The sequence below is a fragment of the Leclercia sp. 1548 genome (genome assembly GCF_050435045.1).
In the GTDB taxonomy this organism is placed as follows: Bacteria; Pseudomonadota; Gammaproteobacteria; order Enterobacterales; family Enterobacteriaceae; genus Enterobacter; species Enterobacter adecarboxylatus.
Genome location: NZ_JBNDJP010000002.1, coordinates 401,126 through 631,811 on the forward strand (window position 1 = coordinate 401,126; position 230,686 = coordinate 631,811).

Below are 230,686 nucleotides of genomic sequence, written 5' to 3' on the forward strand. Positions count from 1 at the left end.
AGATCTCGGCTGCCTTCGAGCGTGCCCATGAGCTGGGGATGGTAACCGTGCTGTGGGCCTATCTGCGTAACCCGGCCTTCAATAAAGACGGAACGGATTACCATGTTTCCGCCGATTTAACCGGCCAGGCTAACCATCTGGCGGCGACCATCGGGGCAGATATCGTCAAACAGAAAATGGCCGAAAACAATGGCGGCTACAAAGCGGTCAAATTTGGCTATACCGACGATCGCGTGTACAGCAAACTGACCAGCGATAACCCTATCGACCTGGTGCGCTACCAGCTGGCGAACTGCTATATGGGCCGCGCGGGGCTTATCAACTCCGGCGGTGCGTCAGGGGGAGAAACCGACCTCACCGATGCGGTGCGTACGGCGGTGATCAATAAACGTGCCGGTGGCATGGGGCTGATCCTCGGACGCAAGGCGTTTAAAAAATCGATGGCCGACGGCGTGAAGCTGATTAACGCCGTGCAGGATGTCTATCTGGATAAGAAAATTACCATCGCCTGAGCAGGCGGCCCGCCTCTTTATCAAGCGGGCCGTTTAAATCATATTACGCCGATCGGGGTTTTTTCCGGCGCAACCGCGAGGTTAAACCCCGGCTGCTCGACGCGAATAAAGGCGCAAATCACAAAGGCCAGCAGGTAGAGCGCCGTGTAGGCGATGACCACGCCAAGGGTGCTGAAGTAGGGAAGCAGCACCACCGCAATGGCCGGGGCGAGGAAGTTCGACAGCCCGGCCGACAGGTTATAGACCGAAATCGCCGCTCCGGTGTGCTGAGGTTCCAGCGCGGGGAAGACCGCCGCCATAGGAACGAATGCTGCCACAAAAATGCCCAGCGCAATGGCCGGCACCAGCGCCATGGCAAAGTTATGGCCAAAGTGGAGCGGCATATAATAAAACGCCAGGCTTGATGCCGCCATGCCAAGACAGCCAAACCAGCGAACCACCTTCATCCAGCCTAATTTTTCAGCCACGATCCCCCAGAAAACGTTGGAGAAGATGGTGGTAAAGAAGAAGACCGCCCACACCTGCAGCCACTCGGAGGTGGTAAACCCCAGCTCGTCGACAAACATCATCGGCATGATCACCGCAAAGCCAAACAGCGACAGGGTGTTAATAATGCGCACAATGCCGGAGAGAAAAATATTGCGGTTGGTGTAAATAAGGGTCACCGCCCGGCCAAGTTCGGCAAATTTATCCCGGGTGGAGAGATGATGCATGCGATCGGGGACTTTAACCTCGCGCAAAGAAACCATAGCAATGATCCCACCGGCCAGACAAAATACCAGTGCCAGCCATAGCGTACCCATCTCGCCAATATAGGGGATGGTGAAGCTGGGAATATAACTTCCCGCCACGCCGATACCGACAGAATATACCGCCCAATACCATCCCAGCGCCGAGCTGGTATTTTCCCCACGCACGTTGTGAATAATGATCACGATAAATGAATAGAGGAATAATGGATAAGCGAGGCCGCGAATGCCGTAAAAGAGCAGCATTAGCGCATAGTTTGACTGCCCGAGACCGAAGACCAGGAATAACACATGGAATATGCACCACAGCACAAAGCCAATCAGCATGGTTTTTTGCGGGGTAATGATCTCCGCCACTACGCCTGAAACCCACGCCGACAGCGCGGCGGCCAGGCCATAGAGGGTGAAGGCCATCGAGGCCTGCGCCGGGGTAAAGCCCAGCGATTTGATGTAGTGCGATAAAAACGCCAGCTCAAACCCATCGCCGGTCATAAAGATGGCGATAGCCAGATATCCCCACAGTAAATTGAGCGGTAATCCAAGCCAGTTTTTTTGAGATAATGCCATATTAACCTCGTTTGTAGCGTACAGGTGGTTACACTCCGAAATGAATTCGGAGTGTGTTTTTTTATTATTAACGTTACTTTTTCCCGGCAATAAAATAGCGCGGGGTGGTTACTCTTTTATCAATTTGGCGGTGTGCTGGAGCTGTTTATAAATGTCATAGCGACGCTGGTGAAGAGCCTGCCAGGCGTCGTCTGGCGAATAATAGCGATCGACATGGGTAAACTGTTTCATAGCGTCGGTTACGGAGGGGGCAATATTCCCCGCAACGGCGCCAAGAATTGCGGAACCCAACAGCACCGGCTCGCTGCACTGGGTGGTTAAAATCGGCATTCCGCAGGCGTCGGCCAGAATCTGCCGCACCAGGGGATGCTGACCCGCCCCGCCGCTGATGGCGATATTGCGCGTGTTGACCCCGCAGGCGCGCTGGGCATCGAGGATTTGCCGCAGTCCGTAGCCGATGCCGCACAACCCGGCCATATACAGCGCCAGCAGGTTATCCAGATCGCGCTCCATGCCCAGCCCGCAGATAATGGCCCGGGCATGTGGATCGGCAAAGGGGGCGCGGTTGCCTAAAAATTCCGGCACTACGTGCAGGCCTGACGCGAGCGCAACGGCCTCCGATGGCTGGGCGCACCGCTGCATCACCCTGTCGGCAAGCCAGACCGGTAGCGGTTGCCCGGCGGCTTGCGCCAGCAGGCGAGCCTCTTCAGCGGCCGGGTGAAACGCCAGCAGCTGATCGATAGCAGCCCCGGCGGCGCTCTGTCCGCCCTCGCTGAGCCATAGCCCAGGCACCATCGCACTGTAGTAAGGCCCCCAGACGCCCGGCACAAAGGCCGGTTCGGCTGTAGAGGTCATGGTGCAAGACGAGGTGCCGAAGACATAGGCCAGGTTGCTTAGCGCTCCCTCTTCAACGCCCACGGTGCCTATCCCGCCCGCGTGCGCGTCGATCAACCCCACCGCCACTGGCGTACCGACAGGCAAGCCCATCTCACGCGCGGCCTGCTCCGTCAGGCCGCTGGCGCAAGGGGTTCCCGGTGCCAGGATCCGTTGGCCGATGCGGGCGAAGTTTTCATCCGCCAGCTCCGAAAGCCCAATGGTGCGAAAATAGTCCGCGTCCCAGCGATTTTCATGCGCAAGCCAGGTCCATTTGCAGGTCACCGTGCAGATGGAGCGCGCCAGATCGCCGGTAGCGCGCCAGGTCAGGAAGTCGGCTAAATCAAAAAACTGGCCCGCGCGGTCAAAGATCTCCCGGCGATGCTCCTTCAGCCACAGGAGCTTTGGCGTCTCCATTTCCGGCGAAATTTTGCCGCCAACATAGTTCAGCACCGGATGGTGGGTCGCGTTAATGCGTTCAGCCTGCGCCGTCGCGCGGTGATCCATCCACACGATGACGTTATGCTCAGCGCACCCTTCTGCGCTCACTGGCAGCGGGGCGCCATCTTTATCCAGTACCACCAGCGAGCAGGTGGCATCAAAGCCTATCCCGGCCACGCTCTGAGGCGCGACGCCAGCGCTGTCGAGCGCGTCGGCAATACAGCGGCAGACGGCCTGCCAGATTTGCTCGCTCGACTGCTCCACTCGCTGCCCGCTGCGGCGAACGGTGGTGATTTTATGCGTGGCGTGCGACAACAGTTGGCCGCTCAGATCGAAGACGCCCGCGCGAACGCTGCCGGAGCCGACGTCCACGCCGATAACGGTTTGCTTTACGTGATTCATGGCGGTCTACCTTATAAATCGACGCTGTTAGGCAGGATAACCAGATCGCGCACGGTGACGTTTTTCGACCGGGTCACCATGAACAGCACCGACTCCGCAACCTCAATGGGCTGCATCAGGCTGCCGTTGGCCAGGGCTTCATCCATTTTTGCCTGTGGCCAGTCGTCCAGCAGGGCGGTGACAACCGGGCCGGGCAGAACGGCGCCCACGCGTACGCCATGCTCAGCCACCTGACGGCGGGTAGTGTGCACGAACGCCTGAACCGCAAATTTAGAAGCGGTGTAAATAGGCTCCCAGATCACCGGCACCACGCCAGCGATGGAGCTGGTAAAGATGATATCGCCCGATTTTTGCGCAATCATGTGCGGCAGCACGGCGCGCACGCAGCGGAACGCGGCGTTGATGTTGAGATTTAATACCCGATCCCACACGTCCGGATCCCCTTCGGCGACCGGGCCACCGATGTAGACGCCGGCATTGGCATGGAATATATCCAGCCTTCCGGCCAGCCCAATAATCTCGACGAGCATGTTGTCTACCTGCTCTGGCTTAAAGAGATCGATCTGCAGGGCGTAGGCGTTGCTCCCCAGTTCCGCGACGATCTGCTTCAGCTTTTCACCTTCGCGATCGATAAGCACCACTTTGGCGCCAGCGGCCAGCAACGTTCGGGCGCACTCCAGGCCAATACCGGAGGCGGCTCCGGTAATAGCGGCCACTTTGCCATTCAGGGAAGTATTCATGGAGGGGACGGAGTGATTCATTTTATAATCCTTTTTAACATGAGTATTTTTAATGAGCGCAACTCTCACTGAATTCGGATTTTTTCTGGTAGGTGAAGCAAGTTGCTCAATCGATGAAGCAGATCTAGCATTTGCTCGATTAGCCAGCAAGTGACATTCAAAATGAAGAGGCGAATTTGTGACGCGCGTTGAGAAAACGAAGAAAACGACCATCTACGATCTGGCGGAATTAACGGGCGTTTCCGCCAGCGCGGTGAGCGCGATTTTGAATGGCAACTGGAAGAAACGCCGCATCAGCGCAAAGCTTGCCGAAAAGGTGACGCGCATTGCTGAAGAGCAGGGCTATGCCATCAACCGTCAGGCCAGCCTGCTGCGCAGCAAGAAGTCGAACGTCATCGGGATGATTGTGCCCAAATATGATAACCGTTACTTTGGCTCCATCGCCGAGCGGTTCGAAGAAATGGCCCGTGCCCGTGGCCTGCTGCCCATCATCACCTGCACCCGCCGCCAGCCTGAATTAGAGATCGAAGCGGCCCGGGCCATGCTCTCCTGGCAGGTGGACTGGGTGATCGCCACGGGCGCGACGCATCCTGACAAAATTGCCGAAATGTGCCATCAGGCGGGGGTGCCCACCCTCAATCTCGATCTGCCGGGCACGCTGGCGCCGTCGGTCATCTCGGACAACTATGCGGGGGCGAAGGCGCTTACCGAAAGGATCCTCGCCACCAGTCTGAAGCGTTTTGGCTCGCTGGCCCCGCTGACTTTTGTCGGCGGGCGTATGACCGATAACAACACAGCCGAACGCCTGCGGGGGTTTATTGATGCCCACACCGAGGCAGGCTTAACCGTTCCCAACGCGCAGCAGCTGGTGACCGGGTACTCCTCGTCGCGGGTAGAAGGGTTGTTAAAATCGGTGTTTCACTCGCCGGAGGTGCGGCTGCAGGGGCTGTTCGTCAACTCAACGATCTCCCTTGAGGGGGTAGTGCGCTGGCTGGCGCAGAGCGGCCAAACGGGCTCGCGCCAGCCGCCGATGGGGTGTTTCGACTGGGATCCCTTTGTCTCTCTCCTTGGGCACGATATCGACATGGTGCGTCAGGACGTGCCGGCAATGCTCGATAAGGTGTTTGAGATCGTCGACTCCGGCGATACCTCGATACGCCGTATCGAGATCGCGCCGGAACTGGTCGGCAGCATGAATGTCGCGGAAGACTAGCGGGTTAACAGCCAGCGGGCGGTATGTTCATCGGTCACCAGGCCGTTGATCCATTTGCCTTTTAAGGCTGCCAGTATTGCCGGACGCTTGTCTTCGCCACAGGCCGCCGCAATGCGTGGGCAAGGGTTTTGCCGAATATCGTAGCTGGTGATCAGGCCGTTTATCAGGGTTTCGACGACCTGGCCTTCAGCGTCAATGAAGCGGCCAAGAATTTCACCCACCCCGCCGTGGGCGGTTAATTCATCGAGCTGCGCCCGATCGATAAAACCGTCTTTGAAGATCGGGCTTTGTACGCCCAGGGCGCCGATGCCGACAAAGATCACGTCGGCTTCCTGCGCCACCGTCGAGACGTTGTGAAAAAGTCGCGTGCCGCACCACAGCTTATGCTCTTCGCGCGATTGCGCGTAGCGAGGGGCGGGCCACTGATAATATTTGCCCTGGATTTTACTCGCCAGCAGTAATGGCACATCGTCGTAGTAGTTACACTGACCGTGCTCGTTCATGGCGCTTATCAGCGCCACGCACCGGCTGTTCGGGCTATCGAAATCAATCCGTTTGATGGTCTTTTTTAGCGTCAGACCGGAGCCAATCCCCACCACCCGTGGCGTTTCGCCCTGTAAGTAGCGGGCCATCAGCTGATAACAGCCAAAGGTCACCGCATCCAGCATGCTCTCGCTGGTATAGACGGGCACGATGGTGCAGTCGCTTAGCTGGTACTTTTCCTGCAACAGCTGGGCATAGTTAAGGCAATGAGCGACAGGATGGTGTAGCCCAATAGAGACAATGCCTTCCTCTTTGGCGGCGGCAATCAGACGCTGCACAACTGGCCTTGAAGTTCCAAGCTGACTGGCAATTTCGCTCTGGTTCAGCCCGGTGACGTAGTACATCCATGCGGCTCTGACCTTTTGATCCAGCCTGATGTCATCTTCTTTGCTCACGCTTTCCTGCCTCGATAATGGGGCCAAATGCCTGGCCGATAAGCCGTTATTCTGGCGGCAGCTCAGTAAGGAGGCAAGTGATTTGCTCGCTATTGGTCATTTGTAATTTATTTGGTCATTTGCTCTTTTGTGATCTAACGCTCTTACTTTACACAAATGATTAACTACAGTGCGTACATAACCTCACAGGAGAGCAGAACAATGCACGAGCAAAATACCTGGCTTCACATCGGATTAGGATCGTTCCACCGTGCGCATCAGGCGTGGTATCTACATCGCCTGATTGCCGCAGGGGATACCCGCTGGCATATCGCGGCGGGGAATATTCGCAATGATGCTGAGAACGTCGTTCAGGCGCTGATGGCCCAGAAAGGGCGCTATGTGCTGGAGACCGTCAGCCCGGCGGGCGAGCGCGAATATGAAGAGATCACCTCGCTGCAAAAACTGATTCCATGGCAGGCGGATCTACAGCCGCTGATTGCCGAAGGCGCCAGGCCGCAAACGAAAGTGATCGCCTTTACCGTGACGGAAGGGGGGTACTATCTGAACACAAGTCATAAGCTGGACGTGAAAAATCCGGATTTGGCAGGCGACCTGCAGGGAGCGAGCAATACGATCTATGGCGTGATCGCCCGCATTCTTGAAGCCCGTATGGCCAACGGCGCCGGGCCGTTAACTTTGCTGAACTGTGATAACGTCCGCCATAACGGCGAGCGTTTCCACGATGGCCTTGTTGAATTTTTACACCTCACCCACCGTCAGACGGTGATCGACTGGCTGCACGTTAACGCGACCTGCCCGAATACCATGGTCGACCGCATTACGCCGCGCCCGGCAGCCGATCTTCCGGCGCGGATCAAAGCGCAAACCGGCATTGACGATCGCGCGCCGGTGATGGGCGAAACCTTCATTCAGTGGGTGATTGAGGACAACTTCCGCGACGCGCGTCCGGCGCTGGAGACCGTCGGCGTGGAGCTGGTGGCGTCGGTCATTCCGTATGAAGAGGCGAAGATCCGCATTCTTAACGCCTCGCACAGCTGTATCGCCTGGGCGGGAACGCTCATCGGCCAGCGCTATATCCATGAAAGCACCCTGACCGATTTCATCTACCGGATAGCCGATCGCTACGTGACGGAAGATGTCATCCCGAGCCTTGGCGATAACGGCATCGATTTACCCCTCTATCGCGATGTGGTGCTTAAACGCTTTACCAATCCCTACATTCAGGATACCAACCAGCGCGTGGCGGCCGACGGGTTCTCCAAGATCCCGGCCATGATCGCCCCGACCCTGCGGGAATGTTATCAGCGCGGCGCCCGCCCTGAGGCCACCGCCATGCTGCCGGCGCTGTTCTTCGTCTTTATGCAGCAGTGGCATCTCGGCAAACTGCCGTATGTGTACCAGGACGGCATCCTGGACGCGGCCGCGGTGCACGCCATGTTTGACGCGGCCGATCCCGTTGCGGTGTATGCCGGGGATAAAGCCCTGTTTGGCGATCTGAGCGAGCGGGCGGATTTTGTTGCGCTCCTGCGCGAGAAGATCGCCACCGTTAATACACTGATCGGTTGAGGGGGCGCTATGTATCTTGGCATCGATCTGGGCACCTCAGAAGTGAAGGCGCTGGTCATTGATGAAAATAACGACATCGTCGCCAGCCACAGCGCGCCGCTGACTATTCAGCGGCCACATCCCCACTGGTCGGAACAATCCCCGGCGTCCTGGTGGGAGGCAACGGAATACCTGATGACGACCCTGCGCGAGAAATGCGGGGACCACTGGCAGGCCATTAAGGCTATTGGCCTCTCCGGGCAGATGCATGGCGCGGTCCTCCTGGATGAAAAGGGCGAAATCCTGCGCCCGGCTATCCTGTGGAATGACACCCGCAGCGCGCAGGAGTGTGCCGAGCTGGAAGAGCTCGCCCCCGAGCTGCATCAGGTGGCCGGCAATCTGGCGATGCCGGGGTTTACCGCCCCGAAACTGCTGTGGGTGCGTCGACATGAGCCGCAAATCTTCGCGCGCATTGCCAGCGTACTGCTGCCGAAAGATTATCTGCGCTTCAAAATGACCGGCAAAAAAATCTCCGATATGTCTGATGCGGCGGGCACCCTCTGGCTGGACGTCGGTAAGCGTGACTGGTCCGATGCGCTGCTGCAAAAATGCGGCTTAACCCGCGAAAACATGCCCTCCCTGGTGGAAGGGTGCGAGGTGTCGGCCACTCTCGAGCCAGGCCTCGCGCAACGCTGGGGTTTGCACTCCTCGGTGATGGTGGCCGGGGGCGGGGGTGATAACGCCGTCAGCGCCATCGGTGTGGGGGCGGTGTCGCCGGGTGATGCGTTTATTTCGCTGGGCACCTCGGGGGTGCTGTTTGTGGTGACAGACGCCTACCGTCCTGCGCCGCAGTCAGCCGTGCATGCGTTTTGCCACGTGCTGCCTAATCGGTGGCATCAGATGAGCGTCATGCTCAGTGCGGCCAGTTGCCTGCAGTGGTTTTGTCGTCTGGTCGGCACCACCGAGGCCACCCTGCTTGACGAAATAGCCCAACTCTCGGACGCTGAAAAAGCCGCTGCGCCGCTGTTCCTGCCCTATCTGTCCGGGGAACGAACCCCGCACAACGACCCCAACGCCCGGGGAATGTTCTGGGGGCTGACCCATGCCAGCCAGCGGGCCACCATGGGGTACGCCGTGCTGGAGGGCGTCAGCTTCGGCATCGCCGACGGGCTGCGCGTCCTGCAGGAGAGCGGCACCCGGACAGAGCAGTGTTCGCTGGTGGGCGGCGGGGCCAGAAGTCCGTTCTGGGCCCAGCTGCTGGCGGATATTCTGGATCTGCCCGTCATCACTCACAAAGGCGGTGAGACGGGCGGGGCGCTGGGTGCCGCACGACTGGCATGCCTTGCCGCCGGTAAATCGCTGGCCGCGGTGTGCGAAAAACCGGAAGTCCATAAAATCTGGCGCAGCGATCCGCAGCGACACGCCGCCCTGATGCAGCGCTATCAACAATTCATGGCCCTCTATCAAAACGACCTGAACTATCGAACTCATTAATTTTAATAAAAAACGCCCTCTGGCAATACTGCCAGAGCGGCGCCCTGTACCTAAAAAAGAGGTCAATATGTCGTTAAACACGAAACAATGGCTGGGGTTACCGCTGAGCCTGGTCTGGGGATACATCGCCATTGCCGTCTTTATGACCGGGGATGGTTTTGAACTGGCGTTTCTTTCCCACTACATCAAATCGCTCGGGTTTACCCCGGCGCAGGCCTCGATGGCCTTCACTCTCTATGGCCTGGCCGCCGCGCTGTCGGCATGGGTCTCGGGCGTAGTGGCAGAGATCATTACCCCGCAAAAAACCATGCTGATTGGCTTTGTGCTGTGGTGTATTTTTCACGTGCTGTTTATGGTCTTTGGCCTGGGCCATACCAACTACGCGCTGATTTTACTGTTCTACGGCCTGCGCGGTCTGGCCTATCCGCTGTTCCTCTACGCCTTTATCGTTGCCATCGTTCATAACGTGCGCAGCGACAGCACCAGCGCGGCGCTGGGTTGGTTCTGGGCGGTTTACTCTATCGGCATCGGGGTTTTCGGAAGCTACATTCCCAGCTTCACCATCCCGCATATCGGGGAAATGGGTACGTTGTGGCTGTCGCTGCTTTTCTGCGCCATTGGCGGCATTATCGCCCTGGTCTCCCTGCGTAACATCAAGACTCCCCGGCATATGCAAAACCTTACCACCCGGGAAAAGTTCAGCGAGTTGGGGCGCGCCGCTACTCTGCTTTACACCAACCGCAGCATCCTGCTCTCCAGCATTGTGCGCATTATTAACACCCTGTCGCTGTTTGGCTTTGCGGTGATCATGCCCATGATGTTTGTCGACGAGCTGGGGTTTACCACCTCCGAGTGGCTGCAGGTGTGGGCGGTCTTCTTCTTTACCACCATCTTCTCCAACGTTTTCTGGGGGATCATGGCTGAAAAATTAGGCTGGATGAAGGTGGTTCGCTGGTTTGGCTGTCTTGGCATGGCGGCATCAAGCCTGGCGTTTTATTATATGCCGCTCCACTTTGGCCACAACTTTGCCATGGCGCTGGTGCCGGCCATTGCGCTGGGCATTTTTGTGGCGGCGTTCGTCCCTATGGCCGCGGTCTTCCCGGCGCTGGAGCCGCAGCACAAGGGGGCGGCTATTTCGGTCTATAACCTGTCGGCCGGGCTGTCGAACTTCCTCGCTCCGGCGATCGCCGTGGTGCTGCTTCCCTACTTCAGCACTATTGGCGTGGTCATCGCCTACAAGCTGCTCTATCTGTTGGCCTTCGTACTCTGTCCGTTCATTCGCGTTGAGCAGCCGGGATTTGCTTCGCAGCGCACGGCTGAAAGCAGGGTGGCGGACCTCTCTTAACAGGCACATTACCGGTTCCTGATGGCTGGAAACCGCTGAATAACCTACCAAACTGTGAGCGCAGATCCCCCGGGGATGTCACCGGTCTTATGCGTCCTGCTCTGCGCTTACACCCCTTCCGATCCAGCTCACACTTCGTTGCGCTTTTGTGAAAAGTGTCACTTCCTCCCGTGCATATGCCCAATAAATGGGCAGCGCTTAGCGGAATTTGTCTAAGGCAGTGGATGAATTTTGCGCTTACAGTTAGTTTCGAAACAGCTTTTCAAATTGCTAAAGGCACTGAACCTACGTTGTTTTAAGGACTCATAATGAAAATCGAATCTGTAAACGTCACCGTCTTTCAGTATCCCACGCGTCGGGTTTCCGATACTGCCGGGCATTCCCATCCGGGACCAGAAAGCCTGGCAAAAATGGCGATGCTAACCATTACCGCAGACGATGGCACCAAAGGGTATTCATTTGCACCGCCGGAAGTGGTGCGCCCTTTTGTGGTCAACACCTTCTTTCGTAAAGTGATGATCGGCCAGGACGCGTTTAATCGCGAGAAGATCTGGCAGGAGCTGGCACACTGGCAGCGCGGCAGCGCCCACCAGTTGACCGAACGTGCGCTGGGGTTTGTTGAGCAGGCGCTGTGGGATCTGATTGGTCGTAAACTCAATATGCCGGTGTGGAAGCTGCTCGGCGGCTACCGCGATAAAGTTCCGGCTTATGGCAGCACCATGTGTGGCGATGATCTGCCCGGTGGTCTCTCCACGCCGGAAGAGTACGCCAGCTTTGCCGAAAAACTGGTGGCCCGCGGTTACAAAGCGATCAAGCTGCACACCTGGATGCCGCCCGTCTCCTTTGCCCCCAATCCAAAAATGGATGTCAAAGCCTGTGCCGCGGTGCGTGAAGCGGTCGGCCCGGACATCGACCTGATGATCGACGGCTACCACTGGTACAGCCGCGCCGAAGCGCTCTACATCGGCAAAGAGCTGGAAAAACTCAACTTCGCGTGGTTTGAAGAGCCGATGGAAGAGGAGAGCATGTCCTCTTATGCCTGGCTGGCGGAAAACCTCTCCATTCCGATCATCGGGCCAGAAAGCCTGGGCGGTAAACACCACAGCCGTGCCGACTGGGTGAAAGCCGGGGCCTGCGACATCCTGCGTGCCGGAGCCAATGGCGTCGGTGGTATCTCGCCAACCCTGAAAGTGGCCAACCTCGCAGAATCGTTCGGCATGGACTGCGAAGTCCACGGCAACGGCGCGGCAAGCCTGGCCGTCATTGGCGCGATCAAAAACTGCCGCTGGTACGAGCGCGGCCTGCTGCATCCGTTCCTTGATTATGATGAACCGGCAGCGTATCTGCACAGCCTGATCGACCCAATGGACGATGAGGGCATGGTCAGCCTGCCGACTCGCCCGGGACTCGGCGAAGACATCAATTTTGCGTATATCGAAGCCAATACCGTCAGCCACGACTGATAAATAAAACTTCTACCCTACAAACGGTATACACAGATGAAGAAAAACTCCCTCACCGGGGCGTGTTTACTCGCGCTCTCGCTGATGATGGGGAGCGGGGCGGCGTACGCAAAAACGCCGCCCGATCAGCTCATCATTGGCATGAACATGAACAACCTGCTGACCCTCGATCCGGCCGCGATGACCGGTAACGAAGTGGTCGGCATTGTGGTCAATCTTTACGATTCACTGGTGGAACTGGATCCCAATACCCTCACCAACGTTAAACCGGCGCTGGCGAAATCCTGGGACATTTCGCCGGACGGCAAAACCCTGACCTTCCACCTGCGCGACAACGTGACCTTCCACTCCGGCAATCCGCTCACTGCCGAGGATGTGGTGTGGTCGATGCGCCGCCTGCTGCACCTGAACCTGGCCCAGGCGTCGGTGTGGAAATCTTACGGCTTTTCCAAAAAGAATATTGACCAGCAGATTAAAGCCCTGGATGACTACACCGTGCAGCTCACCCTGCCAAAGGCTAACGATCCGCAGCTGGTGATCTACTCCCTCGGCGCGCTGGGCAACCTCGGCGTGCTGGACCGCAAAACGGTGCTGAGCCATGAGGTGAACAGCGATTGGGGCAACCGCTGGCTGACCATCAACGAAGCCGGTTCCGGGCCGTTTATGCTCGAGACCTGGCAGGCAAAAGACGTGCTGCGCATGCAGCGCAACCCCAACTACTGGCGTGAAGAGCCGAAGATGAACCGCGTCGTGTTGCGCCATTTCCAGGAGTCGCAGACGCTGCGCCTGATGGTGGAGAAGGGCGATCTGGATATCGCCAGCAACATGGCGGTGGCCGACATCAACGCCCTGCGTAAGGATCCGCAGCTGACGGTGGAAGCCGTGCAGAAGGGCACAGTCTACTACGTGGCGATGAGCATGAAGGAGGCGCATTTCGCCAACCCGAAAGTGCGCGAAGCGGTGCGCTACCTGATTGATTATCAGGGGATCAACAAGGCGCTGATGCCGGGCTACGGCGTGCTGCACCAGCGGCCAATCAAGGCGGGTATGCCGTCCACCTTGCCGGATCCCGGTTATAAGCTGGATATCCCGCGTGCCAAAAAACTGCTGGCGGAAGCAGGCTACCCGGACGGTTTCGACACCACTTTGCGGGTACTGGCGGATCAGCCGTTCCTCAATATCGCCATCGCGGTGCAATCCACCCTGATGCAGGCGGGCATTAACGCCAAAATCATCACTGGCACCGGAAACCAGATCTACGGTGCGATGCGCGAGCGTAAGTTTGACATGCTGGTCGGGCGCGGCGGCAGCGGCGTGGAGCCGCATCCACACTCCAGCCTGCGCGCGCTGGTCTATAACCCGGACAACAGCGACGAAGCCCGGCTGACCAACTTCCAGGGCTGGCGTACCAGTTTCTACGACAAGCCGCTGAACGAGATGATCGACAAAGCCCTGCTGGAGCGCGATCCGCAGAAACAAGTGGCGGATTATCAGCAAATTCAGGTGCGTTATGACCAGCTGATCCCGGCTCTGCTGCCGCTGTCGCAGATGGTCGATTCGGTAGTGGTGCGTAACGAAGTCAAAAACTTCCAGTCGCACCCGTCAGCGACCACCTTCCTGCGGGAAGTGTACAAAACCGGAGGTGAAAAATGAGCGTTGCGATCCTTGCGCCTGGCTCCCGCACCCGCCGTTTTTCAAAACGGTTAACCCAGGTGCTGGTGACCCTGTTCGGTCTGCTGGTGCTGACGTTCTTTATTGGCCGCGTGATGCCGGTGGATCCGGTGCTGGCGATTGTCGGACCGGATGCCGACCACAGCACCTACCAACAGGTCTATCACCAGCTGGGTTTTGATCAGTCGTTGCTGACGCAGTTCGGTATCTACCTTGGCAACCTGCTGCAGGGGGATTTTGGGAATGCCCTGCTGACAGGTAAACCGGTGCTGGATGACATTCTGCGTGTCTTCCCGGCGACGCTGGAGCTGGCGACGATGGCGATTATTGTCGGGGCCGGTTTAGGCATTCCGCTGGGGGTCCTGGCCGCCGCGCGACGCAACAGCGTCTCGGATTACGTGGTGCGCATCATCAGCCTCGCCGGGTATTCCACGCCAATCTTCTGGGTCGGGATGATGGGCCTGCTGCTGTTCTACGCCTGGCTTGGCTGGGTGGGCGGCGCCGGACGGCTGGATCTGGGCCTGGATGGCCTGGTGCCACGCCGCACCGGGTTAATGACCGTCGATGCCCTGCTGGCAGGCAACAGCACGGTGTTCTGGAACGCCATCAACCACCTGGTCCTGCCCGCCTCGCTGCTGGGGTTCCACTCGCTGGCCTACATCAGCCGCATGACCCGCAGCTTTATGCTGGCCCAGCTGTCGCAGGAGTTCATCATCACCGCCCGGGTGAAAGGTTTAACCGAGCGGCAGGTGATCTGGAACCACGCGTTTCGCAATATCCTGGTGCAGCTGCTTACCGTGGTCGCGCTGGCCTATGGCTCGCTGCTTGAAGGGGCGGTACTGATTGAAACCGTCTTCTCCTGGCCGGGTTTTGGCTCCTATCTCACCGGTAGCCTGCTGCTGGGGGACATGAACGCGGTGATGGGCTGCGTGCTGCTGGTGGGGATCATCTTTGTGATGCTCAACCTGCTCTCCGACATGCTGTATCAACTCTTTGACCCGAGGACGAAATCATGACCGTTTCTCTGGATACACCTCTGCAACCTGTCCGCAGCGAAGGGCGCCAGCGTCTGACGCGGATGGCCCGCCGTACCTTCGGGTTTGTCGGGCAGATGGCGCGCAACCCGCTGACGGCCATCGGTGGCGGCATCATCCTGCTGCTGTTGATCGTGGCAGCCTTCGCACCGTGGATCGCGCCCTACAACCCACTGGTGCAGGATTTGAATAACGCCCTGGTGGCACCGAATGCACAGCACTGGTTCGGCACAGACGAGTTTGGCCGGGATATCTTCAGCCGTCTGGTCTACGGCTCGCGCATCACGCTCTATATTGTGCTGCTGGTGTCGGTCACCGTCGGGCCGCTGGGGCTGCTGTTGGGCGTGACCGCCGGGTACTTTGGCGGCAAAGTCGATGCGGTGTTGATGCGCGTTACCGATATCTTTATCTCTTTCCCGAGCCTGGTGCTGGCGCTGGCGTTTGTCGCGGCGCTCGGTCCGGGGCTGGAACACGTGGTCATTGCCATTACGATCACCGCCTGGCCGCCGATCGCCCGTCTGGCCCGCGCCGAAACCCTCTCGCTGCGTCAGGCCGACTTTATCTCTGCCGTACGCTTACAGGGCGCGTCCCCGGTGCGGGTACTGTGGCGGCATATCGTTCCCCTGTGCCTGCCGTCAGTGATTATCCGTATCACCATGAACATGGCCGGTATCATCCTGACCGCCGCCGGTCTCGGCTTCCTCGGCCTCGGCGCGCAGCCGCCGGAGCCGGAGTGGGGAGCGATGATCTCCAGCGGGCGTACCTACATGATGGAGTGCTGGTGGGTGGTCACTATTCCGGGGCTGGCGATCCTGATCAACAGCCTGGCGTTTAACTTTTTAGGAGATGGCTTACGTGACATCCTCGATCCTCGCAGCAACTGATGCGCCACTGCTGGACGTGCGTGACCTGCACGTTGACTTTATCAACGGACGCGCGGTCACCAACGCGGTGCGCGGCGTCTCCTTTCAACTCGGGCGAGAGAAGCTGGCAATCGTCGGCGAATCGGGTTCCGGGAAATCCACCGTCGGGCGGGCGCTACTGCGCCTGCACCCGGCAAAGGCGCAGATCAGCGCCACCCGGATGCAGTTTGGCGATGTGGACTTACGCACCGTCAGCGAGGCGCAGATGCGCGGCATTCGCGGCAAGCGTATTTCGATGATCATGCAGGATCCGAAATACTCCCTCAACCCGGTGGTGTGCGTCGGGGATCAGATTGCCGAGGCCTGGCTGACCCACCATCCGGGGCGCAAGGCGGAGGCGAAAGCCAAAGTGCTGGAGATGCTGGATGTGGTGCGCATTCGCCAGCCGGAGCGGGTGTATCAGCTCTATCCGCACGAGATCTCCGGCGGACAGGGGCAGCGCATCATGATTGCCATGATGCTGATCACTGACCCCGAACTGGTGATCGCCGATGAACCGACCTCGGCGCTGGACGTTTCGGTGCGGCTGCAGGTGCTGGGATTACTTGACGATTTGGTCCAGTCCCGTGGGCTGGGGCTGATCTTTATCAGCCACGATATTAACCTGGTGCGCAGCTTCTGCGATCGGGTGCTGGTGATGTATGCCGGACGGGTGGTGGAGTCGATTGCCGCCTGTGACCTGCATAATGCGAAGCACCCCTATACCCAGGGGCTTATCAATGCCCTGCCAGAGATGAACCACCGCCGTCCGGTGCTGCCGGTGTTGCAGCGCCAGGCCAGCTGGTTGACGGAATAAGGAGCGAAGATGATCGAGGTAAAAAACCTGAATCTGGCGTTCGGCGAAGGCGAGAAACGCAGCCAGGTCCTGTATGACGTCAACATTAACGTCCAGCCGGGGGAGATTTACGGCCTGGTGGGGGAGTCCGGTTCCGGCAAAACCACGGTGCTGAAGTGCCTGGCCGGATTGTTCACCCACTGGGACGGGGCGCTGGCGATTAACGGCCAGCCGCTGGGGCGACGCATCAGCCCCCAGCGCTGTCGGCTGGTGCAGATGGTGTTTCAGGACCCCTATGGTTCGCTGCACCCCCGCCACACCATCGGCGATATTCTGGAAGAGCCGCTGCAAATTCACGGCATCAACGATCGGGAGCGGCGCATCCACGCTCTGCTGGATAAAGTGGGCCTCAACCGCGCCTTCCGTGACCGTTATCCGCATCAGCTCTCCGGCGGTCAGCGCCAGCGTGTGGCGATTGCCCGGGCGCTGATTCTGGAGCCACAGGTGCTGCTGCTTGACGAGCCGACCTCGGCGCTGGATGTGTCGGTGCAGGCGGAGATCTTAAACCTGCTGGCTGAACTGCAACGCGAGTCGAACCTCACCTACCTGATGGTGACGCACGATCTCGGGGTGATCGCCCATCTCTGCCAGAAGGTGGCGGTGATGCAGTACGGGAAAATCCTCGAAACCCTGACGGTAGATGATCTGGTGGCGGGGCAGGCGCAAACGGATTACACCCGGATGCTGGTGAACGCCAGCCAGCAGTACTCCCGCGAGATGGCCCGGGAGGTGGCGGTCTACTAATGCCGGATGGTGCTGCGCTTACCTGGTCTACAAAACCCGTAGGCCCGGGCAGGCGCAGCGCTGCCGGGCAGACCCTCAGCGCAGAAGCGGACAATCCGGCGGCAACCGACACTGGAGCGTGCCGGGCAAGAGCGTGATGCGGAAATGGTCGCCGCTAAGCGGTTCGCCATCCAGGTTAAACGTCATGCCGTGCGGGGCGACGATCTCAAACCAGGCTGACTGGCCGTCAATGACGTTCGGGCTTTCTTCCGGGTTGGTCAGCGTCGTCAGCAGCGACGGGAGCAGTTCGTTGGCAGAAAAAATGCGCAGCTGTAGCTGTCCATCGTTAATCAATGCATCCGGGCAGAGCTGCTGCCCGCCTCCCGCCTGACGTCCGTTACCGATACCGATCACCAGCGCATCCCCTTGCCAGCGAAAATTCTCGCCGCGAATTTCACAGCTGTCGGGCTTGAGTAAATCCATCCGCGCCAGTCCGTGAAGCAGATATGAGACGCCGCCCAGCGCGGCTTTCATTTTTTCCGGGGTTTCACTGGTAATACGCGTGCCAAACCCGCCGGTCGCCATATTGATAAAGCAGGTTTCGTCATTCACACGGGCAATATCTACCGCCGTGGCTTTACCCGCAATCGCCAGCTGCAATGCTTTATCGAGGCTGTCGGGGATCCCGGCGCTGGTGGCAAAATCGTTGGCGGTGCCGAGCGGCAAAATGCCCAGCGCGGGACGCTGCGCCTCAGGCAGGGCAATTAGCGCCGTCGCCACTTCATTGATTGTGCCATCGCCACCGCCTGCAATGACAGTTTCCACCGCGAGATCGCAGGCTTCTTGTATATAACGTGCTGCATCACCTTTCTCCCATGTCACGCGGACATGGATCACCACGCCTTCTTCCCGAAGAAGCGTTACGGCTTCGCGCAACAGTTCGTTGCCTGAGCCCTTGCCGTTCAGAATTAATAAACTTGCCGGATAGGTCGCCATCCACATTGCTCCTGTGCTGATCTTTCAAAAGTGTATCGCAGCGCGGAGAAAAGCGGGTAAGAAGAGGACGAAAGGATAAAAATTAAATGAGTGGCGAGCCAAAACGTGCGCCACTCGGACCACCTCGTTTATGACGCTATAGCACCATAAGGGCACAAAGCGAACACACAATCCTGGCGATGTTCGCAGCGGGTGAGCAAGGTACCGTCATTGCCCGGGCACGTCGAGTTCGCCAGAAATGATGACCAAAAGGGCGGGGTATAAGGAAACGCTCGCAGGATGTGCAACTTTCTGAGCCTGCCATCCACAGCGATTCCGAAAGGGCCGGTCACCAGAACCGAGCCGGGGCTGATAAAGTAATCGCCTTTATACCAAATTATCAGCCTGAGATTTTTAACTGTAAGAACATGAATGAAAATTGTTCCGGTACGCGGGCACACCATCCTCTCTTCAACCACCCAGTACATGTATTTCTCCTTATCCTTAAGTGAAATTCCATTCATACAGAGAATAACATCGTACAGGTGCTTGAAAAGCCTGACTTTACGAAATTCATAAATTCCGGCATTTCTCATTGAAAATAAAGATAAATTTACGTTAGGGAAACTTATGGATGGGGCAGAAAAGCAGGGGCGAAGGCGGAAGAAGGGCGTTTTACAGACAAAAAAATTAGCCTGCGTAAGGGAGATTACTCAGGCTAAGGAGGTGGTTCCTGGTACAGCTAGCATTTATGGGTTATGTTTTTCAGCGTTATCAATAATAACCGTAAAAAACGCAGCGGTATGTGATCGGATTCTAAGAATCATCCCATACCAAAAATAACACAATTGACTAGCCAGCATGCGGGTTACGGGTGTTTTCCCCGGTGAAATTACGCATCAGCAGGGCATAATCCAGCGAAATATCTTCCGGCACAGGCAGCCAGACGGTATGACCATCACCCGGTGCGACTGATACGGCTTCACCTTTACCATTCTGCATATGTTCGAGAGTGAAATTCACGTTGCCCTGTGGGGTCATCAACTCCAGGCTGTTACCCACAAGGAATTTGTTTTTCACTGCAACCGCTGCCAGTGGACCTTTGCGCTCGCCGGTGAACTCCCCGACAAACTGCTGGCGCTCGGAAAGCGAGTGGCCATATTCATAGTTCTGGTAATCGTCATGGGTATGACGACGCAGGAAGCCTTCGGTGTAGCCGCGGTGTGCCAGCCCTTCCAGTGTTTCCAGCAGGGTCGGGTCGAACGGTTTACCCGCCGCTGCGTCGTCGATCGCCTTGCGGTAGACCTGGGCGGTACGCGCGCAGTAGTAATAGGATTTGGTGCGGCCTTCGATCTTCAGCGAGTGCACGCCCATCTGGGTCAGGCGCTCAACGTGGGCGATGGCACGCAGATCTTTGGAGTTCATGATGTAGGTGCCGTGCTCATCTTCGAACGCGGTCATGTATTCGCCCGGACGCTGGGCCTCTTCAATCATAAACACGCTGTCGGTTGGGGCACCCAGACCTAATGTTGGCTCAATGGTCTGCACCGGGATCGGCTCGTGCTTATGCACGATATTGCCCACCTCATCCTGTTTACCTTCCTGGACTTTATATTCCCAGCGGCAGGCGTTGGTGCAGGTCCCCTGGTTCGGGTCACGTTTGTTGATGTAGCCAGAGAGCAGGCAGCGGCCAGAATAAGCCATGCACAGTGCCCCGTGGACGAAAATCTCAAGCTCCATTTCCGGCACCTGGCTGCGGATCTCTTCGATCTCTTCCAGCGACAGCTCGCGGGACAGAATCACGCGGGTCAGCCCCATCTGCTGCCAGAATTTCACTGTTGCCCAGTTAACGGCATTGGCCTGCACCGAGAGGTGAATGTCCATCTCCGGGAAGTTTTCCCGTACCAGCATGATTAAACCCGGGTCCGACATAATCAAGGCATCAGGCCCCATCTCCACCACCGGTTTCAGGTCGCGGATAAAGGTTTTCAGCTTGGCGTTATGCGGGGCGATATTCACCACCACGTAGAATTTTTTCCCCTGCGCGTGGGCTTCGTTGATGCCGAGCTGCAGATTCTCGTGGTTGAATTCGTTATTACGCACGCGCAGTGAGTAACGCGGCTGGCCCGCATAGACGGCATCGGCGCCATAGGCGAAAGCGTAACGCATATTTTTCAGCGTTCCCGCCGGGGAGAGGAGTTCCGGTTTAAACATGTTTGTTCTCGTTCTGATGACAGGTCAGATGCGCACACCAGGTGGGCGCCGGGAGGAGATCCCATACATTAAGGGCGGGCATTGTAACGCTGCGGGGCAGGGAGGTAAACCGTTATCCCGACAGCCGTTAAGGTTCTGGCTTCAGAATTTTCTCATCATTCTGGCGAATGATTCTTAGGCACATCGCCTCCTTTCTCATATATCGCTCAGGCCAGGATACCTATGATATCGCCAGGAAAAGCCGTTCTGGCCCCAGGGATGATAACCGCGCAGGCTGCGCACAAAAATTATGATCACAGCTAATTACCCACAGGAGGTGGCCTTCTTTGGGTTGAATTTTGAGGACAATGTTTTATGTATGCTTCACGTAGGGTAGCGAATCGTTACGATCCCTTTTCCCGTCTGCTGCACTGGGTGGTGGCGGCAGTGATTATTTATGCCATGTGCATGGGGTATATACTTCACGCGCTGGAAGGGACGCGCTGGTTCCATTTTTTCTCGGTGCTAAACATGTCGCTCGGGACAATGGCGACCCCCATTATGCTGGTGCGCTTTATCTGGCGCTTCTTTCGCCCGTCAGTGCCCTACCCGGATAGCGTGGCTGGACGTAAAAAACAGCTGGTGGTCTTTCTGCATGAAATCTTTTACCTGACCATCATGCTGGTGCTGGTAAGCGGTTTTTTAATGCTGCATAAGGATTATCAGTTCTTTGGTTTACTGCACGTTTCCCGGCCCGTTAACGTTGACGTGATTAACGATTTCTTCTTCAAAATTCATAGGGTGAGTTGCATTACACTCGGCGTGATTTTGTTCATGCACGTGGCGGCAGTGATTCGATATACCCTTCAAGGCCAGGGGGAAATTTTGCGGCGTATGTTGTAGAGCGATGTAGAGTAGCAGTGCTGCGGGTTTGGATAAAAAAACGCCGACGGCAGGACAGTACAGTCGGCGTTTAATTCAGCGGGGCGCTCAGAGGTCGTCCTGGGTGTGATCGACAATAATTTCCAGCGTTTTACGGATGATATCGGCTTTGACGACGTCGTGAGTGGACTCAATCTGCTTAATCAGTCGTAAAATAATCGCTTTATTGGTCACCGGTTCCTTCGCAGCATGAATAGCGCCCATCACAGATTCAAGCAGCGCCCACTCTTCGGCTAACAAACCGCCCGCGCTGCGGAAATAGTTGGATAACGCAGCATTAGGCAGTTCTTCGTACAAGTCTGGATTCTGGAGCATAGCCTGGCTCATAGTGTCACACCGGTTAAGTTAATAAATTAATAATACAGTCAGTGTTTTTTGCTGTTGGCGTGCTGGCTATTGCCAAACAGAGGATAAACATTGCTGTTGTTTCGACCATCCGTGTCCCAATCCTGCTGTTCATTCATTGGCTTGCGTTGGGCACCACCTTTACCATCGTTGGAAATTTCCAGGATGATTTGGGAAAGCACGTTCCGACGCTGGCCGTCTCGCTCTGCCGATAACATCTGTTGCAGCCTCTGTAGCAAGAGTTTCATGCTGATGGGGCCGTTATCCTTAAGCAAAGAAAGAGTGGCTTCGCCAATAAGTTCATCAGTTAATCGTTCATGGTCACTTCTGTTCATAACTACGTCTCTGTTGCCACACTTACCTGTTAGAGGAATTGCGGCCTTAAGTCAGTCTGTCGTGACAGTATAAAAAAACTGTCCTGGAGAAAAAACCGACTTGAAAACAATTCAATTAGCGGCTGTGGGCTTACATATCTTAACGTTCAAAAAGCAGGCCAATCAGCGTTTGGTAACGGCTCTCCTCTTCCTGATCGGTTGCCTGTTCCATCCGGTAAAGCAGTCGGGTGCAGATGGCTTTCCGGTTGAGGATTTTTCCTTCCCTCAGTAGCTCCACAACGATTTGTCCCAGCGTCTCCTGCTGAGAAGGCTGGTTAGCTTTATTAAAGTACTGGGTAATGGCATTGGCTGTATTCGGTGCAAACCCGTTCTCGCGCATATGTCACTCCTGAAATCCGCAGAGCTAAAATGGTTAATATCTTGTTAACTGGTGAATACTGTACATACTAATTGTACAAGTTAACAAATATATTTTGATCATTACGTGCTAAACTATATATATCAAAGATTTAATTATAAAAAATTCGGTGAAAAAGGAAGAAAATATTGTACATTCCTGGCGTTTTTAACCGTTATTGTCGGAATACAGAAAGGGCGAGAAAACCCCCGTGTGGGTTAACAAGACGTAACGCCAACCTTCTGATACTGTGAACTTTCATTCACCTCCGCTATTGGAAACTTATGCTCACTACCATCATTTACCGTAGTCACTTTCGTGATCACGTACCGGTTACTGTGCTGGAAGACATGGTTGTTGCAGCAAACAAAAAAAACAGCGAAGCCGGGGTCAGCGGCATTCTTCTGTTTAACGGAAAGCTCTTTTTCCAGTTGCTTGAAGGACCCGAGGAAAACGTAAGAGCGATTTACCGCGCTATCTGCGAAGACCCGCGTCATCACAACGTGGTGGAACTGCTATGTGACTATTCCCCCGCGCGGCGTTTCGGGAAGTGCGGTATGGAACTCTTTGATTTACGACGATACGATCGCGAAGAGGTGCTGCAAAACGTGCTGGATAAAGGCACGACCAAGTACCAGTTGACCTACAACGACAGGTCGTTGCAGTTCTTCAGAACTTTCGTCGAAGAGAGTGAAAAAGAGAACTATTTTGAGCTGCCTTCAGGGGATCACTGGGACTTTATTGCTGATACCGGCGCCCCCAGCGTTCGTGCGCTGTCGCGGCGCTACAGCGAGGTGTGCAACTTTGCTTTTCAGCCGATTATCGATCCGCTGGCACGGGAAATCGTCTCACTGGAGGCCCTTATCCGTACCCCGGATGGCGGGGTATCCCGGCACTGGTTTGAGGGGTTAGTGGGAGATGAACTCTACGAAGCCGATCTCAAAAGCAAAAGCGTCGCCTTTGCGATGGCCAGCGCGCTGGGGCTGGGAGAGCAGAGCCTCTCTGTTAACCTGCTTCCGATGACGCTGGTCAACGTGCCTGATGCGGTCAGCTATCTGATTCAGGAGATAGAGGCCAACGGGCTGGTGCCCGAGCAGATCGTGGTGGAATTTACGGAGAACGAAGTCATCTCCCGTCTCGACGAATTCACCGGTGCGGTGCGTGAGTTAAAGGCTGCGGGGATCGGCGTGACCATCGACCACTTTGGTGGCGGTTTTGCCGGTCTGTTGCTGTTGGCACAGTTCCAGCCAGACCGGATTAAGATTAACCGTGACCTGATCCGCGACGTACACAAGAGCGGTCCACGTCAGGCCATCGTGCTGGCAATCATCAAATGTTGTACAGCTTTGGAAATTCTGATCTCTGCGGTCGGTGTCGAGCAACCGGAAGAGTGGATGTGGCTCGAATCGGCAGGTATTTCTCACTTCCAGGGACACCTGTTTGCCCACCCTGAACTGGCCGGTATCCCGCCTGTGGCGTGGCCTGAGCTAAAAGAAACTTTCTGAAACTGATCCACACCGGGCAGTGATACAATTCTGTTGTACAATATAACAAGTTGTACACCCCGGTGAGATTCGTTACTTTGGTTAACGAATCTATTGGTCAGACAGGGAGAATCGATGGCCTTTTACAGTATTGGCGATGTAGCAGAACGCTGCGGCATAAATCCCGTTACGCTACGTGCATGGCAGCGTCGGTACGGGTTGCTAAAACCGCAGCGTAGTGAAGGCGGGCATCGACAATTTGACGATGACGACATCCTGCGTATCGAGGAGATCAAACGCTGGATTGAGCGTGGCGTGCCGGTCGGTAAGGTCAAAGCCCTGCTCGATCAGGACAAAGTCCCTGAGCCAGGAGACTGGCGTACCTTGCAGGAAGAGATGATGGGCATGTTGCGTCAGGTCAGCCCGGGTAAGTCCCGCGCGCAGATTGTCGCATTCTGCCAGCACCACGCTGTCGAGGTCCTGATTGACCACGTTTTTATTCCCGTCCGGGAAAACCTCAGCCTTGATCAAAATACCGCAAGTATCATGTGCAGCCTGCTGGACGGCATTCTGATCGAGCAGGCAGTCACCAGCCTGAGCGAGTCACGCAGCAAAGCGGGCCGGGATGCATTATTGATTGGCTGGAGCGTGGAGGACCGTACCCGTCTGTGGCTGGAGGCGTGGCGTCTTTCGCAGCGTGGCTGGCGCATTAACGTGTTTGCTGAACCGCTGGAGTTACCTCATCCCGAGTTCTTCCCCGGCCAGCACATCCTTGTCTGGGCAGGCCCGGTGTTATCGCCACAACAGCGTCTGCAGCTTGAGCACTGGCAAAAGCAGGGTTACAGCATTACCGCCCACGGGCTGGCCGAGGCGGCCTGAGCGTATCACCCGCCGTAGCGGGTCATTTTATTTCCTGTCACGCGCCGATCCGGCACGCATCCGCTTCCCAGCGATATCCCACACCGTAAACTGCGCGAATAAACGACTGCTCTGCATCAAGGGATTCCAGCTTGCGCCGCAAGTTTTTGATGTGGCTGTCGATAGTACGATCGGTCACCACCCGGTAGTCATCATACAGATGGTTCAGCAGTTGCTCGCGAGAGAAAACCTTGCCCGGCTCGTGCGACAGGGTTTTCAGCAGGCGAAACTCGGCGGGGGTCAGATCCAACAGCTTGTTGCGCCAGCTTGCCTGAAAACGGCCTTCATCGATGATTAACGGACTTTCGGCATCCAGCGCCTGTAGATCACGCTGCGGTTTGCAGCGGCGCAGAATGGTTTTTACCCGGGCCACCACTTCGCGCGGGCTGTAGGGTTTGCAGATGTAATCATCGGCGCCGATCTCCAGTCCCAACAGTCGGTCAATCTCTTCGATTTTGGCGGTCACCATGACAATCGGCACTTCGGAGAAGCGGCGGATTTCGCGACACAGGGTCAGACCATCGGTGCCGGGCAGCATGAGATCGAGCAGGATCAGGTCCGGCGGGGTCTGGCGCACATACGGCAGAACCTGGTCGCCGTGGCTGATAAGCGACGGGGCATAACTTGCCGCCCGCAGATAGTCGATTAATAACTGCCCAAGCTTAGGCTCATCCTCCACGATCAGGATGCGGGGGGTATTTTCGTCAATGGGTAACTCAGTCATACTTCTCTCGATAAATCGCGTTCCAGCGGTAGCTCTACTGTAATGCTAACCCCGCCAAAAGGCGAATGGGCGGCGCGGAGGGTGCCCCCGTGGGCCTCGACGATGTTAACGCAGATCGCCAGCCCCAGTCCCGATCCGCCGCTGGCGCGGTTGCGGGAGCCTTCGGTACGATAAAAACGCTCAAACAGTCGGTGAAGCTGATCGTCAGAGACGCCGGGTGCGGTGTCGGCAAAGGTCAGCGCAAAGCGGTGATCTTCGCATTTACCGGAAATACGCAGCGCGCCCCCCGCGTCGGTATAGCGCAGGCTGTTTTCCAGCAGGTTGTTGAAAAGCTGCATCAGCCGGTCGCGATCGCCAAACACCACCGCGTTGTCCGGCAGCGACAGCTCAATGCGAAGGTCACGACTGGCAAAGCGTTCGCGGAAAACGCCGCTGGCCATTTCCAGAATGTTAATCACATCGACAGGCGCTTTCTGATAGGCCAGCGCCCCTTCGTCGGACATCGACAGCTGATGGAGATCCTCCACCAGCTTGGTCAGCGTCCCCACTTCCGCCTGCAGGGAGGTGACGGACTCCGGGGTGAACTTGCGTACTCCGTCCTGGATAGCCTCCAGCTCGCCGCGCAGCACCGCCAGCGGGGTGCGCAGTTCGTGGGAGATATCGGCCATAAAATCCCGCCGCATCTGCTGGTTCTTTTCAAGCGTGCTGGCGAGCTGGTTAAAGTCCTGCGCCAGCTTGCCCAGTTCGTCCTGGCTGCGGGTATCCACGCGGGTGGTAAAATCGCCTGCCGCCAGTTGATGCGTCCCTTCCACCAGCCGTTTAACCGGGGCCAGCAGGCCACGCGCCAGCGGGAAGGTCGCCAGCGCCGCCAGCAGGGTGGAGAGGGCGACAATCAGCCAACTGGTCTGCCGCTGTTGGCGGTCGAAGTTGATGTCGGTATTACGCGTCAGCCGCTCGACCGGGGAGGCGATCACCCAGCCGACGGCAGCGCCGTTGACGGTAATGGCCCGCTTCGTGCCGTCCGGCGGCACCGGAGCACGCGGCCCCACCAGCACCCGCATATCCTGGTCGATCACCCAGAACTGGGTGCGCCAGCCGTGGGGCGGCATGCCGGGGCCGGGACGATCGTCGTCAGTGTCGTGCTCCAGCGAGCGCAGGATCTGGAAAATAAACCGGTCATTATTGCGTAAAAAACGCCAGTTGCCGTGCAGGGCGTATTGCTCGGCCAGCGCATCGCTTAAGCCCTGTAACCGCTGTTCGTTACCGTGTTTGATGTAGTCGATAAAGCCACGCTCAAAGCTCACCCGCACTGCCCAGTGCATGGTGATCAGCAGTACGATACAGGTGGCAAAGATGGCCAGAAACAGCTTACCGGTAATGCCGGGCCGCCAGAACTTCATGGTTCACTCCTTTTGCGCCGCCTGATGACGACATTCTTACTGGTATCATCCGGGACCCGGGCGAAAATAATGGCCGGCAGGGCGATAATCACCGCCATGCTCAGGTAGGTGTAGAGGAAGACCTGATGGACCACCGGGCTGTCAGCCGTCAGGTGATGCTGGCCGTACATGCCCAACAGCAACCCGGCGATGGTCACGCCGACGCTCATTGACAGTTGCATAATCATCGACAGCAGGCTGTTGCCGCTGCTCGCCTGCTCATCGGGCAGATCTTTCAGCGTCAGGGTATTCATGGAGGAGAAGCGGATGGAATTGATCATCCCCTGGCAGAACAGTACCAGCGGCAGAACGTAGTACCAGCCCAGCAGCGCCACGGCCATAAACAGCAGGCTCACCAGCGCCAGCCCCAGCGTGGAGGCCACCAGCACCCGACGATAGCCAAAATAGTTCACCACCTGGACCACAATGCGCTTCATCCCCATGCTGCCGAGCACCATCGGGATCATCATCAGACCGGCGTGGAACGGCGAAAAGCCGAGGCCAATCTGCAAAAAGACCGGGGTCATAAACGGCAGCATCCCGCTGCCGATGCGCCCGGCAAAGCTGCCGAGCAGCCCCAGACGGTAGGTGGTATTTTGAAACAGCGTCAGGCTGAACAGGGCGCGGTCGTTGCCTCTGGCGTGCCACAGATACCACAGAATAGAAACCACCCCGATGGCGACCAGCCCGACCAGCGATAACGTGGAGATCCCCAGCCCTTTTTGCCCGTCCAGCGCCAGGGTCAGGGTCGCCATTCCCGCCGCCAGCAGGAAAAAGCCCACCAGATCGAAGCGCCGGGTCTGCATTTTGTAGTTCGGCATCAGCCAGAGGGTGGCAATCGCCCCGATAATGCCCACCGGCAGGTTAATCAGGAAGATCCAGTGCCAGGAGGCGTACTCCACCAGCATTCCGCCGAGCGCCGGGCCAAGTAGCGGCCCGACCTGGCCGGGCAGGGTGACGAAGGTCATCGCCGCCATGTACTGCGCGCGCGGGACAATCTTCATCACCGTCAGCCTGCCGACCGGCACCATCATTGCCCCGCCGACGCCCTGCAACACCCGGGATAGCACCAGTTCGTTCAGCGTCTCTGCCCGGGCACAGAAGAGCGACCCGGCGGTAAACAGCACGATGGCGGTACAAAAGATATTACGCACCCCCACTTTATCCGCCAGCCAGCCGCTGGCGGGCAGCATGACAGCCACCGTCAGCACATAGGCGACGATCACCATATGCATATGCAGCGGACTCTCCCCCAGGCTTTGCGCCATCGAGGGGAGGGCAGTATTAACAATGGTCGTATCCAGGGCCTGCATAAAAAAGCCGAAGGCGACGATCCATAACTGCCAGCGAACGTTAGCGGGGAGATCAGTCATCAGCCGGTTACCGTCTCTTTCTGTTTACGTGAAAAACGCACCCGTAAGCGGTCAAAGAACAGATAGACCACCGGAGTGGTGTAGAGCGTCAGCAGCTGGCTCATCACCAGCCCACCGACAATGGTAATGCCCAGAGGCTGACGCAGCTCTGCGCCATCACCGCTGGAGATCACCAGCGGCAGCGCGCCAAACAGCGCCGCCAGGGTGGTCATCATGATCGGCCGAAAACGCAGCAGGCAGGCCTGGAAGATCGCCTCCTGCGGGGTCATATTGCCGTTGCGCTGTGCCTCCAGCGCAAAGTCGACCATCATAATGGCGTTCTTCTTCACGATCCCGATTAACAGCATAATGCCAATCAACGCAATCAGGCTGAACGGCGCGCCAAACAGCTCCAGCGCCAGCAACGCCCCTACGCCCGCCGAGGGCAGGGTGGAGAGAATGGTCAGCGGATGGACGTAGCTCTCGTACAGAACCCCGAGCACGATATAGACCGTGGCAATCGCCGCCAGAATCAATATCACCTGCGAGTTCATCGTCTCCTGGAAGACCTGAGCCGTACCGGCAAAGCTGCCGCGCACCGTTGACGGCACGCCAAGCTGGGTCATGGCACGGTTGATGGCCTCGCTGGCTTCAGAGAGGGATTTGCCAGTCGGCAGGTTAAACGATACGGTCGATGCCGCCGACAGCCCCTGATGATTCACCGACAGCGGCGCGTTAGCGGGTTGCCAGTGGGCAAAGTACGACAGCGGGATCGCCTTGCCGTCGTTATTAATCACGAACATTTTATCCAGCGCACTGATGTCCTGGGTATAGCGCGGATCGACCTCCATGACCACTTTGTACTGGTTCATCGGCTGATAGATGGTCGAGATCTGGCGCTGGCCGAAGGCGTTATTCAGCAGACTGTTGGCGGCGCTCACATCAATGCCCAGCCGTGACATGGTTTCGCGATCGTAGGTCAGCGCCATCTCCGCGCCGTTATCCTGTTGGTTGGAGTTAACGTCTGCCAGCTCCGGCAGTGCCGCCAGCGCTTTACGGATTTTAGGCTCCCACTCTCTGAGTGCGGCAAGATCGTCCGACAGCAGGGTGTACTGGTAGCTGGCGTTCGACTGACGGCCACCGACGCGGATATCCTGCACCGCCACCAGGAACATGTTCGCCCCCGGCTCTTTGGCTAACTTCACCCTGAGGCGGTCGATCACCTGCTGGGCGGTTTCGTTACGCTGGTCGCGCGACTTGAGAGTGATAAACATCATTCCGCTGTTGACCCGCGAGCCGCCGGTAAAGCCGGTGACGTTATCCACGGCCTTGTCTTCGCGGATGATCTTCATGAAATCCTGCAACTTACCGCGCATGGCCTGGAAGGAGATGCTCTGATCGGCCTGTATCCCCCCCATCAATACCCCGGTGTCCTGCTCCGGGAAAAAGGTTTTGGGGATGGTGATGTACATCCAGACGTTAAGTGCGATGGTGCCAATTAACACCAGCCCGACGATCCGGGTGTGGTTCAGCACCCATTTCAGCGATTTACCGTAGCTCGTCTGTAACGCCATCAGCATCCGGCCAAAGCCTTTTTTGCGCGGCTGCGACTGGGGCGGGCTGCGCTTGAGCATCCAGCCGCACATCATCGGGGTAAGGGTTAACGACACCAGCAGAGAAATACCGATCGCCACCGACAGCGTGACCGCAAACTCCCGCAACAGACGCCCTGGCAGCCCGTCCATCAGCAGCAGCGGCAGGAACACCGCCACCAGCGACAGGCTCATGGAGAGCACCGTAAAGCCTACCTCCCGGCTGCCCTGCAATGCCGCCTGGAGAGGTTTCATTCCCGCTTCGAGGTGGCGGGAGATGTTCTCCAGCACCACGATGGCGTCATCTACTACAAAGCCGGTGGCGATAGTCAGCGCCATCAGCGACAGGTTGTTGAGGCTAAAACCGCACAGGTACATGGCGGCGAAGGTCCCAATCAACGATACCGGCACGGCGACGGCCGGGATTAGCGTTGCGCGGCCCGAGCGCAGGAACAGGAACACCACCAGGATCACCAGCGCCACCGAGATGATCAGCGACTGTTCCACCTCTTCCAGCGAGGCGCGAATGGTCGGGGAGCGATCCTGGGCAATCTGCAGATCGATGGCCGCCGGAATGGTCTCCTGCAACTCCGGCAGGCGGGCGCGGATGCTGTTGACCGTCTCGATAATGTTGGCTTCCGGCAGCTTGCGGATCATCAGCAAAATCGCGGGTTTGGCATTGGTCATCCCGGCGTTGCGCACGTCCTGCACCGAGTCCGTGACGCTCGCCACATCGCTTAAGCGCACGGCTGCGCCGTTGTTGTAATGGATGATCAGCGGCTGATATTCCGCCGCGGTTTTCAGCTCATCGTTGGTCTGGATCTGCCAGCGGTGGCTGTCATCCTCCACCGAACCCTGCGGTTTACGCACGTTGGCATTGCTGATGGCGCTGCGCACGTCATCCAGCGAGACGCCCTGGTTAAACAGCGCCTGCGGGTTCAACCCCACGCGCACCGCGGGCAGGGAGCTACCGCCGACATCCACATCCCCCACGCCGTCGATCTGGGCGATGGTCTGCGCCAGCTGGGTGGAGGCGAAGTCGTACAGCTGCCCCTGGGAGTAGGTGTCCGAGGTGAGCGTCAGGATCATAATGGGCGCATCGGACGGGTTGGCTTTGCGGTAGGTTGGCCGACTCGGCATCCCGCTCGGGAGCAGGCTTTGCGCAGCGTTGATCGCCGCCTGCACGTCGCGCGCCGCGCCGTTGATGTCGCGATTAAAGTTAAACTCCAGAATGATGCGCGTGCTGCCGAGGGAGCTGCTCGACGTCATCTCGTTCACCCCGGCAATGCGCCCGAGCGAACGCTCCAGCGGCGTGGCTACCGACGAGGCCATGGTTTCCGGCGAGGCACCCGGCAGCGACGCGCTGACCATGATCACCGGGAAATCCACCTGCGGCAGCGGAGCCACCGGCAGCAGCCGGAAGCCCAGCACGCCGCACAGGGTGATGGCGAGGGAGATTAAAATCGTCGCCACCGGGCGGTAAATGAAGAGGGCGAAAAACTTCACTTACGCCTCCTCTTCTTCACGTTTCGGGAAGCGGCTTTTGCTCCACAGCGCCAGGCGGTCAAACAGCAGGTAGATCACCGGGGTGGTAAAGAGGGTCAACACCTGGCTCACCAGCAGACCGCCGACCATGGCAATGCCTAACGGACGGCGCAGCTCGGCCCCGACCCCGGTACTGAGCATCAGCGGCAGGGCACCGAGCAGCGCGGCGAGGGTGGTCATCAGGATCGGGCGGAAACGCAGCAGGCAGGCCTGGTAGATGGCCTCCCGGGGCGGCATACCCTGCTCGCGCTCGGCGGCGAGGGCAAAGTCGATCATCATGATGGCGTTCTTCTTGACGATACCGATCAGCAGGATGATGCCGATAATCGCAATCACGTCCAGCTCGCTGCCCGCCAGCATCAATGCCAGCAGGGCACCCACGCCTGCGGTCGGCAGGGTAGAGAGAATGGTGATCGGGTGGATAAAGCTCTCGTACAGCACCCCCAGCACGATGTACATCGCCACCACCGCGGCAACAATCAGCCAGACAGTGCTACCCAGTGCCGCCTGGAAGGCGAGCGTACTGCCCTGGAATTTGGTCTGGATGTCCGTCGGGAAGCTAAGGTTTTTCTCTGCATCGGTAATCGCCTGCACCGCTTCGCCCAGCGAGTAATCATCCGGGACGTTGAACGAAATGGTGGTGGACGGGAACTGATCCAGATGGTTTACCGCCAGCGGCGTATAGCGCTCCTCAACTTTGGCAATGGCGCTCAGGGGCACAATGCCGCCGCCGCTGCTGGTCAGGCGCACGGAATCAAGGGCCGCCAGGCCTGGCGTCTGCCGCGTATCGTGCTCCAGCACCACCCGGTACTGGTTGGCCTGGGTGTAGATGGTGGAGATCAGGCGCTGGCCGAAGGCGTTGTACAGCGCGTTGTCCACATCCGCCATGGAGATCCCCAGACGGCTGGCGCTGTCGCGATCGACGTTGATGTACGCCGCCAGCCCTTTGTCCTGCCAGTCGCTGCTGACATCCGAGAGCTGCGGCAGCTGCTTAAGTTCATCCACCAGCTGCGGTACCCAGGTACTGAGGGCATCCAGGCTGGTGGCCTGCAAGGTGAACTGATACTGGGTGCGGCTCACCGTGGTGTCGATGGTCAGATCCTGCGTAGGCTGCAGATACAACGCCACACCCGGGACTTTGGCCACCGCATGCTGGAGTCGTTCGATGACCTTGTTAACCCGATCGTCGCGATCGTCCAGCGGCTTGAGGTTGATCTGCAGGCGGGCGCTGTTCAGCGACGGGTTGGTGCCATCGACGCCGACAAACGACGTCAGGCTCTCCACCGCCGGATCCTTCATGATAACGTCCGAGACCGCCTGCTGGCGCTGCGCCATGCTGGCAAAGGACACCGACTGCGGCGCCTGTAGAGTACCCTGGATAATGCCGTTATCCTGGATCGGGAAGAAGCCTTTCGGGATCATTACCCACAGCAGCACGCTCAGGGCCAGGGTGCCCAGCGCCACGCCAAGGGTGGCCCAGGGGTGGTTCAGCACTTTTGTCAGCATACGGCCGTAGGCGGCAATAATCCGCTCGAACATACGTTCCGAGGCGCGGGAAAAACGGTTCTGCTTGCGCAGGGATTCATGACTCAGCATGCGCGCGCACATCATTGGCGTCAGGGTCAAGGACACCACCGCCGAGATCAAAATGGCCACCGCCAGGGTGACGGCAAACTCACGGAACAGACGCCCGACGATATCCCCCATAAACAGCAGCGGGATCAGCACCGCAATCAGCGAGAAGGTGAGGGAGATAATGGTGAAGCCGATCTCGCCCGCGCCTTTCAACGCCGCCGCCAGCGGCTTTTCCCCTTTTTCGATATAGCGGGAGATGTTTTCGATCACCACGATGGCGTCATCCACCACAAAGCCGGTGGCGATGGTCAGGGCCATCAGCGTCAGGTTGTTGATCGAGAAGTCGAGGAACACCATCACCGCGAAGGTGCCCACCAGCGAGAGCGGCACCGCCACAGCGGGAATGATGGTCGCCGGAACGTTGCGCAGGAACAGGTAGATGATCATCACCACCAGCGCAATCGCCAGCATCAACTCAAACTGGGTATCGCTGACCGAGGCGCGAATGTTGGTGGTGCGATCCGACAGCACCTTGACGCTGACCGATTTCGGCAGGCTGTCGATAAGCGTTGGCAGCATGGCACGAATGCTGTCGGCGGTATCAATGATATTCGCCCCCGGCTGGCGCTGCACGTTCATCACGATCGCCTGCTGCTTGTTGGCCCACGCCCCGAGCCAGCTGTTTTCTGCCCCTTGCTCGACGGTGGAGACATCCCCTAAGCGGATCGCCGCTCCGTTCTGGTACGCCACAATCAGCTGACGGTATTCGTCGGCAGACTGCATCTGATCGTTAGCGGACAGCGTTACCGCCCGGTTTGGGCCATCGAGTGAGCCTTTCGCTGAGTTAACGTTGGCGTTGCTGATGGCGGTGCGGATGGTTTCGCTGGTCAGCCCGAGGGAGGCGATCGCCTGGGCATTCAGTTTGACGCGCACCGCCGGACGCTGGCCGCCGGACAGCGTAACCAGCCCGACGCCGGAAACCTGGGAAATCTTCTGCGCCACGCGGGTTTCCACCATGTCTTCGACCTGGGTCATCGGCATGGCGGAGGAGGTGACGGCAAGGGTCATGATCGGCGGATCCGCCGGGTTCACTTTGCTGTAGACCGGCGGGTTAGGCAGGTCGGAGGGCAGCAGGTTGGTGGCGGCGTTGATCGCGGCCTGCACCTCCTGCTCGGCAACATCCAGCGACAGGCTGAGCTGGAACTGCAGCGTCACCACCGACGCGCCGCCCGCGCTTTGGGAGGACATCTGCTTCAGGCCCGACATCTGGCCAAACTGGCGCTCCAGCGGAGCGGTAATGGCCGAGGTCACCACATCCGGGCTGGCGCCAGGGTAGAGCGTTACAACCTGAATGGTGGGGTAATCCACTTCCGGCAGGGCGGATACGGGCAGGAAGCGGTAGCCGATAATCCCTGCCAGCAGGATCGCCACCATCAGCAGCGTCGTGGCGACAGGGCGCAGGATAAACAGACGTGACGGCCCGCCTGTAGAACTCGGGGGCATCACCTGCATCAGGAGGTCGCTCCCTGTGATTTATGTTCACGTTTCGCCGGCTGGGTAGCGGTGTCGCTGTGGGCTTCCACCACTTCCACTTTTGCCCCTTCGGTCAGACGGTCGATGCCATCAGTTACCACGCGATCGCCTGCCGACAGTCCGGCGGCAATCACCACGCTCTGGCTGTCCTGAATGCCCGCTTTAACCCGATGTTTGCTGACGTTGTTGTCGCTGTTCAGCACCCAGACAAAGTTGCCTTCGTTGCCCATCTGCAGCGCAGCCGTCGGGATCACCACGGCATTCTCTTCGGTGGCGACCAGCATCCGGGCATTGACAAACTGGTTCGGGAACAGGGCATCGTCCTGATTGTTGAAGCGCGCTTTCAGCTTGATGGTGCCGGTGGTGGTGTCGATCTGGTTGTCGAGGCTCAGCAGGGCGCCGTCGCTCAGCTTCTGCTTGTTGGCCCGATCCCAGGCCTCCACGGTTAAGGCCTTACCGGCTTTCTGCGCCTGGATCACAGTGGCGATATCGCTCTCCGGCAGGGTGAATACCAGGTCGATAGGGTGGGTCTGGGTGAGCACCACGATCCCGGTGGTATCCCCACTGGAGATCTGATTGCCGATATCCACCTGCTTTAACCCCACGCGCCCGTCGATGGGGGCAGTGATGCGGCTCCAGTCGAGCTGCAGCTGGGCGCTGGCAACGGCGGCCTGATCCGCTTTAATGGTGCCCAGGCTTTCACTCACCAGTGCCTGTTGGGCATCCAGCTCCTGACGGGAGACGAGATTGGTTTTCACCAGTTGCTGATAGCGGGCCAAATCGCGGCGGGCATTGGCGAGGGTGGCGGTGTCTTTCGCCAGCTGTCCCTGCGCCTGGGCCAGCGCCACCTTGAACTGGCTGGGGTCGATTTCAGCCAGCAGATCGCCAGCTTTCACCTGCTGTCCTTCCTGGAAGTGCAGGGCGATCAGCTGCCCGTCGACGCGGCTGCGCACGGTAACGGTGTTGGCTGCGGTAATGGTGCCCAGCCCGGAGAGGTAGCGCGGCACGGATTTACTTTCTGCGGTCGCGGCCTGCACCGGGGCCAGCGCCCCGCCGCGCATACCATGGCGTCCACCGCCTGTCGGGCGCTGCGCCTGGCTGGACGCACCGGCAGGGGCCGAAGACTGTTGATGCCAGTACCATGCGGCGGCAAGGGCCACCACAATGATGCCAGCGGCGATTACCCAGCGGGATTTATTGCGGCCTTTCATCGTTATACGTACTCATCCTGAAACTGTGCAGAAAATAATACTAGTTTAGTGAGGCAATGAAGCAGAAAAATGGAGGAAATATGGAAGACTGTCTGGAATTGTCTGAATGGCACCGGTCTGGATGCCGGATAGCAACGGCGCGCCTGATAAAGTTGCAGGCCGGGCAAGCGAAGCGCCGCCCGGCCTGTCAAGACTAGCTGAAAACGACCTGCGCCCAGCGGGCTAAACCTGCCGTCACCGAGCCAAAGTCATCGCCGCCAGCAATAGGGATGCCCGGCAGCTGCTGCGCCAGCGCTTTTTTGATCAGCGGTGAGCGGGCGCTACCGCCGGTCAGGTAGATCACGTCCGGCTTTTCGTTGCCGTTATCCAGCGCCAGTTGCACCTGCTCAAGGATACGCTGTAAGGGCTGCGACAATGCCGCTTCCAGCCCCTGCTGGCTGATAGCGGTCGCCAGCTCCTCGCTGATAAACGGCAGCGTTACGGCGTGCTCTGCGGCCCCGGAGAGGGCAATTTTGCTCTCTTCCGCGCTACGCACCATCCGATAGCTCAGGCGCTGACGCCACACTTTATGCAGCAGCGCCACTTTCTCGCCGTCCTGGGCATCGCGCACCAGATCGTTAAGAAAACGCCCGTTGGCGACGCTGTAGAAATCGCTTTGCGCCGGTACATCGTTGATCGCCACGGCGTTCCACCACGGCAGTATTGGCAGGGCGGTGCCCTTCGCGGTTTGTCCACCCATGCCCAGCAGGGGCATCAGGCTTCTGAAGGCCAGGGCGATGTCCAGGTCGTTACCGCCGATACGGCAGCCGCTGTGCCCCAGCAGGCTGGTTTCGCGATCGCGACGCTCATGCCATTGTGGTCCCATTAACAGCAGCGAGCAGTCAGTGGTCCCCCCACCGATATCCACGACCAGCACCCGTTTTTCACTGTTCAGGGTCGCTTCAAAATCCAGCCCGGCGGCAACCGGCTCGTACTGGAACACCACGTCACGGAATCCGGCGCGCTGTGCGGCGCGCTCAAGGATCCCCTGTGCCTGCTGGTTCGCTTCATCGCCCCCCAGCCCCTGGAAGTTGATCGGACGGCCAATCACCGCCTGGGTGATCTCCTCCGTCAGCTGGGACTGCGCCTGCTGGCGAATATGCAGCATCATGGCGCAGACCAGATCTTCAAACAGCGCCACCTGCTGCGGTTTCAGACCGCTGGCACCGAGGAAAGATTTCGGTGACTTTACGAAGTAGACCTCTTCGGGATCCTCAATGTAGTGACCCAGCGACGACAGGCCAAACTGCACGCTGCCCGGGGTAACGTCGATATCTTCGTCGCGGTTAAAATTGACCGCGCGGCGCAGCAGTGCCTGGGTTTCCGCGCCGGTGGCCGGAACCTGATGATGGCGGTACAGCCACTCGCTCACCGCTTCGCGCGTCGGTGCGCAGAGCATCGACGGCAGGAGCGTGCTGTTATTTTCCATTTTCAGCAGCTGCGGCTGCCCGTTTTGCATTACTGCTACTGAGCAGTTGGCGGTGCCATAGTCAAATCCGATAAACACGTCAGCGTCCCCATGCCATTGAGAAGGGGCGAGACTTTAGCGAAATGTCAGGCTGGCGACAACTGGAATATGAAAGCAAGGCGCAACCCCTCAACTCCGTTTATGCTGTGACAGGACAAAAAAAGGAGCAACGATGTTTACTCTGACCTGGCAGCCGCCCTACGACTGGCAATGGATGTTGAAATTTCTTGGCGACCGTGCGGTGGCCGGGATTGAAATCGTGACCCCCACCGACTACACCCGCAGCTTTGCCTGCCAGGGCTATCGGGGGCTGATTCACGTCACGCCGCAGCCGCAGGCGGGCACGCTGCAGGTGGTGCTCAGCGACGGGCTGTTGCCGATTGCCGATCTCTGCCTGGCGCGCATCACCCGCCTGTTCGATCTGCACTGCGATCCACGGCAAATAGCCACAGCGCTCGGCACCCTTGGGGCCGCGCGGCCGGGCCTGCGTCTGCCGGGATCGGTTGATACCTGGGAGCAGGGCGTGCGCGCCATTCTCGGGCAACTGGTCAGCGTGGCGATGGCGGCAAAGCTGACGGGCAAGCTGGTGGCGCTCTGCGGCGAACCGCTGCCTGAAGCACCGGGCTACCGCTGTTTCCCGGAGCCTGCCGCGGTGGCGGGTGCCGATCCGCTGGCGCTGAAAGCGCTGGGCATGCCGCTGAAACGCGCGGAATCCCTGATTCATCTGGCGCAGTCGGTGGTGGCGGGGGATTTCCCGTCGGAGACACCGGTTGATATCGACAGCGCGATAAAAGCGTTGCAGACCCGGCCGGGTATTGGTCGCTGGACGGCGAACTACTTTGCCCTGCGCGGCTGGCAGGCAAAAGATGTCTTTCTGGCGGATGATTATCTGATTAAACAGCGTTTTGCCGGGATGACCCCGGCGCAAATCCGTCGCTATGCTGAACGCTGGCAGCCGTGGCGCTCGTACGCCCTGCTGCACATCTGGTACACCGACGGCTGGACGCCGTCAGTTGATGGCGAAATAACTGGTATTTAGCAGGAGTTCCAGCGGCTGCGGCTCACCGATGGTGTTGCCGAAGATATAGTCGATGCCAATGCCGGAGAGCGTATCCATCATGATCGGCTGGTTGCTCGGTCCGGCAATGGTCTTGATGCCCAGGCGGCGGGCATGACCCTGGATGATGGTCACCAGCATCTCATCCATCAGGTTGGCGTGGACGTTAACCACCAGATCGGGATCGAGGAGCAGATAATCGGCCATCTGCGCGCTCAGGTGGTTGAACACCTCCATATCGCGGCCCACATGGCTCAGGATAATGCGGCATCCGGCCTGACGCAGTTTGTCCAGGTTGTTGCGGGTGTGCTCATCCTCCAGCGCCAGCACGCTAACGTTCACCACCAGATGCAGCAGTCGCGGCTGCAGTGGACTGGCCCGCAGCATCTCCAGCAGTTCATCCACCAGCGTGGCGCTGGCAAGACCGGCGGTTGACAGCGGCAGGGCGACCCCGGTGCCTTTGCTGGTCAATGGCGTGGCGAAATTGCGGAAAAATTCCTGCAGGATGCGTCTGTCGAGGGCGTGAATCAGCTCAGGCTCTGCCAGCCCCGCCCGGAAGGCCTGCTCCTCCAGCATCTCGCCGTCGTTGGTCCACAGACGCAGGGCCAGCATCCAGAAGGTGCTGCTTTCCGGTATCCGCGGCGAGGCGACGCTACGGGCGATCATCAACAGATGATTGTCTTTGATCATGTGCCACTGCTCGTCGAGAGAGATGGTACCTGCTTCGAGCGTCCGTTCCTGTTGCGGTTCATACACCGTCACCACGCCACGACCGTTGTTTTTGGAGGAGTAGCAGGCGATATCAGCCTGGGACATGACCTCTGAGGCCTGGTTGTTGCGCTCGTCAATCTGGGTGATCCCGGCGCTGGCGCCAATCCGGTGCAGGCGACCTTCCCACATAAAGTGATAATCGTTGATTGCGTCAATGATGCGACCGGCAATGTAGCGCGCGCTTTCGGTGTTGCAGTCTGGCAGCAGCAGGCCGAACTCATCCCCGCCGAGGCGCGCCAGCATGTCGGTGGAGCGCAGCATGCTGAGCATCAGCGACGACAGTTCCCGCAGCAGCGCATCCCCCGCCGCGTGGCCTGCGGTGTCGTTGACTGCCTTAAAGCGGTCCAGATCGATAAATACCAGGGCGTGACGCTGACGGGTATCCTGCACGGTGAGCAGCATCCGCTTGAGACAGGCCTCAAAGCTGACGCGGTTCGCGAGGTGGGTTAAGGCATCGTGAGAGGCGTTGTAGCTCAGCTCGCGCAACATTTTGCGCGATTCGGTGACGTCCTGAATGACCAGCACCGAGCCAATGTTTTGCCCGTCAAGGGTGCTCAGCGGCGTAATGCTGTAGTGGATATCGTAGCTGCCACCGTTGCGGCTGTGCAGCACCACATCCTGTTCGATGTCGCTGCGGGACATATCGCCGCTGTGAATGTTTTCCATCAGCGGGCCATTATCCCCGAAGGTGATATGCAGCACCGAGAGGATCGGTTGCGACAGCGCATCCTGCTGCAGCCAGCCGCTCATCTTCTCCGCTACCGGGTTCATAAAGGTGACGTTCATGTTTACGTCGGTACAGAGCACCGCTTCACCGATGGAGTCGAGGGTAATATGCAGACGCTCTTTTTCCTGGAACAGCGCCTCATTTAGCTCCTTGACCTCGGTCATGTCCATATTAATGCCGAGCAGACGTTCCACTTCACCCTGTTTATTCAGCACCCGGTTCGCCAGGGCGCGGATATGGCGAATGCCGTCTTTCACCCGGATACGAAACTCCAGTTTGAACGGGATGCGGGCTGCCAGCGAATCGCGCACCACCTGTTCGGCCAGGACGCGATCTTCCGGCAACATGCATTCGTGCCACAGCTGCCAGGTAGGTTTAACGTGGGCAGGCACTTCATACAGCTCGAACATGCGTTTGTCCCAGCTGATGACGTTAGGTTTGACGTCCCACTCCCAGATACCGATGCCCCCTGCTTCGTTAGCCAGGGTAATACGCTCCATCAGGCGCTTATTAACCCATTCGGTATGCTTGAGATCGTTAATGTCTTCGATCTGGGCGATATAGTAGAGCGGCGTACCGTCAGCATGACGCACCAGCGACACCGCCAGCAGCGCCCACACCACCTCGCCATTACGGGTGTAGTAGCGTTTTTCCAGCGAGTAGCTGTTGATTTCGCCTTTTAACAGCTGGTCCAGCTGCGCCAGATCGCTTTCCAGATCTTCCGGCCAGGTTAATTGCTGGAAGTTAAGGGAACGCAGCTCTGCCTGGGTGTAGCCGAGGAACTGACACAGCGCCTTGTTGGCCTGCAGCCACTGTCCGTCGGTGCTGACCAGCGCCATGCCGATAACGGAATACTCCATTGCATTACGGAAACGCTCTTCGCTTTCGGTAATGTGCTTACGCTCTGCGCGAAACGCGTACATCACCATGGTCATGATGTTGGCGGGCAGCAGCATCATCAGGAATGGCAGCCAGGGGGCATTGACCATCACGCTGGCGTTCTGCGTGACCAGCGGAGTGGGGTTTTTGGCAATCATCAACGACACCATCATCACTGTGACGAGGAAGACCAGGAAGGCTTCCAGGCGCGGCAGACGCACGGCGCTCCACATCAGCAGAACGATAATGGCCGTAAACGGCCACGGCAGGAAATGCAGGGAAATCCAACTCAGCAGCAGCGTGACTGCCATGGTCAGCAGCGTTTCAAACAACAGGCGGGGATTACGGTGACGCAAGAGATAGTGCGGTTTGAACAGCAGGCCTAAAGGCACCAGCGCCAGCGAGCCGATGGACTCCGACAGCACCCAGACCAGAAAACTGCGCAGCGGCTCGTCGCTCGGCACCAGCAGATAAATCATCACGCCGCCCAGCAGGGGAGGGATCACCGCGCTGCCAATGGCCAGACGGATCCAGTCCCCCAGATCCTGCAACGGATTGTAGCTGGGCAGCAGTTTTCGCAGCAGCAAGGCCCCGACAAAGGCCTCAAGGACGTTGATGCCAGCGTACCAGAAGTTGATTGACGCCCAGGAGAAAATCAGCCAGGAGGATAAGATGTTACCGAGGGTGCAGGCGAGGGCGATCCCAGGCCACATCTTCCCGGCGTGGCGGTAAAACGCCACCATCATAATGGAGGTCGGGAACCATAAAGGTGCCAGAAATGTTCCGAAACGCGTTAATTCAAGCGAGAAAAGGGTGAAAATGAAGGTAACCAGACCAAGACTGACAAGCCGTAGTAGAGGATGTGGCGTAGTTACCAAAACGCGCTGGTATTTTTTTTTCATTACCGCTTTATCCGAAGACGCCATGCCGCCAGGAGCCAACCCCGGACGAGTTCATTTCTAATTTGAACCATGCTAGTACAAACAATTTACAATTAATATGGTATGCGCTCATAAATTGACATCACAGTGTTATTAAATACTTATCCTGCAAAAAATTCATCTTTAGCGCTGGAAAAGTAAGCAGTTAAATTTATGTCAGGGCGATCAGTATGGTCTTTGAACGCGTCTCGCATAACATTTCTATTCGACTGGTATCAGGCCCGTTAAATCCCTATAATTGCCGCGTTTGACGCTCAGGCGTCGTCCTTCCTTACATCCAGGTTACTCAGGTCGCAAAAATTTATGACTGATAAGTCTCATCAGTGCGTCATTATAGGCATCGCCGGCGCATCGGCTTCAGGTAAAAGTCTCATTGCCAGTACGCTTTACCGTGAATTACGTGAACAGGTCGGTGATGAGCACATCGGTGTCATTCCAGAAGACAGTTACTACAAAGATCAAAGCCATCTGTCGATGGAAGAACGTGTTAAGACCAATTACGACCATCCGAGCGCGATGGATCACAGCCTGTTATTCCAACACCTCCAGGCCCTGAAGAACGGCACCGCCATTGAGCTGCCGGTATATAGCTATGTTGAACACACCCGTCTGCAGGAAACCGTTCGCATTGCTCCGAAGAAGGTCATCATCCTCGAAGGGATCCTGTTGCTGACCGACGCCCGTCTGCGTGAATCGATGAACTTCTCGATTTTTGTCGATACTCCGCTGGATATCTGCCTGATGCGCCGCATCAAACGCGACGTGAACGAACGTGGCCGCTCCATGGATTCGGTGATGGCGCAGTACCAGAAAACGGTACGCCCAATGTTCCTGCAGTTCATTGAGCCTTCCAAACAGTATGCCGATATCATCGTGCCGCGCGGGGGTAAAAACCGCATTGCCATTGATATTCTGAAAGCGAAAATTAGCCAGTTTTTTGAATAACACACACGAATTGTGTACCGTTCAAAGATAATCGGGTTCACCCTCCGGCTTTATTGGCCTGAGGGTGCGATGCACGAAAGGAGAAAGTGGCATGCGTCTTTGTGACCGAGATATTGAAGCCTGGCTGGACGAAGGCCGTCTGACCATCACCCCGCGCCCGCCCGTTGAGCGGATTAACGGCGTTACTGTCGATGTGCGTCTGGGTAATAAGTTTCGTACCTTTAGCGGTCATACCGCGCCATTTATCGACCTGAGCGGGCCGAAAGATGAAGTCAGCGCGGCGCTCGATCGGGTGATGAGCGATGAGATCGTGCTGGCCGACGGCGAAGCGTTTTACCTGCACCCGGGTGAACTGGCGCTGGCGGTCACGTTTGAGTCGATTACGCTGCCTGCGGATCTGGTGGGCTGGCTCGACGGGCGCTCCTCTCTGGCGCGTCTGGGGCTGATGGTGCACGTGACCGCGCACCGTATCGATCCAGGCTGGTCCGGGCGAATCGTTCTGGAGTTTTTCAACGCGGGTAAACTGCCGCTGGCGCTGCGCCCGGGTATGATGATCGGCGCGTTGAGTTTTGAGCCGTTAACCGGCCCGGCGGCACGTCCGTATAACGCCCGTCAGGACGCAAAATATCGCGACCAGCAGGGTGCGGTCGCGAGCCGTATTGATAAAGATTGAGCTTAAATCCGGTCCATTGAGGAAGCCATGAGAAGAGTTCTTACAACGCTGATGATTTTGCTGGTGGTGCTGGTTGCGGGCCTGTCAGCGTTGGTTCTGCTGGTCAATCCCAATGACTTTCGCACCTACATGGTGCGTCAGGTCGAGGCCCGTAGCGGTTACACGCTGAAGCTGGAGGGGCCACTGCGCTGGCACGTCTGGCCGCAGCTCAGCATCCTGTCCGGGCGCATGTCGCTTACCGCACCGGGGGCTTCTGTGCCGCTGGTTGCCGCCGACAATATGCGCCTTGACGTGGCGCTGATGCCGCTGTTTTCACATCAGCTGCAGGTTAATCAGGTGATGCTCAAAGGGGCAGTCATCCAGCTGACCCCGCAGTCAGAAGCGGTGCGTAACGCCGATGCGCCGGTCGCCCCGCGTGAAAACACCCTCCCGGACAAAGCGGAAGATACCGGCTGGTCATTCGATATTGGTCGCCTGAAGGTGGCTGACAGCCTGCTGGTGTTCCAGCACGAGGGTGATGAGCAGGTCACGGTACGCAATATCAACCTGCAGATGGAGCAGGATGAACATCATAAAGGTAAGATCGACTTTAGCGGCCGCGTTAACCGCAATCAGCGCGATCTGACCCTCTCCCTCGCCGCACAGGTGAATGCCTCTGACTATCCGCACCTGTTGAGCGCCGACATCCAGCAGCTAAGCTGGCAACTGACCGGCGTCGATCTGCCTTCTCAGGGCATTAGCGGGCAGGGCACCCTGCAGGCGCAGTGGCGTGAAGAGCAGAAACAGCTCGAACTCAACCAACTTAATTTACAGGCCAATGACAGCACGCTGACCGGCCAGGCGAGCGTGATCCTTGGCAACGAACCGCAGTGGAACATGAACCTGCAGTTCGACAAGCTTAATCTGGAAAACCTGCTTCCTGCACAGGCCGCACCAGCCGCCAGGGGCGAGGTGGTGCAGCAGCAGGGTCAAGCGCAGGCTAAACCCCAGCGGCCAGTGATCGCCTCCAGTCTGGAGCAGCCCGATTACAACGGCCTGCGCGGCTTTAGCGCCGATATTCTGCTGAAAGCCAACAGCGTACACTGGCGGGGTATGGACTTCACCCAGGTCACCAGCCAGATGACCAACAAAAATGGCCTTCTGACCATCGCTGAGCTGAGCGGTAAGATGGGGGAGGGGCATCTCTCATTACCCGGCACGCTCGATGTGCGTAAAGCTGTCGCCCGGTCTTCTTTCCAGCCGCGTCTGGACAACATTGAGATCGGCACCATTCTGAAGGCCTTTAACTACCCGATTTCGCTGACCGGCAGCCTGACCATGGCAGGTGATTTCTCGGGCAGCAAGATTGATGCCGACGCCTTCCGTCAGTACTGGCGGGGACAGGCCCATCTGGAAATGCGTAACACCCGCATGGAAGGGCTTAACTTCCAGCAACTGGTACAGCAGGCGGTAGAGCGCAGCAGCAACGTGAAGGTGAAAGAGAACGTTGATAACGCGACCCGTCTGGACAGCTTTGTCACCGACCTGAGCCTCGACGAGGGCCAGGTGACGCTGGATGATATGCAGGGCGCATCACCGATGCTGATGCTTGAAGGGAATGGCACGTTGGATCTGATCAAAGAAACGGCTGATACCCGCTTCAAAATCCGCGTGCTGGAGGGCTGGCTCGGTGAAAGCCGACTGATCGATTTCCTGAAAACAACGCCGATCCCGCTTAACGTTTATGGTAACTGGCAGGCGCTGAACTACAGCCTGCAGGTGGATCAGCTGCTGCGTAAACATCTTCAGGATGAAGCGAAACGTCGTCTGAGCGGTTGGGCGGATAAGAATAAAGATTCGCAGAACGGTAAAGATGTGAAGAAGTTACTGGAAAAGCTTCAGTAGTATTTCCCCTCACCCCGCCCTCTCCCCATAGGGGAGAGGGAGAAAAGCCGATCGCATTCAGTCTATAAGACCGCATCAGACTGTTCCTTTCCCCCCAGGGGAAAGGGAGAAAAGCCGATCGCGTTCAGTCTATAAGACCGCCCCAGGCTGTTCCCTCTCCCCCATGAGGAGAGAGCGCTCAGTCTATAAGCCCCCCCAGACCGTTCCTTCTTCCCCAAGGAAGAGGAAGAAATGAAAATAGAGTTCAGTCTATAAGACCGTCCCGGACTGTTCCTTCCCCCCAGTGGAGAGAAAGAAATGAAGATAGAGTTCGGTTTATAAGACCGCACCAGACTGTCCCCTCTCCCCTTGGGGGAGAGGGTTAGGGTGAGGGGCGAAGTTCCATCACACCTCGTAATCCACATCATCCTGCGACATCAGTGGAATCAACTGCACCTTCTGCACCCGGTGGTTTTCTACCTCCAGGGTTTTCAGCGCATAATCCCCGACCTGTACCTCTTCGCCCGGCTGCGGGATCCGTTGCAGGTACTCCATCAACAGCCCGGCAATGGTGTGATATTCGCGCTTATCGTCCAGCGGTAGCGGAACATATTGCACTAGATCTTCCAGCGGCATATGACCGTTGGCGGTCCAGCTGCCGTCGGCATTCTTCTGAATGTCGTGTCGGGCGTCGATCTCTTCCACCTCGTTCGGCAGATTACCGGCGATGGTCTCCATCACGTCACTGAGCGTCACGATCCCCTCCACAGAACCAAACTCATCTACCACAAAGGCAAAATGGGTCCGCGCATTGCGGAACTGTTCCAGCGCCTGCAACAGCGGTAGCACTTCCGGGAACACCAGCGGCTGGCGGATCAGCACCCGCAGGTTGAGCGGCTCGCCGCGTAGCTGTTGATTGAGCAGGTCGATAACGTGCACCACGCCCAGCAACTCCTCCTCCTGCTCGCCGCCGGTGACCACGATGCGGGTGTGCTGGTTTTTATCCAGCAGCGCACGGATGGTGCTCTCCGGTGTGTTCAGGTCGATATGTTCAATATCGTGGCGCGAGGTCATGATGCTGCTGACGGAACGCTGGTTAAGATGCAGCACACGCTCAATCATCCGTCGCTCCTGCGGGGCAAAGATCGGACTGTCGTCATGGTCAGCAAGCAGCGAGGCGGCCTGCGCATCCAGTTCGGCATCCTCTTTTTTACCGCTCAACAGGCGAATAACCGTGTCGGCGGTGCGCTGGCGCAGCGTTTGGTTGGCGGAGAGGAAACGGCGGCGGTTAAAAATCGCCAGCTGGTTCAGGGCCTCAATAATGACCGAGAAGCCAATCGCGGCGTAGAGATACCCTTTTGGAATATGGAAGCCAAACCCGTCTGCCACCAGGCTGAAGCCGATCATCAGCAGGAAGCTCAGGCATAAAATGACAATCGTCGGGTGGTCATTAACAAAGCGCGTGAGTGCCTTACTGGCCATGACCATCAGCGCAATGGCGATAATCACCGCGGCCATCATCACACCCAAGTGATCGACCATCCCCACGGCGGTAATGACCGAATCCAGTGAGAAGACGGCGTCCAGCACCACGATTTGTGCCACCACGGCCCAGAATTTGGCGCCGCGCCTCTGGGTGGGGTTCTCGCTATCCTTGCCTTCCAGCCTTTCGTTGAGTTCCACGGTGGCTTTGAAAATCAGGAAGAAGCCACCAAACAGCATGATCAGGTCGCGGGCGCTGAAGCCAAAACCGTGGACGGTAAACAGCGGGCGGGTGAGCGTCACCAGCCAGGAGATAGAGGCCAACAGCAGCAGGCGCATCACCATCGCCATTAACAGGCCGGTAATGCGGGCGCGGTCGCGCTGAGCTGGGGGCAATTTTTCGGCGAGAATAGCAATAAAGACCAGGTTGTCGATACCGAGCACAAGTTCCAGCACCACAAGGGTGACCAGCCCGGCCCATATTGATGGATCTGCTATCCATTCCATAGTGTGCGTAATACCTTTCGTTATATGACAATTGTCACATTTCGATCATGGATACTTCGCCTGAAAAATGCAATGCCAGCCGGGCATTTATCTGCACAGATTTTCCTGAATCCGCCGGAAATAAACCTTGTACATAGTGGGTTAATATTGCGATTAGTCTGGATTAACGAAAAATAAGAAATATCGCAGGCTAATGATTGTTGTTTAATAAAGTCAATATAAAGCTATTCCTAAAAACGCAGAAATGTCGGCGTTAATACTAATCTTAAAAGCCACGCCTTCGTTGATGTTTCCTTGCCTGCTATTCCGTTAGCTGCAACAATTCTTTCAGCATTAAATGGCGCTGTCTTTTTGATGCTATTTCTGTGTCGGTTTAATGACGTGAAAAACTTATATCGGGTTCGGAATTATCCTGCCTTTTATATTTTCCGTTATGCAACATCAAAGAGGGTGTTTACTCATAACTTACTGTTTAAACAGTAGATTGGTAACTGAAAGCCAAGGGCGGTAGCGTGCCTGAAAGCGTGTTAATCAGCCTCGATTATTCTGTCAATAGTCTGAATGCAAATAAGCCTCTTTTAGGACTGATGCCAGTTATATTTCACTTTTAATGACTGCATGCTAAAAGTAATACGCCTCCGCGCTTATTTAAATGCACAGGATAATTACTCTTCCATAGTGATAAATAATCAATGATGAAATCCAAAATGAAATTGATGCCATTATTGGTGTCTGTGACCTTGATGAGTGGTTGTACGGTCTTTCCCGGCAGCAATATGTCATCATCGGGCAAGGATGTGATTAAACAGCAGGATGCTGATTTTGATATCAACCGCATGGTGAATGTTTATCCAATGACCCCGCAGCTGGTTGAACAATTACGCCCTCGCCCGGTTGTGGCGCGACCTAACGACAGCCTCGACCAGGAGATTGCCAACTACCAGTACCGCGTGGGGCCTGGGGATGTCATCAACGTCACCGTCTGGGATCACCCGGAACTGACCACCCCGGCGGGGCAGTATCGTAGCTCCAGCGATACCGGCAACTGGGTTCAGGCAGATGGCACCATGTTTTATCCCTATGTCGGCAAAATCCGTGTTGTCGGTAAAACCCTTTCCCAGATCCGTAGTGATATTACCGGCCGTTTAGCGCAGTACATCGCTGACCCGCAGGTGGACGTTAATATCGCCGCATTCCGTTCGCAGAAAGTCTATGTCTCCGGCCAGGTCAATAAATCCGGCCAGCAGCCGATCACCAACGTGCCGCTGACGGTGCTTGACGCCATCAACGCCGCGGGCGGGCTGACCGATGGCGCCGACTGGCGCAATGCGGTGCTGACCCATAAAGGCAAAGAGGAGCGTATCTCCCTGCAGGCGCTGATGCAGAACGGCGATCTGAGCCAGAACCGTCTGCTCTATCCGAGTGACATCCTGTATGTTCCGCGCAATGACGACCTGAAAGTGTTCGTGATGGGTGAAGTGAAGAAACAGAGCACCCTCAAGATGGACTTCAGCGGTATGACCCTGACCGAAGCGCTGGGCAACGCAGAAGGGCTGGATATGAGCACCTCCGACGCCAGCGGTATCTTCGTGATCCGTCCGATTACAGGAAACAGTGCGAAGGGCAAGATTGCCAACGTCTACCAGCTGGATATGTCTGATGCCACTTCGCTGGTGATGGCAACCGGCTTCCGCCTCCAGCCGTATGACGTGGTGTACGTCACCACCGCGCCGATAACGCGCTGGAACCGTGTGATGAACCAGCTGATGCCGACCATCAACAATATCCATACCATGACCGACACGGTACATCAGTACCACAACTGGTGATAACGATGTTTAACAAAATTCTGGTGGTTTGTGTGGGGAACATCTGCCGTTCCCCTACCGCTGAGCGGCTTTTGAAGCAGTACCAGCCACAGCTGACCGTCGCGTCAGCCGGGCTGGGCGCGCTGGTGGGTAAAGGGGCCGATGCACGGGCAAGTCAGGTTGCGGCAGAGCATCAGCTTTCGCTCGACGGGCATTGCGCCCGTCAGGTGTCAGCCAGCCTGTGCCGCGACTATGACCTGATCCTGGCCATGGAAAAACGCCACATCCACGCCCTGTGCGATATCGCACCGGAGATGCGTGGCAAGGTGATGTTGTTTGGACACTGGGATAACGAGCGTGAGATCCCCGATCCGTATCGCAAAAGTCATGAAGCGTTTGAGGCGGTTTACACCTTACTCGACCAGTCTGCCCGCCAGTGGGCACAGGCACTGAACGTTCAGCAGGGATAATAATGACAGCAAACGTAAAACCTTCTTCCACCCCGAGTGCGGGCAGTGATGAAATTGATATTGGTCGCCTGATCGGCACCGTGGTAGAGGCGCGCTGGTGGGTGCTGGGTATCACCGCAGTGTTTGCCGTGGCGGCAGTGATTTACACCCTCTTCGCCACCCCAATCTACAGCGCCGACGCGCTGGTGCAAATTGAGCAGAATAGCGGCAGTTCTCTGGTGCAGGACATCGGTTCGGCGCTGGCGAACAAGCCGCCCGCCTCGCAGGCGGAAATCGAGTTGATCCAGTCCCGCCTGGTGCTGGGTAAAACCGTGGACGATCTCGATCTCGACATCGGCGTCAGCAAAAACACCTTCCCGGTGTTTGGCGCGGGCTGGGATCGGTTGATGGGCCGGCAAAACGACACCGTAAAAGTGACCACCTTTACGCTGCCCGCCGGGGGGGCCAGCCAGGTCTTTACCCTCGAGGTGCTGGATAAAAACCAGTATCAGCTCACCAGCGACGCCGGGTTTAGCGCTCGCGGCAAGGTAGGGGAGATGCTGGAGAAAGACGGCGTGAGCATGATGGTCAGCGACATTCGTGCCCAGCCCGGCAGCGAGTTCACCGTCAGCAAATTCTCGATGCTGGGGATGATTAACAACCTGCAGGGCAACCTGACGGTTACCGAAACCGGAAAAGATACCGGGGTGCTGAGTCTGACCTTTACCGGGGAAGATAAGGACAAGATCCGCGACATTCTCAACAGCATCACCCGCAACTACCAGGCGCAGAACGTGAAGCGCAAGTCGGAAGAGGCGTCCAAAAGTCTCGAGTTCCTGGCGAAACAGCTCCCGGAAGTGCGCGGTCATCTGGACGAAGCCGAGAACAAGCTCAACGCCTTCCGTCAGGATAAAGATTCTGTCGATCTGCCGCTTGAGGCGAAGTCGGTGCTGGATTCGATGGTCAATATCGATGCCCAGCTTAACGAGCTGACCTTTAAAGAGGCGGAAATTTCCAAGCTCTACACCAAACGCCACCCTGCCTACCGCACGCTGCTGGAAAAACGCCAGACGCTGGAAGAGGAAAAAGCCAAGCTCAATGGCCGCGTCACCGCGATGCCAAAAACCCAGCAGGAGATCTTGCGTCTGACCCGCGACGTGGAGTCTGGTCAGCAGGTCTATATGCAGCTGTTGAACAAACAGCAGGAGCTGAAGATCACCGAAGCGAGCACCGTTGGCGACGTGCGGATTGTCGATCCGGCCATCACCCAGCCTGGCGTGCTGAAGCCGAAGAAGGCGCTGATTATTCTCGGCAGCATTATTCTTGGCCTGATGCTCTCTATCGTCGGTGTGCTGCTGCGCTCCCTGTTTAACCGGGGGATCGAAAGCCCGCAGGTGCTGGAAGAGCACGGCATCAACGTCTACGCCAGCATCCCGCTGTCGGAATGGCAGAAGTCGCGTGACAGCGTCAAAACCACCAACGGGGTTAAACGCTACAAACAGAGCCAGCTGCTGGCCGTGGGCAACCCAACGGATCTGGCCATTGAAGCCATTCGCAGCCTGCGCACCAGCCTGCACTTCGCCATGATGCAGGCCAGCAACAACGTTCTGATGCTCACCGGGGTCAGCCCGTCCATCGGTAAAACCTTCGTCTGTGCCAACCTGGCGGCGGTGGTCAGCCAGACCAACAAGCGCGTGCTGCTGATCGACTGCGACATGCGTAAGGGCTACACCCACGAGCTGCTGGGCACCAATAACGTGAACGGTCTGTCGGACATCCTGCTGGGCAAGGGCGATATCAGCCAGTCCGCGAAACCGACCTCTGTCCCTAACTTTGACCTCGTCTCGCGTGGTCAGGTGCCACCGAACCCGTCAGAACTGCTGATGAGCGAGCGATTCACCCAACTGGTGAAATGGGCCAGCGAGAATTATGACCTGGTGCTGATCGATACCCCGCCAATCCTGGCCGTCACCGATGCGGCGATTGTCGGTCGCCACGCGGGCACCACCCTGATGGTGGCGCGTTATGCGGTGAACACCCTGAAAGAGGTGGAAACCAGCCTCAGCCGCTTCGAGCAGAACGGCATTCCGGTGAAAGGGGTGATCCTCAACTCCATCTTCCGTCGCGCTACCGGGTATCAGGATTACGGGTATTACGAGTACGAATACAAGTCGGACAGTAAGTAATGAGCCATTCGGGGAATACCATGACAACACGCCCTTTGATTTCTATTTATATGCCGACATGGAACCGTCAGCAGTTGGCGATCCGTGCGATAAAGTCGGTATTGCGCCAGGACTATGACCACTGGGAGCTGATCATCGTTGATGACTGCTCCTCCTCCTGGGAACAACTGCAGCAGTTTGTCACCGACCTCAACGATCCGCGGGTGGTCTACACCCACAATGCCATTAACTCAGGCGCCTGTGCGGTACGTAACCAGGCGATCATGCAGGCCAACGGCCAGTACCTGACCGGCATTGACGACGATGATGAGTGGACGCCGAACCGGCTCTCTACTTTCCTGGCGCACCAGCATCATCTGGTCACCCATGCGTTTCTGTATGCCAATGACTACGTTTGCGAGGGGGAAGTCTATTCCCAGCCCGCCAGTCTGCCGCTCTATCCGAAATCGCCTTACTCGCGTCACCTGTTCTACAAACGCAATATCATTGGTAATCAGGTCTTTACCTGGGCATGGCGCTTCAAGGAGTGCCTGTTCGATACCGAACTGAAGGCCGCCCAGGACTACGACATCTTCCTGCGAATGGTGGTGGAGTATGGCGAGCCGTGGAAGGTGGACGAGGCGACGCAGATCCTGCACATCAATCACGGCGAGATGCAGATCACCTCGTCGCCGAAAAAGTTCTCCGGTTACTTCCACTTCTACCGCAAGCACCGGGACAAGTTCGATCGCGCCAGCCGCAAATATCAGCTGTTTACCCTGTATCAGATCCGCAATAAGCGCATGAACTGGCGCACGCTGCTGACGCTGATCTCGGTGCGTAACGGCAAGCGTCTGGCTGATGGGCTGCGGGGGAAATAATGGTGCTGGAAGATTGTCGCGCAAACAGCTGGAGCCTGCGCCCTTGCTGCATGGTGCTGGCCTATCGGGTGGCCCATTTTTGCTCCGTCTGGCGTAAAAAGAACGTCCTCAACAACCTGTGGGCCGCGCCGGTGCTGGTGCTCTACCGCATCATCACCGAGTGCTTCTTCGGCTACGAAATCCAGGCCGCGGCCACCATCGGGCGTCGCTTTACCATTCACCATGGTTATGCCGTGGTGATCAATAAGTTCGTGGTGGCCGGGGATGATTTTACCATTCGTCACGGCGTGACCCTCGGCAACCGCGGCCCGGACAGCCTGGCCTGCCCGGTGATTGGCAATAACGTTGAGCTGGGTGCCAACGTGGTGATGATTGGTGATATCACCGTGGGTAATAACGTCACCATCGGGGCCGGGAGCGTGGTGCTCGACAGCATCCCCGACAACGCGCTGGTGGTGGGTGAGAAGGCCCGGGTGAAGGTGATCAAATGAATATTCTGCAATTTAACGTACGCCTCGCCGAGGGCGGGGCGGCAGGGGTGGCGCTGGATCTGCACCAGCGCGCGCTGGAAAAAGGCCTTCAGTCGCGCTTTATCTACGGTTACGGCAAGGGTGGCAAGAAAAGCGTCAGCCACGATCGCTACCCGCAGGTGGTGAAGCACACCCCGCGGCTGACCTCAGTGGCGAACATCGCGCTGTTCCGCCTGTTTAACCGCGATCTGTTCGGCAACCTTAATAGCCTGTATCGCACCGTGACCCGCACGTCTGGCCCGGTGGTGTTGCATTTCCACGTCCTGCACAGCTACTGGTTGAAGCTGGAAGAGGTGGTGGCCTTCTGTGAAAAGGTGAAGGCGCATAAACCGGATACCACGTTCGTCTGGACGCTGCACGATCACTGGAGCGTGACCGGCCGCTGCGCCTTTACTGACGGCTGCGAAGGCTGGAAAAACCACTGCCAGAAGTGCCCGACCCTCGGCAACTATCCCCCGGTGAAGGTGGATCGCGCCCACCAGCTGGTGGACGGAAAACGCCAGCTGTTCCGCGACATGCTGGCGCTCGGCTGCCAATTTATCTCTCCCAGCCAGCATGTGGCTGAGGCCTTTAACAGCCTGTATGGGGCAGGGCGCTGCCGGATTATCAACAACGGTATTGATGTGGCGACGGAAGCCATTCTGGCGGAACTGACGCCGGTCGCGGTGACGCCAGGCAAACCGAAAATCGCAGTGGTGGCGCACGACCTGCGCTACGACGGCAAAACCAACCAGCAGCTGGTGCGTCAGATCATGGCGCTCGGCGATAAAGTGGAACTGCACACCTTCGGTAAGTTCTCGCCGTTCGACGGTGCGAACGTGATTAACCACGGTTTCGAAACCGACAAGCGCAAGCTGATGAGCGCCCTGAACGGTATGGATGCGCTGGTGTTCAGCTCCCGCGTGGATAACTATCCGCTGATTTTGTGCGAAGCGCTCTCCATCGGGGTGCCAGTGATTGCGACCCATAGCGATGCTGCCCGGGAAGTGCTGGAGAAATCCGGCGGCAGGACGTTCAGTGAAAACGAGGTGCTGCCGCTGGTGCAGCTGTCGAAGGCGGAGATCGCTCAGGCTGTTTTTGGCACCGACCTGGAATCGTTCCGCACCCGCAGCCGCCAGGCCTACAGTGGACAACAGATGCTGGAGGAGTATGTCTCGTTCTATCAGAATCTGTAGCTATCTGCTGCTGCCGCTGATCTACCTGCTGGTCAACGTCAAAATTGCCCAGCTGGGTGAAAGCTTCCCCATCACCATCGTGACCTTTTTACCGGTGCTGCTGTTGCTCTTCGTCGAGAAGATTAGCGTTAAGAAGCTGTTGATTGCGCTGGGGCTGGGGGCCGGGCTGACCCTCTTTAACTACATCTTTGGTCAATCGCTGGACGCCAGCAAATATGTCACCTCCACCATGCTGTTTGTCTATATCGTGATCATTATCGGTATGGTGTGGAGTATTCGCTTTAAAACCATCTCGCCGCACAATTATCGGAAGATCCTCAGGTTCTTTTATCTTGTCATTGGCATCATTGTGATTTTAGCCGCAATGGAGATGGCGCAAATTATTTTGACGGGCGGCAGTAGCCTGATGGAAATAATTTCGAAATATCTTATTTACAGTAATAGCTATGTACTGAATTTCATTAAATTTGGCGGCAAGCGTACTACCGCGCTCTATTTCGAACCGGCATTCTTTGCTCTGGCGTTAATCTCAATTTGGCTCAGCATCAAACAGTTTGGTATCAAAACGCCCAAGAGCGATGCTATGATTCTTGCAGGAATTGTTCTGTCAGGCTCGTTCTCCGGGGTAATGACCTTTATCCTGTTTTACCTTCTGGAGTGGGCATTTCAGTATCTGAATAAAGAGGCAATCAAGAAAAAGTTACCCTTGGCGATCATTTCGCTGTCGGTGTTTTTGGTCGGGGTGGTATTCGCCTTCCCGTATATTTCCGAACGTCTGGGTGATTTGGGTACCGAAGGGTCGTCATCCTATTACCGTATTATCGGTCCGCTGGTGATGGTGGGGTACTCTTTAACCCATATTGATGGCGTAGTCAGATTTGGCTCACTTTATGAATATGTCGCATCATTCGGAATCTTTAACGGTGCGGACGTCGGAAAAACCATAGACAATGGCTTGTATCTGCTGATTATTTATTTCTCATGGTTCGCAGTGTTATTAACGGCGTGGTATCTGTTCAAAGTTTTCAAAATGACGATCAACGCCTTTGGTGATAATCAGAATTTTCGCGTACAGCTTTATCTTTTTACGCCGGTGTCGCTGTTTTTTACCGGGTCAATATTTAGCCCGGAATACGCATTCTTAATTGTTTGCCCGTTTATTTTGCGCAAGGCGCTTAATATTACGCGTTCATAACGAGGTGGTTTATGTTACTCAGCGTTATTACTGTTGCCTTCCGTAACCTTGACGGCGTGGTAAAAACCTGGCGTTCGCTGCGCAACCTGGCGCGCGATCCCAGCCTCAGCTTTGAATGGATTGTGGTAGATGGCGGCTCGAACGATGGCACGGCAGAATTTCTTGAAAAACTGAACGGTGAGTTCAACTTACGTTACGTTAGCGAGAAGGATCGCGGTATCTACGATGCCATGAATAAAGGCATCGACATGGCCCAGGGGCGTTACGCTATCTTTCTCAACTCCGGTGATATTTTTCATGAAGACGTGGCGCAGTTTGTGCGCCAGCTCGCCAGAGTGCAGGGTAATGCCATGATCCTTGGCGACGCGTTACTCGATTTTGGTGACGGAAATAAAGTGCGCCGGGCGGCAAAACCGGGCTGGTATATTTATCACAGCTTGCCGGCCAGCCACCAGGCGATTTTCTTCCCCGTAAGTGGATTAAAAACGTACCCGTACGAACTGCAATATCGCGTCTCGTCCGATTACGCCCTGACCGCCAGAATGTATAAAGCCGGTTATCCTTTTAAACGTCTGCCCGGGCTGGTCTCTGAATTCTCGATGGGCGGCGTGTCAACCTCGAATAATCTTGAATTATGCCAGGATGCCAAAAAAGTGCAGCGCGAGATATTGCGCATGCCGGGCGTATTCGCGGAATTGTCTTATTTATTACGTCTGAAAACGACGGGTAAAACGAAAGCCTTATATAACAAAGCCTGAATATAAGGAAACACAATGCAGGAATTAAGCGGCTTCTCTGTGCCTAAAGGATTTCGAGGCGCAGGCGGTATTAAAGTGCAGTTATGGTGGGCGGTGCAGGCAACCTTATTTGCCTGGTCACCACAAATTATGTACCGCTGGCGTGCCTTTTTATTACGGCTGTTCGGCGCAAAAATCGGAAAAAACGCAGTCATTCGTCCGTCAGTAAAAATTACCTACCCATGGAAATTAACCTTAGGGGATAACGCATGGGTGGGAGACGATGCGGTGTTATATACGCTGGGTGATATTACGATTGGCGCCAATTCTGTGGTGTCACAAAAGTGTTATTTGTGTACCGGCAGTCACGATTATATGAGTCAACATTTTGATATTAATGCGCAGCCCATCACCCTGGGTGAGAAATGCTGGCTGGCGACCGACGTTTTTGTCGCGCCTGGCGTTTCCATTGGCGATGGCACCGTTGTTGGTGCGCGCAGCAGTGTTTTTAAATCGCTTCCGGCAAATAAGCTTTGCCGTGGCAATCCCGCAGTGGTGATACGCGAACGCGTTGAAACTGAATAACTTCTGATAAGTCTGGAGAAAATAAACATGTCTAAAGTCGCTCTCATCACCGGCGTTACCGGACAGGATGGTTCTTATCTGGCAGAACTTCTGCTGGAAAAAGGCTACGAAGTGCACGGAATCAAACGTCGTGCCTCCTCGTTTAACACCGAGCGCGTGGATCATATCTATCAGGATCCTCATGCCGCTAACCCGAAATTCCACCTGCACTACGGTGACCTGACCGATAGCTCCAACCTGACCCGTATCCTGCAGGAAGTGCAGCCGGATGAGGTCTATAACCTGGGCGCGATGAGCCACGTAGCGGTCTCCTTCGAATCCCCGGAATACACTGCCGACGTGGATGCAATGGGTACCCTGCGTCTGCTGGAAGCTATCCGCTTCCTAGGTCTGGAGAAGAAGACCCGTTTCTACCAGGCATCCACCTCTGAGCTGTATGGCCTGGTGCAGGAAATCCCGCAGAAAGAGACCACGCCGTTCTATCCGCGTTCGCCGTATGCGGTCGCTAAAATGTACGCCTACTGGATCACCGTGAACTACCGCGAGTCCTACGGCATCTACGCGTGCAACGGTATTCTGTTCAACCACGAATCCCCACGCCGCGGCGAAACCTTCGTTACCCGTAAGATCACCCGCGCTATCGCCAACATCGCTCAGGGTCTGGAATCCTGCCTGCACCTCGGCAACATGGACTCCCTGCGTGACTGGGGCCATGCCAAAGACTACGTGAAAATGCAGTGGATGATGCTGCAGCAGGAAAAACCAGAAGACTTCGTTATCGCCACCGGCGTGCAGTACTCCGTGCGTCAGTTCGTTGAGATGGCGGCCGCCCAGCTGGGTATCAAGCTGCGCTTTGAAGGCACCGGCGTAGATGAGAAAGGCATCGTTGTTTCTGTCACCGGCCATGACGCACCGGGCGTGAAACCAGGTGATGTGATTGTCCAGGTTGACCCGCGTTACTTCCGTCCTGCTGAAGTGGAAACCCTGCTGGGCGACCCAAGCAAAGCGCACGAAAAACTGGGCTGGAAGCCGGAAATCACCCTGCAGGAGATGGTGTCCGAGATGGTTGCCCACGATCTTGAAGCGGCGAAGAAACACTCCCTGCTCAAGTCCCATGGCTACGAGGTTGCCATCGCGCTGGAGTCCTGAGTATGAGCAAACAACGAATCTTTGTTGCCGGTCATCGCGGAATGGTGGGTTCCGCGATTGTTCGCCAGCTGGAACAGCGGGGCGACGTCGAGCTGGTGCTGCGCACCCGTGATGAACTGAATCTGCTGGATCCCGTTGCGGTGCAGGCATTTTTTGCCGACCAGCGCATCGACCAGGTTTATCTGGCGGCGGCAAAAGTGGGCGGCATCGTCGCCAACAACACCTATCCGGCGGATTTCATCTACGAAAACATGATGATCGAGAGCAACATCATTCACGCTGCGCATCTGCATAACGTGAATAAGCTGCTGTTCCTCGGATCCTCCTGTATCTACCCGAAGATGGCGAAACAGCCGATTGCCGAGAGCGAACTGCTGCAGGGTACGCTGGAAGCGACCAACGAGCCGTACGCCATCGCCAAGATTGCCGGGATCAAGCTGTGCGAGTCCTATAACCGCCAGCATGGCCGCGACTATCGCTCGGTGATGCCGACCAACCTGTACGGGCCGAACGATAACTTCCACCCGAGCAACTCCCATGTGATCCCGGCGCTGCTGCGTCGTTTTCACGAGGCAACCGCGAACAACGCACCGGAAGTGGTGGTGTGGGGCAGCGGCACGCCAATGCGTGAATTCCTGCACGTGGATGATATGGCTGCTGCCAGCATTCACGTCATGGAGCTGGCCCGCGAGGTGTGGCAGGAGAACACCGAGCCGATGCTGTCGCACATCAACGTCGGTACCGGGGTGGATTGCACCATCCGCGAGCTGGCAGAGACCATTGCTCAGGTGGTGGGATACAAGGGCCGCGTCGCCTTCGATGCCAGCAAACCTGACGGCACACCGCGCAAGCTGTTGGATGTGACCCGTCTGCATCTGCTGGGCTGGTTCCACGAGGTGAACCTGGCGCAGGGGCTGGCCAGTACCTACCAGTGGTTCCTGGAAAACCAGCAGCGCTTCCGGGGGTAGATATGTTTTTAAGTCAGGAAGATTTTGCCACTGTGGTGCGTTCCACTCCGCTTATCTCCATCGATCTGATTGTGGAGAACGAGCGGGGCGAGTTTCTGCTCGGGCAACGCACCAACCGTCCGGCGCAGGGCTACTGGTTCGTGCCGGGTGGGCGAGTGCAGAAAGACGAGACGCTGGAAAATGCCTTTGCACGTCTGACGCAAGCGGAGCTGGGGCTGCGCCTGCCAATGACGGCGGGGCAGTTCTACGGCGTCTGGCAGCACTTCTATGACGACAACTTTTCCGGCACCGATTTTACCACCCACTACGTGGTGCTCGGATATCGCCTGCAAGTGAATGAGGCAGACCTGCGTCTGCCTGATTCTCAGCATGACGACTATCGCTGGCTCAAGCCGGATGCCCTGCTGGCAAGCGATAACGTGCATGACAACAGCCGGGCCTACTTCCTGGCGGATCGTCAGGCCGGGGTGCCGGGATGTTACACGAAATCATTCAGCCTGAATCAAGGCGGCAAGTCTGGGAATCCCCAGGAGCTTGCTGAAGCAAGTGACTGGGGTGAGCAGACGCAGCCAACGCAGAGTCAGGTTGAAGGATGAAGTGTATGAAAATCCTTGTGTACGGAATTAACTACTCGCCAGAGCTCACCGGTATCGGCAAATACACCGGCGAGATGGTGGAGTGGATGGCCCGCCAGGGGCATGAGGTGCGGGTCATTACGGCCCCGCCTTACTACCCGGAATGGCAGGTAGGTAAGCACTACTCCAGCTGGCGCTACCGCCGCGAAGAGGGAGCGGCCACCGTCTGGCGCTGCCCGCTGTATGTGCCGAAGCAGCCATCGACCTTAAAGCGTTTGATTCACCTGGGCAGCTTTGCCCTGAGCAGTTTCTTCCCGCTGATGGCGCAACGTCGCTGGAAGCCGGATCGCATTATTGGCGTGGTGCCCACCCTGTTTTGCACTCCAGGCATGCGCCTGCTGGGCAAACTCTCTGGCGCCCGCACGCTGTTACACATTCAGGATTATGAAGTGGACGCCATGCTCGGCCTGGGTATGGCGGGCAAAGGCAAGGGCGGCAAAGTCGCCAGACTGGCCAGCGCGTTTGAGCGCAGCGGCCTGCACAACGTCGATTACGTCTCGACTATCTCGCGCTCGATGATGAACAAAGCGCAGGAGAAGGGCGTGGCTGCGGAAAAGGTGATCTTCTTCCCCAACTGGTCGGAAGTGGCGCGTTTTCGCGACGTAACACCTGCCGACGTGGCGGCGCTGCGTGCGCAGTTGGGTCTGGCCGAGGCACACAAAATCGTTCTCTATTCCGGCAACATCGGTGAGAAGCAGGGGCTGGAAAACGTGATCGATGCCGCTGCTGCGCTCAGCGATAAGCCCTGGCAGTTTGTGATTGTCGGGCAGGGCGGCGGTAAAGCGCGGCTGGAGAAAATGGCCCGCGAGCGCGGCCTGCAGAATATTCAGTTCTTCCCGCTGCAATCTTACGACGCCCTACCGGCGCTGCTGAAAATGGCTGACTGCCATCTGGTGGTGCAAAAGCGCGGCGCGGCGGATGCGGTGCTGCCCTCCAAGCTGACCAATATTCTGGCGGTGGGCGGTAATGCGGTGATCACCGCCGAACCCCACACCGAGCTGGGCCAGCTGTGTACCAGCCTGCCGGGGATCGCCGTATGCGTTGAACCCGAGTCAGTACCCGCGCTGGTGGCCGGGATCGAACAGGCGCTGACGATGCCCAAAGAGAACACGGTAGCCCGTGACTATGCCGAACGCACGATCGAGAAAGAGAACGTGCTGAGCCAGTTTATTGCAGATATTCGGGGATAAATCATGAGTAAAAATACGTTGTACCCGGTGGTGATGGCAGGTGGCTCTGGCAGCCGGTTGTGGCCGCTCTCCCGCGTGCTCTATCCGAAACAGTTCCTCTGCCTGAAAGGGGAACTTACCATGCTGCAGACGACGGTGAACCGTCTCAATGGCGTGATGTGTGAAAGCCCGGTGGTGATCTGTAACGAACAGCACCGTTTCATTGTCGCCGAGCAGCTGCGTCAGCTGAACAAACTGACCGAAAATATCATTCTGGAGCCTGCCGGCCGTAACACCGCCCCGGCCATCGCCCTGGCAGCCCTTGCAGCCCAGCGCAGCAGCCCGGATTGCGATCCGCTGATGCTGGTGCTGGCAGCCGACCACGTGATCCAGCAGGAAGATGCCTTCCGCGACGCCGTGCGTTCAGCCATTCCGTATGCCGAAAGCGGCAAGCTGGTGACCTTCGGCATCGTGCCGGATCTGCCGGAAACCGGCTATGGCTATATTCGCCGTGGCAACGTCACCCCAGGCGAGGGCGAGAGCCTGGCCTTTGACGTGGCGCAGTTTGTCGAAAAACCCAATCTGGAAACCGCGCAGGCCTACGTCGCCAGCGGTGAGTACTACTGGAACAGCGGCATGTTCCTGTTCCGCGCCGGCCGTTATCTGGAAGAGCTGGAGAAATACCGCCCGGACATCCTAAACGCGTGCCAGCAGGCAATGGCGACCGTTGACCCGGATCTGGATTTTATTCGCGTCGATGAAGCGGCGTTCCTCGCTTGCCCGGAAGAGTCGGTGGATTACGCGGTAATGGAGCGTACTGCCGATGCGGTCGTCGTCCCAATGGATGCTGGCTGGAGCGACGTCGGCTCCTGGTCTTCACTGTGGGAGATCAGCGCCCAGACCCCGGAAGGCAACGTCCATCACGGGGACGTGATCAGCCATAAAACAGAGAACAGCTACGTCTATGCCGAATCCGGGCTGGTGACCACCGTCGGGGTGAAGGATCTGGTGGTGGTACAGACCAAAGACGCGGTGCTGATTGCCGATCGCAACGCGGTGCAGGACGTTAAAAAAGTGGTGGAGCAGATTAAGGCTGATGGCCGTCATGAGCACCACATTCACCGTGAAGTTTATCGCCCGTGGGGCAAATACGACTCGATTGATGAGGGCGATCGCTACCAGGTCAAACGCATCACCGTTAAACCGGGCGAGGGGCTGTCGGTGCAGATGCATCATCACCGTGCCGAGCACTGGGTGGTGGTAGCGGGCACGGCCAAAGTGACCATCGACGACGTGGTGACGCTGCTGGGTGAAAACGAATCGATCTACATCCCGCTGGGGGCGACCCACTGCCTGGAAAACCCGGGAAAAATCCCGCTCGATCTGATTGAAGTGCGCTCCGGCTCGTACCTGGAAGAGGACGATATTGTCCGCTTTGAGGACAGGTACGGCAGGGTTTAGCACTCACGCATTTTGCCCGGTGGCGCTGCGCTTACCGGGCCAATGAAAACAAAAAATTTAATTGGCCCTGTCCGGGTCGGGCCAACTGTTGCCTGAATAAGGGGTAATGATGCAAAAATTAACCTGTTTTAAAGCCTACGATATTCGCGGCAAGCTCGGTGAAGAGCTGAATGAGGACATTGCCTGGCGCATTGGCCGCGCGTACGGCGAATATTTAAAGCCGAAAACCATTGTGCTGGGTGGCGACGTGCGTCTGACCAGCGAATCCCTGAAACTGGCCCTGGCAAAAGGGTTGCAGGATGCGGGCGTCGACGTGCTGGATATCGGTTTATCCGGCACCGAAGAGATCTACTTTGCCACCTTCCATTTAGGTGTCGATGGCGGGATCGAAGTGACCGCCAGCCATAACCCGATGGACTACAACGGCATGAAGCTGGTGCGCGAAGGCGCCCGCCCAATCAGTGGCGACACCGGCCTGCGCGACGTTCAGCGTCTGGCGGAAGCCAACGATTTCCCGCCGGCGAACGAAGCCAAACGCGGCAGCTATAAAAAAATCGATCTGCGTGACGCCTATATCGACCACCTGCTGGGCTACATCAACCTGGCGAACCTCAAGCCGCTGAAGCTGGTTATCAACTCCGGCAACGGTGCGGCTGGTCCGGTAGTCGATGCCCTTGAAGCCCGCTTTAAAGCGCTTAACGTGCCGGTGACCTTCGTTAAAGTCCATAACACCCCGGACGGCACGTTCCCGAATGGCATTCCTAATCCGCTGCTGCCGGAATGCCGCGCCGATACCCGCAACGCCGTGATTGAGCATGGCGCAGACATGGGCATTGCCTTTGACGGCGATTTCGACCGCTGCTTCCTGTTCGATGAAAAAGGGCAGTTTATCGAGGGCTATTACATTGTCGGCCTGCTGGCAGAAGCCTTCCTCGAGAAAAACCCTGGCTCACGCATCATTCACGACCCGCGTCTCTCCTGGAACACGGTGGATGTGGTCGCTGCGGCGGGCGGTACGCCGGTGATGTCGAAAACCGGGCATGCGTTTATCAAAGAGCGGATGCGCGAAGAAGATGCCATTTACGGCGGCGAGATGAGCGCTCACCACTACTTCCGTGATTTTGCCTACTGCGACAGCGGGATGATCCCGTGGCTGCTGGTTACCGAACTGCTGTGCCTGAAGGGACAGTCGTTGGGCGAGCTGGTCCGCGACCGCATGGCGGCGTTCCCGGCGAGCGGAGAGATCAACAGCACCCTCGCCGCGCCTGCCGAGGCGATTGCCCGCGTGGAGAACCACTTTGCCCTGCACGCGCTGGAAATTGACCGCACCGACGGCATCAGCATGACCTTCCCCCAGTGGCGCTTCAATTTACGTTCGTCAAACACCGAGCCGGTGGTGCGCCTGAACGTGGAATCCCGCGCCGATGCGGCGCTGATGGCAGCGCGAACGCAGGACATTATGGCGCTGTTGAATCAGTAATCCTTGCCCCTCTCCCGACGGGGGAGGGGACCCTGAAACAGGAACAACGATGACAAATCTAAAAAAGCGCGAGCGAGCCAAAACGAATGCATCGTTAATCTCTATGGTGCAGCGTTTTTCTGATATCACCATCATGTTCGGTGGCTTGTGGATGGTGTGTAAACTCAGCGGGCTGCCCTTCCTCTATATGCATCTGCTGATGGCGCTGATCGCGCTGGTGGTTTTCCAGATGATCGGCGGGATGACCGATTTCTACCGCTCATGGCGTGGCGTCAAGATCGCCACCGAACTCCTGCTGCTGTTGCAGAACTGGACCTTGAGTCTGGTCTTCAGCTTCGGGCTGGTGGCCTTCAACAACGACTTTGATAATCGTTTTGCCACCTATTTTGCCTGGTATCTGCTCACCAGCGTGGGGATGGTGGTCTGCCGATCGCTGATCCGCTACGGTGCCGGCTGGCTGCGTAACCGCGGCTACAACACCCGCCGGGTGGCGGTGGCCGGGAGTATGCCCGCAGGGCTGGCGCTGCTTGACGGCTTCCGAAAAGAGCCGTGGCTGGGGTTCGATGTGGTCGGTGTTTATCATGACGCGCAGCCCGGCGGCGTGTCGGCTGACTGGGCCGGTAACTATTCCCAGCTGGTTGACGATGCTAAAGCCGGCAAGATCCACAACGTCTATATCGCCATGCCGATGAGTGACGAGGCCAGAATCAAAACCCTGATGCGCAAACTGGCAGACACCACCTGCTCGGTGATCCTGATCCCCGATGTCTTCACCTTTAACATCCTGCATTCCCGCATTGAAGAGGTGAATGGTGTGCCGGTGGTGCCGCTGTATGACACGCCACTCTCGGGGCTTAACCGGGTACTGAAGCGCGTGGAGGATATTGTCCTCTCATCCCTGATCCTGCTGCTGATCTCCCCGGTGCTCTGCGCCATCGCGCTGGCGGTGAAGATCACCTCCCCGGGGCCGGTTATTTTTCGCCAGACCCGCTACGGCATGGACGGTAAGCCCATTATGGTGTGGAAATTCCGCTCCATGAAGGTGATGGAGAACGACCAGGTGGTGACCCAGGCGACGCAAAACGATCCGCGCGTCACCCGCGTCGGTAATTTCCTGCGCCGCACCTCGCTGGACGAATTGCCGCAGTTTATCAACGTCCTGACCGGCGGCATGTCGATTGTCGGCCCGCGCCCGCATGCGGTGGCCCATAACGAGCAGTATCGCGCCCTGATTGAAGGCTACATGCTGCGCCACAAAGTGAAACCGGGCATCACCGGCTGGGCGCAGATCAACGGCTGGCGCGGTGAGACCGACACCCTTGAGAAGATGGAAAAACGCGTTGAGTTCGACCTGGAGTACATCCGCGAGTGGAGTCTCTGGTTCGATATCAAAATCGTTTTTCTCACCGTCTTTAAGGGCTTTGTGAACAAAGCGGCGTATTAACATGAGCTTACGTGAAAAAACCCTCAGCGGGGCAAAGTGGTCGGCTATCGCCACAGTGATCATCATCGGCCTCGGGCTGGTGCAGATGACAGTGCTGGCGCGCATCATTGATAACCACCAGTTTGGCCTGTTGACCGTCTCGCTGGTGATCATCGCCCTGGCCGATACGCTGTCGGACTTCGGTATCGCCAACTCGATCATCCAGCGTAAGGAGATCAGCCAGCTGGAGTTAACCACGCTCTACTGGCTGAACGTCGGCCTCGGTGCGCTGGTGTTCGTGGCGCTGTTTCTGCTGAGCGATGCCATTGCCCTGGCGCTGCACAACCCGGAACTGGCCCCGCTGATGCGCGCCCTGTCGTTTGCTTTTGTGGTGATCCCTCATGGGCAGCAGTTCCGCGCCCTGATGCAAAAAGAGCTGGAGTTCAGCAAAATCGGCATGATTGAAACCAGCGCGGTGCTGGCCGGGTTTACCTTTACCGTGGTCAGCGCCCACTTCTGGCCGCTGGCGATGACGGCCATCCTTGGCTATCTGGTGAACTCTGCCGTACGCACGCTGCTGTTCGGCTACTTTGGCCGCAAGATTTACCGTCCGGGTTTTCATTTCTCCCTCTCTTCGGTGTCGTCCAACCTGCGCTTCGGTGCCTGGCTGACCGCCGACAGCATCATTAACTATGTGAACACCAACCTCTCGACGCTGGTGCTGGCGCGCATCCTCGGTGCCAGCGTGGCGGGGGGCTATAACCTGGCCTACAACGTGGCGGTGGTGCCGCCGATGAAGCTTAACCCGATCATCACCCGCGTACTGTTCCCGGCGTTCGCCAAAATTCAGGACGATACCGACAAGCTGCGGATCAACTTCTACAAGCTGCTGTCGGTGGTGGGGATCATTAACTTCCCGACGCTGCTGGGGCTGATGGTGGTCTCCGGCAATATGGTGCCGCTGGTGTTCGGTGAAAAATGGATCAGTATTGTGCCGATCCTGCAACTGCTGTGCGTGGTGGGCCTGCTGCGCTCCGTCGGCAACCCGATCGGTTCGCTGCTGATGGCGAAAGCCCGCGTCGATATCAGCTTCAAATTCAACGTGTTTAAAACATTTCTGTTTATTCCGGCGATCGTCATCGGCGGCCATCTGGCGGGCGCGATGGGGGTGACGCTGGGCTTCCTGCTGGTGCAAATCATCAACACCGTGCTGAGCTACTTCGTGATGATTAAGCCGGTGCTGGGTTCCAGCTATCGGCAGTACATCCTGAGCCTGTGGCTGCCATTTTACCTGTCGCTGCCGACGCTGGCGGTGAGCTATGGCCTGGGCATCGCCCTCAACGGGCATCTGCCTCTTGCCGCGCTGCTGGCGGTGCAGGTGGCTGCGGGTGCCGTGGCCTTTGCCGTGATGATTGTGCTGTCGCGTAATGCGCTGGTGGTAGAGATTAAGCGTCAGTTCTGCCGCAACGAAAAGATTAAAACGCTGCTTCGCGCAGGCTAATTTTAAGAGGTCATTATGAAATTACTGATTCTGGGCAACCATACCTGTGGTAACCGTGGTGACAGCGCCATTTTGCGCGGCCTGCTGGATGCCATTTACACCCTGTCGCCTGAGACCGAAGTCGATGTGATGAGCCGTTACCCGGTCAGCTCCTCCTGGCTGCTGAACCGCCCGGTAATGGGCGATCCGCTCTACAGCCAGATGAAACAGCACAACAATGCCGCAGGCGTGATGGGCCGGGTAAAGAAGGTGCTGCGCCGCCGCTATCAACACCAGGTGCTGCTGTCGCGTGTCACCGACACCGGTAAGCTGCGCAATATCGCCATCGCCCAGGGTTTTACCGATTTTGTTCGTCTGCTCTCTGGCTACGACGCCATCATCCAGGTGGGCGGTTCCTTCTTTGTTGACCTCTACGGCGTGCCGCAGTTCGAGCACGCGCTCTGTACCTTCATGGCGAAAAAGCCGCTGTTTATGGTCGGCCACAGCGTTGGGCCCTTCCAGGATCCGCAGTTCAACCAGCTGGCAAACTATGTGTTTGGCCACTGCGATGCCCTGATCCTGCGCGAGTCGGTAAGCCTGAATCTGATGCAGCGCAGCGAGATAGACACCCGCAAAGTGGAGCAGGGCGTCGATACCGCCTGGCTGGTGGATCACCAGGAGGCGAACTTTACCCCCAGCTACGCCGTACAGCACTGGCTGAACGTGGTCGGGCAGCAAAAAACAGTTGCCATCACCCTGCGCGAACTGGCCCCGTTCGACAAACGGCTGGGTACCACCCAGGCGGCCTATGAGAAGGCCTTTGCCGAGGTGGTCAACCGGGTATTGGACAGCGGCTACCAGGTGCTGGCGCTCTCCACCTGCACCGGGATCGACAGCTACAACAAAGATGACCGCATGGTGGCGCTGAATCTGCGCCAGCACGTCAGCGATCCGTCGCGCTACCACGTGGTAATGGACGAACTCAATGACCTCGAAATGGGCAAACTGCTGGGAGCCTGCGATCTGACCGTGGGCACGCGTCTGCATTCGGCGATCATCTCGATGAACTTTGGTACGCCAGCCATCGCCATTAACTACGAACACAAGTCTGCCGGGATCATGCAGCAGCTGGGCATGCCGGAGATGGCGGTGGATATCCGCCATCTGCTGGATGGCTCCCTTGGGGCGATGGTGGGTGACACCCTCGGCCAGTTGCCGGCCATCAACGACCGCCTGGCGGTGGCGGTCAAAGCCGAACGTGAAAACGGCATCAGAATGGTGAAATCGGTGCTGGATCGGGTCGGGGAGGGCAAATGAAGGTTGGTTTCTTCTTACTGAAATTTCCGCTCTCGTCCGAAACCTTTGTGCTGACCCAGATCACCGCGTTTATTGATATGGGTTATGACGTGGAAATTGTCGCCCTGCAAAAGGGCGACACGCAAAATACCCACGCGGCATGGACGCAGTACGACCTGGCCAGCAAAACCCGTTGGCTGCAGGATGAACCGCAGGGCAAGCTCGCGAAGCTGGGCTACCGCGCCCGCCAGACCCTGCGTGGGCTGCATCGCCCGGGCACGTGGAAAGCGCTAAACGTTTCCCGCTATGGCGCTGAGTCGCGCAACCTGATCCTTTCCGCCATCTGCGGCCAGACGGTACGCCCCTGGCGCGCGGATGTGTTTATCGCCCATTTCGGCCCTGCGGGCGTGACGGCAGCCAAGCTGCGTGAGCTGGGGGTCATTGACGGAAAGATTGCCACTGTTTTCCACGGGATCGACATCTCCAGCCGGGAGGTGTTGGCGCACTATACCCCGGAATATCAACGCCTGTTCCAGCGCGGCGATATGATGCTGCCAATAAGCGATCTCTGGGCCGGACGGCTCAAAAGTATGGGTTGCCCGGCCGAGAAGATCACCGTCTCGCGCATGGGCGTGGATATGCAACGCTTTACCCAACGGCCGGTGAAGACCCCGGGAAGCCCGCTACAGATTATCTCTGTGGCGCGTCTGACCGAGAAAAAAGGGCTGCACGTGGCGATTGAGGCCTGCCGCCAGCTGAAAGCGCGTGGGGTTGCTTTTCACTATCGCATTCTCGGCATCGGCCCCTGGGAGCGCCGCCTGCGAACACTGATCGAACAGTACGAGCTGGAAGACTATGTTGAGATGCCGGGGTTTAAACCCAGCCATGAAGTCAAAGCCATGCTCGATGCCGCCGATGTCTTCTTATTGCCGTCAGTCACCGGTACCGATGGCGATATGGAAGGGATCCCGGTGGCGCTGATGGAGGCGATGGCGGTGGGGATCCCCGTTGTCTCCACCGTTCACAGCGGCATTCCCGAACTGATCGAACCCGGCCACTCCGGCTGGCTGGTGGAAGAAAACAATCCGGCGGCGCTTGCCGGGCAACTGGAGCGCTTTGCCGCGCTTGCCGACCACGAACTTTCGCCCGTGCTGCACAACGCGCGCCGGAAAGTAGAGACCGATTTCAATCAACACCTGATTAACCGGCAGTTAGCCACTCTGCTTCAGACGCTTTAAAAAGGGAGGCGATATGCCGAAAGAGATGACGCGACGCGCGTTTGTCACCACCTGTTCCGTACTGGCCGCCGCACCGCTAATAGGCGTGCGGGCCGCAGCAAACAACGCCACGGTGGACATCAGTCGCTATAACCATCGTGACTGGATCGCGGCGTTCAAAAAGGCCTTTACCGAAGGCGACACGGTGGTGGTACCCGCCGGGCTTACCTGCGATAACATCAACACCGCCATTTTTATCCCCGAGGGCAAAACCCTGCGCATCCGCGGCGCGCTGACCGGCAACGGACGCGGGCGGCTGGTGTTGCAGGATGGCAGTAAGGTGATTGGAGAAGGGGAGGGGCGCAGCGAAAACATCACCCTCGACGTCCGCGGTTCTGACTGTGTGATCCAGGGGCTGGCGATGAGCGGTTATGGCCCGGTGACCCAGATTTATATCGGCGGCAAAAAACCGAGAGTGATGCGTAATCTGGTGATCGACAACCTGCGGGTCACTAAAGCCAACTATGCGATCCTGCGTCAGGGTTTCCATAACCAGGTGGATGGCGCACGGATCACTAACTGTCACTTCAGCTATCTGCAGGGCGATGCCATTGAGTGGAACGTGGCGATCAACGACCAGAACATCCTGATCTCCGACCACGTTATCGACCATATCGACTGCACCAACGGTAAAATTAACTGGGGCATCGGCATCGGGCTGGCCGGCAGTACCTATGATAATGCCTACCCGGAAGACCAGGCGGTGAAGAACTTTGTGGTGGCCAATATCACCGGCAGCAACTGCCGCCAGTTAGTGCACGTTGAGAATGGCAAACACTTTATTATCCGTAATGTTAAAGCCAAAAATATCACCCCGGATTTCAGCAAAAAAGCGGGCATTGATAACGCCACGGTAGCGATATATGGCTGTGATAATTTTGTCATCGATAATGTTGAAATGACCGGCAGCGCAGGCATGTTAATTGGGTACGGTGTGATTAAAGGCAATTATTTGTCGATACCGCAGAATTTTCGCCTCAACAATATCCATCTCGACAACCAGAAACTTGCGCGAAAGCTGCGCGGAATACAGATCTCCTCCGGCAATGCGACCTCGTTCGTGGCCATCACCAATATCGAGATGAAGCGTGCCACGCTTGAGTTACATAATAAACCGCAGCATCTTTTTATGCGTAATATCAACGTGATGCAGGATTCCGATGTCGGGCCAGCCCTGAAGCTGAACTTTGATCTGCGCAAAGATGTGCGCGGGAAATTTATGGCTCGCAAAGAGACGTTGCTGTCGCTGGCCAACATTAACGCGATTAATGAAAAGGGCCAAAGCTCGGTGGATATTGACCGGGTCGATCACCATACCATTAACACGGAACGGCTGAATTTTAGTCTGCCAAAGCGCTAGAAATTAACCAGACGGCATTTTGCGAAGATTCCTGGAATTGAAGCGCGCGGATTCGGATTGCAACTACTGGAATTTAGACGATAGTTGCGTAACATCGTCATCAGATTTGTAGCAATCCGTGCTGGCGAAACCATGCTAAAGAGCTATAATTCGGCAACCATTTTAAGGTGGAAGAAATATGATTAATTTGAAAGCGGTTATTCCGGTAGCTGGTCTGGGCATGCATATGCTCCCGGCCACAAAAGCCATTCCTAAAGAGATGCTGCCGATCGTTGACAAGCCGATGATCCAATACATCGTCGACGAGATTGTTGCTGCAGGGATCAAAGAAATCGTTCTGGTGACCCATTCTTCAAAGAATGCGGTAGAAAACCACTTCGACACCTCCTACGAACTCGAAGCCCTTCTGGAGCAGCGCGTTAAGCGTCAGCTGCTGGCAGAAGTGCAGTCCATCTGCCCGCCAGGTGTGACTATTATGAACGTTCGCCAGGCGCAACCGCTGGGGCTTGGTCACTCAATCCTGTGCGCGCGTCCTGTGGTCGGCGATAACCCGTTTGTGGTCGTGTTGCCGGACATCATTCTGGACAACGCCTCTGCCGATCCGCTGCGCTACAACCTTGCTGCAATGGTGGCGCGTTTCAACGAGACCGGCCGTAGCCAGGTGCTGGCGAAGCGTATGAAGGGCGATCTGTCCGAATACTCTGTCATTCAGACCAAAGAGCCGCTGGATTCTGAAGGTAAAGTCAGCCGTATCGTTGAGTTTATCGAGAAACCGGATCAGCCGCAGACGCTCGACTCCGATCTGATGGCCGTTGGCCGCTATGTGCTCAACGCTGAAATTTGGGCTGAGCTGGAGCGTACCGAGCCAGGCGCATGGGATCGTATTCAGCTGACGGATGCTATCGCGGAGCTGGCGAAGAAGCAGTCTGTCGATGCGATGCTGATGACCGGTGACAGCTACGACTGCGGTAAAAAAATGGGATACATGCAAGCCTTTGTTCAGTATGGTCTTCGTAACCTGAAAGAAGGGCAAAAGTTCCGGGAAAGCATGAAGAAACTACTAACCAAAGACTAACGATTGGTTTGTCGTTGACTAAACGGCAGTGGATCATTCCAGGCTTTTATAAGCCATGTGAATGACACTGCCGTTTTCTTTTTAAATATTTTCTTAATTTTCAGTGGCTTAATCGCTGTTTTTTTGTATGGCTGGCTTGCTTTTTTCCCTTGTTTCTACACGCATTTAAGACGACAATTATTAATTGACTTAAACGCGACCCTGTCACGATTTGTCGGGGAAAGGCGATTACATACCTCTCAATATGATCACGTTCAGTGCACTGGTAGCTGTTAAGCCAGGGGCGGTAGCGTGTCTGATTTCTGAATATTCGCTTTAAGGCATTTTCAGAAATCCATTATCCCAATGTAAACATTTAACGGAAAATAACGCGTGAAAATTCTTGTTACTGGTGGTGCCGGTTTCATCGGCTCTGCGGTTGTACGACATATTATTCAAAACACCCAGGATTCGGTGGTTAATGTCGATAAATTGACCTACGCCGGTAACCTGGAATCTCTGGCTGACGTGAGCAACAGCCCGCGTTACGCTTTTGAGCATGCCGATATTTGCGACAAAGCGGCATTGGACCGTATCTTTGCCGAGCATAAACCTGACGCGGTGATGCATCTGGCAGCCGAGAGTCACGTTGACCGTTCGATTACCGGCCCGGCTGCGTTTATCGAGACCAATATCGTTGGGACTTACGTGCTGCTGGAAGCGGGCCGAGCGTACTGGTCAACGCTGGACGATCAGGCGAAAAAAGCGTTCCTTTTCCATCATATCTCCACCGACGAAGTGTATGGCGATCTGCCGCACCCGGACGAACATCCTGCGTCTACCGAGCTGCCGCTGTTTACCGAGACCACGGCGTATGCGCCAAGCAGCCCCTATTCAGCCTCGAAAGCGTCCAGCGATCACCTCGTGCGCGCATGGTTGCGTACCTACGGCTTCCCGACCATCGTCACCAACTGCTCAAATAACTACGGGCCTTATCACTTCCCGGAAAAACTGATCCCGCTTGTGATCCTTAACGCCCTGGACGGAAAAGCGCTGCCGATTTACGGCAAGGGCGATCAGATCCGCGACTGGCTCTATGTCGAAGATCACGCCCGTGCGCTCTATACGGTAGTGACCCAGGGTAAACCAGGCGAAACCTACAACATCGGCGGCCATAACGAGAAACAAAACCTGGATGTTGTGCATACTATTTGCGATCTGCTTGATGAGATCGTGCCAAAAGATGGCTCTTATCGCGATCAAATTACCTATGTTACTGACCGCCCCGGCCATGATCGCCGTTATGCCATCGATGCGGATAAGATTAGCCAGACATTGGGCTGGAAACCGCAGGAAACCTTCGAGAGCGGGATCCGTAAAACGGTGGAGTGGTATCTGGCTAACACCCAGTGGGTCGAGAACGTCAAAAGCGGCAACTATCAATCCTGGATTGAACAGAACTACGGGGAACGTCAGTAATGAATATCCTTTTGTTCGGCAAAACAGGGCAGGTGGGTTGGGAGCTGCAACGCTCGCTTGCTCCCCTTGGTAACCTGATTGCCGTCGATGTTCACTCCAGCGAATATTACGGTGATTTCAGCAATCCAGAAGGCGTAGCGGAAACCGTGCGTCGCATTAAGCCAGATGTGATTGTGAATGCGGCGGCGCATACGGCCGTAGATAAAGCCGAATCAGAAGCAGAATTCGCCCAGTTGCTGAATGCCACAAGCGTTGAGGCCATCGCTAAAGAGGCGGCTAAAATCGGTGCCTGGGTTGTACACTATTCTACCGATTACGTTTTCCCGGGTAACGGCGAAGAACCGTGGCGAGAAACGGATGCGACAGCACCGCTGAATGTGTATGGCGAAACCAAGCTGGCGGGCGAAAAGGCTTTGCAGGCACACTGTGCTCGCCACTTAATTTTCCGTACCAGCTGGGTTTATGCCGGTAAGGGAAATAACTTTGCGAAAACCATGCTGCGTTTTGCAAAAGAGCGGACAGAGATGTCGGTTATCAACGATCAGTTTGGCGCGCCAACAGGTGCTGAGCTGCTGGCAGACTGCACGGCACATGCGATCCGCGTGGCGCTGAAGCAACCTGATGTTGCAGGACTTTATCATCTGGTTGCGAGTGGGGTGACTACCTGGCACGACTATGCCGCCCTGGTGTTCGACGAGGCGCGTAAGGCTGGTATTGAACTGGCGATTACTACGCTCAACGCCGTTCCTACCAGTGCTTATCCTACTCCGGCACGTCGCCCGAATAACTCCCGTCTGAACACAGATAAATTCCAGCAAAACTTTGATCTCGTATTACCTGCGTGGGAAACCGGCGTAAAGCGTATGCTGGCAGAATTGTTTACGACGACTGCGGTCTGACCTTACATTAAATGCCCGTTTACGGGCATTTTGCACATAAAGAGATGATGAAATGAAAACGCGTAAAGGGATTATTTTAGCCGGTGGTTCAGGAACTCGTCTGTACCCGGTCACTATGGCTGTCAGCAAACAACTGCTACCGATCTATGACAAGCCGATGATCTATTACCCGCTGACTACGCTGATGCTGGCGGGGATTCGCGACATTCTGATTATCAGTACCCCGCAGGATACGCCACGCTTTGAACAGCTGCTTGGTGATGGCAGTCAGTGGGGCCTTAACCTGCAGTATAAAGTCCAGCCAAGTCCGGACGGCCTGGCGCAGGCATTTATCCTGGGCGAAGAATTCATCGGCGATGACGATTGTGCGCTGGTGCTGGGCGACAACATCTTCTATGGTCATGACCTGCCGAAGTTGATGGACTCCGCGGTGAGTAAAGAAAGCGGTGCTACCGTCTTTGCTTATCATGTTAACGATCCTGAGCGCTATGGTGTCGTGGAGTTTGATAAAGACGGTACGGCTGTCAGCCTCGAAGAAAAACCGGTTGAGCCAAAAAGCAATTACGCCGTAACCGGACTCTATTTCTATGACAATAGCGTTGTTGAGATGGCGAAAAGCCTTAAGCCCTCTGCGCGCGGTGAACTGGAAATCACAGATATTAACCGGATCTATATGGAGCAGGGGCGTCTGTCCGTTGCCATGATGGGACGCGGTTTTGCCTGGCTGGATACCGGTACACATCAGAGTCTGATTGAAGCGAGTAACTTCATTGCGACCATTGAAGAGCGCCAGGGATTAAAGGTGGCCTGCCCGGAAGAGATTGCTTATCGAAAAGGGTTTATTGATGCGGAGCAGGTTAAGTCGCTTGCCAAACCTTTAGCGAAGAATGCCTACGGTCAATATTTGTTGAAGATGCTTAAAGGTTATTAACCTGACAATGTAGTTAATGTGACAACGTTGAATGCGGCACATCTCTATTTAAGCTCCTGAAAGGCCGTGATGCGTTTGAAAGGATGATGACAAGACGTCATGTCGCCGCATTCCAGACAAGTCATTTTGAATGATTGATTAATCAGATATGTGAGAAAAATCAGCCATTTCAGAAAAGGTTAAAATAAAAACACTTTTATGAACAGAAATTAATTAGCTTATGTCACTTTTGAAAAACAGCATATGGAATATGGCAGGGTATGCAATCCCAACATTAATAGCCATTCCAGCATTTGGAATCATCGCACGAAAAATAGGCGTTGAATTATTTGGCCTGTATACGTTGTCGATGATTGTCATTGGATATGCAAGCATATTTGATGCAGGTTTAACAAGAGCTGTAGTACGTGAAATAGCTTTATTAAAAGAAAATAAAGTAGACAGCAATATCGTCATTAATACATCGCTGGTCGCTATCTTTATATTAGGTGCGTTAGGCGGAGGGGCGTTATTTGTATTCAAGGATAATATCATCACCTTGCTTAATATTAGCAGCCAGTATTATTCCGATGTTTACAACTCAATCATTATTCTTGCCTTACTGATTCCTGTTTTCTTGGTGACGCAAATATTCCTCGCCGAACTTGAAGGCCGTGAATATTTTGGACACTTAAACATTCAAAAAAGCATAGGTAACTCACTTATTGCTGGTTTGCCTGTTTGCTTTGTATTCTACCAGGAAACTCTTTTCTATGCCGTATTAGGCATTGCTTTGGCAAGGATCATTTGCTTAGTATTAAGTTATTTATATGTCAGGAAAAGAATAACATTAGGTATAAAATATTTTTCACTCTCAGTGCTAAAGCGGATGTTTTACTATGGAGGGTGGGTCACCGTCAGTAATATTATCTCTCCGCTGTTGATCAGTATGGATAGATTTATCTTATCAAATATTGCGGGTGCATCGAAAATCTCTTTTTATACGGTGCCAAATGAGCTTGTAAACAGATTATCGATAATTCCCGGTTCGTTAGGTAAAGCTATTTTCCCAAAACTTAGCTGTTTGAATAATTATGATGAGTCTATTAAGCATCAAAAATATGCCTACAAGCTGATGACGCTTATCTGTTTCCCTCTGTGCCTTTTCGTATATTTGTTCGCAGAAAAAATATTAACTATCTGGATGGGTAGTCAATTTGCAGGAACATCGTCAACAATCCTACAAATTATGATTGTTGGCTTTTTCTTTAACTGCTTCTCACAAATACCTTTTGCAAATATACAAGCTTTCGGGAAAGCGAAATATACAGCTTATATTCATATGCTGGAATTTATCCCGTATATGATCCTGTTGTTTGTCTTTACAAAACAATTTGGCATTGTTGGTGTTGCCTTTTTATGGACTGCAAGGGTTATTGTTGATTTTATACTTTTGTATTATATGAGCCATAGATGTAATATTCTTATGAAGAAGCAAAGGTAAAGTGATGGTATATGTAATAGTATTAAACTGGAATGGTGCGAAAGACACATGTTTGTGTGTTAATAGCTTACTCCAGATGAATTATGATAAATTTAGAATTGTTATAGTAGATAATAAATCAACTGATGACTCATATACTACAATAAAAAATGAAGTAATCAATAAGGTCAGTGATAATAGCCAGGCTACGATAATTACTTCAGAAGATATTAATAAATATAAAGTTAAGCCTGATGAAAAAATAATTTACATTCAGTCAGACTATAATCGCGGCTATGCTGGTGGGAATAATCTTGGCGTGAAATTCGCGCTTAATCAGGATGATGCAGATTATGTCTGGGTGCTGAACAATGATACAGAAGTTGATGCCAATGCCCTCCAATATTTAGTTGATAAATGTAATCAAGATTCAAACATTGGGATATGTGGTTCTCGGTTGGTTTATTTTGATGACAGAGAAACTCAACAAGGCTTGGGTGGGTTACATAATAAATGGCTGTGTACTACTAAACAATACGGCATTGGTGAAAGTGCTCATGCTAAATATAATGATGAAATTGTTGCACAGCAAATCGATTACGTAATCGGCGCGGCTATGTTCTTTACTAAAGAATGCTTAAATAAAATTGGTTTGATGTATGAAGACTATTTTTTATATTACGAAGAATTAGATATTTGTTTGCGAGCAAGAAAGGCTAACTTCAAGCTAGGTATCTGTTCTGATAGCATTGTTTATCATAAAGAAGGTGCAAGCACGGGTGGCGGAAAGAGCAAAGTTGCAGATTTTTGCTCCATCAGAAACCGGCTTCTTGTGACTGCCAAATTTTATCCTGAATGTTACATCACAGTTTGGTTGTCTCTGTTTGGTGTTGCTTTTAACAGGGCCAGACGAAAAGAATTCAACAAGATGATTGTATGTCTTCTCATCATTTTTAGTTTTGGTAGGAAAAAATTACAACATGGAAAATAATCACAGCAAGATATTTATTTCCATTGTATCTCATGGTCATGATGATATGATTCGTGAAAGTGGGATTTTAGAACAAGTCAAAAATTATAAGGATGTATTCCTTGTAGTAAAAAATAATAAAATACATTCTTCTTTAAATGAAAATGATTCAGAATGTATCTATTTTATCAATGAGCATTTTAATCGTGGTTTTGGCGATAATAACAATATTGTTTTTAACTTCTGTAAAAATCATTTAAACATGAAAGAAGAAGATTACTTTATTGTTTTGAATCCAGATGTGTTAATTGATTTGAATGACGTAATAAAATTATGTGATTCTATGCGGCAAAATAATGAAAAAGCTGCAACAATAAATTTATATAAAGACGATTTAAAAACTGTTTATGATAATTCGATAAGGCATTTTCCAAAGTTTAAGGATTTTTTCCTTTCATATCTTGGCTTTAAAAATAAAACTATTATCGAAAAAAGCGCTGTCAATAATAAATGTATTGTTGATTGGGCTGCTGGTTCATTCCTCGCATTTCGGGCAGATCATTACGCCAGACTAGGCGGCTTTGATGAATCATTTTTCATGTATTGTGAAGATATCGATATTTGCTTTAGAAGCAAAGCAGAAGGTGTTGCTTTGGTTTATTACCCAACGATTAGCGCAGTGCATAAAGCACAGCATGCCAATAGATCATTATTCTCAAAACATTTCGTTTGGCATGTAAAAAGTATTATTAAATATTGTGCAAAAACCAAAGCTTTTTTTTAGTGGAGTACATTGATGAAAGTTGCATTTCTGTCATCCTATGATCCCACCTCAACAGGTAGTTGGTCAGGGACGCCTTATTATATGTTGTCTGCGTTAAAAAGACATAATATCGATGTTAAGGTGCTTGGTCCTATAAATTCGTTAACTAAACCATTTTTGAAAGCATTTAAACTCTTTCTTAAATTGTTTGGGATCAATTATGATTATAGTTATTCTTCAATTTTATCGTATGAGTATGCATTTCGGTTTAATAAAATTCTAAAAAAAATATCAGATGTGGATTTCATTATCGCGCCGGCAGGCTCTACTCAAATAGCACATTTGAAAACTAATATTCCGATATTATATTTATCAGACACAACCTACGACCAGCTGAAAAAATACTATAGCAATTTTAATTCTATTAATGATTCTTTCCATTATCAGGGGAGCAAGATAGAAAGAGCTGCGTTAAATAATGCTGCAATAGTTTCCTTCCCTTCAGACTGGGCTGCTGAATTTTGCGTTAAACATTACAAATTACCAGAGTCAAAAGTTAAAAAATTACTGTGGGGGGCTAATATAGTAGAACCTAATGCTCATCCGAAAATTAGAACACAAGATGATGATAAATCATTTACCTTATTATTCCTGGGCGTTGACTGGGAACGTAAAGGTGGAAAAGTAGCGTTAGAGGCAGTTGAATATTTACGTAAAAGCAAAAATATTGACGCTAAGCTTATTGTTTGTGGATGCACTCCTGAAACGAGCGAGCTTCCAGATTGGGTTGAAGTAACGGGCCGCTTAAATAAAGACATTCCATCTGACATGACTATTTTTAAAAATGTTCTCATGAAATCAGATGTACTGTTACTTCCAACAATAGCAGAATGCTATGGCATGGTGTTCTGTGAGGCGGCGGCTTATGGAATGCCAGTCGTTGCAACCAATACAGGTGGCATTAGCTCAATTGTTGTTGAAGGTGAAACTGGGTTGTTGATTGATGATCCAACCGATTCACAAGCCTTTGCAAACAGTATTTATGAAATAATAAACAATTTTGATAACTATAATCGTTATTCAAATAATGCATTTGAACGATATCATAGTCATTTAAATTGGGATGCGTGGGCGAAAAAAATAATTGAGTTAATGTATGACTATAAATAATATTAGGCCTCACAATACGAATACTTTTTTATTCTTTTTAATGCTTGTGTTTATTGCGCCTGATTTTATCTATTATAGATTAGGACTCGGGAATTTCTCGCTTTCAACGTTAGTCGCATTAACTGTTTTATTCGTTTGTTTGCGGTTGAAATGGATAACTCGTGATTGTCGTTTAGCAATTGCACTTGTCTTTTTTATATTGATATTGAATATAATTTCTAGCTTCTTTGTTAATGGTATCGCAGACCTCTTTAATATTAAAGTATATTTCTCTGTTGTATCATTACTGCTTATGGTTTACTTTGCATCTTGTTTTGCAAATAACATTAGCTATTTATCAGACTCCACTATTAAAAAAGCTTCATTTAGGATGTTTTACATTCTTTGTGCCATTGGAATGGTCGGAGCAGTGCTAATCATTGGCGGAGTAGTGCAAGATAAAAGCATGGTGTTTTTCTCTGAACCCTCTGCATTTGCCTTGATATTTTTGCCATTCTTCTCGTTTGCATTGTTTTATGCGAGAGGAACAACAACGATAATCATTTTTATCGTGTCGTTTAGTATTGCTCTTGCGGTACAGAATTTGACCTTACTGGTTGGTTTGGTCTTCTGCGTAATCGCTCTTAAAAAGGTCAGGATTTTACCTTTCGCTGTCGCTTTTTGTTTAATGTTGTTTGTCTGGACCTTTTATCAATTTACTTATGATTATACATACTTTTCCTCACGCTTAAGTTTTGCCAACTCTACTAACTTTTCTGTACTGGTCTATCTTTCTGGACTGGAACGTGCATTTTTAAACTTCACTGAAAGTTTAGGGTTGGGGACCGGCTTCCAGCAAATGGGCTACAATGGCGTCGTTGGAGAAAGCCAAAAGGTACTGGAAAGCTTAGGGGCAGGGCATTTAAATTTGTATGATGGATCATTTATAGCGTCAAAGTTTATTTCTGAATTTGGACTGATTGGCTTAATTTTCTGTATCTTATTTACGCTTAAATTTATCAAGTCTTTCATTTCGTTTAACTCGAAAAAATCCTACTCTGCTCAGCATGTGTTAGCATATTGTTTCTTACTGTCATTCATTATCCCACTTTTCATCCGTGGTGCTGGGTATTTAAATCCATATGTGTTTATGATGTTATCTTCGATGTTTATGTATCGTAATTTATCAAAAAAAGTGTAATCTGGCGGAAAGGAATATTTATGTTTATAGTTATTTCAGGCGTTAACCTCGTAGAGGGGGGAACGCTTAAAGTATTCAGAGATGCATTGATAACATTAGATAAGAATACATCGCCTGAAGATACCGTTTATGCATTGGTGCATAAAAAAGAATTGTTCAATGATCTTGTCTTCGATAATATTACGTTTATTGAATATCCTGACATCAAAAAAAGCTGGCTCAAAAGGCTCTATTTTGAGCTTGTTACATGTAAGGGTTTGAGTAAAAAATGGGGCGCAGACGTTTGGTTGGCAATGCACGATATCACGCCTAATGTCGCAGTAAAAAAGCAATTTGTTTATTGCCATAACTGCTCTACAGTTTATAAGTCTAATTTCAAAGATTTTCTTTACGAACCCAAATTCTTCCTTTTTTCTAAATTCTATAATCTACTTTACAAAATCAATATTAAAAAGAATGATGCCATCATTGTGCAGCAACGTTGGTTTGGCGAGTATTTGAAAAATCATGTAGGCGCCGAGCGGTATATTGTCTCTCGCCCTATTAACCCTGTTGTTAATGACGCGAAACCTTCATTTAGTCCTGAGCATACGGTAAATCTTTTTTATCCTGCATTGCCTCGTACGTTTAAGAATTTTGAGTTACTGCTTGATGCCCTTTCGCTATTCAATGAGAAATCGCCTGCTCATAAAGGGAAGCTAACGCTTACGTTAACGTTTTCAGAAGATACGAATAAATTCTCAAAGTATATAATAGATAAGTATAAACATGTTGAAGGTGTTAATTTTACTGGCCTGCTAAACTTCGCCCAGGTTGAACAGGCTTATAATCAATGTGATGTCGTAATATTCCCGTCATTATTGGAAACATGGGGCCTACCCATTTCAGAAGCCAAGATGCATGCGAAGCCGATTATATTGGCTGATTTACCTTATGCGCATGAAACCTTGGGTAATTATGAGTGCGCTGCTTTCATTGATCCTTATTCCGCAGAGGATTTAGCAAACCTTTTTGTTGATTTAATGGATGGAAAACCCGTTTTCAATGAAGTGAATTTGAAAAAAGATGATGAATTTTATGATTGGGATAAAACCATAAAGCATTTATTAACAACAAATAACTAATATATTTCCTATTGTTAATATTAAAAAAATTATCTTTTAAAAAAAACACTCGTTGAGTTAACATCTAAGCCACATTTCAAGCCGCGTATATGGCGCGGTGACCACACCTGACAGGAGTATGTAATGTCCAAACAACAGATCGGCGTCGTCGGTATGGCAGTGATGGGGCGCAACCTGGCGCTGAACATCGAAAGCCGTGGTTATACCGTCTCCGTTTTCAACCGCTCCCGTGATAAAACTGAAGAAGTGATTGCCGAGAACCCAGGCAAAAAACTCGTTCCTTTCTATACGGTGCAGGAGTTCGTTGAATCCCTGGAAACGCCTCGTCGCATCCTGTTAATGGTGAAAGCAGGCGCTGGCACCGATGCGGCCATCGACTCCCTGAAACCGTACCTGGAAAAAGGCGACATTATCATTGATGGCGGTAACACCTTCTTCCACGACACCATTCGTCGTAACCGTGAACTGTCAGCTGAAGGCTTCAACTTCATCGGTACCGGTGTTTCGGGCGGTGAAGAGGGCGCACTGAAGGGTCCATCTATCATGCCTGGCGGCCAGAAAGACGCCTATGAGCTGGTTGCGCCAATCCTGACCAAGATTGCTGCCGTTGCTGAAGACGGTGAACCGTGTGTGACCTATATCGGTCCAGACGGTGCGGGTCACTACGTGAAGATGGTTCACAACGGTATTGAATACGGTGATATGCAGCTGATCGCTGAAGCCTACTCACTGCTGAAAGGCGGCCTGAACCTTACTAACGACGAACTGGCGCAAACCTTTACCGACTGGAATAACGGTGAGCTGAGCAGCTATCTGATCGACATCACCAAAGACATCTTCACCAAGAAAGATGAAGAAGGTAAATACCTGGTCGATGTGATTCTGGATGAAGCGGCGAATAAAGGCACTGGTAAATGGACCAGCCAAAGCTCCCTGGATCTGGGCGAGCCACTGTCACTGATCACCGAATCGGTCTTCGCGCGTTACATCTCTTCTCTCAAAGAGCAGCGTGTTGCGGCATCTAAAGTGCTCACCGGTCCACAAACACAGCTGGCTGGCGATAAAGCAGAATTTATCGAAAAAGTCCGTCGCGCTCTGTACCTGGGTAAAATCGTCTCTTACGCGCAGGGCTTCTCTCAGCTGCGTGCCGCCTCTGATGAGAACAACTGGGATCTGAACTACGGTGAAATCGCGAAGATCTTCCGTGCCGGTTGCATCATTCGTGCTCAGTTCCTGCAGAAAATTACCGATGCATACGCTGAAAACGCGGGCATCGCTAACCTGCTGCTGGCCCCATACTTCAAGCAGATTGCTGATGATTACCAGCAAGCGCTGCGTGACGTCGTGGCTTACGCAGTACAGAACGGCATTCCTGTGCCAACCTTCTCTGCTGCAGTCGCTTATTACGACAGCTACCGTGCTGCCGTTCTGCCTGCGAACCTGATTCAGGCGCAGCGCGACTACTTCGGCGCGCACACCTATAAACGTACCGATAAAGAAGGTGTTTTCCACACCGAGTGGCTGGATTAATCTGATTTAACTCAGTCATGTAGCGAGACCCGGTGAATGTCACCGGGTTTTTTTTATTTGTAATATCCCCGTGTTGCCTAACCCTGGTCATCGGGGCAGCGTTAATGCAGCATAAAACACTACAATTGTTCCTTTCTGCAGCCGGCCATTCGCCTTGACATCAACTCAGCATACGGGGTAAAAACCCCAAAAGTTGCTTATAGCGGTGGGGCGGTTGTCGCTCCCGACACTTAACTTAAAGACGTTAATTCAATGAAAATAACAATCTCAGGAACAGGTTATGTGGGTCTCTCTAACGGGATCCTGATTGCGCAGCACCATGAAGTGGTGGCCCTGGATATCGTGCAGGCCAAAGTAGATATGTTGAACCAGAAGATCTCGCCCATCGTGGATAAAGAGATCCAGGATTATCTGACGAATAAGCCATTGAATTTCCGTGCGACCACTGACAAAGTTGACGCCTACACCGGGGCGGATTTTGTCATCATTGCCACGCCAACCGACTACGATCCAAAAACGAACTATTTCAACACGTCGAGCGTAGAAGCGGTGATTAAGGATGTGACGGCGATTAACCCGAATGCCGTGATGATCATCAAATCAACCATTCCTGTCGGCTTTACCCAATCGATCAAAGAAGAGCTGGGTATCGATAATGTCATTTTCTCACCTGAGTTCCTGCGTGAGGGCAGGGCATTGTACGATAACCTGCACCCGTCTCGTATCGTCATTGGTGAGCGCTCCGAGCGTGCGGAACGTTTTGCTGCCCTGCTGCAGGAAGGCGCCATTAAAAAAGACATCAATGTTCTTTATACCGACGCCACAGAAGCAGAAGCCATCAAACTCTTTGCCAATACCTATCTGGCCATGCGTGTTGCCTATTTTAACGAGCTGGACAGCTACGCAGAGAGCCTGGGCTTGAATACCCGCCAGATCATTGAAGGCGTCTGCCTCGACCCGCGTATCGGTAACCACTACAACAACCCTTCCTTCGGTTACGGTGGCTACTGTCTGCCAAAAGATACCAAGCAGCTGCTGGCTAACTACCAGTCCGTACCGAACAACTTAATCTCTGCGATTGTAGATGCTAACCGCACGCGTAAAGACTTCATCTCTGATTCCATTCTGGCGCGCCACCCTAAAGTTGTGGGCGTGTACCGTCTGATTATGAAGAGCGGTTCGGATAACTTCCGTGCCTCCTCCATTCAGGGGATTATGAAGCGTATTAAGGCAAAAGGCGTTCAGGTCATCATTTATGAGCCGGTGATGAAGGAAGACGAATTCTTCCATTCCCGGGTGGTCCGCGACCTGGATGCCTTCAAGAAAGAGGCCGATGTGATTATCTCTAACCGAATGGCGGAAGAACTCTCCGACGTGGCGGATAAGGTCTATACCCGCGATCTGTTTGGTAACGACTGACTTTATCAACAGCAGAAAAAAGCCCGGCAATTATGCCGGGCTTTTTTTTAAACCTTATAAAACTCGCGATACCAGTCAACGAAGTTCTTAACGCCTTCTTTCACCGAGGTCTGCGGTTTAAAGCCGATAACCTCATACAGCGCCGTGGTATCTGCGCTGGTTTCCAGCACATCACCGGGCTGGATCGGCATCATGTTTTTGTCAGCTTCAATGCCTAACGCCTCTTCCAGCGCCGTGATGTAGTCCATCAGTTCAACAGGGGAGCTATTCCCGATGTTATAGACACGATAAGGTGCGGAGCTGGTCGCAGGGGAGCCAGACTCCACCGTCCAGTTACTGTCCGCCTGGGGAATAACGTCCTGCAAACGAACAATCGCTTCAGCAATGTCATCGATATAGGTGAAGTCACGCTTCATCTTGCCGAAGTTATAGACGTCGATACTTTTGCCTTCCACCATGGCTTTGGTGAACTTGAACAACGCCATGTCAGGACGCCCCCACGGGCCGTAAACAGTAAAGAAGCGCAGGCCAGTCGTCGGCAGACCATACAGGTGGGAGTAGGTATGTGACATCAGCTCGTTGGCTTTTTTGGTCGCGGCGTACAGCGAAACCGGGTGATCCACGGAGTCATCCGTTGAGAACGGCATCTTACGGTTCAGACCGTACACGGAACTGGAGGAGGCATAAAGCAGATGCTGCACCTTATTATGACGGCAGCCTTCCAGTACGTTCAGATGCCCCACCAGGTTGGCTTCTGCATAAGCATGTGGGTTATCCAGGGAGTAGCGCACGCCAGCCTGGGCGGCGAGATGGATCACCCGATCGAATTTTTCTGTAGCGAAGAGGGCCGCCATACCGTCGCGGTCGGCCAGTTCAAGCTTATGGAAGCTAAAATTCGCGGAGGTGAGCAGATCAAGACGCGCCTGCTTCAGGTTCACATCGTAATAGTCATTAAGGTTGTCGATACCCACAACCTGATGTCCGGCATCCAGGAGCCGCTTGCTGACATGAGCGCCGATAAAGCCTGCAGCGCCAGTGACCAGAAATTTCATAACTGTCCTCATCTGTTACGTATCATGTCCGGTGCGTTAAGTACCGGATTTGGGGTATGATAACGCGATGCGAAGGGTATCCAAACATCATATTTTCGATATGCCTAATCGGATTCCTATAGAAAATCCGAAAACAATCGATAAACTATATCTGAAACTTTATTATTTGCGCTTTTTCGCCTTCTAAGGATTATATGACGCACAACAACAATAACACGGTCATGCGTAGCAATGACCCTGAACAGATTGATTTGATTGATCTATTGGTACAGCTGTGGCGTGGAAAATGGCTAATTGCTGTGTTTATCGCCATCGCCCTTATAATTGCTGGCCTGTACCTGGCCTTTGCCAAAGAGAAGTGGACATCTACCGCGATCATCACTCAACCTGATGCCGCTCAAATTGGCAGTTACAGCAACGCGCTGAATATCCTTTATGGTAGTAATGCGCCGAAACTGACTGAAATCCAGGCGAGCGTAATCACGCGTTATAACGCGTCCTTCTCCGCATTATCCCAGACGCTGGAAAACGGTGCTGTCCCGGAATCCCTGACTATCGAGCCTACCGTTAAAGGCCAGGATATCCCTCTCAGCATTAAATATGTGAGTAGTTCAGCCGAAGCGGCGCAAAAGCAGGTGGCGCAATACATTCAGCAGATTGATGAGCAAATTCAAAAAGAGCTGGAAGTTGATCTGAACGATAACATTAAGCAGCAGGTCACCAGCTTGAACGATGTGCTGGGTAACCAGGAGACCATCGCTCAGGAGCAAAAAGATGTGCGAATCAAGCAAATCACAGAAGCCCTGAAGTATGCTGAAGCGGCCAACATTACCACCCCAAAAATCCAGCAGACTCAGGACGTTACGCAAGAAACGATGTTCCTGTTAGGGACTGAAGCGCTGCAATCCATGATTGCCCATGAATCTTCACGTCCACTGACGCTGTCCGACAGCTATTATCAGAACAAACAGAAACTGCTCGATATTCAAAAACTGAAAATCGATCCGACAACCATCCATGCATATCGCTATGTCATGAAGCCGGACCTGCCGATTCGTCGTGACAGTCCTAAACGTTCGTTGGTACTGGTTCTGGCGGTACTGCTGGGCGGGATTGTCGGTTCCGGCATTGTGTTAGGACGTAACGCCCTACGCAACTACCAGAGCAGGGCTTAAAAGCTGAAAAAAAACCGGGTTTCCCCGGTTTTTTTATTTGTGCCTCTGACGGAGATTCTCAATCACGGTGGTCAAATCTAAGTCCTGATCCTGTAGCAGCACCAACAGGTGATACATCAGGTCGGAGGCTTCATTCGTCAGTTCGGCCCGGTCGTTCACGGTGGCGGCCAGGGCTGTCTCTACGCCTTCTTCTCCCACTTTCTGCGCAATGCGCTTGGTGCCGCTGGCATAGAGCTTCGCGGTATAGGAACTTTGCGGATCGGCAGTTTTGCGCTCAGCTAACAGTTGCTCCAGCTGGTACAGGAAAAGCCACTGGTGGCTGGCGTCGCCAAAGCAGCTGCTGGTGCCCAGGTGACAGGTGGGGCCGATGGGATTGACCAGTACCAGCAGGGTATCGTTATCGCAGTCCGGGGTGATGCTGACCACATTCAGAAAATGGCCGGACGTTTCACCTTTGGTCCATAGACGCTGTTTAGTGCGTGAGAAGAAGGTCACTTTGCCGCTATCGATGGTCTTCGCCAGGGCATCCTGATTCATATAACCCAGCATCAGCACTTCACCGGATACCGCGTGCTGCACCACGACTGGCATCAAACCGTCCGTTTTTTCCCAGTCCAGCTGCGCACGTTGTTGCTCTGTTAACATACCCTGATCTCCACGCCCTGATTTGCCAGGAACGTTTTTAACTCACCAATATTAATAATCTGCTTGTGGAACACCGAGGCTGCCAGCGCGCCATCTACGTCGGCATCGCGGAAGGCTTCAAGGAAATGTTCCATGGTGCCTGCACCACCTGAGGCAATCAGCGGTACATGGCATACTTCGCGTACTTTCTTTAACTGCGCCAGGTCGTAGCCGTTACGCACCCCGTCCTGGTTCATCATATTCAGGACGATCTCGCCCGCGCCGCGCTTCTGTACTTCCTGCACCCAGTCCAGTGTCTCCCACTGGGTGACACGGGTACGGCTCTCATCGCCGGTATACTGGTTGACGTGGTATTTGCCTGTGGCCTCGTCAAACCAGGTATCGATCCCGACCACGATGCACTGCACGCCAAAGCGATCGGCCAGACGGGTAATCAGCTCCGGCTCAGCCAGGGCAGGGGAGTTAATGGAAATTTTGTCGGCACCGAAGGTGAGGATTTTTGCCGCGTCGTCTGCCGATTTGATTCCGCCCGCCACGCAGAACGGAATATCAATCACTTCCGCCACGCGCGCAACCCAGCTTTTATCCACCACGCGACCATCGCTGGAGGCGGTGATATCGTAAAAGACCAGCTCATCGGCACCTTCTTCCGCATAGCGTTTTGCCAGGGGAACGATGTCGCCGATAATCTCATGATTGCGGAACTGCACGCCTTTAACGACCTGGCCATCACGCACGTCGAGACAAGGAATTATCCGTTTTGCCAGCATTGAATCGCCTCCTTCACAGTAAATTTTTCTTCCAGCAGGGCGCGTCCAACGATGACCCCACGTACCCCGGTCCCGCGCAGGGCGGCGATATCATTTAAATCACCAATACCGCCGGATGACTGGAACGCCACCTGCGGATAACGGGCGCAGACCTCTTCGTAAAGCGACACGTTAGAACCGGCCAGCGTGCCGTCACGGGAGATATCGGTGCAAAGAACATGTTTCAGGCCCACTGGCAGATAGCGATCGACCAGCGCTTCCAGCGTCACGCCGGAGTTTTCCTGCCAGCCGCTGACCGCAACCTGCTTGTTTCCCTGTTCGTCGATACGGACGTCCAGCGCCAGCACCAGCGCGTCAGCGCCAAAGCGGCGGAACCAGCCTTGTACCGTCTCGGGATCTTTTACCGCGGTAGAACCCACCACTACGCGCGCCACGCCCGCTTCCAATAGTGCGGCTACGTCCTCTTCAGTGCGCACGCCGCCGCCAACCTGCACCGGGACGTTAACGCCCGCGACCAGTGTTTTCAGCAGCGGGATTTGGCGTTTGGCCGGATCTTTCGCGCCGGTCAGGTCAACCAGATGCAGCACTTCTGCACCCTGCGCAGCATAGTCCTGCAGGCGTGGCAACGGATCGTTGCCATAGTCGCGTTGCTGGCCATAATCGCCCTGGTGCAGACGGACAACCGTGCCGTCGATTAAATCTAAAGCGGGAATAATCATCACATCTCCAGGAAGTTTTTCAGCAACTGCGCGCCAGCGGCCCCGGAACGCTCCGGGTGGAACTGCACGCCGTAGAAATTGTCTTTCTGCACGGCGGCGGTGAAGGCTTCGCCATACTGGCACTGGGCGATGGTATTGGCGTTCACCGGCATCGCGTAGCTGTGCACAAAATAAAAATATGCCCCGTCCTCGATACCGCGGAACAGTCGGTCACCCGCTTTCGGGTAGACGCGGTTCCAGCCCATATGCGGCAGCGGCAGGCCGTGGTCGGTCATTTTCGGCACATCCTCATCGATAATGCCCAGCAGATCCACACCGTTGGACTCTTCGCTGCGACGTCCCAGCAACTGCATTCCCAGACAGATGCCCAGCACCGGCTGGGTACAGGCTTTAATCAGCTCAACCAGCTCGCGCTGGTGGATCTGATCCATCGCCGCCTGTGCCGTACCGACGCCAGGTAAAAAGAGTTTACTCGCATGCAGCACGACATCCGGGTCGCGGCTGACCAGCGGATCGTAGCCGTGGCGCGCAATCGCGGATTTCACTGAGTTGAGGTTGGCGCAGCCGGTATCGAGGATCACCACGTTCATTACAGCACTCCTTTCGACGACGGCAGGGTATCGCCTTCCACGCGTATGGCCTGGCGCAGGGTGCGGCCAAAGGCCTTAAACAGGCTCTCCACGCGATGGTGATCGTTCTTACCTTTAGTTTTCAGGTGCAGCGTCAGGCCCATGGTGTAGGAGAGGGAGCGGAAAAAGTGCTCAACCATCTCGGTGCTCAGATCGCCCACGCGCTGATAGGTAAAGTCGGCTTTATATTCCAGATGCGGACGGCCGGAGATATCGAGCGCACAGCGGGCCAGGCACTCATCCATCGGCAGCACAAAGCCAAAACGGTTGATTCCGCGCTTGTCGCCCAGGGCCAGCTTCAGAGCCTCGCCCAGCGCCAGGCCGGTATCTTCCACGGTGTGGTGATCGTCAATGTAGAGATCGCCTTTAACGCCGATCTCCATGCGGAAGCCGCCATGGGTGGCGATCTGATCCAGCATATGATCGAAGAAGCCCACACCGGTGTGGATCTTGCTGCTGCCTTCGCGATCCAGCCAGACCTTGACGTCGATCTGCGTCTCTTTAGTATTGCGCTCCACGTGGGAGTAGCGGTCACGTTTGGTCAGCTGTTCGCCAATCATCGCCCAGTTCAGGGTCTCGCGCTGATAGCGCAGGCCAGCAATGCCCATGTTGGTCGCCAGCTCAATGTCCGTCGCGCGATCGCCAATCACATAGCTGTTGGCTTTATCCAGCGTCGTGTCGGCCAGGTATTGTTCTACCAGCTGCACTTTCGGCTTGCGGCAATCACAGTTGTCGGCAGGCAGGTGCGGGCAAATCAAGACCTCATCAAATACCACGCCCTGAGAGGTGAGGATCTGCATCATCAGATCGTGCGGGCCGTCGAAATCAGCCTGCGGGAAGCTATCTGTGCCGAGGCCGTCCTGATTGGTGATCATCACTAGCTTAAAACCGGCTTTTTGCAGCTTAAGCAGCACCGGAATGACATCGGCTTCAAAAGCCAGCTTGTCGAAACGATCGACCTGATAGTCACTGGGTGGTTCCGAAATGATAGTGCCGTCACGATCGATAAAGAGGTACTTCTGGCTCATACTTTCTCCGCATTCAGGGCGTCGATAACGCGCTGGCTCTCTTCACGGGTACCCACGGTAATGCGTAAGCAGCCACTTAAAGAGGGTTGTTTGTTCTGGTCTCGTAAGATAATGCCCTGATCCCACAAAGATTTAAATACTGCACTTGAGGCGGTAAAACGCGCCAGAATATAGTTGGTTTCCGAATCGAAAACCTGCTCTACGCAAGGGATGGTTTTCAGCTGGCTGACGAGATACGCACGCTCGTCGAGGATCTGCGCCACGCGACTCCGCATGGCCGTGATGCCGTCTGCCGACAGCGCCTGGGCGGCGATATCCGCGACCGGCGTTGAAAGCGGATAAGGGGCAATCACTTTCATCAGCAGGTCGATCACCTCTTTATTGGCCAGCGTAAAACCGCAGCGCAGCCCGGCCAGGGCGAAGGCTTTTGAAAGCGTACGCAGGATCACCAGGTGCGGATACTCCGCCAGCCACCCTGCGAGGGTCGCCTGCGGGCAGAACTCGATATAGGCTTCATCGGCCACCACCAGGGCTTTACCGCGGGTCATCTCCAGCAGAGTGCGGACATCCTCCGGGTTAATCAGCTGGCCGGTAGGGTTGTTCGGGCTGCAGACAAACACCACCTTTACACCATCAAGATTGTCGGCAATGCCCTGCAAATCCAGCTGCCAGTTTTCCAGAGTAGGCACTTTACGCAGCTCAACGTTAAAGGTTTCGCTGCTGACGCTGTACATCCCGTAGGTCGGTGGACAGTAGAGTACTGCGTCTTTACCCGGCTCGCAGAAGGCGCGGATCAGCAGTTCAATGCCTTCATCCGCGCCGCGGCTGACCAGCACCTGCTCAGGTTGTACACCGGCATAGGCCGCATAGTTTTCAATCACCGCTTTCGGCTGACATTCCGGGTAGCGGTTCAGCGTCTGCTGGCTCAACGCGAAATGAACGGCGGTAGGGAATTCATTCGCGTTCAGCCATACATCGCCATTGCCTCCCAGGCGGCGGGCAGACTGATAGGGGGTCAGGGCGCGAACGTTCTCGCGGGCTAACTCTTCAATACTCATGCTTGCTCCTTCAGGGCGGCAACGCGCAGCGTTACGGCATTTTTGTGGGCAGTCAGCCGTTCGGCTGCGGCCAGCGTTTCAATCGTTGCGGCAAGAGAGGCGAAGCCCTCACGGGAAAGCTCCTGCACGGTCATGCGCTTCTGGAAATCCGCCAGCCCCAGACTGGAACAGGTAGAGGTATAACCGTAGGTCGGCAGCACATGGTTAGTGCCGGAGGCGTAATCACCTGCGGATTCCGGTGACCAGTCGCCAAGGAACACCGAACCGGCGCTGGTGATACTGTCGACCAGCTCACGGGCGTTGCGGGTTTGAATGATCAGGTGCTCCGGGCCATAGAGATTGGAAATGGCGATACACTGCGCCAAATCCCGGGCGACGATCAGACGGCTGGCAGAGAGCGCCTGGCGAGCAGTATCGGCACGCGGCAGATCGGCAAGCTGACGTTCGACCGCTTCACCCACCCGTTTTGCCATACCGGCATTCGGCGTCAGCAGGATCACCTGCGAATCCGGGCCGTGCTCTGCCTGGGAAAGCAGGTCCGAGGCCACGAAATCCGGCGTCGCGCCGCTGTCGGCAATGACCAGCACTTCAGAGGGGCCAGCCGGCATATCGATAGCCGCACCGTCCAGCCGTTGGCTGACCTGACGTTTCGCTTCGGTCACAAAGGCGTTACCCGGACCAAAGATTTTATCCACTTTAGCGATGGACTCCGTACCCAGCGCCAGGGCGGCAATGGCCTGTGCCCCGCCGACTTTGAAAATCTCCTGAACGCCGCAGAGTTGCGCCGCATAGAGGATCTCATCGGCAATCGGCGGTGGAGAGCAGAGCACCACCTTGCGACACCCGGCGATACGCGCCGGGGTGGCAAGCATCAGCACCGTAGAGAAGAGCGGTGCGGAACCGCCCGGAATATATAAACCCACCGAGTCAACCGGACGGGTTACCTGCTGGCATCGCACACCCGGCAGGGTTTCCACATCCACAACGGGCAGGGCTTGCGCGCGGTGGAAGGTGTCGATGTTGTTGACCGCCACCGCCATCGCCTGCTTAATGTCATCGCCCAGGCGGTTACAGGCGTCCGTGATTTCCTGCTCGCTCACCTTCAGCGCACCGACTTCGGTTTTGTCGAGTTTGGCGCTGTATTCCCGCAGGGCATCGTCGCCACGGGCTTTCACATTGTCCAGAATCTCAGCCACGGTACGGGTAATGCTTTCGGAGGCAGAGATAGCCGGGCGCATCAGCAGGTCGCGCTGTTGTTCCGCGCTACAGGTGTTCCAGTCGATAACGGTGTTAAAGGTCATGGTGGTTACTCCATCATCTTCTCAATTGGCAACACCAGAATCGAACTGGCACCCAATGCTTTCAGTTTTTCCATGGTTTCCCAGAACAGGGTTTCGCTGCTGACCATATGCATCGCCACGCGCTGCTGATCCCCCGCCAGCGGCAGAATGGTAGGACGCTCGGCACCTGGCAGCAGGGCAATAACCTCATCCAGACGCTCAGTCGGCGCATGCATCATGATGTATTTCGATTCGCGGGCCTGAATCACCCCCTGAATACGGGTCAACAGACGGTCAATCAACTGCTGCTTGGCTTCCGGCATCTCGCCGTCGCGCTGGATCAGGCAGGCTTTAGAGCGGTAGATCACCTCAACTTCGCGCAGACCATTGGCTTCCAGGGTCGCGCCGGTGGAGACCAGATCGCAGATTGCGTCAGCCAGACCGGCGCGCGGTGCCACTTCGACAGAGCCGTTGAGCAGGCAGGATTTAAACTGGACCCCTTTCTGATCGAGATAACGCTTCAGCAGGTGAGGGTAGGAGGTGGCGATACGCTTGCCATTCAGTGCAGCCGGGCCGTCCCATGCTTCGTCAGCCGGGGTTGCCAGCGACAGGCGGCAACCGCCAAAATCGAGACGGCGCAGCGTAAAGTAGCGTGGGTCTTCGCCCTGTGCGCGGCGGGTGAGGAGTTCTTCTTCCAGCACGTTCTCGCCAATGATGCCCAGATCCACCACGCCGTCCATCACCAGACCCGGAATGTCATCGTCACGCACGCGCAGAATATCAATCGGCATATTCTCTGCCAGCGCAATCAGGCGCTGAGTGTGCAGGTTGATTTTGATGCCGCAGCGCGCCAGCAGTTCGCGTGAATCGTCGCTAAGACGACCTGATTTCTGCATAGCTATGCGTAAACGTGAATTATCTAACATTGTCGGTTCCTCATGATCCTGTTGTAACTTGCCTGAACACGGTCCAAAAAAAAGCCCCCGGAAGGCGATCTTCCGGGGGCTTTTTCTTGCGTTCATGCACCGCTGGAAGATCTAACTGTCTTCCAGCACACATCGCCTGAAAGACTAGTCAGGATGATGGTGATGATGGTGGTGTTTAAATTGAACGCGTGTCATAAAATTCTCGATGAATGCTTATTCATGTGATGTCGTTTAACCTAAACCACTTACGCTACATAAAGCAAGGGCTTTTTTTAATCATTAAACGATTTCATATTGGTGCTATCAATTGTCAGTTGCGCATGGCTGGCGTAGCCTTAAAGCAGAGGCGTAAACGTCAGGAGAGAACGCATGAAAAAGGTCGCAATTGTCGGTCTGGGATGGCTTGGAATGCCGCTGGCCATGTCGTTGCTGTCACGGGGCTGGCAGGTCACCGGCAGTAAAACCACCGTGGATGGGGTCGAGGCGGCGCGGATGTGCGGCATCGAGAGCGTTGAATTGCGCCTGGAGCCAGAGTTAGTGTGCGACACCGACGATCTGGATACGCTAATGAGTGATGTGGATGCGCTGGTGATTACCCTGCCGGCACGCCGCACCGGGCCGGGTGAGAATTATTATCTGCAGGCCGTACAGGAAATTGTCGACAGTGCCCTCGCGTACCATATTCCCCGCATTATTTTCACCAGCTCCACCTCGGTATATGGCGATGTGGACGGCACCGTGAAAGAGAATATGCCGCGCCAGCCGGTGACGGCAAGCGGGCGGGTTTTAAAAGAGCTGGAAGACTGGCTGCACAATTTACCGGGTACCCAGGTAGATATATTACGGCTGGCGGGGCTGGTGGGGCCGGGGCGTCATCCTGGTCGCTTTTTTGCCGGAAAATCAGCGCCTGACGGCCAACATGGCGTCAATCTGGTGCATCTTGAAGATGTGATCGGCGCAATTACCCTGCTATTACAGGCTCCGAAGGGCGGGCACATCTATAATATATGTGCGCCCTCTCATCCAACACGCAGTACATTTTATCCGGTGATGTCGCGTCAGCTTGGCCTGGCGCCGCCGCACTTCCACGATGCCCCGGGAGAGGGGAAGGGCAAATTGATTGATGGGAACCGCATCTGTCATGAACTGGGATTTGAGTATCTCTTTCCCGATCCGCTGGTTATGCCTATGGAGTAATGCCGCTGGCGGAGCGTAAGCGCACCACAAGGGGGTGAGCATGAAACCGCTGCTGGATGTCCTTATTATCCTTGATGCACTGGAAAAAGAGGGGAGCTTTGCTGCGGCCTCGGCAAAGCTCTTTAAAACTCCTTCGGCACTCAGCTACACCGTTCACAAGCTCGAAAGCGATCTTAATATTCAGATCCTTGACCGTTCCGGCCACCGGGCGCGCTTTACCCGCACTGGACAAATGCTGCTGGAAAAAGGGCGTGAGGTACTGCATACGGTACGTGAGCTGGAAAAGCAGGCCGTCAAACTGCATCAGGGCTGGGAAAACGAACTGATTATTGGGGTCGATGATACATTCCCCTTTTCCCTGCTTGCACCGCTCATCGAAGCCTTTTACGAACGACACAGCGTTACCCGCCTGAAGTTTATCAATGGCGTGCTGGCTGGCTCCTGGGAGTCGCTGGTGCAGGGGCGAGCGGATATTGTCGTCGGCGCGCTGCTTGAGCCGCCGCAATTAAGTGATTTTGGCTTTGCCTGTCTCGGGCACCTGGAACAGGTGTTCGTCATTGCACCACACCATCCCCTGGCCCAGGAGCCAGAGCCGGTTAACCGGCGAGTGATCAAAAATTATCGCGCCATCGTGGTGGGTGACAGTTCATTACCAAGCTGTGCGGCCTCTTCGCAGTTACTGGACGATCAGGAAGCCATCACGGTATTTGATTTTAAAACCAAGCTGGAGCTGCAAATTAGCGGCTTAGGCTGCGGTTATCTGCCACGTTATTTAGCCCAGCGCTATATTGAAAGCGGAGCGCTAATAGAGAAACAGGTTATCGCGCAATCCAGTTATGATTCCGTATGGATAGGCTGGAATGAGCAGACAGCCGGGCTTGCCAGTGCATGGTGGCGACAAGAAATTTTAGCAAATAGTGCTATTGCTGCCGTTTATGCGCAGGGTGCGGCTGAAAAATCAGGTGAATAATAAAAAATTTAACTTTAGGATGCCTTCCGATCTCTTGCATTTTAACTATCATTTAGGGAAAATGCGCCGCAGCAAACATGGAATAATCGACGATATAAAAGGCGTCGATTATTTTTTTTTGCATGTAAGAAAACCATTAAATCCAAGAGGCCGGGCTTCGTACCGGATAGATATTTACTAAAATCCGACAGTTGTTGTCGCTGAGGAAGAAAGAAATGGGGCAATTTTTCGCTTACGTGGCGGTATTCACCGTAAAGGAGAATAACTATGTCGCTTAACGCAACTCCAAAAACCTCTCGCGTGGAATTACGTAAAACGCTTACGTTAATTCCGGTTGTTATGATGGGCCTTGCCTATATGCAGCCGATGACGCTGTTCGATACGTTTGGTATCGTTTCAGGCCTCACTGACGGTCACGTTGCAACGGCGTATGCCTTTGCGCTGATCGCGATCCTCTTTACCGCGCTGAGCTACGGCAAGCTGGTTCGCCGCTTCCCGTCCGCAGGCTCTGCGTACACCTATGCTCAGAAATCCATTAGCCCGGCTGTCGGCTTTATGGTGGGCTGGTCATCTCTGCTGGACTACCTGTTCATGCCGATGATCAACATTCTGCTGGCAAAAATTTATTTTGAAGCGCTGGTGCCTTCCGTACCGTCGTGGATCTTCGTTGTAGCGCTGGTGGCCTTTATGACCATCTCTAACCTGCGCAGCATCAAGACCGTTGCCAATTTCAACACCCTGATTGTTATCCTGCAGATGGGTATTGTGGCGGTTATCGTTGGTCTGATCATCTACGGGGTTTCTCACGGCGAAGGCGCAGGTACGCTGACCAGCACCCGTCCGTTCTGGTCTGAAGGCGCACATGTGGTGCCGATGATCACCGGTGCGACGATCCTGTGCTTCTCGTTCCTCGGCTTCGACGGTATCTCTTCTCTGTCTGAAGAGACCAAAGACGCTGAGCGTGTGATCCCGCGCGCGATCTTCCTGACGGCATTGATTGGCGGCATCATCTTTATCGGTGCCTCTTACTTCCTGCAGCTGTACTTCCCGGATATCTCTCGCTTCAAAGATCCGGATGCATCGCAGCCAGAAATCATGCTGTATGTTGCCGGTAAAACATTCCAGTGGGGCGTGCTGATCTTCTCCAGCGTTACCGTTCTGGCATCCGGTATGGCAGCACACGCGGGTGTTTCCCGTCTGATGTATGTGATGGGCCGTGATGGTGTGTTCCCGACTCGCTTCTTCGGTTATGTCCATCCAAAATGGCGTACCCCGGCGTGGAACGTGCTGCTGGTCGGTGCGATTGCGCTGCTGGCCATCAACTTTGACCTGGTCACCGCGACGGCGCTGATTAACTTCGGTGCGCTGGTTGCCTTTACCTTTGTTAACCTCTCCGTGATCTCTCAGTTCTGGATCCGTGAGAAGCGCAACAAAACGCTGAAAGACCACTTCAACTACCTGGTTCTGCCGGTATGTGGCGCACTGACCGTCGGTGCGCTGTGGATCAACCTGGAAGAAAGCTCTATGGTTCTGGGTCTGATCTGGGGTGGTATTGGCCTGATTTACCTGGCATGCGTAACCAAAAGCTTCCGCAACCCGGTTCCTCAGTACGAAGACGTCGCGTAATAATACTCAGGCCCGGCACCTATAGCGCCGCCGGGCAAAGAAAAAAAAGCCGGAGACATCGCCTCCGGCTTTTTTGTGTTCTCAGGTCACACAATTTCCTGCGCATATTGATACAGCGCTTTCAACAGCATTTGCTTTTCAGCATTGCCTTCATACTCGCCGTAAAGCATCTCAAGCTCCTGCGCGTAAGCCTGCAGATATTCCGGGGTAAACACGTTGCGGCGATGCTGCAACCAACGCTCCTGCTCGGCCTCATCCAGCGTGCCGGGGAAATTACGCGCCCGGTAGTTAAAGATCAGCTTGTTAATACGTTGATCGGCAAAGGTGATATCCAGCGCGGGCAGATTACGGGGATCGGTCTGCAGAACGATATTCATGGCAGAGCGGTCAGCGTCGCTGAAAAAGCCGTTGTAGAGTTGGGCATCAACGTTATCTGACGGAACGAACGGCTCCGCTTCAGCAAAAATCGCCACCACTTTTTCCCGCACCTGCGGGTTCTCCCGCAGCCGTTTCAGGTTATCCAGACAGTGCTGACGGTCAATCCCCAGCCGTTCGGCATCTTCCGGGCGCAGGGTATTGGCAGGGGCCAGCACCGGACACTTGTTGATATGCACCAGCTTCACCGGCACGGCAGCAGCGTCGCCCAGCGCCTCTTTCGGGGTGTACAGCCGCTCGCGAAGGGCGTCGCTCTCCAGCGTCAGCAATGGCGTAATATCTCCCGCCAAATCCACCATAATGACTGCATTACGGTTTTCCGGGTGCCAGGCCAGCGGGGCCACCCAGCTGGTATTTCCGCGCCAGGCACCGAACATCCCGGAGATATGCATCAGTGGCTTCATTTGCGGCACGTCAATCAGGGTGGTCAGTTTTTGTTTACTGCGATGGCTGAGCAGGTACTCAAACAGCTTCGGCTGCCGGGTCTTCACCAGCTTCGCCATAGCGATAGTGGCGTAGACATCCGCCATCGCGTCATGGGCATTACTGTGTTCAATGCCGTTTGCGCGGGTCAGATGTTCAAGACGGAAGCTGGGCAGCCCATCTTCATTGTCGGGCCAGACGATCCCTTCCGGGCGCAGGGCATAGCAGGCGCGCATAACGTCCAGCAGATCCCAGCGCGAATTCTTGTTTTGCCAGCTCCAGGCATAGGGATCGTAGAAGTTGCGGTAAAAAATATGCCGGGTCACTTCGTCATCGAAGCGCACGTTGTTGTAGCCCACTACGCAGGTGTTGGGCACGGTAAAAAGGTCATGAATGCGACGGGCGAACTCTGCTTCATTCACCCCTTTTTCACGGGCTTCCTGCGGGGTGATGCCGGTGACCATCACTGCGCCGGGCTGAGGCAAATAGTCATCGGCGGGTTTGCACCAGAATACCTCCGGCTCACCGATGATATTGAAATCAGCATCGGTGCGTATCGCGGCAAACTGGGCAGGGCGATCCAGCGAGGGGCTGGTGCCAAAGGTTTCGTAATCGTGGAATAAAAATGTAGGCAGCGCGACGGAGTCAGACACCAGTAATACCATCCTGTTTATGAGTGACCCCCTTATGGTAAACCATCCAGCCTGGCACGCCGAAGGAAAAGCACCCTAAGCCTGCAAATTTGCGAGACACCGTCCGGGAAAAACGTGCGTGCTGTCACAATTTTTTGCAATTATTCCAGGTATCAAGCGGAAAACTTCCGTAAAAAGGTCAACGATTTTAAATGACTGAGGATATACCGTTGAAACGCCGTCTGTTTATTGCTGTTTCTTTACTCACTTTGAGCATTTCTTCCGCGCTGGCTGCCGACCCGATTAATTATGCGCCGCAGCCGCCAGCTATCCAGGCCGGTTCCTGGGTACTGATGGATTATACGACGGGGCAGATTTTAACGGCGGGCAACGAACATCAGCAGCGCAATCCAGCCAGCCTCACCAAGTTGATGACCGGCTACGTGGTGGATCGCGCTATCGACAGCCATCGCATCACCCCGGACGATATGGTCACGGTCGGTCAGGATGCCTGGGCCAAGGGGAATCCGGTTTTTGACGGCTCCTCGCTGATGTTCCTGAAGGCGGGCGAGCAGGTTTCGGTGCGTGACCTTAGCCGCGGCCTGATTGTCGATTCCGGCAACGACGCCTGTGTGGCGCTGGCCGATTATGTGGCGGGCGGGCAGCCGCAGTTCGTGAACATGATGAATGATTACGTTAAAAAGCTGAATTTGCGCGATACCCATTTTGAAACCGTGCACGGTCTGGATGCGCCGGGCCAGCACAGTTCGGCGTACGACCTGGCGGTACTCTCCCGGGCCATCATCCACGGAGAGCCAGCGTTCTATCACATGTACAGCGAGAAAAGCCTGACGTGGAACGGCATCACCCAGCAGAACCGTAACGGCCTGCTGTGGGATAAGTCGCTTAACGTCGATGGCCTGAAAACCGGTCACACTTCCGGCGCTGGTTTCAACCTGATTGCCTCTGCTGTGGACGGTCAGCGTCGCCTGATTGCCGTCATCATGGGCGCTGAAAGTCCGAAAGGGCGCGAGGATCAAGCGCGTAAGCTTCTGCACTGGGGACAGCAAAACTTCGATACCGTGCAGATCCTGCGTAACGGTAAGCAGGTAGGCATCGAGCGGATCTGGTACGGCAATAAAGAACAGATTTCGCTGGGAACCGACCAGGACTTCTGGCTGGCCCTGCCGAAGGCAGAGTTGCCGAATATTAAAGCCAAATATGTGCTGGATAAAAAAGAGCTGGAAGCGCCGATTGCCGCGCATCAACGGGTTGGTGAGATCGAACTCTACGATCGCGATAAAGTGGTCGCCCACTGGCCGCTGGTGACGCTGGAAAGCGTAGGGAAAGGCGGGATGTTTTCACGCCTGAGTGACTATCTTCACCATAAAGCCTGACGGCTGAAGGAGCAGGCTGGCGACTGTGCGAGCCTGCTCGCATAATAAACAGATCATTATTGTTAAACCGCTTTTCTCTGCATTACAGTGTATGTATATACAGTAACCAATCGGAGGCAGCATGGACTACAGCATCAAGCACCAGAATAAACGCAAAATCGCCGGTTTTCATATGGTTGGCCCCTGGGAGCAAACGGTAAAGCAGGGTTTTGAGCAACTGGTGATGTGGGTCGATGGCCGACAGATTCAGCCGCTGGAGTGGGTGGCGGTTTATTATGATAATCCTGATGAAGTGCCAGCCGAAAAGTTACGCTGCGGCACGGTTATCACCGTGCCGGACGATTTCGTTATCCCCGCTAACAGCGAAGGAGTGATCCTTACCGAAGTGGCAGAAGGCGAGTACGCGGTTGCCAGCGCCCGCGTTGAGAACCATGACTTCGCCACCCCGTGGAACCTTCTTTTTGATAGCCTGCTTGAAGATGTCGATTACCAGATAGCGCCGAAACCCTGCTTTGAACGTTACCTGAATGACGGTAATGCCGATGGCTACTGGGATATCGAAATGTTTATTCCGGTACAACACCGGGTCTCATAACCCCGCACATATTCCCACTGTTTACAGGGTTTTTCTGCCGGGTTATCACCGCTCCGGCAGAAAACACAGTACAATCAGGATTTGCCGTAATGCTGGAGAGCGTGTGCGTCCCGACAAATCTCTAACGCCTTTTGAAATCAGACTGTATCGCCATTACCGCATCGTACACGGCTGCCGTATCGCGCTGGCGTTTATCCTCACCTTTTTACTGGTGCGTCTGCTGGACGTGCCGGAAGGGACCTGGCCACTGATTACCCTGGTGGTAATCATGGGGCCCATCTCCTTCTGGGGTAACGTGGTGCCACGCGCGTTTGAGCGTATTGGCGGCACCATTCTTGGCTCGGCGCTGGGGCTGATTGCCCTGAAGCTGGAGCTTTTCTCCCTGCCGCTGATGCTACTGTGGTGCGCGGCAGCGATGTTCCTTTGCGGCTGGCTGGCGCTCGGCAAGCGGCCTTATCAGGCGCTGCTTATTGGTATCACCCTTGCGGTGGTGATCGGCGCGCCAACCGGGGATATGCATACCGCATTGTGGCGAAGCGGCGACGTGATCCTCGGCTCCCTGTTAGCGATGTTGTTTACCGGGATCTGGCCGCAGCGGGCGTTCCTGCACTGGCGTATCCAGATGGCGAACTACGTCACCGCTTTTAACCGGGTTTATCAGGCGGGCTTTTCTCCCAACCTGGTTGAACGACCGCGTCTGGAAAAACATCTGCAAACCATCCTCAATGACGTGGTAAAAATGCGCGGCCTGATCACGCCAGCCAGCAAAGAGACCCATATCCAGAAATCTATCTTCGAAGCCATCCAGACCATCAGCCGCAACCTGGTCTGTATGCTGGAGCTGCAAATCAACGCCCATTGGGCGTCACGTGCCAGTCATTTTGTGATGCTGAATGCCCGGACTTTAAAAGAGACGCAGCAGATGACGCAGCAGACGCTGCTCACCATCGCCCATGCGCTCTACGAAGGCAATCCGCAGCCCATTCTGGCCAATACCGAGCGGCTAAACGAAATCGTTGCCGAGCTGCGCCAGCTGATCAACGATCGGCCCAGCGAAAACGTGGCAGAAACGCCCATTCACGGCTATGTATGGTTGAGCATGGAACTTGCGCGCCAGCTCGAGCTGCTGTCGCATCTTATCTGTCGGGCATTGCGCAAATAAAAAGCGGCCATGCGCGGTTGTGATGCCTGCTGCTTCGATTCAGCAGAAATTGAGGTTATGATAGGGACAAAGGAAAAATTATTGTCATCAGCAATCGCTGTCAGTAATGTTAACGGCATCGCGGTTGTTTAAACGAATCCGAATCTCACATTATCAGGGGTGTAAAAATGGAAACTACCAAGCCTTCGTTCCAGGATGTTCTGGAATTCGTCCGCCTGTTCCGTCGCAAGAACAAACTGCAACGTGAAATCCAGGACGTTGAGAAAAAGATCCGTGACAACCAGAAGCGTGTCCTGCTGCTGGACAACCTGAGCGACTACATCAAGCCAGGCATGAGCGTTGAAGCCATCCAGGGCATCATCGCCAGCATGAAAAGCGATTACGAAGACCGCGTGGATGACTACATCATCAAGAATGCTGAAATCTCTAAAGAACGTCGTGAAATCTCGAAAAAGCTGAAAGTTATGGGCGAGATGAAACACGTTGAGACCAAAGGCGAATAAGCGCCGCTGAACAGGCTAAGCCCTCCGACTTGTCGGGGGGCTTTTTTTTGGCTCTGGTTTACCGAACCCGGAAAAGCAAAAAGCCTGCTCGAAAGCAGGCTTCTTAAATGTGGCTCCTCTGACTGGACTCGAACCAGTGACATACGGATTAACAGTCCGCCGTTCTACCGACTGAACTACAGAGGAATCGTTGTGGAGCGTTATCTTAACGGCGAAAAAACTTTTGTCAAACCTGATCTTACCTGATTTAGATCAACTGCTGATTCTGTCGTCAGTTTGACGTAATTACCAACAAATTTTTGTGGGAAATACTTTGCAGGATCTGCTTTTCTCCCTCATCATTTGAAATGGAGTTTCAACTTTTCTCGCTAAGGTCCATTTTGAACGTCACCTCCGCTTTACGCCAGGCCGTGATGCGCACGCCCTGGTATACCAAACGTAAGAGCTACAAGGTTCTCTTCTGGCGCGAAATCACCCCCCTTGCCGTGCCTATCTTTCTGGAAAACACCTGCGTCCTGCTGATGGGCGTGCTCAGCACCTTCCTGGTCAGCTGGCTCGGCAAAGAGGCGATGGCAGGCGTCGGGCTGGCCGACAGCTTTAATATGGTGATTATTTCGTTCTTTGCGGCGATCGATCTTGGTACCACGGTGGTGGTGGCCTTTAGTCTGGGGAAACGCGATCCCCGTCGTGCGCGGGCGGCCGCCAGGCAGTCGCTGGTGATCATGACGTTGTTCTCCATTGTGCTGGCGGCGGTGATCCACTATTTCGGTGAAGAGATTATTAATGTGGTGGCTGGCGAGGCGACCGGTGAGGTGAAAGCCCTGGCGCTGTCCTATCTCGAAATGACGGTGCTCAGCTATCCGGCCGCAGCGATTGCGCTGATTGGCAGCGGGGCGTTACGCGGGGCAGGGAACACCAAAATTCCGCTGCTGATTAACGGCGGGATGAACATCCTGAATATTATGATCAGCAGCGTGCTGATTTACGGCCTCTTTTCCTGGGACGGGCTGGGCTTTATCGGAGCAGGGCTCGGGCTGACGATCTCGCGCTATATCGGCGCCGTTGCCATCATCGTGGTGCTGGCCGTCGGTTTTAACCCGTCCCTGCGTATCAGTATCAAGAGCTATTTCAAGCCGCTTAATTTCGCCATTATCTGGGAAGTGATGGGTATTGGCGTGCCTGCCAGCATTGAATCCGTGCTGTTCAACGGCGGTAAGCTGCTGACCCAGATGTTTGTTGCCGGGATGGGCACCGATGTCATTGCCGGTAACTTTATCGCCTTTTCCATTGCGGCACTGATCAACCTGCCGGGTAACGCCCTCGGTTCCGCGTCCACCATCATTACCGGCAAACGACTCGGTAAAGGGCAAATCGGCCAGGCGGAGCGTCAGCTGCGCCATGTCTTCTGGCTCTCGACGATCGGCCTGACCGCCATTGCCTGGGGAACCGCGCCGTTCGCCGGCCTGCTGGCGTCTTTCTATACCCGCGAGCAGGACGTTAAGGACGTGGTGGTGATCCTCATCTGGCTAAACGCCGCCTTTATGCCGATCTGGGCCGCTTCGTGGGTGTTACCTGCCGGGTTGAAAGGGGCGCGCGATGCGCGCTTCGCGATGTGGGTGTCGATGCTCGGGATGTGGGGGTGTCGCGTCGTGGCAGGTTATACGTTGGGGATCATGCTGGGTATGGGCGTGGTCGGGGTCTGGCTGGGAATGTTCCTCGACTGGGCGGTACGCGGCGCGCTCTTCTACTGGCGAATGATCAGCGGTCGCTGGCTGTGGAAATACCCACGGCCACAGCGTGACAATGTGGCGCCCATTGCCTCAGAACGGGTGGCAAATGTGCAAAGTGGGGAATAAATCGGCAAACGATACAAAATATGCATTCTGCCTTTGACAACGCCAGGTGGCATCGCTAATATTCGCCCCGTTCACACGATTCCTCTGTAGTTCAGTCGGTAGAACGGCGGACTGTTAATCCGTATGTCACTGGTTCGAGTCCAGTCAGAGGAGCCAAATTTGAAAAGCCTGCTTAAGGAAACTTAAGCAGGCTTTTTGCTTTTCTACCCACAACAACAAAGAAACGGCAACCCGAAGGTTACCGTTTTTAGTGTCTGTATCTATCTCTGCGGTGAGGGCATCAGGCCGCACGCTCTTTATGCTCGCGCACCGGCGCCGTCGCTGCCAGTAGCCACTGACGCGCGTCGCTATCAACGTGCGGCGAGAGCACCTCCCGTACCTGCTGGTGATACGCATCCAGCCACTGGATCTCTTTTTCACTCAGCAGATGCCACTCAACCTGGCTCAGGTCGATTGGCGCCAGCGTGAGCGACGCGAAGCGGCAGAAGCCTGGCAGGCTTTCCACAACCTCCACCTGATTTTCAATCCGGATCCCATACTCATCAGCCAGATAATAGCCCGGCTCGATGGTGATAATATTGCCCGCGACCAGCGGCCATGGGTTGACCTTCTTCGCGATACGCTGCGGATTCTCATGAATCAGCAGCTGGTGGCCCACGCCGTGTCCGGTGCCGTGATCAAAATCCAGCCCCAGCTCCCACAGCCCACGCCGCGCAAAAGCATCAATCTGATGCCCGCAGGTACCGGAAGGGAATTGCAGGGTGATAAGCGATAAAAAGCCTTTCAGCACCGCGGTGTAGTGCAGACGACACTGGTCGCTCAGAGAGCCAAAGGCAAGCGTGCGCGTGGCATCGGTCGTGCCGTTATGGTACTGCCCGCCGGAATCGTTCAGATAAAAATGGTTGCGGGTAATGGCCGCATTGGTCTGCTCGCTGGCGTGGTAATGGCACATCGCCGCATTGCTGGCCGAGGCGGAAATAGTGGCAAAACTCTGCTCGATAAAGCCCGGTCTCTGCTGGCGGAACACCAGCTGCTGCTCCTGTGCTTCCAGCTCCGTAAGCGGATTGCCTGCGGCCTCACGGCGGGGCACCTCATGCGCCAGCCAGGCAAGGAAGTTGACCCATGCCACGCCATCCTGTTGGTGACTGTCGCGGTAGCCTGCCAGCTCGGTAGGATTTTTATGCGCTTTCATGGCAGTGATCGGGTCGGCGTGCCAGACGATCTCCCCCTGCGGCTCCACGGCAAAACGCAGGGCGACGGGAGCCGAATCGGCATCCACCATCACGCGTTTCCCGGCGCACAGCTGCTGGCTGCGCGGCAGAAAATCGGCTTCTGGTGCCAGCGTCAGACTCTCCAGCAGGGAGGCGGAAAGCCCGTGCGTTTTTCCGGGGACCACAAACCACTCCACCGCGGCTTCGCGGCTCAGCAGAGCAAACGAGTTCGGCACCGGGCTCATGGGAATATCGCTTCCGCGCACGTTAAGCAGCCAGGCAATGTTATCCGGCTGGGTGATGGCGAGATAATCGGCATTGCGCTCAGCCAGAATAGCGGCGACGCGCTTGCGCTTATCGGCGCTACTCTCGCCGCTGATGTCGACCGGCATCTCCCTGATCGCGCCAACGGGCGGTGCAGGGCGATCATGCCACAGGCTATCGAACGGTGAATCGTTCAGAGCGACAAGCTCACAATGGCTGGCGTTCAGGGCCTCGTACTGGCCGTTGGTCATCAACAGCGCTTCAAAGGCAATTCTCGAACCCGCTTCGACATGCTGATCCAGCCAGGCTGCCAGCGGATCGTTGTGCAGATGCAGGATCTCAATCTCAGCCAGATCAACCTGTTCACGGGCCTGCACCTGGTAGCGCCCGTCGACAAACAGCAGGGCGCGATCGCGCAGGATCAGGGCGTGCCCCGCCGAGCCGTCAAAGCCGGTCAGCCAGGCGAGAACATCGTCATGTGGGTGGCAATATTCGCTCTGAAAGGCATCAGTCCGCGGGACAATAATGCCATCCAGCGCCTGGGTTTCCAGCCACTGGCGCAGGGCAGAGAGCGGTGATGTGGTTTGCATAACTTTCCTTTTTTATGATTAGCGGAACGGCGGCTCGTTAAAGGTACGCAGTTTGCGCGAATGTAGCTTATCGCCCTCGGCACGCAGCAGGTCGATGGCGCGAATACCAATCTGCAGATGCTCAGAGATCGCTCCCTCGTAAAAACGGTTCGCCTGGCCGGGCAGTTTAATTTCGCCGTGCAGCGGCTTATCGGAGACGCACAGCAGGGTGCCGTAAGGTACACGGAAGCGATAACCCTGAGCGGCGATGGTGGCGCTCTCCATATCGATGGCGACCGCGCGGCTTAAGTTAAAGCGCAGCGCCGAGGCCGAGTAGCGCAGCTCCCAGTTACGATCGTCGGTGGTCACCACTGTCCCGGTACGTAGACGCTGCTTAACCTCTTCGCCCGGCATCCCGCTCACCTCTTTCGTAGCGTCGTACAGCGCCCGCTGCACTTCGGCAATGCTCGGGATCGGAATATCCGGTGGCAGCACCGCATCCAGAACGTGATCGTCGCGCAGGTAGGCGTGGGCCAGCACGTAATCGCCAATCAGCTGGCTTTCACGCAGTCCGCCGCAGTGGCCAATCATCAGCCAGACATCCGGGCGCAGCACCGCCAGGTGATCGCAGATGGTTTTAGCGTTTGACGGGCCAACGCCAATATTAATCAGGGTAATGCCCTGACCATCGGCAGTTACCAGGTGCCAGGCTGGCATCTGATGCTTTTTCCAGGCCAGATCGGAGATGGCCTGCTCGGGGGCTTCGGTTTCGGCGGTGATCCAGATCCCACCTGCGCAGGAGAGGGCGATGTACGGGCTGTCGGGATCGAGGATCTGACTGCAACCCCAGCGCACAAACTCATCCACATAGCGGGTGTAGTTGGTGAACAGCACAAACGGCTGGAAATGTTCGGCTGGCGTACCGGTGTAGTGACGCAGGCGTGCCAGCGAGAAATCAACGCGGCGGGCGTCAAAATGCGACAGCGGGGAAAACTCTGCCGGATGGTAGATCCCGTCGGCGGTTTCATCCCCAATCTGCGACAGCTCGGTGGTCGGGAAGTGGCGCGTCAGGCCAGCGCTCATGGAGCGGTCCAGCGTCAGTTCGGAACCATCAATCACATACGGATAGGGGATCTCATGGCGCGATGGCTCGACGGTGATGTGGGCACCGTAATCCTGATACAGCAGCGTCAGCTGTTCTTCCAGATACGGGCGAAACAGCGTCGGACGGGTGATGGTGGTGGAGTAGCAGCCAGCGTGGGTAAAGCGTGCATAGGCGCGGGTCTTTGGCGTATTGGTGGCGCTACCATCCCAGGTCACTGAAAGTGAAGGATAAACAAAGAGGCCATTCATTCTGGCCTCTGTATCAGGGAGCGTTCCGTCTTTTATATAGTCGCTGATGGCGCTGCGCAGAGCGTTGACCGCCTGGTCGTACAGCGCATCCAGCGTTTCCAGTGCCTGAGTCGGGGTCAGGCTGGCGCCTTTATTATTCATCTCTGTCTCCTTGTTCCACAGGTGTACGGCGTTCACCGATAGTATGTCACCTGGATGTGAAACAAAAGTGAGATCAGGACGCGGTCGGTTTCATCAGCAGAGCCGTGGCGGCAGAGAGCAAACAACCAGCCAGCAGGTAGATCGCCACGCTGTGCCAGTCGCCGTCGGAGAAGGTCACCAGCGCGGCGGCGATAAAGGGCGTAAACCCGCCGCCGACCACGCTCGCCACCTGATAGCCAACGCCCGCGCCGCTGTAGCGGTAGCTCGCGCCAAACATACTGGTGAACATCGGCTGCTGCACGCACACCACCATGTCATGGGCGATATTCGCCAGCAAAATAGCGAATACCACAATCCAGAATACCGACTGGGCCTCAAGCGCCATAAAGAACGGGAAGGTGCTTATGGCCCCCGTTAGCGCCCCGGTGATATAGACCCGGCGGCGGCCAAAGCGATCTGCCAGCCAGGCAAAGCAGGGGATGGTCAGGCAGCTGATACCGCCCACCAGCAGGCCAATATTGAGAAACAGCTCGCGGGGCAGGCCGAGATTCTGAGTGGAATAGCTCAGGGCAAAAGCCGTGACGATATACATCGTCAGCAGCTCGCACAGGCGCAGGCCGATGATTTTCAAAAAAGCGCCCGGGTGACGGATTAACGCCTCCATGACCGGCAGGCGACGCTTCTCCGCGGGTTGCTGACGCTGTTGCTCGAATTCGGCAGACTCGTCCATCCCTTTACGTACCCACAGGGCCGCCAGCACCAGCACGATGCTGAACAGGAACGGGATCCGCCAGCCCCAGCTCAGGAACTGCTCGTCAGTCGTGAGCGTGCTGATGAGCGAGACCAGCCCGGTGGAGAGCAGCAGTCCCACGCCATACCCCACCTGTACGCCGCTGCTGTAGAAAGCCTTTTTTCGCGCCGGGGCGCTTTCCACCGACAGTAGCGCCGCCCCGCCCCATTCGCCGCCAACGGCAAAGCCCTGAACGGCACGCAGGGTAACCAGCAGAACCGGCGCCCACCAGCCTATCGCGGCAAACGAGGGCAGGATACCAATCAGCGCGGTGGCGATGCCCATCATCCACACTGTCAGCATTAACATCCGCTTGCGGCCCAGCTTGTCACCAAAGTGGCCGAAGATCACCCCGCCGAGCGGGCGGAACAGAAAGCCGACGCCAAAGGTGGCAAAGGCGGCGAGCGTGCCCATCGCCGGGCTAATCTGCGGAAAAAATTCGCGGTTAAAGACCAGCGCGGCGGTAATGCCGTACAGCAAAAAATCGTACCAGTCGACTACCGCACCGGCAAAACTGCCGAGGGCCGCGCGGCGCGCGCGATTGAGCGATGGTGTTGTTGCCCCATCGGGGGACGGGGATGCGAGGGTGGTATCCATAGTGGTCCTGTCTGACGTTATTTTCTTATAGGTATAGGGAGAAGATCACTCACATTGCGGCCGCATAAAAACAGCGACGGGTATGAGACTACCCCGACAGCGAACAGCTGAAAACGTTTTTATCCCGGCGTGAGCTAAACGGGTGATATTTATCGACATCATGGTCTGATATCTGGCGATAAACGCAGCAACAAGACTATGCTTGTCTGATACGTGGAGCGACAGAGGAAGGGAATGATGCGTCGTAGTACTTTTTTGGGCTGTTTTGCCGCATTACTGGTCAGTCAGAGTGCGCTGGCGGTGAGCTATCCGTTGCCGCCTGAAGGGAGTCGTCTGGTAGGAAGCCCACGGTTGATCACCGTTCCTGCTGACAACCGTTTACCGCTCGAGGCCTTTGCGGCGCAGTATGGGCAGGGATTGAGCAATATGCTGGAGGCCAACCCGGGAGCCGATCCGTTTTTACCGAAATCCGGCTCGCAGCTGGTGGTACCCCAGCAAATCATCTTACCGCCAACGGTGCGGGAGGGGATTGTGGTCAACGTGGCGGAAATGCGCCTGTACTACTATCCCAAAGACGGAAATACCGTTGAGATCTTCCCTATCGGCATTGGTGAAGCCGGGCGGGAAACACCGCGTAACTGGGTAACGGCCGTTGAGCGCAAGAAGGATGGGCCAACCTGGTCGCCAACCCCCAACACCCGTCGCGCCTATGCCAAAGAGGGCAAAACCTTGCCCGCTTTTGTTCCTGCCGGCCCGGATAACCCGATGGGGTTGTATGCGCTGTATATCGGCAGGCTATATGCCATTCATGGCACCAATGCGAATTTTGGCATCGGGCTGCGCGTGAGCCAGGGCTGTATTCGTCTGCGTAACGATGACATTAAGTATCTGTTCGATAATGTCCCGGTCGGGACGCGCGTGCAGCTGATCGATCAGCCGGTGAAAGTCACCACCGAGCCGGACGGCAGCCGCTGGGTAGAGGTCCACGAACCGCTGTCTCGTAATCGCGCGGAGTTCGAATCCACAAACAGAGTGCCGCTGCCGATAACGCCAGGTTTACGCGCCCAGCTCAACGGTGGGGATGTGGATGCTGTACGGGTGAGCGGGGCGCTGGAGCAGCGGTCAGGAATGCCGGTGAACGTCAGCTTCGGAGGACAGAATACGCCGCTGGTAATGACCTCCAGCCCGTAAGCTGAACCCGGAAAGCAAAAAGCCCGCTTAAGTTTCCTTAAGCGGGCTTTTCAAATTTGGCTCCTCTGACTGGACTCGAACCAGTGACATACGGATTAACAGTCCGCCGTTCTACCGACTGAACTACAGAGGAATCGTGTGAACGGGGCGAATATTAGCGGCGTCGCCTGTACTTGTCAAAGGGTGATCCCGCCTGTTGAGATCGTTTGCTGACAAAATCAGCAAAGTGATGTTTTCCCCAGCGGATTGCACGTTTTTGGTGCGCACATACCCCGAATGGGGCAGATCATAAACCGCTGTTTCAGGTTTAAAAGTGCAGGCAGCGATTAGATTTCCTTATTTTCCGCCGCTTAGCGGACATATCCGACCTCTTCACAAAATTGGCAAGCATCTTGCAAAACCCTCATTACATTCGCGCCGGAACCGGCAACGCATTTCGTACAGGGGGCAAAATGAACTTAAGACGACTGAAATACTTCGTAAAAATCGTCGATATCGGTAGCCTGACCCAGGCCGCTGAGGTGCTGCACATCGCACAGCCGGCACTGAGCCAGCAGGTGGCCACTCTGGAAGGTGAGCTGGATCAGCAGCTGCTGATCCGCACGAAACGCGGCGTCACCCCTACCGAAGCAGGCAAGATCCTCTATACCCACGCACGCACCATTCTGCGCCAGTGCGAGCAGGCGCAGCTGGCGGTGGGTAATGTCGGGCAGACGCTGAGCGGGCAGGTGTCGATCGGGCTGGCACCGGGCACGGCGGCTTCGTCAGTCACCATGCCGCTGCTGCAGGCGGTACGCGCAGAGCTGCCGGAGGTGCTGGTCTATCTTCACGAGAACAGCGGTTCAGCGCTGAACGATAAATTACTCGGCGGGCAACTGGATATGGCGGTGCTCTACGATCGCTCCCCCGTGGCGGGGATCACCAGCCAGCCGCTGCTGAAAGAAGATCTCTTCCTGGTTGGAACGCGGGACTGCCCGGGACAGAGCGTAGATCTAACCGCGGTGGCCGAGATGAATCTCTTCTTGCCCCGGGATTACAGCGCCGTGCGTTTGCGCGTTGATGAAGCCTTCTCTCTGCGCCGCCTGACGGCCAAAATCATTGGCGAGATCGACTCCATCTCTACCCTGACCGCCGCCATTGCCAGTGGTATGGGTGTGACCGTCTTGCCGGAATCGGCAGCCCGTTCGCTCTCCAGTGCAGCCAACGGCTGGATGGCGCGGATTGCCTCGCCATCGATGAGCCTGCCGCTGTCGCTGAACGTCTCGGCGCGTGGCTCGCTGACGCCGCAGGCGCAGGCAGTGAAAGAGATCCTGATGTCGCTGGTGAGCCGTCCGTCACTGGAGAACCGCGAGTTGCAGTTGGTCAGCTGATATTCCATTAAGGTATAAGTTGCGGGTTTTTATTATTTGTTCTCACGGCGAGCACGCTTTAACAATAGCGATATGTCAGATGCGCCGGAGTGAACCGTGAATTTCCAGCAACTTAAAATTATCCGTGAGGCGGCCCGTCGGGATTACAACCTGACCGAGGTCGCCAACATGCTCTATACCTCCCAGTCGGGAGTCAGCCGTCATATCCGCGAGCTGGAGGAGGAGCTGGGCATTGAAATTTTCATCCGTCGCGGCAAACGCTTGCTGGGAATGACCGAGCCTGGCAAGGCCCTGTTGACCATCGCTGAACGTATTCTTAATGAAGCCAGCAACGTGCGTCGGCTGGCCGATCTTTTTACCAACGATGCTTCCGGCGTGTTGACCATCGCCACCACGCACACTCAGGCTCGCTACAGCCTGCCGCCGGTGATTAAGGCGTTCCGTGAGTTGTTCCCCGACGTGCGTCTGGAGCTGATCCAGGGCACGCCACAGGAGATAGACGTTTTGCTGCAAAACGGCGGGGCGGATATCGGCATCGCCAGCGAACGTCTAAGCAATGACCCGCTGCTGGCCGCCTTTCCGTGGTTTCGCTGGCATCACAGTCTGCTGCTGCCGGTCGACCATCCGCTGACACAAGTTTCGCCGCTCACCCTGGAGGCTATCGCTAAATGGCCGTTAATTACCTATCGGCAGGGCATTACCGGGCGTTCACGTATCGATGAAGCCTTCAACCGCAAAGGCCTGACGCCGGATGTGGTGCTCAGCGCCCAGGATTCCGACGTGATCCGCACCTACGTCGAACTGGGGCTGGGCATTGGTCTGGTGGCCGAACAGTCCGGCGAAGAGCGTGAGCAGGGCAGTCTGGTGCGTCTCGATACCCGCCACCTGTTTGATGCCAACACCGTCTGGCTCGGGCTTAAGCGCGGCCAGCTGCAGCGCAACTATGTCTGGCGCTTTATCGAACTCTGCAACGCCGGACTCTCGGTGGATGAGATCAAACGCCAGGTCATGGAGCCGGAAGAGGCGGCGATCGACTATCAGATATAATCCACCGATCCCGCAAAACGGCGACCCATTGTGGTTTCGGTCACTACCGGCACGTTCGCCTGCACCGCTGGTTTTACCGTGTTCCCGTCTGAAGCGGGATCAAAAACCGCGAGCCTGATTCGCAGCGCTCGGCCCCGGACGATAGATGTGTCCGCGCGCCATGGCATAAAGCGGGGGCGAATATCGGATTGCATTATCAATGAGGGGCTGGCGAGACGTTGAACTCTGCTGCCATAAGGTGGTGAGGAACTAAAGTGAGAAATGTGGAAAAGCAAAAAGCCCGCTTAAGTTTCCTTAAGCGGGCTTCTTAAATATGGCTCCTCTGACTGGACTCGAACCAGTGACATACGGATTAACAGTCCGCCGTTCTACCGACTGAACTACAGAGGAATCGTTTGAACGAGGCGCATGTTAATGGCCTCGCCATTTTGTGTCAACACTAAATTCAACGCGCTGATTCAATTGATTAATTAAGCTTCAGAGTGCTGGTTTAGTGTACTTGCGCGGAGGGATCCCCGGTCTGGCCGTCATTTTCACGTAACCGTTGTAAAGGGTCCTGCTGGTAAAACTGGCAGAAACGCTGCCACAGCGCCGGGAAGCGAGGGGCGAAAAGCTCGGGCGCGCTGAAGAAATATTCCGATAACACGGCGAAGCATTCAGCAGGGTCGGTGGCAGCATAGGCATCAATGCTGGCTGCGCTTTCGCCCACCAGATCGATTTCATCCTGAATATTGTTCATCGCGGCGTGCAGATCGTGTTCCCAGCCAGCCACCTCACGCAGCGGGATAAAGGGAACGCCGCTGGCGCGATCGCCATTACGGGTGTCCAGCTTATGCGCCACTTCATGAATGATGAGATTGAAACCGGATGCGTCGAACGAGTCCTGAATGTCCAGCCAGTTGAGGATAATCGGCCCTTGCTGCCAGCTTTGGCCGGATTGCACCATTCGCTGAGTGTGCACCAGCCCGATATCGTCCTCCCATTCATCGTCTACAACAAACGGCGCCGGGTAGATCAGCACTTCATGGAAGCCGTCCAGCCACTCAATACCCAGTTCCAGCACCGGCAGGCAAAAGAGCAGGGCGATGCGGGTGCTCTTGCGATCGTCGAGTTCAAATCCCTGTAGCGGGACCAGCCGTTTTTGCTGTAAGAATCGTATCGCAAGCTGTACCAGACGTGATTTATCCTCATCCGATAAAGTGGACAGGACAGGGATCGCCAGCGCCTCTTCCCACGGCAGCGCCGCGCTTCGGGCAGATTCATTCGACTTCCAGGGCCACTTAATCATCGCTTTGCTCGCAAACTCGTCACTTGAACAAAATTGAACGGTTATGGTCTGTTAAAATGCCAAATTCCCCGGCATGATGGCAACCATCAAAACGGAGAGATGCCGGAGCGGCTGAACGGACCGGTCTCGAAAACCGGAGTAGGGGCAACTCTACCGGGGGTTCAAATCCCCCTCTCTCCGCCACTTTATCTCTTCAGTCACGCTTTCCGCTAGCTTTCTCGTCAGACATCCTGTGCGCCGGGTACATTATCATCCCATTTACGGGAAGTAACAGACCTTTACCGCTGCAAAACAATATATGTGAGCTAAATCAGGATGTTTACCCGAATCGGTTGTATTACGGGCGTTACTCCTGATGGCAATATTGCCTGAGCAGGGCAACCTGCTCGGCACGCAGACGATAGCGATACACGGGTCGTCCGGTGGCACCATAGTGAATACTGGTATGCAAAATGTTGACCTGTGCCAGCCAAATCAGATATTTGCGACAAGAGACGCGCGAGATATTGACCGCATGTGCCAGATCGTCGGTGGAAAACTCGATACCCGGATGGGCATCAATCCACAGGCATAGCGTGCGCAGCGTCTGTGGGGTGAGTCCTTTCGGCAGGCGCCGACTGTCTGCCAGCCCTGGCGCACCGCCGCGCATCAGCCGATCGACATCCGCCTGGTCATGATACTGATGCGACGCCATCAGGGCTTTTTTCTCACGCCAGCCGTTCAGGGCCTCTTCGAAGCGCGGGAACTGGAACGGTTTGATCAGGTAGTCCACCACCCCGTAGTGCATGGCAGTCTGAATGGTTGCGGCATCTGACGCCGAGGTGATCATGATGACATCGGTGTTACGCCCGGATGCGCGGATAACCGGCAGCAGGCTCAGGCCGTTTTCACGCTGCATATAGACATCCAGCAGAATCAGGTCCACCTGCCTGGCGGACGTGTTCAGCACCGCCCCGGCCTCAGCCAGGGTGGTGGCCACGCCGCAGCAGCAAAAACCGTTCACCCGGTTAACGTACTGACAATTAAGATCGGCCACCATGGCATCATCATCGACAATCAAAACATGTATCACGCGCTTTTCCTTTCACTGTTCCAGGGGAGCTGAACAAAAAACTGGGTAAACACGCCCGGCTCAGATTCAACGGCGATCTCCCCGCCCAGGTTTTCAATCTGTTGACGGGCGAGATAAAGCCCCACGCCCCGGTTTTCCCCTTTGGTGGAAAACCCTTTGCTAAAAATGTCCTGCAGATGCTCGGGGGCGATGCCCGGACCATCGTCACTGACTTCCGCGCTGAGCCAGCCCCGCTGATAGTGGAGTAGCAGGCCGATCTCCCCTTCAGGCTGTGCATCCAGCGCATTCTCGATCAAGTTGCCAAGCACGGTGATAAGCCCCGCGACCTGTTGTTCATTCGGGTTGTCCGGCACCTGACTGGCGTCGGAAAGCGTCAGGCTGAATCCCCGCTCTCTGGCGCGGTTGATCTTGCCCAGCAGAAAGCCCGCCACCACTGGCGATTTCACGTTGCGCTGCAGTGTGCCGACATCGTTCTGCCAGGCATTGGCCGTCTGCAGGACATACTCTTCCAGTTTGGCATAGTGCTTCATATGCAGCAGGCCAAGGATCACATGCAGCTTGTTCATAAACTCGTGGGAGTGGCTGCGCAGTACATCCAGATAGCTCACCATTCCGTCCAGCCGCTGTATCAGCTGGCTGATCTCGGTCTTATCGCGAAAGGTAGTAATAGCGCCCATCAGCTGAGTATTACTTTTGACGGGCAGGGTGTTGCAGAGCAATAGCCGACCGTGGCAGTTGATTTCCTGATCCTGACGCGGCAGCCCGGTTTGCAATACCTCACGCAGGTTCGCCAGCAGTGGTGTCTCGTGCAGGGCATGGCCGCTGGTACTGGTATTCAAAATCTGCCGGGCGGCATGGTTGATTATCGTCACATGCCCCTGCTGATCCACTGCGATTACCCCTTCGCGCAGGGATTGCAGCATGGCCTGGCGCTGCTCCAGCAGAGCCGAAATCTGATAAGGCTCCAGGCCAAACAGCACCCGTTTGAGCATCCGCACCAGCCCCCAGGCACCAAGCGCACCGAGCAGGGCACTGAACAGAACCAGCCAGATGGCGTCCCAGCGGTTGCGGGCGATCTGCTGCTCCACTTTATCCAGGGAGATCCCTACCGCTACCACCCCAATCTGCTGACGCTGAGCGTTATAGACCGGCGTAAACACGCGCAGTGCCTCGCCCAGCACACCGTGGTTGATGGCGACATTCTCTTTATCCTCCAGCGCAGGCCGGAGATCGTCGCCAATAAAGGCTTTGCCGAGCAGGGCGCCGTTGGGATGTGAATAACGGCGCCCGTGCATGTCGGTGACGACGGCGAACAGCAGGTTGTTGCGCTGCATGACCGTCAGGGCGACAGGCTGAATGATGTTGCTGTCCGGTGGCAAGGCTAAGCCCCGGATCACCGTCGGGCTATCGGCCAGGGTTCGAGCCACCGCGAGGGCAGTATCCCGCACACCATCCCGCGTGGCCCGGGTAATTTGCGCAAAATAGAGGACAAAAATCACCAGCAAGATCGCGCCCGTCACGCTGTAGACCATCAGCGTGACCAGGGTATTCAGTTTCATTGGGCGCGTGTGCGTGGGGGGAAGGGGCGGCAAATCGCGCATTGAAACTCCAGGACATGCGAAAAAGCAGGCATTATCGCTGATGGCGTTAATTTGTTAAAGCTATGTAAAGCTGGTGGCGGCAGAAAGCAAAAAGCCCGCTTCGCAGCGGGCTTGAAAGAGGTGTAACAGGCAATCAGAACTGGTAAACGATACCCATTGCAAACTGGTCGTCAGCAGGCATGCCAGTAATAGCCGCGTCGTCTTCATCCAGCAGGTTGAACTTGTACGCGGTATAAACGTTCATGTTCTTGTTAAAGTAGTACCAGGTGCCCAGTTCAACATAGTTGACCAGATCGGCATCTACGCCGCGTTGGCCGTTACGCGCACCCAGGTCCTTGCCTTTGGAATAAACATAACCCAGGGAAGGACGCAGGCCGAAATCAAACTGATACTGCACCACGGCTTCAACGTTCTGCGTTTTGTTGGCAAAACCGTTATCGTTAACCCAGGTCATGTTACGGGTTTCACCGTACATGACGGCAGCGTAAAGGTTGTTGGCGTCATATTTTGCCGCCAGAGACCAGACTTCAGCGGTATCGCCATAGCCGTCAACAGACTGGTTGTCAGTACGATCGGACTTGCCGTACACACCAACGAAGCCGAAGCCATCGACGTTATAGGCGAGGGAGGTGCTGTAACCATCACCGTTGCCTTTTTTAGCCTGGCTGTCGTGGTTTTTGCCCTGGTACTGCAGTGCAAAATCCAGCCCGTCAACCATGCCGAAGAAGTCGGCGTTGCGATAAGTCGCCACACCGGTGGTACGGCCGGTCATAAAGTTATCGGTATGAACCCAGGAATCGCCACCCCATTCCACCAGCATATCGGTGTACGCGCCCGCGTCATACGCCACGCCGTAGTTACGGCCATAGTCAAATGAACCGTAGTTACCGAACTTCAGGCCCGCGAACGCCAGACGGGTGTCTTCATTCTGTTGGCCTTCCGGCGCGCTGGCGCCCAGGTTGAACTCAAGCTGGCCGTAACCGGTCAGTTCGTTGTTGATTTGTGTTTCGCCTTTAAAGCCGAAACGGGCGTAGGAGTCATCAAAGTTTTCGCTATTGCTATCATCAGTGTTGTTCCAGACGCGCTTTCCGACCATCTTTCCGTACAGGTCGAGTTTATTGCTGTCCTTGTTATAGATTTCCGCGGCATTGACTGTGCCAGCGCTTAATAAAACAGGAACGAGGACTGCCAGAACTTTTCTTTTCATTATATATTCCCTTTAATGTATTTTCTTAATGAATATACGTAACCCTTTCCAGGGCACGGGGTAATACTATTTCAGGGCGGGATTTTACTCTTTAAAAATAAATGTAACTAAATCCTTTAGATTATTTCAAAATATTAATATAGGTGTCATTATATTTTATTTCTATGGGTTTTTTTGATGGTATATTTCTGGTGTATCGATTTTTATATCAGTTGGTTATGGCTTGAATTGGTTTGATTTATTGGGTGTATGCTTTGGGCGGGTAAGACAGGTAATAAAAAAGCCCGATAATAATATCGGGCGAAAAATGAAGGCGATAATGAAGATTTTCTGAGGATGTAACGCTAAAAATGCTTTAACGCTCTCATCATTGCACAGTTGGTCGTTTAAACAAATATCCTTTCCCGGATAAAAATGCGCGATAAATCCATTTATTTCTGCCTTCTCACTCAAGATATTTTTCAGGCTCATAAATATGAGCGAATAATAAATATGGTCTATCTTTAGTAGCAAAAGCTCAACCTGACGCAGGTTATCGGCGGAAAAACTGCGCCGGGGGAGTGCGTTTAATTGAAAAATGTGATTTATTGCCGGGGTCAGATTGGCGATGTGAATGCGGCGAACCCCTGCCGCGAAAAGGAAAAAGGACTACATGGAACAGAAACACGATCGCAGCCTGGGAGGCAAGCTGGCTTTGTGGGTATTTTACGCCTTTTGCGGCTATTTCATCTGGGCGATGGCACGCTATTTTTGGATCGTCAGTAAAGTCACCTCGGGACCGGGGCCGCTGATTGAGGGCGATCTCGGCTCGACGTCGGGTAAATGGCTGAGTGCCCTGTTCGGTTTTCTGCTGTTAAGCGCGGTGGGGGCGATCCTCGGCGCCATTGCCTGGTACACCCGGCCACGTGATGTGTCAGAGGAGTAAATAATTGCTATTGTACGGTTTTTCACAGTAGGGACAGCACTATGGAACTCGTGCAATGGCAGGAACGTTTTGAACGCTGGCTGAAGGCGCATCATGCCACCGATGATACCGCTCATGATATTTCTCATTTTCGTCGTGTCTGGCATACCTCACAACGGCTGATGAAAGATCAGGGTGGCGATGCGCTGGTCATCCTGACGGCCTGTTATTTTCACGATATTGTCAGCCTGCCGAAAAATCATCCACAGCGGGGCCGCTCGTCGCAGTTGGCCTCCGCAAAAGCGATAGCCATTCTGCGGGAAGCGTTTGCCGACTTTCCCGCCCATCACTATGCCGCCATCCAGCATGCCATCGAGGCGCACAGCTTCAGCGCGGGCATTACGCCGCTTACCGTTGAAGCGAAAATTGTGCAGGATGCCGACCGGCTGGAGGCCCTCGGGGCGATTGGCCTGGCGCGCGTCTTTGCCGTGTCCGGCGCGCTGGGAGTGCCGCTCTTCGACCCGGAGGACCCTTTTGCCGATGCGCGTGAGCTGAACGACCGGGCCTATGCGCTGGACCATTTCCAGACCAAACTGCTTCGCCTGCCCGAAACCATGCAGACCGACGCCGGTCGGCAGCTTGCGCGACAGAGTGCCGATGTTCTGATCCAGTTTATGGCCCGGCTCAGTGCAGAGCTACGCGGTGATTACGACGGCATCGACACCGCCGTCCTACAGCGTTTCCGCGACAGTCTGTAATGTCTTTCTGTGTTACTCTCTCTTCAGTCTCATTTGGCCCGGTTAAATCTATGCAGGAAAATGTATCAGTGATGGAGTCCGCGCTTGAGCTGGCAAAGAAATCAACGGCGTCAGTCCAGGCGTTATTGAGCCAGCTGCTGGAAATTTATGATGCCAGAACGCTGGCGCATCTTCTGAATGCTCAGGGTGATAGCCACTGGAGCCCGGCGATCCTCAAGCGACTGGTCACCAGCGAGCGGGCAGGCCATCGCCTCAGCGACGGTGAATATGGCATGCTGCAAAACCTGCTGCCGCGCCCTCCGGCCTGTCATCCTCACTATGCGTTCCGCTTTGTCGATCTGTTCGCCGGGATTGGCGGCATCCGCCATGGCTTTGAGGCGATTGGCGGCCAGTGCGTGTTCACCAGCGAGTGGAATAAACACGCGGTGCGCACCTATAAAGCCAACTGGTATTGCGATCCCGACGCGCACCAGTTCAACGATGACATCCGCGAAGTGACGCTCAGCCACCAGAGCGGCGTGACCGACGACGAGGCGGCGCAGCACATCCGTAACGCCATTCCGGCGCATGACGTGTTGCTGGCGGGGTTCCCCTGTCAGCCGTTTTCCCTGGCGGGCGTGTCAAAGAAAAATGCCCTTGGCCGCGCGCACGGTTTTGCCTGCGACACACAGGGAACGCTGTTCTTCGACGTGGCGCGTATTATTGACGCCCGCCGTCCGGCGATCTTCGTGCTGGAAAACGTTAAAAACCTGAAGAGCCATGACGGGGGCAAAACATTCCGCATTATCATGCAGACCCTGGACGACCTGGGGTATGACGTGGCAGATGCCGCGGAGAGCGGGCCTGACGATCCGAAGATCATTGATGGCAAACACTTCCTGCCCCAGCATCGCGAGCGCATTGTGCTGGTGGGTTTTCGTCGCGATCTCAACCTGGGGGGCAACTTCACGCTGCGCGATCTCCCGGGACTGTGGCCGGCACGCCGACCCACGATTGCCGATCTGCTGGAGCCGGTGGTGGACGCGAAATTTATTCTTACCCCGGTTCTGTGGAAATACCTCTATCGCTATGCGCAGAAGCATCAGGCGAAGGGCAACGGGTTTGGCTTCGGGATGGTCGATCCCACTAACCCCCATAGCATCGCCCGCACCCTGTCGGCGCGCTATTATAAAGACGGGGCTGAGATCCTCATTGACCGGGGCTGGGACAAAGCACTCGGCGAGCGTGATTTTGACGATCCAGAGAACCAGCGCCACCGGCCTCGCCGCCTGACGCCACGCGAGTGCGCCCGCCTGATGGGGTTTGAAACCCCGCAGGGCTACCACTTCCGTATCCCGGTGTCTGACACCCAGGCCTACCGCCAGTTTGGTAACTCGGTGGTGGTTCCGGCGTTTGCCGCTGTCGCCCGGCTGTTGGAGTCCCGTATTTTGCAGGCGGTAGCGCTACGCAAAGCCGGAGTAGTTGATGGCGGACGTTCATAATAAGGCCACCCGCAGTAAAAACATGCGCGCCATCGGCACGCGGGATACGGCCATCGAAAAACGGCTGGCTGGCCTGCTGACGCATATCGGTTTTGAATTTCGCGTGCAGGATGCCAGCCTGGCCGGGCGGCCTGATTTCGTGATTGATAGCGACCAGTGCGTGATCTTCACCCATGGCTGTTTCTGGCATCGCCACGACTGCTATCTGTTTAAAGTCCCGGCGACCCGCACCGATTTCTGGCTGGAAAAGATTGGCAAAAATGTCATTCGCGACAACCGCGATATTGCCCTGCTACAGCAGCAGGGCTGGCGGGTACTGGTGGTGTGGGAGTGCGCGCTGCGCGGCAGGTTGAAGCTGGATGATACCGCGCTGACGGAGCGGCTGGAGGAGTGGATCTGCGGCGGTGGAGAGACCGCCCAGATCGACACCCAGGGCATTCGCCCGCTTAAGGTTTCTCCGCCTGATACGGCGTAACCACCGGTTTGGCCGGGAACAGGTACTTGCCTAACGTCACCAGCACCACCGCCATAATAATGATCCCCAGCGCCATCCACTCTACCGCAGAGAGCGACTCCCCGCCGAGACCCGTCCCCAACAGAACAGCCACCACCGGGTTGACGTACGCATAGCTGGTGGCGACCGCTGGAGAAACATTGCGGATCAGGAACATATAGGCATTAATCGCAATCACCGAGCCGAAAATAACCAGATAACCCACAGCCAGGAAGCCTGAGGTATCGGGCAGGGCGGTCAGCTTCTCCCCTGAGAGCATCGATGCCGCCAGCAACACGATCCCGGCAGTGACCATCTCAATGGCACCGGCCATCATCCCTGAAGGGAGTTCAATGCGTGAGCCATACACGGACCCAAATGCCCAGCTCATCGACCCCATCAGGATCAGCAGCGCCCCCCAAGGATTCCCGCTCAGATTACCGCCGCTGTTGAGCAGAATAATGCCCGCCATCCCGATGGCGATCCCCAGCCACTCCAGCTTGCGCGTTTTAATGCCAAACATGCGGCTGAAGCAGAGGGTAAACAGAGGAACTGTCGCCACCACTACCGCCGCAATCCCGGAGGGGACATTCTGGTGTTCCGCAACGGTGACAAAGCCATTTCCGACCGCCAGCAACAGGATGCCAATCAGGGCGGCGTTAAGAAGCGGGCGCAGCGGCGGAAGCCTGTGGCCGCGCAGGAATAAAAACGCTAGCAGGAGCACCCCCGCAGAGAGGAAACGCACCCCCGCCATCATCAGAGGTGGCCAGCTCTCCACGCCGATACGGATCACAAAGTAGGTGGATCCCCAGATGATATAGAGCGCAAACAGCGCGCCTGCTAATGGTAAAACTTGCCTGAAACGCATACTCCCTCACGGCGTAATAAAAAGGACGCATATAGTTAACGTGAAAACTATCATGCTGGCGAGTCCTTTAATTGTGTGTCAGTTGTGAATTATTTGTTGACATAAACGGGATGGTTTCGGGGTTGCGGGTTTTACTCCATACTGTTCAGGTTATTAACAAAAAAGAAGGAACGTAATTTTGGCGGGAAGTAGCTTATTAACACTGCTGGATGATATCGCCACGCTGCTGGACGATATTTCGATGATGGGAAAACTGGCAGCGAAAAAGACCGCGGGCGTACTGGGCGACGATCTCTCTCTCAATGCGCAACAGGTCACCGGGGTACGCGCCAATCGGGAGCTGCCCGTGGTCTGGGCTGTCGCAAAGGGGTCCTTACTCAATAAAGTGATCCTCGTGCCGCTGGCACTGCTGATCAGCGCCTTTATCCCGTGGGCCATTACCCCATTGCTGATGATTGGCGGGGCGTTTCTCTGTTTTGAAGGGGCAGAGAAAATATTGCACACGCTTGAATCGCGTAAAGAGAAAGACAAGGAAAGCCCGGCGGCGCGACAACAGCGGCTGGAAGCGCTGGCCGCGCAGGATCCTGTTACCTTTGAGCGGGATAAAATTAAGGGCGCAATCCGCACCGACTTTATTCTTTCGGCTGAGATCGTGGCCATCACCCTGGGCATTGTGGCGGATGCGCCGCTACTGAACCAGGTGCTGGTGCTCTCCGGGATCGCCATTGTGGTCACCATTGGGGTCTACGGCATTGTAGGGATCATCGTTAAGCTCGATGATATGGGCTACTGGCTGAGTGATAAAACCAGCGCGCTGGCGAAGATGACCGGTAAAGCCCTGCTGGTGGTTGCCCCCTGGCTGATGAAATCCCTGTCGGTGATCGGCACTCTGGCCATGTTCCTCGTCGGTGGCGGGATTGTAGTGCATGGCATTGCGCCGCTGCATCATGCCATTGAGCACTTCGCGCAGGCACAAGGTGCTGTTATTTCAGCCACTTTACCCACCTTACTGAATCTGGTGATCGGTCTGATCATCGGCCTGATTGTGGTGGCGATAGTAAAACTCGTGGAAAAAATGCGAGGTCGCTCACATTAATAACTTCTGGCTATACCAGGCATAACTGCTATTCCTCGACTAAATTGATACAGTTTCACACTGATAAAGGAGGCGGTTATGGTCTTTCTGGTCAGCGATGAAGTTAAGCCTAAAAACGGCGGTCCACGTATGGTCGTAACCGGCTATGCAAGCGGAATGGTGGAGTGTCGCTGGTACGACGGTTACGGCATCAAGCAGGAAGCGTTTCGTGAAGAGGAGCTTCAGCATGGTGATGGCATCCGGCGGCAGGACAAGGCTTAAGTCACGCTACGCCCGGCATTGCCGGGCGTTTTTGTGCGCTATAATCGCTAACAGGCAGTAATATTTGCCCATGCGGATAGCGCAAGTGGCTTTCAGGGAGTCTGTGTGCAGCCCGACGATATTGTAAGAAAAGAGTTTTCTTCGGCACGTCATCATTTTCATCCGAGCCGGGTTGTTAATATTTGTTTTATTACTGTCCTCATCTTCTCCACGTTACTGACCTGGCGCGAAGCTGTGGTGCTGGAAGACGCCTACTCCGCCACGCAACACACGCATCTGGAGAACGTGGTCAACTCACTGGATCGCCAGCTACAGTTCAGCGTTGAAAAGCTGCTCTTCTTCCGCAACGGGATGCAGGATGCCCTTGAGACGCCGCTGGCCTCTAGCGTGCTCCACGATACCGTCTCCCGCATTAGCGACCTGCGGACAAAAGCCTCGTGGCAACTGACCTTTGACGAGCGGCGCACCTTAACCCTGCATGGCGTTTCGGATGCCTTTGTCCAGCAAACAAACAGTCTGATCCGCGAAGATGAACGGCTCGAAAAGGAGATGAGCGCCGCCTTCGAAATGGGCTATTTGCTGCGCATCAACTCCCCGGCGGCGCATGCCAGGCGCGTCGTTTACGTCTCACGGGCGGGGTTTTACGTCTCAACCGATCCCCATGACGCGGAGCGGGACATTATCGGCCGCTACTATCAACTGGTGACCAGCCCGTGGTTTACCGGGCAGTCACAGCGTGATAACCGTGACCGCAGCGTCCGCTGGTTTACGCATTCTGTTCTGTCTGATTATCAAAACGAGCAAATCGTCACGGTCAGCGTGCCGGTCGATTACCAGCGTTACTGGTACGGCGTGCTGGCGATTGATTTTACCCTTCAGGGGATGAAGAAGCTGCTGCAGGACGCGGTCGATGGTAATGGTGAAGGCGAGTTCCAGCTCTACGACGAGAGCTTTACGCTGCTCGCCACCTCGGAGAGTGTCGTCAGTCACGCCAACCGTTTTGACGAGCGGGAACGGGCGCAAATTGCCGGTGCGATGGAAAAGGATAAAGAAGGGGAGCTACGGCTGGGGAGCCGGTATGTTAACTGGCAGCATCTGGACCACTTTAACGGCGTTCTGCTGCGCATCCACACCCTCAGGGAAGGGGCGCAAGGCGATTTTGGCAGTATTACGATTGCCCTGACGCTGCTGTGGCTGCTGTTCACCGGCATGCTGGTGGTCTCGTGGTTTGTCATCCGCCGGATGGTCAGCAACATGTACCGGCTGCAGAACTCGCTCCAGTGGCAGGCGTGGCACGACCCCCTGACGCGGATCAATAACCGCGGGGCGCTGTTTGAACGGGCGAAAGTGCTGGCGAAACGATGCGAACAGCAGCAGCAGCCTTACTCGGTGATGCAGATGGATCTCGACCATTTTAAAAATATTAATGACCGCTACGGCCACCAGGCGGGTGATAAGGTGCTCACCCATGCGGCCAGATTAATCACCAGCACGATACGGAAAGTCGACGTCGCCGGGCGCGTGGGCGGCGAAGAGTTTTGTGTCGTCCTGCCGGGGGCCGGCCCTGAGGAGGCAATGCAGATTGCCGAGCGGATCCGCCTGCGCATCAACGATCGCGAAATTCTGGTGAAAAAGAGCCAGACGGCACGCATCAGCGTGTCGATTGGCGTGAGCAGCGCCCAGGAAAGCAATAATTATGACTTTGAACAGCTGCAGTCCATCGCTGATGCCCGTCTCTACCAGGCGAAGCAGCGAGGACGCAATCAGGTGGTCGGTCAGGACGATACGAAGTGATCCAGCCCTTCACGCCAGCCCGCAGGGCCGGGCTGTTGGGTGTGGTAAACCCGTTCCGGGTCGTCGTTTTTCAACTGGATGCCCTGGCGGTTAATGCCTTTAATCACCACCGCCAGGTCAACACTGTCCAGCAGCGGCGCATCGTTTGGCCCGTCACCCAGCCCTAAGGTGGTGGGCAACATGCCGTCGCGCTGCAGGTACTGCTCGTTGAGCCAGCTGACGGCCTGGTCCTTGCCGCCACGGGCATCGAGGATATGCCAGAAACGCGCCCCCTGAACAAACTTTAGCCCCAGTGTCTCCAGTGCGGTTTCAAACGCCGCCATTTGCTCGTCGCTGTCGCGCCAGATGAGCGTAACCGAGGCTTCATGCAGCCGCGCCAGCGCCGCGCGTTCGCGGCTCAGCCCCGTCCACTCGCTGAGCACCTTATCATCAACATCATCGAAGGTGGTGAACTTGTACCCCGCGTCGGCGCGAAGCTGATTAATGACCTGGACGATATCGGCATGGGGAACGCCGTTGATAAGCCGCGGGGAGTTGGGATGATCGTTCCAGCGTACATCCAGTTGGACCACGGCGCCGTTTTCAGCGATGAAAGGCAGGCCATCCAGCCCGAGATCGCTCTGGATCTGCAGCATTTCCGCCGCGGTTTTGCTGCTGCAAAGAATAACCGGGATTTGGTGGTCCTGTAACCTCTCCAGCCAGCCAGCGGCGGGCTGCCAGTCGTAGGTATGAATATCCAGCAGCGTACCATCCAGATCACTATAGATGAGCAGCGAGTCCTTAAGTGAAGGCATAGCATCTCCCCTGACAGATGAAGGTCGCGGATAAGAATTATCTTAAAAAAACAGGCCGGTAAAAATGATGATTATGGAACCGATCCCGTTCAAGCCGCATCCGGTGCCCGTTGGCAACCATAAGTAGCATTTTAATTTCGCGTGGCAACTATAAATATGAAGAATATTTCCTTGTCATGCAAAAAAATTGCAGATAAGGTTGCACGCGACATCAGATTTCCTGATGTAACGAATTTACAAGTGCTTCTTGCATAAGCAAGCTTGATCCCGGTCACCCCATGACCGGGATTTTTTTCGTCTTAGCGATTCACTTCCGTCACGCTAAAATCATGGATATCGAGTTCAAAGGCCTCAGCCAGCTCGCGCCAGGTGTGATAATCCCTGTCGTTAACTCTTACCCGGGTGGGGTCATCCTCAATTCGTTTTACCTCGCTCTCGCTGATTTCGTTGATTGCGGCGAGCAGGGCATCGACGTCAACATTCACTTCCCGTTTTGCCGTTTCGCTGTACTCTTTTACGGTCTTCATCACGCACTCCTGATTACACGGTGTCCACCCGTAAGTATAGACCCGTCATACTTACAGGATGCCTGTGCGTCGGCTTGACTGATGGTCTTGCCCCTGTAGGGCCAGCACCAGTGTCCTTGCTCACTCCTGTCACTCCCTCCCGTAAGCTCCTGGGGAGTCGCGACGTCGCCGCGTTGCCTCGCCCCATTGGGGCCAGCAAAAGCGCCGTGCAAAAGGGCTAAACGTTTTGTCAGGCAGCTTGAGAGCATAGACCGTTGATAAAAGCGTCAGTCGCGCGGCAACACGCTGCCAGTTTTCCTGTTTTGTTCTACACTGGCTCAAAAACCAGAGGAGGATTTTATGAAGGTCAACGATCGGGTTACAGTCAAAACGGATGGCGGGGCGCGCCGCCCGGGTGTTGTACTGGCGGTTGAGCCATTTAATGAAGGCACGATGTATCTGGTTTCGCTGGAAGATTACCCGCTTGGGATCTGGTTCTTTAACGAGTTAGGCCACCCTGACGGCATTTTCGTCGAAAGCGAGGAGTAACATGCATGTCGGGTAGCGCGGGCTGGCCCGACCCGAACAGAACAAGGAAAAATCTCTGGCATAGCCAGAGATCGGGCAACAATTGAAAAGGGAAGGGAGCGATTAACGCAGGTTAACGAAAATTCCGTTGGTCACATTGTCTGTCAGTCGCACAACATGATAGATCACTTGCTTATTATGCGTTTTTATCTTCCTTTTAATATTTCCTTTATGTGACGAAACAGTCTTGGCTTTGATATTCATCTGGTCAGAAATCTGAATCGTTCCCTGTCCTGCCATCCACATTCGCAGCATACTGGATTCAGTTCGGCTTAATGATAAAGTCGGAAATTTAATTTCTGCTACATTTTTTATTTCTTTGCTTAAATAATCCCCCACCAGGTCATCCAGTGACTCGGGCTTAATGGATTTAGAACTAATCAGAAGATTCTGACGGACCCGTAAATATTCGTCAAAATGTAGATTAGCAATCGCCATAAATACAATAAACAGGGTGCCGGGATGTTGATTAATGATCTGCTTTATTTGCTGACTGTTGGCAGGATCATGTATGAAACAGTCCTCATTAATAAACACCACACCTGGCGTTAAGGTCTCACATGCGGCGGCAAGTTCGTCAACGTTATGTACGTCGTTGATGTCTTTTTTCTTTACCCCTCTGCTTGCCAGATACCCGGTTAACCCTAGCCGGGTGTAACTGCATAAATCCATAATGATCGTTGACATGGCATACCCTCACTCAATGCATAACGATAATTTACCATCTGCCTGAGAGCTCTATAACAGCCATACGGGATGGAAAAACAAAATTACCTGTGAGCATTACAAGGACTTTCAGGCGAACTCACTATCCCGTAAAGTTACGTATAATTTGCCAGGAAACATCTTAAAGTAAAGTAAATGTTTAATATTGTGAGATGGATAAAAACATTCAGGCCGCGCCAGATATATCCTGGTAGATGTTCCGCAGTTTTTATTTTAGGAATATCCTCAGAAAGACAATATAGAACACAAGGGTTATTATTTCGTTGAAAGCTCGCGCACGATATTGCTCAGCAGATTAAATACCTCGCTGAATAAGTGCTCGCAGAAGGGGGCAATAAGGGGCATTAACAGGGAAATAAGCAACATGCCCACGGTAAGGGTGATCGGAAAGCCAATAACAAACACCGAGAGCTGGGGTGCCATACGGTTCAGTAAACCCAGCGCCAGGTTGACGGTAAGCAATAGGGTGATAAGCGGCAGTGCCAGCATCAGGCCGCTGATGAAAATCAGACCAGCCGCGCGGGTCAGGGCCATAAAGGCATTGCTGTTCACCGCATCACCGCCAATTGGCAGGGTGTGGAAGGTGTCCACCAGCATCGAAATCAGCCACAGATGACCATCAAAAGCCATAAACAGCAGCATCGCCAGCAGGTCGATAATACGGGCGATAATGGGCATGTTCAGGCGACTGCCCGGGTCGAAGAAGGTGGCGAACGACAGACCCATCTGTAAACCAATCAGCTCCCCCGCCATACGGACGGCGGCAAAGGCGAACTGCATGGTAAAGCCGATAGCCACGCCAATCAGGATCTGCTGAAGCCCCACCCACAGCGCCGGAGCTGAGAAAATCGGCACATTGACCGGCGGCAGCGTCGGGGCAACGATAATCGTGATCAGTATGGCGAGGCCAATTTTCACCCGCTTGGGGATCGATCGCTCGCTGAGGATCGGCGCGGTGGAGATCAACGCCAGAATGCGCAGCAGGGGCCAGAAGTAGAGGCCGAGCCACTCAAGCCATTGATCGCTGGTGAAATGGATCATGGCCCGGCTTAGCCGATGATGTACGGCAGGTTGGTAAACAGATTACGCATGTAATCCAGCAGCAGGTTCAGCATCCACGGCCCGGCAATAATGATCGCCACGAACACCGCGATAATTTTTGGGATAAATGACAGGGTCATTTCGTTAATCTGGGTCGCAGCCTGCAAAATACTGATAATCAGACCGGTGACCAGGGCCACCAGCAGCAGGGGAGCGGCAACGGAGATCGCGACTTTCATCGCCTCCGTGCCCATCATCATGACCGATTCTGGCGTCATTGCGCGCTCCTCAACTGTAGAAACTTTGCGCCAGCGAACCGACCAGCAGTTGCCAGCCATCCACCAGGACAAACAGCATCAGCTTGAAGGGCAGGGCAATGGTCGCCGGAGGCACCATCATCATCCCCAGCGCCATCAGCACGCTGGCGATCACCAGGTCGATAATCAGGAACGGAATAAAGATCGTAAAACCAATCTGGAAGGCGGTTTTCAGTTCGCTGGTAACGTAGGCAGGCAGCAGAATGCGCATCGGCACCGCTTCCGGCCCCTGGATTGGTCCGGCGTTGGCCAGACGGGCAAACAGCGCCAGGTCGGCTTCGCGGGTCTGACGCAGCATAAATTCGCGCAGCGGCTGCGCCCCTTTCTCCAGCGCCACCTGCATTGAGATCTTGTCTTCACTGAACGGTTGATAGGCATCGACATAAATCTTGTCGATCACCGGCGACATAATGAAGAAGGTCAGAAACAGGGACAGACCGAGCAGAACCTGGTTCGGCGGCGCAGAAGGAGTACCCAGGGCGTTACGCAGCAGACCAAAGACGATGATAATGCGGGTGAAGCTGGTCATCATCAGCAGGATCGCCGGGATAAAGGTCAGCGAGGTGATAAATACCAGCGTCTGTACCGGCAGGGTCCAGCTCTGGCCACCCCCGGCCATTGGGGTGGAGATCAGGCCTGGCAGCTGGGCGTACACGGCGGGAGCAAACAGGCCAAGGCCTGCAAGCGTAAGGGACAACAAAGGACGCATCACGATCTCCCGGAACGCTTAAGCAAACTCTTCATCACGGACTGAAAATCCGGTGGAACCTCTGCACGACTGTCTTCAGAGACCGGCGCAGGCGGCAATGTATGCAGGAGTGAAATTTGCGAGGCGGTCACACCCAGCACCAGCCGGGCGTCTTCCACTTCCACGATCACCACGCGTTCGCGTGGCCCCAACGAGGTGCTGGCCGCGAGCTTCAACCCGCGTCCTCCTGCGGTTTTACCCGCCAGACCGACACGTTTTGCCAGCCAGGCGACAATCAAAATAAAGGCAATAATCCCCAGCAGCGCACCGCTGACCTGCAGCAGCGGCGAACCGGGCACTGCAGAGGGTTGAGAGACAGTGGCCTGGGTTTTCATCTTTAACGGCTCAGACGACGCATACGTTCGGACGGCGTAATAATGTCGGTGATACGCACGCCGTACTTATCGGCGACAACCACGACTTCACCCTGGGCAATCAGGTAACCGTTGATCAGAATATCCAGCGGCTCCCCGGCCAGGCCATCCAGCGCCACCACGGAACCCTGCGTCAGGCGCAGCAGCTCTTTGATGGTCATCCGGGTACGGCCCAGTTCCACGGTCAGCTTGACCGGGATATCCATAATCAGATCGATATCCTGCAGCGTACCGCTGACGTCACCGCCGCCCAGCTGCTGGAACACCGCATCGGCCACGCTTTTGCTGGCGGGTGCTTTTTGCTCGTTTAACGCCTCAGCCCACAGATCGTCCAGTGCTCCGTTGTTGTCATCGGACGGATTGTTCATATCACTCATTTGGGCTGTTCCTCATTCAGAGAATTCAAAATCGGGTTAATCAGGTGCTCAACGCGTAACGCGTATTGATTGTTTACGGTGCCATACTGGCTGGTCAGCACAGGCACGCCATCCACGTGGGCGATGATGCGGTCGGGTTTTTCGATCGGCAGCACATCACCGGGTTTTAATTTCAAAATCTGCGACAACCGCAGCGGGACATCGGCAAAGTTCGCCACCAGTTCCAGCTGGGAGTGCTGAACCTGACGCACCAGGTTCTCGCGCCAGTTCTGATCTTCATGGCGGGAGTTTTCCAGCGGCGGGTTCACCAGCACTTCGCGCAGCGGTTCAATCATGCTGAACGGCAGGCAGATGTTGAACTCACCGGTCAGGTTGCCGATCTCCACGTGGAACGGGGTGTTAACCACGATATCGTTTGGCGAGGTGGTGATGTTGGTGAACTTCACCTGCATCTCGGAACGGACATACTCCACTTCCAGCGGGTGAATCGCTTTCCACGCGTCGCTGTAGCCTTCAAGCGCCAGCTTCAGCATGCGGTTGATGACGCGTTGTTCGGTATGGGTAAACTCGCGGCCTTCCACTTTCGTGGGGAAACGTCCGTCGCCGCCGAAGAGGTTATCCACGGCGATAAAGACCAGGCTTGGCGAGAAGACAAACAGGCCCGTGCCGCGCAGCGGTTTCAGATGGATCAGGTTGAGGTTCGTCGGCACCGGCAGGTTACGGGCGAACTCATGATACGGCTGAATGCGGATCGCACCGACGGTAATATCCGGGCTACGACGCAGCAGGTTGAACAGTCCCATACGGAACTGACGGGCAAAACGTTCGTTGATGATCTCCAGCGCCTGTAGACGCTCGCGCACCACGCGACGCTGGGTATTGGGATCGTAGGGGCGAATGTCGCTGTCGCCAGCCGCACCCGGTTTTGGATCGTCGGTTTTATCGCTGTCGCCGTTCAGCAGCGCATCGATTTCCGCCTGAGAAAGAATACTGTCGCCCATGTCGTTACCGCAGAATGAAAGCTGTATACAGAACGTCAGTGACTTCCTGCTTAGGTTGACCGCTAATCAGAGGCGCGGCCAGCGTTTGCTTAATGTCTGCCACCAGTTTTTGTTTACCTTCATCGGTAGACAACTGCGCGGCATCCTGGCGCGAGAACAGCAGCAGCAGACGGCTGCGCACTTCCGGCAGGTATTCACTCAGACGGGTACGGGTAGCCTCGTCTTTCAGACGCAGCGTAATGCCCACGTAAAACACGTGCTCAGCATCGCCCAGGTTAACGGTAAAAGTATCCAGCGCGAAAAAGACCGGGGCCGGCGGCGGCGGTAGCTCCGCTTTGGCTGCGGCTGACGGTGCTTTATTCATGCGCCAGTAGCTGTAACCTGCGGTAGCGCAGGCAGCGAGCGTAATTAACACCAGAAGCGGGATCCAGATGGAACGCTTACTTTTCTTGGTGATGGCGGAGTCAGTCATCTGATTCGTGCTTCCTGTTTCGGGACTGCTAATGGGGTGATTATCCCGTGTCCTCTCGCCGTCAAAGAGTCGAAAAGAGGGGGATAATCACGCTACCTCTGGCGTTTAGGTTTAGGCGAAGATATCGACAGCGTTGTTTCCACGTGCCGCGGACTGCAGGGAGGCAGGCACCGCGAGCAGCTCATCGTTCTCTTCATCGAATCCACCCGCGTTACCGGAGCGGGCAGTCTGCTGCTGATGCTGAGAAGAAGCCTGCTGTTGGCCATTGAAATTTTCACTGCTGATGTTGCTTTGCGTCAGCTCAATGCCGTTTTCTGCGAGCTGGGTACGCAGCACCGGCAGTGCCGCTTCCAGCGCTGCACGAACGTGGCTATGGCCAGAGACCATCTGCAGCTGCGCCTGGTTATCATCCAGCTTAAGCGTAATTTGTACCTGGCCCAGATCTTCCGGGTGCAGACGCAGCTCGGCGCTCTGCTGGCCCTGACGGGTAAACAGCGTGATGTGCTGGCTGACGGTCTGCTGCCATTCATTGCTGCCCAACTGGGCGCTGACCACCGGCGCGGCAGCAAAGGTCGGCTGCACCGTAGACGGGGTGCTGACAATCGGCCCCATAGTGGCGGTTGGCCCGGTCGGGGACGGCGTGCTCTCTGCCGCCTGCTTTGATGTCGTCGCGGCAACGGCTGGCGTCAGTTGGGTGTCGGAAGCCATCCCCGCATTTTTATCCTGAACGACGGCTTTGGCGCTACGCAGGGCATCGGTATCCAGTACAGGCTGGCGGCCACGATCGCTGGTCAGGGAGACGTCAGCGTCAATGGCGCCGGTGCTCACCGGCTGTGGTGCGGCGGCAGTGACGGTCTGCTGATGGGGCAGCATCGCCATCAGGGCGCTTAACCCTGCCAGCTCTTCATTGCTAAGCTCGGTTTTGCTGTCGGCCTCTTTGGCTGCCTGGGTCAGGCTCTTCAGCACGTCGCCTTTAACAGCAGGCAGCAGCCCGGAGGTCAGGCCCGGCTGAGCGGTGCTTTCGTCGGTAACGGTGAGATCCTGATGCGCCAGCAGTTCGGCCAGTTTCCCGGCATCGGTATCCGCATCAATATCAGTAGCATCGGCTTTCAGCGCCACGCTGGCCCGCTTACCGCCCGCGGTTTGCAGGTCGTTCAGCGTCAGCCCGGCCTCTTTCCCCTGGCCTTTAACGTCGCTTAACGCGCCCGCCAGCAGGGCAAGAAAGTCCTGCGCGCCGTCGGCCGCTTTTCCGCCCCGAACGCCAGCCGTAAGGTCGGTGTCGCTCGAAAGCAGTTGTTGAAGGGTGATCATTCCGGTGTCCTCATTGTTGCGCGCTGGGCAAACTCATCCATTTTTTTCTGATCGAGACGGTTTTCCGCCAGGGTTGCGGCGGCAAGCTGGCGATCCTGCAAGGTTTGCCACGCCTGTAAACGCTGTTTCTTCTCTCGCCAGAAGTTCAGGGCCCGGTCAACCTTCTCGGTCCACTGAAGCACCTGCTGGCGATGCTGTTCTATGGCTTTCTCCAGCGTCTGGATGAACTGTTGATAGTTGATCCAGCGCTGGCTGCCGATGCCCTGTGCCATATCCGTGTTGAGGTTGGTGCGATACTCATGCTGGTAGTCGATCAACATTTTCAGCTGTTCTTCTGCCTGCTGACATCCGCGGCGCATCGCGCCAAGCTGCTGTGCGGCATTATCAACATCTTTCTCGGCCAGATCTTTCAGCGTGGTTAACGCGCCGTGTTGTGCCATGACATTCGCCCTCTATTCGGTTACACCTGCGGGAAAATCATCTCCAGAGCCTGGATAGAGCTTTCCCAGTCGGCTTTTTCAAAAATACCCTGTTGCAGATACGCCTCCAGATGCGGCCACAGGGCGATCGCCTTGTCGAGCATGGGGTCGCTGCCTTTGGCATAGGCCCCGACGCTCACCAGATCGCGGTTGCGCTGGAAGCTGGAGAGTAACTGCTTGAAGTTACGCACGCGGGCGTAATGCTTCTCGGTAATCAATGCCGTCATTGCACGGCTGATCGAGGCTTCGATATCGATCGCCGGATAGTGACCCGCTTCGGCCAGGCGGCGCGACAGAACGATATGGCCGTCGAGGATCGCTCGCGCCGAGTCGGCAATCGGATCCTGCTGGTCATCGCCTTCGGTCAGCACCGTATAAAACGCGGTGATGGAGCCCCCGCCGCTGATGCCATTACCGGCGCGTTCAACCAGTGCCGGTAACTTCGCAAATACCGATGGCGGATAGCCTTTAGTGGCCGGCGGCTCGCCGATCGCCAGGGCGATTTCTCGCTGCGCCATGGCGTAACGGGTCAGGGAGTCCATGATCAACAGGACATGCTTACCCCGATCGCGGAAATCTTCCGCGATGCGCGTGGCGTAGGCGGCACCCTGCATACGCAGCAGGGGAGACACATCCGCCGGGGCGGCAATCACCACCGACCGGGCGCGCCCTTCGGGACCGAGGATGTTCTCGATAAAATCTTTTACTTCACGGCCACGCTCGCCAATCAGCCCCACCACAATGACGTCGGCCTGGGTGTAGCGAGCCATCATTCCGAGCAGGACCGATTTCCCGACGCCGGAGCCAGCAAACAGACCCATACGCTGGCCGCGACCCACGGTCAGCAGGGCATTGATCGGGCGTACACCGGTATCCAGCACATGCTCGATCGGCGTTCGTTGTAGCGGGTTAAAGGGTTGGGTAATCAGCGCCCCGGTTTCGGTGGTATCGGGGGAGGGCAGACCATCCAGCGGCTTACCGCCACCGTCCAGTACCCGTCCGAGCAGCGCCGGGCCGAGGGGCAACTGCTTGCCGCTGTGCAGCCCGTCGGCAGAGAAATTTTTCGCGTAGACGCGTGCGCCGGGCAGGACGCCTTCGACCTCTTCCAGCGGCATCAGGAACAGACGCTGGCCGTTAAAGCCAACCACTTCGCTCTCGACTTCGTGGATCTCATTCCCGTCCTGGCGTTCGATAATGCAGGTGGCCCCCAGCGGCAGCTGCAGACCGGTCGCCTCCAGCACCAGACCGGTGGCACGGGTTAAGCGCCCATAACGGCGAAGCGCGGGCAGTTGCGCCATTTTGGTTTCAAAATTGTCGAGCGTGTTGAGCCAGCGGGTCAGGCGTGCGGTCATCAGATGACTCCCGGTGCTGCCAGACGGCACAGTTCCTGCCAGCGGGTTGCCACGCTGGCATCCAGATCGCCTTCATCGGCAGAGACTTTGCAGCCGCCGTGATGCAGGGTCGGATCGCCACGCAGACGCCACCCGTGCAGGCTCAGGGTCGCGCCAAGCATCTCTTCCACCCGCTGCAGATCGTCCGGGTGAACGCGCAGCTGCGGTTTGCCGCTGAACAGCGGCTCCTGCTGCAACAGACCCTGGATCTGCTTAATCAGCGAGCTGTTATCCACCGGTGGGGTATGACCAATCACCTGTCGTGCCGCCTCGAGCGCCATCTGCATCAGGCGAGAGGCGATAACGCTGTCCAGTGCGTCCAGCGTATTCTGGAATTCGCTGACCAGCTGCTGCATCCGGGCGTGGATCGGCGCCTGCTGTGTCCGCGCCTGCTCTAAGCCTTGTGCCAGCCCCTGGGCTAACCCTTCCTGATAGCCCTGTTCCTGGCCTTTCTGCCGCCCTTCGTTCATGCCGGCGGCGTAGCCCTGATCGTGTGCCTGGAGCTGGATCTTCGCCAGCTGCTGCGCGCGCTGCTCTTCTTCGCTCAGTTCAGGCTCTTCGTCATCCTCATCTGCCTCGGCAGGTGTCGGGTTCGCAGGCACAAACTCCGCGCGAGGAGGGGAGAGATCGTCCGGTGTCCAGATCTTCCACGGCAGTTCATCAGACATAGGTATCCTCGCCGCTGCCTACCACCATCTCGCCGGTTTCGGCCAGACGACGCACAATAAGGAGGATGGCTTTCTGTTCGTTTTCCACCTGAGACAGACGCACCGGGCCACGGTTGGCAAGGTCGTCGCGCAGGATATCCGCCGCACGCTGGGACATGTTGCGCAGGAACTTCTCGCGCAGCGGCTGTTCGGCACCTTTGAGGGCGATAAGCAGCGATTCGGAGTCCACTTCCTGCAGCAGGCGCTGGATACTGCGGTCGTCCACGTCCACCAGGTTTTCGAACAGGAACATCTCGTCGATGATTTTCTGCGCCAGTTCGCCGTCGAATTCGCGCACTGCGGTAATAACCGCCTCTTCCTGCTGCGTTTTCATCAGGTTGATAATTTCGGCCGCGGTTCTCACGCCGCCCATTTTGCTGCGCTTGAGGTTCTGGCCGTCGAGCAGGCCATTCAGCACTTCGGTCAGTTCCGCCAGCGCCGCTGGCTGGACGCCGCCGAAGGTGGCGATACGCAGCATGACATCGTGACGCAGACGTTCGTCGAACAGCGCCAGAATATCCGCCGCCTGGCCACGCTTGAGGTGGACCAGGATGGTGGCGATGATCTGCGGATGCTCGTCGCGAATAAGGTCGGCAGCGGTTTGCGGCTCCATAAAGTTGAGCGTTTCGATGCCGCTGGCGGTATCGCGGGTTTCGAGAATATCTTCCAGCAGGCTGGCAGCGCGCTCTTCGCCGAGCGCTTTGACCAGCACCGAACGCAGGTATTCGTTGGCATTGACGTTGAGCGCCGCAAACTGTTCGGCTTCCTGCTCAAACTCGGCCAGCACGTCGGTCAGCTGTTTGTTGGAGATCTGACGCACGTTGGCCATCGCCGCACTGAGAACCTGCACTTCGCGCTGGGAGAGGTGTTTGAACACCTCTGCCGCCCGGTCCTCGCCAATGGTCATCAGCAGGATGACGCTTTTATCCGTTCCGGTAAGGTTACTCATTTTCTGTACTCATCCACTGGCGAATGACCAGCGCCACGACGCGCGGATCGTTATCTGACATTTCGCGAATACGCTGGCTCATGACCTCAGCGCCCATGCGCTGGTTAGCACGGCGTTGCTGCATTTGTTCGTCTTTGCTGAGACGCACTTCCACGGCTTCATGGGTCTCTTCGCGCAGCAGGCTTTGCTCTTTCAGCGCTTTGGCCTCTTCGGCACGGCGAACCAGTTGTGGGCGTACTGCTTTACGCCACAGCAGCCAGGCAACAATCACCACCAGTAACCAGCGACAGATTTCAATCAGCAGATCCATAAAGGCCTGCTTCTGCCAGAACGGCAGCTCACCGCTGGTATCGTCCACGGCGCTGAACGGTGAGTTCACGACGTTGAGGGTATCGCCACGCTTCTCGGAATAACCCATGGCTTCACGGGTCAGGTCTTCGATCTGCTTCATCTGCTCGGCCGTCAGCGGCAGGGGCTTACCGTCCGGCAGGGTTTTGTAGTTGACGACCACCGCCACGGAGAGACGCTGCACGTCACCGGTGTTCATTTTGGTGTGGCGAATGGTGCGATCGACTTCGTAGTTAGTTGTTTCGTTACGGCTGCTGGTGCGCGGGCCTGAGTTGGCTGCAGTGGTCGTTTGCTGCTGCTGCGCACCCTGCTGACCGTTCTGCTGGTTCTGTGCCGGGGTGGTAATTGGCGCGGTATTGGCAGGGGCTGGCTGGTTGGAGAGCGCACCCGGCACACCGCCAGGGTTAGGTCCACCGACCTGCAAGTTTTCATTTACCTGACGCGAGCGCATCACGGCCTGGGCAGCATCGCCGTTTGGACGATACTGCTCTTCGGTCTGCTCTTTATCCGCAAAATCGATCTGCGCGGTGACCTGGGCATGGACGTTGCTGGTGCCGACGATAGGACCAAGAATGGCTTCGATGCGGCTCTGAACGCGATTTTCCACGTCGGTGGCATACTTCAGCTGCGCATCATTCAGATCGCGAGCGCTGGTATTGGATTTGGTTAACAGGCGACCCATCTGGTCCACCAGGGTCACGTTACCCGGCGGTAAACCGGCCACGGCACTGGAGACCAGATGGACCACGGCGCTGATCTGCCCTTCATCCAGCGCACGGCCGGGTTGCAGATTAACGGTGACGGACGCCGACGGCGCTTTCTGTTCACGGACAAACAGCGTTGGTTTTGGCATGGCCAGGTGCACGCGGGCGCTTTTCAGCGGGCCGAGGGTTTCGATGGTGCGGGCCAGCTCGCCTTCCAGCGCGCGCTGGTAGTTAACCTGCTCGCTGAACTGGCTGATGCCGAATTTTTCCTGGTCCAGGAGTTCAAAGCCCACCGCGCCGCCTTTCGGCAGACCTTGCTGGGCAAGTCGTAAGCGGAGTTCATGCACTTTATCGGCAGGGACTTCCAGCGCGCCACCATTATCCGAGAAACGGTAGGGGACGTTCATCTGGGTTAACTGGGTGACGATAGCACCGCCATCCTGGTCCGAGAGGTTGCTGAAAAGGGTGCGGTAGTCTGGCTGTTTGGCCCATAAGACCATAGCGACAACGATAGCGATAGCGGCAGCACCTGCCACGATCAACGGCACTTTAGGGTTCGCGCGCAGGCGGCTCATCCATTCGAGAGATTTAGTTTGAGGGCTGGATGTTGCTGTCGCACTCATAGCGCACCTCGTGACTCATCGTGGATTTCATTATTCGTGTGGAGAAACAAAACAGGCTCCCGGGTCGGCAAACACAACAAAAATTCCATAATCATGGCTGTGCCATTATTTGATGAAACGGGAATTTCTATTCGTCAAATAACCTGGTTTTTTCACGCTATTTAGCGCCTTTATCTTATTGACAGGCTGGTACTCTTGAGCGCGTAAAAATCCATCAGGGGAACGTCATGGCAATACAGGGGATTGAAAGCGTCATCAGCCAGTTGCAGGCAACGGCAATGACCGCCCGTCATCAGAACGTGGCTGACGTGCAGTCAACCGTCAGCTTCGCGGGCCAGCTGCATGCGGCACTGGACCGGATCAGCGATACCCAAACCGCCGCACGCGTGCAGGGCGAAAAATTCACTATGGGTGTGCCGGGCATTGGTCTAAATGATGTGATGACCGATTTGCAAAAAGCATCAGTGTCGATGCAGATGGGTATCCAGGTACGTAATAAACTGATGCAGGCGTACCAGGATGTGATGAGTATGCAGGTTTAGTGCTTGGCATCATCTCCAGCGATCATTTCAACATTGTTGTTAGATTAATTAAAATACGGGATTACCTATGTTACCAAGAGTACATGTTGTTAACTCATCGCAAGGCAGCTTTTTAACCTTTGGACATGATGCAATATCTAACCATTTGTTCTCAAAGGACAACTGGGAAAACTGGCAATATGCCATTACGAATGAATTTACACAAGGTTTTGATTCTCCAGTTATTTTTGATTTAGGCGCTAATTTGGGAGCTTATACAATCCCAACGGCGTTATTAATTGAAAAAAATAACGGGCATATATATGCTTTTGAACCTCAAAAAACTGTTTATTATCAACTGTGTGGTAATATTTTTCTTAATAGATTACAGAATGTAACTGCACTAAACAAAGCTGTTGGACAGGAAGCTGGTGTAGTTGAGATTCCCGTACCAGACTATCACAAAATGGATAACGTTGGTGCTTTCTCGATAGTTGAGCAATATCGCAAAAATGAAGGTGTGCAGTCTGCGATGAGTAGTGAAAATGATTTTGTCCAACTGGTTAAATTAGACGACATCTTGTTTAATGATAAAACACGATTCTTAAAAATTGATGTGGAAGGCTTGGAAATCGATGTTTTAAGGGGGGCCATCGGTTTTCTTGAACATAATAATTTCCCACCATTTTCTTTTGAAGCATGGAATCAGCCATGGTTCACAGAAAAGCGTAATGAATTATTACGGTTTATTCTACAACTAGGTTATCATATTGAGCATATTCAACTCCACGATTATATCGCTTATCATCCTAAAAATGAAGCTAAAGTGGATTTCAATCGTGACAGTAATGGGCATCTCATTAGTATACATCGTATAAGTTAAACATCTTTAATTTTAATGATAAATAAAAAGGTCAACCTTTTATCAGGTTGACCTTTTTATTATTTACTATAAGAGTTGTGGGTTGTTCCCCATTCATGGCTAGAAAAAATGCTAATTGGATCTCCTTTATAAGTTTGTCCGGTATGATGAGTTGGGAGAAAAAGATGACTTGGCCAAATTACCATATCGTTATATTTATACTTGTGATAACTATTCGTCAGAAACAAGGGGCCAACCGTAGACCATGCCGGTCCTGGAGGTAAAATAGGCATAGCATGAAGATCAAGTATCATTTGGCCGATAAATTCATTATTAGGTTCGGCAGCAATATAAGTATTTGCAATAAGCCCTGGTACTGCGATTTCGTTTTCCCAACAAGCAAATGCTTTGCTCTGAAACAACCAATTTTCAAGTGGTTTAGTACATAAACTATCTGCGTCAACATAGAAACCTCCTTCTTGATATAAAATTTCAAGGCGCATAAGATCGGCAACACCACAAAGTTGATTACGTGAGGCCATTTCAACCATATGGTTAGCATTAGTCCATGGATGATTTTCAAGTTCCTCATTACCCCAAAGTTTTATTGTCCAATCTGGATGATGCCTCACCCAAGACATAATGTTGTTATCAGGGCGAAGAGAGTCATCTCCCACCCAAATTATATGTATTATTTTTGGTATCACTTATTATCTCCTGATTTTTTAAAATTCAGATAATGTTAAAGGAAAAAAGCGAATTCTTGTACAGCAGAAATTTTTGTAGTTAGATGCATAAAATATGAAAGATTTTGATAGTACAGATATAAATAAAAATTTGCATATTCCTTTGACAACTTTAGTTTTTCTGCCGAAACTATCTTGATATTATACCTGAGTATTAGGTTTAAATACCATGTGCTATATGTTGAAACAACATTTTTTGGGAAAGAATAATGAAAAAAAAAGTAATGATGGCGGGTCTGTTGGCATTAACCGGATGTGTGCAGGTCGACAGATACCAGGATGTGGTCAAGCATCCCGCTCCGGCTGAACTGGCCGGGTACTGGCAGTCGAAAGGGCCGCAAAGCAAAATGGTCAGCCCGGAAGCGATCGCCTCGCTGGTAGTGACGCAAGAGGGGGATACCCTCGACTGCCGCCAGTGGCAGCGCGTGATTGCGGTAAAAGGAAAAGTCATGCTGCGCTCGGATGATTTTTATAACGTGACCAGCAAACTGGATATCTACCCGCTGGATCGTGAAGGCAGCGCCATTGAGTATGATGGGATGATCCTGCATCGCGTCGATCGCCCGACCGTCGAGTGCGCGACATACCTCAGCAAAAATCCGCTCGACAGTAAGCTCCCGTAAGAGATCGGGTGGCCGGGCAAGCGTAGCGCTGCCCGGTTTCTCACTTTTTACAACGCATCCTCTATGACCCACACGCTGACGCTGCCGCCGTTGCAGGTAAACACCCCGGTGCCGGTTTCATCGGTCGTGACGGTTTCTTCCCGATTGCCGAGAAAATCTTTCCAGTTTCTGTTGCCGTAGTTCTCGCCCAGCGTAATTGTCTTTTCGCCCTCGTCGCCGTTAGAGAGCACCACCACGCAGCCCGGATCTTCTTCGGTGCCGCTGCGGCTGAAGGCAATGCAGTTAGGGTGATCGAACCACAGAGTCTGCACGCCGTGGGCAAACCGCTGGCGGGCGAGGATCAGCTGGTCGAGCTGCTCAATCACCGGCATGTCGATATGGTACATCTCACCGTCGCCGCCGGTATCATCATAGCTGGCACCGTACAGATCGGGATAGAAGACGCTCGGCACACCATTCTCACGCAGTAAAATCAAGGCGTAAGCCAGCGGTTTGAACCAGGCCTCGACCGGCGCCTCCAGCGCCTGTAATGGCTGGGTGTCGTGGTTAGCCACCAGCGTTACCGCATGGAAGGGATCGGCCTCCACCAGTGTGCCGGTAAAGATCTGGCTCATGTCGTAATCACGTCCCTGCAAAGAGGCTTCGTGAAACTTCATGTGCAGCGGTGCGTCGAACAGCATGGTTTTCCCGTCCACCTGATCAATGTACTGCTGCAGTTTATCGACATCCGGCGACCAGTATTCCGCCACGATAAACAGCGGCTTCGGTGCCACTTCCTGTACGTGCTCGATCCACTCTTTATAGAACCATGCCGGAATATGTTTTACCGCATCCAGACGGAAGCCGTCACACTGGGTCTGCTCCATCACCCAGCGCGCCCAGTATTTGATCTCCTCCGTCACCGCACGGTTACGAAAATCGATATTCTCGCCCATCAGGTAATCAAAGTTCCCCATCTCGTTATCGACCTGATCGTTCCAGCCTTCGCCGGTGTAGTCGTTAACGATCTTGAAGATGCCATCTTCAGTAGGGTTTTCGATGTGATCGATGCCGCTGAAACATTTGTAATCCCAGACAAACGCCGAGTACTGTCCGTTTCGAACCGGGAAGGTGTAGCGGGTCCAGGCTTCACATTCGATGATCTCATCGTCGATCTGATTGCGATCGTCCGCATTCACCCGCTGGACGCGGATGGCCTCTTTCTCATCGGCCCCCATTTTGTGGTTGACCACCACGTCCATGAGCACCGCAATGTTGTTGCGTTTTAACGCCCCGATAGCGGACAGCAGCTGGTCTTTATCACCGTATTTGGTGGGGACGGATCCTTTTTGATCGAACTCACCGAGATCGAAGAGATCGTAGCAGTCGTAACCGACGGAGTACCCACCGGATGCGCCTTTATAGGCTGGAGGCAGCCAGACCATGTTGATGCCGATGTCGTTTAAATCGTCAGCGCGCTCGGCCACTTCAGGCCAGAGTTGACTGCCGTCAGGGTAATACCAGTGGAAGAACTGTAAGAGGGTGGGGTTTTTCATCTTCCTTGCTCCAGAAGCCGTTTCGGCGGACCTCTGGAGTATGGATGATTTGAATCATAACGGGAGGTCGCGGGTTAAATTTTCCGGATAAAGAATATTGCCTGACAGTTTGCCATAAGTAGAAGTTACCGATTGTTGTTTACCGGTCTGGGTGATCAACTGGCGCAGCTCATTCATTCTGTCCGTCAACAACGCTTTCAGCTCCGTTTCATTCTGCAGCACTTTTTCCAGCAGAAAGCGTGCCTGCTCAATTTGCGCAGGAGGGCAGGCTGAGATGGCGTTTTGTCCGATACTTTCGACTAACTTAACGTACTCCGTCTCTTTTTCAACCAGCTCATCCCACTGGCCGGAATGAGCGAGTTTCAGCATGGCAATACTCAGGGCATGCAGAGCATGCCAGTTGTTAAGAGCAGTGCTAGGGTTGTTCATCAAAATTATCCTGAAATGGAGGTAGCATTGGGGCCGATTTGTTTCCAGGCATCCGCAATGTTATTCAATAAAACCTCAACCTCGACGATCGCCTCTGCATCATTACGTAAGTTCGCGTGTAATAACCGACGAACCATATAGTCATACAGTTCAGCGAGGTTTTCCGGCAAGTCACTTTCGACCTCCATGTTCAAGCCAGCCTTTAAGCCATTGTCAATGATGTTGATGGCTTTAGACAGGGCTTCTCCTTTAGCAGGGATGTTCCCCTGCTCAAGGAAAAGGCGCGCTCTTACCAGCGCGCTATGGGCACCGTCAAACAGCATGACAACCAACTGGTGTGGGCTGGCGCTCAAAACGGCAGATTCAAGACCTACCTTCTGATAGGCCTGAACACCAGAATTGCTATACATATCGGTTCCTTTCTTAATTGTTACTGAACTGTGAGGTCAAGTAGGAAGCAGTGCTGTTGAATTTGGTTACCAGCGAATCCAAATCGCTGAACTGCTTTTTATACCGTGCCATCGTGGCTTCAATAGACAGCTCCATCGCGTCGTAACGTTTGCCAATGGTTTTCAACGTGGCGTTAATACCGTCTTTCGCATTTTGAATAACGCCTTCTTTACCTACAGAGGTGCTCAGCATCTCCGTCAGGGTATTATTCATTTGGGTGGCGAAACCGGTGGTTTTACCGTCCCCAACGAAATAGGCCTGTACGCCCGCCGGGTTTTCTGTCAGCGCCTGGGTTAACTTCTTATCATCAATCTTAAGATTGCCGAACGTGCCGTCAGCACCCTTCAGCGGGTCCTGAGTGATACCCAACTGAGCCATGATCGCATAAGAGCCGGTCTGGACATTGGTTAATAAAGCACGCAGATCTGATTGTACTCCCCTGATAGTGCTGTCACCCATCAGGACACCATTGCTGGAGTTCTGGGAGGTTGCCCCCGTTGCAGGCGGTTCATATTTGGTCAGGGAAGTAATCGTTGATTGCAGCGCGTTATAGGCAGTCACCCACTCGGTAACCGCTTTCTTGTTATCGTCGGTAGATCGCTTCACTGAAAGCGTTTCATCAGCGGTGCTCGGCGCTTTCAGGGTCAGGGTGACGCCCGGCAACGCATCTGTCACGGTATTACTCTGGCGTATAATATCAATGCCGTTAACGTTGATGACGGCATTCTGAGATTTCACCTGCTCTTTAAGCGCAGCGCTGCCAATGACTGCGTTCAGCGTATCATCGCCTGTCACCGTCACCGTCATATCTGAATCGGTACCGGTGGTTTTTGAGGACAGCATCAGACGGTAATCACCGTTATCAGCTTTGACAATGCTCGCGGAAACGTTGCCGTTAGCGGCGTTGATGGCTTTGGCAATGCCGTTCAGGGACGTTTCGCCGTCGGCGAGCGTCACTGTCAGTGGTTTGCTGTCGGCACCGGCTTGGGTAATCGTAATGGTGCGGTTTGTGCCAGTGGTTTCACCCAGCTGTTTGGTATTGCTGTCGATAGTGCCTGGCGCGGTAGTGAGAACCTGGCCTTTAGCAATTTTATTGACATTAATTGTAAATTCGCCAACGTTCGCATTCGTTGAAGTGGTCGCGGCGAACGCGGTATTGGTGCTGGAAACAGACGTTGAGTTCCATGTGTCTGTCTTTGCCAGTTTAGCTGCAGCCGTTTGCAGAGTGGTCAGGGCGCTTTGCAGTTTTCCGTAGCCGGTGATCTGCGCGTCATATTTGGTTTTCTGAGTGGCGATAGCTGTGAGCTTCGTCTCTTCCGCAGCCTGTAACTTATCGTACAGATCTGATAAACCCGGCATCCCCACCCCAAGGTTGCTGATAGTCGCCATAATTAATTCCTTTCCAATGGTTGTTTCAGACCTATATCGGCCAAAACAGAGAAAAGTTTACGCTATAAGGAAAAAAATAAATCGCGCAATAACCCCCTCTTATAGGCGCTTTTATGAGCGTAAGGACTCTTGCGGCATCACATCGCTTTGCGGGCTGTAGTAGCGTGGGGAATTCTTTGTTTTTTGCTTTAATCCTGGGCACTGGCAAAGCACTTTAAGAAATAAATTCAAAAAAAACACATTTAAAAACAAAGGATTAAATTTTTTGTTAGATATTTTCTAAAGTCTGCTGCCAGGGCGTCGATAACCTTGTTGACGGTGAGAGACGCTGTGAGTGTTAGGCACCGACCTAGAAACCATTTTTGTTTAAGGAATTAAAATTATGGCCGTTATCAATACTAACCTGTTGTCCCTGACCACTCAGAACAACCTGAACAAATCTCAGTCTTCCCTGGGCACTGCTATCGAGCGTCTGTCCTCCGGTCTGCGTATCAACAGCTCTAAAGACGATGCAGCGGGTCAGGCGATTGCTAACCGTATGACCGCTCAGGTTAAAGGGATGACTCAGGCGGCACGTAACGCCAACGACGGTATTTCCCTGGTTCAGACTGCTGAAGGCAACCTGAACGAAATCAACACCAACTTACAGCGTATCCGTGAGCTGTCTGTTCAGGCTGCAAACGATACTAACGGTACTACTGACTTAGATTCGGTTAACACTGAAATTTCTCAGCGTCTGGCTGAAATTGATCGTATCTCAGGTGCTGCAAACTTCAACGGTACCAAATTACTGGATGGTACTAAAACGTCAGTAAAAATTCAGGTTGGTGCAGGTACTACGGGTGACGATACAATTACGATCGATAGTAAAGTTCTGATCAATGCAGGTTCTTCAGATCTCGGCGGTTCTGATATCGGTGCTGCAATTAGCGGTAACGCCAGTGCATTGAAAGTGATTGACGCAGTCGATGCTGCAATTGAGAAAGTTGATACAGCGCGTTCTAATATGGGTGCGATTCAGAACCGTTTTGAATCTACCATCAACAATCTTAACAACTCAATTTCGAACCTGTCTGCAGCACAATCTCGTATTCAGGACGCTGATTACGCAACTGAAGTTTCCAACATGTCACGCGCGCAGATTCTGCAGCAGGCTGGTACTTCCGTGCTGTCTCAGGCAAACCAAGTTCCACAAGCTATGCTGTCTTTACTGCGTTAATCAACGTATGCTATATAGGTCAAACCCGGCAATGGCCGGGTTTTTAGTTTACTAGACCTCGTCAACTCAACTATCAAATGATGCCATGAAAAAAATTCTGCTCTCTATAGATAAACTTGAAAATTTCAGTCAGACAGAAACCACCTTTTATGATGTCATGGAATATTTCACTGCAGATGGTTGGCAAGTAGATTTGATTGCTAAAAGAATAAGTTCATACTGGCATCATCGTATTGTTTCGGCTACTTATCGAGATCAGATCCGATTTGTATATTCTCAAGAATTACCACTTGAACCTGTTTATGCATTAATCTGGATTTTCCAAGGATATGTTTGCCCGAAATTAAATGATGCATTTTTAAAATCGACTATTAGTGGTCGTGTAGTGTTTCAACACTTTGAAAATTATTCAGATTACGATCTGCCCTATGGCGCTGGGCTCGAGAATAAATTGTCTTGGCTCAGTCTAACAAGTTCGACATCTTCCTATGTAATGTTGGCAGAGAAAGGAATAAAGCAATCCAGATTAAAATATTTTCCACTTTCTGCTACTAAGGATTTTTGTTCATTTGAACCAAATATTGCTGCCTTCAGCAAAGTACTGGTTGTTTCTGAAGGCAGTGACGAGAGTCTGGCTGAAAAAAAAGCTGCTCTCGAGGCACTTGGAATCGGCCTCGACCATGTCAACCTCGCGCATGCAATAATTCCACTAAGTATGGAACTATTAACCCAGTATCAGGTTGTAGTTGGGAGTGGACGTTGTATTGTACAGGCACTATGTCTTGGGATTCCAGCAGTAGTCGCTGAACAGTCTCGTTCAGCAGGACTTGTTGGCGAAGGAAATGTATCAAAACTGAACGACACCGGTTTTAGATGCTCAGGAAAACATGTCATTGATGATTGGGCAATTTGGGCGAAAGAGTTGGTTGAGGGTTTCGATGCAGGCGTTGAATGGACTCGTAAATTCCGGATGCGGGCGAGTCAACATTGGAACCTGAATTCTATAATTGAAAAACTGAAGGTAGGCCTACCAGAGCCAGTAAAACTCTCTATTAATGAAGAAGAATGGCAGCGTTTTGATCTTCACCGTCGAGTAATGGATACTATAGTTGACGAAGGTATTTCTGTTGAGAAGTGGCTCAATGACCGTATTCCTTCACCTACCCGTATTGAAGTACTGAAATCTTTTATTAAGTCTTACCCTGAATTTGGGCAGATTGCTGTGGTAATTATCGATCGAGATGGTGTTGACGGACAAACGTCCAAAACGATCGAATCCTTGAAGCAACAACACCTCATACCCTACGCGATCTATGTGCTCAATGCTGCGAAGGAATCAACTCATCAAGACCTAAATAATTTTGTTTTCAATAGCACTTTTTACGGGGTATTGATAGTTGAAGCTGGTGCAGTATTTCTGCCACATACTTTACTAGTATGGGCTGAACACTGTATGCGAGACCCTGCTAAATCAATTTGGTACTGTGATGATATTATCTCTTATGAGAATGATGAACCGGGATTATATCTTAAATCCGACTGTGATATAGATCTATTACGCGCATGGCCTTACTTTGGTCGTAATATATTCATTACCCGTGAAGCATTTTGTAAATTTGGTGGGGCTGATGTTGGATTCAATCATTTGATTGCCCACCCTCTGTGCTGGCGAATTATTGAAGACAGGGGGCCTGTCTCGGTTGGACATATTTCTGAAGTGTTGATGGCAGTTGAGCAACCTGTTGAAATACTAGCGAAAATACCAGAGGTTCAACGAGAGTTGCAAGAAGCAACCTCGCAACATTTGCAACGTTGCGATATTTCCGCGAATGTAACGGTCGATATCGCAACAGGCCTCGCTCGAATCGCTTATCCAATAGCTTCGCGGCCTTTAATTTCGATCATTATTCCTGGACGCGATCGCTTACCATTTTTGAAGCAATGTATCGATTCTCTGATCGAGGTCAGTCAATACACTAACTATGAAATCTTGCTTGTTGATAACGCTTCCGAAGAGCAGGAGATGCTTGACTATCTTCATCAACTCGAGTCGCTCAATCTCTCACGTTTTAAAATATTGCGTTACAATGCACCGTTTAATTTTGCTGCTATGAATAACCTAGCGGTGCAACATGCCGAAGGAGAGGTATTTCTCTTTTTAAATAACGATGTGAAAATTATTCAGCCAGACTGGATAGAAGAGATGTTGCAACATGTGCTTCGCCCAGAAGTTGGTATTGTTGGTGCGCGTCTAGAGTTTGAAAATGATAACGTCGAACACGGTGGGTATATAATCGGTGTAGGAGATGGTATCGCAACAGCACACCGTGGCGCGGAAAAAGATATAAATGGATTCATGATGCGCCTGAAAGCTGTTCGTGGGGCAACTGCAGTTAGTGCTGCCTGTATGATGATGAGACGCGATGTGTTTAAGGAAGTTGGTGGCTTTGACGAACAACGGCTTCCTGTCTATTTCTCTGACGTAGACATTGCTCTAAGCGTGCGTGAAAAAAACTATATCACAGTTTGGACGCCGCATGCACGTGTAAAACATGCTGGTGGCGCTACTCGCCTCTTTAAGGAGAAATTTGGAGTCGAACCACATCCGAACCAAGCTACCTTCGCAACACTCATTGATAAATGGGGAAGCAAGATAGCACAGGATAATTACTATAATTACCATATGGCAAAAGTTGGTTCTCTATTCCATTTAGGGACTCGTACCTCACGCATTCAACAACCTTTACCAGGCAAACCTTTGCCGGTAGTGTTAGCTTCGCATACTAACTGGACTGGATGTGGAAACTATCGGGTGATTAAACCTTTTAAAGCACTTGAGCAAACACTTGCGCTAGAAGGGGGAGTTATCCATGGAACGCCTTCAGTCATGGAAGTGGCGATTGCTCAGCCGGATATAATTTTATTAGCGCTATCGCTAGATGACGCAATTATTCCTATTATTGAAAACTATCGTAAAGTCAGTAATGCAAAAATCGTTCTTGAGTACGACGACAACTATCCCAAAATTCCACAAAAAAATGCTTTCAGATCTCAAATTCCTAAAAATATAGCAAGCCGATTACGCCGGATTGCAGAGCATGCGGACTGGATGGTTGTGTCAACCAAACCCTTGGCGCAAGCATATGCGCATTTGCATAACGATATTCGAGTGGCCAGAAATAAACTCGATATTGAACAATGGAGACATTTGTGTAGCCAGAAACGTAGGAAAATTAAGCCACGTATTGGTTGGGCCGGTGGAACTAGCCACACTGGAGATCTAGAGATCTTACTACCTTTGATTAAAGAGCTTAGTGATGAAGTCGAATGGGTATTTATGGGCATGAAACCTTATGGGATTGAATGCGAATTTCATCAGCCAGTGCCTTTTGAACGGTATCCAGAAAAACTAAGTAGCCTAGATCTTGATCTTGCTTTGGTACCGCTTGAAAATAATGTATTTAACGAATGTAAGAGCAATCTCCGGTTGCTGGAGCTGGGAGCCTGCGGTGTGCCAATCATTTGTACTGATATTGCCCCATATCGTTGTGGATTGCCGGTTACATGCGTGCAAAATCGCTTCCATCTTTGGTTAAAGGCTATTAGAGAACATCTTGCGGATCGACAGGCATTAGAAGAGGCTGGCGAAAAACTCCGTAACAAGATTCACCAAAAGTGGTTTTTGGATGAACAAGGTATTCAGGAATGGCGAGAAGCTTGGGTCGGTAAGGCGTAAATTAGAAGCTAAGAAGTCTTGTAATATTCAGATGATAGCCTCAGTAATTACTATACTGAGGCTATTAAAATATAGAAGGTTTCAGGAATAATATGATTCATAATCAAAAGATTGGTGTGGGCATTGTGACCTATAATCGCAAGGGCGGTTTACTAAAGTTGATTAATTCACTTCCACTTCAAATTATTGACGAGATTATCATTGTAAATGATGGCGAACATTTCATTGAATATGAAAGTATTGATTTCAAATACCATCATAATGAAGAAAATTTGGGGGTCGGAGTTAGTAAAAATATTGCGCTGCGCTATCTTCAAAGTCGGAATGTTGAACATTATTTTTTAATTGAAGATGACATTTTTATAAAAAATCACGATGTGTTCTTGCGTTATATTGAAGCGTCCAAACTTAGTGGTATTCAGCACTTTAACTTTAGTCAGCATGGGGTTTATAATATTGACGAGCAAGGCAACCCTAAGCCTTTATTGCGAATTAACTATGGTAAGTTGAATGTATCGTTTTTTCCTGCCTGTGTCGGAGCTTTTAGTTATTACTCTTCGAAAAGTTTGGTGGCAGCTGGTCTTATGGATGAGCAATTCTATAATTCTATGGAACACGTCGATCATACACTCGCTATCATCAATTGTGGTATGCATCCCGCTTTTTATTATTTTGCGGATATTGATGATTCGCAAAATTATCTTGGTGATGAACAGTGGAGCCAACAACAGTCAACTATTAGTACATGGCTTAATTCCAGCGGAGTGATTATAGTTGCAATGAACAAATTTCATCGAAAACATGGTTTTCATGTTAATGATATCAAGTTGGAAGTTATATCAGAAGTGCATAAGCAACTTAGTGAAATACAGGAAAAATATGCCCTTCCTTGATTTTCTTTGTCCCATTTTGTTGCCACATAGCAGATGTTAGGGAGAGCGTCTGCTTACGCCCTTCAAGGTATAACCCCCAAATAACCCCCCATTCCCCCCGCTATTCACACGATTAAAACCCCTCCAGAAACGGATAATCATGCCGATAACTCAACTAACGCAGGGCTGTTTATCGTGAATTCACTCTATACCGCTGAAGGTGTAATGGATAAACACTCGCTGTGGCAGCGTTATGTTCCGCTGGTGCGACATGAAGCATTGCGGCTTCAGGTGCGGCTACCGGCGAGTGTGGAACTGGACGATCTGCTACAAGCGGGCGGTATCGGGTTATTGAACGCAGTTGACCGATACGACGCTCTGCAAGGAACGGCATTTACGACTTACGCAGTACAGCGTATTCGTGGTGCGATGCTCGACGAACTGCGCAGCCGGGATTGGGTGCCGCGCAGCGTTCGACGCAATGCACGCGAAGTGGCGCAAGCAATGGGGCAGCTGGAGCAAGAACTTGGACGCAACGCGACGGAAACCGAAGTTTCGGAGCGTCTGGGAATTTCTACGGCTGACTATCGCCAGATGTTGCTCGATACCAACAATAGCCAACTCTTCTCTTATGACGAGTGGCGCGAAGAGCATGGCGATAGCATTGAACTGGTGACGGACGATCATCAGCAGGAAAACCCGTTGCACCAGTTAATGGAAGGCAATGTCCGCCAGCGCGTAATGGAAGCGATTGAAGCTTTACCGGAACGCGAGCAGCTGGTGCTGACCCTTTATTACCAGGAAGAGCTTAATCTCAAAGAGATTGGTGCCGTACTGGAAGTAGGGGAGTCGCGGGTAAGCCAGCTGCACAGCCAGGCCATTAAACGCTTACGTACCAAACTGGGTAAGTTATAGGTGATTCCGATCACCCGTTAAGTGCCGCACAACGTATTGACAACCAGGAGTTATCATGACGGTGCAGCAATCTAAAAGACGGCCATTAAGCCGCTACCTGAAAGACTTTAAACACAGCCAGACGCATTGCGCCCATTGCCATAAGCTGCTCGATCGCATCACGCTGGTTCGTCGCGGCGAAATCGTCAATAAAATCGCGATTTCCCGCCTCGATACGCTGCTGGATGAGGCCGGATGGCTGCTGGAGCAACAGGAGTGGGTGGCGTTATGTCGTTTCTGTGGCGATCTGCACTGCAAGGAGCAGAGCGACTTTTTCGATATCATCGGCTTTAAGCAATTCCTGTTTGAGCAAACAGAGATGAGCCATGGCACGGTGCGCGAATATGTTGTGCGTCTGCGTCGCCTGGGCCAGCATTTGACCACGCAGCGTATTTCCCCTGAGTTACTCACCAACGGCTATCTGGATGAAAATCTTGAGCCATGGCTGCCTGCGACCAGCACCAACAACTACCGGATTGCGCTGCGCAAATATGCGCAATTTAAAACGCAAATGCCGGTGACGCCGAAGCAGAAAGTCCACCGCGAAACAACTTCTGATATATATTAAAAATGAATAACATGTAGCGCAGTCGTGTTTGACCTTAAGGCCAAACACCCTACACTACACTCAAAATTCCAATGATATCGGGGTACGTATGAAATTTGCACTTCTGGGTCGTCAGGCGCTGATGGGTGTAATGGCCGTTGCGCTGGTTGCCGGTATGAGCGTGAAAACGTTCGCGGCAGAAGGTCTGTTGAATAAAGTGAAAGAGCGCGGCACGCTGCTGGTTGGTCTGGAAGGCACCTATCCTCCGTTCAGCTTCCAGGGCGATGACGGCAAACTGACCGGGTTTGAAGTGGAGTTTGCCGAAGCGCTGGCGAAACACCTCGGCGTAAAAGCCTCGCTGAAACCGACCAAATGGGACGGTATTCTGGCCTCGCTGGACTCCAAACGCATTGATGTGGTGATTAACCAGGTCACCATCTCTGACGAACGTAAGAAAAAATATGACTTCTCCACCCCGTATACCGTCTCCGGTATCCAGGCGCTGGTGAAAAAAGGGAACGAAGGCTCGATTAAATCAGCCGCAGACCTGAAAGGTAAAAAAGTCGGTGTTGGTCTGGGGACTAACTACGAAGAGTGGCTGCGCCAGAACGTGCAGGGCGTGGACATCCGTACCTATGATGATGACCCGACCAAATATCAGGATCTGCGCGTAGGCCGTATCGACGCCATTCTGGTTGACCGTCTGGCGGCGCTGGACCTGGTGAAAAAGACCAAAGACACCCTGGCGGTTGCCGGTGATGCCTTCTCCCGTCAGGAAGCGGGCGTTGCCATCCGCAAAGACAACGACGATCTGGTGAAAGCCGTCGACGAGGCCATTGCCGAGATGCAGAAAGACGGCAGCCTGAAGGCGCTCTCTGAGAAATGGTTCGGGGCAGACGTCACAAAGTAAGCAGTTGAATGCAAAAAAAGGCGCTTTGATAAGCGCCTTTTTTATTTCCTCGCCAGCAACGTGCATAATAAAAAAAGACAGACTTAGACAGGGTTACGGAGGTTTTCATGTCATTACAGAATCTAACGCGTTTTCCGCGCCTCGAATTTATTGGCGCGCCGACGCCACTGGAGTATTTGCCGCGCTTATCGGACTACCTCGGGCGCGACATCCTTATCAAACGTGATGACGTGACGCCCATGGCGATGGGCGGCAACAAACTGCGCAAGCTGGAGTTCCTCGCGGCAGATGCCCTGCGTGAAGGGGCCGATACGCTGATTACCGCGGGGGCGATCCAGTCCAACCACGTGCGCCAGACCGCAGCCGTTGCGGCAAAGCTGGGCCTGCACTGCATCGCCTTGCTGGAAAACCCGATTGGCACCCAGGCAGAAAACTACCTCAGCAACGGCAACCGTCTGCTGCTGGATCTGTTTAATGTGCAGATAGAAATGTGCGATGCGCTGACCGACCCTGCGGCGCAGCTGCAAGAGCTGGCCACCCGCGTCGAAGCCCAGGGCTTCCGTCCTTATGTGATCCCGGTAGGCGGCTCGAACGCGCTGGGTGCGCTGGGTTACGTCGAAAGCGCGCTGGAGATCGCCCAGCAGTGCGAAGGGGCCGTGGGTATCTCCTCGGTTGTTGTCGCTTCCGGTAGCGCAGGCACCCATGCCGGGCTGGCAGTAGGACTGGAGCAGTTAATGCCGGACGTCGAGCTAATTGGTGTTACCGTGTCGCGCAGCGTTGCTGACCAGAAACCGAAAGTGGTCACGCTGCAGCAGGCGGTGGCGCAGCAACTCGAGGTGAGCGCCAGCGCCGATATCATCCTGTGGGATGACTATTTCGCGCCGGGCTACGGCACGCCGAATGATGAAGGTACGGAAGCTGTCAAGCTGCTGGCGCGTCTGGAAGGGATCCTGCTGGACCCGGTCTATACCGGCAAAGCGATGGCTGGCCTCATCGACGGTATCAGCCAGAAGCGTTTCAAGGACGAAGGGCCGATTCTGTTTGTTCATACTGGCGGGGCGCCCGCTCTCTTTGCCTACCATCCTCACGTTTAAATCACAGGCAGAAAAATCATAATGCAAGAAAGTATTCAACTGGTGATTGATTCGCTGCCATACCTGCTGAAAGGTGCGGTGTTTACGCTGCAACTGAGTATCGGCGGGATGTTCTTTGGCCTGCTGCTGGGCTTTATTCTGGCGTTGATGCGCATGTCGTCGGTGCTGCCGGTGCGCTGGCTGGCGCGTTGTTATATCTCCATTTTTCGCGGCACGCCGCTCATTGCCCAGCTGTTTATGATCTATTACGGTCTGCCGCAGTTTGGTATCGAACTTGATCCTATTCCGGCGGCGATGATTGGCCTGTCGCTCAACACTGCGGCCTATACCTCGGAAACCCTGCGCGCGGCGATCTCCTCCATTGAAAAAGGGCAGTGGGAGGCCGCAGCCAGTATTGGTATGACTCCGTGGCAAACCCTGCGCCGGGCGATCCTGCCTCAGGCCGCACGCGTAGCCCTGCCGCCGCTGAGCAACAGCTTTATCAGCCTGGTGAAAGATACTTCTCTGGCGGCCACCATTCAGGTGCCGGAGCTGTTCCGCCAGGCGCAGCTGATTACCTCGCGCACGCTGGAGGTCTTCACCATGTACCTGGCCGCCTCGCTGATCTACTGGGTAATGGCGACGGTGCTGTCGGCGCTGCAAAACTATTTTGAAAATCAGCTTAACCGCCAGGAGCGTGATCCAAAATGAGTGCTATCGACGTTAAAAACCTGGTGAAGAAGTTTCATGGTCAGACGGTGCTGCATGGCATCGACCTGGAAGTGCAGGAGGGCGAAGTGGTGGCGATCATCGGGCCGAGCGGGTCCGGTAAAACCACGCTGCTGCGCAGTATTAATCTGCTGGAGCATCCAGAAGGCGGCACCATTCGCGTGGGTGAGATCACCATTGATACCGGCAAATCGCTGAGCCAGCAAAAAGGGTTAATTCGCCGTCTGCGTCAGCATGTCGGCTTCGTCTTCCAGAGCTTTAATTTGTTTCCCCATCGCACGGTGCTGGAAAACATTATTGAAGGGCCGGTCATTGTCAAAGGCGAGCCGAAGGATGAAGCCACCGCCCGCGCCCGTGAACTGTTGGCGAAAGTGGGGCTTTCCGGCAAAGAGAGCAGCTATCCGCGCCGTCTTTCCGGTGGGCAGCAGCAGCGTGTGGCCATTGCCCGCGCGCTGGCTATGCGCCCTGACGTGATTCTGTTTGATGAACCGACGTCTGCGTTGGATCCCGAGCTGGTGGGGGAGGTGCTGAATACCATTCGTCAGCTGGCCCAGGAAAAGCGCACGCTGGTGATCGTTACCCATGAGATGAGTTTTGCCCGCGATGTCGCAGACAGGGCTATTTTCATGGATCAGGGACGCATCGTTGAGCAGGGGCCGGCTAAATCGTTGTTTGCCGATCCTCAGCAGCCCCGGACCCGGCAATTCCTCGAAAAATTTCTGATGCAGTAGCATATTTGTTCTTAATTGCTCCGGTAACAATCGCCGGAGCAATATATTCACCCTTCATATGAATGCCCCCCTGATTTTATCTCGTCATAACCGCTCTAAGTGCATAAAATGTGTAGATAATTATCGTTGGGTCGATATTTTATACATATAAATAAGATTTATGTGTTAGTTTAAGATTTCATAATAATGATTATCTTTTACAGGGGCTTAATTCAGTCAGTATGAAGGATTTAGATTTTTTCACATGGCGACGGGAATGCTTCCTCCGTTTTCAGGGGATGACTTCTGCCGATGAAGTTTATCCCGAACTACAACGACAAACACAGAATCTGGGATACGATTTCTTTTCACTCTGCGTTCGTCATCCGGTGCCTTTTACTCGGCCTAAAGTCTCGGTGCATTCAACCTATCCGCAACAGTGGATGGCGCAGTATCACGCAGAAAATTATTTTGTCATTGACCCGGTACTGAAACCCGAGAATTTCGTTCACGGACATTTACCCTGGAACGATGCCTTATTCGCAGAGGCGCAGCCTCTATGGGATGGCGCACGCGACCACGGGCTGCGTAAAGGGATCACCCAATGCCTGATGCTGCCCAATCATGCGATGGGCTTCCTGTCGGTTTCCAGCACCAGTTTGCCAGTAAACCTTATGGCGAATGAAGTGGTTGAATTACGTCTGCAAATTCTGGTGCAACTGGCGTTAACCACGCTGCTTCGGCTGGAACACGAAATGGTGATGCCGCCTGAGATGAAATTCAGCAAGCGCGAGAAAGAGATTCTTAAATGGACGGCGGAAGGAAAAACCTCGGCAGAAATAGCCATCATTCTTTCTATTTCTGAAAATACGGTTAACTTCCATCAGAAAAATATGCAGAAGAAATTCAATGCGCCGAACAAGACGCAGATCGCGTGCTATGCCGCAGCGACGGGGATTATCTGACTACACTTCTGTTCTGCGTTGCAGGCGATGAAACGGCTGAAGGCACTGCGTTCAGCCGTTTTTCTTTTATTGACGGTAAGCTTGTTTGATCTGCTTAACGGTGCTGGAAAACACGTCGGCCTGAGCCTGGTCTTCCATCTGCGCAATCTGGCGTTCCATCTTAAGGATCACACGACCGGCATCTGCCTGGCCCATCGCCTGTAGCATCAGGGTCAGCAGGGATTTCAAACAGGAGACTTCCTGTGCCAGTTCTTGATTATTCTCCGCAGTGGCAAAATCAGGTGTGCTCATTTATTTTCCTCATGATAAAAACAGCGCTTTTGCGCATAGGCCAAAGTTATGGCGGCGGAGTATATCACAAGCCGTCAGGAAAAACGCAGTGCTTGTTTTTTGTACTTTCCCGTTTTGTTTATTCAAATGAACAGGCCATTAACGCTGAGTTTTCTAAGGCTTTAGTACAGGTTAATTGTTTAACCGGAGTAGAAAAGAGGTTAATTATTGTTACAAAATTATAAGGTGTATTTTAATAGCATTAATGCAGCGCTTAAGATTTGTATGTTTTTGAAAACATTCGGCCAGAGAAAGCGGCCAGGGAGCATTCCGCAAGGAGGCTGTTTCCAGTTGATGTACAAGTTAATTTCCAAAAAAGGAACAATATCGACGGTATGCCTTTTTTAGCGTTTTCAGTTTCGGATAAAAACCGTTAATATAAACCGAAATAACTGTCTGTTGCCGTTATCCCTATTCTGGAGAATTTCCTTTGATCAACGTCCTTCTTGTTGATGACCACGAACTGGTGCGCGCAGGGATACGACGCATTCTTGAAGATATTAAAGGTATTAAAGTTGCTGGTGAGGCCTGCTGCGGTGAAGACGCCGTAAAATGGTGCCGGTCGAATACCGCTGATGTTGTTCTGATGGACATGAACATGCCTGGTATTGGTGGCCTGGAAGCAACGCGTAAAATTGCGCGTACCTGGGTTGATACCAAAGTGATCATGCTGACTGTACATACAGAAAATCCCCTTCCTGCAAAAGTCATGCAGGCGGGTGCTGCCGGCTATTTAAGCAAAGGCGCGGCTCCCCAGGAGATGGTCAATGCGATCCGCTCCGTGTATGCCGGGCAGCGTTATATCGCTTCCGATATTGCGCAGCAGATGGCACTCAGCCAGATTGAGCCAGAAAAGACCGAATCACCGTTTGCGAGTTTGTCTGAGCGCGAATTGCAGATTATGCTGATGATTACCAAAGGCCAGAAGGTGAATGAGATCTCTGAGCAGCTTAATCTCAGCCCTAAAACGGTGAACAGCTACCGCTACCGTATGTTCAGTAAACTGAACATCCATGGCGACGTTGAACTCACTCACCTGGCCATCCGTCATGGTCTGTGCAATGCCGAGACCCTAATTAGTCAGTGAGTGATGTGTTTGAATCCAGTGCTTTCCTGAAAACCGTTACCAGCCAGCCTGGCGTCTACCGGATGTATGACGCTGGCGGGACGGTTATCTACGTCGGAAAAGCGAAAGATCTCAAAAAGCGACTTTCGAGCTATTTCCGCAGCAATCTTGCTTCCCGCAAAACAGAGGCGCTGGTCGCCCAGATCCAGCAGATCGATGTCACTGTGACCCACACAGAGACCGAAGCGCTGTTGCTGGAGCATAACTACATCAAGCTGTATCAGCCGCGTTACAACGTACTGCTGCGCGATGACAAATCCTATCCGTTCATTTTTCTCAGCAGCGATGCTCACCCGCGTCTGGCGACGCACCGTGGCGCTAAGCATGCAAAAGGCGAGTATTTCGGTCCGTTCCCTAACGGCTATGCCGTGCGGGAAACGCTGGCCCTGCTGCAAAAGATCTTCCCGATTCGCCAGTGCGAAAATAGCGTCTATCGCAACCGCTCCCGTCCTTGTCTGCAGTACCAAATTGGTCGCTGTCTTGGCCCCTGCGTAGAAGGACTGGTCAGCGAAGAGGAGTATGCGCAGCAGGTGGAATATGTGCGCCTGTTCCTCGCAGGTAAAGACGATCAGGTCCTGACCCAGTTGATTGCCCGCATGGAGAAGGCCAGCCAGGCGCTAAACTTCGAAGAGGCGGCGCGGATCCGCGATCAGATCCAGGCTGTACGTCGGGTGACGGAAAAACAGTTTGTTTCCAATAATGGCGATGACCTGGACGTGATTGGCGTGTCGTTTGATGCGGGTATGGCCTGTGTGCATGTGCTGTTTATCCGCCAGGGCAAGGTGCTGGGCAGCCGCAGTTACTTCCCAAAAGTGCCGGGCGGCACTGAGCTGGGGGAAGTGGTGGAGACATTTGTCGGCCAGTTCTATCTGCAGGGTAGCCAGATGCGAACCCTGCCATCGGAAATATTGCTCGATTTTAATCTCAGCGATAAAACGTTGCTGGCCGATTCGCTGTCAGAGCTGGCGGGGCGTCGGGTGAACGTCCAGACCAAACCGCGCGGCGATCGTGCCCGTTACCTGAAGCTGGCGCGCACCAACGCGGCGACGGCGCTGAGTACTAAACTGTCGCAGCAGTCGACCATTCATCAGCGCCTTGCCGCGCTGGCGACGACGCTGCAACTGCCTGAAGTGAAGCGGATGGAGTGTTTCGACATCAGCCACACGATGGGGGAACAGACCGTTGCCTCCTGCGTGGTCTTTGATGCTAACGGGCCGCTGCGTGCGGAATATCGCCGCTACAACATCACCGACATCACCCCCGGCGATGATTACGCCGCCATGAACCAGGTGTTACGCCGTCGGTACGGTAAAGCTATCGAAGAGAGTAAAATCCCTGACGTTATTGTCATTGACGGCGGCAAAGGGCAGCTCGGCCAGGCAAAAGCGGTATTTGCCGAACTGGACGTTCCCTGGGATAAGCACCATCCTCTGTTGTTGGGTGTAGCGAAAGGCACCGATCGTAAAGCCGGGCTGGAGACGCTATTCCTTGAGCCAGAAGGCGAAGGCTTTAGCCTGCCGCCGGACTCACCCGCGCTGCATGTGATTCAGCATATTCGCGACGAATCGCACGATCACGCTATCAGCGGCCATCGTAAAAAACGGGCAAAAGTTAAAAATACCAGTTCGCTGGAAACGATCGAAGGGGTCGGGCCAAAACGTCGCCAGATGCTGCTGAAATACATGGGCGGTTTGCAAGGACTCCTCAACGCCAGCGTGGAGGAAATTGCAAAAGTGCCAGGTATTTCGCAAGGGCTGGCAGAAAAGATCTACTACTCGTTGAAACATTGAAGGCTCTGTAGCAACATAGGGCTAATAATTACTGACAACAAACAGTTACTGTCACTATGCGATTAAACATCCCTACGTTGTTAACGCTTTTCCGCGTCGTCCTTATCCCTTTCTTTGTGTTGGCGTTTTACTTGCCCTTCGTCTGGGCACCTTTCGCGTGTGCACTGATCTTTTTTGTTGCGGCCGTGACCGACTGGTTTGACGGTTATCTGGCGCGTCGCTGGAACCAGAGCACCCGTTTTGGCGCTTTCCTCGATCCGGTAGCAGACAAGGTAATGGTCGCCATCGCCATGGTGCTGGTGGTAGAGCACTACCACAGCTGGTGGGTGACACTGCCGGCCGCCACCATGATCGCCCGTGAAATTATTATCTCCGCCCTGCGTGAGTGGATGGCCGAACTGGGTAAACGCAGCAGCGTGGCGGTCTCCTGGATTGGCAAGGTAAAAACCACCGCGCAGATGGCCGCGCTGGTGTGGATGCTGTGGCGTCCGAACGAGTGGGTAGAGTGGGCCGGTATTGGCCTGTTTATGGTTGCTGCAGTGCTGACGCTCTGGTCAATGTTGCAATATTTGAACGCGGCTCGCGGCGATTTGCTTGATCAGTGATCGTTTCGTCGTAATTTTCAGCAAACGATCCTGAGTTAAGAAAAATAACGTTGACTCAAAGCGTCAGGTAAGTAGAATGCAACGCATCGAACGACGGCACGGTTCGTTAGTCGATAGCAAAATCAAGTGATTAGCACAATGACTTGATGATTGCGGGAATAGCTCAGTTGGTAGAGCACGACCTTGCCAAGGTCGGGGTCGCGAGTTCGAGTCTCGTTTCCCGCTCCAAATTTAAGACAGTCGCACTAGCGGGTGTCAGTCGAAAGACAAAAGATTTAAGGCGCGTTAGCAAAGCGGTTATGTAGCGGATTGCAAATCCGTCTAGTCCGGTTCGACTCCGGAACGCGCCTCCACTTTCTTCCCGAGGCCGGATGGTGGAATCGGTAGACACAAGGGATTTAAAATCCCTCGGCGTTCGCGCTGTGTGGGTTCAAGTCCCACTCCGGCTACCATGGGAAAGCAAAGAATAATCAAAGCAATAAGCAGTGTCGTGAAACCACCGAAAGGTGGTTTTTTTGTGCCTGAAATTCATGACGTGTTACTGCCTGGTTTTTCGTTAAGGGCTGTCCTTCCCGTCATTCCTCTCGTTATTTACGTCACCATAAAACACCGCCAGCCATACCGTCGGCTCTTCAGGATCCGTCCACGCCACACGATGCCGGCATTGCGCGGGAATATTCACCGCATCCCCCGCATGCAGTACCCGGACTTCATCTTCCGCTTCGAATTTCACCCCCGCCGAGCCACGCAGCACTACCACCCATTCGTTTTCCGCCTGGCAGTACCAGAACCCCGGCGGGCTGGCCTGGCCGGTGGAGAGAATACGCTCAATTTTAATCCCCGGTGCACTGAGCAACTGATCAACAATTTCAGCATCCAGGCGTACACCCGCCTGGGGAAGGTTGGAAAAAAGGTTTAACGCCATCTGACTGCCTCCGCTGACCATCAGGATCTGTTGAACAGGTGGGAGAGGTTAGCCCCTTTGAGGAAAATAAACGCCAGCAGCAGACCGCCCCACAACGCCATGGTGATATAACTGCTCACCCCGAGAATATTCAGACCACTCTCCAGCATCTGCAAAAGTATCAGCGCCATCACCATACCAAAGACTTTACCAAAGCCGCCGTCCGGGTTTACGCCGCCCAGCACCGCCGCCAGAATCGACACCAGCAGATAAGATTCTCCGTAAGAGGCTTTGGCGGAGTTCAGCTTGGACATCATCAGCAGCGCGGCAATCACGCACAATACCGATGAGAGAATATAGACCCAGATAAGGGTCTTACGGGTGTTGATGCCGGAGTAGTGGGTCGCCTGTTCGTTAGAGCCAATCAGGTAAATGGTGCGCCCAAAGGCCGATTTTTCGAGGATCACCCACAGCACCGCTACTACCGCCAGAAACACCAGTAACGGCAGGGGGACGCCGAGGATATTGGTGCTGTTAATCACCAGAATGGTGTCCGGGAAGTTGGAGATCGACGAGCCTTTAGAGATGAGAATATTAATCCCCTTCAGCAGGGTCATGATCCCGAGCGTGGCTAAAATGGGGGAGACCCGCACCACGGCAATCAAAAATCCAATGACCGACCCTATCACGATGGCCATGGCTAACCCGGCGGCCAGCACCAGCAGCATGGTGCTGATGCCTGGGGGATAGTGCGTGGCAACCCAAGCCATCACCAGCCCGCAGGCGTTCATGGTGGCGATGATCGACAGATTGATCCCGCCGGTGAGAATGGTGACCGCCATGGCCAGCGCCAGCACACCGAGGATGGGCATTTGCGAGGCAATGGACTGGAAGTTGGCTGAAGACCAAAAAACAGAGGGGATGAGAAAGCTAAACGCGATCACGACGACGGCGATTAACAAACTCAGGTAAATCTCAACACGATCCTGGGTTTTTCTGGCGTTCATACTAATGCTCCCTGACCTTTGCGTTGACTCCATGCCGTCATACTGATACTGGTGACGATCACCACGCCGGTAACGACCGTATGCCAGTAAGAGGAGATCCCTAACAGATTGAGACCGTTTTGTATCATGGCCAGTAAGATGACCCCCAGCAGGGTGCCCAGTAAGGTGCCGCGCCCGCCGACAATACTGGTTCCGCCTAATACGACCGCTGCAAGCACCGTTAGCTCATAACCCAGCAGGGAGTCGGGGGCGACGGTTAACACGGTTGCAGACTGAACCACGCCGGCCACACCGGACATCAGACCCATATAGCCATAGACAAACAACTGCATTTTAAAAATGCCGAATCCCATGCGGGAGGCCGCTTCGCGGTTACCGCCCATGGCGTAAATCATGCGGCCAATGCTGGTTTTATTCATGATAAAACCGGTTAATGTAACGACCACCAGCAGGGTGATGATCGGCAGGCTCAAACCATAGTCATAACCATCCGCGGCCGTGAAGCTAAACAGCATCACCCCCTGTTCAAACCACTCTGGATAGCTATAGAGCCAGACCCCTTTGGTCAGGTAGAGCAGCAGCCCGTAAAAAATATTCAGGGTTGAAATGGTAATGATGATAGAGGGGACTTTTAGGCGGTTAACCAGCGTGGCATTGACCAACCCGAGCAATAAACCCAGCCCCCCGGAGAGCGCAAACGCCAGGGCAAAATTGCCGCTGGTGCCCTGAATCAGGGTGACCATAACGTACTGGGAGATGATGGTCATGGCCGGGAACGAGATATCGATCCCCCCGGAGATCAGCACGATAAACAGGCCGCAGGCCAGGATGGTTAACATGGCGTAGTTGTTGATCAGGTCGTAGATATTGCCGAGGGTCATAAAATCGGCGCTGGCAAACGACAGATAGCCGCCAATCACAATGATGGTCAGCCCGAGGAACAGCTCATGGGTTTTCAGCCCGATTTTATTAACCATTGACCACCTCCGCCAGCGCGGCTTCTGTGGTCTTTTCCGGGAGGATCTCCGCGACAATCTCGCCCTTGCGCATCACTAAAATTCGATGGCTGTTAAAGAACGCCTCGTCGATCTCATCGGTGATCATCAGCACAGCGATCCCCTTGCGCGACAGGGCAGAGATGATCTGGTAGATCCCCGCCTTATTAGCGATATCGACGCCGACGGTAGGAGAGTCGAGGATCAGCACTTTAGGATTGATGGCCAGCCATTTGGCAATTGCCACGCGCTGGGCATTGCCGCCGGACAGGGTATTGACGGGCAGATTCACGCTGCCAATCTTAATGCTGAGCTGCTCGATCAGCTCCGTGACGATGCGGTCCGATTTTGCCGTGTCCAGCAGCCGAAAGGGCGTTTTCAGCCGCCGCAGCACGGTAGAGATGATATTGTCGTTAATCGACTGATCCATCACCAGACCAGTGCTCATCCGGTCTTCAGAGACATAGCCTATCCCGGCTTTTATAGCGTCCCGGTTGCTGGCAAACTGAACCGCCTTGCCCTCGAGTAAGATCTCGCCGGAATCAGGTTTGGTCAGCCCGAACAGGCTCAGGCATAACTCCGTGCGTCCGGCACCCAGCAGCCCGGTGATGGCCAGAATCTCCCCCTGATGGATTTGAAAAGAGATGTCCTTATATTGCTGCTTTTTAGTCAGGTTTTTTACCCTGAGTGCCACCTCGCCAATTTTCTCAATCGGCGGCAGGACAGCATAAGAGAACTCTTTGCCGGTCATCAGGAACGCGAGTTTTTTATTGGTGATCTCGCTGGCGGGGTAAGTGCCGATCAGGTTACCGTTTTTGAGCACGCTGATACGGTCGGAGATCTCCAGCACTTCATCCAGCCGGTGACTGACAAAAACGACGCAGATATTTCTTTTTTTCAGATCGCCGATAACCCGCAGTAGCCCCTTGACCTCCTGCATGGTCAGCGAGGCGGTTGGCTCATCCATAATGATGAGCTTTGCTTCCTGCGCCAGTGCCCGGCAGATGGCGACAATCTGACGCTGGGCGATGGGCAGGGATTCAACGGTTGCATCCAGATCCAGTCTGGCCTCAATACTTTTCACCGTCAGCTCTGCGATGCGGCGAATCTCCCGCTTGTTGACCAGCAGATTGTGGTGGTGCTGGTGGATACCGATATTTTCCGCGACGGTTAAATTGGGGAATAAGGAGAGATCCTGATAAATAACCTGAACCCCGGCTTTAACGGAGTCGATGGGCGAAAGGTGGGAGTAGGGCTTCCCCGCAATGGTGATCTCAAATCCGGGATCGGGTTTATAGACACCGGAGATGATTTTAATCAGCGTCGATTTACCGCAGCCGTTCTGCCCGGCCAGACAGTGAACTTCCCCGGGAAACAGCGTCAGGCTGATGTTATCCAGGGCTTTCACACCGTAAAACGTTTTGCTGATCTTACCCAGTGAAATAAACGGCTCCATGACTACCTCTCAGGGGCTGAGACAACATGCCCCTGGCGTGATGTACGCAACAGGGGCATGCAGATTGAACGGATTAATACAGGCTATCGATATTCTCTTTCGTCACGCGCAAAACTTTGTGAAATTTGATGATCCGTTTTTCGGTATCTACGTCAGCTTTACCGAGGCTCGGGATCTCCAGACCCTGAGCGATCTCTTCCCCTTTCAGAACCTTGTCGGCAATGGCCGTGATGGCATAACCCGCCGAGGCCGGATCGTAGGTGATGCCCATGGCGATATCGCCGCTTTTAATCAGCGAGGCAGCCTGGGATGGGATCATCATGCCGTAGACAAACACTTTGCCTTTCGCCCGTTTCTCTTTGACCGCGCGGCCCGCGCCGATAGGCCCCTGAGAACCAAATGAGACAATCCCTTTCATGTCTGGATGGGCTTTCATCAGGTCAATGGTGGTGCGGCGGGCGTCGTCGATATTCTCGGCTACCGGCATCCGGTTGGTCACTTCGTGCATCTCCGGATAGTGCTCTTTCTGGTATTTCACGAATAAATCAGCCCACAGGTTATGCTGCGGCACGGTCAGGCTGCCGACATAAATGACATACCCGCCTTTACCGCCCATGGCTTTCGCCATCTCTTCGACGTTGTCGGCGGCAAATTTCTGGTTATCGATGATTTCCACATCCCAGTTGGCGCTGGGTTGTCCCGGGGATTCATTGGTTAATACCACGATGCCCGCCTCACGCGCCTTTTTAAATACCGGCTCGAGAACATCGGCGTCATTGGGGACAATACCGATCGCGGAAACTTTTTTCGCAATTAAGTCTTCAATGATTTTAACCTGCTGCGGCGCATCGGTACTGGACGGCCCAACCTGAGAGGCCTTAATGCCGAGATCGCTGCCCGCTTTAGTCACGCCTTCACCCATGCGATTAAACCAGGGCATGCCATCGATCTTTGAAATATTGACCACTTCAATTTCTTTCGCCATCGCAGCGGTGGAGAAAATCATCAGCCCGAGCAAACTCGCGGAGAATAATTTTGTTAAGCCTGTTTTACTCATCTCATACCTCTGTAGGGTGACAAAAAATTAAAGGGAAGGGTGGATGTGTTGTTTTGAGATAGCGGTTTACATTTTTAATATTAGGTGAGAATAATCATTCCCTCATGCCAGAAAACCCTGAGCGTGCAAGGGGGATATATATTTTTTTATATTCTTTCCTTAATGAATAAACAGTAGGGTTTTCATATTTATAATGTTATGGAACTACCGGCTCTTGGCATGGACTATTATGCCAATACTCTATTTTGAGATTGTTATCACAATTATACAGCGGTGAATAAAATAAACGGCATCCACGACCCTGCTTCCTTGAGAGAGAGGGCTGGAGTAGGGGCAGGCTGCACACGCTTTAGCCAACCCTGACAGCCCAGCCCTGCAAATGTTGCGGTTATTCTGGATTTTTTGCCCTCATGCCTGTACAACCCTGCCAGAATGCCGCCTAATAACGGCGCTAACTCTTTCATTCACAGTTAACAGGTCTGTTATTGATGAATAAACGCCATCTATCCGCGTCAGTCCCTGTCTGCTGTGACACTCTTCTGTGGTGTCGGCCCTTGCCGTCGCCCAACTCATTTTCAAGGGACAGATAGCCATGCAGCGTCGCCAATTTCTTAAAACCAGTGTTCTTCTTTCTGCCGCAGGTATCGTCGGCCCGGCCGTCGCCAGCCAGACGGTACAAAACAGCGCTCCGCTCGCCGCACCGGTGATGCGCCGTCGTTTTGTCCTGTCGCAAACCTATAAACTGGCGCCGCCGCAAGGCTCCAGCGGCGTGGTCAAGCTCTGGATCCCGTTACCGGAAGATACGGCTTTTCAGCAGATGACGGGCCTGTCGTTCAGCGGTAACTACCAGCAGGCGTACATCACCACCAACAACGCCTACGGGGCAAAAACGCTGTTCGCGACCTGGCCGAAATCCGACGGCGATCTGCTGCTGCAGCTCGATCTGGAGATCGAGACGGCAGACTGGGAACCGCTGAAACATGATGCCCTGAAAAACTGGCAGGCACCGGAGCAGATTGTCTATCCTCTGGCCGTCAAACCGTACCTGCTGCCGACAACGCACACCCCGGTTGATGGCCTGGTGCGCGAAACCGCGCAAAAAATCACTGCGGGTGAAACCGATCCGCTGAAGAAAGCGCGCCTGATCTACGAGTGGGTGAGCAGCCATATGGAGCGCGATAACGACGTGATCGGCTGTGGCACCGGCGATGTGGCGACCATTCTGCAAAGCGGCAAGCTCAGCGGCAAATGCACCGATATCAGCTCGGTGTTTGTCGCCCTGGCGCGAGCCAGCGGCATCCCGGCACGGGAACTGTTCGGTATTCGTCTGGGCCGCGCCAACAAACTGGAGCGTTACTCCGCCAGCGCCTTCGGCAAGGCCGACAGCGCAGGTGTGTCTGACGTCAGCGGCGGGCAACACTGCCGGGCAGAGTTCTATCTGGCGGGCTACGGCTGGCTGCCGTGCGATCCGGCTGACGTCACCAAAATGCGTCTGGCAGAGAAAAAAGCCCATCAGGATCCCGATGTACAGGCGGTGAATACCTACCTGTTTGGCAACTGGGAGATGAACTGGGTGGGCTTCAACTACGGGCGCGATTTTGAGCTGTACCCGGCGACGGAGCAGGGGGCGGTGAATAATTTTGGCTACCCGTATGCCGAAGTGGACGGCGACCCGCTCAATTTTTACGATCCAAAGGTGTTCACTTACCACTATGTCTCAACAGAACAACGCTAAAGGGGCGGGGCTGACCCTGCTGACGGCGGCCGCAGCGGCTGTCACCGCCGGGCTGTGCTGCGTTGGGCCGCTGCTCTATCTGCTGTTTGGTATCTCGGCTGCCGGTTTTGCCGGGCTGAGCCAGCTTGAATTCCTGCGGGTGCCGATGATCCTGCTCTCGTCAGGGCTGATGCTGCGGGTGTTCTGGCGGCTCTATTTTTCAACGCGCCCGTGGTGTACCGGGCGGATGACGCTGGGGCACATGCGTTTGCTGTTCTGGCTCTCACTGCCGGTACTGTTGCTGGTGCTGTTCTACCCCACGGTGGTGGCCTGGTATTTTGAGGTGATGGAATGAAACGACTGCTGATAACCGCGAGCCTGTTACTGCCGCTATGCGCGCAGGCCGCGAATGAAAAAGTGGTGCTGGATGTGCAGGGCATGACCTGCTCGCTGTGCGTAATTTCGGTTAACCAGGCTCTGCGTGAAACGGAAGGGGTGGTGAAAGCGAAAGCGTCGTTAAAGACACGACAAACCGACGTTATTGTCCCGGAAGGTTTCCCGACCGAGACGTTATTACAGGCGGTGGCTAAAACGGGCTATTCGGCAACAGTGAACCGTATCGAAAAACCGTAAAAATAATAATAAAGCATGATGGCTTAATTATTATTTCTGGCGTCGCGTCTCTCTCACCGCGTGGGAAAGACGCGCTACCACACAATTATTAATAAATTATTATGATATTGCTTCAGTTTAATCAATATTACATGACAAAACGTTGATTTTCCCGCCTGCGCGCCCTATCTTTTGATAAGTTCCACCCTGTAACGTTCTCTTTTTATCCCTGTATCGCCTTTCCCGGCGGTTTGTTGATCCCTGGTGTCCGCATTTTGCTGCGGCTTATTGTGGATTATGATAAATATGAATATAACCGCGAGTAAATATACTCTCTGGATCCGCGATATTACCCTTAATCCATGGGTGGCATTTTATTTCCTTCAGTCGGTGCTGATTAATTACTCGTTTGGATATTCATTTAGCCTGCTCTATTCGGTGGCATTTAGCTGCGTATTGTATGTCCTCTGGCGCTTTGCCCCCCGGGTGCAAAAAGGGTTTATTTTTCTCTGCAGCCTGCTGGCGGCCATCTACTTCCCCTTTCAGCAGGCCTATGGCGCACCGAATTTCAATACCCTGCTGGCGCTACACTCCACCAACTTCAAGGAATCTGTCGAGATCCTGACGATATTCCCGTGGCACAGCTATCTGGTTTCTCTGGTCATTCTGGCGCTAGGCGGGGTGGCGCTGAGACGCAAAATTGGGCCAAAACAGCCCTGGCGCCGCCTCGACATACTCTGTCTGGCCTTCAGCGTGGCCTGTTTCTTTATGACTCCGGTGAAAAACCTGGTTCACTGGAACAGCTTCACGCTGCTGGACGTGGGCTATCCGGTGTTCCGCTTCGTGAAGGACGTGGTGATCAACAACCAGGAGGTGGTCCAGGAGAAGGCCCACATGCTGGAGTTGGCTAAAATGAAGGACAGCTGGACCGTGCTGGGGGTGAAGCCCCGCTATCACAACTACGTGGTGGTGATCGGTGAAAGCGCGCGGCGGGACGCCTTAGGGGCCTTTGGCGGGCAGTGGAACAATACGCCTTTCGCCAGCTCCGTTAACGGCACGCTGTTTACAGATTTTGTCTCCTCCAGCGCGTCCACCCAAACCTCGCTGGGCCTCTCCCTTAGCCGGGTGAGCGGGGATCGCCCGGAATATCAGAATAACTTCGTTACCCTGGCGAAGCGCGCCGGGTTCCACACCTGGTGGTTCTCCAATCAGGGGCAAATTGGTGAAAACGATACCGCCATCGCCAGCGTTGCGAAGCGCGCCGATGACGTCCAGTTTTTGCGTAAAGGGTATTACGAAGATGAAAATAACCCGCGGGATGAGGCCCTGCTGCAGATGACGGAGCAGGTCTTGTCGGCCCCGCGTACCGAACCGCGACTGATCGTCCTGCATCTGATGGGGTCACACCCGCAGGCCTGTGAGCGCACCCAGGGGAAATACGTCGAGTTTGTGCAGTCGAAAGAGACCTCCTGCTACATCTACAGCATGACCCAGACCGATAGCCTGTTAAAACAGCTCTATCAGCAGCTCAGGAACACCGGCGACAGCTTCTCAATGGTCTATTTTTCTGACCACGGCCTGACCTATAAAGCCCGTCTGACCGGGGGGCAATATATGGCCCATGGCGATGCCTTCCAGCAAAACTATCAGGTGCCCTTTATGATCATATCGAGCGACGACAAAGCGCATCGCCTGATCAAAGCCCGGCGGTCTGCCAATGATTTCCTCGATTTCTTCTCCGTCTGGACCGGGATTAAGACCAAAGAGCTTAATCCAACATACCCCTTTGTCTCGGAACAGGCGGCGGCTGCCCCCTGGGTGATGAACTTTAAGCTCGAAAAGGTGAATTACGCCCAGCTTCCTGACGATCTCCACCCGTAACGCCAGTCAGGGTCTCCTGACTGGCGGGAAGCGCCCGGCTACACGCCCCCCAGATAGGCTTTTCTGACATCCTGATTGCCAAGCAGCTCCTCGCCGCTGCCGCTCAGGCGGATCTGGCCATTGACCATCACATACCCGCGATCGGAAAGCTTCAGCGCATGGTGCGCGTTCTGCTCCACGAGGAAAATCGTCATCCCGTTGCGCGCCAGCTCGCGCAGGGTCTGGAAGATCTGCTTCACCACAATGGGCGCCAATCCCAGGCTCGGCTCATCCAGCAGCAACAGTTTGGGCCGACTCATCAAGGCCCGGGCGATGGCCAACATCTGTTGCTCGCCGCCGGACATGGTCATCGCCCGCTGTTTGCGCCGCTCTTTCAGGCGGGGAAAGAGGTCAAACATGCTCTGCAGATCCTCTGCGGCATACTGGTTGCCGATGGGGATCGTGCCCATAAGCAGGTTCTCTTCCACGGTCATATCAGGAAAGATACGCCGTCCTTCCGGGGCCTGGGCAATGCCGCCCGAGGCGACGTAGTGGGTCGATTTATGGCTAATGTCTTCGCCGCAAAACAGGATTTGGCCGTTGCGCACCCTCGGCTGGCCGAAAATCGACATCAGTAGGGTCGATTTTCCCGCCCCGTTAGCGCCAATCAGCGCCACGGTTTCACCGGGGTTCACCTGCAACGACACCTGCTTCAGCGCCTGGATCACCCCGTAATAGACATCCACCTGACGAAACTCCAGCATTGCCTCACTCATACAGTGACCTCGCTCTCATCGGTGCCCAGATAGGCGGCAATGACTTTTTCATCGTGCTGGATCTCCGCCGGTTTGCCCTGGGCAATCACATCCCCGTGGTCGAGCACGATGATGTGATCCGATATCTCCATCACCATCCCCATATCATGTTCGATCAGCAGAACGGTAATGTCGTGATGGTCGCGCAGGAAACGGATGATGTTACTCAGCGTGTGGGTCTCTACCGGGTTAAGCCCGGCGGCCGGTTCGTCAAGGCAGATCATCTCCGGCCCGGTACACATCGCCCGGGCAATTTCGAGACGACGCTGCTGGCCGTAAGACATCTCGCCCGCCAGTCGGTTGGCGCAATCCACCAGATCCACCACTTCCAGCCAGTAAAAGGCCCGGTCGAGCGCATCGCTTTCTGCCCGCCGGTAGGCCGGGGTGTTGAGCACGCCCGCCAGCAGGTTGCGGTTTACCCGCATGTGCTGTGCCACCAGTAAATTCTCCACTACCGACATCTCCCGGAACAGGCGGATGTTCTGGAAGGTGCGGGCCAGCCCGGCGCGGTTGACCAGATGGGTGCCGCCAAACATCTTGTAGAACAGACGCTGGCCAAACTGCGCCGGGTTGATCCAGTCCCCCGGCTGGAATTTCTGCCCGAGGATCTGGATGACGTTGGTGGTTTTACTCCGGGTGTTGAACAGAATATTGCCCCCGGAGGCTTTATAAAATCCGGTCAGGCAGTTGAATACCGTGGTTTTTCCCGCGCCGTTCGGCCCGATAAGGGCGGTGATAGAGCCGCGCTGCACCTCGAGATTAACGTCGTTTAACGCCCTGATGCCGCCAAAATGCATCATCAGATGTTCGACGCTTAAGATGGTCCCGTTCATGGCGCCACTCCTTTGCGTACCGCAAAGCCGCTGCGGTTGATGCGGATTAGCCCGCGCGGTCGCCAGATCATCATCACCACCATTAAGACGCCAAACAGCAGTACCCGATACTCTGCGAAGGTGCGCAGCAGTTCGGGTGTGACAGTGAGCACAAAGGCCGCCAGCACTACCCCGAGGGTAGACCCCATCCCGCCTAACACCACAATGGCGAGGATCAGGGCCGACTCAAAGAAGGTAAAGGAGGTGGGGTTAACAAACCCCTGATAGGTGGCGAAGAACACCCCGGCAATTCCCGCGGTCGAGGCCCCGAGGGTAAAGGCCGACAGCTTGACCAGCACATGGTTGAGGCCCATGGAGCGACAGGCGATTTCGTCCTCGCGCAGCGCCTCCCAGGCGCGGCCAATTGGCATCCGCGTCAGACGATGCTTGATGTACAGCACCAGCAGCACCACCAGCAGCAGAACGACATAGATGAAGATGAATTTCAGATTAGGGTTAAAGGTCAGGTTGAAGAACTCATGGAACGGCACGCCGCCCTCTTTGGCTCGCCGCCCAAACTCCAGCCCGAAAAACGTCGGCGGCGGGGCGGAGATACCGTTCGGCCCGCCGGTAAAGGTCAGCCAGTTGTTCAGCACCAGGCGAATGATCTCCCCGAAGCCGAGGGTCACAATCGCCAGATAGTCACCGTGCATGCGCAGCACCGGGAAGCCAAGTACCGCCCCGGCCGCGGCGGCCATCAGCGCCGCCAGCGGCAGCATGGTCCAGAAGCCTAGCCCCAGATATTGATACCCCAGCGCCAGGCCGTAGGCACCGATGGCGTAAAAGGCGACATAGCCGAGGTCCAGCAGCCCCGCAAGCCCGACCACAATGTTCAGCCCGAGGCCGAGCAGGACGTAGATCAGGCCGAGGATCGCGACCGTCAGCACGTACTTGGTGGCGACGAACGGAAAACAGATTGCCAGGGTGATAATCAGCGGCAGGATCCAGCGCATCCGACTTTTGTATTCCGGCGGACGGACGTAAACCCCCGCGTTATCGTTGTCGAAGCGGGCCATCACGCGGCGGCCCGGGGCGGTAGATAAAAAGGCGCTCAGTAAAAAACGCCCCGTCATCACCGTGGCGATGATCCACGCCAGCCGACGCCCTTCGAAGTTAAAGCTGTAGCCATCAAGGACCACGCCTGCCACCGGACCAAATATGATCAACGCCACCATGCCCGCAAAAATGGCGTCGAGAAGGCAGCGTTTAAGCGAAAAACCGTCCTGGGAAACGGTGTGCGAAACGATTTGTGCAGTCATCTTTTTTCCTTACACCTTGGCCACGACAGGGCGGCCAAGCAGTCCCTGCGGACGGAAAATCAGGATCACCACCAGCAAGCCAAAGGAGAACACATCTTTGTAGTCGGAGTTCACCATGCCGGAGAATTGCGCTTCGGCGATACCGAGGATCAAGCCGCCCAGCATCGCGCCGGGCAGGGAGCCGATCCCCCCGAGGACGGCGGCGGTGAAGGCTTTAATCCCGATGATAAACCCGGCGTAAAAATCGAAAGTGCCGTAATTCATGGTGATCAGCACCCCTGCCAGCCCGGCCATCGCCGCGCCAATCACGAACACCAGGGAGATGATCCGGTCGGTATTAATCCCCAGAATCGACGCCATTTTGCGATCCTGCTGCACGGCGCGACACATCCGTCCGAGTCGGGTATTGCTGATGATCCAGGTGAGCAACAGCATCCCGGTGAATGAGGCGATCAGGATAAAGACTTTGGTGTAGGTGATCTGAACAAAGCCTTCGCCAATATGGAATCGCAGCACGCCGTCGAGCATGGTAGGCACGCCCTGCTGGCGCGGCCCCTGACTGATTTGGGCGTAGTTTTGCAGGATCAGCGACATGCCGATGGCTGAGATCAGCGGTGCCAGGCGCGTGGAGTTACGCAGCGGTTTATAAGCGATGCGCTCGATGGTCCAGCCATACACCCCCGTCACCACGATGGTGAAGACCAGCGTGCCGAGGATCAGTAGCGGAAAAGATTCCAGCCCGAAGAAGGAGAGGAGCGCCAGGCCGATAGCGCAGAGATAGGCGGAGATCATATACACTTCGCCGTGGGCAAAGTTAATCATGCCGATAATGCCGTAAACCATGGTATAGCCGATGGCTATCAATCCGTAGACCGACCCCAGCGTTAAGCCATTTATTAACTGCTGCAGAAAGAAAGTTTCCATCATCGCGCGCTCGTGTTTTAGGCCGCTGGCGCGGCCCGCTGGTTTTAGTGCGTCGGTATGTCGCCATACCGACGTTGAGCGTGATTCCGTCCCGTTACTGCACTTCCTTATATTTACCCTTGTCGTCCCACTCATACACCACGTAGTCAGAGACTTTCAGGTCGCCTTTATTGTCCCAGGATTTTTTGCCCATAACGGTATCCACCGCATTGGCTTTCAGCCATTCGCTGGCCTTAGCCGGATCGGCACCGCCCGCGCCTTTAAATGCCGCAGCAATGGCCTGAATGGAGGCGTAGGCGTAGAGGGTGTAGCCTTCCGGCTCAAATTTACTGGCGCGGAATTTGTCGATGACCGCTTTGCCTTCCGGGATCAGGCGAGGGTCTTTACCGAAGGTCATATAGATGCCGTTGGTGTATTGCGCACCCCCGGCGGCAGTGACCATCTCTTCGTTGACGATGCAGTCCCCGGAGAAGAATTTCGCCTGCACGCCCTGTTCACGCATCTGGCGCACCAGCGGGCCGGCTTCGGGGTGACAGCCGCCGAAGAAGACCACGTCCGGCTTCTGGGCACCGATTTTGGTCACGAGCGCGTTAAAGTCTTTCTCCCCACGCGACAGGCCTTCGTACATCACATCCTTCACGCCGCGTTTCGCCAGGGCGGCTTTGGTGGCATCGGCCAGCCCCTGGCCGTAGGTGTCTTTATCGTGAATGATCACCACCCGTTTGGCTTTCAGCTTATCAATAATGAAATCGCTGGCGACCTGACCCTGCTGGTCATCGCGACCGCACATGCGGAACATATCGCTCATGCCGCGCTCGGTGATCTGCGGGTTGGTGGAGCCGGGGGTGATCGCCAGTACGCCCGCGTCGTTATAGACTTCGGAGGCCGGCATGGTAGAGGAGGAGCAGAAGTGGCCGACCACGGCTTTGACCTTATCCTGGTCAACCAGACGGTTCGCGACCGAGACGGCCTGTTTCGGTTCACAGGCGTCATCGCCCTGCACCAGTTTGATCTTCTCGCCATTAATGCCGCCCGCGGCGTTAATGTCTTCCGCGGCCTGCGTCGCGCCGTGCCAGTATTGATCCCCGTAGGTTGCGTTCGGCCCGGTGAAGGGGCCCGCCACGCCAATCACGATATCAGCCTGGGCGGAAAACGCCGTCACCAGACACCCTGCCAGCACAAGAGAGAGAGGACTTCTGATCAATTTCAGCGACATTATTATGTACCTTTTCTGAGTGGTTTTTTGCACGAACCCTGTGTAGTCGAACGCCGGAGGCGTACCCAATCCAAAACGTATTACACAAAACGGACGACATACCGCAGAAACAGGCGAGATTGCCTGAGGATGATGATCCTCAGTACAACAGTAAGCAAAATGGTTGCCAGAACGGCAGCGTATTGCCTGAGTTTCGACAATTTTCAGTATAGAGCGCCGTTTTAAGCCACCCGGCACCATGCAGTGAAATTACAGCGGGGATCACATCTCATTAACAACAAAGCACATAAGTTGTGCAGCGGTCACGATTTGGACAGATTTGCACCAATAAAGCGCCGGGGATAAGCAGGGGAAGGGCACCGTTTAGCGGGGTTTCTGTGTTACCCTGCACGCAATTCTATTCTGCAGGAGATTTACCCATGACCGAAGGCCCGTTAAACGAAACCGAAATGGAATGGCTGGAAGAGACCTTAATGACCTACGGTCATGACGGCGAGTCCATTATGGACGTCTCCGAACTCGACGGGATGATGACCGCGGTGCTGTCCGGCCCGGTGGTGGTGGAGCCGGATCGCTGGCTGGTGGCGGTCTGGGGCGGCGAGAAAAACATTCCGCGCTGGAAGAACGATCGCGAGATGAACCGCTTTATCGATCTCTGCTTCAAGCATCTGAACGATATCGCCGAGCGCCTGAGCGATTACCCGGATCAGTTTGAACCGATGTTCGGCATGAACGACGTCGACGGTGAAACCTATACCGTGGTGGAAGAGTGGTGCTTCGGCTATATGCGCGGCGTGGCGTTGACCGACTGGTCATCCCTGCCGGAATCGCTGCGTGCCGATCTGGATCTTATTGCCCTGCACGGTTCTGAAGAGAACTTTGAACGCCTGGATACCTTCAGCGAAGAGGAGTTCCAGCAGAGCATTGAGAATATTCGTCCGGCGGCATTGCGCCTCTATAACTACTGGATTGCCAACCCGCAAGCGACTGTCACCCAGCAGCCGGTGATCAACGGTACCAAAGTCGGTCGTAACGATCCGTGCCCGTGCGGCAGCGGTAAAAAATTCAAGAACTGCTGTCTGCATTAATCATATCCGGCGGCGCTGCGCTTGCCTGGGCCTACGATGCCTGTAGGCCGGGTAAGCACAGCGCCACCCGGCGTTACTGCGTTTATTATCCCACTTCCGGCAGCAGCCCCGCCGCAATCCCGAATTGCACCAGAATTATCGCTATCCCGCAGGCGAAGACCAGGCACAGCGCCGGTTTGCCGCCAGGTACCCGGTAGTCGCCGGTGGCATGGTGCTTACGGCTCTGCCAGACCAGCAGCGACGGCAGCAGCAGCGCCAGCACCGCCAGCGCCACACCCGCATACCCTAGCGCCATCACAAACCCGCGCGGATAGAACAGAGCGAAAGCCAGCGGCGGCAGGAAGGTGATCGCCCCGGTCTGTAAACGCCCGCTAACAGTGCGGCTGCGCTGGAACAGGTCGGCAAGGTAATCAAACAGGCCCAGCGCCACGCCAAGGAACGACGTCGCCAGAGCAAGATCCGCAAACAGATGCACCGCCAGCTCCACATGCGGCGAGGCAACCACTTCCCGCAGGGCCTGCAACAGTCCGTTCAGACCGGTATGGCTGGCCAGCATCCCCATAAAGGTGGACGAGTTGATGCTGCCCAGGGTCACCATCTGCCAGAAGATGTACGCCACCAGCGGGATGGCGCTGCCGGTGATGAAGATCCAGCGCAGCTTGCGCACGTTGCCATTCATATAGCTGACAATACTCGGCACGCTACCGTGGAAGCCAAATGAGGTAAAAATGACCGGAATAGCCGACAGCGCCAGCCCTTTCTCCAGCGGCAGGGTCAGTAAGTTGACCTTATGAATGTGCGGTGCCAGCAGCACCAGCATCACCACCAGGAAGAGGATTTTTGCCGAGAACAGGAAACGGTTGAACAGATCCACCAGCGAGGTGCCCACGCATATCACGCCCCCGCCGATCAGGGTAAAGAAGATCACCCCGGTGGTCGGGGAAATATCCGCGTTAAACCAGTCGTTAATGCTGGAGGCGATAAGCTCGCCCGCGCCGCTGATATAGGCCGCAGTCAGGGCATACATCAGGAACATCATGCTGAATCCGGTGATCCACTGGCCGAAGCGGCCCAGATAGCGCCCGGCCAAAGTTCCCAGCCCGGTATCGGCGGGAACGTGCTGATACACTTCGAGCAGCAGCAGGGCGGTGTAACACATCAGCGCCCAGAGCACGCCTAACAATACCAGCGTCACGCCAAACCCGACGCCCGCTGCGGCCAGCGGCATCGCCAGCATTCCTGCGCCAATCGTCGTTCCGGCGACGATAAAAATACTTCCCAGCGTTCTGTTCTTCACGTTTTCCTCTACGGCCTTGCACTATCGCGACAAAATCTGCCGCGCAGCGTAAGGGAAAAATGCAGCGTCGTCAAACCGGCGTTACAACAGCTGTAAATCCATTTTTACGGAAGTTGATGGCTTAGATGGCCTGGTCGTATGCCCATGAAAGTGGGGGTATTCGTCTACTACATAAGAGCAATGTTTTCGTTCGATAATCAGGCGTAACGTAAACGTTTCTTATAAATAATCAAAAAAAGTGTGATGGCGATGACCGGCGAAAACCCCTTTTGTGCAACATGGAGTCGCTCAGGCAATTTATTGTGTCATGGACACTGGATCATCACCTGGCAGGGGCAGGCCGTAACCTTGCCGGAGGCGCGGCAGGAAAAGGATATGGGGACCTGGGCGATTTACTCGATTATTGATCCCGAAGATGAAACCTTTGCCCAGGGCTTACCGGAAGACGACTGGATTATCGACAACGTCGACTGGCTGACCGATCTCTTTTTCGATCACGCCATCCCGCTGGAAACCGACAGCTATCGCCAGTTTTATCAGGCAGTCAATAAACAGGACTGGCGCTGCACCAGCTGTGCGGGCTGCATGTAAACCTGCGCCAGCGCAAGGCGAGCAGGTGAGCAAAGGGGTAGGCTGCGCCTTTTATTCTGGAGGCTTTATGACATCCATTCACGGGCACGACGTGCTGACGATGATGATTGATTCCGGTGAAGAGTACACCGAAGAGAGTCTGGTGGCGGCCATCACCGCGCGGTTTGGTGAGGCGGCGCGTTTTCACACCTGTTCGGCGTCGGACATGACGGCGGCAGAGCTGGTGGCATTTCTGGCCGCACGCGGGAAATTTATTCCGTCAGCGGCGGGCTTTTCAACGCACGAAAGTAAAATCTGTCGCCACTAATAATAATGCGGCGCCAGAAGGCGCCGCTGTAATATTAATTTTGTGCATCGAGCGTAGAGAGCTCTTTATCAATAAAGTACAACCCTTCACCTGATTTCCCGGCCAGCGACAATTTATCGAGAACAGATTTAAACAGCTTCTCTTCTTCGTGCTGTTCTGCCACATACCATTGCAGGAAATTAAAGGTGCCGTAATCCTGGCTGGTCATGGCCGCATGAACCAGTTCGTTAATTTTCTGGGTGATCAGCTGCTCGTGCTCGTAGGTGGCGCGGAACAATTCGTCCAGCGATGCGTACTCTGCAAAAGGCGATGCCACCGGGGTAATGCGCGGCAGGCTGCCGGTATCGGTAAGATAATCAAAGAGACGCTGCATGTGGGTCATCTCTTCCTGCGCGTGACGGCGCATAAATGCCGCTGCGCCTTCAAAACTGTGATAGCTACACCAGGCGCTCATCTGTTGATAGAGCAGGGAGGAATAAAGTTCCAGATTCATTTGCTCATTGAGCTTGTCGATCATTTCGGTTTTAAGCATGGTGTAGCTCCGTTTTATTATTCACTGGCCAACGAGAGCGACACTATAATTTGTTATTTATATATTTGCAAAAAGTAAAATTATTATTTAATTAATCACAATACGAATGGGAATAAAACGCATTGCGGGTAATTCAACATTATTAATGAGAATTATTCTGTTTCGTGTTTAAACATATTATTGCCAGCGAGATCGCTGGCAACGGAATTAATAATAGGTGGTAACGATGGGCCGGGGGGCATAGCCATGACACTGATATTGAATGGTCATGGTTTCATTAAGGCACAGCGAGCCGCTGATGAGGCTACAGGTTTTGACTGGCTGGCCGTAAGCCATGGCCGTGCTGTATCCCATCGCCTGGCATTCACGGGTCGCCGTGCCGCTGGTAACGTAATCGTCATAGCGGGCGTTCTGCAACATGGCCTGATCGTAATTGAGCATGACGACGCCTGAGGTGACATCGACGCTGCTGACCTCTGCTTGCCGGGTAACGCTACAGCCCGCCAGCAACAGGAGCAGGCCGCCAGTGCATAATCTCTTCATAGAACACTCTGAATGCGTTGAAATAATCTATACTACCGCCAGACGTGTGCCGCAATGCCAGGATTAAACGCCTGTTCTGCCCCTTCTCTTTGCCACGACCCCCGGCTCTTTCAATTCTATGCCATCCGCCCAACGGTCGGTGGTTAAAACGCTTCTGAGCACAAAATTGTGAGCGCATCTTTGTTTTTTGAAACTATTTTTCACTTAATTTGAAAGTGTGTTTGCTTAGTAGTAAGGTTGGACAGGTAAGCTATTCACAGCGGGATGCCCCGCATCGCATTCAGGAGACGAAGAATGAAAATTGCATTGATGATGGAAAACAGCCAGGCGCCAAAAAACGCCATCATCCTCAAGGAATTGAACACCGTTGCTGAAGAGAAAGGTTTCCCGGTCTACAACGTTGGGATGAGCGACGAAAACGATCACCACCTGACCTACATCCATCTGGGGATCATGGCGAGCATTCTGCTGAATTCGAAAGCGGTTGATTTCGTTGTGACCGGTTGCGGCACAGGCCAGGGCGCGCTGATGTCCCTGAACATCCACCCGGGCGTGGTGTGTGGCTACTGCATCGATCCAGCGGATGCCTTCCTGTTCGCCCAGATCAACAACGGTAACGCGCTGTCCCTGCCGTTTGCCAAAGGCTTCGGCTGGGGCGCAGAGCTGAACGTTCGCTTCATCTTTGAAAAAGCCTTCACTGGCCGTAACGGCGAAGGTTATCCGCCAGAGCGTAAAGAGCCTCAGGTTCGCAACGCCGGTATTCTGAATCAGGTGAAAGCCGCGGTTGTTAAAGAGAACTATCTCGATACCCTGCGCGCTATCGATCCAGAGCTGGTCAAAACGGCAGTAACCGGCCAGCGTTTCCAGCAGTGCTTCTTCGAGAACTGCCAGGATAAAGAGATCGAAGCTTTTGTCCGCGGTATTATCGGCTAAGTTGCCAACGCCAGGAAAAGCCAGCTTACGCTGGCTTTTTTTATGCCCGCTTGCTGGATACCGCACTGCCGGCATCTTTCACCAGCCGCAGGGTATCGAACATCCCCAGCAGACAGACCAGCGCAATCGCCACAAAGGCCAGCCGGAAGCTGATCCCCGGTAGCGCGTCTATCCCCAGCATCTCGCTGCACAGTTCGCCAATACGGATCCCGATAGCGCCAAGGGTGATCCCCAGCCCCACCGCCAGCTGAGTGGCAGTAGAGAAAAGAGTGTTGGCATAGCTCATCTGCGGGGAAGGGACGTCGGCAAAGGCGAGGGTGCTGATGGCGGTAAACTGTATGGAACGAAACACGCCGCCCAGATAGAGCACCAGCATAATGACCCACACCGGGGTCTGCGGCGTCAGGAACGCACAGGCCAGCAGAGCCAGCACGTTCAGCGCGCCGTTGATCAGCAGCAATTTTTTAAACCCCAGTCCACGCAGCAGAGGGGTGGTCGCCGGTTTAATGGTCAGGTTGCCAACAAACACCGCCAGCACCAGCAAACCGGAGTGGAACGCATCCATGCCGAATCCCACCTGGAACAGCAGCGGCAGCAAAAAAGGGACGGCGCTGATGGAGGCGCGAAACAGCGAGCCGCCGTACATGGTCACGCGAAAGGTGGGCACCTGGAGGGCATCGAGGCGGATCATCGGCCACCGGGCGCGCCTGAAATGCCGCAGCGCATAAATCAATGTGACCACGCCCGTCGCCACCAGAGCAAGGGTCAGCGTGGTATTCACCTGCTGCGCCCCCATCATCTCCATGGCACAGACCAGGCTGACCATTGCCACCGAGGTGGCGATAAAACCCGGGGTATCGAACGGACGGCGGGTCTCTTCACTGATATCGGGGATAATGCGCAGCGCCAGCACGATGGCAATCAGCCCCAGCGGCACGTTAATAAAGAAGATCCAGCGCCAGTTGGCATAGCTGGTGATAAACCCGCCCAGCGGCGGGCCGATAATGGGAGCCACCAGCGCGGGCCAGGTCAAAGTGGCGATGGCAGTGATCAGCAGATGCTTCGGGGTGGTGCGTAGCACCGCCAGTCGGCCAACCGGCACCATCAGCGCGCCCCCCATTCCCTGCAACACGCGCATGGCGACGAACTGATCGACGCTGGTGGCGAGGCCGCACAGCACCGAGGCGAGGGTGAATATCGCCAGCGCCAGGGTAAAGACTTTGCGCGCGCCAAACCGGTCGGCGATCCAGCCGCTGGCCGGGATCAACACCGCCAGGGTGATGAGATATGCGCTGATCCCGATATTGAGATCCACCGCCTGCACGCCAAAGCTTTTCGCCATATCGGGCAGCGCGGTGGCGATCACCGTGCCATCGAGAAACTCCATAAAGAACGCGCCCGCGACTAACAGCGCAGCGGGGGAGATCCCGCTGGCCGCTTTACCGGAGATGTTTTCGGTCATTTTTCCTCTGCCACTTCAAAATTTTTTTAAAAATTTACAGGAACAAGCACGCTGCTAATTGCCTGATTTGATTTTATTTTTAACAGGAACACTGTTTTATTTTAAATAAACTGCCGTGATGAATATCACAAAATCATTGATTTTTGTGATGGCGGTCATATTATAGGCGCATCAACGATAACACCTGCATAACAAAGAGCCGGAGTAAAACAATGAAATTGCGCAAAATCCTGAAAAGCATGTTCGAATCCTACTGCAAGACCTTCAAGGACGTACCGCCAGGCGCGATGTTCTGATAAAAAAAACCTGCTTCGGCAGGTTTTTTTATGCCTGCAGGCCGCATCAGGGCGGGCGTTTTGCTACTATGGCGGCCTTTAAAACAGGAGAAGCCTATGTCTCAAAACCTGAGTGCCGACCAGGAACTGATCTCTGACGTTGTTGCGTGTCAGCTGGTTATCAAACAAATCCTTGATGTGATTGAAATCCTCGCCCCGGCTGAGGTGCGCGAGAAGATGTCCAGCCAGCTCAAAAATATCGATTTCGCCAGCAATCCCGCCTCAGCCGACCCGGTCACGCTGCGCGCCATCCAGAAAGCCATTGCGCTGATTGAACTGAAGTTCACGCCGCAGGGCGAGTCTCACTAAAATAAACCGACGTTTTGAATTTAGAAATGGTTTTGTGAGAATAATGTGAACGGGCGACCCAGGGTCGCCCGGAATGCAGGTTACATGAAGGTTTGCACCAGCAGATAGCTCACCGCACAGGCACAGCTTACTCCGATAAGACCGGGCATAATAAAGCTGTGGTTGATGATAAACCTGCCAATGCGCGTGGTGCCCGAGCGGTCAAAGCCAATGCAGGCGAGGTCGCTGGGGTAGGTCGGCAGAACAAAATAGCCATACGACGCCGGGAAGAAGGCAATCAGCATCTTCGGATCAACCCCCAGCATTAACCCCATCGGCGCGACCGCCGTCAACGCTGCCGCCTGGCTATTAACCAGTTTCGAGACCAGGAACAGCACGATAGCGTAGGTCCAGGGATGGCTTTTCACCACGCCCTCGAGGGCCATCTTCAGTTCATCCAGATGCGCCTGGAAAAAGGTATCGCTCATCCATGCCACGCCAAACACCGAGAAAATCGCCACCATCCCGGCCTTAAACACCGCGCCGTTTGAGATCGCAGCGGCATTCACTTTGCACACCATTAACATCACGGCCCCGGCGATCAGCATCATCATCTGGATCACCAGGTTCATCGACAGCGCCGTCAGCTTGCCTTTCACCTCAAAGGCCGGACGCAGCTCGGGCAGGGCACCCAGCAGTACCACCACGGCAATCCCGGCGAAGAAGATCCACGTGGACCAGTAGGCCTGCTTCGGGAAACGCTGATTCATTAAGGTGTCGGTGCTGCCATAAATGAATTTCCGCTGCTCAGGATCTTTCAGCCTGGCCTGAAACGCCTCATCGTCGGCCAGATCCTTGCCGCGGCGTAAACTCCAGAGGGCGGCAATGGCTACGCCCGCCAGCGAGGCCGGGACTGAAATCGCGAGGATCTGCAGAATGCCAAACGCCTGACCGACGCCGTGCTGTGCAGCAAGAATTGACACCAGCGAGACGACGGCAACCGACACCGGCGAGGCGGTGATGGCCATCTGCGAAGCAATGGAGGCCACTGCCATCGGGCGCTCGGGGCGGATGCCTTTTTTCAGCGCAATATCGGCAATGATGGGGAACATGGTATAGACCACATGGCCTGTGCCGCACAGAAAGGTCAGCATCCAGGTGGTAAAAGGGGCGAGCAGGGTGATATGTTGCGGATGTCGCCGCAGCAGCCGTTCGGCAAGCTGCATCATCACATTCAGTCCCCCGGCGCTCTGGAGCGTGGCGGCGCAGCCAATGACCGCAAGGATCGTCAGCATGACGTCCACCGGGGGTTTACCGGGCTGGAGCCCAAAGACAAAAGTAAGAATAAACAGGCCGATGCCGCTGATCAGGCCCAGTCCCATCCCTCCGAACCGGGTGCCGATTAACAGGCACACAATAATGACAATAAATTCAACGGTAATCATGCGTATCCCTCGTCTGTGAAAATGAAATTTTCGCAAATCATTACACGGAGTAGGGTTATTGGGTGGGAGCCAGATCGGATTTGTTAAAGATTAATAAAAGCAAGGAGTTGGTTACAAGCCTGTAACAACATTACCCGGCGCAGGCCGGGTAAGTGACGTAAAGCAGAGGATCAGTGGTGCTGAGAGTGAACAATGTTGAGCAGGTGACGATCGGTCTGTTCCAGACCCAAACCGGTGCGATGCGCCTGGCGAATTTCATCGAGAACGGTTTTCAGTAATACCCCATCGTGCTGCTGTTCTTTTTCAATATCGTGCAGGAAGTTGAGCGTGGAGATGTCCTGCATTTTACGCGCTTCATCCGTTAATTGATTCAGCGTCAGGCAGCGTTGTTCATACTCCTCCAGCGAGCGCTGGAAAACCGCTTCCAGGCAGCTACAGTCTTCATCAGTCATCTCCACCGGCTTAAGTACCGGCATGGCGCCAGACGCTTTCAGAAAATCGAAAACGCGCATCATCTGGGTGACGTTGCTCTGTGCCTGGGTGCGCAGAAAGGTCGCGGAACCGGTTAGCTGATGTTCTGAGCACCACTCGCTGAGGTGCAAAGAGAGATTTGACGCCTGGAACTCAAGGTTCATTTGCGTGTTGAGCTTGTTAATCATGTCCGAGATAGCCATATCCATTCCCTTTTCTTCGTTTATGCAACCTAAAAAATAATCATCATTAACGATAGTTCACTACAGAATAAAAGCATTCTGTTTTCCCTGTTTGTGAGCCCATATTCATTGCAGGCATCGGGTAAAAATAATAATAACAGCGAACTCTTTATAAGAAAATCCTTATGAATATATTCTTACTAAAGCTTACTCACCACGAGAAATTAAAAGAAATGAAGCATCTGGCGTGACCGAAGCGAAGGTAAGCAATAGCTAACCCTATGTTATACATGTTTTTGTATAAAATTAAAGCGTTTTGATGAAGGGGAGTATTTCATGTTTTTTAGAGTTGCGATGATATATGCGCATAGCAAGATAATGGAAAATTATTCCTGCCAGATGGAATAAAGATAATTCTTATAATTAATCAATTTTTACACCCGACGAAACTTGCGCCGGATCATTTTTGCGCGAAATAGTGCGATTTGTGATCCCGCAGGGAGTTTGCCGTCCTCCACTCTGTGAAAATGAAACATTGTTTTATCTTTTATCCCATGGAGTTCTTTATGGCAAACGTGGCGGTGCTGTTGGCACCCGGATTTGAAGAGGCAGAAGCGATCATCACTATCGATATCCTGCGCCGTCTCAATATTCATGTCGAAACCCTGGCCTGCGCCGATTCGCGTGCGGTGGTGAGCTACCACAATATCCCGATGGTCGCAGACCATACCCTGAGCGACAAAATCGAGACGTACTACGACGCCGTGGTATTACCGGGCGGCCCGCAGGGCAGCGTCAACCTGGCGGCCAGCGCGGAAGTGCTGCGTTTTGTCGCCGCGCATGACGAAGCGGGCAAGATCATCGCGCCCATCTGTTCTGCCGCTGCGCGCGTGCTGGGCGGGAACGGCTTACTCGAAGGCCGTCGCTACGTCTGTTCGGGCGATCTTTGGCAGCCGATCCAGGATGGCGTGTATGTCGATGCCCCGGTGGTGGAAGATGGCAACCTCATCAGCGGCAAAGGCCTGGGCCATGCCTTCGACTTTGCGCTGACCCTCTCGGCGCGGCTGTTGGGCGATGAGGCACCGGTTCGCGACCACGCCGAACACATCTACTATCCCTGGTAATATGGTCGGGCGCGCCTGTGCCCGGCTCACAAGGATATCTTAGCTGATCTTATGGACTAATCTGCTTTCCCTCTTTCTAATTGTCTGACAAATCCCGCTCTATTTATGTCATTTTTCGCTGAATGTATGTACGCAATTACTGTAATTCTGCGGTGTGATGGCGCTCTCTTATGGATGATTAATTTCCCGCTAAAACTATCTCAAGCAAATGCGCTTTAAACACGGTTGGCGCTAATGCCTTGTTTTAAGTCCGATTAAACAGAATTGAGATGTTGTTTCCCCTACAAATTAGAACGCTAAAGCTGGAGTTAACCATGCACAAATTTACTAAAGCGCTGGCGGCCATCGGTCTGGCTGCCGTTATGTCACAATCCGCTATGGCTGAGAACTTAAAGCTCGGTTTTCTGGTGAAACAGCCGGAAGAGCCGTGGTTCCAGACGGAGTGGAAATTCGCTGACAAAGCCGGGAAAGATTTGGGCTTCGAAGTGATCAAAATTGCCGTACCGGACGGTGAAAAAACGCTTAACGCTATCGACAGCCTGGCGGCCAGCGGTGCGAAAGGGTTTGTTATCTGTACGCCCGATCCGAAGCTCGGCTCCGCCATCGTGGCCAAAGCGCGTGGTTATGACATGAAAGTCATCGCGGTAGACGATCAGTTCGTTAACGCCAAAGGCAAGCCAATGGATACCGTGCCGCTGGTGATGATGGCCGCGACCAAAATCGGTGAGCGCCAGGGTCAGGAGCTGTACAAAGAGATGCAAAAACGCGGCTGGGATGTAAAAGATACCGCCGTGATGGCCATCACTGCTGATGAGCTCGATACCGCGCGCCGTCGTACCTCCGGCTCGATGGATGCCCTGAAAGCGGCCGGCTTCCCGGAAAAACAGATCTACAAAGTGCCAACCAAATCTAACGACATCCCAGGTGCCTTCGATGCGGCCAACTCCATGCTGGTTCAGCACTCTGAAGTGAAACACTGGCTGGTGGTCGGGATGAACGACAACACCGTGCTCGGCGGCGTGCGCGCCACCGAAGGCCAGGGCTTTAAAGCGGCAGACGTGATCGGTATCGGCATCAACGGCGTGGACGCGGTGAGCGAACTCTCTAAAGCACAGGCGACCGGCTTCTACGGCTCCCTGCTGCCAAGCCCGGACGTACACGGCTACAAATCCAGCGAAATGCTCTACAACTGGGTGACCAAAGGCGAAGAGCCAGCGAAATTCACTGAAGTGACCGACGTGGTGCTGATCACCCGCGACAACTTCAAAGCTGAGCTGGAGAAAAAAGGACTGGGCGGTAAGTAATTTACTGTGATTGCGCCCCCCGGCAGTCGCGGGGGGCCAGACGTTCACTACTCGATCCTCGGAGACGTTATGCAACAGTCTGAACCGTATCTCTCATTTCGCGGCATCGGCAAAACCTTTCCCGGTGTCAACGCGCTGACCGACATCAGCTTTGACTGCTACCCGGGTCAGGTTCATGCCCTGATGGGGGAGAACGGCGCCGGAAAATCCACGCTGCTGAAGATCCTCAGCGGTAACTATGCCCCCACGACGGGCACCCTGGCGCTACAGGGCCGGGAAGTCGCGTTTGCCGACACCACCGCCGCGCTGAACGCGGGCGTCGCCATCATCTACCAGGAGCTGCATCTGGTCCCGGAGATGACGGTGGCGGAAAACATCTATCTTGGGCAGCTTCCGCATAAGGGCGGCTTTGTGAACCGTTCGCTGCTCAACTATGAAGCCGGTCTGCAGCTGAAACATCTCGGGTTGGATATTGACCCGCAGACCCCGCTGAAATACCTCTCCATCGGCCAGTGGCAGATGGTAGAGATTGCCAAAGCCCTGGCGCGTAATGCCAAAGTCATTGCCTTTGATGAACCGACCAGCTCGCTGTCGGCGCGCGAAATCGAAAACCTGTTCCGGGTGATCCGCGAGCTGCGTAAAGAGGGGCGCATCATTCTGTATGTGTCACACCGTATGGAAGAGATCTTCGCCCTCAGCGATGCCATTACCGTATTCAAAGATGGCCGTTATGTTCGCACCTTCACCGATATGCAGCAGGTCAACCACGACCAGCTGGTGCAGGCGATGGTAGGCCGCGAGCTGGGCGATATTTACCACTGGGAACCGCGTCAGTACGGTGGCGAGCTGCTGCGTCTGGAAGAGGTGAAAGCCCCTGGCGTACGCACGCCCATCAGCCTTACCGTGCGCAGCGGTGAAATCGTCGGCCTGTTCGGGCTGGTGGGGGCAGGGCGCAGCGAGCTGATGAAAGGGCTGTTTGGCGGCACCCGCATTACCGGCGGCCAGGTATTTATCGACGGGCAACCGGTCGATATTCAAAAACCGGCGCACGCCATTCGCGCGGGGATGATGCTCTGCCCGGAAGACCGTAAAGCCGAAGGGATCATCCCGGTGCACTCGGTGCGGGACAACATCAATATCTCGGCGCGGCGCAAGACCATCCGTGCGGGGTGTCTGATTAACGATACGTGGGAGGTCGACAATGCCGATCACCACATTCGTTCGCTCAACATCAAAACGCCGGGCGCTGAGCAGCTGATCATGAACCTCTCCGGCGGGAACCAGCAGAAGGCAATTCTGGGTCGCTGGCTGTCGGAAGAGATGAAGGTGATCCTGCTGGATGAACCGACCCGCGGTATCGACGTGGGGGCGAAGCACGAAATTTATAACGTGATTTACGCACTGGCAAAACGTGGCGTGGCGGTGCTCTTCGCCTCCAGCGATCTGCCGGAAGTGCTGGGTGTGGCCGACCGCATCGTGGTGATGCGTGAAGGAGCCATTGCCGGTGAATTGCTTCATGAACAGGCGAATGAACAACAGGCGTTAAGCCTCGCCATGCCTAAAGTCAGCCAGGCTGTCGCCTGAGCAAGGAGAATAAGATGTCCTCTGTCACTACAACCAGAGCGCCGAAAACGGCCTTCAGCTTTGGGCGGATCTGGGATCAATACGGCATGCTGGTGGTCTTCGCCGTACTGTTCCTCGGCTGCGCCATCTTTGTACCTAACTTTGCCACCTTCATTAATATGAAGGGGCTGGGCCTGGCTATCTCGATGTCCGGGATGGTCGCCTGCGGGATGCTGTTCTGTCTGGCGTCCGGCGACTTCGACCTGTCGGTGGCCTCGGTCATCGCCTGTGCCGGGGTCACCACGGCGGTGGTCATTAATATGACCGAAAGCCTGTGGATTGGCGTGGCGGCCGGGTTGCTGCTCGGTGTGCTGAGCGGGCTGGTCAACGGCTTCGTGATTGCGCGGCTGAAAATCAACGCCCTGATCACCACCCTCGCCACCATGCAGATTGTACGCGGGCTGGCCTATATCATCTCTGACGGTAAAGCGGTAGGGATTGAAGACGAGCGCTTCTTCACCCTCGGCTATGCCAACTGGCTCGGTCTGCCAGCACCTATCTGGCTGACGGTGGGCTGTCTGATTATTTTTGGCTTCCTGCTGAACAGAACCACCTTTGGCCGTAACACGCTGGCGATTGGCGGTAATGAAGAGGCCGCGCGTCTGGCGGGTGTGCCGGTGGTACGCACCAAAATCATTATCTTCGTGCTCTCTGGCCTGGTGTCGGCGGCGGCGGGGATTATTCTGGCCTCGCGTATGACCAGCGGCCAGCCGATGACCTCCATCGGTTATGAGCTGATTGTTATCTCTGCCTGCGTTTTGGGTGGGGTATCGCTGAAAGGCGGCATCGGAAAAATCTCATATGTGGTGGCAGGTATCCTGATCCTGGGCACGGTTGAGAACGCGATGAACCTGCTGAACATCTCCCCGTTCTCGCAGTATGTGGTACGTGGCCTGATCCTGCTTGCAGCGGTGATCTTCGACCGTTACAAACAAAAAGCGAAGCGTACTGTTTAACGTTTTTCCTGCCTTCCGCGACTTAACTTTTAAGTGTAGTCGCGACCTTCACCCCCTTTCCAGCCGCAGCGGGAAGGGGGATGTCAAATGGCGAGCGCCGTCACACTGTCTATACTTACATGGCTACTGAGATGTTAACAGTTTTTCATCTCGCCAACTGTAAGGAGGATCAGGGTGGCCGATACGTTAACTTCACCGCCATTACTTGCTGAAAACTATGCGTACTTTTTTGACCTCGACGGGACACTGGCAACCATCAAGCCGCATCCTGATGAGGTAGAGGTTCCCGCAGAGGTGTTACAGGCGCTGAAGAAGCTTGCAGATATGAATCAGGGAGCACTGGCATTGATTTCAGGGCGTTCAATGGCCGAGCTGGATCAGCTCGCCGAACCCTACCGTTTCCCGCTTGCCGGTGTACACGGAGCGGAGCGCCGCGACATCCATGGTCATTCGCAATCCGTTTCCCTTCCCCCGGATCTGGTCCAGACGCTGCATGCGCAGTTGACGACGGCGCTTTTATGGCTGCCTGGCACCGAACTTGAAGCCAAAGGTATGGCCTTTGCGATCCACTATCGTCGGGCGCCCGAGTATCAGCAGGAAGTACTTAACCTGGCGGAGCAGATAGTGCGTGACAATCCGCAACTGTCGCTGCAGCCGGGTAAATGTGTCGTTGAAATTAAGCCGAGGGGCATCCACAAGGGCGAAGCTATCTCCGCCTTTATGCATGAAGCGCCTTTCCTCGGCAGAACGCCGGTGTTCTTTGGCGATGACCTGACCGATGAGCATGGCTTTGAAGTGGTTAATCAGCTTAAAGGAGTATCAGTGAAAGTCGGAGCGGGTGAGACCAAAGCCAGCTGGCGGCTGGCAACGGTATCCGACGTCTGGCAATGGGTAATAAAAGCCGCTAATCATCAACAAGAAAAAGAAATAGCGCAAATTAACAGGAGAAAACCTTATGGGTCGCTTGATCGTAGTTTCTAACCGCATCGCTCCCCCGGACGACAAAAAAGCCAGCGCAGGTGGCCTGGCTGTAGGGGTGCTGGGGGCGTTAAAAAATACGGGTGGACTCTGGTTTGGCTGGAGTGGAGAGATTGGGAACGAGGATAAACCGCTAAAAAAGGTGACACGCGGGAACATCACCTGGGCCTCGTTTAATCTCAGTGAACAGGATTATGATGAGTATTACTGCCAGTTCTCCAATGCCGTACTCTGGCCAGCCTTCCACTATCGCCTCGACCTGGTGAAGTTTAAGCGTGAGGCCTGGGAAGGGTACTCGCGGGTCAACAGCCTGCTGGCCGACAAACTGCAGCCGTTAGTGCAGGAGGACGATGTCGTATGGATCCACGATTACCACCTGCTGCCGTTTGCCAGCGAGCTACGCAAACGCGGCGTCAACAACCGCATCGGTTTCTTCCTGCATATCCCGTTCCCGACGCCTGAAATTTTCAATGCGCTGCCGCCAGGGGACGAGCTGCTTGAAGATCTCTGCGATTATGATCTGCTGGGCTTCCAGACCGAAAACGACCGTCTGGCCTTCCTTGAAAGCGTGGCCAGCAAAACGCGGCTGACGGCCCATGACGATGACTCTCACTCTGCATGGGGCAAGCGCTTCCGCACCGAGGTCTATCCGATTGGTATTGAGCCGGAAGAGATTGCCGGACAGGCATCCGGGCCGCTGCCGCCTAAGCTTGCGCAGCTTAAAGAAGAGCTGAAGAACGTTAAAAACATCTTTTCCGTAGAGCGTCTCGATTATTCAAAAGGGTTGCCGGAACGCTTCCTGGCGTACGAGACCCTGCTGGAAAAATATCCCGAGCACCACGGTAAGATACGCTATACGCAGATCGCGCCAACCTCACGTGGTGAGGTGCAGGCCTATCAGGATATTCGTCACCAGCTGGAAACCGAAGCCGGGCGCATTAATGGCCGTTACGGTCAGTTGGGCTGGACGCCGCTGTTCTACCTCAACCAGCACTTTGAACGCAAAATCCTGATGAAAGTGTTCCGTTATGCGGATGTCGGGCTGGTCACGCCGCTGCGTGACGGCATGAACCTGGTGGCGAAAGAGTACGTTGCCGCACAGGATCCGGCTGACCCTGGCGTGCTGGTGCTGTCGCAGTTTGCCGGTGCCGCTAATGAGCTGACCTCTGCGCTGATCGTCAATCCATACGATCGGGATGACGTGGCTAACGCCTTGCACCGGGCGCTGAATATGCCGCTCACGGAGCGTATCTCACGCCATGCGGATATGATGAAAGTCATCCGCGAGAACGATATCGACCACTGGCAGGCGCGCTTTATTAAAGACCTGAACCATATCACGCCTCGCAGTGTGGAGAGCAACCTGCAAAAAAAGGTCGCAACTTTCCCTAAACTTGCCTGAATATAATTTCACTCAGCGCATTACGCTGCGCTGAGTGAAATTAACAGCACATCTACTTTACTGTTGCTAACAATTGTTTTAGCGGAACAGGCTGTCCGAGAGAAAAAACTGTGGTTATGGTTTCCGCAAATCACCAGATCCACATTCTGTTTGTGACATATATCAAGTATCCTCGCGCTTAATTCGCCGGACGCGCAAAGTGTTTGTGCGATGGGATATTCTGCCCGAGCGATAAGTTCATCCAGAAATTGTTGGGTTTCCTCCTGAATCACATCACGAATATCTTCCAGCATTGGCGCAGCCAGTTGATTGTACATTTCAGGGTCAGCAGACAGCGTGACGAGAGTAATGCGTGCTTGGGTCGGTCGGGCGATGGCAACCGCTTTGGCGACCAGTTGATGGCTTTCGGGAGAAACAGAAACAGAAACAAGGATATGGGAGTAACTCATGGTACCCTCCGAACGTATCTGTACATTAGCTTTTCCTCAGCATTAGCGCGATTTTTTAGCACGCGCAAGGGGGGAAGATGACATTCATGTGATGCTTATCATAATTATTCATTAAATATTCTTATGTAATGAATCGCGCTAAACCCGCATAAGGTGAGTGAAAGCGCTATCTTAACGGAAATCATACAAATATATCCCCCTCAAAAACAAGGGTTTTTACCCCTTCGCAACAATTACCCCGCCGAAAACGTAAGAAAATACTTACGTATTGGCCTTGATAATATTCTTTGTTTTTCAATGATTTATTTGGGTGTTTCTATCTTAGATATGTTGAGTGTTTTTGAAATTTGTAACTTGTCAACCCCCGGCAAGTAACGTGCCGGGTTAGTTCATACTTGTGCATGATTATTCGGCAATACAGAATATATCTGAGTGTTATTTGTTCATTAAATGGACAATTTAGAAGTGATACTGATGGATTTTTGGTTCAAATTCACCTAAATTATGTGGCCTGGATCACATTTATTTTAAATTTCAGGCGAGGCCACATTGTATGTCCTACAGCGGACGGGTAGAGTTGCACCGAATTAGGAAAAATCTTAGTTAATTGTAAAAAGTGATAACTGTCAGGAAGCAATTATTGTTTTTCATTACGTGATTCTTCAATACAGAACTTAATTCAACTATGCGTTTAAGCCTTTTCTTCTTTTTTTTACCGGGGTTTTCCCGGCGACATCACGGGGTGCGGTCTACCGCACAAGAATATAGTGTTATTCGGGAAGGGATAAATGAACACATCCGAATTGCTAAAACACATTTATGACATCAACCTGTCATATTTATTGCTTGCACAACGTTTGATTAGCCAGGACAAAGCCTCTGCGATGTTTCGTCTGGGTATTCATGAAGAGATGGCGACAACACTTGGCGCGTTAACGCTGCCGCAGATGGTTAAGCTGGCTGAAACTAACCAGTTAGTCTGTCAGTTCCGTTTCGATAATCACCAGACCGTGACCCAACTGACGCAGGAATCCCGCGTGGACGATCTGCAGCAGGTTCACACCGGTATTTTGCTTTCCACCCGTTTGCTTAACGACATCAGTCAGCCTGATGACGCAGCCCGTAAGAAAAGAGCCTGACAATGAGTGAGAAGAGCATTGTTCAGGAAGCGCGTGACATTCAACTGGCCATGGAACTGATTACGCTTGGTGCTCGTTTGCAGATGCTTGAAAGCGAGACACAGCTGAGCCGTGGTCGTCTTATCAAACTGTATAAAGAATTACGCGGTAGCCCGCCGCCAAAAGGCATGCTGCCGTTTTCCACTGACTGGTTTATGACGTGGGAGCAGAATATTCATGCTTCCATGTTCTGTAATGCCTGGCAGTACCTGCTCAAAACCGGCTTATGCAGCGGTGTTGATGCAGTGATTAAAGCGTACAAACTTTATCTCGAGCAGTGCCCGCAGCCTGAAGAGGGACCTTTGCTGGCATTGACCCGGGCATGGACGCTGGTGCGTTTTGTTGAGAGCGGATTGCTTGAGTTGTCCCGTTGCAACTCCTGCGGCGGTAACTTTATCACCCACGCTCATCAGCCGGCCGGCAGCTTTGCCTGCAGTTTGTGCCAACCACCATCTCGCGCGGTAAAAAGACGTAAACTTTCCCGGGATGTTGCCGATAGTAATCCACAACTGCTGGATGAACAGATCGAACAGGCTGTTTAACCCGAACGTACGGGCAAGACTCCAGCAGCGGTAAGCAATTACCGCTGCTTTTTTTTGCCCCGCGGTCAGGTAAACCCTCGACCTGTGTCTCCTGGCTAAAGTCACTAGCGGAAGGATGATGTCGTGCTTATCGTATTAGGTTACCTGGTAGTTCTCGGTACAGTTTTCGGCGGTTACATGATGACCGGCGGGCACCTTGGGGCACTCTATCAACCGGCCGAGCTGGTTATAATCGGCGGTGCAGGGGTGGGTGCATTTATCGTTGGCAACAACGGCAAGGCGATCAAGGGAACGTTAAAAGCGTTGCCGTTACTGTTCCGTCGTTCGAAATACACCAAAAGTATGTATATGGACCTGCTGGCGCTGCTCTATCGCCTGATGGCCAAGTCGCGTCAACAGGGGATGTTCTCCCTGGAACGCGATATTGAAAATCCGAAAGAGAGCGAGATCTTCGCCAGCTATCCGCGGATCCTTGCGGATTCGATGATGCTCGAATTTATCGTCGACTATCTGCGTCTGATCATCAGCGGCAACATGAACACCTTCGAAATCGAAGCGCTGATGGACGAAGAGATCGAAACTCACGAAAACGAAGCGGAAGTCCCGGCGAACAGCCTGGCGATGGTCGGGGACTCCTTGCCCGCTTTCGGTATCGTGGCGGCGGTGATGGGGGTAGTACACGCGCTGGCCTCTGCGGATCGTCCGGCGGCTGAGCTGGGGGCGCTGATTGCCCACGCCATGGTGGGGACCTTCCTCGGGATCCTGCTGGCGTATGGTTTTATCTCTCCGCTGGCGACCGTTTTACGTCAGAAGAGTGCTGAAACCACCAAAATGATGCAGTGCGTCAAAATCACGCTGCTCTCCAACCTGAACGGTTATGCCCCGCCAATCGCGGTAGAGTTTGGCCGTAAGACCCTGTACTCCAGCGAGCGTCCGTCGTTTATCGAACTCGAAGAGCACGTGCGCGCGGTGAAGAACCCAAACCAGCAGACGAGCACTGAGGACGCATGAAAAATCAGGCCCATCCCATCGTCATAGTCAAAAAGCGCAAGCACAAAGGCCACGGGGGTCATCATGGTGGCTCCTGGAAAATTGCCTATGCGGACTTTATGACCGCGATGATGGCATTCTTCCTGGTGATGTGGCTGATCTCTATCTCCAGCCCGAAAGAGCTGATTCAGATAGCTGAATATTTCCGTACTCCGCTGGCGACCGCCGTTTCGACCGGGCCGCGAATCTCCAACAGCGACAGCCCGATCCCGGGCGGTGGAGATGATTACACCCAGAAGCAGGGTGAAGTGAAGCGCGAGCCGAACATTGACGAGCTCAAAAAGCGCATGGAACAGGCGCGCCTGAAGAAACTGCGCGGCGATCTGGATCAGCTGATCGAAGCGGATCCGAAGCTGCGCGCCCTGCGTCCACACCTGAAGATCGATCTTGTTCAGGAGGGTCTGCGCATTCAGATTATCGACAGCCAGAACCGTCCTATGTTTAAAACCGGCAGCGCCGACGTGGAACCCTATATGCGCGATATTCTGCGCGGGATTGCCCCGGTGCTGAACGGGATCCCCAACCGAATCAGTCTTTCCGGTCACACCGATGACTTCCCTTACGCCGGTGGCGAAAAAGGGTACAGCAACTGGGAGCTTTCTGCGGATCGTGCTAACGCATCCCGTCGTGAGCTGGTGATCGGTGGGCTGGACGATGGCAAGGTGCTGCGGGTGGTGGGCATGGCTGCAACCATGCGAATGACCGACCGCGGACCGGATGATGCCATCAACCGTCGTATTAGTCTTTTAGTGCTCAACAAGCAGGCGGAGCAGGCCATCCTGCACGAAAACGCCGAAAGCCAGAATGAGTCACTGGATGATTTAAAACAGCCAGGCCCTGTGCCGTCGGCTGCCGTTCCAACATCGCCACCAGCCAATCCGAGGTGATAGCGTGAGCATGGATATTAGCGATTTTTACCAGACGTTTTTTGATGAAGCCGACGAACTGTTGGCGGATATGGAGCAACACCTGCTGGACCTGGTGCCTGAGGCACCGGATTCAGAGCAGCTCAACGCCATATTTCGTGCTGCCCACTCCATAAAAGGGGGCGCCGGTACGTTTGGCTTTACCATTCTGCAGGAGACCACCCATCTGATGGAGAACCTGCTGGATGAGGCCCGACGCGGTGAGATGCAGCTCAATACCGACATTATTAACCTGTTTTTGGAAACGAAAGATATTATGCAGGAACAGCTCGATGCCTATAAAAGCTCGCAAGAGCCGGATGCAGCCAGCTTCGAATATATCTGCCAGGCTTTGCGTCAGCTCGCGCTGGAAGCCAAAGGTGAAACGGCAGCCGTTGCCGTCAGCCCGGCGAAACTGAGCGTCGTGGACGCCGCTCCGGCGGCGGCACCGGCCGCTGACGACCGCGTGCGCGTGGTGCTGTCTGGCCTGAAAGAGAGCGAAGTGAATCTGCTGGAAGAGGAGCTGAGCAATCTTGCCACGCTGAGCAACGTCGTGAAAGGTCAGGGCACACTGGCAGCTACCCTCGACGGCGGCATCAGCAAAGATGACGTGGTCGCCGTACTCTGTTTCGTGATTGAACCTGAACAGATCGACTTTGAAGCGGTTACGGATGCGCCGGCTGCTGAAGTGGCGGAAGTCGTTGAAGCCGCGCCTGCCGTACCCGCAGTGGCACCTGCTGCGCCAGCGCTGAAGGCGGTGCCGGGCGAAAAGGCCGCGCCAAACCGCGCCGAGCGCGAAAAACCGGCCGCCCGCTCCAGTGAATCAACCAGTATCCGTGTGGCCGTTGAGAAGGTAGATCAGCTGATTAACCTGGTCGGCGAACTGGTGATCACCCAGTCGATGCTTGCCCAGCGTTCTAACGAACTGGATCCGGTAAACCACGGGGATCTGATCACCAGCATGGGCCAGTTGCAGCGAAACGCCCGTGACCTGCAGGAATCGGTAATGTCCATCCGTATGATGCCGATGGAGTACGTTTTCAGCCGCTTCCCGCGCCTGGTGCGCGACCTGGCGGGCAAGCTCAATAAGCAGATTGAACTGACGCTGATGGGCAGCTCCACCGAGCTGGATAAGAGCCTGATTGAACGCATTATCGACCCTTTAACGCACCTGGTACGTAACAGCCTCGACCACGGGATCGAGCTGCCGGAAAACCGCGTGGCCGCTGGGAAATCCCCGGTCGGGAACCTGATCCTGTCTGCGGAACACCAGGGCGGGAACATCTGTATCGAAGTGACCGACGATGGCGCAGGCCTGAACCGTGAGCGCATCCTGGCGAAAGCCATCTCCCAGGGGATGGCGGTCAACGAAAACATGACCGACGAAGAAGTGGGCATGCTGATCTTTGCGCCGGGCTTCTCCACTGCCGAGCAGGTGACGGACGTCTCCGGGCGTGGCGTGGGCATGGACGTGGTAAAACGTAACATCCAGGAGATGGGCGGCCACGTTGAGATCAAGTCGAAGCAGGGTTCCGGTACCACTATCCGTATCCTGCTGCCGCTGACGCTGGCGATCCTCGACGGTATGTCGGTCAAAGTGGCGGACGAAGTGTTTATCCTGCCGCTGAACGCGGTCATGGAATCACTCCAGCCGCGTGAAGAAGATTTGCATCCGCTGGCGGGCGGTGAGCGCGTACTGGAAGTGCGCGGTGAATACCTGCCGATGGTGGAGCTGTGGAAAGTGTTCGACGTGGACGGCGCTAAAACCGAAGCCACGCAAGGGATTGTGGTGATCCTGCAAAGCGCAGGCCGCCGCTATGCCCTGTTGGTCGATCAACTGATTGGTCAGCATCAGGTGGTAGTGAAGAACCTTGAGAGTAACTACCGTAAAATACCTGGCATTTCAGCCGCCACCATCCTGGGTGATGGTAGCGTGGCGCTGATCGTCGATGTTTCGGCGCTTCAGGGATTAAATCGTGAACAACGTATGGCGCACACAGCCGCCTGATTCAGTTAAGAAGGTAAAAAAATGACCGGTATGAGTAATGTAACCAAGCTGGCCGGCGAGCCATCAGGGCAGGAATTCCTGGTTTTCACTTTAGGTGACGAAGAATACGGTATCGATATTCTGAAAGTGCAGGAAATCCGTGGCTATGATCAGGTGACCCGCATCGCCAACACGCCAGATTTCATCAAAGGCGTGACCAACCTGCGTGGCGTGATCGTGCCTATCGTTGACCTGCGCGTGAAGTTCAGCCAGGGCGATGTTGAGTATGATGACAACACCGTGGTGATCGTGCTCAATCTGGGCCAGCGCGTGGTGGGGATCGTGGTTGATGGGGTGTCTGATGTGCTCTCCCTGACCGCCGAGCAGATCCGCCCGGCACCGGAATTTGCTGTCACCTTGTCCACCGAATACCTGACCGGTCTGGGTGCGCTCGGTGACCGTATGCTGATTCTGGTGAACATCGAGAAGCTGCTGAACAGCGACGAGATGGCGCTGCTGGATGTGGCGGCAAGTCACGTAGCGTAATGAGGCTGGCCGCCAGGCTAATCTTTTAATACATATGGCTGTAGTGGAATTGTTCCGTTCACTACAGCTTTTTTGCTTTATGAAAGCCCCGCTGCGGTGAACGTGTTAAGGGGGCTACCGCCGCCCCCTTAACAATCCCGGCTCCCGGCAAAGAAAATCGCCGCTTCGCGATGCCTTCGGCTTATTCCCTTCGGCTATCGGGTCGGGCGTGATCCTACATCCCTGTAGGTCACGCCCTCTCGGCGCATCCCTGCGCCTCGCCCCGGCCTGCGGTCAACGCCTCAGCGATTTTCAGCCGGACTTTCGCTCACTCAACCTTCTCTGCGGTTTGAATGTGGCACAGCGGTTGAGTCCCCGCTGAAACCGGCGAACCGGAGACCGGATGACAAAGGCTGGACGCCAGGGATGGCGGCCAGAGGCGAATCGAGACAGGATGTCGAGTTGAGCCGACCGCAGGCAGCCGGTCGGGAGGTGAGCGTAGTGCGAAGCACCGATTTCGTCGCGGGGCCGCGGGGATTGATAAGGGGGCCGCGGTGGCCCCCTTATCACGTTCACAGGTTCCATTCATTTCATATTCTGCTGGACATAAAGTGAACGGAACAATTCCACAACATCTCAATAAGAAATCAGCCTTCCTGGCTAGCCAGCCCCACCTCATCCTCCAGCAGCCCCTCATTCTGCGCCAGCATCGCTGTCGCCACGCCATTCCCCAGCACGTTAATCGCGGAACGCCCCATATCCAGGAAGTGATCGATCCCCATCAGCAGCAAAATCCCCGCCACCGGAATATGGAAACTCGGGATGGTGGCGGCCAGCACCACCAGCGCCGAGCGCGGCACCCCGGCAATGCCTTTCGAGGCCAGCATCAGGGTTAACATCAACACCGTAATTTCCGAAAACGACAGCTGAATATTGTACGCCTGGGCGATAAACATCGAGGCAAACGAGCAGTAGACCATCGACCCCACGAGGTTAAACGAATACCCAATCGGCAGCACAAAGGAGACGATATTGCGCGAACAGCCGAAGCGGGTCAGCTGCTCCAGCGTTTTCGGGTAAGCCGCTTCGGAGCTGCTGGTGGTAAAGGCCACCAGCACCGGATCTTTCAGCATGCTCACCAGGCGGAAGATGTCGTTTTTCAGCACCATATAACCCACCGCCACCAGCACCAGACAGGTGAGGACGATCGCCAGATAGTAGCCACCAATAAACGAGGCATAGTTGAGCAAAATCCCCAGCCCCTCAGTGGCGATCACCGAGGAGATCGCGGCGTAGATCGCCAGCGGTGCAACGTACATTACGTAACCGGTGACTTTCAGCATAATGTGGGAAACCACGTCCAGCGCCGCAACCAGCGGGGCGTTAAATTTCTCCCCCAGCGATGCGCCGCCAATGCCAAAGAACATCGAGAACACCACGATCTGCAGGATCTCGTTATTGGCCATCGCCCCGGCAATGCTGGTAGGGATGGTATGGGAAAGAAAGCCTTTCAACGACATCCCGCCGGTCGCCAGTCCGGTCTCCACCGTGCCGGCCGGAACGGCCAGATTCAGGCCACTGCCCGGGTGGAGCAAGGTCACGATAAACAGTCCGACCAGGATGGAGAGTACCGACGAGCTGATAAACCAGACCATTGCTTTACCGCCCACACGGCCAATGGTCGCGGTCTCGCCCAGCCGCATGATCCCCACCGTCAGAGTGCTGAACACCAGCGGCGCAATGACCATCTTAATCAGGCGTAAGAAGATATCGGTCAGGAGAGTGATGTTGTCTGACCAGGCTGCTATCACGTCAGATGACGCATATTCATGAATGACTGCCCCGGACAGAATGCCCGCCAGCATAAAGACCACGATAAAAATCGTGAGTCGGTTTGCGCTTGCCACCAAAGTACCTCATTAACTGAAAGGGGAAATTAATCAGCTGATCTGTCTCATTTTTTATTATTCAGCGGATGAATGATTCATTACCTAAATTGAAGTAAATAAGCGTGCTTTTCAATATTTTTTTAATATTTATTAAATTAGTTAATAAATGACCGACGATATATTGCGATGCAGATCACATTTTAAGCAATATATCCTCCCGCTATGCTTACGCCATAGCGGATGTCATTTCTTATCCTTATGTTTTAATTCGTAAAAATGTGTCAATAATGCAAAGGTATGGGGCAGCGGGTGAAAAGTGGTTGAGAACGAAACCTTAAACTAAATTTCACAATAACCACCCGGACAACAGCATGAAGGGTGCTAACAGACTGAGTGTTATCAAAAAATGATAACCTTACGTGACATTTTCTGGAGGGTGGAAAATGAACAAAAAAATCCTGATGCTGTTTACCGGTAGCGTTTTTGCAATGGCAGCCAGCAACAGTCAGGCCGTCACCAGCAGTGGCACCATTGGCGCGACGCTGACACTGACCAACGGTTGCCTGATTAACGGCTCGCCGACGCAGGATGGCATTAACTTCGGTACGCTCGATTTCGGTACCCATCCGGCGACCTTCTCCACGCTGACCACCCAGCTTACCGGGGCCAGCGGCGGCAACACCTTCACGATTCAATGCACCACCGCCAGCTACACCGTGGCGATCACCGGCAATACCAACTCCACGGCCCCCGGCACGGTAGTGGGTACACCGGGTACGCCTGCGCGCTATCTGGTGAACACCGCCAATACCAGCCAGGGCGTCGCCTACAGCCTGTTCAGCGACGGCGGGTTCAACAACATCATCGCCAATAACGCCCCACTGCCGGTGACCTCCACCGCCGGGGGAGTTGACAGCTATACGCTGTACGGCCGCATCACCGGCGGGGGCAATAGCGTCACCGTGGTGCCCGGCACTTACACCGACACTATCAACGTCAGCGTCACCTACTAGCGTCAGCACGTTTAGATAAGCGTGGAAAAACAAAGGCTCCGACATACGGGAGAGGGCAAACTGCGCGCTTTTTTTGTCCTGAGCATGCTGCTGCTTGTGGCAGGAAACGGCGAGGCGGTGACGACGCAATCCTTTCAGGTGAGCGCCACGATCACCCCCGGCTGCTCCGTGGCCACAGGCAGCGGTGGCCTTCTGGGCACCCTTAACTTTGGCACCCATAGCGGGGTGGAACGGGGATCGGTGAACACCAGCTTTGTGCCGAACGGTTCACTCTCCATCGCCTGTACGCCTGGCGTGGCGTTAAGCATGAGTATCGACGGCGGTCAGCACTACACCTCGGTGCGCAATATGCAGCGGTCCGGGGGGATCAGTCTGGTGCCGTACCGCCTGTACAGCAGCAGCTCTCTGGCGGCCAACAGTGAGATCGGTGTTAACCAGGCGGTGTCTGTGGCCTACACCAACAGCAATAACATTGCGCTACCGCTCTTTGGTGTGGCGCTTCTGACCGGGTTCAGCCCGGCCGGAAATTATTCCGATCAACTCACCGTGACCCTGTCGTGGTGATAAAGGGAGAAGGACGATGAAGGCATTTTCGGGATATCGCAGGCTTTGTCTGCTGATGGCACTGGGCGCGACGCTCAACACCGCCCACGGGGCCGCCACTATTCTGCTGTGGCCCATCGACCCCTGGCTGGCGGCGGATACCAAAGCCACGGAGCTGTGGGTGCAGAATCAGGGCAACAGCGCCACCACCATGCAGGTACGCATTGTGCGCTGGCGGCAGGAGAACGGCCTTGAACGCTATACCGCCCAGCAGGATGTTGTCGCCAGCCCGCCGATTGTCACCATTGCGAAGGGCAGCAAGCAGTTAATCCGCCTGATCAAACAGAGTGAGGTGCCGGTCGGGGTAGAGCAGGCCTACCGCATTATCGTGGACGAGATCCCTCAGCCGCAGGATAAAGAGACCCCGCAGATGGGGTTGAAACTGCAAATGCGCTACTCCATTCCGCTGTTTGTCTACGGACAGGGGATTGCCACCATCAAGGACGGCGCACACCATGCCCTGGTCGAGACGCGGGATCTGAACTGGCGGGTGATCCGCGAGAACGGCCAGGCGGCGATCCAGGTGCGGAATCAGGGCAATGTGCATGTCCGCCTGAGTCAGGTTTCGCTGCAACAGGGGGGGCAGAATCGCACCTTAGCCGACGGCCTGCTGGGTTATGTGCTGCCGGGCAGCGCCCGCAGCTGGCCACTGCCGTCAGGGATGGACCACCCGAGCCAGATGCGTGCACAGATTAATGCCCGGGATACCCAATGGCAGTCGGCCCCCGTCAACTGAAGCCGTCGATGCTTATCCTGCTCTGCGTCAGCTCCGCAAGCTGGGCCGATCCCGGTGACGATATGCTGCCTCCACCGCCGGTGCCGCAGTCGGTAAATGACGAGGCGGTGTTCCAGCTGGCGCTTATCGTCAACCACTACGACACCGGGCTGGTGGTCCCCGTCACCCGGCGGCAGGCGGAGTATCTGGTTGCCAGCGCCGATCTGCGCCGCGCCGGGCTGCCCGCCGAGCACGTGCCACCGGGGGAGGTAAACGTCAGCCGTCTGAAGGACGTGCGTGCCGAGTACGACAGCACCGGGCAACGGCTGCTGCTCAACGTTCCCCGGGAGTGGGTCAGCGCGCGCGTGACCCCCTTCAGCGGGCAGATGGCGCGCAGCACCCCCCATTTTGGTAAGGGGGCGCTGCTCAACTACGACTTCTATACCAACCACACTGAACACAGCGGCGGCCAGGCCTCCCTCTGGCATGAATTACGCTATTTTGACGACCGGGGATCGTTATCCTCCACCGGTTACGTGAGAAAGAACTTGTCCGGCGGCAGCGGGCAGCAGGAGGGGTACGTGCGCTACGACACCACCCTGATGATCACCGATGAAGAGGATGCCACCACCTGGACCGCCGGGGATGTGATCAGCGATGCCCTGAGCTGGAGCAGTAGCGTGCGCATGGGCGGCATCAGCTATGGCCGCGATTTCTCCCTGCGCCCCGACCTTGTTACCTGGCCCTTACCGGAGTTCTCCGGCGAGGCGGCAGTGCCCACGTCGGTGGATCTGTTCGTGAACGGCTATCGCGCAGGCTCCACCCGTTTGCAGCCCGGACCTTTCACCCTCACCAATTTGCCTTACATTAACGGCGCCGGGGATGCGGTGCTGGTCACCACCGATGCGCTGGGGCGTCAGGTGAGCACCACTATGCCGTTCTACGTCACCAGCGATCTGCTCCGGCAGGGGCTAAGCGACGGGGCCATGACCCTCGGCAGCCTGCGCCGCAATTACGGTATCGAGAATTTTGACTACGGCCCGGCGGCGGGCAGCGGCTCGTATCGTTACGGCCTCACCGACTGGCTGACGCTGGAAGGGCACGTCGAAGGGGCGGAGAAGCTGGCGCTGGGCGGAGCCGGGACCATCGTCAAACTGGGGCGTCTCGGGGTAGTGAACAGCGCCTGGACCCAGAGTAAAATGCGCGGCGATACCGGCGGACAGCTCAACTGGGGTTACCAGTACAGTACCAACGCCTTCAGTATCGCCACCCAGCACAGCCGTCGCGATCGTGGCTTCGGCAATCTCGCGCTCTACGATCAACCCACCATCTATGATGAATACAACCAGCCCATTGCCAGCCTGAGCCGCAATACGGATCAGTATTCCCTGACCTTTAACCTTGGCGATTTTGGCAACGTTGGCGCGGCGTGGATCGGCGTGCAGAGTTTCGACGATCAGAAAACCGAGCTGCTGAACCTCTCCTGGAGCCGTAACCTGTGGGGCAGCAGCAGTATTTACCTCGCCGCCAGCCGTGACCAGCAGCAGGGCGACTGGACGGTCGCCCTGTCGCTGCAGATCCCGCTGGGCGAACGCGACAGCGCCGCCATCACCCTCGAAAATACACCGGATGCGGGCAGCACCCAGCGGCTTAACTATAACCACTCGATGCCCACCGACGGCGGCTTTAGCTGGAACATGGCGTGGGCGCGCCAGTCGCAGGCCAGCAACTATCAGCAGGCCACGCTGGGCTGGCGTAATAACAATATTGAAGTGCAGGGCGGCGGCTACGGCGAGCGCGACATGATGACCTGGTGGGGCGAGGCGATGGGTGCGCTGGTGCTGATGGACGGCGAGCTGTTTGCCGCCAACAAAATCAACGACGCCTTCGTGGTGGTCAGCACTGACGGTCAGCCGGACGTGCCGGTCAGCTATGAGAATCAGCCGGTGGGCAAAACCAACCGCAACGGTTATCTGCTGATCAGCGGCGTATCGGCCTATTACCCGGCCAGCTACAGCATCAACACCCTTAACTTACCCGCCGACACCCGCCTGAAAGAGACTGAACGCCGTATTGCCCTGCGGCGTAACAGCGGTTATCTGGTTGATTTCCCCATGGAGCAGGAGCGGGTTGCCAGCGTGATCCTGCACGACGGGGCAGGGGAGGCGATCCCCCTTGGCAGTCAGGTGCGACGCCAGGGCAGGGAGCCGGTGGTGGTGGGCTATGACGGGCTTGCCTGGCTGGAAGATCTGGCGGACGTCAACCCGCTGGAGGTCATCACCCCGGCGGGCAAAAGCTGCCGCGTCACTCTCAGCCTGACGGCAAACCCGGAGCATAAGCTGCAAACCTACGGCCCTCTGACCTGCCGGGTGGAACCATGAAACGCCTCCTGCTGGTGATGATATTGTTGCTGTTCTCCGCCACCAGTTGGGGAGCGTGCCGGGTCAGTACCGTCAATGCCAGCTTTGGCAGCGTCACCTCCTTTGCCCTGAGCGGCAGCAACGAAGTGGCCACCACCGGTACGCTGGTGGTGAACTGCGATACGGTGCTTAATTTACTGACCAACGATACGGTGACGCTCAACTACACCGGGGCCACCGTTAGCGCCAGCAGCCGCGCAACTATGAAGCGCACCGATAATGCCACCATCACCGATGTGATCCCCACCCGCCTCTGCGGACTAAATACCTGCAACGCCACCAACGAAGTGCAGATCGGCAAAGCCTATACCTGGAGCGGGTCGTCGCTGCTGGGGCTGCTCGGTTCCAGGCAGTACAACATCCCACTCTATTTTCGCACCGTCGCCGGGCAGAATGTCAGCGCCGGGCCGTATCAGGTGACCCTCAATTTCAACGTGAGTTACAGCGTCTGCGCGCTGGGGGCGCTGGGACTCTGTACCTCCGCGCAAACCGGCACCACGCCGGTCAGCATTACCCTCAACATTACGGTCACTAACGACTGCAGCGCCATGACCACCCCGAACGTTAACTTCAACAGCGCGCCGCTGGTGCAAAACTTCCCGACGATCTCCCAGGCTATCTCGGTCACCTGCACCAAGGGCAGCGTCTATACCATCGGCATCAATAACGGTGCCAACGCCAGCAATAACGTGCGCCAGATGGCCAGCGGCAATAACCGCATGAGCTATGAGATCTATAAAGAAGCGACAGCGAATCGCTGGGGCAGCAGCGGCAGCGAACGCTGGTCCAGCGGTGCCTCTTCGCAGGTAAGCACCGACGGGCTGTTACGCAGCTATAACTATACCGCCCGCGTGCTGACGAATCAGGCCACCCCGCCCGCCGGTAACTACAGCGACACCCTGGTCGTCGACGTCGCGTTCTGACCCGCGCTTTTCCCTTTCGCAAATGTAAAGTTCCCGCCAGTTGTGCCGATAACACCGAGAACAAATTCATAAGAAGGTGTTGTATGTTGAACCGTATGCGCGTTGTCACAATGCTGATGTTAGTGCTGGTTGTCTTCGCACTGCTGCAGCTTATTTCCGGCAGTCTCTTTTTCTCATCCATTAAGGCTAACCAGGACAGTTTTGCGGTTTCTAACGAATTTCGTGTTCAACAGAGTGAAATCACCTCCACCTGGGATTACCTGCTGCAAACGCGCATTAACCTGAGCCGCGCCTCCGCGCGCATGGCGACGGATCCCACGCACCAGCAGCCGGAGCTGATCAACAACGCCCGTACGACGCTGGCGGAAGCAGACAAACACTTCAACGCATACCGCGCCATCGCACCACAGCCGTCGATGGAGCAGGTCAGCCAGACCATCAATGACAAATACCAGGACTACGCTGCGGCCCTGACGGAGCTTATTCAGTTCCTTGAGAGTGGCAATATGGATGCCTATTTCGCCCAGGCCACCCAGTCAAAGCAGAACGCGCTGGGCACCGCCCTGCGGGATTATGTCGCTGCGTCTGACGCGCGTAACCAGGAGGCGTACAACGCCAGCGTGAAAGATTACACCTTTGCCAAATGGCAGATGGGGATCCTGGCCCTGGCGCTGGCCATCGTGCTGGTGGGTGTCTGGTACGGCATTCGTCATACCCTGCTTAACCCGTTAAACCGCGTTATCGACCACATTCGCCAGATTGCCAGCGGCGATCTCACCCATACCCTGGCCATCGCCGGGCGCAGTGAAATTACCCAACTGGCGGTCACCGTTGACCATATGCAGCGCTCCCTGAGCGAAACGGTGGCTAACGTACGCCAGGGTTCGGATGCCATCTACACCGGCACCAGCGAAATCGCGATGGGCAACAACGATCTCTCTTCCCGCACCGAGCAGCAGGCGTCGGCGCTGGAAGAGACGGCGGCCAGCATGGAGCAGTTAACGGCCACCGTGAAGCAGAACGCCGACAACGCCCGTCAGGCGTCACAGCTGGCAAACAGCGCCTCGGAGACCGCACAGCGCGGCGGCAAGGTGGTGGATGGGGTGGTGAAAACCATGCACGACATCGCCGGAAGCTCGAAGAAGATCGCTGACATCATCAGCGTGATCGACGGCATCGCCTTCCAGACCAACATCCTGGCGCTGAACGCCGCGGTAGAAGCCGCGCGTGCGGGTGAGCAGGGGCGCGGTTTTGCAGTGGTCGCCGGTGAAGTGCGTAACCTCGCCAGCCGCAGTGCCAATGCGGCCAAAGAGATCAAAGCCCTGATTGAAGATTCTGTCGCGCGCGTGGATACCGGCTCGACGCTGGTGGAAAGCGCGGGAGAAACCATGAATGACATCGTCAACGCGGTAACGCGTGTCACCGACATCATGGGTGAAATCGCCTCGGCCTCTGATGAGCAGAGTCGTGGTATCGACCAGGTGGCCCTGGCGGTATCGGAAATGGATCGTGTCACACAACAAAACGCCGCGCTGGTTCAGGAGTCCGCAGCCGCTGCGGCACAACTGGAAGAGCAGGCGAGCCGTCTGAAGATGGCCGTTTCGGCGTTTCGTCTTACTTCTGCACCTGGAAACACGGTGTCATCGCGTGCCAGCCATCAACCGGCCGCGCCGGTTAATGCACCGGCCCAGGTACGCGCGCTGACCACCGGAAAAGATGAGAACTGGGAAACATTTTGATCGAACGTTAATTCGCGGCTGCTGGCCGCTAAATGGGAGCGTGGATGTTAAATCGTATTCGTATCTCGACCACCCTGTTTTTGATTTTGATTGTCTGTGGGGTGTTGCAGGTTGGCAGTAATGGCTTGTCGTTTTGGGCTTTTCGCGATGGTTATCAGAATTTGCAGGAGATGCAGGGCAGCAATCAGCAGCGCGCGCTACTTACCCAGAGCCGCGCCGTTCTGCTCCAGGCCAGTACGGCGCTGAATAAAGCGGGCACATTGACCGCGCTGAGTTATCCGCCTGATGACATTAAGGCGCTGATGACCACCGCGCGCAGCAGCCTGAAACAGGCTGAGGGCATGTTCAAAACCTTTAACGACCAGGCGGCGATCAGCGCGAAAGACGGCGAGCTGAAAAAAGCGATGCAGGCGGCCTTTAACCAGTGGTACAGCGATCTGGATCATCAGGCCACCTGGCTGGAAAACAACCAGCTGTCGGACTTCCTCACCGCGCCGGTGCAGGAATCGCAGGCGGCGTTTGATGCCAGCACCGAGGCCTGGCAGCAGGAGATTAACCAGTTTGTGCAGGCGGCAGGGAACGACAGTCGCACCAGCTATCACATGTCGGGCGTGATCTTCGCCACCATGATTGTGCTGACCGCGATACTGACCAGCGCCGCGCTGTTCTGGTCTCGCCGGATGATTGTGCAGCCGCTGGCGATCATCAGCAGCCATTTCGACAGCATTGCGAAGGGCGATCTGGCGCGGCCGGTGGCGGTGTACGGCAAAAATGAAATATCGGCTATTTTCGCCAGCCTGAAAGCAATGCAAGGCTCGCTGCGGGAAACGGTCTCCGAGGTGCGTCAGGGCAGCTATGCCATGCACACCGGGATCTCCGAAATTGCCGAAGGCAATAACGATCTCTCGTCGCGCACCGAACAGCAGGCGGCATCGCTGGCGCAAACGGCAGCCAGCATGGAACAGCTGACGGCCACCGTCGGGCAGAACGCCGACAACGCCCGTCAGGCTTCCGGTCTGGCGAAGAGCGCGGCGCAGACGGCGAAGAAGGGCGGTGAGCAGGCCTCTCGCGTGGCGAACACCATGAATGAGATCGCCACCAGCTCCCAGAAGATTGGCGACATTATTAGCGTCATCGACGGCATCGCGTTCCAGACCAATATTCTGGCGCTGAACGCCGCGGTGGAAGCCGCCCGCGCGGGCGAGCAGGGACGCGGTTTTGCGGTGGTGGCAGGGGAAGTGCGTAACCTGGCAAGCCGCAGCGCCAACGCGGCGAAAGAGATTAAGGGACTGATTGAAGAGTCGGTCTCACGCGTGCAGCAAGGGTCGGAGCTGGTGGATACCGCAGCGAAAACCATGACCGAGATTGTCAGCTCGGTGACGCAGGTTAACGACATCATGGGGGAAATCGCCTCGGCATCCGATGAACAGCGTCGCGGCATTGAGCAGGTCGCGTTGGCCGTCAGCCAGATGGATCAGGTGACGCAGCAGAACGCGGCGCTGGTAGAAGAAGCCGCGGCCGCCACCGACCAGTTAGCCGGTCAGGCGGATCATCTGACCTCGCTGGTAGCAGTATTTAATGTGAATGAACGTGTTGAAACAGTTACAGAAGTCGGGCGGTCTCAAGCCGTACCAGTCGGAACCTGAACGTGATTAAGTAAGAAGGCGCTATGACATCACCACTGCCCTCAGGGCAATCGTCATTACTGTTACAGATGACACAGCGCCTCGCGCTGTCCGATGCGCATTTTCGTCGGATATGTCAGTTAATCTACCAGCGCGCGGGGATCGTGCTTGCCGATCACAAGCGGGACATGGTCTACAACCGTCTTGTGCGTCGCTTGCGAACGCTCGAGCTGGATGATTTTGGTCGCTACCTCGGCATGCTGGAAGCGAACCCGAACAGCGCGGAGTGGCAGGCGTTTATCAACTCCCTGACCACTAACCTGACTGCCTTTTTCCGGGAAGCGCACCACTTCCCGGTGCTGGCGGAACATGCGCGTCGCCGCAGCGGCGAGTATCGCGTATGGAGTGCGGCGGCCTCGACCGGCGAGGAGCCTTACTCTCTCGCCATCACCCTGGCCGATACCCTGGGTACCGCACCGGGCCGCTGGAAGGTCTTCGCCAGCGATATTGATACCGAAGTGCTGCAAAAAGCGCAGAGCGGTATCTATCGCCAGGACGAGCTGAAAACCCTGTCGCCGCAGCAGCTTCAGCGCTATTTCATGCGTGGCACGGGCCCGCATGAGGGGCTGGTACGGGTGCGCAGTGAACTGGCGAATGCGGTGGAGTTCTCCATGGTCAATCTGCTGGAGAAGCAGTACAACGTGGCGGGGCCATTTGACGCCATTTTCTGCCGTAATGTGATGATCTATTTCGACAAAACGACGCAGCAGGAGATCCTGCGCCGCTTTGTACCGTTGCTCAAGCCGGACGGATTACTGTTTGCCGGGCACTCGGAGAATTTCAGCAATCTCGTGCGCGAATTCAGCCTGCGTGGGCAGACGGTATATGCGCTGAGTAAGGATAAAGCATGAGTAAAATCAGGGTCTTGTCAGTTGATGATTCGGCGTTAATGCGCCAGATCATGACGGAGATTATCAACAGTCACAGCGACATGGAGATGGTGGCGACGGCCCCCGATCCGCTGGTAGCCCGGGATTTAATCAAAAAATATAACCCCGACGTGCTGACCCTGGATGTCGAAATGCCGCGTATGGACGGCATCGACTTCCTTGAGAAGTTAATGCGTCTACGGCCGATGCCGGTGGTGATGGTCTCTTCACTGACCGGCAAAGGTTCCGAGATCACCCTGCGGGCGCTGGAGCTGGGGGCGGTGGATTTTGTCACCAAACCGCAGCTCGGCATTCGTGAAGGGATGTTGGCGTACAGCGAGATGATCGCGGAAAAAATTCGTACCGCCGCGCGGGCGCGGGTAGCGACGCACAAGCCGATGGCCGCGCCAGCCACCCTGAAAGCAGGCCCGCTGTTAAGCTCGGAAAAACTGCTGGTCATTGGGGCATCGACCGGGGGAACAGAGGCAATTCGGCATGTACTCCAGCCATTGCCGCTCTCAAGCCCAGGTATTCTGATTACCCAGCACATGCCGCCAGGCTTTACCCGTTCGTTCGCGGAGCGTCTGAACAAGCTGTGTCAGATCAGCGTGAAAGAGGCGGAAGATGGCGAGCGCGTTCTGCCGGGGCATGCCTACATTGCCCCCGGCGACAAGCATATGGAGCTGGCGCGCAGCGGCGCGAACTATCAAATCAAAATTCATGACGGGCCGCCGGTTAACCGGCACCGTCCGTCGGTGGATGTGCTGTTTCATTCGGTGGCGAAACATGCGGGGCGCAACGCCGTTGGAGTGATCCTGACGGGGATGGGCAACGACGGCGCCGCCGGAATGCTTGCGATGCACCAGGCTGGCGCCTGGACCATCGCGCAGAATGAAGCAAGTTGTGTAGTGTTCGGCATGCCGCGCGAGGCCATCAATATGGGTGGCGTCAGCGAAGTGGTCGATCTTAGTCAGGTTAGTCAGCAGATGCTGGCAAAAATCAGTGCCGGACAGGCAATACGTATTTAACGAGGAGTGTAGTTTTATGGCGGACAAAGAGCTCAAGTTTTTGGTTGTGGATGACTTTTCCACCATGCGTCGCATCGTGCGCAACCTGCTGAAAGAGCTGGGTTTTAATAATGTTGAAGAAGCGGAAGACGGTGTTGATGCACTGAACAAACTGAATGCCGGTGGCTTTGGTTTTGTCATTTCTGACTGGAACATGCCAAACATGGATGGTCTGGAACTGCTGAAAACCATTCGTGCGAATGCTGCGATGGCCTCTATGCCTGTGCTGATGGTAACGGCCGAAGCGAAGAAAGAGAACATTATTGCTGCGGCACAGGCTGGCGCAAGCGGGTATGTGGTGAAGCCATTCACCGCTGCAACTTTGGAAGAAAAACTCGGTAAGATCTTCGAGAAACTCGGCATGTGAGGTACGGGAGATGATGCAGCCTTCGATTAAACCCACGGATGAGCATTCACCCGGTGACATAATTGCCCGGATCGGTAGCCTGACGCGCATGCTGCGTGACAGCCTGCGTGAGCTGGGACTGGATCAGGCGATTGCGGAAGCCGCGGAAGCGATCCCCGATGCCCGTGACCGTCTGGACTATGTTGTGCAAATGACTGCCCAGGCGGCAGAGCGTGCGCTGAACAGTGTTGAAGCGTCGCAGCCGCATCAGGATGAGATGGAAAAGGGCGCGAAAGCGCTGACCAAACGCTGGGACGAGTGGTTCGAAAATCCAATCGAACTGTCCGACGCCCGCGAACTGGTCACCGACACTCGCCAGTACCTGGGTGACGTGCCGGGCCATACCAGCTTCACTAACGCGCAGCTGCTGGACATCATGATGGCGCAGGATTTCCAGGATCTGACCGGTCAGGTGATCAAGCGCATGATGGATGTGATCCAGGAGATTGAGCGTCAGCTGTTGATGGTGCTGCTGGAGAACATGCCGGAACCTTCCGCACGTCCGCAGCGCGAGAACGAAAGCCTGCTGAATGGCCCGCAGCTCGACACCACCAAAGCCGGTGTCGTGGCAAGCCAGGATCAGGTCGACGATCTGCTGGACAGCTTAGGCTTCTAGCCCACAGAGAATGTGCGCACAGCGGGCATTGCCCGGTACAAATGCCACCTGCAAAGGTGGCATTTTTTCGTCCTCTCACTGATTCGTGGCACGCCTTCGATTGCCCCGGTGACACCTGAATGGCCTAAATCGGCCCTTTTAACGTCCTTAATTAACCCATTGGTCGCGCGCGGCTTTGGCATCATATCGTCCAGACCTCTACCTGCGAGATGCTTGCCGTGGCAGAAGATAGCGACGACAAAACAGAAGCCCCCACACCCCACCGACTTGATAAAGCGCGTGAGGAAGGGCAGATACCCCGATCCAAGGAACTCACCTCCCTGCTGATTTTATTAGTGGGCGTGTGCATTATCTGGATTGGTGGGGAGTCCCTTGCCCGCAGACTGGCCGGTATGCTTTCGGCCGGGTTGCGCTTCGATCACAGCATGGTTAACGACCCGAACCTGATCCTCAGCCAGATTATCCTGCTGATTAAAAGCGCGATGGTCGCGCTGCTGCCGCTGATCACCGGAGTGGTGCTGGTGGCGCTGGTGTCGCCGGTAATGCTGGGCGGGCTGGTGTTTAGCGGAAAATCGCTGCAGTTTAAATTTTCCAAACTCAACCCGCTGCCCGGCATCGCGCGGATGTTCTCCGCCCAGACCGCCGCTGAGCTGCTGAAAGCGTTGATGAAAGCCACGCTGATGGGCAGCGTGGCCGGCTTTTTTATCTGGCACAACTGGCCGGAGATGATGCGCCTGATCAGCGAATCGCCTTTTACCGCGATGCGCAACGCGCTCAACCTGGTGGGGTTATGTTCGCTGCTGGTGGTGCTGGCGATTATCCCGATGGTGGGTTTTGACGTCTTCTTCCAGATTTACAGCCACATTAAAAAACTGCGCATGTCCCGTCAGGATATCCGCGATGAATACAAGCAGATGGAAGGTGACCCGCACGTCAAAGGCCGTATTCGCCAGATGCAGCGTGCCGCCGCCCGTCGCCGGATGATGGAAGATGTGCCGAAAGCGGATGTCATCGTCACCAACCCGACCCACTACTCCGTTGCGCTGCAGTATGACGAAAACAAAATGAGCGCGCCGAAGGTCGTGGCGAAAGGGGCAGGGCTGATTGCGCTGCGGATCCGCGAAATAGGTGATGAAAACCGTATTCCGATGCTGGAAGCCCCGCCGCTGGCGCGTGCGCTTTATCGCCATGCGGAAATTGGACAACAAATCCCAGGCCAGCTGTATGCCGCAGTGGCGGAAGTGCTGGCATGGGTGTGGCAGTTGAAACGCTGGCGTCTGGCCGGTGGTCAACGGCCTGTGAAACCTGAGAATCTCCCGGTGCCTGCAGCGCTGGATTTTATGAACGAGAAGGACTCTGATGGCTAATCTGGTGGCAATGTTGCGCCTCCCCGGCAACCTGAAATCGACTCAATGGCAGATCCTTGCCGGGCCGATCCTCATCCTGCTAATTCTGTCGATGATGGTCTTGCCGCTTCCGGCATTCATCCTCGACCTGCTTTTCACCTTCAACATTGCGCTCTCAATCATGGTGCTGCTGGTGGCGATGTTCACCCAGCGTACCCTGGATTTCGCCGCATTCCCGACCATTCTGCTGTTCACCACGCTGTTGCGCCTGGCGCTGAACGTGGCCTCCACCCGTATCATCCTGATGGACGGGCATACCGGCGGTGCGGCGGCAGGTAAGGTGGTCGAGGCCTTCGGCCACTTCCTGGTGGGCGGTAACTTCGCCATCGGTATCGTGGTGTTTGTCATCCTCGTGATCATCAACTTTATGGTTATCACCAAAGGTGCGGGCCGTATCGCGGAAGTGGGCGCGCGTTTCGTACTGGACGGGATGCCGGGCAAACAGATGGCAATTGACGCCGATCTGAACGCCGGGCTGATTGGCGAAGATGAAGCGAAAAAACGCCGTGCCGACGTAACCCAGGAAGCCGACTTCTACGGCTCGATGGATGGTGCGAGTAAGTTCGTTCGCGGGGATGCCATCGCCGGTATTCTGATCATGGTGATCAACGTGGTGGGCGGCCTGCTGGTTGGGGTTCTGCAACACGGAATGGACATGGGCCATGCGGCAGAAAGCTATACGCTGCTGACCATCGGTGACGGCCTGGTCGCCCAGATCCCGGCGCTGGTGATCTCCACCGCGGCCGGTGTGATCGTCACCCGCGTCGCCACCGACCAGGACGTCGGCGAGCAGATGGTGACCCAGCTGTTCAGCAACCCGAACGTGTTGATGCTGTCGGCGGCGGTACTGGGGCTGCTGGGCCTGGTGCCAGGCATGCCGAACTTCGTCTTCCTGCTCTTCACTGGTGCGCTGCTGGGCCTGGCCTGGTGGCTGCGCGGGCGCGAGACCAAACCGAAGGCCGAGCCTGCGCCGGTTAAAATGCCGGAAAACACCCAGGCGGTGGAAGCCACCTGGAACGACGTCCAGCTTGAAGATTCGCTGGGGATGGAAGTGGGCTATCGCCTGATCCCGATGGTTGATTCCCAACAGGACGGCGAACTGCTGGGGCGTATCCGCAGTATCCGTAAAAAATTCGCCCAGGACATGGGCTTCCTGCCACCGGTGGTGCATATCCGCGACAATATGGATCTGCCGCCTGCACGCTACCGCATCCTGATGAAAGGGGTGGAGATCGGCAGCGGCGACGCCTATCCGGGGCGCTGGCTGGCAATTAATCCGGGCACGGCGGCGGGCACGCTGCCGGGGGAACAAACTATCGACCCGGCCTTTGGTCTGGCGGCAATCTGGATCGAAAGCGCCCTGAAAGAGCAGGCGCAGATCCAGGGCTATACCGTGGTGGAAGCCAGTACCGTGGTCGCCACCCATCTCAACCACATTATCAGCCAGCATTCTGCGGAGCTGTTTGGTCGCCAGGAAGCACAGCAGCTGTTGGATCGCGTGACCCAGGAGATGCCAAAGCTGACCGAAGATCTGGTGCCTGGCGTGCTGACCCTGACCACGCTGCACAAGGTGCTGCAAAACCTGCTCGACGAGAAAGTGCCGATCCGCGATATGCGTACCATTCTGGAAACCCTGGCCGAGCATGCGCCGTTGCAAAACGATCCGCACGAGCTGACGGCAGTGGTGCGCGTGGCGCTGGGCCGCGCCATCACCCAGCAGTGGTTCCCTGGCACCGGCGAAGTGCAGGTGATTGGGTTAGACACGCCGCTTGAGCGTCTGCTGTTGCAGGCGTTGCAGGGCGGCGGCGGGCTGGAGCCGGGGCTGGCGGATCGTCTGCTGGCGCAAACCCAGGAGGCGTTGCAGCGTCAGGAGATGCTGGGCGCGCCGCCGGTGCTGCTGGTCAATCATGCCCTGCGTCCGCTGCTGTCGCGCTTCCTGCGCCGTAGCCTGACGCAACTGGTGGTCTTGTCAAACATGGAGCTGTCGGACAATCGCCACATCCGCATGACCGCCAGCATTGGAGGTCAATGATGCGCAAACTCTTCTGGTTACTGGCGCTGCCAATGGTAGTGCAGGCGGCAGGCGAGGGGGCCTGGCAGGACAGCAGTATCGGCCTGACCCTCAATAACCGCGGCGTGGCGGCCTCGTCGCGCCCGCTCTCTGCGAAGCAACCGGTGTCGGGCCTGATGACGCTGGTGGCCTGGCGCTATGAGCTGAATGGCCCGATCCCGGCTGGCCTGCGGGTGCGGTTATGCTCCCAGGCGCGCTGCACCGAACTGGACGGTGCCAGCGGCACCACCCATGCCTTTAACAGCGTACCCGCGGCTGAGCCGCTGCGCTTTATCTGGGAAGTGCCGGGCGGCGGTCGCCTGATCCCCGCCCTGAAGGTGCAACGTAACGAAGTGATCGTCAACTACCGCTAAATGCCCGCTTTTTCGCCAGTTATCAGGCCATTCTGATGACTGGCTCTCATTATTGACCTCGCCTTTTGAAGCAAAAGAAACACTGTTTTATAAAAGAGTGACGCGCGTAGTAAATCTCTTTGCATTTTTGCCAGTTGCCGGATAGCGGTGGCAGAAACAGAAAGGTATCCGCGTAGGGATACTTTTACTGTAACCCTGTAGACACTCCCGTTCCCTCCGGGTTAACCGGGAGTCATCTGAAACTTACAGGGTCGACGGTAATGAAAACACGTAAAATTGGACTTGCAAACTATCTGGCCTACGGATCGGGCGATTTTCTCGGAGCGGGAACCACAGCGTTAACCGCTGCCTGGTTGCTCTATTTCTATACCACTTTCTGCGGCCTTACGCCGATTGAGGCCACCTTCATCTTTGCTGCCGCAAGGGTGCTCGATGCCGTCGTCAGTCCGCTGATGGGCTTCCTGACCGATAACTTTGGTACCACCTGGCTTGGCAAACGCTTTGGCCGCCGTAAGTTCTTTATCCTGCTCGGTATCCCGTGCGTCTTCAGCTACTCGCTGATGTGGGTCGGGGATATGGGCTTCTGGTACTACCTGCTGACCTATCTGGTCTTTGATATTGTTTACACCATGATCCTGGTACCGTACGAAACGCTGGTGCCGGAAATGACCGATGATTTCAAACAGAAAACCAAGTTCTCCGGCGCGCGTATCTCTATGGCGCAGATGTCGGCCATTCTGGCGTCGTTCCTGCCAGGCATTCTGTTAACCCATTTTGGCAAAGACAATGCCATCTCCTTCTTCTATGCCAGCCTGGTGTTCTCGGTGCTGTGCGCCCTGATGCTCACCTTCGTCTGGTTCTTTACCTGGGAACGCCCGCGTGAAGAGTGGAGCGAAGCCGCGCTGCGTGCAGAAGAAGAGAAGAAAAAACTGACCCTTGGTCAGAGCCTGAACCGTCTGTTCGTTGAGTTAAGTTCCACCCTGCGGATCAAAATTTTCCGTCAGCATCTGGGCATGTACCTCGGGGGTTATATCGCGCAGGACGTGTTTAACGCCGTCTTTACCTACTACGTGGTCTTTGTGCTGATGCAGGAAGCGTCAATGGCTTCGAACCTGCTGGGCACGATGGCGATCTTCCAGTTCCTCGCCGTGATCGCCATGATCCCACTGTGCATCCGCTTTGGCCCGGCCCCGTCCTACCGCATGGTGGTGGTGCTGTTTGGTCTGGCGTCGCTCTCCTACGCAGGGCTTTATTATGCCGGTATGAGCGATATCTACGCGCTGCTGTTACTGGTGTCTGCTCTGGCAGGTCTGGGCCGCGGCGGCATCAACTATGTACCGTGGAATACCTACACCTACATTGCTGACGTGGATGAAGTGATCACCGGTCAACGTCGCGAAGGCATCTTTGCAGGCATCATGACCTTAACTCGCAAAGCGTCGCAGGCGGGAGCCATCATGCTGGTGGGTATCGTCATGCAGATGTCCGGCTTTGTCAGCGGGCAGAAGGTACAGCCTGAAGAGGTAAGCCACACCATCCTGATGATCCTGAGCGTGGGCACCATTCTGGTCTTGTGCTGCGGCTTCCTGGTGTCACTGCGCTTTAAGCTGAACTTACAAACGCACAGCACGCTGCGTGAAGAGACCGCCAAAATGCGTGAGTCTGGCCGTGCAATGCCGGAGACCGCTACACCGCAGGCGCGCGCTACGGTCGAAATGCTGGCCGGTATGCCGTACGACTGCCTGTGGGGTAACAACAACATCGGCTATCTGAATCGCAATAAACCCGCTGCACCGTCCCTGAAAGAACGTGCTCCACTGAATTCGACATACAACAGAGGTTAAGATTATGAAGGTTTGGCCTGTCAAACATAGCCCGTTACTGCGTCAGCCCGAGCGTTTTATCGCCAGGGATGAACTGAAAGCGCTGATCCAGAAAGTGACGCATAACCTGGTGAACATTCACGATAAAACCGGCGAGTTTTTACTGCGGCTGGACGACGGGCGCGTAATCGACACCAAAGGCTGGGCGGGCTGGGAGTGGACGCATGGGGTCGGTCTCTACGGTATCTGGCAGTATTACTGCCAGACCGGGGATGAAGGCATGCGCGATATCATCGACAGCTGGTTTGCCGACCGCTTCGCCGAAGGGGCCACGACCAAAAACGTCAACACCATGTCGCCGTTTTTGACCCTTGCGTATCGCTATGAAGAGACGCGCAACCCGGCATGGCTGCCGTGGCTGGAGAGCTGGGCAGAGTGGGCGATGAACGACATGCCGCGCACCGATCACGGCGGTATGCAGCACATCACCCTGGCAGAAGAGAACCATCAGCAGATGTGGGATGACACCCTGATGATGACTGTCCTGCCGCTGGCGAAGATTGGCAAACTGCTTAATAAACCGGAATACGTGGAAGAGGCGGTCTATCAGTTCCTGCTGCATGTGCAAAACCTGATGGATCGGGAGACCGGGCTGTGGTTCCACGGCTGGAACTACGACGGTCAGCACAACTTTGCCAATGCCCGCTGGGCGCGCGGCAACAGCTGGCTAACCATCGTGATACCCGACTTCCTGGAGCTGGTGGATCTGCCGGAAAACAACGCCGTGCGCCGTTATCTGGTGCAGGTGCTGAATGCGCAGATCGCCGCCCTGGCGAAATGTCAGGATGAGAGCGGCCTGTGGCACACGCTGCTTGATGATCCGAACTCCTATCTGGAGGCCTCGGCGACGGCAGGGTTTAGCTACGGGATCCTGAAAGCGGTGCGTAAGCGTTATGTGGCGGCGGAATACGCCATAGTTGCCGAGAAAGCCATTCGCGGGATTGTGAAGAACATCTCCCCGGACGGCGAACTGCTGCAAACCTCGTTTGGAACCGGGATGGGCAGCGATCTGGAGTTCTATCGCCAGATCCCGCTAACCTCCATGCCGTACGGCCAGGCGATGGCGATCCTCTGTTTAACGGAATATCTCCGCAAATACTTCTGATAATAAAAAACCCGGCAGATGCCGGGTTTTTTATTCGTTCTGTAGCCCTGATGGCGCTTCGCTACCGGGGCTAGCCAATCATCACAGATTACATACGTTCTACGGTTTCGATACCCAGGGTATCCAGACCCAGCTTCAGGGTCTTCGCCGTCAGCTGCGCCAGCTTCAGGCGGCTGTTGCGCACGGCTTCACTCTCTGCAGAGAGAATAGGGCAGTGCTCATAGAAGCCGGAGAACAGACCCGCCAGATCGTACAGGTAGGCACACATCACATGCGGCGTACCGTCGCGGGCGACCACGGCCAGCGTCTCTTCGAACTGCAGCAGGCGTGCCGCCAGCTGTGCTTCGCGATCTTCGCTGATGGTCACCTGCGCCTGGGCCAGCACGCTTTCGTCAATGTCGGCTTTACGGAAGACGGACAGCACACGGGTATAGGCATACTGCATATACGGGGCGGTGTTGCCTTCGAAGGCCAGCATGTTATCCCAGTCGAAGACGTAATCGGTGGTACGGTTCTTGGAGAGATCCGCATACTTCACCGCACCGATACCGACGGCGTTAGCCAGTTTTTCCAGCTCGTCCGCAGGCATGTCCGGGTTTTTCTCGGCCACCAGACGGCGGGCACGTTCCAGCGCCTCGTCCAGCAGATCTGCCAGCTTCACGGTGCCGCCCGCACGGGTTTTGAACGGCTTGCCGTCTTTGCCCAGCATCATGCCGAACATGTGGTGTTCCAGCGGCACGGAATCCGGTACATAGCCTGCTTTACGCACGATGGTCCACGCCTGCATCAGGTGCTGGTGCTGACGGGAGTCGATGTAATAGAGGACGCGATCCGCATGCAGCGTCTCGTAACGATACTTGGCGCAGGCGATATCGGTCGTGGTATAGAGGTAGCCGCCATCCTTTTTCTGGATGATGACGCCCATCGGTTCGCCTTCTTTGTTTTTATACTCGTCAAGGAAGACCACCGTTGCGCCTTCGCTCTCGACCGCCAGCCCTTTGGCCTTCAGGTCGGCCACGATCCCGGCCAGCATCGGGTTGTACAGGCTCTCGCCCATCACATCCTTACGGGTCAGGGTGACGTTCAGGCGATCGTAGGTGAGCTGGTTCTGGGACATGGTGATGTCTACCAGCTGACGCCACATCTGACGGAAATACTCGTCGCCGCCCTGCAGTTTCACCACGTAGCTACGTGCGCGCTCGGCAAAGGCTTCGTCTTCGTCATAGTGCTTTTTCGCGTCGCGGTAGAAGCCTTCGAGGTCGGCCAGCGCCATTTCACCCGCGTTATCCTGCTGCTGCTTTTCCAGCCAGGCGATCAGCATGCCGAACTGGGTACCCCAGTCACCGACGTGGTTCGCGCGGATCACGTTATGGCCGAGGAACTCAAGGGTGCGCACCGATGCGTCGCCGATAATGGTGGAGCGCAGGTGACCTACGTGCATCTCTTTCGCCACGTTAGGGGCGGAGTAGTCAACGACGATGGTTTGCGCTGGTGGCTGCGCCACACCCAGACGGTCGGACTTCAGGGCCGCATCAACATGCTGCGCCAGGAAGGCAGGGTCGAGGAAGATATTGATAAAGCCCGGCCCGGCGATTTCGGTTTTGCTGGCGATACCCTGGAGATCCAGATGCGTCAGGACCTGCTCTGCGAGTTGTCGCGGCGCCATGCCCAGTTTTTTAGCCACTGCCATCACGCCATTGGCCTGATAGTCGCCAAACTGTACTTTCGCTGACTGACGAACCTGCGGTTCACAGTCTGCAGGTGCGCCTGCAGCAATCAGTGCCTGACTGACTTTTTCTGAGAGAAGAGCCTGAATATTCACCGGGATACCTTACATTTTTGACGCGGGCCATCATGCTGCCGCGCCCGTTAAAGAATTTAGGCCGGGAGTATACTGCAATTGCCCGTTGCCGTCAGCACTGGCTCAAATCAGCGGTTGGTCGTCGGGCAGCAACAGAGTAAATTAACGCTTTTGCATGACGATAAGAGTAGGAATGATGGCGAACTGGCAATCTGTTGACGAGCTGCAGGATATTGCAGCTGATTTACCGCGTTTCACCCAGGCTTTTACAGCACTTACCGGGCGCCTGGGGCTGGATATTGCCCCGCTCGCAGCAGACCATATCTCTCTGCGCTGCCACCAGAACGCCACCGCTGAGCGCTGGCGACGCGGGTTTGAGCAGTGCGGCGAGCTGCTCTCGGAAAACATCATCAATGGCCGCCCGATCTGCCTGTTTAAACTGCATGAGCCGGTGTGCGTTGCTCACTGGCGCTTTACGGTCGTTGAACTGCCGTGGCCGGGTGAGAAACGCTATCCCCTCGAAGGCTGGGAGCACATCGAAATCGTGCTGCCTGGCGACCCCGATACCCTGAATGCCCGTGCCCTGGCGCTACTGTCTGACCACGGGCTGAGCCAGCCTGGGATCTTTGTCAAAACCAGTTCACCAAAAGGGGAGCGCGAACGTCTGCCGAACCCGACGCTGGCGGTCACCGATGGGAGCGTGACGGTGAAGTTTCACCCATGGACCATCGAAGAGATTGTCGCCAGCGAAGAATAATGCATAAGACTTTGTGAGCTGACGCCGTGTCGCAGATAAGGCGGCATGGCATGATGCAAAACCCAACTCATCGTAAGGAGGTTTCGTGGCATTGCTGGAGATTTGTTGTTACAGCATGGAGTGTGCCCTGACCGCACAGCAGCAGGGTGCCGATCGTATTGAACTTTGTGCGGCCCCGAAAGAGGGCGGGCTGACCCCCTCGTATGGTGTGCTGAAATCGGTGCGTCAGGCGGTAAGTATCCCCGTGCATCCGATCATTCGCCCCCGCGGCGGGGACTTTTGCTACAGCCCGGGCGAGTTTGACGCCATGCTGGACGATATCGCCCTTGTGAAGCAACTGGGTTTCCCGGGGCTGGTAACCGGCCTGCTGAATGAGGATGGCCATATCGATATGCCGCGCATGCGCCAGATTATGGCCGCCGCGCAGGGGATGGCGGTAACTTTTCATCGCGCCTTCGATATGTGCGTAAATCCGCAGCAAGCCTTTGAAAACCTCGCGGAACTGGGGGTTGCACGGGTGCTCACCTCCGGCCAGCAGCCCTCTGCCGAAAAAGGTATTTCATTAATTAAGGAACTAAAAGGGCGATCAGGTGTTCCAATAATAATGGCAGGTGCTGGCGTTCGCGCCGCTAACCTGGAAACGTTTTTACAGGCAGGGGTAGAAGAGCTTCACAGCTCGGCAGGCAAATGGTTGCCGTCACCCATGCGCTATCGCAACACAGGCTTGTCGATGTCGACGGATGCCGAAGCGGATGAATATTCCCGCTATGGCGTCGATGGCGAGTCGGTTGCAGAGATGAAGGCGATAATCGAAAGGTTTCGCCGCTGAAACAGTTTTTACCGCGCATCATGTCGCCCAATATGATGCTTGTTTGTACCAGGCCCCTGCAATTTCAACAGGGGTCTTTTTTTGTCCATTTTATCCTTCCTGTTTCAAGCCACGCCGCTGCAACCTGAAATAGTCGGGATAAAACGCGCCCGATTAAGGCCGGGTCAGGCGAAGCCGCCACCCGGCAAAACACTAGGGTTTGGTGGCAATCAATACCGCACGGATCGGCGCCGGATAACCTTCAATGGTTTTTGTCCGATCGTCAGGATCGAGGAATTCGGCCAGCGACTCGGTGGTCATCCACTCGGTGCGGCGCTGCTCTTCGGTGGTGGTGACGCAAACATCGGCAATGCGGATATCAACAAAACCACACTTCGCCAGCCAGTTTTTCAGCGCCAGCGCCGATGGGATAAAGTAGACGTTTCGCATCTGCGCATAACGGTCGCCCGGCACCAGCACCGCATTTTCATCGCCCTCAATCACCAGCGTTTCCAGCACCAGTTCACCGCCACTGACCAGCTGATCTTTCAACTGCCACAGGTGTTCCAGCGGGGAACGGCGATGATAGAGCACGCCCATTGAGAAGACGGTGTCAAATGCCGCCAGAGCCGGAAGCTGCTCGATGCCCAACGGCAGCAGGTGCGCGCGCTGGTCGTTGCCCAGCAGTTTGCGCACGGCTTCGAATTGACAGAGGAACAACTGCATTGGGTCAATACCGACCGCCAGATGGGCGCCTGCGCCGATCATGCGCCACAGGTGATACCCGCTGCCGCAGCCCACGTCCAGAATGGTACGCCCGGTTAAATCGGACAGGTGCGGTAACACGCGATCCCATTTCCAGTCTGAATGCCATTCAGTATCGATATGCATGCCATACAGGGAGAACGGCCCCTTACGCCACGGCATCAGATTGCGCATCAGCTTGTCGAGGCGCAGCATCTGGCCTTCGCTCAGCGGCGTTTCGCTTTCAGCGGTGACGCTGTGCAGCAGATCCAGCTTATAAGGGGTCATCTCCGGCAGAAACTCGACCGCGTTACTCCACTGCTTAAACTGGCCGTGCAGCGATTCGCGCTGCCAGGCGGCGATCTGCCCAGGCAGGGTTTCCAGCCAGTGCGACAGGTGATTTTTAGCAATCAGCTGATAAAAGTTACCGAAATCAATCATGCCTCACCGCCTTTAAGCGCCACCAGAGAGCCAAAGTTAAAGCACTGGAACCACAGCTCGCTGTGGGCGAACCCGGCCTTATGCAGGCGGGCCTTGTGCGTTTCAACCGAGTCGGTCAGCATCACGTTCTCCAGCATGCTGCGCTTCTGGCTGATCTCCAGCTCGCTGTAGCCGTTGGCCCGTTTGAAATCGTGGTGCATGTTGAACAGCAGTTCGCCGACGGTGGCATCTTCGAAGCTGAATTTCTCAGACAGCACCAGCGCGCCGCCAGGGTTCAGCCCCTGATAAATTTTGTCCAGCAACAGCTGGCGATCGTCCGGCTCCAGGAATTGCAGGGTAAAATTCAGCACCACCATCGAGGCGTTTTTAATCTCAATATGGCGGATATCGCCTTCGACCACCTCGACCGGAGTCGGCGCTTTCCAGGCGTCGATATGGCGACGGCAACGTTCGACCATTGCCGGTGAGTTATCGACAGCGATGATATTACAGCCGTCGTGCTTGATGTTACGACGAACCGACAACGTGGCCGCGCCCAGTGAACATCCCAGATCGTAGACCTGCGTGCCGGGCTGAACAAAACGTTCCGCCAGCATGCCGATCATGGAGATGATATTGGAGTAGCCGGGAACCGAGCGCTGGATCATATCCGGGAAGACTTCCGCTACCCGTTCATCGAAGGTCCAGTCGCCCAGACTGGCGATAGGCGCAGAAAAAAGCGTGTCGCGATCTGACATAACGTAAAAATCCGGGAAAAATAAAGGGGCGTATTGTGCGCTAATGCAATGAGAAAACCAACTCCCACGGCATATACCACAGGTTAGCCAGCACCATTAGCACAAGCGAACACCAGGTGGCGCTCATACCGGAGCGGCGCCAGCGGAACAGGCGCTGATGCAGACCATAATAGTGCATCAGACGTCCGGCAATCAGCAGCAGGCCGCAGACATGCACCATCCAGGTCTCGGCACCGTTCATTTCCATAAACAACAGCAGGATCAAGGCAGCCGGGATGTACTCCACCGCATTGCCATGAATGCGGATCGCGGTTTGCAGCTCCGAAAACCCACCGTCGCCATAAGAGACGCGGTATAACATCCGCAGGCGCGCAACATCGAACGAAAACTTAATTAACAGTAACGCACCCAGCACCGCATACAGCGCGCAAACCATACAAACTCCCTGTTTTTTGGCAGATGGCACTTCATATGATAGGGGCTGGGATCAGAAAAGAGAAGATTGCTGCGGAATGGTGGGGGCATCGCCTATCGACGGAGCCACGTCCCGCAAGGCTTGCCAGAGAGCATCGACCAGTTCAGGTGCCTGGGCAATATCAGGCGTATGTAAAAAAAGATACGGCGTGGCAGTCTGTTCCCACTTCGCCAGGGTCTGCAGCCAGACGGCAAACAGCGCCTGGTTTTGTGGCATATTGTCGCTGCCGATAAAACGCACCATCGGGTTGCTGGCGGTCATCACCGCATGCACCGGCACTTTCGGTTTTTTGCGCTGGGCGTCGATGATGGCTTCGTTGTGCGGCACGGCGGCATGTACCGGACGGCTGTCAAGGATGGTTCGATTGACGCCGCGCTCGTGCAGACCGCGATTGAGCGCTTGCTCTGCCTCGCCTTTCATGAAGAACTCAGGATGACGAACTTCAACCCCGTAGGTAAATTCCCGGGGCAGGCCATCGAGGAACTGCCATAGCGCAGGCAGATCGCGGGGGCCAAAGGTGGCGGGGAGCTGCACCCAGTACTGACCAATGCGGTTCGCCAGCGGTGACAGCCGGGAGAAAAACTCTTCGGTCAGATCGTCGCAATTACGCAGCGCGGCCTGATGGGAGATGGTGGCCGGGAATTTAAAGCAAAAACGAAAATCGTCGCGGGTTTGCTCCCGCCAGCGCGCCACCACCTCGGCCTTTGGCAGGGCGTACAGCGTGGTGTTGCCCTCCACACAGTTAAAGTGGCGGGCGTACTCTTCAAGACCGTTAATGCCCAGCCGCACCCACTTCGGGTGCGACCATTGGGGTAAACCCAGATAGATCATAGCGCGTTGATAATCTCTTCAGTGCTGCGCACACGGGCGATGCGCGGGAAGATATGGGTCATGCTGGCCTGGTGCTGCTCGGTGGTGGCCGTGCTGCATGCATCTTCGGCGATCACCAGATTAAAGCCCATCTCCCAGGCGTTGCGCGCGGTAGATTCCACGCCAATATTGGTGGCGATCCCGCAGAGAATTATAGTCTCGATGCCGCGACGACGCAGCTGCAGCTCAAGATCGGTGCCGTAGAAAGCGCCCCACTGGCGTTTGGTCACTTCAATATCGCTCTCCTGCTTGCCAAGTGACAGTGGGTAGTCCCACCAGTTGTCCGGCAGGGCATGGGCCGCCCCCTGGGCATCGACAGGCTGTTTCAGCGCTTCGGCGAAGTCAGCAGACCAGCCGACACGGACCAACACCACCGGCGAACCGTTGGCGCGGCATTTTTCTGCCAGGCGGGCGCTGCGGCTGACCACGTCCTGGGCGGTATGCGGGCCACCGGCAAAGGGCAGGATCCCTTCCTGTAAATCGATGACGACCAGGGCAGTTTTAGCAGCGTCGAATGTCAACATGGTTTTTCCTGTTAAATAGTTAGTGTTGCTAATACCTTACGCTGCCATGGCGTGTTCCGGGCCTGATATTTTTGTTAATTTTTGTGAGAATATGCAAGATGCGAGCAGCAATCGCGCGTCTGGTGTGCTTCTCTCTTATCGTCTGGCGGAATTTCCAGTATAATAGCCGCCTTTTTTCATCCAGTTTGACATACAGAAAGCTGCGACCTTGTAGCCTGCGGCTAAGTTAAGGGATATCTCATGCGTACAGAATATTGCGGGCAGCTGCGTCAGTCCCACGTCGGACAGCAGGTGACCCTGTGTGGTTGGGTCAACCGTCGTCGTGATCTTGGCAGCCTTATCTTTATCGATATGCGCGACCGTGAAGGCATCGTGCAGGTGTTTTTCGATCCAGATCGTGCCGACGCGTTAAAGCTGGCCTCCGAGCTGCGTAATGAGTTCTGCATCCAGGTGACCGGCACCGTGCGTGCGCGTGACGAAAAGAACATCAACAGCGACATGGCGACCGGCGAAATCGAAGTGCTGGCGACCGATCTGACCATTATTAACCGTTCAGAATCACTGCCGCTGGACTTCAACCACGTCAATACCGAAGAAGCGCGTCTGAAATATCGCTACCTCGACCTGCGTCGCCCGGAAATGGCCGAGCGCCTGAAAACCCGTGCGAAAATCACCAGCCTGGTGCGCCGCTTTATGGACGATCACGGTTTCCTCGATATCGAAACCCCGATGCTGACCAAAGCGACCCCGGAAGGCGCACGTGACTACCTCGTGCCGTCCCGTGTACATAAAGGTAAATTCTACGCGCTGCCACAGTCTCCTCAGTTGTTCAAACAGCTGCTGATGATGTCCGGTTTCGATCGTTATTATCAGATCGTGAAATGCTTCCGTGACGAAGACCTGCGTGCTGACCGTCAGCCTGAATTCACCCAGATCGACGTCGAGACCTCCTTCATGACCGCCGAGCAGGTGCGTGAAGTGATGGAAGCGCTGGTGCGCAGCCTGTGGCAGGACGTGAAGGGCGTGGATCTGGGCGATTTCCCAATCATGACCTTCGCCGAAGCGGAACGTCGTTACGGCTCCGACAAACCAGACCTGCGTAACCCGATGGAGCTGGTGGACGTTGCTGACCTGCTGAAAGACGTTGAGTTTGCCGTCTTCTCCGGCCCGGCTAACGATGCGAAAGGCCGCGTGGCTGCTCTGCGCGTACCGGGTGGCGCAAGCTTAAGCCGTAAGCAAATCGACGACTACGGCAACTTCATCAAGATTTATGGCGCGAAAGGCCTGGCTTATATCAAAGTCACCGAGCGTGCAAAAGGCATCGAAGGCATCACCAGCCCGGTTGCCAAATTCCTCAACGCTGACATCGTGGAATCCATTCTGGCGCGTACTGAAGCCCAGGACGGGGACATGATCTTCTTCGGCGCAGACAATAAGAAAGTGGTAGCGGATTCAATGGGTGCCCTGCGTCTGAAGCTGGGTAAAGACCTGAGCCTGACCGACGAAGCCAAATGGGCGCCGCTGTGGGTAATCGACTTCCCAATGTTTGAAGACGACGGCGAAGGCGGTCTGACCGCGATGCACCACCCGTTCACCTCTCCGAAAGAGATGACCGCGGCAGAGTTGAAGGCCGCCCCGGAAGATGCAGTGGCAAACGCCTACGACATGGTGATCAACGGCTATGAAGTCGGCGGCGGTTCCGTGCGTATTCACAGCGGTGACATGCAGCAGACCGTATTCGGCATTCTGGGCATCAACGAACAGGAACAGCGCGAGAAGTTTGGCTTCCTGCTGGACGCCCTGAAGTACGGCACACCGCCGCACGCAGGCCTGGCGTTTGGTCTGGATCGTCTGACCATGCTGCTGACCGGCACCGACAACATCCGTGATGTTATCGCCTTCCCGAAAACCACCGCTGCGGCCTGTCTGATGACCGAAGCGCCAAGCTTTGCTAACCCAACCTCACTGACCGAGCTGGGTATCGAAGTGGTGAAAAAGGAAGAGAAAAACTGATATGACATATAAGCTTCCCGTTTCTGTCTTAGTTGTCATTTATGCCCAGGACACGAAGCGGGTGCTGATGTTGCAGCGGCGCGACGATCCCGCGTTCTGGCAGTCGGTAACCGGCAGTCTGGAAGAGGGGGAAACCGCGCTGCAGGCCGCCGCGCGCGAAGTAAAGGAAGAGGTCGCCATTGATGTTGCTCGCGAGCAACTGACCCTGACGGACTGTCAGCGCACGGTGGATTTTGAAATTTTTAGCCATTTACGTCATCGCTATGCGCCGGGGACCGAACGCAATACAGAATCCTGGTTCTGCCTTGCGCTTCCCCACGAGCGGGAGATCGTGTTCACCGAACACCTGACTTACCGCTGGGTTAATGCGGTCGAGGCCGCAGGCTTAACCAAGTCGTGGAGCAACCGGCAGGCGATTGAAGAATTTGTAATCAATGTTAATTAATTTCCAGGCATTTCAGTTATCAGGAAGTCGGCAAGGCCGAGCATCGCCAGTCGCTTACGTGGGTAAGTGACGGGTTTAAGCGGGCGTAGCCAACGCAACTGGTGGCTGAACGGCGCAGGATAATTTTTGAGGAACTTTTTATGGCAGGTCATAGTAAGTGGGCCAACACCAAACACCGCAAAGCGGCACAGGATGCCAAGCGCGGTAAGATCTTTACCAAAATCATTCGCGAACTGGTGACTGCAGCCCGTCTGGGCGGCGGCGACGCCGGTTCTAACCCGCGTCTGCGCGCAGCGATCGATAAAGCGCTGAGCAACAACATGACCCGTGACACGCTGAACCGTGCTATCGCCCGTGGCGTAGGCGGCGACGATGACACCAACATGGAAACCATCATTTATGAAGGTTACGGTCCAGGCGGCACGGCGGTCATGATTGAGTGCCTGTCCGACAACCGTAACCGTACCGTTGCTGAAGTGCGTCACGCCTTCACCAAAACCGGTGGCAACCTGGGCACCGACG

At 54.9% G+C, this 230,686-nt stretch carries 213 protein-coding genes, 8 tRNA genes, 2 pseudogenes and 1 other annotated feature (2 of these 224 cut by a window edge); of the genes and pseudogenes, 136 read left to right on the plus strand and 87 right to left on the minus strand.

Going from position 1 to position 230,686, the window contains the following annotated elements; genetic code table 11:
* A protein-coding gene (gene fbaB / locus ABIE02_RS07140) for a class I fructose-bisphosphate aldolase (protein WP_032612519.1) crosses the window boundary here: on the plus strand, positions 1-512 show its 3' end. The gene continues 541 nt to the left of window position 1, outside the view; 512 of the gene's 1,053 nt are visible here — the last part of the coding sequence; its start codon lies off the left edge, out of view; it ends in the stop codon at positions 510-512.
* Between the two features lie 38 nt (positions 513-550).
* Here fbaB and ABIE02_RS07145 read toward each other — a convergent pair whose 3' ends face one another.
* The 3 genes from ABIE02_RS07145 to ABIE02_RS07155 form a co-directional block, all read right to left on the minus strand.
* The gene (locus ABIE02_RS07145) at positions 551-1,828 is read right to left on the minus strand and encodes an RbtT/DalT/CsbX family MFS transporter (protein WP_130588509.1); all 1,278 of its coding nucleotides are present in this window, start codon (positions 1,826-1,828) and stop codon (positions 551-553) included.
* A gap of 108 nt (positions 1,829-1,936) precedes the next feature.
* Positions 1,937-3,544 (minus strand): FGGY family pentulose kinase, encoded by a 1,608-nt coding sequence (locus tag ABIE02_RS07150; protein WP_130588510.1) that lies wholly within the window; start codon positions 3,542-3,544, stop codon positions 1,937-1,939.
* 11 nt (positions 3,545-3,555) lie between these two features.
* Positions 3,556-4,305, minus strand: coding sequence for an SDR family oxidoreductase (locus ABIE02_RS07155; protein WP_336994486.1), 750 nt, complete (start codon positions 4,303-4,305; stop codon positions 3,556-3,558).
* Between the two features lie 157 nt (positions 4,306-4,462).
* Between ABIE02_RS07155 and ABIE02_RS07160 the strand changes: the two genes are divergently transcribed.
* Positions 4,463-5,497: a LacI family DNA-binding transcriptional regulator gene (locus ABIE02_RS07160; protein ID WP_032612510.1), complete on the plus strand. Its 1,035-nt coding sequence runs from the start codon at positions 4,463-4,465 to the stop codon at positions 5,495-5,497.
* On the opposite strand, the gene ABIE02_RS07165 is transcribed toward ABIE02_RS07160, so the two are convergent.
* Positions 5,494-6,435, minus strand: a complete 942-nt coding sequence (locus ABIE02_RS07165; protein WP_103792157.1) for a sugar-binding transcriptional regulator — start codon at positions 6,433-6,435, stop codon at positions 5,494-5,496. The genes ABIE02_RS07160 and ABIE02_RS07165 overlap by 4 nt on opposite strands.
* 201 nt (positions 6,436-6,636) lie before the next feature.
* On the opposite strand from ABIE02_RS07165, the gene dalD reads away from it, so the two are divergent.
* The 9 genes from dalD (at position 6,637) to ABIE02_RS07210 (ending at position 17,492) form a co-directional block, all read left to right on the plus strand.
* The gene (gene dalD / locus ABIE02_RS07170) at positions 6,637-8,004 is read left to right on the plus strand and encodes a D-arabinitol 4-dehydrogenase (protein ID WP_103792156.1); all 1,368 of its coding nucleotides are present in this window, start codon (positions 6,637-6,639) and stop codon (positions 8,002-8,004) included.
* Positions 8,005-8,013: 9 nt separating this feature from the next.
* Positions 8,014-9,477, plus strand: a complete 1,464-nt coding sequence (xylB, locus tag ABIE02_RS07175) for a xylulokinase (protein WP_117385308.1) — start codon at positions 8,014-8,016, stop codon at positions 9,475-9,477.
* A gap of 67 nt (positions 9,478-9,544) precedes the next feature.
* A complete protein-coding gene (locus tag ABIE02_RS07180; protein ID WP_336994487.1) occupies positions 9,545-10,822 on the plus strand; it encodes an RbtT/DalT/CsbX family MFS transporter in 1,278 nt (425 codons plus the stop codon).
* Positions 10,823-11,130: 308 nt separating this feature from the next.
* A complete protein-coding gene (locus ABIE02_RS07185) occupies positions 11,131-12,285 on the plus strand; it encodes a mandelate racemase family protein (protein WP_032612499.1) in 1,155 nt (384 codons plus the stop codon).
* Positions 12,286-12,321: 36 nt separating this feature from the next.
* Positions 12,322-13,938: an ABC transporter substrate-binding protein gene (locus ABIE02_RS07190; RefSeq protein ID WP_144882964.1), complete on the plus strand. Its 1,617-nt coding sequence runs from the start codon at positions 12,322-12,324 to the stop codon at positions 13,936-13,938.
* On the plus strand, positions 13,935-14,972 hold the full coding sequence (locus ABIE02_RS07195) for an ABC transporter permease (RefSeq protein WP_032612495.1): 1,038 nt from the start codon (positions 13,935-13,937) through the stop codon (positions 14,970-14,972). Before ABIE02_RS07190 ends, ABIE02_RS07195 begins: the two co-directional genes overlap by 4 nt.
* Positions 14,969-15,874 (plus strand): ABC transporter permease, encoded by a 906-nt coding sequence (locus ABIE02_RS07200; protein ID WP_032612493.1) that lies wholly within the window; start codon positions 14,969-14,971, stop codon positions 15,872-15,874. The genes ABIE02_RS07195 and ABIE02_RS07200 overlap by 4 nt, the downstream gene beginning before the upstream one ends.
* The gene (locus tag ABIE02_RS07205; protein WP_213019185.1) at positions 15,837-16,709 is read left to right on the plus strand and encodes an ABC transporter ATP-binding protein; all 873 of its coding nucleotides are present in this window, start codon (positions 15,837-15,839) and stop codon (positions 16,707-16,709) included. The genes ABIE02_RS07200 and ABIE02_RS07205 overlap by 38 nt, the downstream gene beginning before the upstream one ends.
* A 9-nt stretch (positions 16,710-16,718) precedes the next feature.
* Entirely contained in the window at positions 16,719-17,492 is a 774-nt protein-coding gene (locus ABIE02_RS07210) for an ABC transporter ATP-binding protein (protein WP_103792153.1), read from the plus strand.
* 75 nt (positions 17,493-17,567) lie between these two features.
* Here ABIE02_RS07210 and yegS read toward each other — a convergent pair whose 3' ends face one another.
* From yegS to yegQ, 3 genes are all read right to left on the minus strand, one after another.
* Positions 17,568-18,467 (minus strand): lipid kinase YegS, encoded by a 900-nt coding sequence (gene yegS / locus ABIE02_RS07215; RefSeq protein ID WP_032612488.1) that lies wholly within the window; start codon positions 18,465-18,467, stop codon positions 17,568-17,570.
* A 128-nt stretch (positions 18,468-18,595) separates the two neighbouring features.
* On the minus strand, positions 18,596-18,934 hold the full coding sequence (locus ABIE02_RS07220) for a hypothetical protein (RefSeq protein WP_059307547.1): 339 nt from the start codon (positions 18,932-18,934) through the stop codon (positions 18,596-18,598).
* A gap of 364 nt (positions 18,935-19,298) precedes the next feature.
* Positions 19,299-20,660, minus strand: a complete 1,362-nt coding sequence (gene yegQ, locus ABIE02_RS07225) for a tRNA 5-hydroxyuridine modification protein YegQ (RefSeq protein ID WP_032612485.1) — start codon at positions 20,658-20,660, stop codon at positions 19,299-19,301.
* Positions 20,661-21,014: 354 nt separating this feature from the next.
* Here yegQ and ABIE02_RS07230 point away from each other — a divergent pair, with 354 nt between their 5' ends.
* Positions 21,015-21,542 carry a cytochrome b gene (locus ABIE02_RS07230; protein ID WP_032612480.1) on the plus strand — a complete coding sequence of 176 codons (528 nt, stop codon included), beginning with the start codon at positions 21,015-21,017 and terminating at the stop codon, positions 21,540-21,542.
* 87 nt (positions 21,543-21,629) lie between these two features.
* Here the strand turns inward: ABIE02_RS07230 and ABIE02_RS07235 are convergent, their stop codons facing one another.
* The 3 genes from ABIE02_RS07235 to ycgZ all read right to left on the minus strand — a co-directional run bounded on the left by ABIE02_RS07235 (position 21,630) and on the right by ycgZ (position 22,640).
* Positions 21,630-21,896, minus strand: a complete 267-nt coding sequence (locus tag ABIE02_RS07235) for a biofilm development regulator YmgB/AriR family protein (RefSeq protein WP_032612594.1) — start codon at positions 21,894-21,896, stop codon at positions 21,630-21,632.
* 50 nt (positions 21,897-21,946) lie between these two features.
* Complete coding sequence (locus tag ABIE02_RS07240; RefSeq protein ID WP_032612478.1) at positions 21,947-22,261, minus strand: hypothetical protein; 315 nt, start codon at positions 22,259-22,261, stop codon at positions 21,947-21,949.
* 139 nt (positions 22,262-22,400) lie between these two features.
* Positions 22,401-22,640 carry a regulatory protein YcgZ gene (ycgZ, locus tag ABIE02_RS07245; protein ID WP_032612477.1) on the minus strand — a complete coding sequence of 80 codons (240 nt, stop codon included), beginning with the start codon at positions 22,638-22,640 and terminating at the stop codon, positions 22,401-22,403.
* A gap of 302 nt (positions 22,641-22,942) precedes the next feature.
* On the opposite strand from ycgZ, the gene ABIE02_RS07250 reads away from it, so the two are divergent.
* Positions 22,943-24,163 (plus strand): diguanylate phosphodiesterase, encoded by a 1,221-nt coding sequence (locus ABIE02_RS07250; RefSeq protein WP_059307549.1) that lies wholly within the window; start codon positions 22,943-22,945, stop codon positions 24,161-24,163.
* Positions 24,164-24,277: 114 nt separating this feature from the next.
* Positions 24,278-25,021 (plus strand): MerR family transcriptional regulator, encoded by a 744-nt coding sequence (locus ABIE02_RS07255; RefSeq protein WP_032612475.1) that lies wholly within the window; start codon positions 24,278-24,280, stop codon positions 25,019-25,021.
* 37 nt (positions 25,022-25,058) lie between these two features.
* Here ABIE02_RS07255 and baeR read toward each other — a convergent pair whose 3' ends face one another.
* From baeR to yegD, 7 genes are all read right to left on the minus strand, one after another.
* Positions 25,059-25,784: a two-component system response regulator BaeR gene (baeR, locus tag ABIE02_RS07260; RefSeq protein WP_032612474.1), complete on the minus strand. Its 726-nt coding sequence runs from the start codon at positions 25,782-25,784 to the stop codon at positions 25,059-25,061.
* Positions 25,781-27,184: a two-component system sensor histidine kinase BaeS gene (baeS, locus tag ABIE02_RS07265; protein WP_032612472.1), complete on the minus strand. Its 1,404-nt coding sequence runs from the start codon at positions 27,182-27,184 to the stop codon at positions 25,781-25,783. The genes baeR and baeS overlap by 4 nt, the downstream gene beginning before the upstream one ends.
* Positions 27,181-28,596 carry an MFS transporter gene (locus tag ABIE02_RS07270; RefSeq protein ID WP_103792149.1) on the minus strand — a complete coding sequence of 472 codons (1,416 nt, stop codon included), beginning with the start codon at positions 28,594-28,596 and terminating at the stop codon, positions 27,181-27,183. Before ABIE02_RS07270 ends, baeS begins: the two co-directional genes overlap by 4 nt.
* Positions 28,596-31,673 carry a multidrug efflux RND transporter permease subunit MdtC gene (gene mdtC, locus ABIE02_RS07275; RefSeq protein ID WP_336994488.1) on the minus strand — a complete coding sequence of 1,026 codons (3,078 nt, stop codon included), beginning with the start codon at positions 31,671-31,673 and terminating at the stop codon, positions 28,596-28,598. Before mdtC ends, ABIE02_RS07270 begins: the two co-directional genes overlap by 1 nt.
* On the minus strand, positions 31,674-34,799 hold the full coding sequence (locus ABIE02_RS07280; RefSeq protein ID WP_336994489.1) for an MdtB/MuxB family multidrug efflux RND transporter permease subunit: 3,126 nt from the start codon (positions 34,797-34,799) through the stop codon (positions 31,674-31,676).
* Positions 34,799-36,031 (minus strand): MdtA/MuxA family multidrug efflux RND transporter periplasmic adaptor subunit, encoded by a 1,233-nt coding sequence (locus tag ABIE02_RS07285; RefSeq protein WP_279867272.1) that lies wholly within the window; start codon positions 36,029-36,031, stop codon positions 34,799-34,801. The genes ABIE02_RS07280 and ABIE02_RS07285 overlap by 1 nt, the downstream gene beginning before the upstream one ends.
* Before the next feature lie 193 nt (positions 36,032-36,224).
* The gene (gene yegD, locus ABIE02_RS07290; RefSeq protein WP_059307555.1) at positions 36,225-37,577 is read right to left on the minus strand and encodes a molecular chaperone; all 1,353 of its coding nucleotides are present in this window, start codon (positions 37,575-37,577) and stop codon (positions 36,225-36,227) included.
* Between the two features lie 133 nt (positions 37,578-37,710).
* Here yegD and alkA point away from each other — a divergent pair, with 133 nt between their 5' ends.
* The gene (gene alkA, locus ABIE02_RS07295) at positions 37,711-38,577 is read left to right on the plus strand and encodes a DNA-3-methyladenine glycosylase 2 (RefSeq protein ID WP_163603226.1); all 867 of its coding nucleotides are present in this window, start codon (positions 37,711-37,713) and stop codon (positions 38,575-38,577) included.
* Here the strand turns inward: alkA and ABIE02_RS07300 are convergent.
* Positions 38,548-41,874, minus strand: a complete 3,327-nt coding sequence (locus ABIE02_RS07300) for a diguanylate cyclase (RefSeq protein WP_059349858.1) — start codon at positions 41,872-41,874, stop codon at positions 38,548-38,550. The genes alkA and ABIE02_RS07300 overlap by 30 nt on opposite strands.
* A gap of 342 nt (positions 41,875-42,216) precedes the next feature.
* On the opposite strand from ABIE02_RS07300, the gene udk reads away from it, so the two are divergent.
* The 3 genes from udk (at position 42,217) to asmA (ending at position 45,415) form a co-directional block, all read left to right on the plus strand.
* Positions 42,217-42,858: a uridine kinase gene (gene udk, locus ABIE02_RS07305; RefSeq protein WP_032612454.1), complete on the plus strand. Its 642-nt coding sequence runs from the start codon at positions 42,217-42,219 to the stop codon at positions 42,856-42,858.
* Positions 42,859-42,949: 91 nt separating this feature from the next.
* Entirely contained in the window at positions 42,950-43,531 is a 582-nt protein-coding gene (dcd, locus tag ABIE02_RS07310; RefSeq protein WP_032612452.1) for a dCTP deaminase, read from the plus strand.
* A gap of 27 nt (positions 43,532-43,558) precedes the next feature.
* On the plus strand, positions 43,559-45,415 hold the full coding sequence (gene asmA, locus ABIE02_RS07315) for an outer membrane assembly protein AsmA (RefSeq protein WP_032612450.1): 1,857 nt from the start codon (positions 43,559-43,561) through the stop codon (positions 45,413-45,415).
* Positions 45,416-45,799: 384 nt separating this feature from the next.
* Here asmA and ABIE02_RS07320 read toward each other — a convergent pair whose 3' ends face one another.
* Entirely contained in the window at positions 45,800-47,383 is a 1,584-nt protein-coding gene (locus ABIE02_RS07320; RefSeq protein WP_032612415.1) for a TerC family protein, read from the minus strand.
* A gap of 692 nt (positions 47,384-48,075) precedes the next feature.
* Here ABIE02_RS07320 and ABIE02_RS07325 point away from each other — a divergent pair.
* From ABIE02_RS07325 to ugd, 32 genes and pseudogenes are all read left to right on the plus strand, one after another.
* Positions 48,076-49,212 (plus strand): polysaccharide export protein, encoded by a 1,137-nt coding sequence (locus ABIE02_RS07325; protein ID WP_032612413.1) that lies wholly within the window; start codon positions 48,076-48,078, stop codon positions 49,210-49,212.
* A 5-nt stretch (positions 49,213-49,217) separates the two neighbouring features.
* Positions 49,218-49,661 carry a low molecular weight protein-tyrosine-phosphatase Wzb gene (gene wzb / locus ABIE02_RS07330; RefSeq protein ID WP_032612411.1) on the plus strand — a complete coding sequence of 148 codons (444 nt, stop codon included), beginning with the start codon at positions 49,218-49,220 and terminating at the stop codon, positions 49,659-49,661.
* Positions 49,662-49,663: 2 nt separating this feature from the next.
* Positions 49,664-51,826: a tyrosine-protein kinase Wzc gene (wzc, locus tag ABIE02_RS07335; protein ID WP_077226514.1), complete on the plus strand. Its 2,163-nt coding sequence runs from the start codon at positions 49,664-49,666 to the stop codon at positions 51,824-51,826.
* Positions 51,827-51,846: 20 nt separating this feature from the next.
* The gene (gene wcaA / locus ABIE02_RS07340) at positions 51,847-52,686 is read left to right on the plus strand and encodes a colanic acid biosynthesis glycosyltransferase WcaA (RefSeq protein ID WP_032612407.1); all 840 of its coding nucleotides are present in this window, start codon (positions 51,847-51,849) and stop codon (positions 52,684-52,686) included.
* Between the two features lie 2 nt (positions 52,687-52,688).
* Complete coding sequence (wcaB, locus tag ABIE02_RS07345) at positions 52,689-53,177, plus strand: colanic acid biosynthesis acetyltransferase WcaB (RefSeq protein WP_103792230.1); 489 nt, start codon at positions 52,689-52,691, stop codon at positions 53,175-53,177.
* Entirely contained in the window at positions 53,174-54,391 is a 1,218-nt protein-coding gene (gene wcaC, locus ABIE02_RS07350) for a colanic acid biosynthesis glycosyltransferase WcaC (RefSeq protein WP_032612403.1), read from the plus strand. Before wcaB ends, wcaC begins: the two co-directional genes overlap by 4 nt.
* Entirely contained in the window at positions 54,366-55,586 is a 1,221-nt protein-coding gene (wcaD, locus tag ABIE02_RS07355; protein ID WP_032612400.1) for a colanic acid polymerase WcaD, read from the plus strand. Before wcaC ends, wcaD begins: the two co-directional genes overlap by 26 nt.
* Before the next feature lie 11 nt (positions 55,587-55,597).
* A complete protein-coding gene (gene wcaE, locus ABIE02_RS07360; protein ID WP_077226512.1) occupies positions 55,598-56,344 on the plus strand; it encodes a colanic acid biosynthesis glycosyltransferase WcaE in 747 nt (248 codons plus the stop codon).
* A 15-nt stretch (positions 56,345-56,359) separates the two neighbouring features.
* On the plus strand, positions 56,360-56,908 hold the full coding sequence (gene wcaF, locus ABIE02_RS07365) for a colanic acid biosynthesis acetyltransferase WcaF (RefSeq protein WP_059307561.1): 549 nt from the start codon (positions 56,360-56,362) through the stop codon (positions 56,906-56,908).
* Positions 56,909-56,935: 27 nt separating this feature from the next.
* Positions 56,936-58,057: a GDP-mannose 4,6-dehydratase gene (gmd, locus tag ABIE02_RS07370; RefSeq protein WP_032612394.1), complete on the plus strand. Its 1,122-nt coding sequence runs from the start codon at positions 56,936-56,938 to the stop codon at positions 58,055-58,057.
* A gap of 2 nt (positions 58,058-58,059) precedes the next feature.
* On the plus strand, positions 58,060-59,025 hold the full coding sequence (gene fcl, locus ABIE02_RS07375) for a GDP-L-fucose synthase (protein ID WP_336994490.1): 966 nt from the start codon (positions 58,060-58,062) through the stop codon (positions 59,023-59,025).
* 2 nt (positions 59,026-59,027) lie between these two features.
* Positions 59,028-59,501, plus strand: a pseudogene (locus tag ABIE02_RS07380) (GDP-mannose mannosyl hydrolase); the annotation flags it as partial.
* A gap of 125 nt (positions 59,502-59,626) precedes the next feature.
* Entirely contained in the window at positions 59,627-60,850 is a 1,224-nt protein-coding gene (gene wcaI / locus ABIE02_RS07385) for a colanic acid biosynthesis fucosyltransferase WcaI (protein WP_336994491.1), read from the plus strand.
* 3 nt (positions 60,851-60,853) lie between these two features.
* A complete protein-coding gene (gene cpsB / locus ABIE02_RS07390; protein ID WP_032612386.1) occupies positions 60,854-62,290 on the plus strand; it encodes a mannose-1-phosphate guanyltransferase in 1,437 nt (478 codons plus the stop codon).
* Between the two features lie 109 nt (positions 62,291-62,399).
* Positions 62,400-63,770: a colanic acid biosynthesis phosphomannomutase CpsG gene (cpsG, locus tag ABIE02_RS07395; RefSeq protein ID WP_270734913.1), complete on the plus strand. Its 1,371-nt coding sequence runs from the start codon at positions 62,400-62,402 to the stop codon at positions 63,768-63,770.
* A gap of 49 nt (positions 63,771-63,819) precedes the next feature.
* Complete coding sequence (wcaJ, locus tag ABIE02_RS07400) at positions 63,820-65,214, plus strand: undecaprenyl-phosphate glucose phosphotransferase (protein ID WP_032612384.1); 1,395 nt, start codon at positions 63,820-63,822, stop codon at positions 65,212-65,214.
* Position 65,215: 1 nt separating this feature from the next.
* Complete coding sequence (wzxC, locus tag ABIE02_RS07405; protein WP_336994492.1) at positions 65,216-66,694, plus strand: colanic acid undecaprenyl disphosphate flippase WzxC; 1,479 nt, start codon at positions 65,216-65,218, stop codon at positions 66,692-66,694.
* Positions 66,695-66,709: 15 nt separating this feature from the next.
* Positions 66,710-67,990: a colanic acid biosynthesis pyruvyl transferase WcaK gene (gene wcaK / locus ABIE02_RS07410; protein ID WP_059307566.1), complete on the plus strand. Its 1,281-nt coding sequence runs from the start codon at positions 66,710-66,712 to the stop codon at positions 67,988-67,990.
* Positions 67,987-69,207, plus strand: a complete 1,221-nt coding sequence (wcaL, locus tag ABIE02_RS07415; protein ID WP_336994493.1) for a colanic acid biosynthesis glycosyltransferase WcaL — start codon at positions 67,987-67,989, stop codon at positions 69,205-69,207. The genes wcaK and wcaL overlap by 4 nt, the downstream gene beginning before the upstream one ends.
* 13 nt (positions 69,208-69,220) lie before the next feature.
* On the plus strand, positions 69,221-70,606 hold the full coding sequence (wcaM, locus tag ABIE02_RS07420; protein WP_144882947.1) for a colanic acid biosynthesis protein WcaM: 1,386 nt from the start codon (positions 69,221-69,223) through the stop codon (positions 70,604-70,606).
* 178 nt (positions 70,607-70,784) lie between these two features.
* The gene (gene galF, locus ABIE02_RS07425; RefSeq protein ID WP_032612377.1) at positions 70,785-71,681 is read left to right on the plus strand and encodes a GalU regulator GalF; all 897 of its coding nucleotides are present in this window, start codon (positions 70,785-70,787) and stop codon (positions 71,679-71,681) included.
* A gap of 372 nt (positions 71,682-72,053) precedes the next feature.
* On the plus strand, positions 72,054-73,139 hold the full coding sequence (gene rfbB, locus ABIE02_RS07430; RefSeq protein ID WP_336994494.1) for a dTDP-glucose 4,6-dehydratase: 1,086 nt from the start codon (positions 72,054-72,056) through the stop codon (positions 73,137-73,139).
* Positions 73,139-74,038 carry a dTDP-4-dehydrorhamnose reductase gene (rfbD, locus tag ABIE02_RS07435; RefSeq protein WP_230430796.1) on the plus strand — a complete coding sequence of 300 codons (900 nt, stop codon included), beginning with the start codon at positions 73,139-73,141 and terminating at the stop codon, positions 74,036-74,038. Before rfbB ends, rfbD begins: the two co-directional genes overlap by 1 nt.
* A 52-nt stretch (positions 74,039-74,090) precedes the next feature.
* Positions 74,091-74,969, plus strand: coding sequence for a glucose-1-phosphate thymidylyltransferase RfbA (gene rfbA, locus ABIE02_RS07440; protein ID WP_032612370.1), 879 nt, complete (start codon positions 74,091-74,093; stop codon positions 74,967-74,969).
* Positions 74,970-75,189: 220 nt separating this feature from the next.
* Entirely contained in the window at positions 75,190-76,452 is a 1,263-nt protein-coding gene (locus ABIE02_RS07445) for a flippase (protein WP_032612368.1), read from the plus strand.
* Positions 76,453-76,456: 4 nt separating this feature from the next.
* Positions 76,457-77,422: a glycosyltransferase family 2 protein gene (locus tag ABIE02_RS07450; protein WP_032612366.1), complete on the plus strand. Its 966-nt coding sequence runs from the start codon at positions 76,457-76,459 to the stop codon at positions 77,420-77,422.
* Positions 77,412-78,185 (plus strand): glycosyltransferase family 2 protein, encoded by a 774-nt coding sequence (locus ABIE02_RS07455; protein WP_032612364.1) that lies wholly within the window; start codon positions 77,412-77,414, stop codon positions 78,183-78,185. Before ABIE02_RS07450 ends, ABIE02_RS07455 begins: the two co-directional genes overlap by 11 nt.
* Positions 78,186-78,197: 12 nt before the next feature.
* On the plus strand, positions 78,198-79,334 hold the full coding sequence (locus tag ABIE02_RS07460; protein ID WP_117385319.1) for a glycosyltransferase family 4 protein: 1,137 nt from the start codon (positions 78,198-78,200) through the stop codon (positions 79,332-79,334).
* Complete coding sequence (locus tag ABIE02_RS07465) at positions 79,321-80,514, plus strand: hypothetical protein (RefSeq protein WP_059307571.1); 1,194 nt, start codon at positions 79,321-79,323, stop codon at positions 80,512-80,514. Before ABIE02_RS07460 ends, ABIE02_RS07465 begins: the two co-directional genes overlap by 14 nt.
* A 20-nt stretch (positions 80,515-80,534) precedes the next feature.
* Complete coding sequence (locus ABIE02_RS07470) at positions 80,535-81,638, plus strand: glycosyltransferase (RefSeq protein WP_032612357.1); 1,104 nt, start codon at positions 80,535-80,537, stop codon at positions 81,636-81,638.
* A 123-nt stretch (positions 81,639-81,761) separates the two neighbouring features.
* Positions 81,762-83,168 carry an NADP-dependent phosphogluconate dehydrogenase gene (gndA, locus tag ABIE02_RS07475; RefSeq protein WP_032612355.1) on the plus strand — a complete coding sequence of 469 codons (1,407 nt, stop codon included), beginning with the start codon at positions 81,762-81,764 and terminating at the stop codon, positions 83,166-83,168.
* Between the two features lie 252 nt (positions 83,169-83,420).
* Positions 83,421-84,587 (plus strand): UDP-glucose 6-dehydrogenase, encoded by a 1,167-nt coding sequence (ugd, locus tag ABIE02_RS07480; RefSeq protein ID WP_032612353.1) that lies wholly within the window; start codon positions 83,421-83,423, stop codon positions 84,585-84,587.
* 47 nt (positions 84,588-84,634) lie between these two features.
* Here the strand turns inward: ugd and ABIE02_RS07485 are convergent, their stop codons facing one another.
* Entirely contained in the window at positions 84,635-85,639 is a 1,005-nt protein-coding gene (locus ABIE02_RS07485) for an NAD-dependent epimerase (protein WP_032612350.1), read from the minus strand.
* Between the two features lie 194 nt (positions 85,640-85,833).
* Between ABIE02_RS07485 and wzzB the strand changes: the two genes are divergently transcribed.
* Complete coding sequence (wzzB, locus tag ABIE02_RS07490; protein ID WP_032612348.1) at positions 85,834-86,814, plus strand: LPS O-antigen chain length determinant protein WzzB; 981 nt, start codon at positions 85,834-85,836, stop codon at positions 86,812-86,814.
* A 33-nt stretch (positions 86,815-86,847) separates the two neighbouring features.
* Here the strand turns inward: wzzB and hisIE are convergent, their stop codons facing one another.
* From hisIE to hisL, 9 genes are all read right to left on the minus strand, one after another.
* Positions 86,848-87,459, minus strand: a complete 612-nt coding sequence (gene hisIE, locus ABIE02_RS07495) for a bifunctional phosphoribosyl-AMP cyclohydrolase/phosphoribosyl-ATP diphosphatase HisIE (protein ID WP_059307573.1) — start codon at positions 87,457-87,459, stop codon at positions 86,848-86,850.
* Entirely contained in the window at positions 87,453-88,229 is a 777-nt protein-coding gene (gene hisF, locus ABIE02_RS07500; RefSeq protein ID WP_059307574.1) for an imidazole glycerol phosphate synthase subunit HisF, read from the minus strand. The genes hisIE and hisF overlap by 7 nt, the downstream gene beginning before the upstream one ends.
* Positions 88,211-88,948 carry a 1-(5-phosphoribosyl)-5-[(5-phosphoribosylamino)methylideneamino]imidazole-4-carboxamide isomerase gene (hisA, locus tag ABIE02_RS07505; RefSeq protein WP_059307575.1) on the minus strand — a complete coding sequence of 246 codons (738 nt, stop codon included), beginning with the start codon at positions 88,946-88,948 and terminating at the stop codon, positions 88,211-88,213. Before hisA ends, hisF begins: the two co-directional genes overlap by 19 nt.
* The gene (gene hisH, locus ABIE02_RS07510; RefSeq protein ID WP_032612340.1) at positions 88,948-89,538 is read right to left on the minus strand and encodes an imidazole glycerol phosphate synthase subunit HisH; all 591 of its coding nucleotides are present in this window, start codon (positions 89,536-89,538) and stop codon (positions 88,948-88,950) included. The genes hisA and hisH overlap by 1 nt, the downstream gene beginning before the upstream one ends.
* Positions 89,538-90,605 (minus strand): bifunctional histidinol-phosphatase/imidazoleglycerol-phosphate dehydratase HisB, encoded by a 1,068-nt coding sequence (hisB, locus tag ABIE02_RS07515; RefSeq protein ID WP_059307576.1) that lies wholly within the window; start codon positions 90,603-90,605, stop codon positions 89,538-89,540. The genes hisH and hisB overlap by 1 nt, the downstream gene beginning before the upstream one ends.
* On the minus strand, positions 90,602-91,663 hold the full coding sequence (gene hisC, locus ABIE02_RS07520; RefSeq protein ID WP_285125909.1) for a histidinol-phosphate transaminase: 1,062 nt from the start codon (positions 91,661-91,663) through the stop codon (positions 90,602-90,604). Before hisC ends, hisB begins: the two co-directional genes overlap by 4 nt.
* Positions 91,660-92,964 carry a histidinol dehydrogenase gene (gene hisD, locus ABIE02_RS07525; protein ID WP_336994495.1) on the minus strand — a complete coding sequence of 435 codons (1,305 nt, stop codon included), beginning with the start codon at positions 92,962-92,964 and terminating at the stop codon, positions 91,660-91,662. Before hisD ends, hisC begins: the two co-directional genes overlap by 4 nt.
* A 5-nt stretch (positions 92,965-92,969) precedes the next feature.
* Positions 92,970-93,869 carry an ATP phosphoribosyltransferase gene (gene hisG / locus ABIE02_RS07530; protein WP_032612332.1) on the minus strand — a complete coding sequence of 300 codons (900 nt, stop codon included), beginning with the start codon at positions 93,867-93,869 and terminating at the stop codon, positions 92,970-92,972.
* A 45-nt stretch (positions 93,870-93,914) separates the two neighbouring features.
* Positions 93,915-94,038: a sequence feature (His leader region), on the minus strand.
* Complete coding sequence (gene hisL / locus ABIE02_RS07535) at positions 94,014-94,064, minus strand: his operon leader peptide (RefSeq protein ID WP_001364200.1); 51 nt, start codon at positions 94,062-94,064, stop codon at positions 94,014-94,016. It overlaps the preceding feature by 25 nt.
* 174 nt (positions 94,065-94,238) lie before the next feature.
* Between hisL and ABIE02_RS07540 the strand changes: the two genes are divergently transcribed.
* From ABIE02_RS07540 to ABIE02_RS07555, 4 genes are all read left to right on the plus strand, one after another.
* Positions 94,239-95,066 (plus strand): SDR family oxidoreductase, encoded by an 828-nt coding sequence (locus ABIE02_RS07540; RefSeq protein WP_032612330.1) that lies wholly within the window; start codon positions 94,239-94,241, stop codon positions 95,064-95,066.
* A 40-nt stretch (positions 95,067-95,106) separates the two neighbouring features.
* The gene (locus ABIE02_RS07545) at positions 95,107-96,036 is read left to right on the plus strand and encodes a LysR family transcriptional regulator (protein ID WP_059307578.1); all 930 of its coding nucleotides are present in this window, start codon (positions 95,107-95,109) and stop codon (positions 96,034-96,036) included.
* 215 nt (positions 96,037-96,251) lie between these two features.
* Complete coding sequence (gene yoeI, locus ABIE02_RS07550; RefSeq protein WP_103792228.1) at positions 96,252-96,314, plus strand: membrane protein YoeI; 63 nt, start codon at positions 96,252-96,254, stop codon at positions 96,312-96,314.
* Positions 96,304-97,662, plus strand: coding sequence for an APC family permease (locus tag ABIE02_RS07555; protein WP_032612327.1), 1,359 nt, complete (start codon positions 96,304-96,306; stop codon positions 97,660-97,662). The genes yoeI and ABIE02_RS07555 overlap by 11 nt, the downstream gene beginning before the upstream one ends.
* 86 nt (positions 97,663-97,748) lie before the next feature.
* On the opposite strand, the gene sbcB is transcribed toward ABIE02_RS07555, so the two are convergent.
* Positions 97,749-99,173, minus strand: coding sequence for an exodeoxyribonuclease I (gene sbcB / locus ABIE02_RS07560; protein ID WP_032612437.1), 1,425 nt, complete (start codon positions 99,171-99,173; stop codon positions 97,749-97,751).
* Positions 99,174-99,376: 203 nt separating this feature from the next.
* Here sbcB and dacD point away from each other — a divergent pair, with 203 nt between their 5' ends.
* The 4 genes from dacD to ABIE02_RS07580 all read left to right on the plus strand — a co-directional run bounded on the left by dacD (position 99,377) and on the right by ABIE02_RS07580 (position 102,809).
* Positions 99,377-100,549 (plus strand): serine-type D-Ala-D-Ala carboxypeptidase DacD, encoded by a 1,173-nt coding sequence (dacD, locus tag ABIE02_RS07565; protein WP_141242374.1) that lies wholly within the window; start codon positions 99,377-99,379, stop codon positions 100,547-100,549.
* 121 nt (positions 100,550-100,670) lie between these two features.
* Positions 100,671-101,144: a DNA gyrase inhibitor SbmC gene (sbmC, locus tag ABIE02_RS07570; RefSeq protein ID WP_262659416.1), complete on the plus strand. Its 474-nt coding sequence runs from the start codon at positions 100,671-100,673 to the stop codon at positions 101,142-101,144.
* A gap of 103 nt (positions 101,145-101,247) precedes the next feature.
* A complete protein-coding gene (locus ABIE02_RS07575) occupies positions 101,248-102,306 on the plus strand; it encodes an FUSC family protein (RefSeq protein WP_223610283.1) in 1,059 nt (352 codons plus the stop codon).
* Between the two features lie 167 nt (positions 102,307-102,473).
* Positions 102,474-102,809, plus strand: coding sequence for a DUF496 family protein (locus tag ABIE02_RS07580; protein WP_032612319.1), 336 nt, complete (start codon positions 102,474-102,476; stop codon positions 102,807-102,809).
* Positions 102,810-102,919: 110 nt separating this feature from the next.
* On the opposite strand, the gene ABIE02_RS07585 is transcribed toward ABIE02_RS07580, so the two are convergent.
* Positions 102,920-102,995: transfer RNA gene (locus ABIE02_RS07585), tRNA-Asn, on the minus strand.
* Positions 102,996-103,156: 161 nt separating this feature from the next.
* On the opposite strand from ABIE02_RS07585, the gene ABIE02_RS07590 reads away from it, so the two are divergent.
* Positions 103,157-104,665, plus strand: a complete 1,509-nt coding sequence (locus ABIE02_RS07590) for an EmmdR/YeeO family multidrug/toxin efflux MATE transporter (protein ID WP_077227742.1) — start codon at positions 103,157-103,159, stop codon at positions 104,663-104,665.
* Positions 104,666-104,745: 80 nt separating this feature from the next.
* Positions 104,746-104,821 (plus strand) — tRNA-Asn (locus ABIE02_RS07595).
* A gap of 124 nt (positions 104,822-104,945) precedes the next feature.
* Here the strand turns inward: ABIE02_RS07595 and ABIE02_RS07600 are convergent.
* The 3 genes from ABIE02_RS07600 to shiA all read right to left on the minus strand — a co-directional run bounded on the left by ABIE02_RS07600 (position 104,946) and on the right by shiA (position 109,590).
* Complete coding sequence (locus ABIE02_RS07600; protein WP_336994496.1) at positions 104,946-106,730, minus strand: aminopeptidase P family protein; 1,785 nt, start codon at positions 106,728-106,730, stop codon at positions 104,946-104,948.
* A gap of 18 nt (positions 106,731-106,748) precedes the next feature.
* Entirely contained in the window at positions 106,749-108,203 is a 1,455-nt protein-coding gene (locus tag ABIE02_RS07605; RefSeq protein WP_336994497.1) for an AMP nucleosidase, read from the minus strand.
* A 73-nt stretch (positions 108,204-108,276) separates the two neighbouring features.
* Positions 108,277-109,590 (minus strand): shikimate transporter, encoded by a 1,314-nt coding sequence (shiA, locus tag ABIE02_RS07610; protein WP_032612313.1) that lies wholly within the window; start codon positions 109,588-109,590, stop codon positions 108,277-108,279.
* 234 nt (positions 109,591-109,824) lie between these two features.
* Between shiA and ldtA the strand changes: the two genes are divergently transcribed.
* The gene (gene ldtA, locus ABIE02_RS07615) at positions 109,825-110,781 is read left to right on the plus strand and encodes a L,D-transpeptidase (protein WP_336994498.1); all 957 of its coding nucleotides are present in this window, start codon (positions 109,825-109,827) and stop codon (positions 110,779-110,781) included.
* Between the two features lie 57 nt (positions 110,782-110,838).
* Here the strand turns inward: ldtA and ABIE02_RS07620 are convergent.
* Positions 110,839-110,914: transfer RNA gene (locus ABIE02_RS07620), tRNA-Asn, on the minus strand.
* Between the two features lie 319 nt (positions 110,915-111,233).
* Here ABIE02_RS07620 and nac point away from each other — a divergent pair.
* Positions 111,234-112,151: a nitrogen assimilation transcriptional regulator NAC gene (gene nac, locus ABIE02_RS07625; protein ID WP_032612309.1), complete on the plus strand. Its 918-nt coding sequence runs from the start codon at positions 111,234-111,236 to the stop codon at positions 112,149-112,151.
* Between the two features lie 96 nt (positions 112,152-112,247).
* Entirely contained in the window at positions 112,248-113,198 is a 951-nt protein-coding gene (cbl, locus tag ABIE02_RS07630) for an HTH-type transcriptional regulator Cbl (RefSeq protein ID WP_032612307.1), read from the plus strand.
* A 314-nt stretch (positions 113,199-113,512) separates the two neighbouring features.
* Here the strand turns inward: cbl and ABIE02_RS07635 are convergent.
* A tRNA-Asn gene (locus ABIE02_RS07635) sits at positions 113,513-113,588 on the minus strand.
* A 100-nt stretch (positions 113,589-113,688) separates the two neighbouring features.
* Positions 113,689-114,486: a DgsA anti-repressor MtfA gene (gene mtfA, locus ABIE02_RS07640; RefSeq protein WP_032612305.1), complete on the minus strand. Its 798-nt coding sequence runs from the start codon at positions 114,484-114,486 to the stop codon at positions 113,689-113,691.
* A gap of 93 nt (positions 114,487-114,579) precedes the next feature.
* Here mtfA and ABIE02_RS07645 point away from each other — a divergent pair.
* Positions 114,580-114,669: transfer RNA gene (locus ABIE02_RS07645), tRNA-Ser, on the plus strand.
* Positions 114,670-114,832: 163 nt separating this feature from the next.
* Here ABIE02_RS07645 and dcuR read toward each other — a convergent pair.
* From dcuR to ABIE02_RS07660, 3 genes are all read right to left on the minus strand, one after another.
* A complete protein-coding gene (gene dcuR / locus ABIE02_RS07650) occupies positions 114,833-115,558 on the minus strand; it encodes a two-component system response regulator DcuR (protein ID WP_032612303.1) in 726 nt (241 codons plus the stop codon).
* On the minus strand, positions 115,555-117,159 hold the full coding sequence (locus tag ABIE02_RS07655; RefSeq protein WP_336994499.1) for a sensor histidine kinase: 1,605 nt from the start codon (positions 117,157-117,159) through the stop codon (positions 115,555-115,557). The genes dcuR and ABIE02_RS07655 overlap by 4 nt, the downstream gene beginning before the upstream one ends.
* Before the next feature lie 133 nt (positions 117,160-117,292).
* A complete protein-coding gene (locus ABIE02_RS07660) occupies positions 117,293-118,366 on the minus strand; it encodes a porin (RefSeq protein WP_059307588.1) in 1,074 nt (357 codons plus the stop codon).
* A 652-nt stretch (positions 118,367-119,018) separates the two neighbouring features.
* Here ABIE02_RS07660 and drpB point away from each other — a divergent pair.
* From drpB to ABIE02_RS07680, 4 genes are read left to right on the plus strand one after another with little or no spacing between them, the layout of a single operon-like run.
* Positions 119,019-119,291, plus strand: a complete 273-nt coding sequence (gene drpB, locus ABIE02_RS07665) for a cell division protein DrpB (RefSeq protein WP_032612296.1) — start codon at positions 119,019-119,021, stop codon at positions 119,289-119,291.
* Between the two features lie 41 nt (positions 119,292-119,332).
* A complete protein-coding gene (locus ABIE02_RS07670) occupies positions 119,333-120,028 on the plus strand; it encodes a phosphohydrolase (RefSeq protein WP_032612294.1) in 696 nt (231 codons plus the stop codon).
* Positions 120,029-120,078: 50 nt separating this feature from the next.
* Complete coding sequence (locus ABIE02_RS07675; RefSeq protein WP_165718087.1) at positions 120,079-121,509, plus strand: DNA cytosine methyltransferase; 1,431 nt, start codon at positions 120,079-120,081, stop codon at positions 121,507-121,509.
* Complete coding sequence (locus tag ABIE02_RS07680; protein WP_032612290.1) at positions 121,493-121,984, plus strand: very short patch repair endonuclease; 492 nt, start codon at positions 121,493-121,495, stop codon at positions 121,982-121,984. Before ABIE02_RS07675 ends, ABIE02_RS07680 begins: the two co-directional genes overlap by 17 nt.
* On the opposite strand, the gene yedA is transcribed toward ABIE02_RS07680, so the two are convergent.
* Positions 121,956-122,870 carry a drug/metabolite exporter YedA gene (gene yedA / locus ABIE02_RS07685; protein WP_059307591.1) on the minus strand — a complete coding sequence of 305 codons (915 nt, stop codon included), beginning with the start codon at positions 122,868-122,870 and terminating at the stop codon, positions 121,956-121,958. The genes ABIE02_RS07680 and yedA overlap by 29 nt on opposite strands.
* A gap of 178 nt (positions 122,871-123,048) precedes the next feature.
* Between yedA and ABIE02_RS07690 the strand changes: the two genes are divergently transcribed.
* The 3 genes from ABIE02_RS07690 to dgcQ all read left to right on the plus strand — a co-directional run bounded on the left by ABIE02_RS07690 (position 123,049) and on the right by dgcQ (position 126,021).
* Entirely contained in the window at positions 123,049-123,966 is a 918-nt protein-coding gene (locus ABIE02_RS07690; RefSeq protein WP_032612286.1) for a DUF808 domain-containing protein, read from the plus strand.
* Between the two features lie 78 nt (positions 123,967-124,044).
* Positions 124,045-124,227, plus strand: coding sequence for a YodC family protein (locus ABIE02_RS07695; protein WP_032612284.1), 183 nt, complete (start codon positions 124,045-124,047; stop codon positions 124,225-124,227).
* A gap of 105 nt (positions 124,228-124,332) precedes the next feature.
* Complete coding sequence (gene dgcQ, locus ABIE02_RS07700; RefSeq protein ID WP_336994500.1) at positions 124,333-126,021, plus strand: cellulose biosynthesis regulator diguanylate cyclase DgcQ; 1,689 nt, start codon at positions 124,333-124,335, stop codon at positions 126,019-126,021.
* Here the strand turns inward: dgcQ and ABIE02_RS07705 are convergent.
* Positions 126,003-126,815, minus strand: coding sequence for a mannosyl-3-phosphoglycerate phosphatase-related protein (locus tag ABIE02_RS07705; protein WP_336994501.1), 813 nt, complete (start codon positions 126,813-126,815; stop codon positions 126,003-126,005). The genes dgcQ and ABIE02_RS07705 overlap by 19 nt on opposite strands.
* A gap of 299 nt (positions 126,816-127,114) precedes the next feature.
* Positions 127,115-127,342, minus strand: coding sequence for a YodD family peroxide/acid resistance protein (gene yodD, locus ABIE02_RS07710; protein ID WP_032612275.1), 228 nt, complete (start codon positions 127,340-127,342; stop codon positions 127,115-127,117).
* A 339-nt stretch (positions 127,343-127,681) separates the two neighbouring features.
* On the opposite strand from yodD, the gene dsrB reads away from it, so the two are divergent.
* Complete coding sequence (gene dsrB / locus ABIE02_RS07715; protein WP_059307595.1) at positions 127,682-127,870, plus strand: protein DsrB; 189 nt, start codon at positions 127,682-127,684, stop codon at positions 127,868-127,870.
* A gap of 102 nt (positions 127,871-127,972) precedes the next feature.
* Here the strand turns inward: dsrB and rcsA are convergent, their stop codons facing one another.
* From rcsA to fliF, 14 genes and pseudogenes are all read right to left on the minus strand, one after another.
* On the minus strand, positions 127,973-128,596 hold the full coding sequence (rcsA, locus tag ABIE02_RS07720; RefSeq protein ID WP_059307596.1) for a transcriptional regulator RcsA: 624 nt from the start codon (positions 128,594-128,596) through the stop codon (positions 127,973-127,975).
* Positions 128,597-128,883: 287 nt separating this feature from the next.
* Positions 128,884-129,676: pseudogene (gene fliR / locus ABIE02_RS07725) on the minus strand (flagellar biosynthetic protein FliR); the annotation flags it as partial.
* An 8-nt stretch (positions 129,677-129,684) separates the two neighbouring features.
* On the minus strand, positions 129,685-129,954 hold the full coding sequence (fliQ, locus tag ABIE02_RS07730) for a flagellar biosynthesis protein FliQ (protein WP_032612271.1): 270 nt from the start codon (positions 129,952-129,954) through the stop codon (positions 129,685-129,687).
* A 10-nt stretch (positions 129,955-129,964) separates the two neighbouring features.
* Positions 129,965-130,702, minus strand: coding sequence for a flagellar type III secretion system pore protein FliP (fliP, locus tag ABIE02_RS07735; RefSeq protein ID WP_032612270.1), 738 nt, complete (start codon positions 130,700-130,702; stop codon positions 129,965-129,967).
* Positions 130,702-131,076, minus strand: coding sequence for a flagellar biosynthetic protein FliO (fliO, locus tag ABIE02_RS07740; RefSeq protein WP_336994502.1), 375 nt, complete (start codon positions 131,074-131,076; stop codon positions 130,702-130,704). The genes fliP and fliO overlap by 1 nt, the downstream gene beginning before the upstream one ends.
* Positions 131,077-131,078: 2 nt before the next feature.
* On the minus strand, positions 131,079-131,492 hold the full coding sequence (gene fliN, locus ABIE02_RS07745; protein WP_032612268.1) for a flagellar motor switch protein FliN: 414 nt from the start codon (positions 131,490-131,492) through the stop codon (positions 131,079-131,081).
* Positions 131,489-132,493, minus strand: coding sequence for a flagellar motor switch protein FliM (gene fliM / locus ABIE02_RS07750; RefSeq protein WP_032612266.1), 1,005 nt, complete (start codon positions 132,491-132,493; stop codon positions 131,489-131,491). The genes fliN and fliM overlap by 4 nt, the downstream gene beginning before the upstream one ends.
* 4 nt (positions 132,494-132,497) lie before the next feature.
* Positions 132,498-132,965, minus strand: a complete 468-nt coding sequence (gene fliL, locus ABIE02_RS07755) for a flagellar basal body-associated protein FliL (RefSeq protein WP_032612264.1) — start codon at positions 132,963-132,965, stop codon at positions 132,498-132,500.
* Positions 132,966-133,076: 111 nt separating this feature from the next.
* Positions 133,077-134,276, minus strand: coding sequence for a flagellar hook length control protein FliK (gene fliK, locus ABIE02_RS07760; RefSeq protein ID WP_336994503.1), 1,200 nt, complete (start codon positions 134,274-134,276; stop codon positions 133,077-133,079).
* Entirely contained in the window at positions 134,273-134,716 is a 444-nt protein-coding gene (gene fliJ / locus ABIE02_RS07765) for a flagellar export protein FliJ (protein ID WP_032612259.1), read from the minus strand. The genes fliK and fliJ overlap by 4 nt, the downstream gene beginning before the upstream one ends.
* Before the next feature lie 20 nt (positions 134,717-134,736).
* On the minus strand, positions 134,737-136,107 hold the full coding sequence (gene fliI, locus ABIE02_RS07770; protein WP_059307601.1) for a flagellar protein export ATPase FliI: 1,371 nt from the start codon (positions 136,105-136,107) through the stop codon (positions 134,737-134,739).
* Positions 136,107-136,814 carry a flagellar assembly protein FliH gene (gene fliH / locus ABIE02_RS07775; RefSeq protein WP_144882923.1) on the minus strand — a complete coding sequence of 236 codons (708 nt, stop codon included), beginning with the start codon at positions 136,812-136,814 and terminating at the stop codon, positions 136,107-136,109. The genes fliI and fliH overlap by 1 nt, the downstream gene beginning before the upstream one ends.
* Complete coding sequence (fliG, locus tag ABIE02_RS07780; RefSeq protein ID WP_032612254.1) at positions 136,807-137,802, minus strand: flagellar motor switch protein FliG; 996 nt, start codon at positions 137,800-137,802, stop codon at positions 136,807-136,809. The genes fliH and fliG overlap by 8 nt, the downstream gene beginning before the upstream one ends.
* Entirely contained in the window at positions 137,795-139,477 is a 1,683-nt protein-coding gene (gene fliF, locus ABIE02_RS07785; protein WP_059307602.1) for a flagellar basal-body MS-ring/collar protein FliF, read from the minus strand. The genes fliG and fliF overlap by 8 nt, the downstream gene beginning before the upstream one ends.
* Before the next feature lie 227 nt (positions 139,478-139,704).
* Between fliF and fliE the strand changes: the two genes are divergently transcribed.
* Positions 139,705-140,019 carry a flagellar hook-basal body complex protein FliE gene (fliE, locus tag ABIE02_RS07790; RefSeq protein ID WP_032612250.1) on the plus strand — a complete coding sequence of 105 codons (315 nt, stop codon included), beginning with the start codon at positions 139,705-139,707 and terminating at the stop codon, positions 140,017-140,019.
* Between the two features lie 67 nt (positions 140,020-140,086).
* Positions 140,087-140,881, plus strand: coding sequence for an FkbM family methyltransferase (locus tag ABIE02_RS07795; protein WP_059307603.1), 795 nt, complete (start codon positions 140,087-140,089; stop codon positions 140,879-140,881).
* Between the two features lie 59 nt (positions 140,882-140,940).
* Here the strand turns inward: ABIE02_RS07795 and ABIE02_RS07800 are convergent, their stop codons facing one another.
* On the minus strand, positions 140,941-141,567 hold the full coding sequence (locus ABIE02_RS07800; RefSeq protein ID WP_336994504.1) for a glycosyltransferase family 32 protein: 627 nt from the start codon (positions 141,565-141,567) through the stop codon (positions 140,941-140,943).
* A 248-nt stretch (positions 141,568-141,815) separates the two neighbouring features.
* On the opposite strand from ABIE02_RS07800, the gene yedD reads away from it, so the two are divergent.
* The gene (gene yedD, locus ABIE02_RS07805) at positions 141,816-142,229 is read left to right on the plus strand and encodes a lipoprotein YedD (protein ID WP_059307605.1); all 414 of its coding nucleotides are present in this window, start codon (positions 141,816-141,818) and stop codon (positions 142,227-142,229) included.
* 47 nt (positions 142,230-142,276) lie between these two features.
* On the opposite strand, the gene amyA is transcribed toward yedD, so the two are convergent.
* From amyA to fliD, 4 genes are read right to left on the minus strand one after another with little or no spacing between them, the layout of a single operon-like run.
* Positions 142,277-143,764 carry an alpha-amylase gene (gene amyA, locus ABIE02_RS07810; protein WP_059307606.1) on the minus strand — a complete coding sequence of 496 codons (1,488 nt, stop codon included), beginning with the start codon at positions 143,762-143,764 and terminating at the stop codon, positions 142,277-142,279.
* 54 nt (positions 143,765-143,818) lie between these two features.
* Complete coding sequence (gene fliT / locus ABIE02_RS07815) at positions 143,819-144,193, minus strand: flagella biosynthesis regulatory protein FliT (RefSeq protein WP_059307607.1); 375 nt, start codon at positions 144,191-144,193, stop codon at positions 143,819-143,821.
* Positions 144,194-144,198: 5 nt separating this feature from the next.
* Entirely contained in the window at positions 144,199-144,603 is a 405-nt protein-coding gene (fliS, locus tag ABIE02_RS07820; protein WP_059307608.1) for a flagellar export chaperone FliS, read from the minus strand.
* Between the two features lie 13 nt (positions 144,604-144,616).
* A complete protein-coding gene (gene fliD / locus ABIE02_RS07825) occupies positions 144,617-146,032 on the minus strand; it encodes a flagellar filament capping protein FliD (protein WP_059307609.1) in 1,416 nt (471 codons plus the stop codon).
* 382 nt (positions 146,033-146,414) lie between these two features.
* Between fliD and ABIE02_RS07830 the strand changes: the two genes are divergently transcribed.
* The 10 genes from ABIE02_RS07830 (at position 146,415) to sdiA (ending at position 157,747) form a co-directional block, all read left to right on the plus strand.
* Complete coding sequence (locus tag ABIE02_RS07830; protein ID WP_059307610.1) at positions 146,415-147,251, plus strand: flagellin; 837 nt, start codon at positions 146,415-146,417, stop codon at positions 147,249-147,251.
* 85 nt (positions 147,252-147,336) lie between these two features.
* Entirely contained in the window at positions 147,337-150,987 is a 3,651-nt protein-coding gene (locus tag ABIE02_RS07835) for a glycosyltransferase family 2 protein (protein WP_071886435.1), read from the plus strand.
* 92 nt (positions 150,988-151,079) lie between these two features.
* On the plus strand, positions 151,080-151,880 hold the full coding sequence (locus ABIE02_RS07840) for a glycosyltransferase family 2 protein (protein WP_059307612.1): 801 nt from the start codon (positions 151,080-151,082) through the stop codon (positions 151,878-151,880).
* 174 nt (positions 151,881-152,054) lie between these two features.
* Complete coding sequence (gene fliA, locus ABIE02_RS07845; protein WP_032612078.1) at positions 152,055-152,774, plus strand: RNA polymerase sigma factor FliA; 720 nt, start codon at positions 152,055-152,057, stop codon at positions 152,772-152,774.
* A gap of 55 nt (positions 152,775-152,829) precedes the next feature.
* Positions 152,830-153,381, plus strand: a complete 552-nt coding sequence (gene fliZ / locus ABIE02_RS07850) for a flagella biosynthesis regulatory protein FliZ (protein WP_262659446.1) — start codon at positions 152,830-152,832, stop codon at positions 153,379-153,381.
* 88 nt (positions 153,382-153,469) lie between these two features.
* On the plus strand, positions 153,470-154,270 hold the full coding sequence (gene tcyJ / locus ABIE02_RS07855; RefSeq protein WP_032612074.1) for a cystine ABC transporter substrate-binding protein: 801 nt from the start codon (positions 153,470-153,472) through the stop codon (positions 154,268-154,270).
* Between the two features lie 107 nt (positions 154,271-154,377).
* Entirely contained in the window at positions 154,378-155,364 is a 987-nt protein-coding gene (gene dcyD, locus ABIE02_RS07860) for a D-cysteine desulfhydrase (protein ID WP_032612072.1), read from the plus strand.
* A 21-nt stretch (positions 155,365-155,385) separates the two neighbouring features.
* Complete coding sequence (gene tcyL, locus ABIE02_RS07865; protein WP_032612070.1) at positions 155,386-156,054, plus strand: cystine ABC transporter permease; 669 nt, start codon at positions 155,386-155,388, stop codon at positions 156,052-156,054.
* A complete protein-coding gene (gene tcyN, locus ABIE02_RS07870) occupies positions 156,051-156,803 on the plus strand; it encodes an L-cystine ABC transporter ATP-binding protein TcyN (RefSeq protein ID WP_032612068.1) in 753 nt (250 codons plus the stop codon). The genes tcyL and tcyN overlap by 4 nt, the downstream gene beginning before the upstream one ends.
* Positions 156,804-157,024: 221 nt before the next feature.
* Positions 157,025-157,747, plus strand: a complete 723-nt coding sequence (gene sdiA, locus ABIE02_RS07875) for a transcriptional regulator SdiA (protein WP_032612067.1) — start codon at positions 157,025-157,027, stop codon at positions 157,745-157,747.
* Positions 157,748-157,813: 66 nt separating this feature from the next.
* On the opposite strand, the gene ABIE02_RS07880 is transcribed toward sdiA, so the two are convergent.
* Entirely contained in the window at positions 157,814-158,038 is a 225-nt protein-coding gene (locus ABIE02_RS07880; protein WP_032612066.1) for a DUF2594 family protein, read from the minus strand.
* Between ABIE02_RS07880 and ABIE02_RS07885 the strand changes: the two genes are divergently transcribed.
* The 7 genes from ABIE02_RS07885 to ABIE02_RS07915 all read left to right on the plus strand — a co-directional run bounded on the left by ABIE02_RS07885 (position 157,990) and on the right by ABIE02_RS07915 (position 162,050).
* A complete protein-coding gene (locus ABIE02_RS07885) occupies positions 157,990-158,262 on the plus strand; it encodes a hypothetical protein (RefSeq protein ID WP_167347875.1) in 273 nt (90 codons plus the stop codon). The genes ABIE02_RS07880 and ABIE02_RS07885 overlap by 49 nt on opposite strands.
* 245 nt (positions 158,263-158,507) lie before the next feature.
* Positions 158,508-159,164: a UvrY/SirA/GacA family response regulator transcription factor gene (gene uvrY, locus ABIE02_RS07890; protein WP_032612065.1), complete on the plus strand. Its 657-nt coding sequence runs from the start codon at positions 158,508-158,510 to the stop codon at positions 159,162-159,164.
* On the plus strand, positions 159,161-160,993 hold the full coding sequence (gene uvrC / locus ABIE02_RS07895; protein ID WP_032612064.1) for an excinuclease ABC subunit UvrC: 1,833 nt from the start codon (positions 159,161-159,163) through the stop codon (positions 160,991-160,993). Before uvrY ends, uvrC begins: the two co-directional genes overlap by 4 nt.
* Before the next feature lie 56 nt (positions 160,994-161,049).
* Positions 161,050-161,598 (plus strand): CDP-diacylglycerol--glycerol-3-phosphate 3-phosphatidyltransferase, encoded by a 549-nt coding sequence (gene pgsA, locus ABIE02_RS07900; protein WP_032612063.1) that lies wholly within the window; start codon positions 161,050-161,052, stop codon positions 161,596-161,598.
* Positions 161,599-161,750: 152 nt separating this feature from the next.
* Positions 161,751-161,826 (plus strand) — tRNA-Gly (locus tag ABIE02_RS07905).
* Positions 161,827-161,877: 51 nt separating this feature from the next.
* A tRNA-Cys gene (locus ABIE02_RS07910) sits at positions 161,878-161,951 on the plus strand.
* A gap of 12 nt (positions 161,952-161,963) precedes the next feature.
* A tRNA-Leu gene (locus tag ABIE02_RS07915) sits at positions 161,964-162,050 on the plus strand.
* Positions 162,051-162,154: 104 nt separating this feature from the next.
* On the opposite strand, the gene ABIE02_RS07920 is transcribed toward ABIE02_RS07915, so the two are convergent.
* The 5 genes from ABIE02_RS07920 to ABIE02_RS07940 all read right to left on the minus strand — a co-directional run bounded on the left by ABIE02_RS07920 (position 162,155) and on the right by ABIE02_RS07940 (position 167,017).
* Positions 162,155-162,523, minus strand: coding sequence for a cupin domain-containing protein (locus ABIE02_RS07920; RefSeq protein WP_336994505.1), 369 nt, complete (start codon positions 162,521-162,523; stop codon positions 162,155-162,157).
* A 20-nt stretch (positions 162,524-162,543) separates the two neighbouring features.
* Positions 162,544-163,509: an ABC transporter permease gene (locus ABIE02_RS07925; RefSeq protein WP_117385387.1), complete on the minus strand. Its 966-nt coding sequence runs from the start codon at positions 163,507-163,509 to the stop codon at positions 162,544-162,546.
* A complete protein-coding gene (locus ABIE02_RS07930) occupies positions 163,506-164,486 on the minus strand; it encodes an ABC transporter permease (RefSeq protein ID WP_117385388.1) in 981 nt (326 codons plus the stop codon). The genes ABIE02_RS07925 and ABIE02_RS07930 overlap by 4 nt, the downstream gene beginning before the upstream one ends.
* Positions 164,479-165,960 (minus strand): sugar ABC transporter ATP-binding protein, encoded by a 1,482-nt coding sequence (locus ABIE02_RS07935; protein WP_336994506.1) that lies wholly within the window; start codon positions 165,958-165,960, stop codon positions 164,479-164,481. The genes ABIE02_RS07930 and ABIE02_RS07935 overlap by 8 nt, the downstream gene beginning before the upstream one ends.
* A 73-nt stretch (positions 165,961-166,033) precedes the next feature.
* On the minus strand, positions 166,034-167,017 hold the full coding sequence (locus ABIE02_RS07940) for an autoinducer 2 ABC transporter substrate-binding protein (RefSeq protein ID WP_103792093.1): 984 nt from the start codon (positions 167,015-167,017) through the stop codon (positions 166,034-166,036).
* A gap of 592 nt (positions 167,018-167,609) precedes the next feature.
* Here ABIE02_RS07940 and ABIE02_RS07945 point away from each other — a divergent pair.
* From ABIE02_RS07945 to ABIE02_RS07960, 4 genes are all read left to right on the plus strand, one after another.
* A complete protein-coding gene (locus ABIE02_RS07945; protein ID WP_032612052.1) occupies positions 167,610-168,752 on the plus strand; it encodes a transglutaminase-like domain-containing protein in 1,143 nt (380 codons plus the stop codon).
* A complete protein-coding gene (locus ABIE02_RS07950; RefSeq protein WP_032612050.1) occupies positions 168,730-169,086 on the plus strand; it encodes a mercuric transporter MerT family protein in 357 nt (118 codons plus the stop codon). The genes ABIE02_RS07945 and ABIE02_RS07950 overlap by 23 nt, the downstream gene beginning before the upstream one ends.
* Entirely contained in the window at positions 169,083-169,364 is a 282-nt protein-coding gene (locus tag ABIE02_RS07955) for a heavy-metal-associated domain-containing protein (protein WP_059307619.1), read from the plus strand. The genes ABIE02_RS07950 and ABIE02_RS07955 overlap by 4 nt, the downstream gene beginning before the upstream one ends.
* A 285-nt stretch (positions 169,365-169,649) precedes the next feature.
* Positions 169,650-171,224, plus strand: a complete 1,575-nt coding sequence (locus ABIE02_RS07960) for a phosphoethanolamine transferase (protein ID WP_144837063.1) — start codon at positions 169,650-169,652, stop codon at positions 171,222-171,224.
* Between the two features lie 38 nt (positions 171,225-171,262).
* Here the strand turns inward: ABIE02_RS07960 and ABIE02_RS07965 are convergent, their stop codons facing one another.
* The 5 genes from ABIE02_RS07965 to ABIE02_RS07985 form a co-directional block, all read right to left on the minus strand.
* A complete protein-coding gene (locus ABIE02_RS07965; RefSeq protein WP_117385392.1) occupies positions 171,263-171,979 on the minus strand; it encodes an ABC transporter ATP-binding protein in 717 nt (238 codons plus the stop codon).
* The gene (locus ABIE02_RS07970; RefSeq protein WP_103792089.1) at positions 171,976-172,851 is read right to left on the minus strand and encodes an ABC transporter ATP-binding protein; all 876 of its coding nucleotides are present in this window, start codon (positions 172,849-172,851) and stop codon (positions 171,976-171,978) included. The genes ABIE02_RS07965 and ABIE02_RS07970 overlap by 4 nt, the downstream gene beginning before the upstream one ends.
* Positions 172,848-174,149, minus strand: a complete 1,302-nt coding sequence (gene livM, locus ABIE02_RS07975) for a high-affinity branched-chain amino acid ABC transporter permease LivM (RefSeq protein ID WP_072250872.1) — start codon at positions 174,147-174,149, stop codon at positions 172,848-172,850. Before livM ends, ABIE02_RS07970 begins: the two co-directional genes overlap by 4 nt.
* A 9-nt stretch (positions 174,150-174,158) precedes the next feature.
* Complete coding sequence (locus ABIE02_RS07980; RefSeq protein WP_059309089.1) at positions 174,159-175,073, minus strand: ABC transporter permease subunit; 915 nt, start codon at positions 175,071-175,073, stop codon at positions 174,159-174,161.
* A gap of 94 nt (positions 175,074-175,167) precedes the next feature.
* A complete protein-coding gene (locus ABIE02_RS07985; protein ID WP_032612038.1) occupies positions 175,168-176,289 on the minus strand; it encodes a branched-chain amino acid ABC transporter substrate-binding protein in 1,122 nt (373 codons plus the stop codon).
* A 419-nt stretch (positions 176,290-176,708) separates the two neighbouring features.
* On the opposite strand from ABIE02_RS07985, the gene ABIE02_RS07990 reads away from it, so the two are divergent.
* Positions 176,709-177,377 carry a YecA family protein gene (locus tag ABIE02_RS07990; RefSeq protein ID WP_032612036.1) on the plus strand — a complete coding sequence of 223 codons (669 nt, stop codon included), beginning with the start codon at positions 176,709-176,711 and terminating at the stop codon, positions 177,375-177,377.
* Positions 177,378-177,462: 85 nt separating this feature from the next.
* Here the strand turns inward: ABIE02_RS07990 and tyrP are convergent, their stop codons facing one another.
* A complete protein-coding gene (gene tyrP / locus ABIE02_RS07995; RefSeq protein ID WP_059307622.1) occupies positions 177,463-178,674 on the minus strand; it encodes a tyrosine transporter TyrP in 1,212 nt (403 codons plus the stop codon).
* Between the two features lie 249 nt (positions 178,675-178,923).
* Here tyrP and ABIE02_RS08000 point away from each other — a divergent pair, with 249 nt between their 5' ends.
* A complete protein-coding gene (locus tag ABIE02_RS08000; protein ID WP_032612032.1) occupies positions 178,924-179,265 on the plus strand; it encodes a hypothetical protein in 342 nt (113 codons plus the stop codon).
* A 67-nt stretch (positions 179,266-179,332) separates the two neighbouring features.
* Entirely contained in the window at positions 179,333-179,572 is a 240-nt protein-coding gene (locus ABIE02_RS08005; RefSeq protein WP_032612030.1) for a YecH family metal-binding protein, read from the plus strand.
* Positions 179,573-179,606: 34 nt separating this feature from the next.
* Here the strand turns inward: ABIE02_RS08005 and ftnA are convergent, their stop codons facing one another.
* Together ftnA and yecR are read right to left on the minus strand one after the other, a co-directional pair.
* Positions 179,607-180,104, minus strand: coding sequence for a non-heme ferritin (gene ftnA / locus ABIE02_RS08010; RefSeq protein ID WP_032612027.1), 498 nt, complete (start codon positions 180,102-180,104; stop codon positions 179,607-179,609).
* 207 nt (positions 180,105-180,311) lie between these two features.
* A complete protein-coding gene (gene yecR / locus ABIE02_RS08015) occupies positions 180,312-180,647 on the minus strand; it encodes a YecR family lipoprotein (RefSeq protein WP_032612025.1) in 336 nt (111 codons plus the stop codon).
* A gap of 294 nt (positions 180,648-180,941) precedes the next feature.
* Between yecR and ABIE02_RS08020 the strand changes: the two genes are divergently transcribed.
* Complete coding sequence (locus tag ABIE02_RS08020) at positions 180,942-181,580, plus strand: RpiB/LacA/LacB family sugar-phosphate isomerase (protein WP_200142018.1); 639 nt, start codon at positions 180,942-180,944, stop codon at positions 181,578-181,580.
* Between the two features lie 40 nt (positions 181,581-181,620).
* Here the strand turns inward: ABIE02_RS08020 and ABIE02_RS08025 are convergent, their stop codons facing one another.
* Positions 181,621-183,042, minus strand: a complete 1,422-nt coding sequence (locus tag ABIE02_RS08025) for an MFS transporter (RefSeq protein WP_164540689.1) — start codon at positions 183,040-183,042, stop codon at positions 181,621-181,623.
* Positions 183,043-183,254: 212 nt separating this feature from the next.
* On the opposite strand from ABIE02_RS08025, the gene azuC reads away from it, so the two are divergent.
* Both azuC and ABIE02_RS08035 read left to right on the plus strand, forming a co-directional pair.
* Entirely contained in the window at positions 183,255-183,338 is an 84-nt protein-coding gene (azuC, locus tag ABIE02_RS08030) for a stress response protein AzuC (protein ID WP_098946254.1), read from the plus strand.
* A 96-nt stretch (positions 183,339-183,434) separates the two neighbouring features.
* On the plus strand, positions 183,435-183,686 hold the full coding sequence (locus tag ABIE02_RS08035) for a DUF2766 family protein (RefSeq protein WP_032612018.1): 252 nt from the start codon (positions 183,435-183,437) through the stop codon (positions 183,684-183,686).
* Positions 183,687-183,766: 80 nt separating this feature from the next.
* On the opposite strand, the gene ABIE02_RS08040 is transcribed toward ABIE02_RS08035, so the two are convergent.
* Together ABIE02_RS08040 and ABIE02_RS08045 are read right to left on the minus strand one after the other, a co-directional pair.
* A complete protein-coding gene (locus ABIE02_RS08040; RefSeq protein WP_077227034.1) occupies positions 183,767-185,110 on the minus strand; it encodes an anaerobic C4-dicarboxylate transporter in 1,344 nt (447 codons plus the stop codon).
* A 170-nt stretch (positions 185,111-185,280) separates the two neighbouring features.
* Positions 185,281-185,784: a non-heme ferritin-like protein gene (locus tag ABIE02_RS08045; protein WP_032612117.1), complete on the minus strand. Its 504-nt coding sequence runs from the start codon at positions 185,782-185,784 to the stop codon at positions 185,281-185,283.
* A 545-nt stretch (positions 185,785-186,329) separates the two neighbouring features.
* On the opposite strand from ABIE02_RS08045, the gene ABIE02_RS08050 reads away from it, so the two are divergent.
* From ABIE02_RS08050 to otsA, 6 genes are all read left to right on the plus strand, one after another.
* Complete coding sequence (locus ABIE02_RS08050; protein WP_336994507.1) at positions 186,330-186,887, plus strand: DJ-1 family glyoxalase III; 558 nt, start codon at positions 186,330-186,332, stop codon at positions 186,885-186,887.
* Between the two features lie 314 nt (positions 186,888-187,201).
* Positions 187,202-188,191 carry an arabinose ABC transporter substrate-binding protein AraF gene (gene araF / locus ABIE02_RS08055; RefSeq protein ID WP_032612011.1) on the plus strand — a complete coding sequence of 330 codons (990 nt, stop codon included), beginning with the start codon at positions 187,202-187,204 and terminating at the stop codon, positions 188,189-188,191.
* A 69-nt stretch (positions 188,192-188,260) separates the two neighbouring features.
* Positions 188,261-189,775: an L-arabinose ABC transporter ATP-binding protein AraG gene (gene araG / locus ABIE02_RS08060; protein ID WP_059307625.1), complete on the plus strand. Its 1,515-nt coding sequence runs from the start codon at positions 188,261-188,263 to the stop codon at positions 189,773-189,775.
* 14 nt (positions 189,776-189,789) lie between these two features.
* Positions 189,790-190,770 carry an L-arabinose ABC transporter permease AraH gene (gene araH / locus ABIE02_RS08065; protein ID WP_032612007.1) on the plus strand — a complete coding sequence of 327 codons (981 nt, stop codon included), beginning with the start codon at positions 189,790-189,792 and terminating at the stop codon, positions 190,768-190,770.
* Between the two features lie 174 nt (positions 190,771-190,944).
* Positions 190,945-191,751 carry a trehalose-phosphatase gene (otsB, locus tag ABIE02_RS08070; protein ID WP_032612005.1) on the plus strand — a complete coding sequence of 269 codons (807 nt, stop codon included), beginning with the start codon at positions 190,945-190,947 and terminating at the stop codon, positions 191,749-191,751.
* Complete coding sequence (otsA, locus tag ABIE02_RS08075; protein WP_336994508.1) at positions 191,726-193,150, plus strand: alpha,alpha-trehalose-phosphate synthase; 1,425 nt, start codon at positions 191,726-191,728, stop codon at positions 193,148-193,150. The genes otsB and otsA overlap by 26 nt, the downstream gene beginning before the upstream one ends.
* A gap of 20 nt (positions 193,151-193,170) precedes the next feature.
* Here the strand turns inward: otsA and uspC are convergent, their stop codons facing one another.
* Positions 193,171-193,599, minus strand: coding sequence for a universal stress protein UspC (gene uspC, locus ABIE02_RS08080; RefSeq protein ID WP_059307626.1), 429 nt, complete (start codon positions 193,597-193,599; stop codon positions 193,171-193,173).
* Between the two features lie 788 nt (positions 193,600-194,387).
* Between uspC and flhD the strand changes: the two genes are divergently transcribed.
* The 6 genes from flhD to cheW all read left to right on the plus strand — a co-directional run bounded on the left by flhD (position 194,388) and on the right by cheW (position 199,807).
* The gene (gene flhD / locus ABIE02_RS08085; RefSeq protein ID WP_032611998.1) at positions 194,388-194,738 is read left to right on the plus strand and encodes a flagellar transcriptional regulator FlhD; all 351 of its coding nucleotides are present in this window, start codon (positions 194,388-194,390) and stop codon (positions 194,736-194,738) included.
* A 2-nt stretch (positions 194,739-194,740) separates the two neighbouring features.
* Positions 194,741-195,319, plus strand: coding sequence for a flagellar transcriptional regulator FlhC (flhC, locus tag ABIE02_RS08090; RefSeq protein ID WP_032611996.1), 579 nt, complete (start codon positions 194,741-194,743; stop codon positions 195,317-195,319).
* A 123-nt stretch (positions 195,320-195,442) separates the two neighbouring features.
* Positions 195,443-196,330, plus strand: coding sequence for a flagellar motor stator protein MotA (motA, locus tag ABIE02_RS08095; protein ID WP_032611994.1), 888 nt, complete (start codon positions 195,443-195,445; stop codon positions 196,328-196,330).
* Entirely contained in the window at positions 196,327-197,256 is a 930-nt protein-coding gene (gene motB / locus ABIE02_RS08100; RefSeq protein ID WP_032611993.1) for a flagellar motor protein MotB, read from the plus strand. The genes motA and motB overlap by 4 nt, the downstream gene beginning before the upstream one ends.
* Before the next feature lie 4 nt (positions 197,257-197,260).
* Positions 197,261-199,282: a chemotaxis protein CheA gene (cheA, locus tag ABIE02_RS08105; RefSeq protein ID WP_336994509.1), complete on the plus strand. Its 2,022-nt coding sequence runs from the start codon at positions 197,261-197,263 to the stop codon at positions 199,280-199,282.
* A 21-nt stretch (positions 199,283-199,303) separates the two neighbouring features.
* The gene (cheW, locus tag ABIE02_RS08110; protein WP_032611989.1) at positions 199,304-199,807 is read left to right on the plus strand and encodes a chemotaxis protein CheW; all 504 of its coding nucleotides are present in this window, start codon (positions 199,304-199,306) and stop codon (positions 199,805-199,807) included.
* A 626-nt stretch (positions 199,808-200,433) separates the two neighbouring features.
* Here cheW and ABIE02_RS08115 read toward each other — a convergent pair.
* The gene (locus ABIE02_RS08115) at positions 200,434-201,693 is read right to left on the minus strand and encodes a dicarboxylate/amino acid:cation symporter (RefSeq protein ID WP_130588609.1); all 1,260 of its coding nucleotides are present in this window, start codon (positions 201,691-201,693) and stop codon (positions 200,434-200,436) included.
* Positions 201,694-202,136: 443 nt separating this feature from the next.
* On the opposite strand from ABIE02_RS08115, the gene ABIE02_RS08120 reads away from it, so the two are divergent.
* From ABIE02_RS08120 to ABIE02_RS08195, 16 genes are all read left to right on the plus strand, one after another.
* The gene (locus ABIE02_RS08120; protein WP_390888510.1) at positions 202,137-202,688 is read left to right on the plus strand and encodes an SCPU domain-containing protein; all 552 of its coding nucleotides are present in this window, start codon (positions 202,137-202,139) and stop codon (positions 202,686-202,688) included.
* 84 nt (positions 202,689-202,772) lie between these two features.
* The gene (locus ABIE02_RS08125; protein WP_200142460.1) at positions 202,773-203,252 is read left to right on the plus strand and encodes a Csu type fimbrial protein; all 480 of its coding nucleotides are present in this window, start codon (positions 202,773-202,775) and stop codon (positions 203,250-203,252) included.
* 16 nt (positions 203,253-203,268) lie between these two features.
* Entirely contained in the window at positions 203,269-204,027 is a 759-nt protein-coding gene (locus ABIE02_RS08130; RefSeq protein ID WP_032611981.1) for a fimbrial biogenesis chaperone, read from the plus strand.
* Positions 204,003-206,387, plus strand: a complete 2,385-nt coding sequence (locus tag ABIE02_RS08135; protein ID WP_117385396.1) for a fimbria/pilus outer membrane usher protein — start codon at positions 204,003-204,005, stop codon at positions 206,385-206,387. The genes ABIE02_RS08130 and ABIE02_RS08135 overlap by 25 nt, the downstream gene beginning before the upstream one ends.
* Entirely contained in the window at positions 206,384-207,349 is a 966-nt protein-coding gene (locus ABIE02_RS08140; protein WP_429211244.1) for a Csu type fimbrial protein, read from the plus strand. Before ABIE02_RS08135 ends, ABIE02_RS08140 begins: the two co-directional genes overlap by 4 nt.
* 83 nt (positions 207,350-207,432) lie before the next feature.
* A complete protein-coding gene (tar, locus tag ABIE02_RS08145) occupies positions 207,433-209,088 on the plus strand; it encodes a methyl-accepting chemotaxis protein II (protein WP_103792082.1) in 1,656 nt (551 codons plus the stop codon).
* A 44-nt stretch (positions 209,089-209,132) separates the two neighbouring features.
* The gene (gene tap / locus ABIE02_RS08150; RefSeq protein WP_059307630.1) at positions 209,133-210,734 is read left to right on the plus strand and encodes a methyl-accepting chemotaxis protein IV; all 1,602 of its coding nucleotides are present in this window, start codon (positions 209,133-209,135) and stop codon (positions 210,732-210,734) included.
* A 23-nt stretch (positions 210,735-210,757) separates the two neighbouring features.
* Entirely contained in the window at positions 210,758-211,624 is an 867-nt protein-coding gene (gene cheR, locus ABIE02_RS08155; protein WP_032611974.1) for a protein-glutamate O-methyltransferase CheR, read from the plus strand.
* On the plus strand, positions 211,621-212,670 hold the full coding sequence (locus ABIE02_RS08160; protein WP_032611972.1) for a protein-glutamate methylesterase/protein-glutamine glutaminase: 1,050 nt from the start codon (positions 211,621-211,623) through the stop codon (positions 212,668-212,670). The genes cheR and ABIE02_RS08160 overlap by 4 nt, the downstream gene beginning before the upstream one ends.
* Before the next feature lie 16 nt (positions 212,671-212,686).
* Entirely contained in the window at positions 212,687-213,076 is a 390-nt protein-coding gene (gene cheY / locus ABIE02_RS08165) for a chemotaxis response regulator CheY (RefSeq protein WP_032611971.1), read from the plus strand.
* Between the two features lie 10 nt (positions 213,077-213,086).
* Entirely contained in the window at positions 213,087-213,731 is a 645-nt protein-coding gene (gene cheZ / locus ABIE02_RS08170) for a protein phosphatase CheZ (protein ID WP_032611970.1), read from the plus strand.
* A 218-nt stretch (positions 213,732-213,949) separates the two neighbouring features.
* Complete coding sequence (gene flhB / locus ABIE02_RS08175) at positions 213,950-215,098, plus strand: flagellar biosynthesis protein FlhB (RefSeq protein WP_103792223.1); 1,149 nt, start codon at positions 213,950-213,952, stop codon at positions 215,096-215,098.
* Positions 215,091-217,169, plus strand: a complete 2,079-nt coding sequence (gene flhA, locus ABIE02_RS08180) for a flagellar biosynthesis protein FlhA (RefSeq protein ID WP_164540684.1) — start codon at positions 215,091-215,093, stop codon at positions 217,167-217,169. Before flhB ends, flhA begins: the two co-directional genes overlap by 8 nt.
* Positions 217,169-217,561: a flagellar protein FlhE gene (flhE, locus tag ABIE02_RS08185; protein ID WP_130588615.1), complete on the plus strand. Its 393-nt coding sequence runs from the start codon at positions 217,169-217,171 to the stop codon at positions 217,559-217,561. The genes flhA and flhE overlap by 1 nt, the downstream gene beginning before the upstream one ends.
* A 260-nt stretch (positions 217,562-217,821) precedes the next feature.
* Entirely contained in the window at positions 217,822-219,405 is a 1,584-nt protein-coding gene (locus ABIE02_RS08190) for an MFS transporter (protein WP_032611968.1), read from the plus strand.
* Positions 219,406-219,409: 4 nt separating this feature from the next.
* The gene (locus tag ABIE02_RS08195) at positions 219,410-220,549 is read left to right on the plus strand and encodes a glycoside hydrolase family 88/105 protein (RefSeq protein WP_032611967.1); all 1,140 of its coding nucleotides are present in this window, start codon (positions 219,410-219,412) and stop codon (positions 220,547-220,549) included.
* Between the two features lie 88 nt (positions 220,550-220,637).
* Here ABIE02_RS08195 and argS read toward each other — a convergent pair whose 3' ends face one another.
* Positions 220,638-222,371 carry an arginine--tRNA ligase gene (gene argS, locus ABIE02_RS08200; protein ID WP_032611966.1) on the minus strand — a complete coding sequence of 578 codons (1,734 nt, stop codon included), beginning with the start codon at positions 222,369-222,371 and terminating at the stop codon, positions 220,638-220,640.
* A gap of 175 nt (positions 222,372-222,546) precedes the next feature.
* Between argS and ABIE02_RS08205 the strand changes: the two genes are divergently transcribed.
* Positions 222,547-223,107, plus strand: a complete 561-nt coding sequence (locus tag ABIE02_RS08205) for a VOC family protein (RefSeq protein WP_032611963.1) — start codon at positions 222,547-222,549, stop codon at positions 223,105-223,107.
* Between the two features lie 85 nt (positions 223,108-223,192).
* On the plus strand, positions 223,193-223,936 hold the full coding sequence (gene cutC, locus ABIE02_RS08210) for a copper homeostasis protein CutC (protein ID WP_032611962.1): 744 nt from the start codon (positions 223,193-223,195) through the stop codon (positions 223,934-223,936).
* 192 nt (positions 223,937-224,128) lie between these two features.
* On the opposite strand, the gene cmoB is transcribed toward cutC, so the two are convergent.
* From cmoB to ABIE02_RS08235, 5 genes are read right to left on the minus strand one after another with little or no spacing between them, the layout of a single operon-like run.
* On the minus strand, positions 224,129-225,100 hold the full coding sequence (gene cmoB, locus ABIE02_RS08215) for a tRNA 5-methoxyuridine(34)/uridine 5-oxyacetic acid(34) synthase CmoB (protein WP_032611961.1): 972 nt from the start codon (positions 225,098-225,100) through the stop codon (positions 224,129-224,131).
* On the minus strand, positions 225,097-225,837 hold the full coding sequence (cmoA, locus tag ABIE02_RS08220) for a carboxy-S-adenosyl-L-methionine synthase CmoA (RefSeq protein WP_077227042.1): 741 nt from the start codon (positions 225,835-225,837) through the stop codon (positions 225,097-225,099). Before cmoA ends, cmoB begins: the two co-directional genes overlap by 4 nt.
* A 40-nt stretch (positions 225,838-225,877) precedes the next feature.
* Complete coding sequence (locus ABIE02_RS08225) at positions 225,878-226,273, minus strand: MAPEG family protein (protein WP_032611959.1); 396 nt, start codon at positions 226,271-226,273, stop codon at positions 225,878-225,880.
* Between the two features lie 51 nt (positions 226,274-226,324).
* Entirely contained in the window at positions 226,325-227,143 is an 819-nt protein-coding gene (locus ABIE02_RS08230; RefSeq protein WP_059307631.1) for a DUF72 domain-containing protein, read from the minus strand.
* A complete protein-coding gene (locus ABIE02_RS08235; protein WP_059307632.1) occupies positions 227,140-227,706 on the minus strand; it encodes a hydrolase in 567 nt (188 codons plus the stop codon). Before ABIE02_RS08235 ends, ABIE02_RS08230 begins: the two co-directional genes overlap by 4 nt.
* A 240-nt stretch (positions 227,707-227,946) precedes the next feature.
* Here ABIE02_RS08235 and aspS point away from each other — a divergent pair, with 240 nt between their 5' ends.
* The 3 genes from aspS to ABIE02_RS08250 all read left to right on the plus strand — a co-directional run.
* Positions 227,947-229,719 (plus strand): aspartate--tRNA ligase, encoded by a 1,773-nt coding sequence (gene aspS / locus ABIE02_RS08240; RefSeq protein WP_032611955.1) that lies wholly within the window; start codon positions 227,947-227,949, stop codon positions 229,717-229,719.
* Position 229,720: 1 nt separating this feature from the next.
* On the plus strand, positions 229,721-230,164 hold the full coding sequence (gene nudB / locus ABIE02_RS08245) for a dihydroneopterin triphosphate diphosphatase (protein WP_032611952.1): 444 nt from the start codon (positions 229,721-229,723) through the stop codon (positions 230,162-230,164).
* Positions 230,165-230,304: 140 nt separating this feature from the next.
* Positions 230,305-230,686: the 5' portion of a YebC/PmpR family DNA-binding transcriptional regulator gene (locus ABIE02_RS08250; protein ID WP_032611949.1), read on the plus strand. It continues 359 nt past the right edge of the window; 382 of the gene's 741 nt are visible here — the first part of the coding sequence; the start codon lies at positions 230,305-230,307; its stop codon lies beyond the right edge, outside the window.

Bases quoted from the DNA above. Each gene is read 5' to 3' on its own strand.
- ABIE02_RS07145 (WP_130588509.1), bottom strand. From the start codon at position 1,828: ATGGCATTATCTCAAAAAAACTGGCTTGGATTACCGCTCAATTTACTG.
- ABIE02_RS07150 (WP_130588510.1), bottom strand. From the start codon at position 3,544: ATGAATCACGTAAAGCAAACCGTTATCGGCGTGGACGTCGGCTCCGGC.
- ABIE02_RS07155 (WP_336994486.1), bottom strand. From the start codon at position 4,305: ATGAATCACTCCGTCCCCTCCATGAATACTTCCCTGAATGGCAAAGTG.
- dalD (WP_103792156.1), top strand. From the start codon at position 6,637: ATGCACGAGCAAAATACCTGGCTTCACATCGGATTAGGATCGTTCCAC.
- xylB (WP_117385308.1), top strand. From the start codon at position 8,014: ATGTATCTTGGCATCGATCTGGGCACCTCAGAAGTGAAGGCGCTGGTC.
- ABIE02_RS07180 (WP_336994487.1), top strand. From the start codon at position 9,545: ATGTCGTTAAACACGAAACAATGGCTGGGGTTACCGCTGAGCCTGGTC.
- ABIE02_RS07185 (WP_032612499.1), top strand. From the start codon at position 11,131: ATGAAAATCGAATCTGTAAACGTCACCGTCTTTCAGTATCCCACGCGT.
- ABIE02_RS07190 (WP_144882964.1), top strand. From the start codon at position 12,322: ATGAAGAAAAACTCCCTCACCGGGGCGTGTTTACTCGCGCTCTCGCTG.
- ABIE02_RS07195 (WP_032612495.1), top strand. From the start codon at position 13,935: ATGAGCGTTGCGATCCTTGCGCCTGGCTCCCGCACCCGCCGTTTTTCA.
- ABIE02_RS07200 (WP_032612493.1), top strand. From the start codon at position 14,969: ATGACCGTTTCTCTGGATACACCTCTGCAACCTGTCCGCAGCGAAGGG.
- ABIE02_RS07205 (WP_213019185.1), top strand. From the start codon at position 15,837: ATGGCTTACGTGACATCCTCGATCCTCGCAGCAACTGATGCGCCACTG.
- ABIE02_RS07210 (WP_103792153.1), top strand. From the start codon at position 16,719: ATGATCGAGGTAAAAAACCTGAATCTGGCGTTCGGCGAAGGCGAGAAA.
- yegS (WP_032612488.1), bottom strand. From the start codon at position 18,467: ATGGCGACCTATCCGGCAAGTTTATTAATTCTGAACGGCAAGGGCTCA.
- ABIE02_RS07220 (WP_059307547.1), bottom strand. From the start codon at position 18,934: ATGTACTGGGTGGTTGAAGAGAGGATGGTGTGCCCGCGTACCGGAACA.
- yegQ (WP_032612485.1), bottom strand. From the start codon at position 20,660: ATGTTTAAACCGGAACTCCTCTCCCCGGCGGGAACGCTGAAAAATATG.
- ABIE02_RS07230 (WP_032612480.1), top strand. From the start codon at position 21,015: ATGTATGCTTCACGTAGGGTAGCGAATCGTTACGATCCCTTTTCCCGT.
- ABIE02_RS07235 (WP_032612594.1), bottom strand. From the start codon at position 21,896: ATGCTCCAGAATCCAGACTTGTACGAAGAACTGCCTAATGCTGCGTTA.
- ABIE02_RS07240 (WP_032612478.1), bottom strand. From the start codon at position 22,261: ATGAACAGAAGTGACCATGAACGATTAACTGATGAACTTATTGGCGAA.
- ycgZ (WP_032612477.1), bottom strand. From the start codon at position 22,640: ATGCGCGAGAACGGGTTTGCACCGAATACAGCCAATGCCATTACCCAG.
- ABIE02_RS07250 (WP_059307549.1), top strand. From the start codon at position 22,943: ATGCTCACTACCATCATTTACCGTAGTCACTTTCGTGATCACGTACCG.
- ABIE02_RS07255 (WP_032612475.1), top strand. From the start codon at position 24,278: ATGGCCTTTTACAGTATTGGCGATGTAGCAGAACGCTGCGGCATAAAT.
- baeR (WP_032612474.1), bottom strand. From the start codon at position 25,784: ATGACTGAGTTACCCATTGACGAAAATACCCCCCGCATCCTGATCGTG.
- baeS (WP_032612472.1), bottom strand. From the start codon at position 27,184: ATGAAGTTCTGGCGGCCCGGCATTACCGGTAAGCTGTTTCTGGCCATC.
- ABIE02_RS07270 (WP_103792149.1), bottom strand. From the start codon at position 28,596: ATGACTGATCTCCCCGCTAACGTTCGCTGGCAGTTATGGATCGTCGCC.
- ABIE02_RS07280 (WP_336994489.1), bottom strand. From the start codon at position 34,799: ATGCAGGTGATGCCCCCGAGTTCTACAGGCGGGCCGTCACGTCTGTTT.
- ABIE02_RS07285 (WP_279867272.1), bottom strand. From the start codon at position 36,031: ATGAAAGGCCGCAATAAATCCCGCTGGGTAATCGCCGCTGGCATCATT.
- alkA (WP_163603226.1), top strand. From the start codon at position 37,711: ATGTTTACTCTGACCTGGCAGCCGCCCTACGACTGGCAATGGATGTTG.
- ABIE02_RS07300 (WP_059349858.1), bottom strand. From the start codon at position 41,874: ATGAAAAAAAAATACCAGCGCGTTTTGGTAACTACGCCACATCCTCTA.
- udk (WP_032612454.1), top strand. From the start codon at position 42,217: ATGACTGATAAGTCTCATCAGTGCGTCATTATAGGCATCGCCGGCGCA.
- dcd (WP_032612452.1), top strand. From the start codon at position 42,950: ATGCGTCTTTGTGACCGAGATATTGAAGCCTGGCTGGACGAAGGCCGT.
- asmA (WP_032612450.1), top strand. From the start codon at position 43,559: ATGAGAAGAGTTCTTACAACGCTGATGATTTTGCTGGTGGTGCTGGTT.
- ABIE02_RS07320 (WP_032612415.1), bottom strand. From the start codon at position 47,383: ATGGAATGGATAGCAGATCCATCAATATGGGCCGGGCTGGTCACCCTT.
- ABIE02_RS07325 (WP_032612413.1), top strand. From the start codon at position 48,076: ATGATGAAATCCAAAATGAAATTGATGCCATTATTGGTGTCTGTGACC.
- wzb (WP_032612411.1), top strand. From the start codon at position 49,218: ATGTTTAACAAAATTCTGGTGGTTTGTGTGGGGAACATCTGCCGTTCC.
- wzc (WP_077226514.1), top strand. From the start codon at position 49,664: ATGACAGCAAACGTAAAACCTTCTTCCACCCCGAGTGCGGGCAGTGAT.
- wcaA (WP_032612407.1), top strand. From the start codon at position 51,847: ATGACAACACGCCCTTTGATTTCTATTTATATGCCGACATGGAACCGT.
- wcaC (WP_032612403.1), top strand. From the start codon at position 53,174: ATGAATATTCTGCAATTTAACGTACGCCTCGCCGAGGGCGGGGCGGCA.
- wcaD (WP_032612400.1), top strand. From the start codon at position 54,366: ATGTCTCGTTCTATCAGAATCTGTAGCTATCTGCTGCTGCCGCTGATC.
- wcaE (WP_077226512.1), top strand. From the start codon at position 55,598: ATGTTACTCAGCGTTATTACTGTTGCCTTCCGTAACCTTGACGGCGTG.
- wcaF (WP_059307561.1), top strand. From the start codon at position 56,360: ATGCAGGAATTAAGCGGCTTCTCTGTGCCTAAAGGATTTCGAGGCGCA.
- gmd (WP_032612394.1), top strand. From the start codon at position 56,936: ATGTCTAAAGTCGCTCTCATCACCGGCGTTACCGGACAGGATGGTTCT.
- fcl (WP_336994490.1), top strand. From the start codon at position 58,060: ATGAGCAAACAACGAATCTTTGTTGCCGGTCATCGCGGAATGGTGGGT.
- wcaI (WP_336994491.1), top strand. From the start codon at position 59,627: ATGAAAATCCTTGTGTACGGAATTAACTACTCGCCAGAGCTCACCGGT.
- cpsB (WP_032612386.1), top strand. From the start codon at position 60,854: ATGAGTAAAAATACGTTGTACCCGGTGGTGATGGCAGGTGGCTCTGGC.
- cpsG (WP_270734913.1), top strand. From the start codon at position 62,400: ATGCAAAAATTAACCTGTTTTAAAGCCTACGATATTCGCGGCAAGCTC.
- wcaJ (WP_032612384.1), top strand. From the start codon at position 63,820: ATGACAAATCTAAAAAAGCGCGAGCGAGCCAAAACGAATGCATCGTTA.
- wzxC (WP_336994492.1), top strand. From the start codon at position 65,216: ATGAGCTTACGTGAAAAAACCCTCAGCGGGGCAAAGTGGTCGGCTATC.
- wcaK (WP_059307566.1), top strand. From the start codon at position 66,710: ATGAAATTACTGATTCTGGGCAACCATACCTGTGGTAACCGTGGTGAC.
- wcaL (WP_336994493.1), top strand. From the start codon at position 67,987: ATGAAGGTTGGTTTCTTCTTACTGAAATTTCCGCTCTCGTCCGAAACC.
- wcaM (WP_144882947.1), top strand. From the start codon at position 69,221: ATGCCGAAAGAGATGACGCGACGCGCGTTTGTCACCACCTGTTCCGTA.
- galF (WP_032612377.1), top strand. From the start codon at position 70,785: ATGATTAATTTGAAAGCGGTTATTCCGGTAGCTGGTCTGGGCATGCAT.
- rfbD (WP_230430796.1), top strand. From the start codon at position 73,139: ATGAATATCCTTTTGTTCGGCAAAACAGGGCAGGTGGGTTGGGAGCTG.
- rfbA (WP_032612370.1), top strand. From the start codon at position 74,091: ATGAAAACGCGTAAAGGGATTATTTTAGCCGGTGGTTCAGGAACTCGT.
- ABIE02_RS07445 (WP_032612368.1), top strand. From the start codon at position 75,190: ATGTCACTTTTGAAAAACAGCATATGGAATATGGCAGGGTATGCAATC.
- ABIE02_RS07450 (WP_032612366.1), top strand. From the start codon at position 76,457: ATGGTATATGTAATAGTATTAAACTGGAATGGTGCGAAAGACACATGT.
- ABIE02_RS07455 (WP_032612364.1), top strand. From the start codon at position 77,412: ATGGAAAATAATCACAGCAAGATATTTATTTCCATTGTATCTCATGGT.
- ABIE02_RS07460 (WP_117385319.1), top strand. From the start codon at position 78,198: ATGAAAGTTGCATTTCTGTCATCCTATGATCCCACCTCAACAGGTAGT.
- ABIE02_RS07465 (WP_059307571.1), top strand. From the start codon at position 79,321: ATGACTATAAATAATATTAGGCCTCACAATACGAATACTTTTTTATTC.
- ABIE02_RS07470 (WP_032612357.1), top strand. From the start codon at position 80,535: ATGTTTATAGTTATTTCAGGCGTTAACCTCGTAGAGGGGGGAACGCTT.
- gndA (WP_032612355.1), top strand. From the start codon at position 81,762: ATGTCCAAACAACAGATCGGCGTCGTCGGTATGGCAGTGATGGGGCGC.
- ugd (WP_032612353.1), top strand. From the start codon at position 83,421: ATGAAAATAACAATCTCAGGAACAGGTTATGTGGGTCTCTCTAACGGG.
- ABIE02_RS07485 (WP_032612350.1), bottom strand. From the start codon at position 85,639: ATGAAATTTCTGGTCACTGGCGCTGCAGGCTTTATCGGCGCTCATGTC.
- wzzB (WP_032612348.1), top strand. From the start codon at position 85,834: ATGACGCACAACAACAATAACACGGTCATGCGTAGCAATGACCCTGAA.
- hisIE (WP_059307573.1), bottom strand. From the start codon at position 87,459: ATGTTAACAGAGCAACAACGTGCGCAGCTGGACTGGGAAAAAACGGAC.
- hisF (WP_059307574.1), bottom strand. From the start codon at position 88,229: ATGCTGGCAAAACGGATAATTCCTTGTCTCGACGTGCGTGATGGCCAG.
- hisA (WP_059307575.1), bottom strand. From the start codon at position 88,948: ATGATTATTCCCGCTTTAGATTTAATCGACGGCACGGTTGTCCGTCTG.
- hisH (WP_032612340.1), bottom strand. From the start codon at position 89,538: ATGAACGTGGTGATCCTCGATACCGGCTGCGCCAACCTCAACTCAGTG.
- hisB (WP_059307576.1), bottom strand. From the start codon at position 90,605: ATGAGCCAGAAGTACCTCTTTATCGATCGTGACGGCACTATCATTTCG.
- hisC (WP_285125909.1), bottom strand. From the start codon at position 91,663: ATGAGTATTGAAGAGTTAGCCCGCGAGAACGTTCGCGCCCTGACCCCC.
- hisD (WP_336994495.1), bottom strand. From the start codon at position 92,964: ATGACCTTTAACACCGTTATCGACTGGAACACCTGTAGCGCGGAACAA.
- hisG (WP_032612332.1), bottom strand. From the start codon at position 93,869: ATGTTAGATAATTCACGTTTACGCATAGCTATGCAGAAATCAGGTCGT.
- ABIE02_RS07540 (WP_032612330.1), top strand. From the start codon at position 94,239: ATGAAAAAGGTCGCAATTGTCGGTCTGGGATGGCTTGGAATGCCGCTG.
- ABIE02_RS07545 (WP_059307578.1), top strand. From the start codon at position 95,107: ATGAAACCGCTGCTGGATGTCCTTATTATCCTTGATGCACTGGAAAAA.
- ABIE02_RS07555 (WP_032612327.1), top strand. From the start codon at position 96,304: ATGTCGCTTAACGCAACTCCAAAAACCTCTCGCGTGGAATTACGTAAA.
- sbmC (WP_262659416.1), top strand. From the start codon at position 100,671: ATGGACTACAGCATCAAGCACCAGAATAAACGCAAAATCGCCGGTTTT.
- ABIE02_RS07580 (WP_032612319.1), top strand. From the start codon at position 102,474: ATGGAAACTACCAAGCCTTCGTTCCAGGATGTTCTGGAATTCGTCCGC.
- ABIE02_RS07590 (WP_077227742.1), top strand. From the start codon at position 103,157: ATGGAGTTTCAACTTTTCTCGCTAAGGTCCATTTTGAACGTCACCTCC.
- ABIE02_RS07600 (WP_336994496.1), bottom strand. From the start codon at position 106,730: ATGCAAACCACATCACCGCTCTCTGCCCTGCGCCAGTGGCTGGAAACC.
- ABIE02_RS07605 (WP_336994497.1), bottom strand. From the start codon at position 108,203: ATGAATAATAAAGGCGCCAGCCTGACCCCGACTCAGGCACTGGAAACG.
- shiA (WP_032612313.1), bottom strand. From the start codon at position 109,590: ATGGATACCACCCTCGCATCCCCGTCCCCCGATGGGGCAACAACACCA.
- ldtA (WP_336994498.1), top strand. From the start codon at position 109,825: ATGATGCGTCGTAGTACTTTTTTGGGCTGTTTTGCCGCATTACTGGTC.
- nac (WP_032612309.1), top strand. From the start codon at position 111,234: ATGAACTTAAGACGACTGAAATACTTCGTAAAAATCGTCGATATCGGT.
- mtfA (WP_032612305.1), bottom strand. From the start codon at position 114,486: ATGATTAAGTGGCCCTGGAAGTCGAATGAATCTGCCCGAAGCGCGGCG.
- ABIE02_RS07655 (WP_336994499.1), bottom strand. From the start codon at position 117,159: ATGCGCGATTTGCCGCCCCTTCCCCCCACGCACACGCGCCCAATGAAA.
- ABIE02_RS07660 (WP_059307588.1), bottom strand. From the start codon at position 118,366: ATGAAAAGAAAAGTTCTGGCAGTCCTCGTTCCTGTTTTATTAAGCGCT.
- drpB (WP_032612296.1), top strand. From the start codon at position 119,019: ATGGAACAGAAACACGATCGCAGCCTGGGAGGCAAGCTGGCTTTGTGG.
- ABIE02_RS07670 (WP_032612294.1), top strand. From the start codon at position 119,333: ATGGAACTCGTGCAATGGCAGGAACGTTTTGAACGCTGGCTGAAGGCG.
- ABIE02_RS07675 (WP_165718087.1), top strand. From the start codon at position 120,079: ATGCAGGAAAATGTATCAGTGATGGAGTCCGCGCTTGAGCTGGCAAAG.
- ABIE02_RS07680 (WP_032612290.1), top strand. From the start codon at position 121,493: ATGGCGGACGTTCATAATAAGGCCACCCGCAGTAAAAACATGCGCGCC.
- yedA (WP_059307591.1), bottom strand. From the start codon at position 122,870: ATGCGTTTCAGGCAAGTTTTACCATTAGCAGGCGCGCTGTTTGCGCTC.
- ABIE02_RS07695 (WP_032612284.1), top strand. From the start codon at position 124,045: ATGGTCTTTCTGGTCAGCGATGAAGTTAAGCCTAAAAACGGCGGTCCA.
- ABIE02_RS07705 (WP_336994501.1), bottom strand. From the start codon at position 126,815: ATGCCTTCACTTAAGGACTCGCTGCTCATCTATAGTGATCTGGATGGT.
- yodD (WP_032612275.1), bottom strand. From the start codon at position 127,342: ATGAAGACCGTAAAAGAGTACAGCGAAACGGCAAAACGGGAAGTGAAT.
- dsrB (WP_059307595.1), top strand. From the start codon at position 127,682: ATGAAGGTCAACGATCGGGTTACAGTCAAAACGGATGGCGGGGCGCGC.
- rcsA (WP_059307596.1), bottom strand. From the start codon at position 128,596: ATGTCAACGATCATTATGGATTTATGCAGTTACACCCGGCTAGGGTTA.
- fliQ (WP_032612271.1), bottom strand. From the start codon at position 129,954: ATGACGCCAGAATCGGTCATGATGATGGGCACGGAGGCGATGAAAGTC.
- fliP (WP_032612270.1), bottom strand. From the start codon at position 130,702: ATGCGTCCTTTGTTGTCCCTTACGCTTGCAGGCCTTGGCCTGTTTGCT.
- fliO (WP_336994502.1), bottom strand. From the start codon at position 131,076: ATGAAAACCCAGGCCACTGTCTCTCAACCCTCTGCAGTGCCCGGTTCG.
- fliN (WP_032612268.1), bottom strand. From the start codon at position 131,492: ATGAGTGATATGAACAATCCGTCCGATGACAACAACGGAGCACTGGAC.
- fliM (WP_032612266.1), bottom strand. From the start codon at position 132,493: ATGGGCGACAGTATTCTTTCTCAGGCGGAAATCGATGCGCTGCTGAAC.
- fliL (WP_032612264.1), bottom strand. From the start codon at position 132,965: ATGACTGACTCCGCCATCACCAAGAAAAGTAAGCGTTCCATCTGGATC.
- fliK (WP_336994503.1), bottom strand. From the start codon at position 134,276: ATGATCACCCTTCAACAACTGCTTTCGAGCGACACCGACCTTACGGCT.
- fliJ (WP_032612259.1), bottom strand. From the start codon at position 134,716: ATGGCACAACACGGCGCGTTAACCACGCTGAAAGATCTGGCCGAGAAA.
- fliI (WP_059307601.1), bottom strand. From the start codon at position 136,107: ATGACCGCACGCCTGACCCGCTGGCTCAACACGCTCGACAATTTTGAA.
- fliH (WP_144882923.1), bottom strand. From the start codon at position 136,814: ATGTCTGATGAACTGCCGTGGAAGATCTGGACACCGGACGATCTCTCC.
- fliG (WP_032612254.1), bottom strand. From the start codon at position 137,802: ATGAGTAACCTTACCGGAACGGATAAAAGCGTCATCCTGCTGATGACC.
- fliF (WP_059307602.1), bottom strand. From the start codon at position 139,477: ATGAGTGCGACAGCAACATCCAGCCCTCAAACTAAATCTCTCGAATGG.
- fliE (WP_032612250.1), top strand. From the start codon at position 139,705: ATGGCAATACAGGGGATTGAAAGCGTCATCAGCCAGTTGCAGGCAACG.
- ABIE02_RS07795 (WP_059307603.1), top strand. From the start codon at position 140,087: ATGTTACCAAGAGTACATGTTGTTAACTCATCGCAAGGCAGCTTTTTA.
- yedD (WP_059307605.1), top strand. From the start codon at position 141,816: ATGAAAAAAAAAGTAATGATGGCGGGTCTGTTGGCATTAACCGGATGT.
- amyA (WP_059307606.1), bottom strand. From the start codon at position 143,764: ATGAAAAACCCCACCCTCTTACAGTTCTTCCACTGGTATTACCCTGAC.
- fliT (WP_059307607.1), bottom strand. From the start codon at position 144,193: ATGAACAACCCTAGCACTGCTCTTAACAACTGGCATGCTCTGCATGCC.
- fliS (WP_059307608.1), bottom strand. From the start codon at position 144,603: ATGTATAGCAATTCTGGTGTTCAGGCCTATCAGAAGGTAGGTCTTGAA.
- fliD (WP_059307609.1), bottom strand. From the start codon at position 146,032: ATGGCGACTATCAGCAACCTTGGGGTGGGGATGCCGGGTTTATCAGAT.
- ABIE02_RS07830 (WP_059307610.1), top strand. From the start codon at position 146,415: ATGGCCGTTATCAATACTAACCTGTTGTCCCTGACCACTCAGAACAAC.
- ABIE02_RS07835 (WP_071886435.1), top strand. From the start codon at position 147,337: ATGAAAAAAATTCTGCTCTCTATAGATAAACTTGAAAATTTCAGTCAG.
- ABIE02_RS07840 (WP_059307612.1), top strand. From the start codon at position 151,080: ATGATTCATAATCAAAAGATTGGTGTGGGCATTGTGACCTATAATCGC.
- fliZ (WP_262659446.1), top strand. From the start codon at position 152,830: ATGACGGTGCAGCAATCTAAAAGACGGCCATTAAGCCGCTACCTGAAA.
- tcyJ (WP_032612074.1), top strand. From the start codon at position 153,470: ATGAAATTTGCACTTCTGGGTCGTCAGGCGCTGATGGGTGTAATGGCC.
- dcyD (WP_032612072.1), top strand. From the start codon at position 154,378: ATGTCATTACAGAATCTAACGCGTTTTCCGCGCCTCGAATTTATTGGC.
- tcyL (WP_032612070.1), top strand. From the start codon at position 155,386: ATGCAAGAAAGTATTCAACTGGTGATTGATTCGCTGCCATACCTGCTG.
- tcyN (WP_032612068.1), top strand. From the start codon at position 156,051: ATGAGTGCTATCGACGTTAAAAACCTGGTGAAGAAGTTTCATGGTCAG.
- sdiA (WP_032612067.1), top strand. From the start codon at position 157,025: ATGAAGGATTTAGATTTTTTCACATGGCGACGGGAATGCTTCCTCCGT.
- ABIE02_RS07880 (WP_032612066.1), bottom strand. From the start codon at position 158,038: ATGAGCACACCTGATTTTGCCACTGCGGAGAATAATCAAGAACTGGCA.
- pgsA (WP_032612063.1), top strand. From the start codon at position 161,050: ATGCGATTAAACATCCCTACGTTGTTAACGCTTTTCCGCGTCGTCCTT.
- ABIE02_RS07920 (WP_336994505.1), bottom strand. From the start codon at position 162,523: ATGGCGTTAAACCTTTTTTCCAACCTTCCCCAGGCGGGTGTACGCCTG.
- ABIE02_RS07925 (WP_117385387.1), bottom strand. From the start codon at position 163,509: ATGAACGCCAGAAAAACCCAGGATCGTGTTGAGATTTACCTGAGTTTG.
- ABIE02_RS07930 (WP_117385388.1), bottom strand. From the start codon at position 164,486: ATGGTTAATAAAATCGGGCTGAAAACCCATGAGCTGTTCCTCGGGCTG.
- ABIE02_RS07935 (WP_336994506.1), bottom strand. From the start codon at position 165,960: ATGGAGCCGTTTATTTCACTGGGTAAGATCAGCAAAACGTTTTACGGT.
- ABIE02_RS07940 (WP_103792093.1), bottom strand. From the start codon at position 167,017: ATGAGTAAAACAGGCTTAACAAAATTATTCTCCGCGAGTTTGCTCGGG.
- ABIE02_RS07945 (WP_032612052.1), top strand. From the start codon at position 167,610: ATGCAGCGTCGCCAATTTCTTAAAACCAGTGTTCTTCTTTCTGCCGCA.
- ABIE02_RS07950 (WP_032612050.1), top strand. From the start codon at position 168,730: ATGTCTCAACAGAACAACGCTAAAGGGGCGGGGCTGACCCTGCTGACG.
- ABIE02_RS07955 (WP_059307619.1), top strand. From the start codon at position 169,083: ATGAAACGACTGCTGATAACCGCGAGCCTGTTACTGCCGCTATGCGCG.
- ABIE02_RS07960 (WP_144837063.1), top strand. From the start codon at position 169,650: ATGAATATAACCGCGAGTAAATATACTCTCTGGATCCGCGATATTACC.
- ABIE02_RS07965 (WP_117385392.1), bottom strand. From the start codon at position 171,979: ATGAGTGAGGCAATGCTGGAGTTTCGTCAGGTGGATGTCTATTACGGG.
- ABIE02_RS07970 (WP_103792089.1), bottom strand. From the start codon at position 172,851: ATGAACGGGACCATCTTAAGCGTCGAACATCTGATGATGCATTTTGGC.
- livM (WP_072250872.1), bottom strand. From the start codon at position 174,149: ATGACTGCACAAATCGTTTCGCACACCGTTTCCCAGGACGGTTTTTCG.
- ABIE02_RS07980 (WP_059309089.1), bottom strand. From the start codon at position 175,073: ATGGAAACTTTCTTTCTGCAGCAGTTAATAAATGGCTTAACGCTGGGG.
- ABIE02_RS07985 (WP_032612038.1), bottom strand. From the start codon at position 176,289: ATGTCGCTGAAATTGATCAGAAGTCCTCTCTCTCTTGTGCTGGCAGGG.
- ABIE02_RS07990 (WP_032612036.1), top strand. From the start codon at position 176,709: ATGACCGAAGGCCCGTTAAACGAAACCGAAATGGAATGGCTGGAAGAG.
- ABIE02_RS08000 (WP_032612032.1), top strand. From the start codon at position 178,924: ATGACCGGCGAAAACCCCTTTTGTGCAACATGGAGTCGCTCAGGCAAT.
- ABIE02_RS08005 (WP_032612030.1), top strand. From the start codon at position 179,333: ATGACATCCATTCACGGGCACGACGTGCTGACGATGATGATTGATTCC.
- ftnA (WP_032612027.1), bottom strand. From the start codon at position 180,104: ATGCTTAAAACCGAAATGATCGACAAGCTCAATGAGCAAATGAATCTG.
- yecR (WP_032612025.1), bottom strand. From the start codon at position 180,647: ATGAAGAGATTATGCACTGGCGGCCTGCTCCTGTTGCTGGCGGGCTGT.
- ABIE02_RS08020 (WP_200142018.1), top strand. From the start codon at position 180,942: ATGAAAATTGCATTGATGATGGAAAACAGCCAGGCGCCAAAAAACGCC.
- ABIE02_RS08025 (WP_164540689.1), bottom strand. From the start codon at position 183,042: ATGACCGAAAACATCTCCGGTAAAGCGGCCAGCGGGATCTCCCCCGCT.
- azuC (WP_098946254.1), top strand. From the start codon at position 183,255: ATGAAATTGCGCAAAATCCTGAAAAGCATGTTCGAATCCTACTGCAAG.
- ABIE02_RS08035 (WP_032612018.1), top strand. From the start codon at position 183,435: ATGTCTCAAAACCTGAGTGCCGACCAGGAACTGATCTCTGACGTTGTT.
- ABIE02_RS08040 (WP_077227034.1), bottom strand. From the start codon at position 185,110: ATGATTACCGTTGAATTTATTGTCATTATTGTGTGCCTGTTAATCGGC.
- ABIE02_RS08045 (WP_032612117.1), bottom strand. From the start codon at position 185,784: ATGGCTATCTCGGACATGATTAACAAGCTCAACACGCAAATGAACCTT.
- ABIE02_RS08050 (WP_336994507.1), top strand. From the start codon at position 186,330: ATGGCAAACGTGGCGGTGCTGTTGGCACCCGGATTTGAAGAGGCAGAA.
- araF (WP_032612011.1), top strand. From the start codon at position 187,202: ATGCACAAATTTACTAAAGCGCTGGCGGCCATCGGTCTGGCTGCCGTT.
- araG (WP_059307625.1), top strand. From the start codon at position 188,261: ATGCAACAGTCTGAACCGTATCTCTCATTTCGCGGCATCGGCAAAACC.
- araH (WP_032612007.1), top strand. From the start codon at position 189,790: ATGTCCTCTGTCACTACAACCAGAGCGCCGAAAACGGCCTTCAGCTTT.
- otsA (WP_336994508.1), top strand. From the start codon at position 191,726: ATGGGTCGCTTGATCGTAGTTTCTAACCGCATCGCTCCCCCGGACGAC.
- uspC (WP_059307626.1), bottom strand. From the start codon at position 193,599: ATGAGTTACTCCCATATCCTTGTTTCTGTTTCTGTTTCTCCCGAAAGC.
- flhD (WP_032611998.1), top strand. From the start codon at position 194,388: ATGAACACATCCGAATTGCTAAAACACATTTATGACATCAACCTGTCA.
- flhC (WP_032611996.1), top strand. From the start codon at position 194,741: ATGAGTGAGAAGAGCATTGTTCAGGAAGCGCGTGACATTCAACTGGCC.
- motB (WP_032611993.1), top strand. From the start codon at position 196,327: ATGAAAAATCAGGCCCATCCCATCGTCATAGTCAAAAAGCGCAAGCAC.
- cheW (WP_032611989.1), top strand. From the start codon at position 199,304: ATGACCGGTATGAGTAATGTAACCAAGCTGGCCGGCGAGCCATCAGGG.
- ABIE02_RS08120 (WP_390888510.1), top strand. From the start codon at position 202,137: ATGCTGTTTACCGGTAGCGTTTTTGCAATGGCAGCCAGCAACAGTCAG.
- ABIE02_RS08125 (WP_200142460.1), top strand. From the start codon at position 202,773: ATGCTGCTGCTTGTGGCAGGAAACGGCGAGGCGGTGACGACGCAATCC.
- ABIE02_RS08130 (WP_032611981.1), top strand. From the start codon at position 203,269: ATGAAGGCATTTTCGGGATATCGCAGGCTTTGTCTGCTGATGGCACTG.
- ABIE02_RS08135 (WP_117385396.1), top strand. From the start codon at position 204,003: ATGGCAGTCGGCCCCCGTCAACTGAAGCCGTCGATGCTTATCCTGCTC.
- ABIE02_RS08140 (WP_429211244.1), top strand. From the start codon at position 206,384: ATGAAACGCCTCCTGCTGGTGATGATATTGTTGCTGTTCTCCGCCACC.
- tar (WP_103792082.1), top strand. From the start codon at position 207,433: ATGTTGAACCGTATGCGCGTTGTCACAATGCTGATGTTAGTGCTGGTT.
- tap (WP_059307630.1), top strand. From the start codon at position 209,133: ATGTTAAATCGTATTCGTATCTCGACCACCCTGTTTTTGATTTTGATT.
- cheR (WP_032611974.1), top strand. From the start codon at position 210,758: ATGACATCACCACTGCCCTCAGGGCAATCGTCATTACTGTTACAGATG.
- ABIE02_RS08160 (WP_032611972.1), top strand. From the start codon at position 211,621: ATGAGTAAAATCAGGGTCTTGTCAGTTGATGATTCGGCGTTAATGCGC.
- cheY (WP_032611971.1), top strand. From the start codon at position 212,687: ATGGCGGACAAAGAGCTCAAGTTTTTGGTTGTGGATGACTTTTCCACC.
- cheZ (WP_032611970.1), top strand. From the start codon at position 213,087: ATGATGCAGCCTTCGATTAAACCCACGGATGAGCATTCACCCGGTGAC.
- flhA (WP_164540684.1), top strand. From the start codon at position 215,091: ATGGCTAATCTGGTGGCAATGTTGCGCCTCCCCGGCAACCTGAAATCG.
- flhE (WP_130588615.1), top strand. From the start codon at position 217,169: ATGCGCAAACTCTTCTGGTTACTGGCGCTGCCAATGGTAGTGCAGGCG.
- ABIE02_RS08190 (WP_032611968.1), top strand. From the start codon at position 217,822: ATGAAAACACGTAAAATTGGACTTGCAAACTATCTGGCCTACGGATCG.
- ABIE02_RS08195 (WP_032611967.1), top strand. From the start codon at position 219,410: ATGAAGGTTTGGCCTGTCAAACATAGCCCGTTACTGCGTCAGCCCGAG.
- ABIE02_RS08205 (WP_032611963.1), top strand. From the start codon at position 222,547: ATGGCGAACTGGCAATCTGTTGACGAGCTGCAGGATATTGCAGCTGAT.
- cmoB (WP_032611961.1), bottom strand. From the start codon at position 225,100: ATGATTGATTTCGGTAACTTTTATCAGCTGATTGCTAAAAATCACCTG.
- cmoA (WP_077227042.1), bottom strand. From the start codon at position 225,837: ATGTCAGATCGCGACACGCTTTTTTCTGCGCCTATCGCCAGTCTGGGC.
- ABIE02_RS08225 (WP_032611959.1), bottom strand. From the start codon at position 226,273: ATGGTTTGCGCGCTGTATGCGGTGCTGGGTGCGTTACTGTTAATTAAG.
- ABIE02_RS08230 (WP_059307631.1), bottom strand. From the start codon at position 227,143: ATGATCTATCTGGGTTTACCCCAATGGTCGCACCCGAAGTGGGTGCGG.
- ABIE02_RS08235 (WP_059307632.1), bottom strand. From the start codon at position 227,706: ATGTTGACATTCGACGCTGCTAAAACTGCCCTGGTCGTCATCGATTTA.
- aspS (WP_032611955.1), top strand. From the start codon at position 227,947: ATGCGTACAGAATATTGCGGGCAGCTGCGTCAGTCCCACGTCGGACAG.
- nudB (WP_032611952.1), top strand. From the start codon at position 229,721: ATGACATATAAGCTTCCCGTTTCTGTCTTAGTTGTCATTTATGCCCAG.